This is a genomic window from Psychromarinibacter halotolerans, from assembly GCF_029168315.1.
Lineage (GTDB): Bacteria > Pseudomonadota > Alphaproteobacteria > Rhodobacterales > Rhodobacteraceae > Psychromarinibacter > Psychromarinibacter halotolerans.
In genome coordinates this window covers 397,899-619,946 of the sequence record NZ_JARGYD010000001.1, presented here as the reverse complement: position 1 = coordinate 619,946, position 222,048 = coordinate 397,899, and the positions used below count along the sequence as shown (strand labels likewise).

The 222,048-nt window shown below is 65.7% G+C and carries 225 protein-coding genes and 3 tRNA genes (1 of these 228 cut by a window edge); 108 read left to right on the top strand and 120 right to left on the bottom strand.

Annotated features, from left to right (window positions below; all coding sequences use genetic code 11):
- Positions 1-163: 163 nt before the first annotated feature.
- Positions 164-601, top strand: coding sequence for an NUDIX hydrolase (locus P1K30_RS02955; RefSeq protein WP_275631176.1), 438 nt, complete (start codon positions 164-166; stop codon positions 599-601).
- Positions 602-922: 321 nt separating this feature from the next.
- Here P1K30_RS02955 and speD read toward each other — a convergent pair whose 3' ends face one another.
- Together speD and P1K30_RS02945 are read right to left on the bottom strand one after the other, a co-directional pair.
- The gene (gene speD, locus P1K30_RS02950) at positions 923-1,435 is read right to left on the bottom strand and encodes an adenosylmethionine decarboxylase (protein ID WP_275631175.1); all 513 of its coding nucleotides are present in this window, start codon (positions 1,433-1,435) and stop codon (positions 923-925) included.
- 360 nt (positions 1,436-1,795) lie between these two features.
- Entirely contained in the window at positions 1,796-2,020 is a 225-nt protein-coding gene (locus P1K30_RS02945) for a DUF1127 domain-containing protein (protein WP_275631174.1), read from the bottom strand.
- Positions 2,021-2,116: 96 nt separating this feature from the next.
- Here P1K30_RS02945 and P1K30_RS02940 point away from each other — a divergent pair, with 96 nt between their 5' ends.
- The 3 genes from P1K30_RS02940 (at position 2,117) to rpsI (ending at position 4,603) form a co-directional block, all read left to right on the top strand.
- Positions 2,117-3,487: an aminotransferase-like domain-containing protein gene (locus P1K30_RS02940; RefSeq protein WP_275631173.1), complete on the top strand. Its 1,371-nt coding sequence runs from the start codon at positions 2,117-2,119 to the stop codon at positions 3,485-3,487.
- A gap of 157 nt (positions 3,488-3,644) precedes the next feature.
- Positions 3,645-4,109 carry a 50S ribosomal protein L13 gene (rplM, locus tag P1K30_RS02935; RefSeq protein ID WP_275631172.1) on the top strand — a complete coding sequence of 155 codons (465 nt, stop codon included), beginning with the start codon at positions 3,645-3,647 and terminating at the stop codon, positions 4,107-4,109.
- Positions 4,109-4,603, top strand: coding sequence for a 30S ribosomal protein S9 (gene rpsI, locus P1K30_RS02930; RefSeq protein WP_275631171.1), 495 nt, complete (start codon positions 4,109-4,111; stop codon positions 4,601-4,603). The genes rplM and rpsI overlap by 1 nt, the downstream gene beginning before the upstream one ends.
- A 156-nt stretch (positions 4,604-4,759) precedes the next feature.
- Here rpsI and P1K30_RS02925 read toward each other — a convergent pair whose 3' ends face one another.
- The 6 genes from P1K30_RS02925 to P1K30_RS02900 form a co-directional block, all read right to left on the bottom strand.
- On the bottom strand, positions 4,760-5,221 hold the full coding sequence (locus P1K30_RS02925; RefSeq protein WP_275631170.1) for a DUF3237 domain-containing protein: 462 nt from the start codon (positions 5,219-5,221) through the stop codon (positions 4,760-4,762).
- A gap of 149 nt (positions 5,222-5,370) precedes the next feature.
- Positions 5,371-5,988: a TetR/AcrR family transcriptional regulator gene (locus tag P1K30_RS02920; protein WP_275631169.1), complete on the bottom strand. Its 618-nt coding sequence runs from the start codon at positions 5,986-5,988 to the stop codon at positions 5,371-5,373.
- Positions 5,981-6,850: a polyphosphate kinase 2 gene (ppk2, locus tag P1K30_RS02915; RefSeq protein ID WP_275631168.1), complete on the bottom strand. Its 870-nt coding sequence runs from the start codon at positions 6,848-6,850 to the stop codon at positions 5,981-5,983. The genes P1K30_RS02920 and ppk2 overlap by 8 nt, the downstream gene beginning before the upstream one ends.
- Before the next feature lie 46 nt (positions 6,851-6,896).
- Positions 6,897-7,886 carry an alpha/beta fold hydrolase gene (locus tag P1K30_RS02910; RefSeq protein WP_379561038.1) on the bottom strand — a complete coding sequence of 330 codons (990 nt, stop codon included), beginning with the start codon at positions 7,884-7,886 and terminating at the stop codon, positions 6,897-6,899.
- Positions 7,873-8,793, bottom strand: a complete 921-nt coding sequence (gene metA, locus P1K30_RS02905) for a homoserine O-acetyltransferase MetA (protein WP_275631166.1) — start codon at positions 8,791-8,793, stop codon at positions 7,873-7,875. Before metA ends, P1K30_RS02910 begins: the two co-directional genes overlap by 14 nt.
- 64 nt (positions 8,794-8,857) lie before the next feature.
- A complete protein-coding gene (locus P1K30_RS02900; protein ID WP_275631165.1) occupies positions 8,858-9,718 on the bottom strand; it encodes an ATPase in 861 nt (286 codons plus the stop codon).
- 134 nt (positions 9,719-9,852) lie between these two features.
- On the opposite strand from P1K30_RS02900, the gene purM reads away from it, so the two are divergent.
- The 3 genes from purM to rnd all read left to right on the top strand — a co-directional run bounded on the left by purM (position 9,853) and on the right by rnd (position 12,805).
- Positions 9,853-10,893, top strand: a complete 1,041-nt coding sequence (gene purM, locus P1K30_RS02895; protein WP_275631164.1) for a phosphoribosylformylglycinamidine cyclo-ligase — start codon at positions 9,853-9,855, stop codon at positions 10,891-10,893.
- A complete protein-coding gene (purN, locus tag P1K30_RS02890) occupies positions 10,890-11,477 on the top strand; it encodes a phosphoribosylglycinamide formyltransferase (protein WP_275631163.1) in 588 nt (195 codons plus the stop codon). The genes purM and purN overlap by 4 nt, the downstream gene beginning before the upstream one ends.
- 170 nt (positions 11,478-11,647) lie before the next feature.
- Entirely contained in the window at positions 11,648-12,805 is a 1,158-nt protein-coding gene (gene rnd / locus P1K30_RS02885; protein ID WP_275631162.1) for a ribonuclease D, read from the top strand.
- Between the two features lie 50 nt (positions 12,806-12,855).
- Here rnd and P1K30_RS02880 read toward each other — a convergent pair whose 3' ends face one another.
- Positions 12,856-13,314, bottom strand: coding sequence for a hypothetical protein (locus P1K30_RS02880; protein WP_275631161.1), 459 nt, complete (start codon positions 13,312-13,314; stop codon positions 12,856-12,858).
- A gap of 126 nt (positions 13,315-13,440) precedes the next feature.
- On the opposite strand from P1K30_RS02880, the gene P1K30_RS02875 reads away from it, so the two are divergent.
- Positions 13,441-13,866 (top strand): SufE family protein, encoded by a 426-nt coding sequence (locus tag P1K30_RS02875; protein ID WP_275631160.1) that lies wholly within the window; start codon positions 13,441-13,443, stop codon positions 13,864-13,866.
- Positions 13,867-13,888: 22 nt separating this feature from the next.
- Here P1K30_RS02875 and mnmA read toward each other — a convergent pair whose 3' ends face one another.
- A complete protein-coding gene (gene mnmA / locus P1K30_RS02870; RefSeq protein ID WP_275631159.1) occupies positions 13,889-15,031 on the bottom strand; it encodes a tRNA 2-thiouridine(34) synthase MnmA in 1,143 nt (380 codons plus the stop codon).
- Between the two features lie 120 nt (positions 15,032-15,151).
- On the opposite strand from mnmA, the gene sciP reads away from it, so the two are divergent.
- The 4 genes from sciP (at position 15,152) to recG (ending at position 21,005) form a co-directional block, all read left to right on the top strand.
- The gene (gene sciP / locus P1K30_RS02865; protein ID WP_275631158.1) at positions 15,152-15,424 is read left to right on the top strand and encodes a CtrA inhibitor SciP; all 273 of its coding nucleotides are present in this window, start codon (positions 15,152-15,154) and stop codon (positions 15,422-15,424) included.
- A 251-nt stretch (positions 15,425-15,675) separates the two neighbouring features.
- Positions 15,676-16,389 (top strand): response regulator transcription factor CtrA, encoded by a 714-nt coding sequence (gene ctrA / locus P1K30_RS02860; protein ID WP_275631157.1) that lies wholly within the window; start codon positions 15,676-15,678, stop codon positions 16,387-16,389.
- A 156-nt stretch (positions 16,390-16,545) separates the two neighbouring features.
- On the top strand, positions 16,546-18,918 hold the full coding sequence (ligA, locus tag P1K30_RS02855; RefSeq protein ID WP_379562027.1) for an NAD-dependent DNA ligase LigA: 2,373 nt from the start codon (positions 16,546-16,548) through the stop codon (positions 18,916-18,918).
- Positions 18,915-21,005, top strand: a complete 2,091-nt coding sequence (gene recG / locus P1K30_RS02850; RefSeq protein WP_275631155.1) for an ATP-dependent DNA helicase RecG — start codon at positions 18,915-18,917, stop codon at positions 21,003-21,005. Before ligA ends, recG begins: the two co-directional genes overlap by 4 nt.
- Positions 21,006-21,592: 587 nt before the next feature.
- Here recG and P1K30_RS02845 read toward each other — a convergent pair.
- Positions 21,593-22,294, bottom strand: coding sequence for a PAS domain-containing protein (locus P1K30_RS02845; protein ID WP_275631154.1), 702 nt, complete (start codon positions 22,292-22,294; stop codon positions 21,593-21,595).
- A 153-nt stretch (positions 22,295-22,447) separates the two neighbouring features.
- On the opposite strand from P1K30_RS02845, the gene P1K30_RS02840 reads away from it, so the two are divergent.
- The 12 genes from P1K30_RS02840 to P1K30_RS02785 all read left to right on the top strand — a co-directional run bounded on the left by P1K30_RS02840 (position 22,448) and on the right by P1K30_RS02785 (position 34,349).
- Complete coding sequence (locus P1K30_RS02840) at positions 22,448-23,326, top strand: YicC/YloC family endoribonuclease (protein WP_275631153.1); 879 nt, start codon at positions 22,448-22,450, stop codon at positions 23,324-23,326.
- 3 nt (positions 23,327-23,329) lie between these two features.
- Positions 23,330-23,974, top strand: a complete 645-nt coding sequence (gene gmk, locus P1K30_RS02835; protein WP_275631152.1) for a guanylate kinase — start codon at positions 23,330-23,332, stop codon at positions 23,972-23,974.
- Positions 23,971-24,498 carry a gamma carbonic anhydrase family protein gene (locus P1K30_RS02830; protein ID WP_275631151.1) on the top strand — a complete coding sequence of 176 codons (528 nt, stop codon included), beginning with the start codon at positions 23,971-23,973 and terminating at the stop codon, positions 24,496-24,498. Before gmk ends, P1K30_RS02830 begins: the two co-directional genes overlap by 4 nt.
- 35 nt (positions 24,499-24,533) lie before the next feature.
- Positions 24,534-25,727, top strand: a complete 1,194-nt coding sequence (locus P1K30_RS02825) for a trans-sulfuration enzyme family protein (RefSeq protein ID WP_275631150.1) — start codon at positions 24,534-24,536, stop codon at positions 25,725-25,727.
- Complete coding sequence (locus P1K30_RS02820; RefSeq protein WP_275631149.1) at positions 25,724-26,743, top strand: sensor histidine kinase; 1,020 nt, start codon at positions 25,724-25,726, stop codon at positions 26,741-26,743. The genes P1K30_RS02825 and P1K30_RS02820 overlap by 4 nt, the downstream gene beginning before the upstream one ends.
- 325 nt (positions 26,744-27,068) lie before the next feature.
- On the top strand, positions 27,069-28,109 hold the full coding sequence (locus P1K30_RS02815; protein ID WP_275631148.1) for a substrate-binding domain-containing protein: 1,041 nt from the start codon (positions 27,069-27,071) through the stop codon (positions 28,107-28,109).
- Positions 28,110-28,200: 91 nt separating this feature from the next.
- Entirely contained in the window at positions 28,201-29,664 is a 1,464-nt protein-coding gene (gene pstC, locus P1K30_RS02810) for a phosphate ABC transporter permease subunit PstC (protein ID WP_275631147.1), read from the top strand.
- Positions 29,661-31,013 (top strand): phosphate ABC transporter permease PstA, encoded by a 1,353-nt coding sequence (gene pstA, locus P1K30_RS02805; protein WP_275631146.1) that lies wholly within the window; start codon positions 29,661-29,663, stop codon positions 31,011-31,013. Before pstC ends, pstA begins: the two co-directional genes overlap by 4 nt.
- Positions 31,014-31,039: 26 nt before the next feature.
- Positions 31,040-31,834 carry a phosphate ABC transporter ATP-binding protein PstB gene (gene pstB, locus P1K30_RS02800; RefSeq protein WP_275631558.1) on the top strand — a complete coding sequence of 265 codons (795 nt, stop codon included), beginning with the start codon at positions 31,040-31,042 and terminating at the stop codon, positions 31,832-31,834.
- 4 nt (positions 31,835-31,838) lie between these two features.
- The gene (gene phoU, locus P1K30_RS02795; RefSeq protein WP_275631145.1) at positions 31,839-32,555 is read left to right on the top strand and encodes a phosphate signaling complex protein PhoU; all 717 of its coding nucleotides are present in this window, start codon (positions 31,839-31,841) and stop codon (positions 32,553-32,555) included.
- Positions 32,555-33,244: a phosphate regulon transcriptional regulator PhoB gene (gene phoB, locus P1K30_RS02790; RefSeq protein WP_275631144.1), complete on the top strand. Its 690-nt coding sequence runs from the start codon at positions 32,555-32,557 to the stop codon at positions 33,242-33,244. Before phoU ends, phoB begins: the two co-directional genes overlap by 1 nt.
- 331 nt (positions 33,245-33,575) lie before the next feature.
- Positions 33,576-34,349: a LuxR family transcriptional regulator gene (locus P1K30_RS02785; RefSeq protein ID WP_275631143.1), complete on the top strand. Its 774-nt coding sequence runs from the start codon at positions 33,576-33,578 to the stop codon at positions 34,347-34,349.
- An 876-nt stretch (positions 34,350-35,225) separates the two neighbouring features.
- Here the strand turns inward: P1K30_RS02785 and tsf are convergent.
- Both tsf and rpsB read right to left on the bottom strand, forming a co-directional pair.
- Positions 35,226-36,101 (bottom strand): translation elongation factor Ts, encoded by an 876-nt coding sequence (gene tsf / locus P1K30_RS02780; protein ID WP_275631142.1) that lies wholly within the window; start codon positions 36,099-36,101, stop codon positions 35,226-35,228.
- Between the two features lie 91 nt (positions 36,102-36,192).
- On the bottom strand, positions 36,193-36,993 hold the full coding sequence (gene rpsB / locus P1K30_RS02775; protein ID WP_275631141.1) for a 30S ribosomal protein S2: 801 nt from the start codon (positions 36,991-36,993) through the stop codon (positions 36,193-36,195).
- 223 nt (positions 36,994-37,216) lie between these two features.
- Between rpsB and P1K30_RS02770 the strand changes: the two genes are divergently transcribed.
- From P1K30_RS02770 to P1K30_RS02760, 3 genes are all read left to right on the top strand, one after another.
- Entirely contained in the window at positions 37,217-38,104 is an 888-nt protein-coding gene (locus P1K30_RS02770) for a PfkB family carbohydrate kinase (protein WP_275631140.1), read from the top strand.
- Positions 38,101-39,009, top strand: a complete 909-nt coding sequence (locus P1K30_RS02765; protein WP_275631139.1) for a pseudouridine-5'-phosphate glycosidase — start codon at positions 38,101-38,103, stop codon at positions 39,007-39,009. The genes P1K30_RS02770 and P1K30_RS02765 overlap by 4 nt, the downstream gene beginning before the upstream one ends.
- A 102-nt stretch (positions 39,010-39,111) precedes the next feature.
- Entirely contained in the window at positions 39,112-39,867 is a 756-nt protein-coding gene (locus tag P1K30_RS02760; protein ID WP_379561024.1) for a DUF502 domain-containing protein, read from the top strand.
- On the opposite strand, the gene P1K30_RS02755 is transcribed toward P1K30_RS02760, so the two are convergent.
- Both P1K30_RS02755 and P1K30_RS02750 read right to left on the bottom strand, forming a co-directional pair.
- The gene (locus P1K30_RS02755; RefSeq protein ID WP_275631138.1) at positions 39,864-40,898 is read right to left on the bottom strand and encodes a patatin-like phospholipase family protein; all 1,035 of its coding nucleotides are present in this window, start codon (positions 40,896-40,898) and stop codon (positions 39,864-39,866) included. The genes P1K30_RS02760 and P1K30_RS02755 overlap by 4 nt on opposite strands.
- A gap of 57 nt (positions 40,899-40,955) precedes the next feature.
- The gene (locus tag P1K30_RS02750; protein ID WP_275631137.1) at positions 40,956-41,729 is read right to left on the bottom strand and encodes a 3-hydroxybutyrate dehydrogenase; all 774 of its coding nucleotides are present in this window, start codon (positions 41,727-41,729) and stop codon (positions 40,956-40,958) included.
- Between the two features lie 475 nt (positions 41,730-42,204).
- On the opposite strand from P1K30_RS02750, the gene P1K30_RS02745 reads away from it, so the two are divergent.
- The 6 genes from P1K30_RS02745 to P1K30_RS02720 all read left to right on the top strand — a co-directional run bounded on the left by P1K30_RS02745 (position 42,205) and on the right by P1K30_RS02720 (position 47,353).
- Complete coding sequence (locus P1K30_RS02745; protein WP_275631136.1) at positions 42,205-44,022, top strand: extracellular solute-binding protein; 1,818 nt, start codon at positions 42,205-42,207, stop codon at positions 44,020-44,022.
- A gap of 188 nt (positions 44,023-44,210) precedes the next feature.
- Positions 44,211-44,855: a DsbA family oxidoreductase gene (locus P1K30_RS02740; RefSeq protein ID WP_275631135.1), complete on the top strand. Its 645-nt coding sequence runs from the start codon at positions 44,211-44,213 to the stop codon at positions 44,853-44,855.
- A gap of 104 nt (positions 44,856-44,959) precedes the next feature.
- On the top strand, positions 44,960-46,249 hold the full coding sequence (locus tag P1K30_RS02735) for a multidrug effflux MFS transporter (RefSeq protein ID WP_275631134.1): 1,290 nt from the start codon (positions 44,960-44,962) through the stop codon (positions 46,247-46,249).
- Positions 46,250-46,386: 137 nt separating this feature from the next.
- The gene (locus tag P1K30_RS02730) at positions 46,387-46,719 is read left to right on the top strand and encodes a DUF4180 domain-containing protein (protein ID WP_275631133.1); all 333 of its coding nucleotides are present in this window, start codon (positions 46,387-46,389) and stop codon (positions 46,717-46,719) included.
- A 92-nt stretch (positions 46,720-46,811) separates the two neighbouring features.
- A complete protein-coding gene (locus P1K30_RS02725; protein WP_275631132.1) occupies positions 46,812-47,057 on the top strand; it encodes a type II toxin-antitoxin system CcdA family antitoxin in 246 nt (81 codons plus the stop codon).
- The gene (locus P1K30_RS02720) at positions 47,057-47,353 is read left to right on the top strand and encodes a CcdB family protein (protein ID WP_275631131.1); all 297 of its coding nucleotides are present in this window, start codon (positions 47,057-47,059) and stop codon (positions 47,351-47,353) included. Before P1K30_RS02725 ends, P1K30_RS02720 begins: the two co-directional genes overlap by 1 nt.
- Before the next feature lie 7 nt (positions 47,354-47,360).
- On the opposite strand, the gene mfd is transcribed toward P1K30_RS02720, so the two are convergent.
- Together mfd and P1K30_RS02710 are read right to left on the bottom strand one after the other, a co-directional pair.
- Positions 47,361-50,816, bottom strand: a complete 3,456-nt coding sequence (gene mfd, locus P1K30_RS02715; protein WP_275631130.1) for a transcription-repair coupling factor — start codon at positions 50,814-50,816, stop codon at positions 47,361-47,363.
- Between the two features lie 80 nt (positions 50,817-50,896).
- Entirely contained in the window at positions 50,897-51,424 is a 528-nt protein-coding gene (locus P1K30_RS02710; RefSeq protein ID WP_275631129.1) for a component of SufBCD complex, read from the bottom strand.
- Between the two features lie 122 nt (positions 51,425-51,546).
- Between P1K30_RS02710 and hemB the strand changes: the two genes are divergently transcribed.
- Together hemB and P1K30_RS02700 are read left to right on the top strand one after the other, a co-directional pair.
- On the top strand, positions 51,547-52,551 hold the full coding sequence (hemB, locus tag P1K30_RS02705) for a porphobilinogen synthase (RefSeq protein ID WP_275631128.1): 1,005 nt from the start codon (positions 51,547-51,549) through the stop codon (positions 52,549-52,551).
- A gap of 127 nt (positions 52,552-52,678) precedes the next feature.
- On the top strand, positions 52,679-53,236 hold the full coding sequence (locus tag P1K30_RS02700) for a lipid-binding SYLF domain-containing protein (RefSeq protein ID WP_275631127.1): 558 nt from the start codon (positions 52,679-52,681) through the stop codon (positions 53,234-53,236).
- A 41-nt stretch (positions 53,237-53,277) separates the two neighbouring features.
- Here the strand turns inward: P1K30_RS02700 and P1K30_RS02695 are convergent, their stop codons facing one another.
- The 3 genes from P1K30_RS02695 to P1K30_RS02685 all read right to left on the bottom strand — a co-directional run bounded on the left by P1K30_RS02695 (position 53,278) and on the right by P1K30_RS02685 (position 54,302).
- Positions 53,278-53,667, bottom strand: coding sequence for a hypothetical protein (locus tag P1K30_RS02695; RefSeq protein WP_275631126.1), 390 nt, complete (start codon positions 53,665-53,667; stop codon positions 53,278-53,280).
- The gene (locus P1K30_RS02690) at positions 53,667-53,933 is read right to left on the bottom strand and encodes a hypothetical protein (protein ID WP_275631125.1); all 267 of its coding nucleotides are present in this window, start codon (positions 53,931-53,933) and stop codon (positions 53,667-53,669) included. Before P1K30_RS02690 ends, P1K30_RS02695 begins: the two co-directional genes overlap by 1 nt.
- Positions 53,934-54,038: 105 nt before the next feature.
- Positions 54,039-54,302, bottom strand: coding sequence for an usg protein (locus P1K30_RS02685; RefSeq protein WP_379562025.1), 264 nt, complete (start codon positions 54,300-54,302; stop codon positions 54,039-54,041).
- Positions 54,303-54,498: 196 nt separating this feature from the next.
- Between P1K30_RS02685 and gyrA the strand changes: the two genes are divergently transcribed.
- The 5 genes from gyrA (at position 54,499) to gluQRS (ending at position 60,944) form a co-directional block, all read left to right on the top strand.
- Positions 54,499-57,252, top strand: a complete 2,754-nt coding sequence (gyrA, locus tag P1K30_RS02680; protein WP_275631123.1) for a DNA gyrase subunit A — start codon at positions 54,499-54,501, stop codon at positions 57,250-57,252.
- 204 nt (positions 57,253-57,456) lie between these two features.
- Complete coding sequence (locus P1K30_RS02675; protein ID WP_275631122.1) at positions 57,457-57,969, top strand: hypothetical protein; 513 nt, start codon at positions 57,457-57,459, stop codon at positions 57,967-57,969.
- A 69-nt stretch (positions 57,970-58,038) separates the two neighbouring features.
- Positions 58,039-59,388: a methylenetetrahydrofolate--tRNA-(uracil(54)-C(5))-methyltransferase (FADH(2)-oxidizing) TrmFO gene (trmFO, locus tag P1K30_RS02670; RefSeq protein ID WP_275631121.1), complete on the top strand. Its 1,350-nt coding sequence runs from the start codon at positions 58,039-58,041 to the stop codon at positions 59,386-59,388.
- A gap of 75 nt (positions 59,389-59,463) precedes the next feature.
- A complete protein-coding gene (locus tag P1K30_RS02665) occupies positions 59,464-60,078 on the top strand; it encodes a class I SAM-dependent DNA methyltransferase (protein WP_275631120.1) in 615 nt (204 codons plus the stop codon).
- Positions 60,075-60,944, top strand: a complete 870-nt coding sequence (gene gluQRS / locus P1K30_RS02660; RefSeq protein ID WP_275631119.1) for a tRNA glutamyl-Q(34) synthetase GluQRS — start codon at positions 60,075-60,077, stop codon at positions 60,942-60,944. Before P1K30_RS02665 ends, gluQRS begins: the two co-directional genes overlap by 4 nt.
- Here the strand turns inward: gluQRS and hisI are convergent.
- Positions 60,925-61,284, bottom strand: a complete 360-nt coding sequence (gene hisI / locus P1K30_RS02655) for a phosphoribosyl-AMP cyclohydrolase (protein ID WP_275631118.1) — start codon at positions 61,282-61,284, stop codon at positions 60,925-60,927. The two genes, gluQRS and hisI, sit on opposite strands and share 20 nt — an antisense overlap.
- Positions 61,285-61,350: 66 nt before the next feature.
- On the opposite strand from hisI, the gene P1K30_RS02650 reads away from it, so the two are divergent.
- Positions 61,351-61,800 carry an iron-sulfur cluster assembly scaffold protein gene (locus P1K30_RS02650; RefSeq protein ID WP_275631117.1) on the top strand — a complete coding sequence of 150 codons (450 nt, stop codon included), beginning with the start codon at positions 61,351-61,353 and terminating at the stop codon, positions 61,798-61,800.
- An 80-nt stretch (positions 61,801-61,880) separates the two neighbouring features.
- Here the strand turns inward: P1K30_RS02650 and P1K30_RS02645 are convergent, their stop codons facing one another.
- Positions 61,881-63,248, bottom strand: coding sequence for a class II 3-deoxy-7-phosphoheptulonate synthase (locus P1K30_RS02645; protein ID WP_275631116.1), 1,368 nt, complete (start codon positions 63,246-63,248; stop codon positions 61,881-61,883).
- A gap of 178 nt (positions 63,249-63,426) precedes the next feature.
- On the opposite strand from P1K30_RS02645, the gene P1K30_RS02640 reads away from it, so the two are divergent.
- The 11 genes from P1K30_RS02640 (at position 63,427) to P1K30_RS02590 (ending at position 72,488) form a co-directional block, all read left to right on the top strand.
- Positions 63,427-64,431 (top strand): GlxA family transcriptional regulator, encoded by a 1,005-nt coding sequence (locus P1K30_RS02640; RefSeq protein ID WP_275631115.1) that lies wholly within the window; start codon positions 63,427-63,429, stop codon positions 64,429-64,431.
- A gap of 162 nt (positions 64,432-64,593) precedes the next feature.
- Positions 64,594-65,787, top strand: coding sequence for an ABC transporter substrate-binding protein (locus P1K30_RS02635; protein WP_275631114.1), 1,194 nt, complete (start codon positions 64,594-64,596; stop codon positions 65,785-65,787).
- Positions 65,788-65,841: 54 nt separating this feature from the next.
- The gene (locus P1K30_RS02630) at positions 65,842-66,630 is read left to right on the top strand and encodes an ABC transporter ATP-binding protein (RefSeq protein WP_275631113.1); all 789 of its coding nucleotides are present in this window, start codon (positions 65,842-65,844) and stop codon (positions 66,628-66,630) included.
- A gap of 22 nt (positions 66,631-66,652) precedes the next feature.
- Positions 66,653-67,192, top strand: coding sequence for a hypothetical protein (locus P1K30_RS02625; RefSeq protein ID WP_275631112.1), 540 nt, complete (start codon positions 66,653-66,655; stop codon positions 67,190-67,192).
- 40 nt (positions 67,193-67,232) lie between these two features.
- Positions 67,233-67,685, top strand: coding sequence for a hypothetical protein (locus P1K30_RS02620; RefSeq protein WP_275631111.1), 453 nt, complete (start codon positions 67,233-67,235; stop codon positions 67,683-67,685).
- Entirely contained in the window at positions 67,682-68,512 is an 831-nt protein-coding gene (locus P1K30_RS02615) for an ABC transporter ATP-binding protein (protein WP_275631110.1), read from the top strand. The genes P1K30_RS02620 and P1K30_RS02615 overlap by 4 nt, the downstream gene beginning before the upstream one ends.
- Positions 68,513-68,533: 21 nt before the next feature.
- Positions 68,534-68,914 carry a hypothetical protein gene (locus P1K30_RS02610; RefSeq protein WP_275631109.1) on the top strand — a complete coding sequence of 127 codons (381 nt, stop codon included), beginning with the start codon at positions 68,534-68,536 and terminating at the stop codon, positions 68,912-68,914.
- Positions 68,911-69,360 carry a hypothetical protein gene (locus P1K30_RS02605; RefSeq protein WP_275631108.1) on the top strand — a complete coding sequence of 150 codons (450 nt, stop codon included), beginning with the start codon at positions 68,911-68,913 and terminating at the stop codon, positions 69,358-69,360. The genes P1K30_RS02610 and P1K30_RS02605 overlap by 4 nt, the downstream gene beginning before the upstream one ends.
- Before the next feature lie 226 nt (positions 69,361-69,586).
- Entirely contained in the window at positions 69,587-70,597 is a 1,011-nt protein-coding gene (locus tag P1K30_RS02600; protein WP_275631107.1) for a branched-chain amino acid ABC transporter permease, read from the top strand.
- Positions 70,594-71,898 (top strand): branched-chain amino acid ABC transporter permease, encoded by a 1,305-nt coding sequence (locus P1K30_RS02595; protein ID WP_275631106.1) that lies wholly within the window; start codon positions 70,594-70,596, stop codon positions 71,896-71,898. The genes P1K30_RS02600 and P1K30_RS02595 overlap by 4 nt, the downstream gene beginning before the upstream one ends.
- On the top strand, positions 71,895-72,488 hold the full coding sequence (locus tag P1K30_RS02590) for a nucleotidyltransferase family protein (protein WP_275631105.1): 594 nt from the start codon (positions 71,895-71,897) through the stop codon (positions 72,486-72,488). Before P1K30_RS02595 ends, P1K30_RS02590 begins: the two co-directional genes overlap by 4 nt.
- Before the next feature lie 16 nt (positions 72,489-72,504).
- On the opposite strand, the gene P1K30_RS02585 is transcribed toward P1K30_RS02590, so the two are convergent.
- The 4 genes from P1K30_RS02585 to P1K30_RS02570 form a co-directional block, all read right to left on the bottom strand.
- The gene (locus P1K30_RS02585; RefSeq protein WP_275631104.1) at positions 72,505-72,927 is read right to left on the bottom strand and encodes a hypothetical protein; all 423 of its coding nucleotides are present in this window, start codon (positions 72,925-72,927) and stop codon (positions 72,505-72,507) included.
- Positions 72,928-73,042: 115 nt separating this feature from the next.
- Positions 73,043-73,747 (bottom strand): Hint domain-containing protein, encoded by a 705-nt coding sequence (locus P1K30_RS02580; RefSeq protein WP_338052342.1) that lies wholly within the window; start codon positions 73,745-73,747, stop codon positions 73,043-73,045.
- Positions 73,748-74,245: 498 nt separating this feature from the next.
- Positions 74,246-75,517 carry a glycerate kinase type-2 family protein gene (locus P1K30_RS02575; RefSeq protein ID WP_275631103.1) on the bottom strand — a complete coding sequence of 424 codons (1,272 nt, stop codon included), beginning with the start codon at positions 75,515-75,517 and terminating at the stop codon, positions 74,246-74,248.
- 132 nt (positions 75,518-75,649) lie between these two features.
- Positions 75,650-75,726 (bottom strand) — tRNA-Arg (locus tag P1K30_RS02570).
- Positions 75,727-75,842: 116 nt separating this feature from the next.
- Between P1K30_RS02570 and P1K30_RS02565 the strand changes: the two genes are divergently transcribed.
- On the top strand, positions 75,843-76,856 hold the full coding sequence (locus tag P1K30_RS02565; RefSeq protein WP_275631102.1) for a methyltransferase: 1,014 nt from the start codon (positions 75,843-75,845) through the stop codon (positions 76,854-76,856).
- Between the two features lie 104 nt (positions 76,857-76,960).
- Here the strand turns inward: P1K30_RS02565 and P1K30_RS02560 are convergent, their stop codons facing one another.
- The 9 genes from P1K30_RS02560 to iscR all read right to left on the bottom strand — a co-directional run bounded on the left by P1K30_RS02560 (position 76,961) and on the right by iscR (position 85,124).
- Entirely contained in the window at positions 76,961-78,187 is a 1,227-nt protein-coding gene (locus tag P1K30_RS02560; RefSeq protein ID WP_275631101.1) for a cysteine desulfurase, read from the bottom strand.
- Positions 78,180-78,779 carry a YIP1 family protein gene (locus P1K30_RS02555; protein ID WP_275631100.1) on the bottom strand — a complete coding sequence of 200 codons (600 nt, stop codon included), beginning with the start codon at positions 78,777-78,779 and terminating at the stop codon, positions 78,180-78,182. The genes P1K30_RS02560 and P1K30_RS02555 overlap by 8 nt, the downstream gene beginning before the upstream one ends.
- A complete protein-coding gene (locus P1K30_RS02550; protein ID WP_275631099.1) occupies positions 78,779-79,273 on the bottom strand; it encodes a YIP1 family protein in 495 nt (164 codons plus the stop codon). The genes P1K30_RS02555 and P1K30_RS02550 overlap by 1 nt, the downstream gene beginning before the upstream one ends.
- Positions 79,273-80,562: a Fe-S cluster assembly protein SufD gene (sufD, locus tag P1K30_RS02545; RefSeq protein ID WP_275631098.1), complete on the bottom strand. Its 1,290-nt coding sequence runs from the start codon at positions 80,560-80,562 to the stop codon at positions 79,273-79,275. Before sufD ends, P1K30_RS02550 begins: the two co-directional genes overlap by 1 nt.
- The gene (gene sufC / locus P1K30_RS02540; RefSeq protein ID WP_275631097.1) at positions 80,562-81,317 is read right to left on the bottom strand and encodes a Fe-S cluster assembly ATPase SufC; all 756 of its coding nucleotides are present in this window, start codon (positions 81,315-81,317) and stop codon (positions 80,562-80,564) included. The genes sufD and sufC overlap by 1 nt, the downstream gene beginning before the upstream one ends.
- A 69-nt stretch (positions 81,318-81,386) precedes the next feature.
- Positions 81,387-81,983 (bottom strand): hypothetical protein, encoded by a 597-nt coding sequence (locus tag P1K30_RS02535; protein WP_275631096.1) that lies wholly within the window; start codon positions 81,981-81,983, stop codon positions 81,387-81,389.
- Between the two features lie 40 nt (positions 81,984-82,023).
- The gene (sufB, locus tag P1K30_RS02530) at positions 82,024-83,556 is read right to left on the bottom strand and encodes a Fe-S cluster assembly protein SufB (protein ID WP_275631095.1); all 1,533 of its coding nucleotides are present in this window, start codon (positions 83,554-83,556) and stop codon (positions 82,024-82,026) included.
- A 19-nt stretch (positions 83,557-83,575) separates the two neighbouring features.
- Positions 83,576-84,622 carry a cysteine desulfurase family protein gene (locus P1K30_RS02525; protein WP_275631094.1) on the bottom strand — a complete coding sequence of 349 codons (1,047 nt, stop codon included), beginning with the start codon at positions 84,620-84,622 and terminating at the stop codon, positions 83,576-83,578.
- A gap of 40 nt (positions 84,623-84,662) precedes the next feature.
- On the bottom strand, positions 84,663-85,124 hold the full coding sequence (gene iscR, locus P1K30_RS02520) for a Fe-S cluster assembly transcriptional regulator IscR (protein ID WP_275631093.1): 462 nt from the start codon (positions 85,122-85,124) through the stop codon (positions 84,663-84,665).
- 166 nt (positions 85,125-85,290) lie between these two features.
- On the opposite strand from iscR, the gene P1K30_RS02515 reads away from it, so the two are divergent.
- The 4 genes from P1K30_RS02515 to phnX all read left to right on the top strand — a co-directional run bounded on the left by P1K30_RS02515 (position 85,291) and on the right by phnX (position 88,691).
- Complete coding sequence (locus P1K30_RS02515; protein ID WP_275631092.1) at positions 85,291-85,944, top strand: alpha/beta hydrolase; 654 nt, start codon at positions 85,291-85,293, stop codon at positions 85,942-85,944.
- Between the two features lie 84 nt (positions 85,945-86,028).
- Entirely contained in the window at positions 86,029-86,625 is a 597-nt protein-coding gene (locus P1K30_RS02510; protein ID WP_275631091.1) for an HD domain-containing protein, read from the top strand.
- A gap of 99 nt (positions 86,626-86,724) precedes the next feature.
- Positions 86,725-87,912 carry a 2-aminoethylphosphonate--pyruvate transaminase gene (locus P1K30_RS02505; RefSeq protein WP_275631090.1) on the top strand — a complete coding sequence of 396 codons (1,188 nt, stop codon included), beginning with the start codon at positions 86,725-86,727 and terminating at the stop codon, positions 87,910-87,912.
- The gene (gene phnX, locus P1K30_RS02500; protein ID WP_275631089.1) at positions 87,909-88,691 is read left to right on the top strand and encodes a phosphonoacetaldehyde hydrolase; all 783 of its coding nucleotides are present in this window, start codon (positions 87,909-87,911) and stop codon (positions 88,689-88,691) included. Before P1K30_RS02505 ends, phnX begins: the two co-directional genes overlap by 4 nt.
- Before the next feature lie 79 nt (positions 88,692-88,770).
- On the opposite strand, the gene P1K30_RS02495 is transcribed toward phnX, so the two are convergent.
- The 15 genes from P1K30_RS02495 to pyrH form a co-directional block, all read right to left on the bottom strand.
- A complete protein-coding gene (locus tag P1K30_RS02495; RefSeq protein ID WP_275631088.1) occupies positions 88,771-89,493 on the bottom strand; it encodes a gamma-glutamyl-gamma-aminobutyrate hydrolase family protein in 723 nt (240 codons plus the stop codon).
- Entirely contained in the window at positions 89,490-90,491 is a 1,002-nt protein-coding gene (locus tag P1K30_RS02490) for an amidoligase family protein (RefSeq protein ID WP_275631087.1), read from the bottom strand. Before P1K30_RS02490 ends, P1K30_RS02495 begins: the two co-directional genes overlap by 4 nt.
- A gap of 99 nt (positions 90,492-90,590) precedes the next feature.
- A complete protein-coding gene (gene lpxB, locus P1K30_RS02485) occupies positions 90,591-91,754 on the bottom strand; it encodes a lipid-A-disaccharide synthase (protein WP_275631086.1) in 1,164 nt (387 codons plus the stop codon).
- Positions 91,754-92,560 carry an LpxI family protein gene (locus P1K30_RS02480; RefSeq protein ID WP_275631085.1) on the bottom strand — a complete coding sequence of 269 codons (807 nt, stop codon included), beginning with the start codon at positions 92,558-92,560 and terminating at the stop codon, positions 91,754-91,756. The genes lpxB and P1K30_RS02480 overlap by 1 nt, the downstream gene beginning before the upstream one ends.
- Positions 92,557-93,357, bottom strand: coding sequence for an acyl-ACP--UDP-N-acetylglucosamine O-acyltransferase (gene lpxA, locus P1K30_RS02475; protein ID WP_275631084.1), 801 nt, complete (start codon positions 93,355-93,357; stop codon positions 92,557-92,559). Before lpxA ends, P1K30_RS02480 begins: the two co-directional genes overlap by 4 nt.
- A gap of 3 nt (positions 93,358-93,360) precedes the next feature.
- A complete protein-coding gene (fabZ, locus tag P1K30_RS02470) occupies positions 93,361-93,822 on the bottom strand; it encodes a 3-hydroxyacyl-ACP dehydratase FabZ (RefSeq protein ID WP_275631083.1) in 462 nt (153 codons plus the stop codon).
- A gap of 80 nt (positions 93,823-93,902) precedes the next feature.
- On the bottom strand, positions 93,903-94,604 hold the full coding sequence (locus tag P1K30_RS02465; protein WP_275631082.1) for an OmpH/Skp family outer membrane protein: 702 nt from the start codon (positions 94,602-94,604) through the stop codon (positions 93,903-93,905).
- 4 nt (positions 94,605-94,608) lie between these two features.
- Positions 94,609-96,957, bottom strand: a complete 2,349-nt coding sequence (gene bamA, locus P1K30_RS02460) for an outer membrane protein assembly factor BamA (RefSeq protein WP_275631081.1) — start codon at positions 96,955-96,957, stop codon at positions 94,609-94,611.
- 168 nt (positions 96,958-97,125) lie between these two features.
- Positions 97,126-97,251: a hypothetical protein gene (locus P1K30_RS02455; protein WP_275631080.1), complete on the bottom strand. Its 126-nt coding sequence runs from the start codon at positions 97,249-97,251 to the stop codon at positions 97,126-97,128.
- Positions 97,252-97,391: 140 nt separating this feature from the next.
- On the bottom strand, positions 97,392-98,729 hold the full coding sequence (gene rseP, locus P1K30_RS02450; RefSeq protein WP_275631079.1) for an RIP metalloprotease RseP: 1,338 nt from the start codon (positions 98,727-98,729) through the stop codon (positions 97,392-97,394).
- 11 nt (positions 98,730-98,740) lie between these two features.
- On the bottom strand, positions 98,741-99,913 hold the full coding sequence (gene dxr / locus P1K30_RS02445) for a 1-deoxy-D-xylulose-5-phosphate reductoisomerase (protein ID WP_275631078.1): 1,173 nt from the start codon (positions 99,911-99,913) through the stop codon (positions 98,741-98,743).
- 1 nt (position 99,914) lies between these two features.
- Complete coding sequence (locus P1K30_RS02440) at positions 99,915-100,709, bottom strand: phosphatidate cytidylyltransferase (RefSeq protein WP_275631077.1); 795 nt, start codon at positions 100,707-100,709, stop codon at positions 99,915-99,917.
- The gene (gene uppS / locus P1K30_RS02435) at positions 100,706-101,425 is read right to left on the bottom strand and encodes a polyprenyl diphosphate synthase (protein WP_275631076.1); all 720 of its coding nucleotides are present in this window, start codon (positions 101,423-101,425) and stop codon (positions 100,706-100,708) included. The genes P1K30_RS02440 and uppS overlap by 4 nt, the downstream gene beginning before the upstream one ends.
- Positions 101,426-101,551: 126 nt before the next feature.
- On the bottom strand, positions 101,552-102,115 hold the full coding sequence (gene frr / locus P1K30_RS02430) for a ribosome recycling factor (protein WP_275631075.1): 564 nt from the start codon (positions 102,113-102,115) through the stop codon (positions 101,552-101,554).
- Positions 102,116-102,281: 166 nt separating this feature from the next.
- Positions 102,282-103,019: a UMP kinase gene (gene pyrH / locus P1K30_RS02425; RefSeq protein WP_275631074.1), complete on the bottom strand. Its 738-nt coding sequence runs from the start codon at positions 103,017-103,019 to the stop codon at positions 102,282-102,284.
- 79 nt (positions 103,020-103,098) lie between these two features.
- On the opposite strand from pyrH, the gene miaA reads away from it, so the two are divergent.
- From miaA to P1K30_RS02405, 4 genes are all read left to right on the top strand, one after another.
- Positions 103,099-103,983 carry a tRNA (adenosine(37)-N6)-dimethylallyltransferase MiaA gene (gene miaA / locus P1K30_RS02420; RefSeq protein WP_275631073.1) on the top strand — a complete coding sequence of 295 codons (885 nt, stop codon included), beginning with the start codon at positions 103,099-103,101 and terminating at the stop codon, positions 103,981-103,983.
- A gap of 94 nt (positions 103,984-104,077) precedes the next feature.
- A complete protein-coding gene (locus P1K30_RS02415; protein ID WP_275631072.1) occupies positions 104,078-104,905 on the top strand; it encodes a helix-turn-helix domain-containing protein in 828 nt (275 codons plus the stop codon).
- Between the two features lie 299 nt (positions 104,906-105,204).
- Positions 105,205-106,869, top strand: coding sequence for an ABC transporter substrate-binding protein (locus P1K30_RS02410; protein WP_275631071.1), 1,665 nt, complete (start codon positions 105,205-105,207; stop codon positions 106,867-106,869).
- Positions 106,870-106,906: 37 nt separating this feature from the next.
- The gene (locus P1K30_RS02405) at positions 106,907-107,692 is read left to right on the top strand and encodes a hypothetical protein (RefSeq protein ID WP_275631070.1); all 786 of its coding nucleotides are present in this window, start codon (positions 106,907-106,909) and stop codon (positions 107,690-107,692) included.
- Positions 107,693-107,783: 91 nt separating this feature from the next.
- On the opposite strand, the gene P1K30_RS02400 is transcribed toward P1K30_RS02405, so the two are convergent.
- Complete coding sequence (locus P1K30_RS02400) at positions 107,784-108,647, bottom strand: DUF1206 domain-containing protein (protein WP_275631069.1); 864 nt, start codon at positions 108,645-108,647, stop codon at positions 107,784-107,786.
- A 115-nt stretch (positions 108,648-108,762) separates the two neighbouring features.
- Positions 108,763-109,347 carry a lytic transglycosylase domain-containing protein gene (locus P1K30_RS02395; protein ID WP_379560993.1) on the bottom strand — a complete coding sequence of 195 codons (585 nt, stop codon included), beginning with the start codon at positions 109,345-109,347 and terminating at the stop codon, positions 108,763-108,765.
- 201 nt (positions 109,348-109,548) lie between these two features.
- On the opposite strand from P1K30_RS02395, the gene ssb reads away from it, so the two are divergent.
- The 3 genes from ssb to P1K30_RS02380 all read left to right on the top strand — a co-directional run bounded on the left by ssb (position 109,549) and on the right by P1K30_RS02380 (position 111,443).
- On the top strand, positions 109,549-110,052 hold the full coding sequence (ssb, locus tag P1K30_RS02390) for a single-stranded DNA-binding protein (RefSeq protein WP_275631068.1): 504 nt from the start codon (positions 109,549-109,551) through the stop codon (positions 110,050-110,052).
- Between the two features lie 225 nt (positions 110,053-110,277).
- Positions 110,278-110,895: a hypothetical protein gene (locus tag P1K30_RS02385; protein WP_275631067.1), complete on the top strand. Its 618-nt coding sequence runs from the start codon at positions 110,278-110,280 to the stop codon at positions 110,893-110,895.
- A gap of 143 nt (positions 110,896-111,038) precedes the next feature.
- Positions 111,039-111,443 carry a DoxX family protein gene (locus tag P1K30_RS02380; RefSeq protein ID WP_275631066.1) on the top strand — a complete coding sequence of 135 codons (405 nt, stop codon included), beginning with the start codon at positions 111,039-111,041 and terminating at the stop codon, positions 111,441-111,443.
- Between the two features lie 19 nt (positions 111,444-111,462).
- Here the strand turns inward: P1K30_RS02380 and aroB are convergent, their stop codons facing one another.
- Together aroB and P1K30_RS02370 are read right to left on the bottom strand one after the other, a co-directional pair.
- The gene (gene aroB, locus P1K30_RS02375) at positions 111,463-112,575 is read right to left on the bottom strand and encodes a 3-dehydroquinate synthase (protein WP_275631065.1); all 1,113 of its coding nucleotides are present in this window, start codon (positions 112,573-112,575) and stop codon (positions 111,463-111,465) included.
- The gene (locus P1K30_RS02370; protein WP_275631064.1) at positions 112,572-113,120 is read right to left on the bottom strand and encodes a shikimate kinase; all 549 of its coding nucleotides are present in this window, start codon (positions 113,118-113,120) and stop codon (positions 112,572-112,574) included. Before P1K30_RS02370 ends, aroB begins: the two co-directional genes overlap by 4 nt.
- A 120-nt stretch (positions 113,121-113,240) precedes the next feature.
- Between P1K30_RS02370 and P1K30_RS02365 the strand changes: the two genes are divergently transcribed.
- Genes P1K30_RS02365 through P1K30_RS02355 form a run of 3 tightly spaced genes read left to right on the top strand, consistent with a single transcriptional unit; the run spans position 113,241 to position 115,862 of the window.
- On the top strand, positions 113,241-113,375 hold the full coding sequence (locus P1K30_RS02365; RefSeq protein WP_275631063.1) for a hypothetical protein: 135 nt from the start codon (positions 113,241-113,243) through the stop codon (positions 113,373-113,375).
- Positions 113,365-114,939: a hypothetical protein gene (locus P1K30_RS02360; RefSeq protein ID WP_275631062.1), complete on the top strand. Its 1,575-nt coding sequence runs from the start codon at positions 113,365-113,367 to the stop codon at positions 114,937-114,939. The genes P1K30_RS02365 and P1K30_RS02360 overlap by 11 nt, the downstream gene beginning before the upstream one ends.
- Positions 114,936-115,862, top strand: coding sequence for a tyrosine recombinase (locus tag P1K30_RS02355; protein WP_275631061.1), 927 nt, complete (start codon positions 114,936-114,938; stop codon positions 115,860-115,862). The genes P1K30_RS02360 and P1K30_RS02355 overlap by 4 nt, the downstream gene beginning before the upstream one ends.
- A gap of 7 nt (positions 115,863-115,869) precedes the next feature.
- Here the strand turns inward: P1K30_RS02355 and P1K30_RS02350 are convergent, their stop codons facing one another.
- Positions 115,870-116,766 (bottom strand): hypothetical protein, encoded by an 897-nt coding sequence (locus P1K30_RS02350; RefSeq protein ID WP_275631060.1) that lies wholly within the window; start codon positions 116,764-116,766, stop codon positions 115,870-115,872.
- 351 nt (positions 116,767-117,117) lie between these two features.
- Here P1K30_RS02350 and P1K30_RS02345 point away from each other — a divergent pair, with 351 nt between their 5' ends.
- On the top strand, positions 117,118-117,933 hold the full coding sequence (locus tag P1K30_RS02345; RefSeq protein ID WP_275631059.1) for a hypothetical protein: 816 nt from the start codon (positions 117,118-117,120) through the stop codon (positions 117,931-117,933).
- Here the strand turns inward: P1K30_RS02345 and P1K30_RS02340 are convergent.
- Entirely contained in the window at positions 117,930-118,739 is an 810-nt protein-coding gene (locus P1K30_RS02340; protein ID WP_275631058.1) for a heme-dependent oxidative N-demethylase family protein, read from the bottom strand. The two genes, P1K30_RS02345 and P1K30_RS02340, sit on opposite strands and share 4 nt — an antisense overlap.
- Positions 118,736-119,956 carry a class I SAM-dependent methyltransferase gene (locus P1K30_RS02335; RefSeq protein WP_275631057.1) on the bottom strand — a complete coding sequence of 407 codons (1,221 nt, stop codon included), beginning with the start codon at positions 119,954-119,956 and terminating at the stop codon, positions 118,736-118,738. The genes P1K30_RS02340 and P1K30_RS02335 overlap by 4 nt, the downstream gene beginning before the upstream one ends.
- A gap of 265 nt (positions 119,957-120,221) precedes the next feature.
- Here P1K30_RS02335 and P1K30_RS02330 point away from each other — a divergent pair, with 265 nt between their 5' ends.
- The gene (locus tag P1K30_RS02330) at positions 120,222-121,022 is read left to right on the top strand and encodes a lytic murein transglycosylase (RefSeq protein WP_275631056.1); all 801 of its coding nucleotides are present in this window, start codon (positions 120,222-120,224) and stop codon (positions 121,020-121,022) included.
- A gap of 3 nt (positions 121,023-121,025) precedes the next feature.
- On the opposite strand, the gene P1K30_RS02325 is transcribed toward P1K30_RS02330, so the two are convergent.
- The gene (locus P1K30_RS02325; RefSeq protein WP_275631055.1) at positions 121,026-121,919 is read right to left on the bottom strand and encodes an endonuclease/exonuclease/phosphatase family protein; all 894 of its coding nucleotides are present in this window, start codon (positions 121,917-121,919) and stop codon (positions 121,026-121,028) included.
- Positions 121,920-122,008: 89 nt separating this feature from the next.
- Positions 122,009-122,428 carry a PaaI family thioesterase gene (locus P1K30_RS02320; RefSeq protein WP_275631054.1) on the bottom strand — a complete coding sequence of 140 codons (420 nt, stop codon included), beginning with the start codon at positions 122,426-122,428 and terminating at the stop codon, positions 122,009-122,011.
- 56 nt (positions 122,429-122,484) lie between these two features.
- On the opposite strand from P1K30_RS02320, the gene P1K30_RS02315 reads away from it, so the two are divergent.
- Positions 122,485-123,270, top strand: coding sequence for an enoyl-CoA hydratase (locus tag P1K30_RS02315; RefSeq protein ID WP_275631053.1), 786 nt, complete (start codon positions 122,485-122,487; stop codon positions 123,268-123,270).
- 84 nt (positions 123,271-123,354) lie between these two features.
- Here the strand turns inward: P1K30_RS02315 and P1K30_RS02310 are convergent, their stop codons facing one another.
- From P1K30_RS02310 to P1K30_RS02300, 3 genes are read right to left on the bottom strand one after another with little or no spacing between them, the layout of a single operon-like run.
- Positions 123,355-124,833 carry a carboxypeptidase M32 gene (locus P1K30_RS02310; RefSeq protein WP_275631052.1) on the bottom strand — a complete coding sequence of 493 codons (1,479 nt, stop codon included), beginning with the start codon at positions 124,831-124,833 and terminating at the stop codon, positions 123,355-123,357.
- Between the two features lie 28 nt (positions 124,834-124,861).
- The gene (ctaA, locus tag P1K30_RS02305) at positions 124,862-126,004 is read right to left on the bottom strand and encodes a heme A synthase (protein ID WP_275631051.1); all 1,143 of its coding nucleotides are present in this window, start codon (positions 126,002-126,004) and stop codon (positions 124,862-124,864) included.
- Positions 126,005-126,053: 49 nt separating this feature from the next.
- Positions 126,054-126,809, bottom strand: coding sequence for an RNA methyltransferase (locus P1K30_RS02300; protein ID WP_275631050.1), 756 nt, complete (start codon positions 126,807-126,809; stop codon positions 126,054-126,056).
- A gap of 165 nt (positions 126,810-126,974) precedes the next feature.
- Between P1K30_RS02300 and P1K30_RS02295 the strand changes: the two genes are divergently transcribed.
- Entirely contained in the window at positions 126,975-127,595 is a 621-nt protein-coding gene (locus P1K30_RS02295) for a thiamine phosphate synthase (protein WP_275631049.1), read from the top strand.
- Between the two features lie 4 nt (positions 127,596-127,599).
- Here the strand turns inward: P1K30_RS02295 and olsA are convergent, their stop codons facing one another.
- From olsA to P1K30_RS02280, 3 genes are all read right to left on the bottom strand, one after another.
- Positions 127,600-128,442, bottom strand: a complete 843-nt coding sequence (gene olsA, locus P1K30_RS02290; RefSeq protein ID WP_275631048.1) for a lyso-ornithine lipid O-acyltransferase — start codon at positions 128,440-128,442, stop codon at positions 127,600-127,602.
- The gene (gene olsB / locus P1K30_RS02285; RefSeq protein WP_275631047.1) at positions 128,439-129,242 is read right to left on the bottom strand and encodes an L-ornithine N(alpha)-acyltransferase; all 804 of its coding nucleotides are present in this window, start codon (positions 129,240-129,242) and stop codon (positions 128,439-128,441) included. The genes olsA and olsB overlap by 4 nt, the downstream gene beginning before the upstream one ends.
- 105 nt (positions 129,243-129,347) lie before the next feature.
- Positions 129,348-129,530, bottom strand: coding sequence for a DUF3553 domain-containing protein (locus tag P1K30_RS02280; protein WP_275631046.1), 183 nt, complete (start codon positions 129,528-129,530; stop codon positions 129,348-129,350).
- A 30-nt stretch (positions 129,531-129,560) separates the two neighbouring features.
- Between P1K30_RS02280 and P1K30_RS02275 the strand changes: the two genes are divergently transcribed.
- Positions 129,561-130,160, top strand: coding sequence for a histidine phosphotransferase family protein (locus tag P1K30_RS02275; RefSeq protein ID WP_275631045.1), 600 nt, complete (start codon positions 129,561-129,563; stop codon positions 130,158-130,160).
- Positions 130,161-130,201: 41 nt separating this feature from the next.
- Here the strand turns inward: P1K30_RS02275 and P1K30_RS02270 are convergent, their stop codons facing one another.
- The 8 genes from P1K30_RS02270 to P1K30_RS02235 all read right to left on the bottom strand — a co-directional run bounded on the left by P1K30_RS02270 (position 130,202) and on the right by P1K30_RS02235 (position 136,876).
- Positions 130,202-131,464, bottom strand: coding sequence for a glutamate-5-semialdehyde dehydrogenase (locus P1K30_RS02270; protein ID WP_275631044.1), 1,263 nt, complete (start codon positions 131,462-131,464; stop codon positions 130,202-130,204).
- A 48-nt stretch (positions 131,465-131,512) separates the two neighbouring features.
- On the bottom strand, positions 131,513-132,616 hold the full coding sequence (gene proB, locus P1K30_RS02265; RefSeq protein WP_275631043.1) for a glutamate 5-kinase: 1,104 nt from the start codon (positions 132,614-132,616) through the stop codon (positions 131,513-131,515).
- Positions 132,604-133,656, bottom strand: coding sequence for a GTPase ObgE (obgE, locus tag P1K30_RS02260; RefSeq protein WP_275631042.1), 1,053 nt, complete (start codon positions 133,654-133,656; stop codon positions 132,604-132,606). Before obgE ends, proB begins: the two co-directional genes overlap by 13 nt.
- 48 nt (positions 133,657-133,704) lie before the next feature.
- On the bottom strand, positions 133,705-134,217 hold the full coding sequence (locus P1K30_RS02255; RefSeq protein ID WP_275631041.1) for a GNAT family N-acetyltransferase: 513 nt from the start codon (positions 134,215-134,217) through the stop codon (positions 133,705-133,707).
- On the bottom strand, positions 134,214-134,756 hold the full coding sequence (locus P1K30_RS02250) for a GNAT family N-acetyltransferase (RefSeq protein WP_275631040.1): 543 nt from the start codon (positions 134,754-134,756) through the stop codon (positions 134,214-134,216). Before P1K30_RS02250 ends, P1K30_RS02255 begins: the two co-directional genes overlap by 4 nt.
- A gap of 129 nt (positions 134,757-134,885) precedes the next feature.
- Positions 134,886-135,155 (bottom strand): 50S ribosomal protein L27, encoded by a 270-nt coding sequence (gene rpmA / locus P1K30_RS02245; protein WP_275631039.1) that lies wholly within the window; start codon positions 135,153-135,155, stop codon positions 134,886-134,888.
- Between the two features lie 13 nt (positions 135,156-135,168).
- The gene (locus tag P1K30_RS02240) at positions 135,169-135,819 is read right to left on the bottom strand and encodes a 50S ribosomal protein L21 (RefSeq protein WP_275631038.1); all 651 of its coding nucleotides are present in this window, start codon (positions 135,817-135,819) and stop codon (positions 135,169-135,171) included.
- A 214-nt stretch (positions 135,820-136,033) separates the two neighbouring features.
- Positions 136,034-136,876, bottom strand: a complete 843-nt coding sequence (locus P1K30_RS02235) for a DUF2059 domain-containing protein (protein WP_275631037.1) — start codon at positions 136,874-136,876, stop codon at positions 136,034-136,036.
- A 161-nt stretch (positions 136,877-137,037) separates the two neighbouring features.
- Between P1K30_RS02235 and P1K30_RS02230 the strand changes: the two genes are divergently transcribed.
- The 4 genes from P1K30_RS02230 (at position 137,038) to P1K30_RS02215 (ending at position 138,417) form a co-directional block, all read left to right on the top strand.
- Positions 137,038-137,127: transfer RNA gene (locus P1K30_RS02230), tRNA-Ser, on the top strand.
- Between the two features lie 115 nt (positions 137,128-137,242).
- Positions 137,243-137,485 carry a hypothetical protein gene (locus P1K30_RS02225; protein WP_275631036.1) on the top strand — a complete coding sequence of 81 codons (243 nt, stop codon included), beginning with the start codon at positions 137,243-137,245 and terminating at the stop codon, positions 137,483-137,485.
- The gene (locus P1K30_RS02220; RefSeq protein WP_275631035.1) at positions 137,473-137,796 is read left to right on the top strand and encodes a hypothetical protein; all 324 of its coding nucleotides are present in this window, start codon (positions 137,473-137,475) and stop codon (positions 137,794-137,796) included. Before P1K30_RS02225 ends, P1K30_RS02220 begins: the two co-directional genes overlap by 13 nt.
- Before the next feature lie 60 nt (positions 137,797-137,856).
- Positions 137,857-138,417 (top strand): hypothetical protein, encoded by a 561-nt coding sequence (locus P1K30_RS02215; protein WP_275631034.1) that lies wholly within the window; start codon positions 137,857-137,859, stop codon positions 138,415-138,417.
- Between the two features lie 49 nt (positions 138,418-138,466).
- On the opposite strand, the gene P1K30_RS02210 is transcribed toward P1K30_RS02215, so the two are convergent.
- The 5 genes from P1K30_RS02210 to P1K30_RS02190 form a co-directional block, all read right to left on the bottom strand.
- Positions 138,467-139,747 (bottom strand): TRAP transporter large permease, encoded by a 1,281-nt coding sequence (locus P1K30_RS02210; RefSeq protein ID WP_275631033.1) that lies wholly within the window; start codon positions 139,745-139,747, stop codon positions 138,467-138,469.
- An 11-nt stretch (positions 139,748-139,758) separates the two neighbouring features.
- Positions 139,759-140,334, bottom strand: a complete 576-nt coding sequence (locus tag P1K30_RS02205) for a TRAP transporter small permease (RefSeq protein ID WP_275631032.1) — start codon at positions 140,332-140,334, stop codon at positions 139,759-139,761.
- Positions 140,335-140,406: 72 nt separating this feature from the next.
- The gene (locus P1K30_RS02200; protein ID WP_275631031.1) at positions 140,407-141,402 is read right to left on the bottom strand and encodes a sialic acid TRAP transporter substrate-binding protein SiaP; all 996 of its coding nucleotides are present in this window, start codon (positions 141,400-141,402) and stop codon (positions 140,407-140,409) included.
- 30 nt (positions 141,403-141,432) lie between these two features.
- Positions 141,433-143,196, bottom strand: a complete 1,764-nt coding sequence (locus P1K30_RS02195; protein WP_275631030.1) for an Ldh family oxidoreductase — start codon at positions 143,194-143,196, stop codon at positions 141,433-141,435.
- 238 nt (positions 143,197-143,434) lie between these two features.
- The gene (locus tag P1K30_RS02190; RefSeq protein ID WP_275631029.1) at positions 143,435-144,439 is read right to left on the bottom strand and encodes a Fe(3+) ABC transporter substrate-binding protein; all 1,005 of its coding nucleotides are present in this window, start codon (positions 144,437-144,439) and stop codon (positions 143,435-143,437) included.
- A gap of 229 nt (positions 144,440-144,668) precedes the next feature.
- Between P1K30_RS02190 and P1K30_RS02185 the strand changes: the two genes are divergently transcribed.
- Together P1K30_RS02185 and P1K30_RS02180 are read left to right on the top strand one after the other, a co-directional pair.
- Positions 144,669-145,964, top strand: a complete 1,296-nt coding sequence (locus P1K30_RS02185) for an HlyC/CorC family transporter (RefSeq protein WP_275631028.1) — start codon at positions 144,669-144,671, stop codon at positions 145,962-145,964.
- A gap of 75 nt (positions 145,965-146,039) precedes the next feature.
- Complete coding sequence (locus tag P1K30_RS02180; RefSeq protein ID WP_275631027.1) at positions 146,040-146,471, top strand: hypothetical protein; 432 nt, start codon at positions 146,040-146,042, stop codon at positions 146,469-146,471.
- On the opposite strand, the gene P1K30_RS02175 is transcribed toward P1K30_RS02180, so the two are convergent.
- Positions 146,468-148,021 carry a helicase HerA-like domain-containing protein gene (locus P1K30_RS02175; RefSeq protein ID WP_275631026.1) on the bottom strand — a complete coding sequence of 518 codons (1,554 nt, stop codon included), beginning with the start codon at positions 148,019-148,021 and terminating at the stop codon, positions 146,468-146,470. The two genes, P1K30_RS02180 and P1K30_RS02175, sit on opposite strands and share 4 nt — an antisense overlap.
- Positions 148,022-148,464: 443 nt before the next feature.
- Between P1K30_RS02175 and P1K30_RS02170 the strand changes: the two genes are divergently transcribed.
- Positions 148,465-149,082: an invasion associated locus B family protein gene (locus tag P1K30_RS02170; RefSeq protein ID WP_275631025.1), complete on the top strand. Its 618-nt coding sequence runs from the start codon at positions 148,465-148,467 to the stop codon at positions 149,080-149,082.
- Between the two features lie 96 nt (positions 149,083-149,178).
- Here P1K30_RS02170 and P1K30_RS02165 read toward each other — a convergent pair whose 3' ends face one another.
- The 4 genes from P1K30_RS02165 to P1K30_RS02150 form a co-directional block, all read right to left on the bottom strand.
- Complete coding sequence (locus P1K30_RS02165; protein ID WP_275631024.1) at positions 149,179-150,387, bottom strand: beta-ketoacyl-[acyl-carrier-protein] synthase family protein; 1,209 nt, start codon at positions 150,385-150,387, stop codon at positions 149,179-149,181.
- Positions 150,384-150,650, bottom strand: a complete 267-nt coding sequence (locus P1K30_RS02160; protein ID WP_275631023.1) for an acyl carrier protein — start codon at positions 150,648-150,650, stop codon at positions 150,384-150,386. The genes P1K30_RS02165 and P1K30_RS02160 overlap by 4 nt, the downstream gene beginning before the upstream one ends.
- A 30-nt stretch (positions 150,651-150,680) precedes the next feature.
- Positions 150,681-151,775, bottom strand: coding sequence for a UDP-3-O-(3-hydroxymyristoyl)glucosamine N-acyltransferase (locus tag P1K30_RS02155; protein WP_275631022.1), 1,095 nt, complete (start codon positions 151,773-151,775; stop codon positions 150,681-150,683).
- A 66-nt stretch (positions 151,776-151,841) separates the two neighbouring features.
- The gene (locus tag P1K30_RS02150; RefSeq protein ID WP_275631021.1) at positions 151,842-153,461 is read right to left on the bottom strand and encodes a L,D-transpeptidase family protein; all 1,620 of its coding nucleotides are present in this window, start codon (positions 153,459-153,461) and stop codon (positions 151,842-151,844) included.
- Positions 153,462-153,800: 339 nt separating this feature from the next.
- On the opposite strand from P1K30_RS02150, the gene mepK reads away from it, so the two are divergent.
- Positions 153,801-154,367, top strand: coding sequence for a peptidoglycan L,D-endopeptidase MepK (mepK, locus tag P1K30_RS02145; RefSeq protein WP_275631020.1), 567 nt, complete (start codon positions 153,801-153,803; stop codon positions 154,365-154,367).
- Between the two features lie 109 nt (positions 154,368-154,476).
- Here mepK and P1K30_RS02140 read toward each other — a convergent pair whose 3' ends face one another.
- From P1K30_RS02140 to fdhD, 4 genes are read right to left on the bottom strand one after another with little or no spacing between them, the layout of a single operon-like run.
- Entirely contained in the window at positions 154,477-155,730 is a 1,254-nt protein-coding gene (locus tag P1K30_RS02140; RefSeq protein WP_275631019.1) for a molybdopterin-binding protein, read from the bottom strand.
- Entirely contained in the window at positions 155,727-156,257 is a 531-nt protein-coding gene (gene mobB / locus P1K30_RS02135; protein ID WP_275631018.1) for a molybdopterin-guanine dinucleotide biosynthesis protein B, read from the bottom strand. The genes P1K30_RS02140 and mobB overlap by 4 nt, the downstream gene beginning before the upstream one ends.
- Positions 156,254-156,874, bottom strand: coding sequence for a molybdenum cofactor guanylyltransferase MobA (gene mobA / locus P1K30_RS02130; protein WP_275631017.1), 621 nt, complete (start codon positions 156,872-156,874; stop codon positions 156,254-156,256). The genes mobB and mobA overlap by 4 nt, the downstream gene beginning before the upstream one ends.
- Positions 156,867-157,736, bottom strand: coding sequence for a formate dehydrogenase accessory sulfurtransferase FdhD (fdhD, locus tag P1K30_RS02125; protein WP_275631016.1), 870 nt, complete (start codon positions 157,734-157,736; stop codon positions 156,867-156,869). The genes mobA and fdhD overlap by 8 nt, the downstream gene beginning before the upstream one ends.
- Before the next feature lie 144 nt (positions 157,737-157,880).
- Between fdhD and P1K30_RS02120 the strand changes: the two genes are divergently transcribed.
- A complete protein-coding gene (locus P1K30_RS02120; RefSeq protein ID WP_275631015.1) occupies positions 157,881-158,855 on the top strand; it encodes a quinone oxidoreductase family protein in 975 nt (324 codons plus the stop codon).
- 67 nt (positions 158,856-158,922) lie between these two features.
- Here the strand turns inward: P1K30_RS02120 and P1K30_RS02115 are convergent, their stop codons facing one another.
- The 4 genes from P1K30_RS02115 to P1K30_RS02100 form a co-directional block, all read right to left on the bottom strand.
- Positions 158,923-159,993, bottom strand: a complete 1,071-nt coding sequence (locus P1K30_RS02115) for an ABC transporter ATP-binding protein (RefSeq protein ID WP_275631014.1) — start codon at positions 159,991-159,993, stop codon at positions 158,923-158,925.
- Between the two features lie 67 nt (positions 159,994-160,060).
- Entirely contained in the window at positions 160,061-161,425 is a 1,365-nt protein-coding gene (locus P1K30_RS02110) for a M24 family metallopeptidase (RefSeq protein ID WP_275631013.1), read from the bottom strand.
- Between the two features lie 28 nt (positions 161,426-161,453).
- Positions 161,454-162,950: a M81 family metallopeptidase gene (locus P1K30_RS02105; protein ID WP_275631012.1), complete on the bottom strand. Its 1,497-nt coding sequence runs from the start codon at positions 162,948-162,950 to the stop codon at positions 161,454-161,456.
- Between the two features lie 23 nt (positions 162,951-162,973).
- The gene (locus P1K30_RS02100; RefSeq protein ID WP_275631011.1) at positions 162,974-164,167 is read right to left on the bottom strand and encodes an ROK family transcriptional regulator; all 1,194 of its coding nucleotides are present in this window, start codon (positions 164,165-164,167) and stop codon (positions 162,974-162,976) included.
- Positions 164,168-164,420: 253 nt separating this feature from the next.
- On the opposite strand from P1K30_RS02100, the gene P1K30_RS02095 reads away from it, so the two are divergent.
- The 4 genes from P1K30_RS02095 (at position 164,421) to P1K30_RS02080 (ending at position 168,546) form a co-directional block, all read left to right on the top strand.
- Positions 164,421-165,692 carry an ABC transporter substrate-binding protein gene (locus tag P1K30_RS02095; RefSeq protein ID WP_275631010.1) on the top strand — a complete coding sequence of 424 codons (1,272 nt, stop codon included), beginning with the start codon at positions 164,421-164,423 and terminating at the stop codon, positions 165,690-165,692.
- 67 nt (positions 165,693-165,759) lie between these two features.
- Positions 165,760-166,674, top strand: coding sequence for a carbohydrate ABC transporter permease (locus tag P1K30_RS02090; protein ID WP_275631009.1), 915 nt, complete (start codon positions 165,760-165,762; stop codon positions 166,672-166,674).
- Entirely contained in the window at positions 166,664-167,506 is an 843-nt protein-coding gene (locus P1K30_RS02085) for a carbohydrate ABC transporter permease (protein ID WP_275631008.1), read from the top strand. The genes P1K30_RS02090 and P1K30_RS02085 overlap by 11 nt, the downstream gene beginning before the upstream one ends.
- 317 nt (positions 167,507-167,823) lie before the next feature.
- On the top strand, positions 167,824-168,546 hold the full coding sequence (locus tag P1K30_RS02080) for a hypothetical protein (protein WP_275631007.1): 723 nt from the start codon (positions 167,824-167,826) through the stop codon (positions 168,544-168,546).
- 17 nt (positions 168,547-168,563) lie between these two features.
- On the opposite strand, the gene P1K30_RS02075 is transcribed toward P1K30_RS02080, so the two are convergent.
- Together P1K30_RS02075 and ypfJ are read right to left on the bottom strand one after the other, a co-directional pair.
- A tRNA-Leu gene (locus tag P1K30_RS02075) sits at positions 168,564-168,649 on the bottom strand.
- A 77-nt stretch (positions 168,650-168,726) separates the two neighbouring features.
- Positions 168,727-169,581 carry a KPN_02809 family neutral zinc metallopeptidase gene (gene ypfJ, locus P1K30_RS02070; RefSeq protein ID WP_275631006.1) on the bottom strand — a complete coding sequence of 285 codons (855 nt, stop codon included), beginning with the start codon at positions 169,579-169,581 and terminating at the stop codon, positions 168,727-168,729.
- A gap of 125 nt (positions 169,582-169,706) precedes the next feature.
- Here ypfJ and P1K30_RS02065 point away from each other — a divergent pair, with 125 nt between their 5' ends.
- Positions 169,707-170,285: a YqaA family protein gene (locus tag P1K30_RS02065; protein WP_275631005.1), complete on the top strand. Its 579-nt coding sequence runs from the start codon at positions 169,707-169,709 to the stop codon at positions 170,283-170,285.
- Positions 170,282-170,755: a disulfide bond formation protein B gene (locus P1K30_RS02060; RefSeq protein WP_275631004.1), complete on the top strand. Its 474-nt coding sequence runs from the start codon at positions 170,282-170,284 to the stop codon at positions 170,753-170,755. The genes P1K30_RS02065 and P1K30_RS02060 overlap by 4 nt, the downstream gene beginning before the upstream one ends.
- Positions 170,756-170,889: 134 nt before the next feature.
- Here the strand turns inward: P1K30_RS02060 and P1K30_RS02055 are convergent, their stop codons facing one another.
- The gene (locus P1K30_RS02055; RefSeq protein WP_275631003.1) at positions 170,890-171,765 is read right to left on the bottom strand and encodes an NAD(P)-dependent oxidoreductase; all 876 of its coding nucleotides are present in this window, start codon (positions 171,763-171,765) and stop codon (positions 170,890-170,892) included.
- Between the two features lie 84 nt (positions 171,766-171,849).
- Here P1K30_RS02055 and P1K30_RS02050 point away from each other — a divergent pair, with 84 nt between their 5' ends.
- On the top strand, positions 171,850-174,309 hold the full coding sequence (locus tag P1K30_RS02050; RefSeq protein WP_275631002.1) for a penicillin acylase family protein: 2,460 nt from the start codon (positions 171,850-171,852) through the stop codon (positions 174,307-174,309).
- 36 nt (positions 174,310-174,345) lie between these two features.
- On the opposite strand, the gene P1K30_RS02045 is transcribed toward P1K30_RS02050, so the two are convergent.
- The 13 genes from P1K30_RS02045 to dusB form a co-directional block, all read right to left on the bottom strand.
- Positions 174,346-174,741, bottom strand: a complete 396-nt coding sequence (locus P1K30_RS02045) for a DUF2177 family protein (RefSeq protein WP_275631001.1) — start codon at positions 174,739-174,741, stop codon at positions 174,346-174,348.
- 65 nt (positions 174,742-174,806) lie between these two features.
- On the bottom strand, positions 174,807-175,736 hold the full coding sequence (locus tag P1K30_RS02040; RefSeq protein WP_275631000.1) for a magnesium transporter: 930 nt from the start codon (positions 175,734-175,736) through the stop codon (positions 174,807-174,809).
- 135 nt (positions 175,737-175,871) lie between these two features.
- Positions 175,872-177,140, bottom strand: a complete 1,269-nt coding sequence (gene hflX / locus P1K30_RS02035; protein WP_275630999.1) for a GTPase HflX — start codon at positions 177,138-177,140, stop codon at positions 175,872-175,874.
- A gap of 3 nt (positions 177,141-177,143) precedes the next feature.
- The gene (hfq, locus tag P1K30_RS02030; protein ID WP_275568185.1) at positions 177,144-177,377 is read right to left on the bottom strand and encodes an RNA chaperone Hfq; all 234 of its coding nucleotides are present in this window, start codon (positions 177,375-177,377) and stop codon (positions 177,144-177,146) included.
- 153 nt (positions 177,378-177,530) lie between these two features.
- Positions 177,531-179,060, bottom strand: a complete 1,530-nt coding sequence (locus P1K30_RS02025) for a TrkH family potassium uptake protein (protein ID WP_275630998.1) — start codon at positions 179,058-179,060, stop codon at positions 177,531-177,533.
- A 10-nt stretch (positions 179,061-179,070) separates the two neighbouring features.
- Positions 179,071-180,447 carry a Trk system potassium transporter TrkA gene (gene trkA, locus P1K30_RS02020; protein ID WP_275630997.1) on the bottom strand — a complete coding sequence of 459 codons (1,377 nt, stop codon included), beginning with the start codon at positions 180,445-180,447 and terminating at the stop codon, positions 179,071-179,073.
- 157 nt (positions 180,448-180,604) lie between these two features.
- Complete coding sequence (locus P1K30_RS02015; RefSeq protein ID WP_275630996.1) at positions 180,605-181,213, bottom strand: hypothetical protein; 609 nt, start codon at positions 181,211-181,213, stop codon at positions 180,605-180,607.
- A gap of 120 nt (positions 181,214-181,333) precedes the next feature.
- On the bottom strand, positions 181,334-182,485 hold the full coding sequence (locus P1K30_RS02010) for a Hint domain-containing protein (protein ID WP_275630995.1): 1,152 nt from the start codon (positions 182,483-182,485) through the stop codon (positions 181,334-181,336).
- A gap of 207 nt (positions 182,486-182,692) precedes the next feature.
- On the bottom strand, positions 182,693-184,105 hold the full coding sequence (gene ntrX, locus P1K30_RS02005) for a nitrogen assimilation response regulator NtrX (RefSeq protein ID WP_275630994.1): 1,413 nt from the start codon (positions 184,103-184,105) through the stop codon (positions 182,693-182,695).
- Positions 184,106-184,115: 10 nt separating this feature from the next.
- Positions 184,116-186,371: a sensor histidine kinase NtrY-like gene (locus P1K30_RS02000; protein WP_275630993.1), complete on the bottom strand. Its 2,256-nt coding sequence runs from the start codon at positions 186,369-186,371 to the stop codon at positions 184,116-184,118.
- Positions 186,372-186,473: 102 nt separating this feature from the next.
- Positions 186,474-187,838, bottom strand: a complete 1,365-nt coding sequence (locus P1K30_RS01995; RefSeq protein ID WP_275630992.1) for a response regulator — start codon at positions 187,836-187,838, stop codon at positions 186,474-186,476.
- A 25-nt stretch (positions 187,839-187,863) separates the two neighbouring features.
- Positions 187,864-188,946 (bottom strand): two-component system sensor histidine kinase NtrB, encoded by a 1,083-nt coding sequence (locus P1K30_RS01990; RefSeq protein ID WP_275630991.1) that lies wholly within the window; start codon positions 188,944-188,946, stop codon positions 187,864-187,866.
- Positions 188,943-189,884 (bottom strand): tRNA dihydrouridine synthase DusB, encoded by a 942-nt coding sequence (gene dusB / locus P1K30_RS01985; RefSeq protein ID WP_420852129.1) that lies wholly within the window; start codon positions 189,882-189,884, stop codon positions 188,943-188,945. Before dusB ends, P1K30_RS01990 begins: the two co-directional genes overlap by 4 nt.
- Before the next feature lie 241 nt (positions 189,885-190,125).
- On the opposite strand from dusB, the gene P1K30_RS01980 reads away from it, so the two are divergent.
- Genes P1K30_RS01980 through P1K30_RS01970 form a run of 3 tightly spaced genes read left to right on the top strand, consistent with a single transcriptional unit; the run spans position 190,126 to position 192,243 of the window.
- Entirely contained in the window at positions 190,126-191,265 is a 1,140-nt protein-coding gene (locus P1K30_RS01980; protein WP_275630990.1) for a bifunctional 2-C-methyl-D-erythritol 4-phosphate cytidylyltransferase/2-C-methyl-D-erythritol 2,4-cyclodiphosphate synthase, read from the top strand.
- Complete coding sequence (locus tag P1K30_RS01975) at positions 191,262-191,756, top strand: phosphatidylglycerophosphatase A family protein (RefSeq protein WP_275630989.1); 495 nt, start codon at positions 191,262-191,264, stop codon at positions 191,754-191,756. The genes P1K30_RS01980 and P1K30_RS01975 overlap by 4 nt, the downstream gene beginning before the upstream one ends.
- Before the next feature lies 1 nt (position 191,757).
- Positions 191,758-192,243: a CinA family protein gene (locus tag P1K30_RS01970; RefSeq protein WP_275630988.1), complete on the top strand. Its 486-nt coding sequence runs from the start codon at positions 191,758-191,760 to the stop codon at positions 192,241-192,243.
- An 87-nt stretch (positions 192,244-192,330) separates the two neighbouring features.
- Here P1K30_RS01970 and P1K30_RS01965 read toward each other — a convergent pair whose 3' ends face one another.
- Both P1K30_RS01965 and P1K30_RS01960 read right to left on the bottom strand, forming a co-directional pair.
- Positions 192,331-193,659: an MmgE/PrpD family protein gene (locus P1K30_RS01965; RefSeq protein ID WP_275630987.1), complete on the bottom strand. Its 1,329-nt coding sequence runs from the start codon at positions 193,657-193,659 to the stop codon at positions 192,331-192,333.
- A gap of 87 nt (positions 193,660-193,746) precedes the next feature.
- Positions 193,747-194,193, bottom strand: coding sequence for a type II toxin-antitoxin system RatA family toxin (locus P1K30_RS01960; RefSeq protein ID WP_275630986.1), 447 nt, complete (start codon positions 194,191-194,193; stop codon positions 193,747-193,749).
- Positions 194,194-194,265: 72 nt separating this feature from the next.
- Here P1K30_RS01960 and hpt point away from each other — a divergent pair, with 72 nt between their 5' ends.
- Positions 194,266-194,817, top strand: a complete 552-nt coding sequence (gene hpt, locus P1K30_RS01955) for a hypoxanthine phosphoribosyltransferase (protein WP_275630985.1) — start codon at positions 194,266-194,268, stop codon at positions 194,815-194,817.
- Here the strand turns inward: hpt and P1K30_RS01950 are convergent.
- Positions 194,795-195,712, bottom strand: coding sequence for a tetratricopeptide repeat protein (locus P1K30_RS01950; RefSeq protein WP_275630984.1), 918 nt, complete (start codon positions 195,710-195,712; stop codon positions 194,795-194,797). The genes hpt and P1K30_RS01950 overlap by 23 nt on opposite strands.
- A 108-nt stretch (positions 195,713-195,820) precedes the next feature.
- Between P1K30_RS01950 and P1K30_RS01945 the strand changes: the two genes are divergently transcribed.
- The 5 genes from P1K30_RS01945 to P1K30_RS01925 all read left to right on the top strand — a co-directional run bounded on the left by P1K30_RS01945 (position 195,821) and on the right by P1K30_RS01925 (position 200,480).
- Positions 195,821-196,000, top strand: coding sequence for a hypothetical protein (locus P1K30_RS01945; protein WP_275630983.1), 180 nt, complete (start codon positions 195,821-195,823; stop codon positions 195,998-196,000).
- 257 nt (positions 196,001-196,257) lie between these two features.
- On the top strand, positions 196,258-197,148 hold the full coding sequence (locus tag P1K30_RS01940; RefSeq protein ID WP_275630982.1) for a c-type cytochrome: 891 nt from the start codon (positions 196,258-196,260) through the stop codon (positions 197,146-197,148).
- A gap of 164 nt (positions 197,149-197,312) precedes the next feature.
- Positions 197,313-198,323, top strand: a complete 1,011-nt coding sequence (locus tag P1K30_RS01935) for a C4-dicarboxylate TRAP transporter substrate-binding protein (protein WP_275630981.1) — start codon at positions 197,313-197,315, stop codon at positions 198,321-198,323.
- A gap of 56 nt (positions 198,324-198,379) precedes the next feature.
- Positions 198,380-198,997 carry a TRAP transporter small permease subunit gene (locus tag P1K30_RS01930; RefSeq protein ID WP_275630980.1) on the top strand — a complete coding sequence of 206 codons (618 nt, stop codon included), beginning with the start codon at positions 198,380-198,382 and terminating at the stop codon, positions 198,995-198,997.
- Positions 198,998-199,103: 106 nt separating this feature from the next.
- On the top strand, positions 199,104-200,480 hold the full coding sequence (locus P1K30_RS01925; protein WP_275631554.1) for a TRAP transporter large permease: 1,377 nt from the start codon (positions 199,104-199,106) through the stop codon (positions 200,478-200,480).
- 21 nt (positions 200,481-200,501) lie between these two features.
- Here the strand turns inward: P1K30_RS01925 and P1K30_RS01920 are convergent, their stop codons facing one another.
- Both P1K30_RS01920 and P1K30_RS01915 read right to left on the bottom strand, forming a co-directional pair.
- The gene (locus P1K30_RS01920) at positions 200,502-200,996 is read right to left on the bottom strand and encodes a hypothetical protein (protein ID WP_275630979.1); all 495 of its coding nucleotides are present in this window, start codon (positions 200,994-200,996) and stop codon (positions 200,502-200,504) included.
- Positions 200,996-201,925, bottom strand: a complete 930-nt coding sequence (locus tag P1K30_RS01915) for a GNAT family N-acetyltransferase (protein WP_275630978.1) — start codon at positions 201,923-201,925, stop codon at positions 200,996-200,998. Before P1K30_RS01915 ends, P1K30_RS01920 begins: the two co-directional genes overlap by 1 nt.
- Before the next feature lie 129 nt (positions 201,926-202,054).
- Between P1K30_RS01915 and P1K30_RS01910 the strand changes: the two genes are divergently transcribed.
- A complete protein-coding gene (locus P1K30_RS01910; protein ID WP_275630977.1) occupies positions 202,055-202,195 on the top strand; it encodes a hypothetical protein in 141 nt (46 codons plus the stop codon).
- 3 nt (positions 202,196-202,198) lie between these two features.
- On the opposite strand, the gene P1K30_RS01905 is transcribed toward P1K30_RS01910, so the two are convergent.
- The 7 genes from P1K30_RS01905 to P1K30_RS01875 form a co-directional block, all read right to left on the bottom strand.
- Positions 202,199-202,969 (bottom strand): glutaredoxin, encoded by a 771-nt coding sequence (locus tag P1K30_RS01905; protein WP_275630976.1) that lies wholly within the window; start codon positions 202,967-202,969, stop codon positions 202,199-202,201.
- A 10-nt stretch (positions 202,970-202,979) separates the two neighbouring features.
- Positions 202,980-203,456, bottom strand: coding sequence for a DUF305 domain-containing protein (locus P1K30_RS01900; protein WP_275630975.1), 477 nt, complete (start codon positions 203,454-203,456; stop codon positions 202,980-202,982).
- A gap of 113 nt (positions 203,457-203,569) precedes the next feature.
- A complete protein-coding gene (locus P1K30_RS01895) occupies positions 203,570-204,661 on the bottom strand; it encodes an ABC transporter ATP-binding protein (protein ID WP_275630974.1) in 1,092 nt (363 codons plus the stop codon).
- Positions 204,662-204,675: 14 nt separating this feature from the next.
- Positions 204,676-206,334 (bottom strand): alpha-amylase family glycosyl hydrolase, encoded by a 1,659-nt coding sequence (locus P1K30_RS01890; RefSeq protein ID WP_275630973.1) that lies wholly within the window; start codon positions 206,332-206,334, stop codon positions 204,676-204,678.
- An 11-nt stretch (positions 206,335-206,345) separates the two neighbouring features.
- On the bottom strand, positions 206,346-207,677 hold the full coding sequence (locus P1K30_RS01885) for a carbohydrate ABC transporter permease (RefSeq protein WP_275630972.1): 1,332 nt from the start codon (positions 207,675-207,677) through the stop codon (positions 206,346-206,348).
- 21 nt (positions 207,678-207,698) lie between these two features.
- Positions 207,699-208,700, bottom strand: a complete 1,002-nt coding sequence (locus P1K30_RS01880) for a carbohydrate ABC transporter permease (protein WP_275630971.1) — start codon at positions 208,698-208,700, stop codon at positions 207,699-207,701.
- A gap of 80 nt (positions 208,701-208,780) precedes the next feature.
- Entirely contained in the window at positions 208,781-210,046 is a 1,266-nt protein-coding gene (locus P1K30_RS01875) for an ABC transporter substrate-binding protein (protein WP_275630970.1), read from the bottom strand.
- Positions 210,047-210,328: 282 nt separating this feature from the next.
- Here P1K30_RS01875 and P1K30_RS01870 point away from each other — a divergent pair, with 282 nt between their 5' ends.
- The 3 genes from P1K30_RS01870 to P1K30_RS01860 are packed head-to-tail and all read left to right on the top strand — an operon-like array spanning position 210,329 to position 213,718.
- On the top strand, positions 210,329-211,372 hold the full coding sequence (locus P1K30_RS01870) for a LacI family DNA-binding transcriptional regulator (protein WP_275630969.1): 1,044 nt from the start codon (positions 210,329-210,331) through the stop codon (positions 211,370-211,372).
- A 35-nt stretch (positions 211,373-211,407) separates the two neighbouring features.
- Positions 211,408-212,733, top strand: a complete 1,326-nt coding sequence (locus P1K30_RS01865) for a GH1 family beta-glucosidase (protein ID WP_275630968.1) — start codon at positions 211,408-211,410, stop codon at positions 212,731-212,733.
- A gap of 4 nt (positions 212,734-212,737) precedes the next feature.
- Positions 212,738-213,718, top strand: coding sequence for a glucokinase (locus tag P1K30_RS01860; RefSeq protein ID WP_275630967.1), 981 nt, complete (start codon positions 212,738-212,740; stop codon positions 213,716-213,718).
- 32 nt (positions 213,719-213,750) lie between these two features.
- Here the strand turns inward: P1K30_RS01860 and P1K30_RS01855 are convergent, their stop codons facing one another.
- Complete coding sequence (locus P1K30_RS01855) at positions 213,751-214,500, bottom strand: sulfite exporter TauE/SafE family protein (protein ID WP_275630966.1); 750 nt, start codon at positions 214,498-214,500, stop codon at positions 213,751-213,753.
- A gap of 108 nt (positions 214,501-214,608) precedes the next feature.
- Here P1K30_RS01855 and aepX point away from each other — a divergent pair, with 108 nt between their 5' ends.
- The 7 genes from aepX to P1K30_RS01820 form a co-directional block, all read left to right on the top strand.
- Positions 214,609-216,219: a phosphoenolpyruvate mutase gene (gene aepX / locus P1K30_RS01850; RefSeq protein ID WP_275630965.1), complete on the top strand. Its 1,611-nt coding sequence runs from the start codon at positions 214,609-214,611 to the stop codon at positions 216,217-216,219.
- A gap of 49 nt (positions 216,220-216,268) precedes the next feature.
- The gene (gene aepY / locus P1K30_RS01845) at positions 216,269-217,402 is read left to right on the top strand and encodes a phosphonopyruvate decarboxylase (RefSeq protein WP_275630964.1); all 1,134 of its coding nucleotides are present in this window, start codon (positions 216,269-216,271) and stop codon (positions 217,400-217,402) included.
- Entirely contained in the window at positions 217,399-218,499 is a 1,101-nt protein-coding gene (locus P1K30_RS01840) for a 2-aminoethylphosphonate--pyruvate transaminase (RefSeq protein ID WP_275630963.1), read from the top strand. Before aepY ends, P1K30_RS01840 begins: the two co-directional genes overlap by 4 nt.
- Before the next feature lie 151 nt (positions 218,500-218,650).
- On the top strand, positions 218,651-219,883 hold the full coding sequence (locus P1K30_RS01835) for an aminotransferase class I/II-fold pyridoxal phosphate-dependent enzyme (protein ID WP_275630962.1): 1,233 nt from the start codon (positions 218,651-218,653) through the stop codon (positions 219,881-219,883).
- Positions 219,884-220,005: 122 nt separating this feature from the next.
- On the top strand, positions 220,006-220,626 hold the full coding sequence (locus P1K30_RS01830) for a DUF4833 domain-containing protein (protein ID WP_275630961.1): 621 nt from the start codon (positions 220,006-220,008) through the stop codon (positions 220,624-220,626).
- Positions 220,627-220,696: 70 nt separating this feature from the next.
- Complete coding sequence (locus P1K30_RS01825; protein WP_275630960.1) at positions 220,697-221,809, top strand: inositol-3-phosphate synthase; 1,113 nt, start codon at positions 220,697-220,699, stop codon at positions 221,807-221,809.
- Positions 221,806-222,048, top strand: the 5' end (the start) of a protein-coding gene (locus P1K30_RS01820) for an SDR family oxidoreductase (protein ID WP_275630959.1). The gene runs 534 nt beyond the window's last position; only the first 243 of its 777 coding nucleotides appear in the window; its start codon is at positions 221,806-221,808; the stop codon falls past the right edge of the window. The genes P1K30_RS01825 and P1K30_RS01820 overlap by 4 nt, the downstream gene beginning before the upstream one ends.

Here is a 222,048-nt window from a genome sequence, read left to right as displayed (position 1 = left end):
TCACCAGGCCGGCGATGATGTAGCCTGTCCGTTGGCAAAGCATAAGGTCGCCTTCCGCAAAAGTGGAACAAGCGTAGGGTGTGCCCCGCAACGGGGCGCACCGAGGGGCGATCCGGGGCGCTTTCGCGTTTCGGGCCCTGCGCGGACCGGCTATGCCGTTGGGATGGAGAACCGACCGAAACTCGCCGCGCTGGCGGTCGTGGTGCGCGATGCGCATGTGCTGCTGGTGCGGCGGCGCAATCCGCCCGATGTTGGGCTTTGGGGCTATCCCGGCGGCCATGTCGAATGGGGCGAGACCGTCGCCGAGGCGGCAATGCGTGAGTTGCACGAGGAAACCGGCGTGGTGGCCGAGGCCGTCGGCTGGCTGGACAACCTCGACACGATCGTGCGCGACGGGGACGGTGTGGTGCGGCACCACTATCTGCTGGTCGCCATCCTCTGCCGCTGGCGCGACGGCCAGCCCGAGCCACGGGACGACGTAAGCGAGGCCGCGTGGCTGCCGGTGGCGGACGTTCTGGCGGGGCGATACGAGGCGTCCGCGCAGGTCGACGAGGTGCTGTCGCGGGCCTTGACGACGGCGGACAACACGGGGCCCCGATAAAGGTAAGGGCCGCCCGACCGACCGGACAAAACCGGTGGCCAGGCGACCCTGTGCCTGTCCCTTGCGCGGGTTATCCCGTCTTTCAAGGTTGCTGCGGGCGCGTCATCCCACGCGCCCTGTTCGTCGCCTTTGCTGGCGCTCTGGTCATTGCGGCGCGATGGCAAGCAGCGCTCATCCCGCCCTTCACGGCCCTCGGGCCGTGGCGGCCACGCGCCTGATCAAGACGCGTGGCCTAATCGGGGTAACCCCTGATACCCCTTGCTCCGTCCCGTGAGTGCGACAGGAGCGTCTCTGGATCGTATTGCGTCGAACCCTTGCGGCTTAGGCGGCGTCTTCGACCAGCCCGTCGCCGCGCAGCAGTTCCTTCACCCGCACGTCGGGTGTGTTGAACGCCTTGCTCAGCACGTCGACCGCCAGCCAGGGCTGCGCATCGCCGCACATGAAGACATCGAACGCGCCATAGCCGATTTCCGGCCACGTATGGACCGAGATGTGGCTTTCGGCCAGCACGGCCACGCCGCTCACGCCCTGCGGCGAGAACTTGTGCGTGTGGATGTGCAGCAGCGTCGCGCCGCATTCGTCCACGCAGTCGCGGAAGGCCTGCTGGATCCGGGCCTCGTCGTCCAAGCCCGTGCCGTCGACAACCTCGATGATGAGGTGCGTCCCGGCGAACACCCGGCCGTCACGGCGGATGAAGTGATCTTCGCGGTCTTCGTCGAACACGTCGCGTTCAATGGTCGTTTCGGTGGTGGCCGCAATGCGGACACACGAATCTTCCTCATGGGCGCCTGTCTCCAGACCGATCCCCAGTTGGAAGAGGTTGGTGCCGTCCATGACACGTCCCCTTCTAGCCAGTAGATTGAATCCAGAGGTTCCTTAGCGCCCCCCCGTGGCAGCCTTGGCTGCCCGTAAGTTGGGATCGGTCCCTCGCTCGTGGCGGCGATCTAAGGGCAGGAACCGAGTCGTTCAAGCGTTTTTTTCGGGCTTTTCGAAGCTGTGGTAAATGACGCTGCGTCATCGATGTTGGCGCTAACGAAGACGGCCCTTCCACACCACGGCACCCGGGGCATTGGGGCGGGGATCTGGCCAAGCAAAAAAGGGGCGGGACGGGACCCGCCCCCAGGATGGGGCCACCAGACAGGGGAGTAGAAAGCCGGCGGCCGCCGTAACTTTGGCGCCATCGCGCCAGCCGCGTCAGTCTTTCCAGAAGGGGCGCTCGGCCTCGAGCCGCGCCTCGCCCTTGGTCAGGCCAATGTCCTGCAGCAGGTGCGGGTCCAATGTGCCAAGCGAGCGTCGGGTGCGGCGACGCTCATCCCATTTGGTCAGCACCACCACGAAGCGCAGCGCAACCGCGGAAATCGGCGGCAGGGGACGGCGGGAGAGATAGCCGAGGGCGTCGTTCGGGTGTGCTTGTGTCACGGGATGTCCTTTCAAATTGTATTGACACAATGAGGCGATGTTGCCACGTATGTAGCAGTACAATCGCGCATGTACCAAGTCGAGGGAAAGATTGTAATGGATACAATTTGGCAGCCGAGCCTGGATGGGCGGTCCGGCCCGAAATACGCCGCCGTCGCCGAGGCGATCCGGGACGGGGTGCGCAGCGGTGCCTTGACCACGGGGGAAAAGCTGCCTCCGGTGCGCGAGCTGGCGTGGACGCTGGGGATAACCCCCGGCACCGTGGCCCGCGCCTATACCGAACTGACGGACGAGGGGCTGCTGCTAGCTGCCGTGGGGCGCGGCACCTTCGTGGCCGAACAGCGCGCGCAGGCGGCCGAGACGATACCGGACGGGCCGATGCGCCTGTACGGCCCCAGCCTTCCCGACGTGGGGCAGGTGGCGCTGATCCGGGAACTGATGGTCAAGGTCGGCCAGCAGGGCGGCGTGTCGGACATGCTGGACTATCCCAGCCGTGTCGCCACGCCGCTGCGCGATGCGGCGATCCGGTGGCTGGCCTCGGCCCATCTTGGACCGCTGGACGCGGCGGACGTGGTTCCGGCGCATGGCGGGCAGCACGCGATCCTGCTGACCATGCAGGCGATCCTGCGCGGGTCCGATCCCGTGATCCTTGTGGAAGAGATGCTGTATCCGGGGTTCCGCCGGGCCGCCGACCTGCTGCGCGCGCGCCCCGTGGCGGTGCCGATGGACGAACATGGCCTTATCCCCGGCGCGCTGGAAGAGGCGGTGCGCCGGCATGGGGCGCAATTGCTGTGCACCTCGCCCGAAGTGCACAACCCCACGACCCTGTGCACGCCGGAATGGCGCCGGATGGAGATCGTCGACGTGGCGCGCCGCACCGGGCTGCAACTGGTCGAGGACGATTGCTATCGTCTGGGCACACCGGTCGGGCGGCCCTATCGCGCGCTGCTGCCCGAACAGGGCTGGTATGTCAGTTCCCTGTCCAAACACCTGACCCCGGCGCTCCGCATCGGCTTTGCCGTGGCCCCGGCGGGGCGGGGTGCCGGTCTGCGGCGCGCGGCAGAGCATGGGTTCTTCGGCATCTCCGCGCCGCTGGCCGATCTGACGGTGGAACTGCTGCGCGCGCCGAAGCTGGCCCGGCTGATGGACGACGCCCGGCGCACGATGAACGACTATGTCCGCGCCGCCGTGAACGTGCTGGGCGGCCACGACCTGACATGGCGCGAGGACGTGCCGTTCCTGTACCTTGGCCTGCCGTCCGGCTGGCGCGCCGGCGCTTTCTGCCAGCGGGCCGAAGCCGCGGGCGTTCAGGTCCGCGCGGCGGACGAGTTCGTCCTGCGCGACGGGCGGGCGCCCCATGCAGTGCGGATCTCGATCAACGCGCGCCATGGGCTGGCCCGGTTCGAGGCGGCGATGCAGAAACTGCGCGAGCTTCTGGACAATCCGCCCGAGCAGATCAGCGTCTAATGTGGGGTATAATAATACCGTAATTGCAAGCTATTGTTTTTACGTGTTTTTATCGAACGAACTGCCGTTGACTGGGATTTCGGGGCGTGTATAACCGCGCAATCCGAATTCCGGGGCGGGTCCAGACCCGTTCCACATCCGAAACCGAGGTTCCGATATGAAGACCTATACCGCGACGCCTGCGGATATCGACAAGAAATGGATCCTGATCGACGCCGAAGGCATCGTTCTGGGCCGTCTTGCGTCGATCGTGGCGATGCGCCTGCGTGGCAAGCACAAGGCGACTTTCACCCCGTCCATGGACATGGGCGACAACGTGATCATCATCAACGCCGACAAGGTGCAGATGACCGGGAAGAAGCGCGCCGAGAAGACGTACTACCGTCACACCGGCCACCCGGGCGGCATCAAGTCCCGCACCGCCGAGGAAATCCTTGAAGGTGCGCACCCCGAGCGTGTCGTGACCGCAGCGGTCAAGCGCATGCTGCCGGGCAACCGCCTGTCGCGCCAGCAGATGACCAACCTGCGTGTCTACGCCGGTGCCGAGCATCCGCACGAGGCACAGAACCCCGAGGTTCTGGACGTCAAGTCGATGAACAAGAAGAACACGAGGACCGCGTAATGGCCGAGCAAGTCAACTCGCTGGAAGAGCTGGGCCAGGTTGCCGAAGGCACCGCGCCCGCCGTCGAGACCGAAGAGCTGATCAACCGCGACCCCGTCCGTGACGAACTGGGCCGCTCCTATGCCACCGGCAAGCGGAAGGACGCGGTTGCCCGTGTCTGGATCAAGCCGGGCTCCGGCAAGGTCACCGTCAACGGCAAAGAGATCAACGTCTACTTCGCGCGTCCGGTGCTTCAGATGATCCTGAAGCAGCCGTTCACCGTTGCGGGCGTCGAAGGCCAGTTCGACGTGCAGGCGACCGTCAAGGGCGGTGGTCTTTCGGGTCAGGCCGGTGCGGTCAAGCACGGCATCTCGAAGGCGCTGCAGCTGTACGATCCCACCCTGCGCCCGGCGCTGAAAGCCGCGGGCTTCCTGACCCGCGACAGCCGCGTCGTGGAACGGAAGAAATACGGCCGCGCGAAAGCCCGCCGCAGCTTCCAGTTCTCGAAGCGTTAATCGTTTCGCCAGACTTTCGCGAAGGGCCGTCCTGTTGGGCGGCCCTTTTGCTTTGAGCGGCGCCCGAAGGCGCGGCGAAACGGGGGCTTTGCCCCCCGCGCCTGCGGCGCTCCCCCCAGGATATTTTCAGACAGAAGAAGGGCAGGGCGCCGTGCATCAGGCGACGGCGAACAGGTCCACGCGCACCGCGTCGGGCAGGCGTCTGCCGGTGCCCACGAACAGCGTGTTGTTGACCCAGGCATAGCGCGGGTCGCCGGTTTCCAACCGGGCGACCGTGCGCATGTAGTAACGGGCGGGATCGACCTCTTCGCCGCGACCGAGTTTCGCGATCACGTCGGGGGGCCCGTGGCGGGTGCCGGTGTTGATGATCTCGATCAGCGCGCCGTCGTCGGTTTCGAACGCGTAGCGGGTATCGAGATGGGCGGCGCCGTCGGCCTGAATGGTCTGCCAATCGGCGCCAAGGTTGAGGATGGTGCCGTTCAAGCGCGGTCCGGTCACGGTGCCGCCGATGATCGGAATGATGCGGCGCTGCCCGAAGCGCCCCGACCCCATTTCGCGGATCGGTGCGAGTTCGACCTGCAAGGTGCAGGCGAACTCAAGCACAGGCGCCTCGGGCATTGCCTCCGTCCTCCTCCAACGGATCACAAGAGGGTGACGTGCGCGTCAGGGAAGGTCAATGGCCGAAATGCACACAAGTTCAATACATCGCTCAAGACCTAACACACCCACGCCGCGGACCCCGGATTCGGGTGGTCTGGGGGCGACCTTCAGCCGTCTGGCGGGACCAGTCCGAGGCCGCGCAGATAGATGCCGATTCCGGCCTCCAGCAGTTCCTCGGGCGGGAAGGGGGACCGGCGCCCGGCGGCGCCACGGGCGTAAAGTTCCACCACGCCGTGGCTCATCGCCCAGATGTGGGCCGAGAACATCGCCGCCGGAGGCCGACGGTCCGGGGGGATGTGTTCGGACAGCACCGCCGCCGCCCGTTCCAGCACCGTGTTCGCGCGGCTGGCGGCGTGGGCCAGTTCCGGGCTGCGGTTGATCGAGATGCCGCTTTCGAACATCGCGATGTAGTGGCCCGGGTATTTCTTTGCAAAGGCGAGATAGGCGCGGCCCGTCGCCTCGAACGAGGCCAGCGCCGAGGGCTGACCGGATTCGAACGCATAGTCCATCAGGTCCGAGAAGATCTCGAACCCCTGCAGCGCGGCCTCGGCGATCAGGTCCTCGCGCCCCTCGAAATGGCGGTAAACAGCAGCCGGGGTCACACCGGCCTGCTTCGCGGCCTCGGACAGGGTGAACCCGCTGGGACCCTTTTCCTCGATCAGCTTCAGCGCCGCGTCCAGCAAGGCGCGCCGCAGATCGCCGTGGTGATAGCCGCGCTTAGCCATTCCAGAGTTCGGGACCCCCGCAGATCTTCGGGTCGGGGTCGCAGGCGACCTTGTCGGTCTTGCCCTCGTACATCATCTGCGACAGCACGGCGCGGATCGCGGCGATGCGGGCGCGGCGCTTGTCGTCGGCGCGGATCACGGTCCACGGGCCCTGAATGGTGTGGCTGCGTTTCAGCGTCTCGCCGATGGCGGCGGTGTAGTCGTCCCACAGCGCCAGACCCTCGACGTCGATGGTCGACAGCTTCCACTGTTTCAGCGGGTCTTTTTCCCGGTCGAGGAAGCGGCGCAGTTGTTCCGCGCGGCCGACGTTCAGCCACAGCTTGACGAGGTGGATGCCTTCCTGCTGCAGCATCGCCTCGAAGGCGGGCAGTTGCTGGAAGAAGCGTTCGCGCTCGGGGTCGGTGCAGAAGCCGAAGACCTTCTCGACGACACCCCGGTTGTACCACGACCGGTCGAACAGAACGATCTCGCCATCGGTGGGAAGCTGTTCGACATAACGCTGGAAATACCATTGGCCGCGCTCGCGGTCTGTGGGCTTCGGCAAGGCCACCACCCGCGCCACGCGGGGGTTGAGGTTTTCCCGGAACCGCTTGATCGCACCGCCCTTGCCGGCGGCGTCGCGGCCTTCGAACACCACGACGACGCGCTTGCCGGTCGCTTTCACGTCCGCCTGAAACCGGGCGAGTTCCAGTTGCAGGGCGTCCAGCGTGTCCTCGTAGTCCTTCTTGTCCATCCGGTCAGCGTAGGGATAGTCGTCGTCCAGCACGATCTTCCCCTCGTGCGACAGGATCGCGTCGCGGACGGGCTTGGGTGCCTCTTTCTCGAAGTAGCGGCTGATCGCGCCATCGTAGGGAAGGGACATGTTGACCTCTTTCACATCTGCGACCGCAGTATCGCGATTAGTGGCGTCAACGCAATCCGGCGCGCCGTGTCAGACGGTCGAGCACCGCGATCACCGCGTCCTGCGCGACGTGGTGCGGCATGTGGCCGATGCCGGGCAGGCGGGTCAGGCGTGCGTCGGCCAGCTGGTCGACCAGCACGTCAGAGTGGACGTCGATCGGTACGATGCTGTCGGCGGTGCCGTGGATGATCTCGACCGGAAGCTCGATGCTGTCGTAGCGTTCAGACATCGCATCAAGATGCGGCTTCAAGCTGTTGATCTGGCGGACATTCGCGCGCAGCGTCTCGCGTCGCAGGGCAAGTCCGATGCCGATGTGGTCGGAATAGCCGTCCGGCGGCGACTGCGGCGCGAAGATCGCGCCAAGGGTCAGGCTTGCGCGGTCGCCGGGCAGGAAGGCGGCCAGCAGCGGCGGGATCGAGGTGCCGCCGACCGACGAGGCGACGATCGGATACTGCGGCGCCAACTGGCCGGGCCACGGTTGCGAGGCACCCGAAACGATCACCAGACCGGCGACGTTGTCGGGCCGTTCCAACGCCCACGCCAGCGCGACCGCGCCACCGTAGGACTGGCCCAGCACGATCGGCCGCTCGGCCCCCAGTTGCTGTGCCGCCGCCTGTAGAAGGCGCGCCTGTTCCGCCGGACTTTCCGAGCGGGTGTTGGCCGGACCGCCATAGCGGTCGGACACGCGGTCGGTATAGCCCAGTCCGGGGCGGTCGAAGACCAGCACGCGGTAGCGGTCCTTGACGGCGTCCACGAAGCGGAAGGTGAAATCGCGCGTGTTGCCGCTGGCGCCGTGGATCAGCACCAGATCCGGTCCGGCGCCCTTGGGTAGACCGTCGACCACGACATGCACGCGGCGGCCCGCGACCTCGACGAACTGGCCTTCCGGCGGATAGGTGCGTTCGGCCTGCGCCTCGTTCCGGGCCGCACGCCGGTCGATCCCGGCGCAGGCGGCCAGACCCAGCGCCGCGATCAGCGCAAGACTAGCGGCTGCCAATCTGCGCACTGTCGAACGGCGTGGTCTGGTAGATTTCGTTGATCCAGTTGCCGTACAGAAGGTGGGCGTGGCTGCGCCAGCGGTTCGTCGGCTTCTGGCTGGGATCGTTGTCCGGGAAGTAGTTCTCGGGCATCAGGATCTCGCCGCCCGAGGCGACGTCGCGGTCGTATTCTTCCTTCAGGGTGCCACTGTCGTATTCGAGGTGGTTGAAGATATAGAGCCCGCGATGCTTCTGGTCCTGGATCAGGCAGGGGCCGGTCTGGTCCGAACCCAGCAGGGTCACAAGGTCGGGATGCGCGTCGATCTCGTCCTGACGGATCTCGGTCCAGCGGCTGACCGGCACAAGGAACGCGTCGGAGAAACCGCGCAGATAGGGCGAGGCGGGCGTGATGTTGCGGTGCAGGAAGCAGCCGAACGCCTTCTGGTCCAGCATGTACTTGCGGACCTGCCAGAAGTGCCACAGCAGCGCCATGCCGCCCCAGCAGACGCCGAAGGTGGAATGCACGTTGGTCTGGGTCCAGTCCATCACCTCGGTCAGTTCGTCCCAATAGGTGACGTCCTCGAACGGCAGGTGCTCGATCGGGGCGCCGGTGATGATCAGGCCGTCGAACTTTTCCTCCTTCACCTCTTGGAAGGGGCGATAGAAGGTCTCCATGTGCTCGGCGGCGGTGGTGCGCGTCTGGTGCTCGGTCATGCGGATCAGTTGCAGGTCGATCTGCAACGGGGTCGATCCGATCAGGCGCGAGAACTGGATCTCGGTCTGGATTTTCTTGGGCATCAGGTTCAGCAGACCGATGCGCAGCGGGCGGATGTCCTGCTTGGCGGCCGCGATGTCCGACATGACCATGACGCCCTCGCGGTTCAGAACCTCGTAGGCGGGCAGGTCTGACGGCAGGGTGATGGGCATTTAGGCTACCTGGTTTTGCTTGTGAAAGAAGCGTGTGCGAAAGACCGCACAGATATATGCATCGTCATCGGGTCTCAAGGGCACGGCCGATAAGTGCGACAAACCCGTCCGCATCGCGCACATTGGCCACGTCCTCGGCGGTGACGGTCACGCCCCAGTTCTGGGCCATCGCCTCGTAGCGGGGCTGGCGGTGCGCCAGCGCGCGGGCATAGGTCCAGCGCACGAAGGCGTCGGGGTCGACCGCGTCTTCGGGCAGGCCGGTTTCGCGGCCGTATTCTTCCCACGCGTCGTGCAGGAATTCGGCCTGATAATACATCGGCTTGGGCGCGCGGTCGAAGCGGCGCACCAGTTCGGCGGTGTGCGCCTCGGTGCCCTTGATCCAGACCATCAGCGTTTCCGACGCCAGCGTGTTCATGATCTCGTCGTCCGGATCCCACGGGTCGACCACCTCGCAGATCGAGCCGCCGCTGTCGCAGACGAAATGCGGATACCCGTAGATGTCGATCGAACGGTCGATGAACCGCGGGGTGTCCAGCAGGGCGCCGATCTCGGCCACGCGGTGCTGTTCCTGCCGGATCATGTACTCGTCGAAGGGCAGGCCGCCCTTGGCGGGGTCGCCGGGCTTGCCAAGATAGGCGGACAGGGGCGCGAGGTTGTTGAAGGTGATGTTGGACCCGATGTAGATCGAGTCGGTCATCAGCAGGTCGCGCAGGAACGGAACCTGCATCGCGTGCCGCTTGGCGTTGTCCGCGATGTGTTCGCCCATGTAGCGGGTGCCGATGCGGTAATCGATCGAATAGTGGAACCACCCGCCGGCATCCCGAAGGAAGTTCGAGACATGGGTCTTGCCAAGGCCCGACATCCCGAACAGCAACACCCGCCGGTGGTCGGCTGTCTGCCACTGCTGCGCGTTCTCGTAGATCATCGTCGCCCTTTCCGGTCCCTGCAGCCCCTCGAATGCCGTGCGGGGGCGGGGAACGCAAGCGCCGGGATGGACTTGCCCCTGCGGCTGGTCTATCGCGTGCGCCAACCAAGGACGGGCGCAAACGGGGCCGAGACATGACGAAGAACGGGATCACCTATAGCCAAGCCGGCGTGGACATCGACGCGGGCAATGCGCTGGTCGACCGCATCAAGCCGGCCGCCAAGTCCACCGACCGTCCCGGCGTGATGGCCGGACTGGGCGGGTTCGGCGGGCTGTTCGACCTGAAGGGCGCGGGCTTTACCGATCCGGTGCTGGTGGCGGCGACCGACGGCGTCGGCACCAAGCTGCGGATCGCCATCGACACCGGCAACGTCGACACCATCGGCGTCGACCTTGTCGCCATGTGCGTGAACGACCTTGTCTGCCAAGGCGCGGAACCCCTGTTCTTTCTTGACTACTTCGCCACCGGCAAGCTGGACGTCGACAGCGCCGCGCGCATCGTCGAGGGCATTGCCGCAGGCTGCCGTGCCTCGGGCTGCGCGCTGATCGGCGGCGAGACCGCCGAGATGCCGGGCATGTACGCCAAGGACGATTTCGACCTTGCAGGGTTCTCGGTGGGCGCGATGGAGCGTGGCACCGAACTGCCCGCCGGTGTGGGCGAGGGCGACGTGCTGCTGGGCCTTGGCTCGGACGGGGTGCATTCCAACGGCTATTCGCTGGTGCGCAAGATCGTCGAACTGACCGGCCTTGGCTGGGACGACGACTGCCCCTTCGCCGAGGGCACGCTGGGCGCGGCGCTGCTGGCGCCGACGCGGCTGTACGTGAAGTCCGCGCTGGCCGCGATCCGCGCGGGCGGCGTACACGGCCTTGCCCACATCACCGGCGGCGGCCTGACCGAGAACCTGCCGCGCGTCCTGCCCGAGGGCATGGGCGCCACCATCGACCTGTCGTCGTGGCAGCTTCCGCCGGTGTTCCGCTGGCTGGCCGAGAAGGGCGGGCTGGAGCAGGCCGAACTGCTGAAGACCTTCAACGCCGGGATCGGCATGGTCGTTGTCGTCGCCGCCGACCGCGTCGAGCCGCTGACCGCGCTGCTGGCCGAAGCGGGCGAGACCGTCAGCGTGCTGGGCTCGGTCGAGCCGGGCGAGGGGGTTCGCTACTCTGGCGCGCTTCTGTGAAACGTGTTGCCATCCTAGTGTCGGGCGGCGGGTCCAATATGGTCCGCCTTGTCGAAAGCATGACCGGCGACCACCCGGCGCGCGCCGTGATGGTTGGGTCGAACGATCCGCAGGCGGGCGGGCTGGCCAAAGCCGCCGACATGGGGATCGAGACCTTCGCCGTCGATCACCGTCCCTTCAGGGGCGACCGCCCCGCGTTCGAGGCGGCGCTGCGCGAGCGCATTGATGCGGCCCGGCCCGACATCCTGTGCCTTGCCGGCTTCATGCGCATCCTGACGGCCGGGTTCATTCAGGCCTACGAGGGCCGGATGCTGAACATCCACCCGTCGCTGCTGCCGAAGTACAAGGGCCTGCACACCCACGAACGCGCGCTTGAGGCGGGCGACGCGTGGCACGGCTGCACCGTGCACGAGGTGACGGCGGAACTGGACGATGGCCCGATCCTTGGGCAGGCGCGGGTTCCCGTCGAACCCGGCGACACGCCGGACACGCTGGCCGCGCGGGTGCTGACGATGGAACACCGGCTGTACCCGGCGGTGCTGCGCCGCTTTGCGGACGGCGACCGCAGCCGTCTGGATCTTTAAATCGTTTCCTTTTCCCGCCGTGGACGGGCGTGCTGCCCTTTGTTGTCGCGTCTCTTTGCGCGAAACGGTCCAAGTTTTCGCTAAGGCTTTTCATTGCCGCGCGACCGGCGTATCAGGCGAGGGGTTGGGCGGAACAAACGGCAAGACAACAGGGAAATCAGCCTCCGAGCATGAAAACACTCACCACGACCGAGGCGCTTCAGGAATTCTGCGACCGCGCGGCGAAAGCGCCCTATGTGACCGTAGACACCGAGTTCCTGCGCGAGCGCACCTATTATTCGAAACTCTGCCTTGTCCAGCTGGCCATTCCCGGCGACACCGAGGACGACGCCGTCCTTGTCGATCCGCTGGTCGAGGGCCTTTCGTTGGCGCCGCTTTACGAGCTGATGAAGGACGCGGGCGTGGTCAAGGTGTTCCACGCCGCCCGGCAGGATCTTGAGATCTTCTACATCGACGGCGGGGTGATCCCCGAGCCTCTGTTCGACACGCAGGTCGCCGCGATGGTCTGTGGATTCGGCGAACAGGTCGGCTATGAGACGCTGGTGCGCAAGATCGCCAAGCAATCGCTGGACAAGACCTCGCGCTTTACCGACTGGTCGCGCCGACCGCTGACCGACGCCCAGATGAAATACGCTCTGGCCGACGTGACGCATCTTCGGGTGATCTATGAATACCTGAACGCCCAGCTTCAGAAGTCCGGCCGCAAGGAATGGGTCGAGGAAGAGCTTCAGGTGCTGACCGATCCCGCGACCTACGTGGTCCACCCCGAGGACGCGTGGAAGCGGATCAAGACCCGCACCCAATCCGGCAAGTTTCTGGCCGTCGTGCGCGAACTGGCCCGGTTCCGCGAGGAATTCGCCCAGTCGCGCAACGTGCCGCGCAACCGCGTCTACAAGGACGATGCGCTGCTGGAACTCGCCTCGACCAAGCCGCAGTCGGCGCAGGACCTCAGCCGGTCGCGTCTGCTGCTGCGCGAGGCCCGCAAGGGCGACATCGCGGACGGTATCATCGCGGCCGTGAAGGCTGGCATCGAAGCGCCCCGCGACGACCACCCCGAACCGGACACCCGCCGCGACTCGTTGCAGGTGAATCCGGCGCTGGCGGACATGCTGCGCGTGCTGCTGAAGGCCAAGGCCGATGATGCGGGCGTGGCGCAAAAGCTGATCGCTACCGCATCGGATCTCGACGCACTGGCCGCCGGTCAGCGCGACGGGCTGTGCCTGAAGGGCTGGCGCCGCAAGGTGTTCGGGGAAGACGCGCTGCGCCTGTGCGACGGCAAGATCGGTCTTGCGGTCAAAGGCGAAAAAGTCGGCGTCATCGAGCTTTAGGAAAACGACAGTGCGCGCCGCCGGGACGGGCGGCGCGTGGCTTTATCGGATCAACGGCGGACGACCAACGCGTTGTTGGCGCCGTTGACCTGGATCGCGCGGACCTGCGCCAGCGTCTGGTCGGACAGGAACTGCCCCACGATGATCTCGCGCGACCGGACGGTGGACACCCGTGTCGCCGTCAGCGGCGGGCTGACGCGGAAGTGGAAGGCCAGAACGCCGTCGACCACCATGCCGTTGTTCGCCGGCACCAGCTCGCCATCGTAGTAACCCTGCCGCGTCGCGACGCCCGTGGCGCGCACGATGGCGCCGCCGGGGATCTTTTCAAGCCGCAGTTCGGTCACGTCGCCGATCAGGGCGCGCGGGTCCTGGTAGGGGTTGCTGGTGTCGCTGACCGTCGTTTCCGAACGGCCGAACCAGTTCGCGGGGTTCAGCCGCGATTCCGACATCGCGCCGCACCCGGCGACCGAAAGTCCGAGGATCATGAGAATGACCAGTCTCACCGGCATGTGTACCCCTGCTGTCTGCCCCAATTCCCGGTTATCCCAATCAGGGCGCGTTGAAAAGCCTGCAGAACCTTTACCTTTAGACGTCGTGCCCTTACCTCGACGCTGACGCTGCAAAGGACGACATCAATGGCCACGCCGGAATTCGAGGACATCGCCGACACCTTCGACTTTCTCGACGACTGGGAGGATCGCTATCGCCATGTCATCGACATGGGCAAGGCGATGGACCCGCTGGAAGACGCCTTCCGGGTGCCTGCCACCAAGGTCGAGGGCTGCGCCAGCCAGGTCTGGATCGTCCCCGAGGTCGAGGGCGAAGGGCCGGACGCGGTGTTCCGGTTCCGGGGCGACAGCGACGCGATGATCGTGCGCGGGCTGATCGCGATCCTGAAGGCGATGTATGGCGGGCTGACCCTGCGCGAGGTGATGCAGGTCGACGCGCCCGCCGAGCTGGGTCGTCTGGGGCTGAACGATCACCTGTCGGCACAGCGGTCGAACGGGCTGCGCGCGATGGTGGAACGCATCCGGCTGATCGCGGCGCAGCAGGGCGCGTAGCCGGAAGGCGTCAGGACGGGGCCTAGTAGCCCCGCCAGATCCAGCCGCCGCCGAACACCCGGCTGCCTTCGTTGGCGTAGAACACGCAGGCCTGTCCGGGCGACACGCCTTCTTCCGGCGCAACGAGTTCCACCTCGGCGGTGGTGTCCGACAGCGGACGGATCACCGCTTCGCGCGGGGGGCGGGTGGACCGCAGTTTCACGGACAACCGCCATTCCGGGCGGCTGGTGAAGGGCTCGTCGCCCAGCCAGTTGATCTCGCGCACCGGCACGGTGCGGGTGGCCAGCATCTCTTTCGGGCCGACCACGACCTTGTGCGCGTCGACGTCCAGCTTCACCACGTACAGCGGTTCGTCCTGCCCGCCGATGCCAAGGCCCCGGCGCTGGCCGATGGTGTAGTGGATCACGCCGCGATGCTCGCCCAGCACGCGGCCGTCGGCATGGACGATCTGCCCCGGCTCGGCGGCGCCCGGGCGCAGCTTCTCGATCACCGAGGCATAGTTGCCGTCCGGCACAAAGCAGATGTCCTGGCTGTCGGGCTTGTCCGCCACCGCCAGCCCGTGCTTGTTCGCCAGCGCCCGGGTTTCCGCCTTGGACACAAGGTGCCCCAGTGGGAAGCGCAGGAACGATAGCTGTTCCGGTGTGGTCGAGAACAGGAAATAGCTTTGGTCGCGGTTCGGATCGGCCGCCATGTGCAGTTCCGGCGCGCCGGTATCGCCCAGCTTGCGCTGGATGTAGTGGCCGGTCGCCATGCAGTCGGCGTCAAGATCCTTCGCGGTCTGCAGCAGATCTTTGAACTTCACCCGCTCGTTGCAGCGGATGCAGGGCACCGGGGTGGCGCCCGCAAGATAGCTGTCCGCAAATTCGTCGATCACCGCATCCTTGAAGATGTTCTCGTAGTCTAGAACGTAATGCGGAAAGCCCATTTCCTCGGCCACGCGGCGCGCGTCGTGGATGTCGATCCCCGCACAGCAGGCGCCCTTCTTGGCCAGCGCCGCGCCGTGGTCGTAAAGCTGCAGCGTCACGCCGACGACGTCATAGCCCTCGCGTGCGAGTTCGGCGGCGACGACGGACGAATCCACGCCGCCCGACATCGCCACGACGACGCGGGTGTCTTCCGGTGCCTTTGCAAGGCCCAGCGAGTTCAGGTTGCCATCCAGTGCCATAGGGAAGTCCTTTCGGTCCGCCGGAATATAGGAAAATGCGAGCAACTAACAAGACCCCGCTTCATCGGGCATTAAGCGGGGTGGTCCAACGTCGGTTCGTCAAATCTGAGGGGAACTGACATGTATCTGCGCAAAGTCGACGGGCCTCGAACCGTCACCTTGCCCGACGGCACCCGAATGAGCCGCGCGGACCTGCCCGACGCGGACACACGGCGGTGGGTCGCCAGCCGAAAGGCGGCGGTCGTGCGTGGGGTTTCGTCTGGCCTGATCTCACGCGAGGAGGCGCTTAAGACCTATGGGCTTAGCGATGACGAGTTCGAATCCTGGGTCGCGATGGTGGATAAGCACGGCGAGGCCGCGTTGAAAGCCACCGCGCTGCAACGATATCGTTAGGCCGGAAGAGTTCGCGCGAAATACTGAAGCGTGCGCACGCTCGCGTTGAAAGCGCTTTAGAAGTCTGAATATATAAGATTAATAGCTTAAGCAAATGACGTTCAATTGCACCGGAGTTAACCTTCAAGTCTAATAAAATTTGCGAAAACAACCCGCGCGGTGGCACTATTAACTACCTGAGGTAACCTGTGGTTAACCTTTCTCGACCTAAGACTTAGTCAATGCAACTGGCTGAGAGTGGAGTGCCGAACATGCGTGTCCTTCTTGTCGAAGACGACCCCGCCACCTCGCGTAGCATCGAACTGATGTTGTCCCACGCCAACCTGAACGTCTATGCGACGGACCTTGGCGAGGAAGGGATCGATCTTGCGAAGCTTTACGATTACGACCTGATCCTGCTTGATCTGAACCTGCCCGACATGAACGGGCACGACGTTCTGCGGCAGTTGCGGATCGCACGGGTCGATACGCCGATCCTGATCCTGACCGGCGCGGACGATACGGAAAACAAGCTTAAAGGCTTCGGCTTCGGCGCCGATGACTATCTGACCAAACCGTTTCACCGCGAAGAACTCGTGGCCCGCATTCACGCGATCATCCGCCGCTCGAAAGGGCATTCGCAGTCGGTGATCCGCACCGGGTCGATCGAGGTGAACCTTGACGCCAAGACGGTAGAGGTGGGCGGCAAGCCGGTTCACCTGACAGGCAAGGAATATCAGATGCTTGAACTGCTGTCGTTGCGGAAGGGCACGACGCTGACCAAGGAAATGTTCCTGAACCACCTGTACGGCGGCATGGATGAACCGGAACTTAAGATTATCGACGTGTTCATCTGCAAGCTGCGCAAGAAGCTGTCGCAAGCCACCGGCGGCGACAACTTCATCGAAACGGTCTGGGGCCGGGGCTATGTGCTGCGCGACCCGGAACCGGGGGAAATGAACGACCAGATCGCCATCGGCGCATGACGCCGGGCCCGAACAGGCAGACGACCCCACTCACGGACTAGACCTCTCCCGGGTGCGCTCCTATCAAGTCGGAAAGCACTCGGGAGGGCCCAATCGGTGGCGACTGAAAAAGCGGTAGCAGAGCTAAGCGAAACGGAAGCCGCGCAAGAGCTTGCGATGCTGGCCGACAAGCTGGCCCGGGCGAACGCGGCCTACCACACCGAAGACGCGCCCGAGATATCGGACGCGGAGTACGATTCGCTCAAACGCCGCAATGCCGAGATCGAAGACCGGTTTCCCGACCTGAAGCGCGAGGACAGCCCGTCCGAACAGGTCGGCGCACCGGTCAGCGAAAGCTTCGCCAAGGTCGAACACTCGGTGCGGATGATGTCGCTGGCCAACGCCTTCGCCGACGAGGACGTGCGCGACTTCAACGACACCGTCCGCCGCTATCTTGGCCTGCGCGACAGCGATGGCGGGCTGGCCTATACCGCCGAGCCGAAGATCGACGGGCTTTCCTTAAGCATCCGCTACGAGAACGGCAAAATGGTCAGCGCCGCGACCCGTGGCGACGGCGCGGTGGGCGAGAACGTCACCGCGAACGCCCGCACCATCGACGACATTCCCGAAACGATCGAGGGCGCGCCAGAGGTGCTGGAGGTGCGCGGCGAGGTCTACATGAGCCACGCCGATTTCGAGGCGCTGAACGCACGCCACGCGGAAACCGGCGGCAAGACCTTCGCCAACCCGCGCAACGCCGCCGCTGGCAGCCTGCGCCAGATCGACCCGAAGATCACCGCCGCACGCCCGCTGAAGTTCTTCGCCTACGCCTGGGGCGAGTTGAGCGAACCGCTGGCGGACACCCAGATGGGCGCAATCGAACGGTTCGCGAAGCTTGGCTTCCAGACCAACCCGCTGACCCGCGTCTGCGACGGCATCGACGAAATGCTGGCCCATTACCGCGATATCGAGGAACAGCGCGCGACGCTGGGCTATGACATCGACGGCGTGGTCTACAAGGTCGACGACCTCGACCTGCAGCGGCGGCTTGGCTTCCGCTCGACCACGCCCCGCTGGGCCATCGCGCATAAATTCCCCGCCGAACTCGCGTGGACCCGGCTGGAAAAGATCGAAATTCAGGTCGGCCGCACCGGCGCTTTGTCGCCCGTCGCGCGCCTGACCCCGGTCACCGTCGGCGGCGTGGTGGTGTCGAACGCGACACTGCACAACGAGGATTACATCGCTGGCCGCGACGCCAAGGGCGAGCCGATCCGCGACGGCAAGGACATCCGCGAAGGCGACTGGGTGCAGGTCTATCGCGCAGGCGACGTGATCCCCAAGGTGGCGGACGTCGACCTGTCGAAGCGACCCGACGATGCGACGCCCTACGCGTTTCCGCACGTCTGCCCCGAGTGCGGATCGGAAGCGGTGCGCGAAGAGGGCGACGCGGTGCGCCGCTGCACCGGCGGCCTGATCTGCCCGGCGCAGGCGGTCGAGAAGCTGAAGCATTTCGTCAGCCGCGCCGCCTTCGACATCGACGGTCTGGGCGCGAAACAGATCGAGATGTTCTACAATATTTGTTGGATATCCGAGCCGGCGCACATCTTTAAACTAGGCAAAACCGATGGGCCGAAGCGCGTATTAGCTAAAGATCCTGAGCAATGGTTAGCTCGCCTTGAAAAGACGAGCCATAACGATACGGATAGATGGCAAGATACGCTGAGCAGCTTGGCGGAAACGATACGCAGTGCAGGATTGCCTGCATCCGAGAATGACCCGAAGCAATTGGTCCAAGCGGTTCGTCTGCTGGCGACAAAACCTCTTTCCAAGATAAAAGGATTTGGCGAGAAAAGCGCGATCAAGCTGTTCAACGCGATTGACGAAAAACGGAAAACACCGCTGAACCGGGTGATCTTCGCGCTTGGCATCCGCCACGTCGGCGAGGTCGCCGCCGCCGATCTGGCCCGGCATTTCAACAGCTGGGACGCCTTTACCAAGGCCGTCGACACCGCCGGTCCGGCCGCGCAGCGTCACCTGAAGGCCGAGGACGCGGTGACGCGCGAACGTCAGCAGGCCGCCGACGCGGGCCGCCGCGCCCAGATCACCGCCACCCGCGACATGGTCTGGGCCGAATATCCCTCCGTGGCGCCAGAGGCCAAAGCCGCGTGGGACGACATCGTCGGCATCGACGGGATCGGCGCGACGGTCGCCGTGTCGTTGGTGACGACGTTCCAGCAAGAGGCCGAGCGCGCCTCGATCGACCGGTTGGCGGCGGAACTGGACGTGCAGGACGTGGCGGCGCCCGCGACGTCGGACAGTCCGGTGGCGGGAAAGACGGTGGTGTTCACCGGCACGTTGGAAAAGATGACCCGGGCCGAAGCCAAGGCGCGGGCCGAGGCGCTTGGCGCGAAGGTGTCGGGAAGCGTCTCGGCCAAGACCGACCTGCTGGTGGCGGGGCCGGGCGCCGGGTCGAAGGCAACGAAGGCCGCGGACCTTGGCGTTGAGACGATCGACGAGGACGGCTGGCTGGCCCTGATCGGCGACGCATGAGCACCCGTCCCGAACGCCTGTTCCCGCTGTTCGCGGAGATCGAGACGCTGGAAGGCGTCGGGCCGAAGATCGCCAAGGCGTTGGAAAAGATCGGCATCACCCGGCCGCGCGATGTGGTGTTCACGCTGCCGTATTCCGGCATCGACCGACAGCGCCGCGCGACGGTGCAGGGGCTGGACCTGCCTGCCACCGTGACCGTCGAGGTCGAGGTCGGGCGCCACATGCCTGGCCGCAGCCGGTCGGCACCGACGCGGATCGAGGTGACCGACGCCCAGACGACCTTTCAACTGGTGTTCTTCCACGCGCGCGGCGATTGGCTGATGAAACAGCTGCCGCCCGGCGAACGGCGGCTGGTGTCGGGCAAGGTCGAGATGTTCGATGGCATGGCCCAGATGGTTCACCCCGACCACGTTCTGCCGCCGGACGAGGCCGACGAGATCCCGCCGTTCGAGCCGGTGTACCCGCTGACCTCGGGCGTCACCCAGCGGACCATGATGAAGGCCGCCCAAAGCGCGCTGACCCGGGTGCCGGAGCTGGACGAGTGGATCGACCCCGGCCTGCGCGCGCAGGAAGGCTGGCCGGCGTGGCATACGGCCGTCGACACAGCGCACAACCCGCTGGGGCTGGCCGAGATCGCCGCGACATCCCCCGCGCGGCAGCGGCTGGCCTATGACGAGTTGCTGGCGCACCAGCTGACACTGGCGCTGGCACGTTCGGCGCTGAAAAAGGGCAAGGGCATTCCAACAGTCGGCGACGGGCGGTTGCGGCGCAAGGTGCTGGAGTCATTGCCTTATACGCCCACCGGCGCCCAGACCCGCGCGGTGGCCGAGATCGCCGAAGACATGGGGCGTCCGCTGCGGATGAACCGGCTTCTGCAGGGCGACGTCGGCGCGGGCAAGACGCTGGTCGCGCTGCAGGCGCTGCTGGTCGCGGTCGAGGCGGGCGGGCAGGGCGTCATGATGGCCCCGACCGAGATCCTTGCGCGGCAGCACCTAGAGGGGCTGAAGCCGCTGGCAGAGGCGGCGGGCGTCGTGCTGGAGATCCTGACCGGCCGCGACAAGGGATCCGAGCGGAAGGCGAAGCTGGCGGCGCTGGAACGCGGCGACATCCAGATCCTTGTCGGCACCCACGCCGTGTTCCAGCGCGACGTGGTGTTTCAGGATCTGCGGCTGGCCGTGGTCGACGAACAGCACCGGTTCGGCGTTGCCCAGCGGATGGAACTGGGCGCCAAAGGCCGCGCGGTGGACGTGCTGGTGATGACCGCCACGCCGATCCCGCGCTCGCTCAGCCTTGCGCAATACGGCGACATGGACGTGTCGGTGCTGGACGAAAAGCCGCCGGGGCGAAAGCCGATCGCGACGGTTCTGGTCTCGACCGGGCGGATGGACGAGGTCGTCGGCCGCCTGCGCCACGCGATGGACGAGGGGCGGCAGGCCTATTGGGTCTGCCCGCTGGTCGAGGAAAGCGAAAGCGTCGACATGACCGCCGCCGAAGAGCGGTTCAAGCACCTGCGTGCCGCGCTGGGAGAGGGCAACGTCGGGCTGGTCCACGGCCAGATGCCGCCCCGCGACAAGGACGCCGCGATGGCGCGCTTTGTGTCCGGCGAGACCAAGGTGCTGGTGTCCACCACGGTGATCGAGGTGGGCGTGAACGTGCCCAACGCGTCGATCATGGTGATCGAGCGGGCCGAAAGTTTCGGGCTGGCTCAGTTGCACCAGCTGCGGGGCCGGGTCGGGCGGGGCGAGGCGGCCTCGACCTGTTTGCTGATGTACCAGTCGCCCCTGACCGAAACCGGTCGGCGGCGCTTGGAAACGCTGCGCGAGACAGAGGACGGCTTTCGCATCGCCGAGGAGGATCTGGCGATGCGCGGCGCGGGCGATCTGATCGGCACCGCACAGTCCGGCCTGCCAAGGTTCCGCATAGCCGATCTGGAACGTCAGTCGGCGCTGATGGCGCTGGCCCAGTCGGACGCGCGCAAGCTGCTGCATGATGACCCAACGCTGGAAACCCCACGCGGGCAGGCGGCGCGTGTTCTGCTGTGGCTTATGGAACAGGAAAAAGCGATCCGTTTGATTTCAGTCGGTTAGCCGCCCGCTGCCCGTTTGTTCGCGAATGTTCTCATAAAGTTCTTTACAAATGGAACACTGCATGAGAACAAAGGAGAAACAACAGGGAACATCGACATGCTGACTGAAATGAAAAACGTAGTGACCCGTTCTTCCTCGACGCTGCTTCAGGACGCCGCCGGCGCCGCCGCATTGGTCCTGATGCTGGTGATCGGCCTTAACCTTCCCGGTCTTCTCTAGTCTTGTTTTCCAAGTTCTTTCGTTAGTTTCTTTTCACGAGTTCTGCCTGCGTTCTGTCATCCCGCCGGTCATCGCGCACTGTCCCAATCCCACGCGCGCTGGCCAGTTCGCCTGATCCTGGCCTTTCCCGGGGCAAGCCTCGCGCCCCGCGACCGGCGCCCGATCGAACAGACGCTTTTTTGCCGCCGCACTCCTCGTCCCGGAGTGCGGCGGTTTTTTTATGTTCCGCGCAGGGGGATCGTGCCGGGCGTCTATGCGTGGGCACCTGTGCAGCGTGACCGTCGCACCGAAAAAGGCGCTGTGCCCTGACCGGCGCCGCGCCTTTTGGTGGGTCGCTGCCGTGCCTCGGGTCAAATGCAGCGCCCGCGTCAGTCCCTGTCGGTGTCCGGTTGCACCAGCCGCAAGCTGGGCCGCTGGGCGCGGCTGCGGAACTGCATCGCCGGTTCGGCGAAACCGGTCGGCGCGGGGGCCTGCGTCAGGGTCGGAGCGTCGTCCGGTTCCGGCGCGGACGGTTCGGCGGTGGCCACGATGCGGCGCATCTGGACCTGATCGACGGTGAACCGGCGCGGCGCGCGGCCGATTTCGCCGTGGCTTTCCAGACAGGCCAGAATGCGCGGGTTGCCCCGGCCTTCGGTGTTGGTCAGCGGCGCGAGGAACAGGCGCGCGGGCAGGGCAGGGCGACCGATGCCGCGCTGACCCGACAGCGAGATATCCGCGACCTGCGGCGTCGTGACGACCGCTTCCACTGCCTTCTGGATGCGCTCGCGCGCTTCGGGCAGGAAGAACGCGGTCAGCGGCATGCCCCGCACCTCCATCCCCAGCAGGTCGCGCAGATGCATCCCCGAGATCCGGACGCGGGCGATGCCCGGCGCGACGTGTTCCATCAGGAACGCGTATTCCAAAGCGGTGTCCATCCCGCGCGGGTCGACCTCGGCCCGGTCGGGCATCAGCCGTCCCTGCCGCAGCCCTTCCCAATAGGCGTCGACCTGTGCGATGGCCGGATACTTCAACGGTACAGCCTTTCCGAACAGCGATACGACATTATCGAACCCACGGTGCCGAAGCTCCATGACATTACCCCCACAGGGCACGCGTGCATTGTGGCGCGCGGACCCTTTTGTTAACTGCTATTTCAGATTCCTTACTCTTTCCTTAATCTCTCACAGATTGAGGCGAAATGGAGGCAAATACTTCCCAAATGGTTAACGTCCATGACTAAATCGATGACCGGTTTCGCCGCCGCCAAGGGCGCGGGCGAGGGCTATACCTGGGCCTGGGATATCCGTTCGGTGAACGCCCGCGGGCTGGACGTACGGATGCGCCTTCCCGACTGGATCGAGGGGCTTGAGACGCCGGTGAAGACCGCCGTGGCCGGGGTTGCCGCGCGCGGCAACGTGACGGTCAATCTCAAGCTGTCGCGGGAAGAGGGCGCCTCTGACGAACGTATCGACCGCGCCACGCTGGACCGGGTACTGGCCCAGTTGGCCGAGGTCGGCGCCACCGCCGCCGTGGCCGGGGTGCACCTTGGCAAACCCACCACGGCAGAGGTGCTGGCGATGCGCGGCGTGCTGGTCAGCGGCGGGTCGGACACCGAGATCGGCGCGCTGTCGAAAGCCATCGCCGCCGACCTTCCGGCGCTGGTGCAGGCCTTCGACGACATGCGGCAGGCCGAGGGCAGCGCGCTGAGCCGGGTGATCGAGGGGCAACTGGACCTGATCGAAAAGCTGACGGCAGAAGCGGCCGCGCTGGCCGAGGCGCGCAAGGACCAGATGGCCGACAAGCTGCGCGAGAACCTTGCGCGGGTGATGGACAACGTCGATGGCGCCGACCCGGCGCGGGTGGCGCAGGAACTGGCCGTGATCGCGGTGAAAACCGATGTCACCGAAGAGATCGACCGCCTGACCGCCCATGTCGCGGCGGCCCGCGATCTTCTGGCCACCGACGGCCCGGTAGGGCGCAAGCTTGACTTCCTCAGCCAAGAGTTCAACCGCGAGGCCAACACCCTGTGTTCCAAGTCGCAGTCGACCGAGCTGACCCGCGTCGGCCTTGACCTCAAGGCCACCATAGATCAGATGCGCGAGCAGGTTCAGAACGTGGAGTAGGCCATGACCGCGCGGCGCGGGCTTCTCATCATCCTGTCCTCGCCCTCGGGCGCGGGCAAATCGACCTTGGCCGCACGGCTGCGGGACTGGGATCCGACGATCCGCTTCTCGGTGTCCGCCACCACGCGCGCGCCGCGACCCGGCGAGATGGACGGGCGCGAATACCATTTCATCGACGAGCCGCGCTTCAAGCGCATGGTGTCGGACGGCGACATGCTGGAACACGCCCATGTCTTCGGCAACTTCTACGGCTCTCCGAAGGGTCCGGTGGAACAGGCGATCACCGAAGGTTGCGACGTGCTGTTCGACATCGACTGGCAGGGCGCGCAGCAGATCCGAAATTCGTCGTTGCAGGACAGCGTGCTGTCGATCTTCCTGCTGCCGCCGTCGATTGGCGAGTTGCACCGCCGCTTGATCAGCCGCGCGCAAGACGACATGGCGACGGTTGAGCGCCGGATGAAGCGCAGCTGGGACGAGATCAGCCACTGGGACAGCTACGACTACGTGCTGGTCAACGACGACCTCGACGCGACCGAACGCCAGTTGCAGACCATCATCGACGCGGAACGGATGCGGCGGCCACGCCAGCCCGGCCTGACCGACGTCGTGCGCCGTCTGCAGATGGAGTTCGAGGATACCGCGCTATGACGCTGTACGCGCTGGGAGATTTCCTGCCCGAACTGCCCGAGGACGGCGATTGCTGGGTCGCGCCAGATGCGAACGTGATCGGGCAGGTCGTGCTGCACACCGGCGCATCGGTCTGGTTCGGCGCGACGCTGCGCGGCGACAACGAACCGATCGTGATCGGCGCGGGGTCGAACGTGCAGGAAAACACCGTGATGCACACCGACCCCGGCTGTCCGCTGACCGTCGGCGCGAACTGCACCATCGGCCACAAGGCGATGCTGCACGGCTGCACCATCGGGGACGGCACGCTGATCGGCATGGGCGCCACGGTCCTGAACCGCGCGGTGATCGGCGAAGGCTGCCTGATCGGGGCCGGCGCCCTGATCACTGAAGGCAAAGAGATCCCGCCGGGCTCGCTGGTGATGGGCGCGCCGGGCAAGGTCGTGCGCACGCTGGACGATGCCGCGCGGCAGGATCTGCTGGCGTCCGCCGAACGCTATCGCGCGAACATGCGCAGGTTCCGCAGCGACCTTCGCGCGCTGTAACATAAGTTTCGCACACCCCTGTCAGAAGGACGCCGATGACCGACTCTCCCAAATCCATCGTGCGCCGCACGCCCTGGCCCGAAAGCTCCAGCCGCGCGGTCGTGACGCCGCTGCAACCCTCTGTCGTCTATGCCTCGCCCAGCCCTTCGGCGCTGGATGACCAGTACGAGGGCCGCGCGAAGGGCTTCACCTATGCCCGCGAAGGCCACCCCAACGCCGAGGTTCTGGCCACCAAGATCGACGCGCTGGAAGGCGCCGAGGGCGGGCTGATCCTTGGGTCGGGCATGGCGGCGGTGACCGCGATGTTCTTCGGTCTGCTGAAACAGGGGGATCACGTCGTCGGAGGCAACCAGCTGTATGGCCGGTCGATGCGGATGATGCGCGAGGAACTGCCGCGCATGGGCATCACCACCACGCTGGCCGATCCGACCGACGCGGCGGCGATCGAAGCCGCGCTGACGCCGGACACCAAGCTGATCCTGCTAGAGGTCGTGTCGAACCCGACGCTGCGGGTCTCGGACGTGGACGGCATCGCGAAGCTGGCCAAGGAACGCGGTATCCTTCTGGCCATCGACAACACCTTCACCACGCCGCGCGGGCTGGTGGCCTATGACCACGGCGCCGACATCGTGCTGCACTCGGTGACCAAGCTTCTGGCCGGTCATTCCGACGCCACGCTGGGCTATATCGCCCTGCATGATCCGGTGCTGCGCAAGCGGGTCTACGACACCGCCGTCACGCTTGGCCTGACGCCAAGCCCGTTCGATTGCTGGCTGGCCGAACGCGGGCTGTACAGCTTCGAGCTGCGCTATGACCGCGCCGAGGAAAACGCCCGCAAGCTGGCCGACGCGCTGGCCGAAACGCCGGGGGTCCGGCGCGTGCTGTACCCGACGCGGCCCGATCACCCCGACCACAACCGGACCGTCGCGCTGTTGGGCGACCGGGGCGGCAACATGGTCAGCTTCGAGATCGAGGGCGGTCGCGACGCCACCGACGCGATGGTGCAGGCGGCACCGAACATCGCCTTCGCCCCGACGCTGGGCGACATCGGCACGACGCTGAGCCATCCGGCCAGTTCGTCCCACCGCGCGCTCAGCGCCGAGGAACGGGCGTCGCTGGGGATGTCCGAAGGGTTCTTCCGGGTGTCTGTCGGCGTAGAGGATGTCGACATGCTCATCGCCGAGTTTCGCACCGCCATCGCCGCCGCGATGGACGCCGCCGGAACATGACCGAGCTGCCGGTCGCCCCAATCCTCGCCGCCGTTCCGATGCCGCTTGTGCTGATCGGGCGGGACGAGCGGGTGATCGCGGCGAACCCGGCCGCGGCGCAGTTGTTCGGCACCGCGGCCGAGGGGTGGCACTATATCACCATCCTGCGCCAGCCGGTGCTGCTGGACTGCGTCGAAGCGGCGCTGAAGACCGGCGAGCGGCGCGAGGCGCGCTATTTGACCCGCGACGGCGAACGCGACGTGACCTTCAACGTGATCGCCGCACCGGCGGGCGAGGGGGTGATGCTGTCGCTGGAAGACATCAGCCATGTTCAGGCGGCGGGAGAGATGCGGCGCGATTTCGTTGCCAACGTCAGTCACGAGCTCCGCACGCCGCTGACCGCGCTGATCGGCTTCATCGAGACGCTGCAGGGTCCGGCCCGCAAGGATCTTGAGGCGCAGGCCCGGTTCCTTGGCATCATGGAACGCGAGGCAGGCCGGATGAGCCGCCTGATCGAGGACCTGCTGTCGCTGTCGCGCGTCGAAAGTCAGGAACGCGTGCGCCCGACCCAGAAGGTCGACATCGCCGGACTGGTGACGTCGGCGTCGATGACGCTTGGCCCGCAGGCCGGAGATGCCGATGTGACGCTGAAGGTGATCGGCGCCGAAGAGCCGGTCGAGGTGCTGGGCGACGGCGACCAGCTTCTACAGGTGTTCACCAACCTGATGGAGAACGGCATCAAATACGGTGGCGGCCTTGTCACCGTCGAGATCGCGCAGCAGGACCGCGACCCGATGCTGCGCGGCCCCGCCGTCCGGATCGAGGTCAGCGACAACGGCGAGGGGATCGACCCTTTGCACATCCCCCGGCTGACGGAACGTTTCTACCGGATCGACAGCCACCGCTCGCGCGAGATGGGCGGGACGGGTCTGGGCCTCGCCATCGTCAAACACATCGTGAATCGCCACCGTGGCCGGTTCCGAATCGACAGCCAGAAGGGGCAGGGCAGCCGCTTTACCGTGGTGCTGCCGGTCTGAACCGGCAAAACGCTCGCCCATGACACGACTCGTTCGGACGAGTCGGCCCGCCAAATGCGAACCGGACCCAACGCCCGCCGGCATTCCGTTACGGAATGGCGGATCTGCGCCGGTTTTCTGGATCCGCCCGAATTCCCAATGAAACAAGGGGTTGGAGCGGTATAAAAGGATGCGACGTGGCGTCTTTTCCGATGAACTTCCGGACTGTCATAAAACCGTTACGCAGGTGTCACAAAAGCTTCGGGCCACGGTTGGTAGGGACCGCCGCACGAAGGGGAAACAGTCACCGGAAGGGACCCCCGAGAAACCCAATCAGGAGCTTTACATGTCCTTTGCGAAACTGACCGCCTCCACCCTGGCGATCGCTGCCGTTTCCGCGACCGCTGCTGCCGCGCGCGACAACGTCCAGGTTGCCGGTTCGTCGACCGTTCTGCCCTACGCCTCGATCGTTGCCGAAGCGTTTGGCGAGAACTTCGACTTCCCGACGCCGGTCGTGGAATCGGGCGGCTCGTCGGCCGGCCTGAAGCGGTTCTGTGAAGGCGTTGGCGAAAACACCATCGACATCGCGAACGCTTCGCGCGCCATCCGCGACAGCGAAATCGAAGCCTGTGCCGCTAACGGCGTGACCGACATCATCGAAGTCCGCATCGGCTATGACGGCATCGTCTTCGCCAGCCAGATCGACGGCCCCGAGTTCACCGCCTTCGAACCGTCCGACTGGTTCAACGCGCTGGCCGCCGAACTGCCGGTCGACGGCGAGATCGTCGCCAACCCGAACATGACCTGGGCCGATGCAAACGCCGATCTGCCGGCCGTTGAAATCGCCGCCTTCATCCCGGGCACCAAGCACGGCACCCGTGAAGTCTTCGAAGAGAAGGTCCTGCTTCAGGGCTGCGAAGACACCGGCGCCATGGAAGCCTTCATCGCGTCCGGCATGTCCGAAGACGACGCCGAAGGCGCCTGCATGGCGGTCCGCACCGACGGCAAGTCGGTCGACATCGACGGTGACTACACCGAGACGCTGGCGCGTATCGACACCAACCCGAACGGCCTTGGCGTGTTCGGTCTGGCGTTCTACGAGAACAACACCGACAAGCTGAAGGTCGCCACGATGGGCGGCGTCGAGCCGACCACCGAGACCATCGCCTCGGGTGACTACCCGGTGTCGCGTCCGCTGTTCTTCTACATCAAGAAGGCCCACATCGGCGTGATCCCCGGCCTGAAAGAGTTCGCCGAGTTCTTCGTGGCGAACGAAATCGCCGGCCCGTCGGGCCCGCTGGCCAACTACGGCCTGGTGTCCGACCCCGAGTTGGCCGACACCCAAGCGAAAATCGCGAACGAAGAGACCATGTCCGGCGCGATGTAATCCGGCCTTGGCCTGATCAGGAGGCGGCCCTCGTGGCCGCCTCCGCCTTGTCTTCTGAATTCCTCGACGGAAAGCCTTGGGGGTTGCGTTAATGCCCGTCCTTTGGATCATCCTGATCATCCTGGCCCTTGCTGCGGTCGGTTACGTCATGGGCCGACAGCGCGCGCTGGCCAGCGCGGGCGGCGACAGCCGCATACTTCACTCGCTTCCTAGCTATTACGGGTCCAGCGTCGCGATCTTCACGCTGGTGTTTTCGCTTCTGGTGCTGGTGGGCTGGCTGACCATCCAGCCGATCATCGTCGACAACTCGGTCGCCGCGATGATCCCCGACACCGCCATCCCCGAAGCCAGTTCCCGCAGCCTTGTGATGTCCGACGTCCGCCGCGTGGCGAACGGGCTTGATCTTGCCGTTACCGGTGGCGCCATCAGCGCCGACGAGGCCCGCGCGATCACCACGGACAACACCGACATTCGCGCGCTTCTGGCGCAGGTGGGCGTCGCGCTTGGGTCCGAGGTCAGCGCCCCGGTGCTGGAGGCGGCGCAAAGCTATCGCCAGACCAGCGCCACGGGGCAGACGATGATGACCATCGCCGTGCTGGCCGTCGCCATCGCTGGCTTCGCCTTCGCCTTCCTGCGGACCCACAAGGATTTCCGCGCCCGCAACGTGGTCGAAACCGCCGTCCGCTATCTGCTGATCGTGGCAGCGTCGATCGCGATTCTGACCACGATCGGTATCGTCCTTTCGCTGATCTTCAACACCATCGAGTTCTTCCAGCGGTATCCGGCAGACGACTTCTTCTTCGGCCTGATCTGGTCGCCCAGCTTCGGCGGCGGGTCGCAGCTTGGGATCATCCCGCTGCTGTGGGGCACGCTGTACATCTCGTTCATCGCGCTGGTCGTGGCGGTGCCGATCGGCATCTTCGCGGCGGTCTACCTGTCGGAATACGCCTCTTCGCGGGTCCGGTCCTTCGCCAAGCCGTTGATCGAGGTGCTGGCCGGCATCCCGACCATCGTCTACGGCCTGTTCGCCCTGCTGACCGTCGGTCCGCTGCTGCTGTCGGTCTTTGGGCCGGACGGCACCGGCTGGATGGGCGCCGCGTCGTCGGTGATGACCGCGGGACTGGTGATGGGCATCATGCTGATCCCCTTCGTGTCCTCGCTGTCGGACGACATCATCAACGCGGTGCCGCAATCGCTGCGCGACGGGGCTCTTGGCCTTGGCGCGACCAAATCCGAAACCGTCAAGCAGGTGGTGCTGCCCGCCGCGCTGCCCGGCATCGTCGGCGCCATCCTGTTGGCGGCGTCGCGTGCCATCGGTGAAACCATGATCGTCGTGCTTGGGGCAGGGGCCGCGGCCCGCCTGTCGCTGAACCCGTTCGAGGCGATGACCACCGTCACCGCCAAGATCGTATCGCAGCTGACCGGCGACGCCGATTTCTCTTCTCCCGAGGCGCTTGTCGCCTTCTCGCTGGGGATGACGCTGTTCGTCATCACCCTCGCTCTGAACGTCCTCGCCCTCTACATCGTGCGCAAATACCGGGAGCAGTACGAATGACCGACGCGACCACGCAGACCGCCGAAAGCGGGCGCCGCACCAGTTCCCTGTACACGCTGGACGCCCGCACCCGCCGCCGCAACGCCGCCGAGACCCGGTTCAAGTTCTATGGCATGGCTGCCGTCGGCGTCGGGCTGGTGTTCCTTGTGATCCTGCTGGCGACCATCATCCGCAGCGGCATCCCGGCCTTCACGCAAACTTCGTTCGACCTACCGGTCGTGCTGGAAGCCGAGGCGCTGGACCCGAACGGCAACCGCGATCCGGCAGACGTCTCGAAGGTCTCGACCTTCGGGTACAACCCGCTGATCGATCAGGCGCTGGAACGTCTGGTCGCCGAGCACGGGATCGAGACCGAGATGTCGGGCGCCGACCTGCGCAAGATGGTGTCCTCGGGCGCCGCCGCCCAGATCCGCGACACGGTCATCGCCGACCCCGACTTGATCGGCGAAACGGTGACCTTCCGGGTTCTCGCCTCTAGCCGCGTCGATGGCTACATGAAGGGCCGTGTCACCCGCGAGGATCTGGCCCGCGACAAGAACCTTGATGCCGCGCACCTTGATATCGTCGATGTGCTGTCGGAAGAGGGCGGCCTTGCCCGCGCGTTCAACTGGGCGTTCATCACCGGCTCTGACGCATCGGAAAGCCGCCCGGAACAGGCCGGTATCGGTGTGTCGATGCTGGGCTCGCTTTTCATGATGCTGGTGGTCCTGCTGCTGGCGCTGCCGATCGGCGTTGCGGCCTCGATCTACCTTGAGGAATTCGCGCCCAAGAACCGCTGGACCGACCTGATCGAGGTGAACATCTCGAACCTAGCCGCCGTGCCGTCCATCGTGTTCGGTATCCTTGGCCTTGCGGTGTTCATCCAGCTTGTCGGCCTGCCGCAATCGGCGCCGCTGGTGGGTGGCCTTGTGCTGACGCTGATGACGCTGCCGACCATCATCATCTCGACCCGCGCGTCGCTGAAGGCGGTGCCGCCGTCGATCCGTGACGCCGCGCTGGGGGTAGGGGCCTCGAAAACGCAGGCCGTCTTCCACCACGTCCTGCCGCTGGCGATGCCCGGCATCCTGACCGGCACCATCATCGGACTGGCGCAGGCGCTTGGCGAAACCGCGCCGCTGCTGTTGATCGGCATGGTGGGCTTCGTCGCCTCGAACTACCCCGAGGGGATCGCCGAAGGCTTCCTGTCACCGAACTCGGCAATGCCGGCCCAGATCTACGAATGGGCCAAGCGCGCCGACCCGGCCTATTACGAACGCGCCTGGGGTGGCATCATTGTGCTGCTGCTCTTTCTCATGACGATGAACATCATCGCCATCATTCTGCGCCGCCGCTTCGAACGCCGGTGGTAAGGAGTAGTGAAATGAACATGACCGAAATGCCAATGACGGCCCAGAACGTGAAAAACATGCCCCAGAATTCTAAAATCTCCGCCCGCGACGTTCAGGTCTATTACGGCGAGAACCACGCCATCAAGGACGTGAACGTCGAGATCGAGGACCGCACCGTGACCGCCTTCATCGGTCCGTCGGGCTGCGGCAAGTCGACATTCCTGCGCTGTCTGAACCGGATGAACGACACCATCGACGTGTGCCGCGTCGAAGGCGCGATCGAACTGGACGGCGAGGACATCTACAACAAGAAGGTCGATCCGGTGCAACTGCGCGCCAAGGTCGGCATGGTGTTTCAGAAGCCGAACCCGTTCCCCAAGTCGATCTACGACAACGTGGCCTACGGCCCCAAGATCCACGGGCTGGCCAAGAACAAGGCCGACCTTGACGAAATCGTCGAAAAGGCCCTGCGCCGCGGCGCCATCTGGGACGAGGTGAAGGACCGCCTGCAGGCACCGGGCACCGGCCTTTCCGGCGGTCAGCAACAGCGTCTGTGCATTGCCCGCGCCGTTGCGACCGAACCGGAAGTCCTGCTGATGGACGAACCTTGCTCGGCGCTGGACCCCATCGCGACCGATCAGGTCGAGGACCTGATCGACGAACTCCGCAGCCAGTACTCGGTGGTGATCGTGACCCACTCGATGCAACAGGCCGCGCGCGTCAGCCAGAAGACGGCGTTCTTCCACCTCGGCAACCTTGTCGAGTACGGCGAGACCAACCAGATCTTCACCAACCCCAAAGACCCGCGGACCGAAAGCTATATCTCGGGACGGATTGGATAAGAGAATGCAGGACAAACACATCTCCACCGCCTTCGACCGCGACCTTGAAGGCCTTCAGGCGCTGATCATGAAAATGGGCGGGCTGGTCGAAGCCTCGATCCTTGAGGGCGTGCGCGCCTTTCTTGACCGCGACCAGGATCTTGCCGGCCAAGTCCTTAAGAACGATAAGAAAATCGACGCGATCGAAGAGGAAGTGAACGAGGAATCCGCTCGCATCATCGCAATCCGGAACCCGATGGCGACCGACCTTCGCACCATCCTGTCCGTGATGAAGATCAGCGGCAACCTTGAACGGGTAGGGGACTATACCAAGAACCTTGCCAAGCGGACCACCGTGCTGGCCACGCTTGCCCCGGTCGACGAAGCCGTGCCCGCGATCCGTCGGATGGCCCGCGACGTGCAGGCGATGCTGAAGGACTCGCTGGATGCCTTCGCACAGCGCGACGCCGAACTGGCGCAGCAGGTCATCGAGCGCGACGAGGAAGTCGACCAACTGTACAACGCCGTGTTCCGCGAGTTGCTGACGCACATGATGGAAGACCCGCGCAACATCACCGCCTGTATGCACCTGCATTTCATCGCCAAGAACATGGAGCGCATGGGCGACCACGTCACCTCGGTGTCCGAACAGGTCGTGTACCTTGTCACCGGCGAGATGCCCGAAGAACGGCGCACCAAAAGCGATGACACGCCGTTCATGTCCACGGACGGGGTCGTTTGATGGCTGCGGCGCAACCTAAGGTTCTGGTTGTCGAGGACGAACCCTCGCAACGCGAAGTACTTGCCTACAATCTTGAGGCCGAAGGCTTCTCGGTCGCGCGCGCCGGAACCGGCGACGACGCTTTGATGCTGGTCGAAGAAGAAGTGCCGGATCTCATCCTGCTGGACTGGATGCTGCCCGGCGTGTCGGGCATTGAGATCTGCCGTCGCCTGAAGACCCGACCGCAGACGCGGACCGTTCCGGTGATCATGCTGTCGGCGCGCTCGGAAGAAGTCGACCGCGTGCGCGGGCTAGAGACCGGCGCGGACGATTACGTGGTGAAACCGTTCTCTGTCGTCGAGCTGATGGCGCGCGTGCGGGCACAGCTGCGGCGAACGCGGCCTGCGGCCGTAGGGCAGCAGCTTGAGTTCTCTGACATCCTGCTGGACGCAGAGACGCACAAGGTGTCCCGCGACGGCAAAGAGCTGAAGCTTGGGCCGACGGAATTCCGTCTGCTGACGACCTTCATGGAAAAGCCGGGCCGCGTCTGGAGCCGCGAGCAGCTTCTGGACCGGGTGTGGGGCCGCGACATCTACGTCGATACCCGCACGGTCGACGTGCATATCGGACGGCTGCGCAAGGCGCTTGCCATTCACGGGGGGGACGATCTGATCCGGACCGTGCGTGGCGCCGGATACGCCCTAGGCTAAGTCCGATAATCGGTATTATGTAAATATTGGATGTACCGGGCCAACAGCGGCCCGGTGCCTTTTTCCACATGATTTGACGTGGAAAACCTGCGCTTTCCGGTGCCCGCGCGGCTTTGCGCGCCTCTTTGCCGAGACCGCAGATTTGCCGCACCCAATCCGCTTGAACACCTGATTTCCTAAACGTAATGGAACGTGTGAATTAAATTCCGCCCCGCGCTCGACACTCCGGCGTGGCGGCAAGTACGAGGCGACCGGCGGACTGTTGCGGTTCACCGGAGCGTGCAGGAAAGCGGTTGACCGGATGGCGAAAGTCATAATGATACAGAGCCGGATGAGGACCCCGCTGAAAGTCGGGATGACGATGCTGGATTATGTTGAACGAGTGATCTCGTCCACGACGATGGACGAGCTTTGGCAGATGCATTGCGACGCGATGGCATCCTACGGTTTCACGCGCCTGATCTATGGCATGGCGTCTTCGCGCGTGCGCAGTTCCTTGGGCGCCCGCGACGATTTCCTGATCCTCACGAACATCGGCGCCGGCTATATGGACACCTTCATCAATGAAGGCCTTTACCAGCACGCGCCGATGGTCCGCTGGGCCACCGAGAACAGCGGCGCCTGTTCTTGGGGCTGGATCGCGGAACACGCCGAGGCGCTGACGTCCAAGGAGCAGGAAGTTGTCGCGTTCAACGTAAAGCACGGCCTAACTGCCGGATATTCCATCAGTTTCGCCGAAGTTGGCGCGCGGAACATCGCGGCTGTCGGCCTGATCCCGGCGCCCGGCGTCGGTCAGGATGAGACCGATGCGATCTGGGAAAAGCATGGCCGCGAGTTGATCGCGATGAACAAGGTGCTGCATCTGAAGATCCTCAACCTGCCCTTCCCGCTTAGCCGCAAGGCGCTGACCAAGCGCCAGCGCGAGGCGCTGGAATGGGTCGGCGAAGGCAAGACGACGCAGGACATCGGCGTGATCATGGGGCTGACCGCAGCGACTGTCGAGAAGCACCTGCGCCTTGCGCGCGAGGCGCTGGACGTCGAAACCACCGCGCAGGCCGTCGTGAAGGCCAGCATGCAGAACCAGATCTTCCGCATCGAAGCCTGACTCGCCGCGCACGACGCTGCGCGCGTTTCACCCGAATCCCGGCTCCTGAGATTTCACACTTCGTGACGCAACGTTACGAAGTGATGAATGATTATCCCGAACCGCGGACGGACTAAACCTTGGGCTGTTTTCCCACAGATCACGCTCATCCGAAGCGTGCCAAAAACCGTTGGAATCACTCGCAAAACAAGGGTCGGACAGGATCATACCGAAAAGGTAGGGAATCCCTTACTTTCGTTAAGTCTCGCGAAAGGACAAAACAATATCAGTTCCGTGAGTGGTGGCATTAGCCAGGGAACAGCTGGTGGGGAAAGCCTTGTTATTCCAAGGACTACCGATCGGCACCGGGAGACCGGAACGCCAACCTGGACGCGTATAGTCAGCGGTCAGGTTGGCACACTGATAAAGGCGTCTTGTCCTCATCCCCAATTGTCGGGACGCCTTAAGAAAAAGACGATGCAGTCCGCGCCCGGATTGCATCGTTTTTTTTACGTTCGTTCTCGTTAGCTGAGGCGCCAGCAAACTGCGGCTAAGATCGCGAAGCCAACCACAATGCGTACCACGGTAAGGACAGAGATCCGGCCTTGCTGAGGCCCACCAGAGGTATCCCGCGATGCTCGCCTTTCAGCCCTATTGACCGCGCGACGAGAAAATTCACGCTCCGCGGCGCGATCCCCGCGAAGCATATGACCCTGCAAGCTCCGCTTACTCATTTGGAAATACTTCATTTCACAATCCCTGATAACTCAGTTGTCGATACTCGAAATTATTCTAACGCAACCCCAAACAACGCTACTGAAAAATAACGAAGGCCCCCCAAAAAAAACGCCCCCCGGATTTCTCCGAGGGGCGCTTTGAATGGTGTGCGTCCGGGGCTTAGCCCTGAGCGGCCTTGGCGACTTCGGCGGCGAAGTCTTCTTCGACCTTCTCGATGCCTTCGCCGACTTCAAGGCGAATGAAGCCCGTGATTTCGACGCCGGCTTCTTCGGCGGCCTTGGCCACGGTCAGGTCCGGGTTCACCACGAACTGCTGGCCCAGCAGCGTGACCTCGGCCATGAATTTCTTCATGCGGCCTTCGATCATCTTCTCGATCACGGCTTCGGGCTTGCCCGATTCACGCGCGATGTCGATCTGAACCTGCTTTTCCTTCTCGACCACGGCCGGGTCGAGATCGGCTTCGGACAGCGAGGCCGGGTTCGCGGCGGCGATGTGCATCGCAACCTGCTTGCCGAACGCCTCGTCGGTGCCTTTCAGCGCAACAACGACACCGATCTTGCCCATGTCGGTGCCGGCAGCGTTGTGGATGTAAGTCGCGATGGTGTCGCCCTGAACCTTCGCCATGCGGCGCAGGGTCATGTTCTCGCCGATGGTGGCGATCTTGTCGGTCAGCGTGTCGGCAACCGATTTGCCGCCAAGGTCGGCTGCGGCCAGCGCGTCGACGTCGTCGACCTTCAGCGCGGCTTCGGCGATGCCCTTGACCATCGTCTGGAATTCGCCGTTCTTCGCAACGAAGTCGGTTTCCGAGTTCACTTCCACGGCGACGCCGGTGCCACCGTCAACGGCGACGGCCACAAGGCCCTCGGCGGCGGTGCGGCCGGATTTCTTGGCGGCTTTCGCCAGACCTTTGGTCCGCAGCCAGTCGATGGCGGCTTCCATGTCGCCGTCATTCTCGACCAGTGCCTTCTTGGCGTCCATCATGCCTGCGCCGGACAGTTCGCGCAGTTCTTTCACCTGTGCAGCGGTGATAGCCATATCGGCTCTCCTCAAATCGAACGGATCAAGTCCCGAGGGCGGCCATAGCCGCCCGCGGTGACGTTTGGGTGACGGTCCGAAGACCGGAAGATCAGGCTTCGGCCTGCTCTTCCGTAGCGGCCGGTGCTTCGGCGGCGGTCTCTTCGTCCAGCATCTCGTCCGGCGTCTCTTCCAGAGCGCCGACGTCGACACCGGCGGCGTCGAGCTGGGCGGACATGCCGTCCAGAGCCGCGCGCGAGGCCAGGTCGCAGTACAGGGCGATGGCGCGGGCCGCGTCGTCGTTACCGGGGATGATGTAATCCACACCCTCGGGCGAGCAGTTGGTGTCGACGACCGCGACGACCGGGATGCCAAGCTTCTTGGCTTCGGCGATGGCCAGGTCTTCTTTGTTGACGTCGATCACGAACAGCAGGTCCGGAACGCCGCCCATTTCGCGGATACCGCCCAGCGAGGCTTCCAGCTTTTCGCGGTCACGCTCGATCGACAGACGCTCGCGCTTGGTCAGGCCTTCGGCGCCCTGCGCCATGCGCTCGTCGATGTCTTTCAGGCGAGCGATCGACTGCGACACGGTTTTCCAGTTGGTGAGCGTGCCGCCCAGCCAACGGTGGTTCATGTAGTACTGCGCGCAACGCTCGGCGGCGTCGGCGATCGGCTTCGCAGCCTGACGCTTGGTGCCCACGAACAGGATGCGGCCGTTCTTCGCCACGGTTTCGCGGATGACGTTCAGGGCCGCGTCCAGCATCGGAACGGTCTGCGTCAGGTCCATGATGTGGATACCGTTGCGTTCGCCGTAGATGAACTCGCCCATACGGGGGTTCCAGCGTTGGGTCTGGTGACCAAAGTGAACGCCAGCTTCCAGAAGCTGACGCATAGAAAATTCAGGCAGCGCCATGTCCATTTTCCTTTCCGGTTTACGCCTCGGCGGGACTGTTTGAAGCAAATGCTCAACCGGCGGACCATGCGGGATTTCTCCCCGCAGGGCCCAAGCCCCGCCTGTGAAGTGCGCGTCCCTTAAGCGATAGCCGGACAATGCGCAACCCCCGACACGCCGATCCGGGCCGGATGGCGATGGAAACGGGCTTGCCCCCTGCCCCGCAGGTTGCCACAAGCCGCATATGAACGACACCATCCTTTGCATCGGCGCCGTCCTGTGGGACGTGATCGGCCGCAGCCCGCGCCACATGCGGCTGGGCAACGACGTGCCCGGGCGCATCACCCGGATTCCCGGCGGCGTCGCCATGAACATCGCGATGACCCTGCGCCGGTTCGGGCTTCAGGCAGAGCTTCTGACCGCCATCGGCCGCGATGCCGAGGGCGACGAGCTGGTCGCCGCCTGCACCCGGATGGGCATGGGCACCGGCCACGTCTACCGGTCAGAGGATCTTCCAACCGACGTCTATATGGCGGTCGAGGGCGCGAACGGCCTGATCGCCGCCATTGCCGACGCGCATTCGCTGGAAGAGGCGGGCGACAAGATCCTGCGCCCGCTGACCGACGGATCGCTGGGCAGCGCCGATGCCCCCTACCCCGGCCTGATCGCGCTGGATGGCAACCTGACCGAAGAACTGCTGGGCCAGATCGCGCAAAGCCCCGCCTTCGCGGCTGCCGACCTGCGCATCGCGCCCGCCAGCCCCGGCAAGGCGGAACGCCTGTTGCCGCTGCTGCGCGCGCCGCGTGCCACGCTTTACGTGAACCTCGAAGAAGCCGGCCTGATATGCGCCGAGACGTTCGAGGACAGCGCCGCTGCCGCCCGGGCCATGCAGAAACGCGGCGCCGCCCGCGTGCTGGTCACCGACGGCAGCCGCCCCGCCACCGCCGCCGGACCTGACGGTCTGGTGACAGCCACCCCGCCCGAGGTTCTGGTGACCCGTGTCACCGGCGCGGGCGATACCTTCATGGCGGCCCACATCGCGGCCGAACTGGGCGGGGCCACCGGCGCCGCCGCGCTTGACCGCGCCCTGCAAGCCGCCGCCGCTCATATCTCAGGAGGCGCCGCCGGATGACCGAGCTGCACTTTTCCCCCGAAGTCGCCCAGGCCAAGGCCGAAGGCAAACCGCTGGTCGCGCTGGAAAGCACGATCATCACCCACGGGATGCCCTACCCCCAAAATGTCGAGACCGCCCGGCAGGTCGAGGATGACATCCGCGCCGCCGGCGCCGTGCCCGCGACCATCGCGGTGATCGAGGGACGCCTGCACATCGGCCTGACCGGCGACGAGCTGGACGCGCTGGCGCAGGCCAAGGACGTGCTGAAGCTGTCGCGCGCCGATTTCGCCGTGGCGCTGGCCACAGGCCGGACCGGCGCCACCACGGTGGCCGCGACGATGATCGCGGCGCACGCGGCGGGCATCCATGTCTTCGCGACGGGCGGCATCGGTGGGGTTCACAAGGGGGCCGAGCTGTCCTTCGATATCTCCGCCGACCTGCAGGAACTGGCGCTGACCCCCGTGACCGTCGTCGCGGCCGGTCCGAAGGCGATCCTCGACATTCCGAAGACGCTGGAAGTTCTTGAAACCAATGGCGTACCCGTGATCGCCTATGGTCAGGACGAGATCCCGGCCTTCTGGTCGCGCAGCTCGGGCCTGACCGCTCCGCTGCGGCTGGACAGCGCCGCCGCGATTGCCGCCGCGCAACTGGCGCGCACCGACCTGGGGCTGACCGGTGGCCAGCTGATCGCGAACCCGATCCCCGTGGCCGACGAGATCCCTGCCGCCGAAATGGCGAAGGCCATCACGCAGGCCACCGCCGAGGCCGATGCACAGGGCGTGTCCGGCAAAGCCGTCACGCCGTTCCTGCTGGACCGGATTTTCCACATCACCGAGGGCCGCTCGCTGGTCGCGAACATCGCCCTGGTGCGCAACAATGCGCGACTGGCCGCAGAAATTGCCAAAGAAATCACCGCGTCGTAACGGTCGCCCGTATATATTCGCACGCGACGTCGGGGCTGCCGTTGTGCGGCACCCTCGGCGACCCTACATTCGCAGTGTAACTTGGGGCTTGGCTACCACATCATGACGAAACCGCCCATCGCCCCTCAGGGGGAAACGCCGGTCCAGCGGCAGAGAAGCACGATGTTCGGGCGGCTCAGAACGTCTTTCCTGACGGGACTGGTCGTCATCGCGCCCATCGGCCTGACGCTTTGGCTGCTTTGGTCGGTGATCGGCTGGATCGACGGGTTCGTTCTGCCCTTCGTCCCGAACGCGTACCAGCCTGAAAACATTATCGAAACCTTCTTCGGAGTCGAGGCGCCGGTAAACGTGCGCGGCCTTGGCGTCGTGCTGTTCCTGATCTTCACCATCCTCGTCGGCTGGTTGGCCAAGGGCATCATCGGGCGGTCGATGATCAACTATGCCGAAAGCCTCGTGGACCGGATGCCGGTGGTCAGGTCGATCTATAACGGCCTGAAACAGATCGCCGAAACCGTGTTCAGCCAGGCCGAGTCGTCGTTCGACACCGCCTGCCTTGTCGAATACCCGCGCCGGGGCATCTGGGCGATTGCGTTCATCTCCACCAGCGCCAAGGGCGAGGTGAAGGCCCGCATCCCGTCCGACGACGACCTGATGTCGGTCTTCCTGCCGACAACGCCGAACCCGACCTCGGGCTTTCTGCTGTTCGTCCCCCGGAGCGAGGTGATCGAACTGGACATGACCGTCGAAGATGCGGCCAAGCTGGTGATCTCGGCGGGGCTTGTCTATCCGAACGGCAAGGTGCCCGAGATCGAGCCAGCCGAAGTCAAGCCGCGCGACCCCGAGAAGCTGTCGGCCTAACCGAACATTTCTTCAAGGTTCACGCTGGCTTCGACGCCGATCTTGTCCTTGTGGTCCTCTAGGAAGGCCCCCGCCCGTCGGCGCCCCGAGTCCCGCAGATCCGACAGGACGCTGGGCGTCGGCACGATCTTCGTCGCCTCGGACAGCATGTTCATCAGCTCGTCGTCGGCGATCATGTGGACCAGCACGCGCTTCATCGTGCCTTCGGGCACCCGGCCCGCCGCGATGAGATCGCGCACGAAACTGATCGCGCGCAGTTCGCGCAGCAGCGAAGAGTTGAAGCTTATCTCGTTGATCCGGTTCTGAATTTCCTGCGCGGTGCGCGGGACTTCCTCGCGGTACAGCGGGTTGATGTTCACGATGACGATGTCATCCGGCAGGTCCGGTTCATACATCGGGAACAGCGCCGGATTGCCGGTATAGCCACCGTCCCAATATGCCTCGACCGTGCCAGTGACCGGGTCCTCGATCTCTACCGCCTGAAAGATGTTCGGCAGACAGGCCGAGGCAAGGATGACATCGGCGTGGATCGTGTCGCCAGAAAACACGCGGATCTTGCCGTTGCGCACGTTGGTGGCGCTGACGAACAGGCGGGGGCCGGCGTCGGAACAGACATCCTCGAACCGGAAATACTCGACCACACGCTTCAGCGGGTTCTCGTACAGCGGCCCCAGCGCATAGGGGCTCAGGACGCGGCTGGCCATGTCCGTCCATAGATAGGCGGGGCTCAGCGCCACCAAGCGCGACATGGTCGCCGGAGCCGGCCAGAAGGCGCGCGCCCAGTCCGGGAACAGCGTCGTGTCCAGCGCGCCCATCTGTTCCCACAGCCACGCAAGGTTGTCGCGCGCGGCCTGCGCCCCGCCGCGGGCCATCCCGGCCTTCAGCGCCGCCGCGTTCAACGCCCCGGCAGAGGTGCCCGAGACCGCGGCGATCTCGATATCGGGCTCTTCCAGAAGCCGGTCCAGCACGCCCCACGTGAAGGCGCCGTGGGCGCCGCCACCTTGCAGGGCAAGATTGATCTGTTTCTTCAATGCCTTGCCTCCGTCAGCGGATGTTCCGCCTGAACCCGGGCGCGTTCGGACGATCCCTTATTGCGCGGTCCAGCCGCCGTCCGCCGACAGGGTCGTCGCGGTGATCTGGTCGGCGGCGTCCGAGCACAGGAACGTGGCCAGCCCGCCCAACTGTTCGACCGTCACGAAATCCTTCGACGGCTGCTTGGCTAGGATGACCTTCTCGATCGCCTCGTCTTCCGAGATGTTATATTCCTTCGCGGTGTCGGGGATCTGGGATTCCACAAGCGGGGTCAGGACGTATCCGGGACAGATCGCGTTGACTGTGATCGGGTCCTTCGCCGTCTCCAGCCCGGCCACCTTGGTCATGCCCACAACGCCGTGCTTCGCCGCGACATAGGCCACCTTGTAGGGGCTGGCGCGTAGACCGTGGGCCGAAGCGATGTTGATCACCCTGCCCCAGCCCGCCTTGCGCATCATCGGGATCGCGGCGGCGGTGGTATGAAACACAGAGCTGAGGTTGATCGCGATGATGGCGTCCCACTTCTCGGGCGGGAAGTCCTCGATGTTGGCGACGTGCTGGATACCCGCATTGTTCACAAGGATATCGCAGGCGCCCGCCTGTTCGATCAGCGCGCGGCACTCGTCGCCCTTCGACATGTCGGCCTTGATATAGCGGGCGGTGACACCGAATTCGCGGCCCACGTCGGCGGCCAACTGGTGATCCTCGTCACGGTTGGTGAAAGAGTTCAGAACGACGTCCGCGCCCGCCTTCGCCAGCGCCTTCGCGACGCCAAGGCCGATGCCCGAATTCGAGCCGGTGACGACCGCCGTTTTCCCCTTGAGTGACATGTTCATTCCTCCTGTGCAGATCCTTGCCCGGACCCTGCCATGCTGCATCTGCGAAGATAAGAGCCAATCGCCGCGCCGTGTTCCTGGAAATCCTATCACGAAGCCCGGCGGTGACGCTGGGGCACATATCGACCGTGCGATCCTTCCTGATAGCAGGAGCCGTCAAGCGCGCCGTCCCAAAGGGAAAATCCCGAATCGAACCGACGGGAGATTCGCGCCGACAGCCGATTTTCGGCGGCGCTGGCACGGGGCCTTTCTAACAAGGGCAAAAGCTGCGCGAGGGCGAAAAAAAACGCCCGCACAAGGCGGGCGTTAAGTTATTGAGGCAGGTTTCATACAGGCAAGAAACCTATCGAGCAGTGCCCCCTTTATAGCCGCTTAATGTGCGTGGTCAAAGGTAAAAGTTTGAAATGACCCGGTTACGTCGATAGATTTGCTCAAAAATCCCCGAGCGAGCAGAAGGAACCCCGAGCACATGATCCGCATCCGCCCCCTCAGCCGCGCTGCAGCATTCGCGACCGCGGTCTTCTGCCTTTCCGCCGGACTTGCGGCGGCCGAGCCGAAGCATGGCATAGCTATGTACGGCGAGCCCGCCCTGCCACCGGATTTTGTGGCCTTCCCCTATGCCAATCCCGACGCCCCCACCGGCGGCCGGATCGTCACCGGAGAGGTCGGCAGCTTCGACAGCCTGAACCCGTACATCCGGAAAGGCTCGGTCCCGTGGCAGCTGCGCTTTCTGACCTCGGAAAGCCTGATGGCGCGAAACTGGGACGAACCCTTCACGCTGTACGGCCTTCTGGCCGAATCGGTCGAGACGGATCCCGACCGCACATGGGTCGAATTCACCCTGCGCCCCGAAGCCGCCTTCTCGGACGGCAGCCCCGTCACCGTCGAGGACGTGATCTGGTCCTACGAGACCTTGGGCACCGAGGGGCACCCCCGGTATCTGGGCGCGTGGGAGAAGGTCGAAAGCATCGAGGCCGTGGGCGAACGCACGGTACGGATCACCTTCAACACCGCCGACCGCGAACTGGCGCTGATCATGGGCCTGCGCCCGATCCTGAAGAAAACGCAGTGGGAAGACACGGACTTCACCGACTCGGGGCTGGATGAGCTTCCGATCCTGACCGGCCCCTACGTGATCGACCGGTTCGAGGCTGGCCGCTATGTCTCGCTCAAGCGGAACCCGGATTACTGGGGCAAGGATCTGCCCGTGACCGCCGGTCATGCCAACCTCGACGAGATCCGCATGGAGTTCTACGCCGACGGCACCGCGCAGTTCGAGGCGTTCAAGGCCGGAGAGCTGAATTCCAACCGAGAATTCAACGCTTCGAAATGGGACGAACAGTACGACTTCCCCGCCGTTCAGGCTGGCGACGTGATCAAGTCACTTGTGCCGCACGGGCGTCCCTCTGGCATCACCGGCTTCGTGATGAACACCCGCAACCCGGAATTTCAGGATTGGCGCGTGCGCGACGCGCTGATCCACGCGTTCAACTTCGAGTTCATAAACCAGACACAGACCGGCGGGCAAAACCCCAGAATCACGTCATATTTCTCGAACTCGCTTCTGGGGATGGACCACGGCCCCGCCGAGGGGCTGGTGCGTGAGATGCTGGAGCCTTTCGCCGATCAACTGCTGCCCGGCACGCTGGAAGGCTACTCCCTGCCCGTCTCGGACGGCTCGGTTCGCAACCGCGCCAACATCTCGCGGGCGCTGGACCTGTTCCGCGAGGCGGGCTGGACCGTGAAGGACGGTGTCCTGTCCGACGAAGCGGGCAATGCTTTCGAGTTCGAGATCCTGCTGGAAAGCGGCGCCGCCGAGGCGCAGACCTTCATCGACATCTACGTCGAGTCCCTGAAGCGGATCGGAATCTTTCCGACGGTTAATGCGGTCGACACCGCGCAGTACAACGAACGGACGCAGATCTACGACTTCGACATGACCCTGTACCGTGTCGCGCTGTCGCTGAGCCCCGGGAACGAACAGTACTACTATTGGGGCCCCGAAGGCCTGACCGAACCGGGCACCAAGAACTGGATGGGCATGGACAGCCCGGCCGCCGTCGCGATGATCGACCGGATCCTGAACGCGCGCTCGAACGATGAATTCGTCGCCGCGACCAAGGCGCTGGACCGCATCCTGACCGCAGGGCGCTATGTGATCCCGACGTATCAGTACAACACCAGCCGGATCGCCCATGTGAAGGAACTGCGCTTCCCCGAGCATATCCCGATCTACGGCGACTGGCTGGACTGGCAGCCGCTTGTCTGGTGGTGGGAAGAGGAATGACCATGCGTATCGCCCTTTGCCTTCTTTCGCTTCTGGCTCTGGCCGCCTGCGGGGTTCCGCTGGTGCCCTTGATCTGACCTGACCCATCCCTGCCCTTCGACCCGCCCGGCAGCGCCCCTGCCGGGCGGTTTGCGTCGGGCGGCATGCTCCGCTACAAGCGCAGTCCACCCCGCGACCGGAGACCCATCATGGTCAAGCTCGACATCATCTCGGACCCGATCTGCCCTTGGTGCTATATCGGCAAGACGAACCTTGACCGTGCGCTGGAAAAAATCGGCGATCATCCGTTCGAGATTGAATGGCATCCGTTCCAGCTGAACCCCGAGATGCCGGCGGGCGGCATGGACCGGACCGAATACCTTGAGCACAAGTTCGGCGGACGCGACGGCGCGCTGAAGGCCTATGCCCCCGTGGTCGAAGCCGCCGAGGCCGCCGGGCTGAACATCGACTTCGCCGCGATCCAACGCACGCCAAGCACGCTGGACGCGCACCGGCTGATCCATTGGGCCGGGCTGGAACAGCGCCAGACGCCGGTGGTGTCCGCCCTGTTCCGGGCCTATTTCCAGGAAGGCCGCGACATCGGCGACGTGGACGTTCTGGCCGACATCGCCGACAGCGCGGGCATGGATGCGGCGGTGGTGCGCCAGCTTCTGCAAGGCGACGCAGACCGCGACGATATCCGCGGCCGCGATGCGTGGGCGCGCGAACACGGCGTGACCGGCGTTCCGACCTTCGTGGTCGGCCAGCGCCATGCCGTTCCGGGCGCGCAACCGCCCGAACTTTGGGTGCAGGTGATCACCGAGTTGATGGAACAGGACGCCGCAAGCTCTTGATACCACGCCGCAATCGGCGATGCGGCAAAATATGCACACAGCATTCATCTGCCCTGCACATGTTTCAGGCTTCCAATTTCTGGAAAAAATGATACTTGGGCAGCATGCAGAAAAAAGCTTTGTCTCAGCCCGAATTTGTCGCCCTGATGGCGATGATGATTGCCTCGGTCGCCTTCGCGGTCGACTCGATGCTGCCCGCGCTGACAGAGATTTCGAACACCCTGACGCCCGATGACCCGAACCGGGCTCAGCTGATCATTACCAGCTTCGTTCTGGGCATGGGACTGGCCACGATGGTCACCGGCCCGCTCAGCGACCGGTTCGGACGCAAGCCGATCATCATCGGCGGGTTCACCCTGTACATCGTCGGGGCGCTGCTGTGCTACGTCGCGCCCACGCTGGAACTGCTGCTGGCCGCGCGGCTGGTCCAGGGGCTGGGCGCCGCCGGTCCGCGCGTTGCCGCGCTGGCGCTGGTGCGCGATGTGTACGAAGGCCGCCGCATGGCGCAGATCATGTCGTTCACGATGATGGTCTTCACGCTGGTGCCCGCCGTTGCCCCGCTGACCGGCCAGTTCTTCATCGCCATTGCCGACTGGCGCGCGATCTTCCTGGGCTATGTCGGTTTTGCCACCATCGTCGGCCTGTGGCTGTTGCTGCGCCAGCCCGAGACGCTGGCCGCCGAGAACCGCCGCCCCTTCAAACCGTCAAGCCTTGCGTCCGGCGCGAAAGAGATCCTGTCGAACAAGACCGTCTCGCTGACCATCGCGTCGCAGGCCTTCGTCTTCGCCGCAATGTTCACCACGCTGTCCACCGCCGAGCCGGTGTTCAACCAGGTCTTCGACCGCGCCGAGACCTTCCCCTATTGGTTCGGCGCCATTGCGCTGTTCTCGGCGCTGGGCAGCTTCCTGAACTCGCGGCTGGTGGTGCGCTATGGGATGCGCCGGATCGCGCAGGTGGCCATGACGGTGCAGATCGTGCTGTCCACGACAATGACGATCCTTGTCCTGACCGGCGCGCTGGATGGAAACCTGTACTTCGCCGCGTTCCTGATCTGGCTGCAGTCGATCTTCTTGATGGCCGGCCTGTGCATCGGCAACCTGAACGCCATCGCGATGGAACCGCTGGGCAAGATGGCCGGGCTGGGCGCGTCGGTGATCGGCGCCATCGCCACTGTGGGCGCGGTGATCATCGCGGTTCCGATCGGCCTGAGTTTCGATGGCACGCCCCTTGCACTGACGCTGGGCGCCGCTATCTGTTACGTGTTCGCGCTAACGTTCCTTCTGATCCAGATGAAGCTGGAAGGCCGCAGCGTGATCGCTTCCCCCGGCGCGGCCGCGCATCCCACGGCCCCTGCCCATCCCGGCACACGGCCGGCGGTGTCGCAGCACAGCTGACCCCGATTTGAATTGACGGAACATCCCGCATCGCGGGGCGTTTCACCGACCGATTTTAGACAGATCCCTTTTCCCCAAACCGACATCGTCCCGGTGCCGCAAGCCGTGCACCGGGCAATCACTACAGGAGTAGCAACATGGCAGACGTACTGAAAAACATCGGCGGCGTTCCGGTTCTGGCTTGTGGCGAGACCGGCGTTCCCCTCGGCGGCGGCTCGGGCCTGCAGGTCGTGCTGGGCGAGGCCTCGACCCAAGGCGCCCGCGCCATCGTGGTTCCGGTCGCCCGGCTCAGCGCGGATTTCTTCGATCCCGCCACCGGCATCGCCGACACGGTGCAGCGCACCCTTGCCGCCCGCAAGCTGCCGCTCGCCTTCCTTGGCGACCGGCCTGCCGGCGTCGGCGAGAGCCACATGTTCTTCAAGGACATCGACGCGCTGACCGCCCATGTCGAGGCCGACAAGGCCGCGTGAACACGAAGGGGCCGGCCACACGGGCCGGCCCTTTTCATTGATCTACACACGCATCGTGTGTAGCGTGATGGGCATCCTCAGGGGATCGCATCATGGCCCGCCAACCTTCGGAAAAACAGCGCACGAATATCTCTGTCGACGCGGCGACCCTTGATGCGGCGCGCGCGCTTGGCCTGAATGTATCGGCCATCAGCGAGGCTGCGCTGGCGCAGGCCGTCCGCGAGGCAAATGCCAAGGATTGGGCCGCCGAGAATGCAGAGGCGTTGGCGCAGCGGCGGGACTGGCTTAAGGCCAATGGTCTGCCGCTTGCACGGCATCAGACCCTCAAGACCGAGTGATGGCGCAGTTCTGCGTCTACCGGCTGCCAGCGGGTCCCTTGGTTGTCGACCTTCAATCCGACCTGATCGAAACGGGCACCCGCGTGGTCGCGCCGTTGATCCCGCTTTCCGACGGTCCGCGTCCCTTCACCCGGCTGGAGCCCGTTTTCGACCTTCTCGGTCAACCGCATGTGCTGCACACCGCAGAGCTCGCCGCCGTCCCGCAGCACTTGATCCAAGATCCGCCCGTCGCGGACATGTCTGAACGCGATTACGAGATCCGTGGCGCGCTCGACATGGTGTTTTCGGGGTTCTGATACCCCGTCAGGCCTTCGTCTTCTCGACCTTGGCGTGCTTGGCCAGATCCTGTGCGATGCTGAAGGCGCCCTGAATGCGGTCCTTCGTCTTCGACCAGTCGCGGCGGATGACGATCTTGTTGTCCTTGACCTTCGCCTGCTCGCCCTGCGCCTTGATGAAGTCGACCAGCCCCGCGGGGTTCGCGAAGCGGTCGTTGTGGAACTGGATCGTCCCGCCCTTCGGCCCGCCATCCAGCTTGGCGATGCCCGCGCGCTTGCACATGTCCTTGATGCGCACGATCAGCATCAGCATGTTGACCTCTTTCGGCAACTTGCCGAACCGGTCGATCAACTCGGCCGCGAAGCCTTCCAGTTCGACCTTGGACTTCAGTTCGGACAGGCGGCGGTACAGGCCCAGCCGGACGTCAAGGTCGGGCACATAGTCGTCGGGGATCAGCACCGGAACGCCAAGGTTGATCTGCGGCGCCCACTGTTCGTTGCCGGTGTCGGTCAGGCCCTCCATCTCGCCCGAGCGGATCTTGGAAATCGCGTCTTCCAGCATCGACTGGTACAGCTCGTAGCCGACCTCGTTAATGTTGCCCGACTGCTCTTCGCCCAGCAGGTTGCCCGCGCCGCGAATGTCGAGATCCTGCGAGGCCAGCGTGAAACCGGCGCCCAGCGAGTCGAGCGAGCCCAGCACTCGCAGCCGCTTTTCGGCGGTCGGCGTCAGCGGGGTGCGCGGCTTGGTGGTCAGGTAAGCATAGGCGCGGGTCTTCGACCGGCCCACCCTGCCCCGGATCTGGTACAGCTGCGCCAGTCCGAACATGTCGGCCCGGTGCACCACCATCGTGTTGGCGGTCGGGATATCGAGGCCGGATTCCACGATCGTGGTGGCCAGCAGCACGTCGTACTTGCCGTCGTAGAACGCGTTCATCCGGTCATCCAACTCGCCCGCCGCCATCTGGCCGTGGGCGGTGACAAAGCTTACCTCGGGCACCTGATCGCGCAGGAACGCCTCGACCTCGGCCAGATCGCTGATGCGCGGAACCACATAGAACGATTGGCCGCCGCGATAGTGTTCGCGCAGCAGCGCCTCTCGGATGGTGACGGCGTCGAACTCGGACACGTAGGTGCGGATCGCCAGCCGGTCGACCGGCGGGGTGCCGATGATCGACAGGTCCCGCACGCCGGTCAGCGACAATTGCAGGGTGCGCGGGATCGGCGTCGCGGTCAGGGTCAGGACGTGGACGTCGGACCGCAGTTCCTTGAGGCGTTCCTTGTGGGTGACGCCAAAGTGCTGTTCCTCGTCGATCACCAGCAGGCCAAGATCCTTGAAGCGGATGCCCTTGGCCAGCAACGCATGGGTGCCAATGACGATGTCGCAAGTGCCACGGCTGATTGCATCGCGCGTGTCGGACGCTTCTTTCGCGGTGACGAAACGCGACAGCTGCCGCACCTCGACCGGGAAGCCCCGGAACCGTTCCGCGAAGCTTTTGTAGTGCTGCCGCGCCAGCAGCGTCGTGGGCGCGATCACCGCCACCTGCCGCCCGCTCATGGCGGCGACGAAGGCCGCGCGCATCGCGACCTCGGTCTTGCCGAACCCCACGTCGCCGCAGACCAGCCGGTCCATCGGCGTGCCGGACGCAAGATCGCCCAGCACATCCGCGATGGCCGACAGCTGATCGTCGGTCTCTTGGTACGGGAACCGCGCGCTGAAGGAATCCCACATGCCCGCCGGGGGCTCCATGATGGCGCCCTTGCGCAGATAGCGTTCGGCGGCCACCCGGATCAGCCGGTCGGCGATCTCGCGGATGCGTTCTTTCAGTCGGGCCTTCTTGGCCTGCCACGCACCGCCGCCCAGCTTGTCCAGCAGCCCTTCCTCGTGGCCGTAGCGGGACAGCAATTCGATGTTCTCGACCGGCAGGAACAGCCGGTCGCCGCCCGCGTATTCCAGCCAGATACACTCGTGCGGCGCGCCAAGGGCCGACACGACCTCTAGGCCTTTGTAGCGACCGATGCCGTGATCGACATGGACGACAAGGTCGCCGGGCGACAGCGACTGCGTCTCGGTCAGGAAGTTCTCGGCCCGGCGTTTCTTTTTCGGTTGCCGGATCAGGCGGTCGCCAAGGATGTCCTGTTCCGCGATGACCGTCAGCGTGTCGGTCGAGAAGCCGGATTCCAGCGGCCAGACCGCAAGCGCCGGGCCCTGCAGGTCCACCAGTTCCCCGGCGCGGCTGACGCGGTCGACGCCGGTGATCTCGTGATCTTCCAACAGGTGACCCAGCCGTTCGGCGGCGCCTTCGGAATAGGCGGCCAGCACCACCGGCCCCGCTTTCATCCGCGCGCGGACATGATCGGCGACCGCGCCGAAGAGGCTGACGGATTCCTGCTGCCGCTCGGGCGAGAAGTTGCGCCCGATCCGCCCGCCCGCGTCGATCACGCCCGGTCCGGTGGCCTGCGGCAACGGGCTGAACTGCAGCACCCGCCGCGCGCCAAGCGCCGCAGTCCACGCGTCGTCGTCAAGGTACAGCAGTCCCGGCGGGCACGGCTTGTAGACGGTGTCGATCCGGTTCTTCTGCGTCATCGCGTGCTGACGCGTTTCGTACTGGTCGACGATGGACTCCCACCGGGCGATCCGCTGCGGGCCGACCTGATCGTCAAGGCAGACCGACGCGCCGGGCATGTAGTCGAACAGCGTCTCCAGCCTGTCGTGGAAGAACGGCAGCCAGTGTTCGATGCCCTGATGTTTGCGGCCCGCGCTGACCGCCTCGTACAGCGGGTCATCGGTACCCGCCGCGCCGAATTCGATGCGGTAGTTCTGGCGGAACCGGGTGATCGCCGCGTCGTCGAGGATCACCTCGGACACCGGGGCGAGCTCGATCACGTCCAGCTTTTCGGTGGTGCGCTGGCTGACCGGATCGAACCGGCGCGCGCCGTCCAGCACGTCGCCGAACAGGTCCAGCCGCACCGGCCCCGCGTCGCCCGGCGGGTAGATGTCGATGATCCCGCCCCGGATCGCGTAGTCGCCCGGCTCCATCACCGTGGGCGCCTGCGTAAAGCCCATGCGGACAAGGAAGTTGCGCAGCGCAGCCTCGTCGATGCGGTCGTCGACCCGCGCGGTGAACGAGGCCTCGCGCAGGATCTCGCGCGCGGGCACCCGCTGGCTTACCGCGTTCAACGTGGTCAGCAGCACGAACTTCGCGGGCATCCCGCCCACAAGCCCGGCCAGCGCGGCCATCCGGGCCGCCGCGATGTCGGCGTGCGGCGACACCCGGTCATAGGGCAAACAGTCCCAGCCCGGAAAACTGAGAACCGGCATCTGCGGGTCGAAGAATTCCAGCGCGGCGCGCATCGCGGCCAGCCGCTTGTCGTCGCGCGCGACGTGGATCACGGGGCCGCCGGAACGGTCAAGCTCGCGAAGGACGAGATCGGCGTCATACCCTTCGGGGGCGCCGCCAACGGTGATGAATTCGGTCGGGGACATGGCTTAGGTCAGGTAACGAGCGGACGGTCGGTGTCAACCGGCAAACGGGCGGCTTTTTGGCTGCGACGGCGCGGGGCGGTTCAGCCCCCCAGAACGCCGACCGACATGTTCTGCCACATCCCCCACATGGCGGTGACGAAGATCGACACCAGCCCGATCACCTGCGTGAACAGGCGCTGCAGACGAAGCCGGTTGCGCAGCGCCTCTCCGGTCAGGTTGCGCTCGGTGATGCTGCGCGCCGCGTGCATCGATAGCACGCCGACGATGGCCAGCGGGAACAGGATCAGGAACACGGCCTGCGCGAACTCGATCCAGTAAAAGAAGCCGGTGACCGCAAGTCCGGACAGCAGGGCGCAGGTCATACCGATCAGCCAAAGGCCCGACACGTCGCTGATATGCTGGATGCGATTGCAGTTGATGCGGACCAGATCCTCGAGATCCTGCTGCCGCTGGCCCCCGCGCCGCCCGGCGCCATGCACCAGATCGTAGGGCACGCCAAGAACCCAGTGGCTGGCCGACGACCAGACCACGGCGAGCGCGATCCAATACCAGAGGTTGGAAAACGACCGCATGTCTATCAGCTCGAAAACGGTGCTGTACCAGTCCACGTCGGGTCTTCCATTCTTGCCTTGCCCGGACCCTAATCCCGTCCTGCGGCAATTCCTAGACTTGAGGTGGCGCTAATTCCCTGCGATGCCTCGATTTGTACCCCAAGACGACAGGCTTCCTTATGGTCACCGCATCCGCCCCCTTCCCCGCCGCCCGTTTCCGCCGCATGCGGGCCCACGACTCGCGCCGCCGCCTGATGCGCGAGAACACCCTGACCGTGGACGATTTCATCTGGCCGGTCTTCATCCGCGACGGCGAGAACGACGAAACGCCGATCGCGTCGATGCCGGGCGTGTCGCGGCTGACCGTGGACCGCGTGGTGCGCGCCGCCGAAGAGGCCGCATCGCTGGGCATCCCGGCGATCTGCCTGTTTCCCTACACCGCCGCCGAAGACCGGACCGAGGACTGCGCGATGGCGTGGAGCCCCGACAACCTGACCAACCGCGCGATCCGCGCGATCAAGGCCGAGGTGCCAGAGATCGCGATCATGACGGATGTGGCGCTGGACCCGTACAACGCCAACGGCCACGACGGCTTTGTCGTGGATGGCGAGATCGTCAACGACGCCACCGTCGAGGCGCTGGTCAAGATGACGCTGGCGCAGGCCGAGGCTGGGGCCGACATCATCGGCCCGTCCGACATGATGGACGGCCGCATCGGCGCGATGCGGATGGCGCTGGAACAGGCGGGCCACCAGAACGTGACGATCCTGTCCTACTCGGCCAAATACGCGTCGGGGTTCTACGGGCCGTTCCGCGATGCCGTCGGCGCCTCGGCGGCGCTGAAGGGCGACAAGAAGACCTACCAGATGGACCCCGGCAACTCGGACGAGGCGCTGCGGCTCGTCGCCCGCGACCTTGCCGAAGGGGCCGACATGGTGATGGTGAAACCGGGGATGCCGTATCTCGACATCTGCCGCCGCGTGAAGGACGAGTTGCAGGTGCCGACCTATGCCTATCAGGTGTCGGGAGAGTACGCGATGCTGCAGGGCGCGGCGCAGAACGGATGGCTGGACGGGCCGAAGGTGATGCTGGAAAGCCTTTTGTGTTTCAAGCGCGCCGGTTGCGACGGCATCCTGACCTATTTCGCCCCCGAGGCCGCCCGGGCGCTGAAAGCGGGCGCTTAACCCGTCGTTTTGCCGCCCATGATGGCATCTCGCGGGTGACAGGACGGAATCGTTGCGCTATTCTCACGGTCAAGCGCCGCTTAACAACGGGCGCATCAGGCAGACCGGCAGTACAAGGGCATATATCATGACCATTCCATCCCGCCGCGGTTTCATCGCGGGTCTCGGCAGTGCAGGCTTTCTGGCCGCCTGCGGCAACGGCGTCGGCTCTAACGGAGCCCAGATGATCGACGCGCGCGTCGACCAGACACTGAATTTCCTGTATTCCAAGTATCCCCAGACCACCGACCTGCGCGACAAGTCGGTCGGCATGCTGGTGATGCCGCTGGTCACCAAGGCCGGGTTCGGGCTTGGCGGGTCCTACGGGCGCGGCGCGCTGCGGGTGAACAACGCCACGGTCGACTACTACTCGGCCGCTGCGGGCACCATCGGCCTGCAGATCGGCGCACAGCAGTATTCCCACGTGCTGTTCTTCATGACCACCGAGGCGCTGGAGAACTTCCGCCGCTCGCCGGGCTGGTCCGCTGGCGCAGACGTCGAATACACGCTGAACCAGAACGGCGAGAACCTGTCCGCCGACACCACGACGGCCATGCTGCCGATCATCGCGGTGATCTTCGGTCAGGCCGGCCTGATCGCCGGTGCCACGCTGAAAGGCACCAAGTACACGCGGATCATCCCCTGATCCCGACGTGACATTACAGGCTGCCGGTTCTGCCGGCGGCCTTAGCTTTCCCGTTTTTCCGGCTCTGGCGTCCCGACCTCGTCGTCTGGGGCGTCTTGCGATTTGGGCGCGGGCGCTCGCGATGCCTGCATTCCTTGCATGAACGCGGCAATCAGGTCCGCCACAGGGAACACGGGTGCCGCAGGCGGCAGCGGGCGCGGCCGCAGCAGCAGACCGATCGCCAGAACGACCAGCCCAAGCCCCAACAGTGCCCCGCCAGTGACCAGCGCCGCGAAGACGGTGCCGTGCGCCTCGGCCAACGAAACCCAAAGCGCGACCAGCAGGCACAGCAGCCCCGCGACGATGAAGAAGATGGCGACCAGCGCGCTGATCAGCTGCGTCAGCCCCGAGCGGACCGCCATGCGGATCCGGTATTCAAGCCCCGCCAGCATCAGCGTCGCCGCGCAAGGCCAAGGATAAGGCCCATCCCGGTCGCCGCCGCCAGCGCGAGCAGCGGATTCTTCTGAACGGCCCTGCCCGCCATGTCCGAGCCCTCGTCGAAGGCGTCGCGTGCGGCCCCCGCGAATTCGCGGCCCCGCGCCTGTCCGAACCGGCTGGCCTGTTGCGCAAAGCGCGATGCCGCCTCGGCCAGTCGGCGCGCCTCGGCGCCGAGATCCTCGAAGGACGGATCGCTGCCGCCCTGCCTGTCATCCGACATGTGAAACCGTTCCCTGACCGTGCAAGTTACGGCCAGCCTACTGGCAAATCGGGGAAATTCAATGACCGGGCGACCAGAGGCCACGCGCCGCCCGGGCCTGCCGGATCAGTGATAGGTGAACTCGCCCACCACGTTGCGCCATTCACCGGGCCGGATCATCTTGCGATGGGTGAACCGCACCGAATGCAACGGACCCTCGATGCTGTCCTGCCAGAACTCGATGAATTCGAACAGCTTGGGATGGTCCGGGGCAAGGTCGTACTCTTGCCAGACGAACGTGTTCAGCACGTTCTTGTAATCGGGCATACGATAGAAAATCTCTGCCGTGGTCAGCCCGTATCCCTTCAGCAAAAGTTCGGTTTCCGACATGCTCACTTGCACCTCCATGTGACACCTGTATGAAAACCATGCCGGAGATTCTTTTATAATCAACAAAAACAGTGTGTTAGCACTCTAATCCGGTGGCTGCTTGCTTAAATGAAAGTCACTGTTGAACCCCATATCCTCGGCAGGGTATAGTGGAAGACAACAATATATAGCGCAAAGCCAAGAAGCGGGACGTCACGTGAGCGACACGCCGGAAACCCCTGAAAACGAAGACGGAATGCCCCCCGAGCGGCCAGAGCCCACGGGCCCTTCGGTGACCATCGAAGCCGAGATGCGCACTGCGTACCTCGACTATGCGATGTCGGTTATTGTCAGTCGCGCGATCCCCGATCTGCGCGATGGCCTGAAACCTGTGCACCGTCGGATCCTGTTCGCGATGAACGAGGTCGGGAACACCTTCGACAAGCCCTACCGAAAGTCGTCGCGCCCGGTGGCCGACACGATGGGCCAGTATCACCCGCATGGCGACGCGGCGATCTACGACGCGCTGGTGCGGATGACGCAGGACTTCTCGATGTCCCTGCCCCTGCTCGACGGTCAGGGCAACTTCGGCTCGATGGACGGCGACCCGCCCGCGGCTTTCCGTTACACCGAAGTCCGGATGGCGAAGGCGGCGAACTATCTGCTGGCCGACATCGACAAGGACACGGTCGACTTTCAGGACAACTACGACGGCAAGCAGACCGAACCGATGGTCCTGCCGGCGCGGTTCCCGAACATGCTGGTCAACGGCGCGGGCGGCATCGCCGTCGGCATGGCCACCAACATCCCGCCCCATAACCTGGGCGAGGTGATCGACGCGACGCAGGCGCTGATCGAGAACCCGGATCTCGATTCCATCCAGCTGATGGAATACGTGCCCGGCCCCGACTTCCCCACCGGCGGCGTGATGCTGGGCCGGGGCGGCGCGCGCAAGGCCTATACCGAAAGCCGCGGCTCGGTCGTGCTGCGCGCCAAGACCAAGGTCGAAGAGATCCGCAAGGACCGGTTCGCGATCATCGTCGAAGAGGTCCCGTATCAGGTCAACAAGATGAAGATGGTCGAGCAGATCGCTGATCTTGCTCGGGACAAGAAGATCGAAGGCATCGCCAACGTGCAGGACGAATCCGACCGGGTCGGCGTCCGCGTGGTGATCGAACTGAAGCGCGACGCGACGCCCGAGGTGGTGCTGAACCAGCTGTTCCGCTTCACGTCGATGCAGACCTCGTTCGGCTGCAACATGCTGGCGCTGAACGGCGGCAAGCCCGAACAACTGACGCTGCGCGACTTCCTGACCTACTTCATCTCGTTCCGCGAAGAGGTCGTCGCCCGCCGCACCGCGTACCTGCTGCGCAAGGCGCGCGAACGCTCGCACATCTTGTGCGGCCTAGCCGTCGCCGTGTCGAACGTGGACGAGGTCGTCGCGACGATCCGCGCCTCGGCGGATGCGGCGGAAGCCCGCGAGAAGCTGATGACGCGCCGCTGGCCTGCTGGCGACATCGCCGAGTACATCCAGCTGATCGACGACCCCAGCCACAAGATGAACGAGGACGGCACCTACAACCTGTCGGAAACGCAGGCCCGCGCCATCCTTGATCTGCGGCTGCAGCGCCTGACCCAGATGGGCGTCAAGGAAATCACGGACGAGCTGCAGGAACTGGCCGGAAAGATCCGCGACTATCTCGACATCCTGCGGTCGCGCGACCGCATCATGCAGATCATCTCGGACGAACTGGCCGAAGTGCGCGACCTGTTCGCGGTGCCGCGCCGGACCGAGATCGCCGACTGGTCCGGCGACATGATGGACGAGGACCTGATCGAGCGTGAGGACATGGTCGTGACCGTGACCCAGGGCGGCTATATCAAGCGCACCCCGCTGGTCGAGTTCCGCGAGCAGAAGCGCGGCGGCAAGGGCTTGTCGGGTGGCGGGCTGAAGGAAGAGGACGTCGTCACGACCCTCTTCGTGGCCAACACCCACACGCAGCTGCTGTTCTTCACCACCGACGGCATGGCCTACAAGTTGAAGACGTGGCGCCTTCCCTCGGGTGGACGGACCGCGCGCGGCAAGGCCATCGTGAACATCCTGCCGATCCCGACCGGCGTCTCGATCGCCGCGATCATGCCGGTGGACCGGGACGAGGCCGAGTGGAACGATCTTCAGATCGTTTTCGCCACAAGCAAGGGCTCTGTCCGGCGCAACCGGCTGTCCGATTTCACCAACGTGAAGTCGAACGGCAAGATCGCGATGAAGTTCGAAGGCGAGGAAGAAGGCGTTCGCCTGATCAACGCCCGGATCTGTTCCGAAGATGACGACGTGATGCTTGTCACCAACTCGGGCCGCGCGATCCGCTTCCCGGTGCCCGACGTGCGCGTGTTCAACTCGCGCGCCTCGACCGGTGTGCGTGGCGTGAAGCTGAACAACGGCGACGAGGTCGTGTCGATGTCGATCATCCGCCACTTCGAGGCGGAATCGGACGAGCGGGCCTCGTACCTGAAGATGCGCCGCGCAATGGCCGGTCTGGCGGACGACGCCGAAGTGTCCGAGGACGAGGAAGGAAACGCCAACAGCCCGCTTTCGCCCGAACGCTATGCCGAGATGTCGGCGGCCGAGAACCTGATCCTGACGATCACCGCAGGCGGGTTGGGCAAGCTGACGTCCAGTCACGACTATCCGGTGCGCGGACGCGGCGGCCTTGGCGTCACGGCGTGGGAAAAGCAGATGCGCGGCGGCGAGATCGTCGCCAGCTTCCCGGTCGAGATGGACGACCAGATCATGCTGGTCACCTCGAACGGCCAGTCGATCCGCTGCCCCGTCGACGGCATCAGCTTCCGCTCGCGCGGGGCCGGTGGCGTGAAGGTGTTCAACACCGCGGCGGGCGAAGTGGTCGTGTCCGTCGCGTGGATCGCCGAACAGTCGGAAGACGAGGCCGAACTGCCGGACGCCTCCGAGTAACGGTTCCGAACACAACACTCGCCACGGCCGCGCTGTCCCTGTGACGCGCGGCCGTTTGCGTTTTGCCCAGATCGCGCCTGCCGCACGCAAAATTCCACGACTCGCCCCGCCCTTGCCGCAATCGCGCCGCTGCGCCGCCAAACCGCTGGTTAACCGTGCGGGGAACGGCGGATTGAACCGCCATCGGCGAACGGGAAAACGGTCATGCGAAACACTTTACCCCCTCTGCTTGGCGCAGTGCTGTCTGGCGGGGCCACGCTTGTCCGCATCCTTATCGGCGCGTTCTTCCTTGCCACCGCCGCGGCGCTTCACATCACCGAATCCGGCGCCGCCCTGCTAAGCGGCGTCATCGCCGCGCCGCTGGCGATTACCGTGACGACCGTCTACCTTGCCGTCGGCGCCTTCGCGCTGTTGTTCCGCACCGCGGTCCGGCCCGCCTGCATCCTGCTGGCGCTGTACGTCTTCGCGACCGGTGTGATCCGGCTGGCGCATTCGGGCGGCGACGTGATCCCCGTGCTGGCGCTGGACCTGACCCTTCTGGCGGCCCTGCTGATCACCACGCTGGCCGAACCCCGGCTTGTCGATGTGGTCGTCGCGCCGCGCCGCGTTGCCCCGCGCAAGGACGCGACTGCGGAACGCCCCGACCCGAACCGCACCGCCGAGAACCCGCGCAGCATCTTCCACGGCGTCTGGGACGGCAAAAAGAACGCCGCCTGACCCGGCGACGGCCCCCGATTGCGCGAATCCCGGTTTTCAAAGCCGGGATTGCGCCATATCTGGGGGCACATGAGCGAGACACTCCACATCATCGGCGGCGGCATGGCGGGCTCGGAAGCCGCTTGGCAGGCCGCGAACGCCGGCGTCGACGTCGTCATCCACGAGATGCGGCCCAAGGTCGGCACCTTCGCGCACCATACCGGCAATCTGGCCGAGATGGTCTGTTCCAACTCGTTCCGGTCGGATGACGACGAGCAGAACGCCGTGGGCCTATTGCATTGGGAAATGCGCGCCGCGAACGGGCTGATCATGGCCACCGCAGACCGCCACGCCCTGCCCGCCGGTGGCGCGCTGGCCGTTGACCGCGAGCCGTTCGCCCAAACCGTCACGGACACCCTGCGCGCGCATCCCCGCGTCACCGTCGAGGAAGGCGAGATCACCGAGCTTCCGACCGAGGGCAAGTGGATCATCGCCACCGGCCCGCTGACCTCGGGCAATCTGGCGGAATCGATCCGTGCCGAAACCGGCGCCGACGCGCTGGCCTTCTTCGACGCCATCGCCCCCATCGTCTATGCCGAAAGCATCGACATGGAAAAAGCGTGGTTCCAATCGCGCTATGACAAGGGCGAGACCGAGGAAGAGCAAAAGGCCTATCTCAACTGCCCGATGGACAAGCCCACCTACGAGGCGTTCATCGACGCGCTGATCGACTCCGACAAGACCCAGTTCCACGACGGCGAGACCGCGAAGTATTTCGACGGCTGTCTGCCGATCGAGGTGATGGCCGAGCGTGGCCGCGAAACCCTGCGCCACGGACCGATGAAGCCCGTGGGCCTGACCAACCCGCACCAGCCGGACGTGAAGCCTTGGGCCGTGGTGCAGCTGCGCCGCGACAACGCGCTGGGCACGCTGTTCAACATCGTCGGTTTCCAGACCAAGATGAAATACGGCGCGCAAGCCGATGTGTTCCGGATGATCCCCGGGCTGGAGGACGCGAAGTTCGCGCGGCTTGGCGGCATCCACCGCAACACCTTCATCAACTCGCCCACGCTGCTGGACGACCAGATGCGCCTGCGCTCGCGCCCCAACATCCGCTTCGCCGGGCAGATCACCGGTGTCGAAGGCTATGTCGAATCCTCTGCGATGGGGCTTCTGGCCGGTCGCATGGCCGCCGCCGAGATCCTTGGCCGCCCGATCACTGCCCCGCCGCACGAGACCGCGATGGGCGCCCTGATCCACCACATCACCGGCGGCGCCGAGGCGAAGACGTTCCAGCCGATGAACGTCAATTTCGGGCTGTTCCCGCCGGTCGACCTGAAAGGCGGCCGCCGCAACCGGCCGGCCCGCTACAAGGGGTACACCGACCGGGCCAAGGCCGCGTGGACCGACTGGCTGGCAGCCGCGACGGAACCCGCCTAAGGACACGGGGGCCTGGCCCGGGATTTCCCGGCAGGCCCCTGTACCATTCGCCATAAATCGCGCTATCTCAGGGGTATGAGCAAAACATACCTGGAAAAGGTCTATTCGGTGAAAAACACCGAGGAGGCGCGACAAATCTACGACGAATGGGCTGGCAGCTATGACGACGAGCTGCTGGAACAAGGCTATGCGACCCCGATGCGCGTGGCGCGCGCTCTTGCGGCGCAAATTCAGAACATGGACAAGCCCGTGTTGGACTTCGGCTGCGGCACGGGACTTTCCGGCGCGGCGCTGATCCAGAACGGGTTCACCGTCATCGACGGCACCGACCTGTCGGCCGAGATGCTGGCGCAGGCCGCCGACAAGGGCGTGTACCGCGATCTGTGGCAAACGCATCCCGGCGCAGAGCTTCCGTTCGACAGCGGCAAGTACACGGCGATCACCGCCAGCGGCGTGATCGGGTCCGGCGCCGGTCCGTCCGAGTTGCTGGAGATCCTAATGGAGGGTCTGGCCCCGCGCGGGTTGCTGGCCTTCAGCTTCAACGATCACACGCTGACCGATCCGAACTATATGGCGCCGCTGCGCGACTGGACGACCGACGGCATCGCAAGCCTTCTGTTCGAGGAACACGGCCCCCACATCCCCGGCATCGACCTTGGGTCGACGGTCTACGTGTTCGAAAAGGCGTGACCTACGTCACCCGCTTCGCCCCGTCCCCGACGGGCCCGCTGCACATCGGCCACGCCTATTCCGCGCTGACCGCCTTTCGGCGCGCGCGGGCCGAGGGCGGCAGCTTTCTGCTGCGGATCGAGGACATCGACCGCGCCCGGTCGCGGGACGAATACGAACAGCAGATCTTCGAGGACCTGCACTGGCTTGGCCTTGACTGGCCGCAGCCGGTGATGCGCCAATCCGACCGTATGCCCGCCTATCGCGCGGCGCTGGACCGGCTGATCGACATGGGCCTTTGCTATCCCTGCAACTGCACCCGGGGCGACATCCGCGCCGCGCTGTCCGCGCCGCAGGAAGGCACGCCGATCGAGGGGCCCGACGGCATCATCTATCCGGGCACCTGCCGGGGCCGATCCATGGCCGACGCCGGGCCGACCGACGCGATCCGGCTGGACATGACGCGGGCGACCGCGCATCTCGACGCCCTGCCCGCCTTCCGCGAAACCGGCCCGTTGTTCGGCGGCGTTCACCCGTTGGTGGCCAACGACCTGATCGTGCAGATCGGCGACGTGATCCTTGCGCGCAAGGACATGGGCACCTCGTATCACCTGTCGGTGGTAGTCGATGACGCGGAACAGGGCATCACAGAGGTCGTGCGCGGCGCCGACCTGTTTTCGGCGACGTGGATTCACGTTCTTCTGCAGGCGCTGCTGGGGCTGCCGATCCTGCAGTATTACCATCACGGGCTGGTGCGCGACGACACCGGCAAGCGGCTGGCAAAGCGGGACGACGCCCGGTCCATCCGCGCCTATCGCGACGACGGCCTGTCGCCCGATCAGGTGATCGAGATGGCGGGCCTGCCGGTCACACCATCGGCGACATGATCTCGGTCTCTTCGCCGTCGCGGATCGCGGTGTAGAAACAGCTGCGCCGGTTCGTGTGGCACGCCGGACCCTCCTGTTCCACCAGCGCCAGCAGGCAGTCGCGGTCGCAATCGACCCGCAGCTCCACCAGCGTCTGAACGTGGCCCGAGGTTTCTCCCTTGATCCAGAAACTCTGGCGAGAGCGGCTCCAGTAGGTCACGCGGCCGGTCTCCAAGGTCTTCGCCACGGCCTCGGCGTTCATCCACGCGACCATCAGAACCTCGCCCGTGGCGTGGTCCTGCGCCACGACGGGGATCAGCCCCTTGTCATCGAATTTAAGCGTGCTCGGATCGAACGCCATGACCGAACCCCTTTCCTCATGGATTGCGCCGCCCTATGTAGGGGGTTCAAGCCAGCAGGAAAAGCCATGAGCGACTCTGATCTTATCAAGCTGTATTCGGGCCAGATCCTTGAACTTGCAGCCGATATACCGCACCTCGGGCGCCTTGACGCGCCGCAGGCGTCGGTCAAGAAACGCTCTCCGCTGTGCGGATCGACCGTGACGGTCGATCTTGTGACCGAGGATGGTCGCATCACCGACTATGCCCAGGACGTGAAAGCCTGCGCGCTGGGACAGGCCGCGGCGTCTGTCGTCGGGCGCCAGATCATCGGCCGCACCCGCGCCGAGGTCGAGACGGCCCGCGACCAGTTGAAAGCGATGCTGAAGTCCGAAGGCCCCGTGCCCGACGCCCCGTTCGACGGGCTGGAGGTTCTGCTGCCCGCCCGCGATTTCAAGAACCGGCATGCGTCGATCATGCTGACGCTGGAAGCCGCCGCAGAGGCATTCGCCGAGGCCGACAAGGCCGCCTGCGCCTGACACCCGACTGATACCGACAAAGAAAAAGGCGCGGCCCCTGTCCGGGAACCGCGCCTTTCGATCTTTCAAAGGCCGCGAGATTACTCGGCGGCGACGCGCTGCGGTTCGCGGCGCTGGATGATTTCCTCGGCGACGAGGAAGGCCAGTTCCAGCGCCTGCGTCGCGTTCAGACGCGGGTCGCACGCGGTGTGGTAACGGTCGGACAGGTTCTCGTCCGTCACCGCCTGCACGCCGCCGGTGCACTCGGTCACGTCTTTGCCGGTCATCTCGAAATGCACGCCGCCGGGGATCGTGCCCTCGGCGTTGTGGATGTCGAAGAACTCCTGCACCTCGCGCAGCACGCTGTCGAACGGCCGGGTCTTGTAGCCGGTCGAGGACTTGATCGTGTTGCCGTGCATCGGGTCACAGGACCAGACGACATTCGCGCCTTCTTCCTGAACCGCTTTGACCAGACGCGGCAGGTGATCGCCCACCGACCCGGCGCCGAAGCGCGCGATCAGGGTCAGGCGGCCCGCCTCGTTGTTCGGGTTCAGCTTTTCCATCAGGACCTTCAGGTCGTCCACGGTGGTGGACGGGCCGCATTTCAGGCCGATGGGGTTCTGAACGCCGCGGCAGAACTCGACATGCGCGCCGTCGGGCTGACGGGTGCGGTCGCCGATCCAGATCATGTGACCCGACCCCGCGATCTGCGCGCCCGAGGTCGAATCCGTCCGGCACAGCGCCTCTTCGTATTCCAGAAGCAGCGCCTCGTGGCTGGTGTAGAAGTCGACGGTCGACATGTCCTTGTTGGTCGTGTCGGTGACACCGGCGGCCTTCATAAAGTCCAGCGTGTCCTGCAGGCGGTTGGCCAGATCGCGGTAACGCTCGGCCTCGTCGCTTTCGGTAAAGCCCAGCGTCCACGCGTGCACGCGGTGCACGTCGGCGAAACCACCGGTCGAGAACGCCCGCAGCAGGTTCAGCGAGGCCGCAGCCTGCGTGTAGGCCTGCAGCATCCGGTTCGGATCGGGGATCCGCGCGTCCGGAGTGAAGTCGAACCCGTTGATGATGTCGCCGCGATAGCTGGGCAGCTCGACACCGCCGACCGTCTCGGTCGGGGCCGAACGGGGCTTGGCGAACTGGCCGGCCATGCGGCCGACTTTGACCACGGGCACCTTGGCGCCGAAGGTCAGAACCATCGCCATTTGCAGCAGCACCTTGAAGGTGTCGCGAATGTTGTCTGCCGAGAACTCGTTAAAGCTTTCCGCGCAGTCCCCGCCCTGCAGAAGAAACGCCTCGCCGCGCGAGACCGCGGCAAGCTTCTCGCGCATACGACGGCATTCCCCGGCAAAGACGAGCGGCGGATACTTGGCCAGCTGCGCCTCGACGGCCTTCAGCGCGGCTTGATCCGTATACTCGGGCATCTGGACCCGAGGCTTCGCGCGCCATCCAGACTTGTCCCAATTGCTCATGTCTTCCTCCGACGTGTGCCTTTAAAGGTGCCCCCGTATAAAGGCAGACGCCTTACGTTGGAACCGGGAATGTGCGCCCATTTCCGACGCATCATGACGTTTTTTGTGCAGGGGCTATCTTGCGCGCCCCCGGCAAAGCTGGTTCCGTTGCGCGACGAACGAGCCAGGATCAGCGGACATGGAGCCGAGTCGCCAGATTGTCGAAGTCGAGGATACCGGGCAGAAGCCCCGGCGGTTCGTCTTCGTTCTTCTCGATAACTTCACGATGCTTTGCTTTTCCTGCGCGGTGGAATCCTTGCGCATCGCGAACCTCATGGCGGGCCGGACCCTGTACGAGTGGAAGATCATCGGCGAAGGCGGTGATTTCGCGACAAGCTCTTCCGGTGCGCAGTTCAAGCTGGACTCTGACCTAGACGAGCTGTTGCGCGACGACACGATCCTTGTGTGCGGTGGCATCGCGGTGCAGGCCGCCTCGACCCGGAAGATGCTGAACTGGCTGCGGCGCGAGGCCCGGCGCGGGGCGACGGTGGGCGGGCTGTGCACCGCCGGGTACACCCTTGCCAAGGCCGGTCTGCTGGACGGCAAACGCGCGACGATCCACTGGGAAAACCAAGACAGCTTCGCCGAAGAGTTCGACGAGGTCGAACTGACCAAGTCGGTCTTCGTGATGGACGGCAACCGCCTGACCACGGCGGGCGGCACATCGTCGATCGACCTGATGCTGAAGATCATCGCCCGCGACCACGGCGAGGAACTCGCGAACGCGGTGGCGGACCAGCTGATCTACACCACGATCCGGACCGATCAGGACACTCAGCGGCTTTCGGTGCCGACCCGCATCGGCGTGCGGCACCCCAAGCTGAGCCAAGTGATCCACATGATGGAAAAGAACATCGAAGAGCCGATCAGCCCGGCGACGCTGGCCCGCGATGTCGGCATGTCGACGCGCCAGCTTGAACGGCTGTTCCGCCGCTATCTGAACCGCTCGCCCAAGCGGTACTATATGGAGCTGCGGTTGCAGAAGGCGCGGAACCTGCTGATGCAGACCGACATGAGCGTGATCAACGTGGCGCTGGCCTGCGGCTTCGCCAGCCCGTCGCATTTCTCGAAATGCTACCGCGCCCATTACAGCACCACCCCCTACCGCGAGCGGGGAAGCCAGTCGTCTCAGGCCCCGGCCTAAGCCCGCTCCAGCACCTGCTGAACGGCCATAAACCCGCGTTATTCCAATTCATTGCGCGATGTTCCGCAGGTGCGGGCATGGGGCCGCGCGGGTCCCCTTTTCTTTTGCGCGGCGCCGTCCTACGCTGCCCGCCACAAGACGTATGCTCACAGGGAGAGTTACATGAAAAAGCTGCTTATGGCCTCGGCCGCGATCGCGGCGATGTCGGCGGGAGGAGCGCAGGCGCAGGACGGGCCGGTCAAGATCGGCATCATCCTGGGCTTCACGGGTCCGATTGAATCGCTGACCCCGCAAATGGCCGACAGCGCCGAGCTTGCGCTGACCGAAATCAACGATGCGGGCGGCATCCTCGATGGCGTGATGCTTGAGCCGGTGCGCGCCGACTCGACCTGCATCGACAGCGCCGCCGCGACCGCCGCCGCCGAGCGTCTGGTGACCTCGGAAGGCGTCGTCGGCATCATGGGCGCCGACTGTTCCGGCGTGACCGGCGCGGTGCTGGCCAACGTGGCGGTGCCGAACGGCATCCCGATGGTGTCGCCATCGGCAACCTCGCCCGCCCTGTCGACTGCCGAAGACAACGACCTGTTCTTCCGCACCGCCCCGTCCGACGCACGTCAGGGAGAGGTTCTGGCCGACATTCTGGCGTCCAAGGGCATCACTTCGGTCGCCGTGACCTATACCAACAACGACTACGGCAAGGGCCTGTCGGACAGCTTCATCGCGGCCTTCGAGGCTGGCGGCGGCAGCGTCACCGCCAACGTCCCGCACGAAGACGGCAAGGCCGACTACTCGGCTGAAGTCGGCACGCTGGCCTCTGCCGGCGGTGACCTGCTGGTGGTGCTGGGCTATGCCGATCAGGGCGGCAAAGGCATCATCCAGTCCGCCGTCGACACCGGCGCCTTCGATACCTTCATGATGGGCGACGGCATGTATGCCGATGCGCTTCTCGCCGACTTGGGCGACATGATGGAAGGCTCGTTCGGCGCCGTGCCGTGGTCCGAGGGCGAAGGCACCGAGGCCTTCGTGTCGATCACCGAGGCCGCCGGCATCAACGGCGAAAGCTCGTTCACCCGCGAAAGCTATGACGCCGCCGCCCTTCTGGCGCTGGCGATGGCTGCCGGGGGCGAGGCCACCAGCGCCGCCGCCGCCGCCAACATTCTCGACGTGGCGAACGCACCGGGCGAGCCGATCCTGCCAGGCGAGCTGGGCAAGGCGCTGGAGATCCTCGCCGAGGGTGGCGACATCGACTATGTCGGCGCGACCAACGTCGAGCTGATCGGACCGGGCGAAGCCGCCGGCACGTACCGCGAGTACGTGATCGAAGGCAGCGCCTATTCCACCGTCGAATTCCGCTGATTTGACTGGCGCGGTCCGGACCTGTCCGGGCCGCGCATCCACGGGACAGACCGCATGATCGTCGTCGAAGACCTGCACAAGCATTTCGGGGGCTTCCATGCCGTCGACGGAGCCTCACTTGAGATTCGCGAGGGCTCCATCACCGGACTCGTTGGACCCAACGGCGCCGGAAAGACCACCCTTTTCAACGTGATCGCGGGCGTCCTTGAACCGACGTCAGGCCGCGTCCTGATGGGCGGCGAGGACATCACCGGCCTTCCGCCGCACGACCTGTTCGCCAAGGGCCTGCTGCGCACATTCCAGATCGCGCACGAGTTTTCGTCCATGACGGTGCGCGAAAATCTTATGATGGTGCCCGGAAATCAAGCAGGCGAGACGCTTTGGAACGCATGGTTCAACCGCGGCGCGGTGGCGCAGGAAGAGCGTGAGCTTGCCAAGAAAGCCGACGAAGTCCTTGAATTTCTTACCATAGACCACCTTGCGGACGAGAAGGCAGGCAACCTGTCCGGCGGACAGAAAAAGTTGCTAGAGCTGGGCAGAACCATGATGGTGGACGCACGGATCGTGTTTCTCGACGAAGTCGGCGCCGGCGTGAACCGGACCCTTCTGAACACAATCGGTGACGCGATCCTGCGGCTCAACAAAGAGCGTGGCTACACGTTCTGCATGATCGAGCACGACATGGACTTCATCGGGCGGCTTTGCGACCCGGTGATCGTGATGGCCGAGGGCCGGGTACTGGCCGAAGGCAAGATCGAAGAGATCAAAGCAAACGAGCAGGTGATCGAGGCGTACCTTGGCACCGGGCTTAAGAACAAGACGGCGGCCCCCGCGTCGCCGTGACAGGCAAGGAAAAGGGGCACGCATGACTTTCACGACGATCCGCGCCGCGGCGCTATGTCTTTTTGCACTCACCGGTCCGGCGCTGGCGGGCGATGACGACTGCGCGCAGGTGCATTCGAAACTGACCTTCTGCGGCGGCGAACAGGTCTGGTCGCCGATGGAGGCCGGAAAGGCCGAGGGCGTGGCGATGTTCCGCAACTCGGGTGAAAGCTTCGGCAAGGTCATCGTCGAGAAGGTCACGCCCGGCCAAGTCTCGCGCGAGCAGATCGAGAACGCGATCCTGACCGACCTTGTGATCAAGCAGGGCGACGAGGACGGGCGGTTCACCGTCGACAGCCTTGACGGCGGCAAGGTCGATGGCGAGATCGCCGGGAACCTGTCCTATTCCATTCCCGGGCGGACGAAACCGCTCAACCTGCTGCATTCCTATCTCGTTCGCGGCGATTTGCTGATACAGTTCATCACGATCACTGCAAACGGCATCGGGGATGGCAATGCGCGCAACCTGCACAAGGACTTCCTCGGCAGCTTCCGCATCACGGCGGACGCACCGCTTCTTTAACCTTTTCGGAACCGCTTTTCTGGCGCTTGCGGCCGCACCCGTGGCCGCCGCCGAATGCACGGACATCGTCGGCGGGGTCGCGTTCTGCCCCGACGGGACCGTTTGGGCCGACCTGACCCCGATGCACCCCGAAGGACCACGCAAGCTGATCTGGGAAACCGCCGATCTTGATCTGGTCGTCGCCAAAGTCCCCGACACGCCCGAAAATACCGCCACGCTTGGCCCGGCGGATCTTGCCGGCCTGATCGACGACATGGCCCCGCCCGCCGACGGGTCCGAGGAACTGGGGCGCTTCGCCCTTGTCGACGGGTTCCCCGCATTTTCCCGCGCAACACGACAGCCGGACAACGGCCTGGTCGAGATGGTGTCGCTTCATGCGCTGGGCGGCACGATCGTGTCGGTCCGCACCGTCGCGCAGGCAGAGCGATTGACACAGGACCACGCCTTGCGGCACGAACAGGCGCTGAAGTCGATCGTGGAGACCGGATTGTGAACCAGAATACGTGGCAGGATGACCGCGGCAACCGGGACAGGTCCATCACCAACCCGGCTCCGCAAGGCGACATGAAGCCGGGTGAATACTCGGGCCACGCCAAACCCGGCGCCGCCGGAGAACCGTTCCTGATCGGCGATGCCATGACCGGCGGGTACGGCGGCGGGGCGGACATTCTGCACGATTGCACCATCGCCGTGGACAAGGGCGAGATCGCGGTGATCGTCGGTCCCAACGGCGCGGGCAAGTCCACCGCCATGAAGGCCGTGTTCGGGATGCTGGACCTGCGCGGCGGCGATGTGCGGCTGGACGGCGAAAGCATCGCCACCCTGACGCCGCAGGCCCGGGTCGCCAAGGGCATGGGCTTCGTGCCGCAGACCAACAATGTTTTCACCTCGCTGTCGGTCGAGGAAAACCTCGAGATGGGTGCGTTCCTGCGCCGCGACGATATCCGCGAGACGATGGATCAGGTCTATGACCTGTTCCCGATCCTGAAGGACAAACGCCGCCAGAACGCGGGCGAACTGTCCGGTGGCCAGCGCCAGCAGGTCGCCGTGGGCCGTGCGCTGATGACCCGGCCCAAGGTGCTGATGCTGGACGAACCGACGGCTGGCGTCTCTCCCATCGTGATGGACGAACTGTTCGACCGCATCATCGAGGTGGCGCGCACCGGCATTTCCATCCTGATGGTGGAACAGAACGCCCGACAGGCGCTGGAGATCGCCGACAAGGGCTATGTGCTGGTGCAGGGCGCCAACCGCTTTACCGACACCGGCGAGGCGCTGCTGAACGACCCAGAGGTCCGGCGCAGCTTCCTTGGCGGCTAGGCCATAATCCGGGAGTATTCCATGTCACGTCCAACCCGCACCCGTTCGGGCGCCGTCCTGTCGATGCTGTGTGCTGCGGCCCTGCCCGCCGCGGCCCAGGCCGAGGGGTCCGTCTTCGAGGTTTCCTGCACCGCCGCCACCCTGTGCGACGCCGCGGGCGCCTGCGCGGCCGACGCCACCGCGCTGGAGTTTACCGTCGCGCCCGTGTCGCAGGACGGCAGCCTGCGCACGTTCGAGGTGGTGATGGACGGCGAAACCTTCGAGGCCCGGCAGGACGGCGTACAGGGCCCGTTCGTTTGGGACGACAAGGTGCTGGTGCCGATGGGCGGCCAAAGCGCCCTGCTGGTGCGGCAGTCGGACACGCCCGACGCGCTGTTTCTAACCTGCGACGGGCTTGGATGAAGCTGGCGGGGATTGCCCTTGTCGGCGCGATCGTGCTGGTGTTCGCCGCCGTGCTGTTGCGAAGCCCGCCCGATGGGCCCGATGCGCCCCGCGTGGCCTTGGTGGCGCGGTGCGACTGGACCGCGTATTGCCGCGCCGGAGATTGCGACACGACGCCCCTGCCCGCCTTCCGCATCCTGCGCAACGGCGACTACGGGCGCACCTATCTTGGGTTCGACGGCGACGAAGGAATGCCGCAGGTCAGCGTCGCGCTATCCGATGACGGCACACGGCAGATGTCGCTGTCTGCGGGCACCGATGCCGACGGGGTCGAGACCTTCCACGTCTGGACCCTGCACCCCGACGGCAGCTTCGACTATCGCCTCAGCGCGCGGCTGATCTCCAACCCTGCCATCGACACCGGCGCCGGGCAATGCGGCCCGTTCGAAGAAAGCGAGGCCGCGTGAGCGTCCGGGACGCCATTTCGCTGGACGTGGCGCCGCTGGCGGCTGACACTGGCTGGAACGGCGCGCGGAGGCCCGTTGCGGGGCGCCCGGTGCAGGACGCCAGTAGGACGCCAGTGCGGCGCGGTCGCAACGCGGGGCGCATTTTGGGGCTTGGGGGGTGGCGAAGCCGCCGCGTTTCGGGCTTGCAGGGAGACTGACATGAGACTGGTGCAAAGAGCCCGCTGACATGGATCTGCTGAACGCGCTTGTCGCGCTGACCAACTTCGTGATCATCCCGGCGACCGCCTACGGGGCGCAGTTGGCGCTGGGCGCCTTGGGCGTGACCCTGATCTACGGCATCCTGCGGTTCTCGAACTTCGCCCACGGCGACACGATGGCCTTCGGGGCGATGGTGACGATCCTGCTGACGTGGGTGTTGCAGGGGCTGGGCGTCTCGCTGGGGCCTATTCCGACCGCGCTTCTGGCGCTGCCGTTCGGGATCGCGGTGACCGCGCTGTTGCTGCTGGGAACCGACCGTATCGTCTATGCCTTCTACCGCGAACAACGCGCCAAGCCGGTGGTGCTGGTGATCGTGTCGATGGGCGTCATGTTCATGATGAACGGGCTGGTCCGCTTCATCATTGGCCCCGACGATCAGCGGTTCGACGACGGCGCACGGTTCATCATCAGCGCCCGGACCTTCCGCGAGATGACCGGGCTGGACGAGGGGCTGGTGTTTCGCACAAGTCAGGGCCTGACGATCGTCACGGCGGTGATCGTCTGTGCGCTGCTGTTCTGGTTCCTGAACCACACCCGCACCGGCAAATCGATGCGCGCCTATTCCGACAACGAGGATCTGGCCCTGCTGTCCGGCATCAACCCCGAGCGCGTGGTCGCGATCACGTGGATCATCGTGGCGGCGCTGGCGACGGTGGCGGGCGTGCTGTACGGGCTGGACAAGACCTTCAAGCCGTTCACCTACTTCCAGCTTCTGCTGCCGATCTTCGCCTCGGCCATCGTCGGCGGGCTCGGCTCGCCCTTGGGGGCCATCGTCGGCGGGTTCGTCATCGCGTTCTCCGAGGTGATGATCACCTACGCATGGAAGAAGGTGATCACCTATGCCTGGCCCGGTGACTGGTCGCCCGACGGGCTGGTTCAGTTGCTGTCGACCGACTACAAGTTCGCGGTCAGCTTCGTGATCCTCGTTATCGTGCTGCTGTTCCGTCCCACCGGCATCTTCAAGGGGAAATCGGTATGACCCCGAACACGCGCGCCGTGCTTCTGTTCGCCCTTGTCTTCGGGCTGATCCTTCTGTCCGGCTTCGAGCGCAGCTGGAACGTTGCGCTTGGCATCGTGAACATGGGGCTGATCAGCGCCATCATGGCGCTGGGCGTGAACATGCAGTGGGGCTATGCCGGACTGTTCAACATCGGCGTCATGGGCTTCGTCGCGCTGGGAGGGCTGGCCGCCGTGCTGGTCGGAATGCCCCCGGTGGCCGAGGCATGGTCGGCCGGTGGCCTGCGCCTGCTGGCCGGGCTGGCGCTGGGTGCGGCCACCGTCGCGGCGGCCATCCTGTCGTGGAAGCGCATGGCCAAGGGCCGCGCCCGCGCGCTGGCCGTGGCGGCGATCCTTGTGGTCGGGTTCTTCGTTTTCCGCGCCGTGTTCGATCCCGCCGTTTCGGCAGTCGAGGCGATCAATCCCGCCGCCACAGGCTATCTGGGCGGGCTGGGCCTGCCGGTGCTGGTGGCGTGGCCCGTGGGTGGCCTGCTGGCCGCCGGTGCCGCTTGGGCGATCGGCAAGACGGCCCTTGGCCTGCGGTCGGATTATCTTGCCATCGCGACGCTGGGCATCGCCGAGATCATCATCGCGGTCCTGAAGAACGAGGACTGGCTGGGCCGGGGCGTGAAGAACGTCATCGGCCTGCCGCGCCCGGTCCCCTACGAGGTCGACCTGCAGAACTCGGAAGGCTTCGTCGCACGGATGACCGCGTGGGGCTTCGACCCGGTGGCGGCGTCGTCGATCACCGTGAAGCTGGCCTATGCCGGGCTGTTCGTGGTGGTGCTGGCGATCCTGCTGTGGCTGTCGCAGAAGGCGCTGAATTCGCCGTGGGGCCGGATGATGCGGGCGATCCGAGACAACGAGACCGCCGCCGAGGCGATGGGGAAAGACGTCACCAAGCGGCACCTGCAGATCTTCATCCTCGGGTCCGCCGTCTGCGGCATCGCGGGCGCGATGATGACCACGCTGGACGGACAGCTGACCCCCGGCACCTACCAGCCGCTGCGGTTCACCTTCCTTGTCTGGGTGATGGTGATCGTCGGCGGGTCCGGCAACAACTTTGGCTCGGTGCTGGGCGGCTTCCTTGTCTGGTACCTGTGGGTCGAGGTCGAACCCCGTGGCCGCGAGCTGATGGAATTCGTTACCGCCGGGATGGCCGACGGCAGCTGGCTGAAATCGCACCTGCTGGATTCGGCGGCCCACATGCGGCTGTTCATCATGGGGCTGATCCTTGTGCTGGTCCTGCGGTTCAGCCCGCGCGGATTGATCCCGGAGCGATGATCCCGCTGACCATCCTGCTGTTTGCGGCTGGGTCGTCCTCTCGGATGAAGGGGCGCGACAAGCTGCTGGAGCGGATCGGCGACGAAACCCTTCTGAAACGCAGCGCGCGGCGTGCGGTGGCCACCGGCCTGCCGGTGATCGCCTTGCTGCCGCCGCCGCCCACGCCACGCGCGGCCGAACTTGACGGGCTGGTCGGAACGCGGGTGACGGTGCCTGACGCATCGGACGGGATGTCACGATCCATCGCCGCCGGGCTGGGCGCCCTGCCGGACAGCGCGCTGGGTGCGATGATGGTCATGGCGGACATGCCCGATCTTGAAACAGGCGACCTGCTGACGCTGGCCAGCCGCTTCGACGCGCTGGGCGGCGATACGGTGGTGCGCGCCGCCGGGGCCGACGGCACGCCGGGCTCGCCCGCGCTGGTGCCACGCAGGCTGTTCGCCGCTTTGCGGTCGCTGGATGGCGACACCGGCGGGCGCGACGTGCTGAAACGCGAGGCGCAGGACATCCTGCCCCTGCCCGGCCGCCACGCCCTGACAGACCTCGACACGCCCGAGGACTGGGCCGCGTGGCGCGCGCGGAACCGTTAGCGGGTCAGGATCAGGCTTAGGGTCGACGCAGGCGCGCGTGCATCGCGCGGGCATACAGGAAGAACAGGAAGGCCAGCACGATGGCCGCGCCAAGCAGCCACAGGCTGCGGTCTCCCATGACCGTGGACACCGACGGATCGCGCAGGACTTCCATCGCCACCGCCACAACGACCCACGCCAGGAAGGACAGCGCAAAGAATGCGCCGGTCGCCATGCGCGACACCAGCAGGATCGACGCAAGGACCCCGGTGCCGACCGCGATGGCCCAGACAATCAGAACCCAATACGGGGTCGCCGCGTACCAAGCCGCCTGTTCCGGCGTCATCCAAGACATGTAGATCGGGGCCTTCAGCAGCAGCCCTAGGAAATCGCCCAACAGAAGCAGGTTCCACAGAACCGCGATTGCCGAAACCGGAAGATGGTGCCACGCCCGTGCCATAGGTGCCCCTTGCCTTGATGCTCTGCCGGTGAATGTGGCGCGGTGACCGGGGGCTGTCCAGTGCAGGGGCGAAAGAAGCCTGCTGGCCTAGGTCCTAGGGCCCGGCGAAGCGCGGTCAGGAATGCAGGCGGCGCGCCTCTGTCGGGGTCAGGACACGGCGCGCGGCCAGATACCCCGCCTGCCCGCTCGATCCGCGAAGCTCCGGGAAAAGCTGGAAGATTTCCTGCCGCTGCGCGGTGCCGATCCCCCGAAGCGAGGTGTCCGCCGGCTGGAAGCTTTCCGACCACGCACCGTCGGACAGCACGACCTCGTGCCGTTCGAACATGAAATGGATGTAGGTCACCTGATCCTGCTGCGCCTGATGGACGCCACGGTTGTTGATCAGGTGCTTGGCGGCGCACAGCACCTCGCGTTCCTCGAAATACAGCGCCGTGACCTCGGACGCGACCAGCAGACGGTGGTTCGGGCTGAGATGCATGTCTCGCGCCGGCAGGTCGTTGCCAAGCGCGCCCTTGCGGACCAGCACCGGCTGCAGGTGCGGCTTCGCCGCCATGTCGTCTGCGTCCAGAGTGCGCGAACCAAGCCAGCGGATCTCTTGAAAGCCATTGTCGCGGGTCATCACGCGGTCGCCGACCTTCAGATCCTCGACCGGGACCGGGCCGGCGATGGTCGCGATCAGGGTGCCCGGCGTGAAGCACGGTGTTTCCGACATGCTGTCCATTCCCGCCCGGCGCGCGGGATCCGACGGCGCACGCGGGGCGCGGTCGGTGTCACGGTCCTCGCGGGCCGCGCGCGGCAAATTCACGTCGTCGAACGTCATGTACGGATCCCTCTGCGCCGTTGCCCGGCAATGCGGACGGCGCCCCTTCGTCGAAGCTTCTGACACCAAGCTAGCGGGCGAAACCGGCCCAGCGGAAGATGAATGTGTCGGGATTGGGGCAGATTGCGGCCATTCCGGGGCCGGATTCTCGTTCGTTTTCAAAACCCTTCACACGCATGAGTTGTGCACGTGGGCTTCTAACGCAGCACGCCGTGCCACGTCGGCACCCCGTCCCGCGACAATTCACGGTCTCTAGGGGCCTGCAAATTCTGGAAAATCCAAACTGCGTTAAGCAGTTTTCGGCGGGCGGGACGCACAGGCGACGACTGATTTGGTTAAACGCCCCGCCGCCAGCGTCGAGCCTGCCACACCTTTGCCGCATTCGATGTCAGGCGCGCGGGTATTGTTCTTGAAAACGACGCTATCCGGGTTCCGCTTCGCGCACTGTCTCTGAAACGGCGCGCAACGAATTGATATGGCGTCCGAATCAGATCCGCATCAGCGGATCAGGATGGCCCGGAAATCGTTCACGTTGGTGCCGGTCGGACCCGGAACGAACAGCTCTCCCACCGCATCGAACGCGCCCCATGCGTCATGCGCCGCCAATGCCTCGTCCGGGGCAAAGCCCACCGCCCGCATCCGCGCGGCGGTGTTGCCGGTGGCGAAGGCACCCGCGTTGTCTTCGGACCCGTCGATGCCGTCGGTGTCGGCGGCCAGCGCCGCCAAACCGTCAATCCCGTCGACCTCTAGCAGCCACGACAGCAGGAACTCGGTGTTGCGTCCGCCGCGCCCGCCCTTCGCGCCGCCCAGCGTCACCGTCGTCTCGCCGCCCGACAACAGCACTACGGGCCGTTTGAAAGGCCGGTCGCGCAGCCGCACCTCGCGCGACAGCGCGGCGATCAGCTTGCCGACCTCGCGGGATTCGCCCTCGATTGCATCCGACAGGATCGCGGCGGTCACGCCTTCGGCATCGGCCACCGCGCCGGCAGCCTCCAGCGAGCGCGCGGCAGAGGCGATGACGTGCACCTCGTTGCGGGCAAAGATCGGGTCGTCGAGCTTCGGCGCGTCCTCGTCCGCCGCGTCCAGAAAGGCCGCAACGCGCGGCGGCAGCGTAATCCCGTGCGATTTCACCAGCCGCATGGCCGAGGCGCGGTCTTGGGCGCAGGGCACGGTCGGCCCCGACGCGACCTGCGCCGGGTCGTCGCCGGGCACGTCCGACACGATCAGGCTGACCACCTTGGCGGGATAGGCCGCTGCGGCCAGCCGCCCGCCCTTGATGCCGCTGACCTGCTTGCGGATCGCGTTCATCGCCGAGATCGGCGCGCCCGAGGCCAGCAGAACCTCGTTCAGGGCCGCCTCGTCCTCTAGCGTCAAGTCGCCCGGAGGCGCCGGAAGCAGGGCCGAGCCGCCGCCGCACACCAGCGCGACGACAAGGTCGTCCTCGGTCAGACCATCGACGGCCGCCAGCAGCGCCTGCGCCGCCTGCAACCCGGCATCATCCGGCACAGGGTGCGCGGCTTCCATGACTTTCAAGGACTTGCATGGCGCGGCATAGCCGTAACGGGTGACGATCACGCCATCGACGGGGCCGTCCCAAAGCTCTTCGAAGGCCGCCGCCATCTGCGCCGCACCCTTGCCCGCCCCGATCACCACCGTTCGGCCACGGGGCTTGTCGGGCAGGAAATCGGCCATGGCCTGTTTCGGATCGGCCGCCGCAACGGCGGCGTCGAACATGCGGGTCAGAAGATCGCGGTCTGCATCGGAAATCATGCCCCGAAATGAGCATGGTTCCGGCGCGACGTCACGCCGAAACTGCCCCCCGCAGCCGCGAAACACCGCGACGCGCAGGAACGCCCCGCGTTTGCGCAGGATCGCAGGCGGTTCGGACGAATGGAAAGAAAATGGCGCACCCGATAGGATTCGAACCTATGGCCTCTGCCTTCGGAGGGCAGCGCTCTATCCAGCTGAGCTACGGGTGCCTTGGATGCCCCTATATCGGGCAGTTGTGACCTGCGCAATGGGTATTGGGCCCCGAAACCTGTCATCCCGTGCCACGGGTTGTTAACGTCGTGGCGTCATAACACAGGAGACAGGCATGACCTTGGCCACCGAAGCCCATGAAATCTCTGATATTGCTTTCGGATTCATGGGATCGAAGGCGCTCTTCGCGGCCATCGAGTTCGGTTTTTTCGACACGCTCGCGGCAGGTCCGATGACCGCCGAAGAGCTGGGCGACAAGACCGGCATCCACCCCGAACGCACCCGCACCCTGCTGACGTCGCTTGCAGGGCTGGGGCTGGTCGGAGTGACCGATGGAAAATATGAAAACTCCCCCGCCGCCGCCGCCTTTCTGGTGAAAGGCCAGAAATACGACTTCAGCGACTATCTGGAGCTTCAGGTCGGCAAGCAAATGTACGCGCTGATGGACCAGCTTGTTCCGGCGCTGAAGGACGAGCTTCCCGAAGGGTCGACCGGATCCTACGCCGAATGGTTCTCTGACCCGGAAGAGGCGCGGGTGTATTCCGACAGCCAGCACGCGGGGTCGCTTGGCCCGGCGCGGGCGCTGACCAAGCGGCTGGACCTGTCGGGGGCCAAACGTATGCTGGACGTGGGCGGCGGCACCGGTGCCTTCTCGATCACCTTCTGCAAGGCGTTCCCCGAGCTGACCTCGACCATCGTCGATTTCCCGAACGTCGTCGCCGTGGGGCGCGAGAAGCTGGCCGAAGCCGGGATGACCGACCGGATCGACTATGTCGAAGCGGATGCGACCGGGTTCGACTGGCCGGGCGATCAGGACGTGGTGCTGATGTCCTACCTGCTGTCCGGCGTCCCGGCGGAAATGCACGCGCCGATGTTCGAGGCGGCGATGAAGGTGATGAAGCCCGGCGCGACGCTGCTGGTGCATGATTTCATCGTCGAGGCCGACCGCAGCGGACCGGCGCTGACCGCGCTGTGGCAACTGCAGCATACGGCGTTCACGCCCCACGCGGCCTCGCTGGACGCGGGAAGTCTTGCCGCGGCGCTGGAAAAGGCCGGGTTCGCCGATGTCTCGGTCGGGACGATGATCCCCGAGATGACCATGCTCGCAACGGCGAAGAAGCCCGCGTAAGCGGGACTGGAGTGGCAGAACTTTCTAGAAAGTTCTGCCTGCTCAATTTCTTCTAGAAGAAATTGCCGAACACGATCTTCCAGAAGGTCGTGTTCCGCTACGCCCTAGGCGAACAGGTCGTGGCACAGTTCCAGCGCATCGACCAGCACGTCGATCTCTTCGGTGGTGTTGTACACCCCCATCGACGCACGGCAGGTCGCCGTCACCCCAAGATGATCCATCAGCGGTCCGGCACAGTGGTGCCCGGCGCGCACCGCGACGCCCTTCTTGTCCAGCACGGTCGAGATGTCATGCGCATGCGCCGCCCCGTCCAGCGTGAACGAAAAGATCGCCGCCTTGTCAGCGGTCGTGCCCTGCAGGTTCAGCCAGTTCAGGCCGCCCAGCTTCTGCGCCGCATAGTCGCGCAGGTGCGCTTCGTGGGCGGCGATGTTCTGCATCCCCAGCCCCATCATGTAGTCCAGCGCAACGCCCAACCCGATCATCTGCACGATGCCCGGCGTTCCCGCCTCGAACTTCATCGGCGGGTCGGCATAGGTGACGACGTCCTTCGACACCTCGCGGATCATGTCGCCGCCGCCAAGGAAGGGGCGCATCTCGGCCAGCCGTTCCTTACGGACATAGATCGCGCCAGAGCCCGAAGGGCCGTACAGCTTGTGGCCGGTGATGGCGTAGAAATCGCAGCCGATGTCCTGCACGTCGACCGGCATGTGGACCGCCGCCTGAGACCCGTCGACCAGCACCGGAACGCCCTTGGCGTGCGCCGCCTCGACGATGGCCTTCACGTCGACCACGGTGCCCAGCACGTTCGACACATGGGTGATCGCGACCAGCTTGGTGTCGGGTCCGATCGCGTCGATCACCTTTTGCGTATCCAGCGCGCCGGTGGCGTCGGTGTCGACCCATTTCAGCGTGGCGCCATGACGTTCGCGCAGGAAATGCCACGGCACGATGTTCGCGTGATGCTCCATCACGGACAGCACGATCTCGCCGCCGCCCTCTTCCTTGATCTTCGGACCCAGCCACGAATAGGCGATCATGTTGATCCCCTCGGTGGTGCCCGAGTTCATCACGATCTCGTCTTCCGAGGCCGCGTTCAGGAATTTCGCGATGGTGCCGCGCACCGCCTCGTACTTCTCGGTCGCAAGGTTCGACAGGTAATGCAGGCCGCGATGGACGTTGGCGTATTCCTGCGAATAGGCCTGCGTGATCGCGTCGATCACCACCTGCGGCTTCTGAGCTGAGGCGCCGTTGTCGAGGTAAACCAGCGGCTTGCCGTTCACCTCGCGCGACAGGATCGGAAAGTCGGCGCGGACGGTCTGGACATCAAACATCGAAAGAAGCTCCGGGCACGGCAAAGCCGAGCAGCGTCAGGATCAGGGACAGGGCGAAGATGATCGACAGCAGCGACACGATGATCATCGCGAACACAAGGCCAAGCGACCGGAACCCGTGCATCTCGGCCACGAAATTCGACAGCAGCCAGAAGAACAGCACGAAGCCGGCGATGCCGATCAGGCCCGCGATGGGCGGCATGACCATCAGGAACAGCGTTTGAACAACCTGAAGGCACAACAGGCAGAACTGAAGCCATGCCACCAGCAGGATCGCATCCTGCAAGCGGCCCTGCCCGCCCATCGCGCGGCCGATCACCTGAACAGCGAACACCGCCGCCACCAGAACGGTCAGTTGCAACAGCCCGGTGGTCCACGGGTTCAGCACCAGCTCGCCCATCACGAAGGCCTGCGCCCGCGCGATGTAGACGATACTGACATGCGCCGCGATCACGCTGAGCACGACGACCAGCAGCAGGACCTCCCACCGGTGGCGCAGCGGCATGTCGAAGGACATCACCCAGCGCGCAACGTCGCGCGGCCTGGCGATGCTGGACCACACCTGGCCCAGCAGGGTTTTCAAGTCAGGCATCATGCGGTCTCGGCTGTCCGTTCCGTTTCCCAAAGGCTCACCCCCCAGAACAGCAGAAACACCGCAAGCGCAAGCCCGCCGGTCAGGCTAAGGGCGGGTCCCGGCCCAATGAAGCCCGCGACCAGCCCGGTCAGCAGCCACAGCGGCACCGCCGCAAGCAGCGACCAGAACAGCGCAAGCCGGGCGCTGTACCACGTGCCCTGCCCGCCCACGATCTTCGCGACCAGGTGCGTCAGCGCGGCCAGCGCGTACAGTCCCAGCGGTGCAAGGAACATCCACGCCATCAGCGCACCGCCCAGCAGCGCCTGCAACGGCACTTCTGGGTCAAGGTACGCCTCGCGCGACAGGCGCGGCCATTGCGACACGAAGATCAGCGCGCAGGCCAGCATGAGGTAGAACAGCGCGCGGTCTTCGCGCTGCCCCGCCGCCATGTGCCGACGCACCACCGTCCGGGGACGGCGGTACATCGCGACGATGTCCGTCGTCAGAGCCATCAGCCCTTGCGCCGCCGCTCCAGCCAAGCCGACAGGCGGACAAGCACGTCCTCGGCGATGGCCTTGTTGTCGATCTCTTCGATCGCCTCGGCGAGGAACGCCAGCACCATGAGGTCCTGCGCCTGCGGTTCCGGGATCCCGCGCGAGCGCAGGTAGAACAGCGCCGTCTCGTCGATCGCGCCCGAGGTCGACCCGTGCGAACACTGGACGTCGTCGGCGTAGATCTCAAGTTCCGGCTTGGCGAGGAAGTTGCTGTCGTCGTCCAGCAGCAGCGACTGGCTGATCTGATAGCCGTCGGTCTTCTGGGCGTCGGGCTGGACCAGGATCTTGCCCTGGAACACGCCGGTCGCGCCGTTGCGCAGCACCTTCTTGAACACCTGCCGCGACTCGCAGTTCTGCGCGTCGTGGGTGATGAACACGGTGTCGTCGTGGTGGAAGTCACCATCGCCAAGGCAGGCACCCGCGACATGCGCGATCGCATCGTCGCCGGTCAGCTCGATCACGCACTCGTTGCGGGTCATGATCCCGTTCGAGGTCATGGTGAACGACTTGAACGTGCTTTCCACACCCAGCCGGGCAAAGATATGCGTGACAGCCTGACGCTCGTGGTCGCGGCCCTGCGCGCGGACGTGGTGGAACGCGGCGCCGTCGGCGACCTCGACTTCCATCACCTTGTTGAACCGCGCGGCGGCGGGACCGTTTTCCAGCACGGTAAGTTCCGCGCCGGGCTCGACCTTGATGCAGTGGTGCAGCATCGCGTCCGAGGTCTCGTTCTGGTGCAGGTACACCAGCGACACCGGCAGCTTCGCCTTGCCCGTCACGCGGATCAGCACGCCATCGGTCGCGAAGGCGGTGTTCAGCGCGGCAAGCGGGCGTTCGACCGGCGACTGGCCACGGGTTTCCAGCACGCCATAGACGTCCTTGGCCCAGTGGATGTCGGTCTGGCCCGCATCCGCGAGACGGTCGATCTCGACCCCGGCCAGCGACGGATCGTCGGATTGTGCGGCATCGAACACACCGTCGACGAACACCAACCGCACGCGGTCGATTTCGCTGAAGATCGGCGTCTCGTCATTCGCGAAGATCGCCGCCGGCTTCGGCTCGGCTGCGGTCAGCAGATCGGGGCGGGTGTATTTCCAATACTCGTCGCGGCGGGTCGGCAGGCCCATCGCCTGCACCCGCGACAGCGCATCCTCGCGCGCGGCGGTGACCCAGCCAGCGCCTTCGGGCAGGCTCAGCGCGGACAGCCGCGCGTCGGTCGCGTCCTGTTTGACTTGCGGCAGCGCCATTACGCCACCTCGTTCAGGATGTCGGCATAGCCATTCTTCTCGACCTCAAGCGCAAGGTCCTTGTCGCCGGTCTTGATGATGCGACCGTCGGCCATGATGTGCACGACGTCGGGCACGATGTGGTCCAGCAGACGCTGGTAGTGGGTGATCACCAGGAACGAGCGCCCGGCGTCGCGCAGCGCGTTCACGCCGTCCGCCACCAGCTTCATGGCGTCGACGTCCAGCCCCGAGTCCGTTTCGTCCAGCACGCACATCTTCGGTTCCAGAACCGCCATCTGCAGGATCTCGTTGCGCTTTTTCTCGCCGCCCGAGAAGCCCATGTTCACGGGGCGCTTCAGCATGTCGCCGTCGATCTTCAGCGTCTTCGCCTTCTCGCGGATCATCTTCAGGAAGTCTGCGGCGCTCATTTCCTCTTCGCCACGCGCCTTGCGCTGGGCGTTCAGGGCGGTGCGCAGGAAGGTCATGTTACCGACGCCGGGGATCTCGACCGGGTACTGGAACGCAAGGAACAGGCCCGCGGCGGCGCGCTCTTCGGGCTCCATGTCCAGCAGTTCCTCGTCCAGAAGCGTGGCGCTGCCTTCGGTCACTTCATAGCCGTCACGGCCCGACAGGACATAGGACAGGGTCGACTTGCCGGATCCGTTCGGGCCCATGATCGCGTGGACCTCGCCCGCGCCGACTTTCAGGTCGACGCCTTTCAGGATCTGCTTGTCCTCTTCCTCAAGTTTGACGTGCAGGTTTTTGATTTCCAGCATTTTTCTTCCTCGTATCGTTCGTGTGCGACGCGGCAGCGCTCTGCCCGTCGCCGGTTTCCGTCCAGCCGCCTAAAGCGGCCTGTTGAATATCTTCAGCACCGCCGCAAGGTCGCGCGGCGGCAGGGTCCAGGGCGCCGCTTCGAACACGGCCATCCGGCCATGCATCGCGACCGGCCTGATCCAGCGTTCCACCGCATGATAGCGGGTGCGCTCGGCATAGTCGTCGAACAGCACCGTCACCGCTTTCAGCGTGCGCATCATCACCGTCAACAAGCAGGCCGCGCGAAAGCGTCCGTCGATCAGCACCAGATCCGGCTGCCTGAAATCGTCGCGATCCCAGACGCTTACCGGGTACTGGTTATAACTGCGCCACCCCGCGTCGCCCGAAGGCATGCCCCATTTCTCGGTCTTGCCGATGTCCACCCGGTGCAGGGTCACCTGACCCTTGGGCGGGTTCTGGGCGAACCACGCGTCCATCGCGTCGGCCCAGTCAAGATCGTTCTCGACCGACAGCACCGTCTTTCCCAGTTCTCCCGCAAGCACTGTCGAGCCACCGCTGCCGTATTCGAGGATGACGCCCGCCGCGCTGTAATGCGCGCGCAGGCAGTCGGCCTCGGCCTCGGGCAGCGTCAGCACGGGACGCGCGCCTGCGGCTGGGGCGCTCATGTGCGCGCCCCGAACCGAAAGTGCCGACGGCACAGCGGCATCAGCCGACAGAGCCTTCCAGCGAGATCGCCACCAGCTGCTGTGCTTCCATCGCGAATTCCATCGGAAGCGCCTGAAGCACGTCCTTGCAGAACCCGTTGACGACAAGCGCGACGGCCTCTTCCTCGTCCATGCCGCGCTGACGGCAGTAGAACAGCTGATCGTCGTCCACCTTGGACGTCGTCGCCTCGTGTTCCACACGGGACGAGTTGTTGCGGACCTCGATATACGGAACCGTGTGGGCGCCGCATTCGCTGCCGATCAGAAGGCTGTCGCACTGCGTGTAGTTCCGCGCGTTCTTCGCCTTCGGGTGCACCGAGACCTGGCCACGATAGGTGTTCTGCGCCTTGCCGGCGCTGATGCCCTTCGACACGATCCGGCTGCGGGTGTCTTTCCCGAGATGGATCATCTTGGTGCCGGTGTCGGCCTGCTGGTAGTTGTTGGTGATCGCGATCGAGTAGAACTCGCCCTGCGATTCATCGCCCCGCAGGATGCACGACGGGTATTTCCACGTCACCGCAGAGCCGGTTTCGACCTGCGTCCACATCACCTTGGACCGGTCGCCGCGACAATCCGCGCGCTTGGTCACGAAGTTGTAGATGCCGCCCTTGCCTTCCTCGTCGCCGGGGAACCAGTTCTGCACCGTCGAATACTTGATCTCGGCGTCTTCCAGCGCGACCAGTTCCACCACGGCGGCGTGCAGCTGCGTGGTGTCGCGCTGCGGCGCGGTACAGCCTTCAAGGTAGGACACGTAGCTGCCCTTGTCCGCGATGATCAGCGTCCGCTCGAACTGGCCGGTGTTCTCGGCGTTGATGCGGAAGTAGGTCGACAGTTCCATCGGGCAGCGGACGCCCGGCGGCACGTAGACGAACGACCCGTCCGAGAAGACGGCGCTGTTGAGCGTGGCGAAGTAGTTGTCCGAAATCGGCACGACCGATCCAAGGTACTTGCGCACCAGTTCCGGGTGTTCGCGGATCGCTTCCGAGATCGAGCAGAAGATGACGCCGGCCTTCTTCAGCTCTGCCTGGAAGGTGGTGCCGACGGACACGCTGTCGAACACGGCATCGACTGCGACCTTGCGGTCGGACCGACCCTCGGCCGGCGCGTTCTCGGCGCCTTCGACTCCGGCAAGGATCATCTGCTCTTTCAGCGGGATGCCCAGTTTCTCGTAGGTTTCCAGAAGCTTGGGGTCCACCTCGTCCAGCGACTTCGGCTTTTCCTGCATGCTCTTGGGTTTGGCGTAGTAATACTGGTTCTGATAGTCGATCCGGGGATACTCGATCATCGCCCAGTCGGGCTCTTCCTTCTCGAGCCACCGCTGGTAGGCCTGCAGCCGCCAGTCGGTCATCCACTCCGGTTCGCCGTTCTTCTCCGAGATCAAGCGCACGATGCTTTCGTCGATGCCCTTGGGGGCATAGTCCATCTCGATCTCGGTTTCCCAGCCGTACTTGTACTTGCCGGCCATCGACTGAACGGCATCCACCGTTTCCTGGTCGACGCCTTCCTTGACCTGTGCGTCCAAGCTCTCTGCCATGTCCTGGCCTTTCCTTCTATCAGGCCGCGCGCTGCCGGAACTTCCGGTACTGCGCGGTCCAGGCGTCGATGAAACGCCCGATTTCCTCTTCGGTGGTGTCCGGCCCGAGTGATACCCGGATCGCCGAGGACGCCACCGCGTCGTCGTATCCCATCGCGGTCAGCACCCGGCTGGCGCGGACCTTGCCGCTGGAACAGGCCGAGCCCGCCGAGATGGCGAAGCCGGCAAGGTCCATCTGCATGACCTGCGTTTCGCCCTTCCAGCCGGGAACCGCGAAGCACGCGGTATTCGGCAGCCGGGATGAATCTTTTCCGGGTAAGATAACCTCTGGTGCGGCGGCCACAATGCCACTTTCTAGAATATTTCTAAATTTCTCGACCCGGTCCCATGTCCCAGCGTCAAGATCGCGCATCGCGGCCTCTGCGGCGGCGGCGAACCCGGCGATTCCGATCACGTTTTCGGTCCCCGACCGGCGGCCCATCTCTTGTCCGCCGCCCCGGATCCGCGCCGCAAGGTCGGTGCCACGCTTGAGGATCAGCGCGCCGATCCCCTTGGGCCCGCCCAGCTTGTGCGCCGAGGCCAGCGCCATCGTGCAGCCCATCCAGTTGAAAGCCAGCGGCACCTTGCCCCACGATTGCGTCGCGTCGCAGACGGCCAATCCCTCGGGCAGGGTCTGGATCACGCCGGTTTCGGAATTGGCGTTCTGCAACGTGGAGTGTTCGGGGTCCGGTACGGTCACGGTTCCATCCGGCGCGACCGCCAGATCGGTTTCGACCCACGCCGCGACCGCGTCATGCTCGATCTCGGCGCCGTGCAGGCCCCTGCCCTCCAGCGCAAGCGCCGCGCCTTCGGTCGAGCCCGAAGTAAACACGATGTCCGCGCCGTCCGCCCCGAAGGCCGTGGCGATGGTCCCGCGCGCTTTCTCGATCAGCGCCTTGGCCCGACGCCCCTCGGCATGGACAGAGGACGGGTTGCCGGACACGTCCATCGCGTCGATCATCGCCTGCCGCGCTTCGGGGCGCAGCGGGGCGGTGGCGTTCCAGTCAAGATAGACGCGTGGGGGCACAGGCGGGTCCGTTTCCAGTTCGTAAGGTCGGGGTCGGGCGTCAGTCCTCGTCCACCACGGCGAACAGCGTGGGGACTGCGGGACAGGGGGCCAGCTCGTTCTCGATCACGTCCGACAGGCGGGTCTGGTGCAGGAACACGTAGACATGGGCCGACAGCCCTTCCCACAGGCGGTTCGTCAAAGATTGCGCGCGGCTGCCGGACGATCCGCCCGACGCGCCCGCGCCGGTGTGCATGGCGCTGACGGTCTCGTCCACGGCGCCCAGAACTTCGGACACCCGGATCTCGGCCGGGGGCCGCGCCAGCCGATAGCCGCCGCCAGGCCCGCGCACGGATTCCACCAGACCGGCGCGCCGCAACTTGACGAAGAGTTGTTCGAGGTACGGAAGCGAAATGTTCTGCCGCTTCGACAGTTCGCCCAGCGACGACAGCGATTCGGCGGGTTGCAGGGCAAGGTCCGCCAGCGCGACCATTGCGTAACGCCCCTTCGTGGACAGTTTCATGGCCCGTACAGCCCCCTTATTCCATTGACCTCTAGCGACACGATCATTAACTGCATTCTGACCCGAAGCGGCGCCGTGCCGCAACAAGTTTTAGAAGTGTTCTAAGTTGCCTGACTAAATTCGTCAAGAATTAGCGCGGCATGATACGAGGAGCAGAAGGAGGCAAATGCCCGAGGTAATCTTTCCCGGCCCGGAGGGGCGTCTTGAGGGGCGGTATCATCCCCAGAAGACCAAGGACTCTCCGATTGCCATCATCCTCCACCCGCACCCGCAGTTCGGCGGGACGATGAACAACCGCGTCGTCTACAACCTGCATTATGCGTTCCACAACATGGGCTTCACGGTTCTGCGGTTCAATTTCCGCGGCGTGGGACGCAGCCAGGGCGAATACGATCAGGGCATGGGCGAGTTGTCCGATGCCGCGTCGGCGCTCGACTACCTTCAGTCGATGAACCAGAACGCCAAGCATTGCTGGGTGGCAGGGTTCTCGTTCGGTGCGTGGATCGGGATGCAGCTGCTGATGCGGCGCCCCGAGATCACCGGCTTCGTGTCGGTCTCGCCGCCCGCGAACATGTACGATTTCTCGTTCCTCGCCCCCTGCCCGTCCTCGGGCCTGATCATCAACGGCACCGCCGACCGCGTGGCGCCGCCGCGTGACACGCACACGCTGGTGGACAAGCTGCACGAGCAGAAGGGCATCACGATCACCCACACCGAGGTCGAGGGCGCAGGCCACTTCTTCGAAGATCCTCACATGGAACAGATGATCGGCGAGGTCGACGGCTATGTCCGCCGCCGCCTGACCGAAAGCACGCGCTAACGCATCAGCCGCGCGTCGTATCCGGACAGACCCGCCCAAGTGGCGGGTCTTTTCTTTTCCGGCGCCGACCGCCTAGATGCGGCCATGACCGCATCTGAATTCACATCCCGCCTCGACGCACAGGTCGCTTTCCTGAAGGAAGCCGACCGGCTGAAATCCATCCTTCGTGCCACACCGTTGATCGATGGCTCGCGCAAAGAAAACTCGGCCGAACATTCCTGGCACGTGATGTTGTACGCGCTCGTGCTGGCCGATCAGGCCGGGCCCGAGGTGCGGATCGACCGCGTGATCCGGATGCTGCTGCTGCATGACATCGTCGAGATCGACGCAGGCGATCACCCGATCCACGGCAATGTCGATCATGCCGCACAAGAAGCGGCAGAAGCCGCCGCCGCCGACCGTTTGTTCGGCCTGCTGCCCGACGACCAGCGCGACGGCTTCCGCGCCCTGTGGGACGAGTTCGAGGCCGCCGAGACGCCGGACGCCGTTTTCGCCAAGGCCATCGACCGGTTCCAAAGCCCGGTGACCAACCTTGCGGGCAACGGCCTTGGCTGGCGCGGCTACGACGTGACACTGGAAAAGCTCGACGCCCGCGTCGGTCGCCCGATCTCGCGCGGTGCGCCCGGCCTGTGGGCGTGGCTGCGGCCGAAACTGGCGGCCTTCCTCGGCCAGCCCGGCTGACCGCCGCCCCCAACCGCCGTCGCTCTGCATCCCGGTTTCCGCCTCGACAGACCATCTTGTCTAGTTGTATAGGTCAGGCAACAGCCGGAACGATCGAGGATGCAGATGCCGACATTCGAGCCCCCCCGCCTTGGAGAGCCCTATCTTCTGACGCCCGGCCCGCTGACCACGTCCTACGAGGTCAAGGAAGCGATGCTGCGCGACTGGGGCAGCTGGGATGGCGATTTCCGCGCCATGACGGCAGAGCTGCGGGCGCGGCTGGTGGCGATGCTGGGCGAAGGGTCTGACGCCTTCACCTGCGTCCCGATGCAGGGCTCGGGGTCGTTCTCGGTCGAGGCGATGCTGGGCACGCTGGTTCCGAAACACGGCAAGGCGCTGGTGCTGGCGAACGGCGCCTATGGCCAGCGTGCGGCGGACAGCCTGCGCTATGCGGTGCGCGCGGTCGAGGTGTTGGACAAGGGTGATTACCTGCCCCCGCGCGGCCCCGAGATCGCGGCGATCCTTGCCGCCGACCCCGCCATCACCCATGTCGTCGCGATCCACTGCGAAACATCGTCCGGCATCCTGAACCCGATCCCCGAAATCGCGCAGGCGGTCGAGGCGGCGGGGCGCGCGTTGCTGATCGACTCGATGTCGGCCTTCGGCGCCATTCCGCTGCCCCCGACACAGATCCGCTATCAGGCGATCGTGTCCTCGGCCAACAAGTGCATCGAGGGCGTGCCCGGCTTCGGCTTCGTGCTGGTCCGCACCGATGCCCTGGAGGCCGCGAAGGGCAACGCCCACTCGCTGGCGCTGGATCTTTATGCGCAATGGGCGACGATGGAGAAGACCGGCCAGTGGCGCTATACGCCGCCGACCCACGCGGTCGCGGCCTTCCTGACCGCGCTGCATGCGCACGAGGCCGAGGGCGGCGTGCCGGCGCGCGGCGCCCGCTATGCCGCGAACCGCGACACGCTGGTGGCGGGGATGCGCGGGCTGGGGTTCGAGACGCTGCTGGAAGACCGCTGGCTGTCGCCCATCATCACGACCTTCTTCTGCCCCGCCGACCCGGCCTTTGCCTTCCAACCGTTCTACGACGGCATGAAGGCGCGCGGCTTCATCATCTATCCCGGCAAGCTGACGGAGGTGGACAGCTTCCGGCTAGGCCACATCGGGCGGATGGACTCCGCCGTGATGGCCCGCGTGGTGCAGGCCGTGGCCGAGACGCTGGCCGACATGGGCGTCACCGACGCGACGCCGCCGGCGGCGGCACTGGAAGAACGCAACAAGCAGGCAGAGGCGGCATGAGCATGTTCAAGGCAGTGGTATTCGACTGGGCGGGCACGATGGTCGATTTCGGATCCTTCGCGCCGATGGGCGTGTTCGTGAAGGCCTTCGAACAGTTCGGCATTCCGGTCACAATCGATCAGGCGCGCGGGCCGATGGGCTCGGCCAAGTGGGACCACATCCGCGCGATGATGGACCTGCCCGAGATCGCCGCCGCATGGGAAGCGAAACACGGCGCGGCCCCGACCGATGCCGACGTCGACCGCGTCTACGAGGTGTTCGTGCCGATGAACGAAGAGGTCGCCGCCGACTACGCCGACCTTGTCCCCGGTGCACTGGACACGGTCGCGTTCCTGCGCGGGCGCGGCATGAAGATCGGCTCGACCACCGGCTACACCCGCTCGATCATGGAACGCGTCCTGCCGGTCGCGGCGGCGCAGGGCTACAGCCCCGACAACCTTGTGTGTTCCGACGACCTGTCCGAAGGCCGCCCCGGTCCGCTGGGCATGTACAAATGCTTCGTCGATCTCGGCGTCTACCCGCCCGAAGCGGTGATCAAGGTCGACGATACCGCCCCCGGCATCGCCGAGGGCCGCGCGGCGGGCTGCGTGACCGTGGGGCTTGCGCTGTCGGGCAACTTCGTGGGCAAGACCCCGGACGAACTGGCGCACTGCACCGAGGCCGAGCTGGACGCCTACCGCGCGGGCGCGTCCGAGGTCCTGCGCGCCGCTGGCGCCGACCACATGATCGACACGGTCGCCGACCTCCCCGCCCTGATCGAGCGGCTGGAGCGCGGCTGACCGCCTCTTTGGTCCACAAATATCCCCGCCGGAGGCATCAGCCCGAAGGGCTGATTTCCTTGTCGGCCCACAGGGCCGTTCACCCGCTGACAGGCATACCCCGGTCCACCGCCTCTACCTGCCCGCGCGTTTCGCGATAGGCGCCAGCGGCGTGGACCAGCGCCCGGAAAATCGCGCGCTGGCGTTTGCGGTAGAACAGGTGCTCGGGGTGCCACTGCACCCCCACCGCGAAGGGGTCGCGCACCCGCTCGATCGCCTGAACCATGCCGCCCTCGTCGCGCGCCGCGATCTCCAGCCCGTGGCCAAGCCGCGCCACCGATTGCGAATGCAGCGCGTTGACGTGCATCGTGGCCTTTCCCGCGATCCCCGCCAGCCGCGTGCCCGGCACCACCGTCACGCGGCGGCGCGGCAGGATGGTCTTGTAGCGGCGCGAAGTCTCGTAGACGGAAAACGCGTCCTGATGCAGATCGCCCCCCAGCGCGACGTTCAGCATCTGGCTGCCCCGGCAGATCCCCAGCACGGGGATGTTCCGCTCGAACGCTGCACAGCACAGATCGTGTTCCAGCGTGTCCCGTGCCGGATCGAGACGGGCGGCAGCCTGCAAGCGGCCGCCGTAGAAATCAGGCGAGATATCGTCGCCGCCGCCGATGACGATACCGTGGACCTTCTCCAGGTCCGGTTCCTGCCGCACGCCCCAGCGCACCGCCCGCCCGCCCGCAAGAAACACGTTCAGCGCCACCAGCGGAAAGATCCGCCAGCCCGACCGCTGCGACGTCGTCACGCCGATGACCGGGCGGCTCATGCGTCGCCCCCGATCAGCCCCGCGTCGCGCAGGTGGCCGTCCACCGTGTCGGCCCATCCGCCACGCACCCGGTTGCGCAGCCAGCCCCGCCCGCGCCAGTCCGCGCGCAACGCATCCAGAAGATCGGGCATCCGCGCCACCCGCTCGACCAGCGCCCAGCGGTTCCATTCATAGGCCACGGTCCAGTCGGGGTCACCCAGCCGGCAGTCCGGCAGGCGATAGTGATAGGTGGGCCGCGCCGAGACGCTGGAATCCGACCCATGCCGCGCTACGAAGCGCGGCTCGTCCAGAAAGCGGATCGCCGGGTACAGGTCCAGCCCGTGGTTCCGGCTGTGAACGTGGTCAAGGTAGATCTCCATGAACCCGGACAGGCCCGGCAGCGGCCCGTCCTCGGCCAGCGCGTCCAGCAGCGCGGGCCGATAGCGGTCGGTGAACGGCAGCACGCGGCGGCTCATGTCCAGCGGGTCGGTCTGGCGGAACCATTCCTCAAGGAAGGCATAGGCGGTGCCGGTGGCGGGCAGGTCCGCGCCGCCCTCGTCGGCCAGTTCCGGGTTCAGGTGCAGGCCGAAGCCCAGCAGCATCCCGCCGCGCGTGCCGATCGCGCCCGCCTGATGCAGCGCCTGCATCAGCGTTTCAAGACGCGGCAGCTGGTCCTGCGTCAGGGGCGCGGTGACCAGTTCCACCGGCACCACGGCGCGGCTGGCGTCCAGCCCGGCCCGCGCCCACTGTCCGGACACCTTCTTGCGCAACGCGGTATCAAGGTAGATTTCCAGATCGCCCAGCTCCGAGCCCTTCACCACGAAGGACTGCGGCGCGGGTTCTTCCAGTGTGCCGCCAAGTTCTTGCTGTGCCAGTTCCGCCGCCGCGCGTTCGGTCAGTCCGCCGAATTCGATCTCGACGCCGGTCTTGCGGTCGGTTCCGCCACGCCCGTCCCATCCGGGCAACGGGTCGAAACGATCACGGGCGAAGCGGGGTCTGTCGAGAGCGGCGGTGTTCATGCGCCATCAGATATGCCGCGCCGCGCGTCGGGCAAGCACGTCGGTCAAGCTCGGGGGGGGCAAGCACGGCGGTCAAGCAGGGCGGGCAAGCGCGGGGGTTCAGCCCAGCCCGTCCAGAACGGAGCGTGCGGCCCGCAGGCCCGGAGGTTCCGCCCCGCGCCCCAGCGCCTGCATCGACGCCGCCATCGCCGCATGCTGCTCGGCCAGCGCGTCCGGGGACGACAGCAGATGATGCAGCGCATCGGCAATCGGCGCCGGGCGGCAGTCGGGGCCGAGGAACTCGGGCACCGTGCGGGTCCCCGCGACGAGGTTCACCAAGGTCACCGTGTCCAGCTTCACCATGCGGCTGGCGATCTGCCATGTGAGCCAGTTCATGTCATAGGCCACGACCATCGGCGTATCCGCGGCGGCCAGTTCCAGCGACACCGTGCCCGAGGCGGCCAGCGCAAGGTCGGCGGCACGGAAGGCGGCGCGCTTGCGGGCGGTGGCAAGGTCGCCGCGCAACCCGCGCGGGTCCAGAACCACCGGATCGCCCGGCCAGCTTTTTACCAGCTCCAGCACGTCGCCCGCGACATGATCGGCGGCGGGCACCACGATCCGCAGGCCGGGGTGACGCTTCACCAAAGGGCGCATCGCCTCGCCAAACACCGGCGCAAGGCGTCCGACCTCGCCCCGGCGGGAGCCGGGAAGAACCAGCAGCGTGCGCGCGTCGCCCAGCCCGGCCTCGGCCCGGAACGCCGCGACTTCGGCGTCGGTCGCCACGGGTTCGGCGGCCACCGGATGCCCGACGAAATCGCAGCGCAGGCCGACGTCCTCGAAGTACGGCGGCTCGAACGGCAGCAGCGCCAGCAGTTGGTCGAGATAGCGCGCCATCTTCGCCGCCCGCCCCGCGCGCCACGCCCAGACCGTGGGTGCGACATAGTGGACGCAGCGGATGTCGCTGCGCTCTTTCACCTGCGATGCCACGCGCAACGAGAAATCGGGCGCGTCGATGGTCAGCAGCACGTCGGGCTTGGTGTCCAGCACCCAGTCGACCGTCTGGGTCAGACGGCGCTTCAGGTGGCGGTACTTCGGCAGCACCTCGGCGATGCCCATGACCGACAGTTCGTCCATCGGAAAGCGCGACGTCAGCCCCTCGGCGATCATGTTCGGTCCGCCGATGCCATCGAAGGTCACGTCGGGCGACAGCTGTTTCAGGCCCTGCATCACCGCGCCGCCAAGACGGTCGCCCGAGGGCTCTCCGGCAAGGACGAACACGCGCATCAGAACTCCTTCGCCAGCAGGAACAACCCGCGCGAGGCGCAGGCTTCGGTCACGACAGCACGATCCAGAAGCAGCACGCGGCCCGCCGCGATCACGATGCCCGACAGGCCCGCAGCGGCGGCGGCCTCGACCGTGGCGGGACCGACGGCGGGCATGTCGACGCGCAGGTCCTGCCCCGGCTTCGGCGCCTTCACCAGCACGCCGCCGCCCCGCCGCAGCTTGGGCGGTGTGCGGGCGACGAAATCCAGCATCGCGTCGGTGCCCTGCACCGTCTCGATCCCAAGGCACAGGCCGCCGTCCACCACCGCGCCCTGCCCGACATCCTCGGGCCCCAGCGCGGTCAGGATGCCCACGGCGCGGTCGATGTCGGCAAGATCCTTGGCCGACGGCTTCTTCCCGGCAAGCCGTCCGGCAGGCGTCGTCAACTCGGGCAGAAGCTCATAGGCGCCGCGCACGGCAAAGCCAGCCTCTTCGAACACCGCCACCACGGTGCGCAGGATCTGGTCGTCGCCGCCCTGCATCGCCTTCAGGAAGCGCGGCGCCAGCATCATCGTCTTGGTGTCGAAGCGCGCCGGGTTCAGCACCGGCCGCGCCACGCCGCCCGCCATCACCACATCGGTGACACCGGCGGCGCGCAGTTTGCGGAACAGGTCGCCGAATTTCTCATAGGTCGCGTCCGCCGTCTCGACGCCGTCGGGCGGTGTCACCCCGGCGCCGTTGATCGCGACGAACAGAGCCTCGGGATGGGCCGCCGCGATCTTCAGCGGCAGCGACCCGCCGCCCGCGATGATCGCGAGACGGCTCATTTCTTCGGGGTCAGGAAGTGCCGGTCGCTGTCGGTAAGGATGAATTCCGCGACCTCGCGCACATAGGCGCTTTCGGTCTCTTCCATCAGCTTGGCGGCGCGCTCTTGGAAGCTGCCCTCGCCCTCGCCCAGATCCTTGTAGGCGGCCCGCAGCGCACCGATCTCGGCCCGGTCCACGCCCTTGCGGCGCAGGCCGACAAGGTTCAGGCCGCGCAGTTCCCCGGCTTCGGCATCGACCATGCCGTAGGGGATCACGTCCTTGGCGACCTTGGTCACCCCGCCGATGATCGCCCCCTTGCCGATGCGGACCCACTGGTGCACGCCCGAGATGCCGCCGATGATCACGTCGTCGCCGATGGTGGCGTGGCCTGCGATGCCCGACTGGTTGACCACGATCACCCGGCTGCCGATGCGCACGTCGTGCGCGACGTGGACGCCCGCCATGAACAGGCAGTCATCGCCGACGCTGGTCAGCCCGCCGCCGTGCGCGGTGCCGGGGTTCATCGTCACGTGCTCGCGGATCGTGTTGCGCGCGCCGATCACAAGGCGCGTGTCCTCGCCGGCGAACTTCAGATCCTGCGGGATGTCCCCGATGGAACAGAACGGAAAGACCTCGGTCTTCTCGCCGATCTCGGTGTCGCCGGTGATGACGTTGTGGCTTTTGACCCGGACGCCAGCGTGAAGCTTTACCTTCGGCCCGATGACCGAAAAGGCGCCGATCTCGACCTCCGGCCCGATCACGGCGCCGTCTTCGATGATGGCGCTGGGATGGATGCGCGCGGTGGCGTCGATGCTCATGGCTCAGGCTCCGGGCGTCAGGTCGACCATCGCGGCGAATTCGGCCTCGGCCGCTTTCTGCCCGTCCACCTCGGCGACGCCATGGAACTTCAGGACCTTGCCGCCGGTGCGCAGGCCGGTGATGTGCAGCTTCAGCTGATCACCCGGCACCACCTTGCGGCGGAACTTCGCCTTGTCGACGCTCATCAGGTAGATCAGCAGGTTCGTATCGGTGATGTCGTTCGCCACGCCGATCATGATGCCGGCAGTCTGAGCCATTGCTTCGATGATGGTCACGCCCGGCATGATCGGGGTTCCGGGGAAATGGCCCTGAAAATGCGGCTCGTTGAAGGTGACGTTCTTGATGCCCGTCGCCGAGTTGGTGCCGTCAATGTCGACCACCCGGTCCACCAGAAGGAACGGGTAACGGTGCGGCAGGATCCGCTGGATCATATCCGTGTCGGCAGTCTTAAGGGCATCGGTCATGGACGCCGTCCTTCTTCAGTTCCCAAGGCCCGCGTGCTCTATCAAGCAACCCGGGGTTAAACAAGATTGCGCGCGCGGGATCAGTCCGCGTCCGCCGGACCGGCGTCGCCGGGCGTTTCCACCGCGTCCGGGGCCGTTGGCGCGGGATCGGGCGGGCTAAGCAGGTCGGCCGGGCGTTCCACCGGCGGGGCGGGCAGCGGTTCGGTCAGGTTGCCGTCCGCGTCCAGCAGCACGTCGTCGATGCGGGTGATGGCGTCCTCGGTGATGTCGACCGTTTCTGCCGACAACAGCACCGTGCGGCGGTCGAGGATCATCAACGCGCCGCGTTCGCGGGCCAGTTCGGCAAGGATCGGGGTGATCCGGCGCAGGAACAGCTGCCGTTCCTCATCGCGCATCGTCTGAAGATCGCGTTCCTTGCCATCCTGTTCGGCCCGGATCCGCTGAACCTTTTCGTCGAACGCATCCGCAAGCGGGCGGAACTCGTCGGGCGGCATCGTCTCGCGCCGTTCCGTCAGCTCCAGCTCCTCGGCGGACAGTTCCGCCTCGATCTGCCGGTTCTCGGCCGCCAGTTCGGACGCCCGCGTCTCGATCTCGTCGATGATGCGCGCGGCGGCGCGCGACTCGCCGTACAGGCGTTCCTGATCGAGGGTGAGGATGGGAAAGCCGACCAGTGGCGGCTGGTTGTCCTGCGCCGCCGCCGGAGCACCGGCGGCGACAAGGACTGTCATCAGAAGACCCGCAACAAGCCGGTACAGACGCCCGGCGCGATGGAACCGCGCCATGACGTCAGAACCGAGTCGAGATCGTCAGTTCGAACTCGCGCTCGAGGTCGTAGTCTTCCTTTTTGATCGCTTTCGAGTAGTTGAACCGCAGCGGCCCAAGCGGCGTGTCCCAGAACAGCGACACACCGGCCACCGAACGCAGGCTGAAGGCGTCGTCGACAAGCCCGGTGCCGTTCACGTCGTCAAGGCCCCAGACAGACCCGACGTCGACGAACACGCCGCCGTGGATGCCGTACTCTTCCGGCAGACCCAGCGGGAACTCGGCCTCGAACTTCGCGACGGCAAAGTAGTTGCCGCCAAGCGCGTCCTCGTTGCCCGCCGCGTTGTCACGCGGGCCAAGGCCGTAGTACTCGAAGCCGCGCATCTTGCCGTTCAGGCTGAAGCGGTCGACGATCCGGCTGTCGGACGACCCGTCAAGCGAGTTCAGGGCACCGCCCTCGACGATCGCCCGCAGGGTCACTTCGCCGTTCAGCACCTTGGTCTCGGCCACGGCCAGCAGTTCCGACTTCACGTAGGACACGTCCCCCGCGATCCCGGCGAAGTCCTGGCTCCAGCGCAGCAGAACGCCCGAGTCGGGATCAAGCCCGGTCCGCAGCGTGCGGTACGTCAGGTCATAGCCAAGGCCCATCGTCCACTCGGCCCCGCGCGTGGCTTCACGCTGCAGGATGTCGGACGAGTCCGCCGGCACACTGTACAGGTCGGTGTAGCGGCCGAAGGTGTTGACGCCCATCCGCGCGAACTCGTTCAGCGGGAATTCGAACCCGGTGGTGATGTTGCCAACCGTGGTCGAATAGCTGGTGTCGTTCGCCGAGTCCGTCGTCGAATAGCTGATGTTGAAGAAATACGCGACATTGCGGCCCAAGAACGCGGGTTCGCGGAAGCTGAAGCCATAGGTCCCCGTCCCGGCGCCCGCCGCCACGTCGAAGCCAAGTGTCTGGCCACGTCCGAGGAAGTTGCGTTCCGAGAAGTTGAACGTCAGGCCAAAGCCGCTGGACGTCGAATAGGTGGCACCGAAGCCAAGCGAGCCGGTCGGCTGTTCCTCGACGTCCACGTCGACGATCACCTGATCCGGGCTGGACCCGGCGCGCGGCGTCACGTTGGCGGACGAGAAGTAGCCAAGCGCCTCGATCCGCGACGCAGCCTCGCGGATTTCACGCGGGTTGAACGGATCGCCTTCGACGGCGGTGAACTGGCGCCGGATCACGCGGTCAAGCGTGGTCGCGTTGCCTTCGATGTCGATCCGCTCGACGAAGATGCGCGGACCGCGCACCAGCGCGAAGTCGATGTTCAGCAGCAGGTTGCGGTCGTCCCGCGTCACGCGGGGATCGACGCGGATGAAATCAAGGTCCTGCTGGACAGCCAGCCGTTCCAGACGCGCGATGGTGTTGTCGATGTCCACCGGGCTGTAAGTCTGGCCGGGCCGCAGACGGATCGCCGACTGATAGGCCGCCACGTCGATCTCGGGCAGGTCGGACGAGGCCGAGATGTTCCCGTACGAGAATTTCTGCCCTTCTTGCACCGTGAAGGTCACGAAGAACGCATTCCGCTCGCGCGAGAATTCCGACGCCACGGACATGATCTGGAAATCGACGTAACCGCGCGACCGGTAGAAATCGGTCAGCACCTGACGGTCGAACTGAATGCGGTCGCCGATGAAGGTGTCACGCTGGACCAGCGTGCGGAACAGGCCCGCCTGCTTGGAATCGAGCACGCGACGCAGACGACGGTCCGAGAAGTCGCGGTTGCCGACGAAGCTGATGCGCTCCACCTCGATCACGCGGCCTTCGTTGACCTCGAACACAAGGTCGACGCGGTTGTTGGACCGCTTGATGATCACCGGGTTCACGGTTGCGGCAAGGCGCCCCGCTTCCTGATACGCATCGACGATGACCTGCGCGTCAGCAGCGGCCACGTTGGGCGAATACACCCGGCGCGGCTGCGACTGGATCAGCGGCACAAGGATCTCGTCCTTCAGGCGCTGGTTGCCCTCGATGCTGATGCGGTTGATCGTCGGGTATTCTTGCACCGAGATCACGAGGGTTCCGCCGCGTGGCTCGACCGCCACGGATTCAAAAAGCCCCGAGCCCAGAATGTTCTGGTACGCCGTATTCAACTGCCCCGCGCTGACAGAGTCGCCGGGGTTGATTCCCGCGTAGGACAGGATCGTTCCAGTCTCGATACGCGTGTTGCCTTCCACGTCGATCCGGCCAAAGCGATAGGACTGGGCCGAAGCCTCGTCCACCGAAACGGCAAAAATCACAGTAAAAGCGAGAAGAATGGCAGCGAAAGCTCGGAGGATACCGCCGTTGGCGATCTGGCCGTTGCGCCGCGTGGCGAGGTGTGCCCGCTTCATCAGTACCTATCCCACCGAATTAGTTGTTTTCAGTGTGCTATCGCGAAAGAGGGGCCGAGTCAAAAACGTAAAAGCACCCACCGATGCTTATCGATGGGTGCGCAAACTACCAGATATTGTGGATAAAATAGCGCCCGGGTCCGACCCTTGTGCGCTATCTGCCGGTTATCAAAGCGAGATGATGAAGGCCGCCGCGTACAAAGCGCCGGCGGCACCGCCCGCGAATAGGATCCGGTCCCAGTTCAGGTTGGCCAGCAGCGAAAGGCCGCGGTAGCCGGACTGAAGGGTATGCATGTCTGCCTCCGAGATAGCGTTTTGCTTTCAGGGACAAAACTAGGCAGCGTTTAGGGCGGAAATGCGGCGCCGAGACGCCGCTTTCACGACTCTGCGATCGAATTGGAAGGGCCGCGAATCGGCCCCTCCCCGCCCCGGCTTTACGGGCAGAACAGATCGTTAGACAACGCGAAGACCATCAGGGTCAGCAGCAATCCTAGGCCCACGGTCATCAAGATCCGCAGCGCGGTGTCGCTGGGCGGCTTGCCGGTGATCGCCTCGTAGGCGTGGAACACCAGATGTCCGCCGTCGAGCACCGGGATCGGGAACAGGTTCAGTAGGCCGACCGCCGTCGACAGGACCGCGATGAACCAGATGAAGCTTTCAAGGCCCTGACTGGCCGCCGCGCCGCTGGTCTGGGCGATGCCGATCGGGCCGCGCAGGTTGCACGACGAGATCGCGCCTTTGGCCATGTGCCACAGGCCCGACAGCGACGAGCGCACGATAAAGATCGTCTGGCTTACCCCGTATTCCGCCGCATCCAGCAGGCCCGGCGTTTCGGTCATCGGTTCGAACACCATGCCGCCGGTGATGCCGATCAGCCAGCGGGTCTCGAACCCGCCGTCTTCCAGCGGAAGATCCATCCGGCGCGGTGTCAGGCCGACATCGAAGGTCTCTCCGTCGCGCCAGATCGAGAAGGTCAATTCCGAGCCGTCGGATTCACCGACGGCAACGCGCAATTCCTCGAAGCTGACGATGGGCGTGCCGTTGATCGCGGTGATCACGTCGCCGCTTTCCAGCCCTGCCTCCATCGCAGCCGATCCGGCGGTCAGGCCAGAGACCAGCGCCGGGTACGGATAGGGGCCGGTCGTCTGCACCTCTTCCCCGTCGCGGCGCAGGGTGTAATCCAGCGTCTCGGCCACGGGCAGGCCTTCGATATAGTCGCGGAAATCGGCGACGTCGGGGGTTTCCTGCCCCTCAATCGCAAGGATCTCGTCGCCCGGGCGCAGGTGGTCCTGAAGCGCGGGCACGTCGCGGATCTGACCGACGGTCAGCGGGTCGCTGGCGACGCCGGTGGACAGGATCACGCCTGCAAACACCAATATCGACAGGATAAAGTTGAACACCGGGCCGGCGGCGACGGTCAGCATCCGCGCCCACAGCGGCGCGCCGTGCATCGTGTGCCGCCGCTCTGCGTCGTCCAGCGTGTCCATCACGTCGCTGGCCTTGTCGCTGGCCGCATTCGCGTCGCCAAGGAACTTCACATAGCCCCCGAACGGAAGCGCCGCGATCTGCCATTGCGTGCCGCGCCGGTCCGTCCGCTTGAACAGCACGGGCCCAAAGCCCAGCGAGAAAACCTCTGCCTTGATGCCGCACCAGCGTCCGACGATGTAATGACCGTATTCGTGGACGGCGACGATCACGGACAGCGCGATGACGAAGGCGCCGACCGTGTAAAGCGTGTTACCGAAGGTCGGGATGAGATCCGTCAATTCCAAACTGCTGCCTCTTATGTGTTTTCGCGGATCGCCTCTGCGGCCCGAACCCGGGCCAGTTGATCCATTTGCCGGACGTTATCAAGATCGATTTGGGCCGAACTAAGGCCCGGATCGGATGACAATCGTGTCAAAACCGTATCGACTATCTCTGCCATTGCAGTAAATCGAATCCGTTTTTCGATAAAGGCATCGAGGGCTTTTTCTTTCGCCGCGTTGAACGCCGCGCCCGCCAAGCCGCCGGTTTCCATCACCTCGCGCGCAAGCCGCAACGCGGGCCAGCGCGCCTCGGACGGCGGGCGGAAGGTCAGCTGCGCGATGCGGGCAAGGTCCAGCCGTTCGACGGGAACGTCGCCCCGCGCGGGCCAGTGCAGCGCATAACCGATGGCGTGACGCATATCGGGCGGGCCAAGATGCGCCATCAGCGCGCCGTCGCGAAAGCCCACCAGCGCGTGGATCAGGCTTTCGGGATGCACCAGCACCTCGATCTGCGACGGCAGGACGTCGAAGAATTCCTTGGTCTCGATCAGTTCCAGCGCCTTGTTGAACATCGTCGCGCTGTCGATGGTGATCCGCTGGCCCATGACCCAGTTGGGATGCGTCGCCGCCTGTTCCGGCGTCGCGTCGGCCAGCTTGTCCAGCGGCCAGTCGCGGAACGCGCCGCCCGAGGCTGTGATCAAGATGCGCTCGACGTCTGCGATGTTTTCGCCCACCAGCGCCTGAAACACGCCCGAATGCTCGCTGTCGACCGGCAGGATGGTCGCGCCATGCTTGGCCGCGGTGCGCATCAAGAGCGGCCCGGCGGTGACAAGGCTTTCCTTGTTCGCCAGCGCCAGCGTCGTGCCGTGCTTCAACGCGGCCAGCCCCGGCGGCAGCCCGGCGGCCCCCACGATGGCGGACATGATCCAGTCGGCCGGACGTTCGGCGGCTTCGATCAGCGCCCCCTCGCCCGCCGCCGCCTCGACGCCGGAGCCCGCGAGCGCGTCGCGCAGTTCGGGCAGCCGGTCCTCGTGCGCGGTCACGGCGACTTGGGCGTTAAGGCGCCGCGCGTCGGCTGCCAGCTGGGCAATATTGCCGCCGCCGGTCAGCGCCACGACCTCGAACCCGTCCGGGTCGCGGTCGATCAGGTCTATGGTGTTTTGTCCGATGGACCCAGTGGCCCCGAAGATCGATACGCGGCGGGTCATGTCACAGGATAAGGTCAGGTACGTCCACGATTTGCGCCACCAGCAGCATGAACAGCGCGCCGCCCATTAGCCCGTCGAACCGGTCCAGCAGGCCACCGTGGCCGGGCAGCAGGTTCGAGCTGTCCTTCACGTTCATCTTCCGCTTCACCGCGCTTTCCGCGATGTCGCCAAGCTGCGACGCGAAGCTCAGCAGGACCGAGATCCAGATCAGGTCGCGGCCCGCGTCGGTGATGCGCAGGAAGATCAGCGACACCAGCGCCGCCGCGATCCAGCCGCACACCACGCCGGACCATGTTTTCTTGGGGCTGACGGCAGGCCAGAACTTCGGCCCACCCAACGAGCGGCCACCGAAGTAGCCCGCCACGTCGGTCGCGACGATGGTGAAGATCAGCCACAACAGCCAAACCAGCCCGTGCACCTCACGCGCCCAGACCATGCCGTGTCCGAACACCAGCGTGGCGAAGCCGAATCCCAGAAAGATCGCGATGTGCTTTTTCAGCAGGCTTGCCCCGACGATGGCGGGCGCGGCCAGCAGCGGCAGGGTGAAGATCGGCGGCAAGAACCGCGCCAGAAGCAGCGCGGCGGCGCCCAGCAGCGCGATTTGCAACGCTTCGGACCCTTTCGACGGTGCCAGCATCGTCGACAGTTCCCACAGCATCACCGCCACGGCGACCGCAGCGGCAAGCGCGAACAGCGTTCCGCCGGCGTAAACGACGACCACCCCCACCGTAGTCAGAACCGCACTGGTAATGACCCTGGGGCGCAGGTCTTCCCAGCTGCGCCCACGCCACTTCATGTCAGGACGGCACCGTACCGGCGTTCGCGGCCCGCGAAGTTCTTGACGATGCCACCGAAGATCTCGGGGCTGAAGTCGGGCCACAGGGTGTCGATGAATTCATATTCGGCATAGGCCGACTGCCACAGCAGAAAGTTCGAGATCCGCGCCTCGCCGCTGGTGCGGATCACCAGGTCCGGGTCCGGAAGAACGCATGTATCCAGATACTTAGGCAGGGTTTCTTCATCCACCTTCGCAGGATCGAGACGGCCATCGGCCACGTCTTGCGCAAGGCGCTTGGTGGCGCGGGCAACCTCGTCCCGGCCGCCGTAGTTCAGCGCGATGGTCAGGTGCACCTTGTCGTTTCTCGAGGTCAGAAGCTCCAGCTCGTCCATCAGCTTTTGCAGCTTGCGGTCCAGACGCAGGCGGTCGCCGATGAAACGGACCCGCACGCCCTCGGCCAGCAGATCGCGGGCCTCGCGCTGGATATAGCGGCGGAACAGGCTCATCAGGCCGGCCACCTCGGACTGGGTGCGTTTCCAGTTCTCGGTCGAGAAGGCGAAGATTGTCAGATACTTGACGCCGATGTCGGGACAGGCGCGGACGATTTCCTTCACCCGCTTGGCACCGGCGTGGTGGCCGTACAGCCGGGGCTTGCCGCGCGCCTGCGCCCAGCGTCCGTTGCCATCCATGATAAGCGCGACATGCTCGGCGCCTGTCTTTCGCACTTCCGCCATAACTTTCGCTCCTAGCCTCGCCACTTCAAGTCGGTGGGGTCAAATTTATTGTACCTCACGACCCTAAACGGCCGCGTCCGGAGCAGGCCACCCAAAAGGCGCCCGACCGGGTGCAGGGTGACGGTGTCACACCTGCATGATCTCTTCCTGCTTGGTCTCAAGCGCGGTGTCGACGGCCTTGATGTGGCGGTCGGTCAATTCCTGGATCTCGTCATGCCAGAGCTTCTGCTCGTCCTCGGACATGCCTTCGTTCTTGCCCTTCTTGAGCTGCTCCATGCCGTCGCGGCGCACGTTGCGGATCGCGACGCGGGCGTTCTCGGCGTACTGGCCAGCGACCTTGGTCAGCTCGCGGCGGCGTTCCTCGTTCAGCTCGGGGATCGGCAGCATGATGATCGTGCCGTTCATCTGCGGGTTGATGCCCAGCCCGCTTTCGCGGATCGCCTTCTCCACCTTGTTTACAAGGCCCTTGTCCCAGACGTTGATGGTGACCATCCGCGGTTCGGGCACGTTGACCGTCCCCACCTGGTTGATCGGGGTCTGGGCGCCGTAGGCGTCGACCGTGATCGGCTCGACCATCGAGGCCGAGGCGCGCCCGGTCCGAAGCGAGGCGAATTCCTGCCGCAGCGAGGTCATCGCGCCGTCCATGCGGCGGTTCAGGTCGTCGATGTCGATCGTGGTTTCTTCGGACATGCTGCGGGTTCCGTTAACTCTGTCTTCGTGTTGCCGGGTTCTAGGCCATCGACGGCCGGATGTATAGCTTTCATCCCAGTCATTTGCGCCACTCCGCCGACCGGGCGGCACGACAAGGGCGTTTGCCGCGCGGCGCCGGATGCGGGCCGCGCGGACGCGACGTGAACTAGCCGTGCACCGTCGTGTAGGTTCCCTGCCCCGCAAGGATGCCGCGGAACCCGCCGGGTTCGTCCAGCGAGAACACGATGATCGGAAGCGAGTTGTCGCGCGCCAAAGCGATGGCCGAGGCGTCCATCACGCCAAGGTGCTTTTGCAGCACCTCGTCGTAGGTCACCTTCTCGTACCGCTTCGCGTCCGGGTTCTTCTTGGGGTCGCTGTCATAGACGCCGTCGACCTTGGTGCCCTTGAAGATCGCCTCGCACGCCATCTCGTTGGCGCGCAGCGTGGCGGCGGTGTCGGTGGTGAAATACGGGTTGCCAGTACCGGCAGCGAAGATGCAGACACGTTTCTTTTCAAGGTGACGCACCGCGCGGCGGCGGATGTAGGGTTCGGCGACCTCGTCCATGCGGATCGCGCTGATCACCCGGGTGAAGACGCCGTGGCCTTCCAGCGCGGACTGCATCGCCAGCGCGTTCATCACGGTGGCCAGCATGCCCATATAGTCGGCGGTGGTCCGTTCCATCCCCTGCGCCGAGCCCGCAAGCCCGCGGAAAATGTTGCCGCCGCCGATCACCATGCAGATCTCGACGCCAAGGTCGTGGACCGATTTCACTTCTTTCGCGATCCGCTCGACGGTCGGCGGGTGCAGGCCGTAGCCTTGGTCGCCCATCAGCGCCTCGCCGGAAATCTTCAACAAAACACGGTTATACTTGGTGCCCGGCGTCATCGCTGCGGCTTCGGTCATGGCATCGCCCCTGGTCGCCCCTTAACTCCGCCGGCAAAATGTCGGAAAAGGCCTCCATGTTCAATCCGGAACCGACCCTATGCGCGACGGCTGGCTAAGCTCGCTCGACGCCGAGCGCCCCGTTCTCATCGCGGGCCCGACCGCCAGCGGCAAGTCCGCACTGGCGCTAGAGGTGGTCAGCCGCCACGGCGGCGTGATCGTCAATGCCGATGCGCTTCAGGTCTTTGCGAACTGGCGGGTCCTGACGGCGCGGCCCGGCCCGGACGAGGAATCGGTGGCCCCGCATCTGCTGTACGGCCATGTCGCGGGCGATGCCGAATACTCGGTCGGCCACTGGCTGCGCGACCTGCAACCGATCCTGAACGGCGACGCGCGTCCGGTGATCGTGGGCGGCACGGGGTTATACTTCACCGCGCTGACCTCGGGGCTGGCGTCCATCCCCCCGACCCCGCCAGAGGTCCGCGACCGCGCGACGTCGATCCTGCGCGACGAAGGCTTGCCGGCACTGCTGGCGGATCTGGATGAAGCCTCGGCCGCGCGGATCGACACCCGCAACCCGATGCGCGTGCAGCGCGCGTGGGAGGTGCTGACGACCACCGGACGGGGCATCGCCGCGTGGCAGGACGACACGCCGCCGCCGCTGCTGCCGCTGGCGAATGCGCAGCCCGTCTTGCTGGATGCCGACCGGGATTGGCTGGGCGAACGCATCGACCGCCGCTTTGATGCCATGATTGCCGACGGCGCGCTGGACGAGGCCCGCGCCAACCTCGATGCGGGGTTTCGCCTAACGTGGCCGTCCGCAAAGGCCATCGGCGCACCCGAATTAATCGGTTATCTGAAAGGCGACCGGTGCTTGAAAGCCGCAGTTGCCGACGGAAAAATCGCAACAAGACAATTCGCCAAGAGACAACGGACGTGGTTTCGGTCCAAGATGAGTCAATGGACGACAGTCGTGCTGCCCTGACTGCCATTTCATCGGACTGATTCTGCCGTCGGTCCGGGCATTCTCGTGGGACAGTGCACTGTGACACCTGGGACAGTGACGATTATCGAATTCCATGAGGATTTTCAGCGAAACCCGCCCCGACATCAACATGGCGCACAAGACGCGCCGGTTCCGTATCGAAAACCTGCCGCGTGTCACGCCCGAGACGCGCTGGCGAACCGAAGCGATGCGATCCTACGCGCAGCCTTTGCTGCTGTGGTTCACCCGTGGTCAGGGACGCATCACCGTCGCTGGCGTGACGCACGGCTTCGGTCCGCACCACGCGGTGTTCCTGCCGGCCAACACGATGCACGGCTACGAGATGACCGGACAGGTCTTCGGCACCGCCGTTTACCTGCCGCCTGACCGGTCGCTGAACCTGCCCGAAGAGCCGCTGCACCTGCGATTCCGCGACGTGCAGCAGCAGGCCGAACTCTCGAACATGATCGAGAACATCCAGAACGAGCTGAAGTCGGACCGCCCCGGCAAAGACCGTGCGATGCTGGCCCATGCGGGTCTGCTGTCGGTCTGGCTGGACCGCGAAGTCGATGGCGGCGACCGTCAGGACCTGCATCCCGACGCCGCCCGCAGGCTGGCCGCCGCCTATTCGGCGATGGTGGAGCGTGACTTCAAGCACGGCCAGACGATCAACTATTTCGCCGCGCAGCTGGGCGTGACGCCGACGCACCTGACGCGGTGCTGCAAGATCGCAAGCGGCCGGTCGGCCTCGGCGCTGCTGGCAGACCGCATCCACTTCGAGGCGCGTCGCCTGCTGACCGAAACGCGCCGCCCGGTGAAAGAGATCGCGGACGAGCTGGGTTTCAACTCGGCCGCCTATTTCACCCGCGCGTTTCAAAAACAGACCGGCGTGACGCCGACCACCTTCCGCAAGCTGAGCTAAAGGCTGGCCGCGCGGATCGGCGCGCAGGAAAGACACAAGGGACCGCCCGCGCACCTGCCGGGCGGTCCCTTCGCGTTTGGGCCCCCGTCCTGTCAACGAGCAAGTCACTGTAATTTGGCTTGCATCGCGGCAAAGCCTCGCCTTTCCTTTGGGTGAAACCCGTTTCGGCCCGGTCGAAACCGCAATCATCCAAGCACGGAGGCATCCGCCCCACGGCCCGCGCATCCCGCGCCTGCGACAGGTGCTGCAGCGGCTCGGCGGTGCGTTCGGCAAGAAGACGTGTCTGCAGGGAGAAAACGATGACGCTGCGCAGCGACAGGGGTCCGATCCACCCCGCGGCCCGAATGTACGCGACGGAACACCGTGCCGGCCTGATGGACCGGCGCGAGTTCCTGACCCGCGCCACGTCGCTGGGCGTCGGGGCCGCTGCGGCCTATGGGCTGATCGGCTCCGCGCAGCCCGCCCTTGCGCAGCAGGACATGCCGGAAGGCGGCACGCTGCGGGTGCAGATGTCGGTGCGCGCCCTGAAGGACACCCGCGTCTGGGACTGGCCCGAGATCGCCAACCTGTGTCGCGGCACGCTGGAATACCTGGTCGAGTATAACAACGACGGCTCGATCCGGGGGATGCTGCTGGACAGCTGGGACTCCAACGACGACGCGACCGAGTACACGCTGAAGATCCGTCCCGGCGTGACATGGACCAATGGCGACCCGTTCACCGCCGAGGACGTGGCCCGCAACATCCGCCGCTGGTGCGAGCGCGACGTTGCGGACAATTCGATGGCCGGGCGCATGGCGGCGCTGATCGACGACGACACGGGCATGGCGATCGACGGCGCAATCGAGGTGGTCGACGACACGACGCTGGCGCTGCACCTGACCGCTTCCGACATCTCGCTGATTGCGAACTTCGCCGACTATCCCGCTGCAATGGTTCACGAAACCTTCGATCCAGAGGACGTGATCAACGCCGTTGGCACCGGCCCCTACATGATCACCGAGCACGAGCCGGGCGCGCGATGCGTCCTAAGCCGAGCGCCGGATCATACGTGGTGGGGAACCGAGGTCTACGGTGGCCCGTACCTTGACGGGATCGAATACCTCGACTTCGGCACCGACCCCGCCGCGTGGCTGGCGGCGCTTGCCGGCGAAGAGGTCGACATGCTGCACGAATCCGTGGGCGAGTTCATCGACGTGATGGACGGCATGGGCTTCGTGAAGTCCGAGGTGCTGACGATGGCGACCACGGTGATCCGCCCCAACCAGCAGGCGGAAGTGGGGGACCGGAAGCCCTATGCCGACCCCCGCGTGCGGCGTGCGCTTGCGATGGCGGTCGACAACGGCATCCTGCTGGAGCTTGGCTATGGCAACCGTGGCGTCGTCGCGCAAAACCACCACGCCGGGCCGATCCACCCCGAGTATGCCGACATCGGCGATCCCGTGTTCGACCCCACCGCCGCCGTCGCTCTGTTGGAAGAGGCCGAGATGGCCGATTTCGAGTTCGAGCTGATCTCGCTGGACGACGACTGGCTGCGCAACACCTCGGACGCGGTCGCCGCACAGATGCGCGACGCCGGGCTGACGGTGCGGCGCACGATCCTGCCCGGGTCGACCTATTGGGACGAGTGGAGCACCTTCCCGTTCTCGTCGACCAGTTGGAACCACCGCCCGCTTGCGGTTCAGATCTGGGCGCTGGCCTATCGCTCGGGCGAGGCTTGGAACGAATTCGGGTGGTCGAACCCCGAGTTCGACAGCCTGCTGGCGCAGGCGCTGTCGCTGGCGGACGCCGAAACGCGGGCCGAGGTCGCAGCGAAATGCGAAGAGCTGATCCAGTCCGAAGGCGTGACGATCCAACCCTACTGGCGCTCGCTGTATCGCCACGCGGTCGAGGGCGTCATGGGCGCCGACCAGCACATCACGTTCGAACATCATCATTACAAGTGGGCCAAGACGCCGGCCTGACCCGGCCACGCGCCGCCACCAGCCGGGGGACCGTTGGATGAAGACCTTTCGCCGCTTTGTTCCGGGTGCAATCGCCCTGCCCCTGCTTGCCGCCGACCCCGCCGCCGCGCAGGACAGGTTCGACATGGCCGGAACATGGGAGATCGTCGCGCTGTCCGAGGGCGATGCCTTCGACCACTGCGAGGCCCGACGCGAGGTTGATGGCACCGAAGTGCGGATGATCCTGCAAGACGAGTCGTGGACGGTCTGGGCCTCTGTGTCAGGCGCTGCGACGGACGCGGTGTCGCTGGACATCGACGACACCGTCTACGCGGTCGAGGCGCAGGTCACGTCCGACGGCACCCGGCTTGGGCTGACCCGCGACGGGATGGAAGCGGTGCGCAACGGCACGCTCGCGACGCTGGGCGTGGGGGACACCGTGGCTGAGATCGCGCTGAACGGCACCGCCGCCGCCGCGCTGCGGGTCGAGGATTGCACCTTCAACGAGGGGCAGCCGCCAGAGCCCGTGGACTTGCACACCCCTGCCCCGGTGGCCGAGCCCGCCCCCGGTCCCGGCTGCCCTGCGGGCAGTAGCGTCGCCTCGGCCGACGATGGGGGCGAGACCGAGCTTTCGCTGACCTACGACGGGCCCGAGACTCCGTTGCAGCTGTACTGGGTCGACCCGTACGGACGCCTGCTGCCGATGCCCGCACTGCTGAACCCCAAGGCGCAGGTCGTGGTGCCGGCCTATAAAGGTCAGAGTTTTCTTGTGAAGGCGCTGGACGGCAGCTGTCTGGGGGATGCGCTTCTGGCCGGGGACCAGACCGTCCACGTCATTCGCTGACCATGATCGCGGGGCAGACGAAAAACGCCCCGGCGCATAGCCAGGGCGTCTTGCTGTCGTTTACAGAACGGGCGCGTGTTCCGTTGTCGCGTCAGGCGGTCACGCTGCGCTCGCCTTTGTTCTTCAATTGTTTCAGCTGCGCGCCCAGCGTCTCGATATCGTCATCGGCGACGCGCGGGATGATGCGGTAGCCCGCGTTCACGAAGCAGAACAGGGCAAAGCCCAGCAGCCCGACGCAAACCACTCCGACGATCACTTGTCCGAAAGCCTGCGCGCTGAGGAATTCGAAGACCTGCTTCAGGCCACCGGCCTGCTCGGGGTCACCGAACAGCGCCGCGCGGCAGAACAGCAGGCCGACAACGCCCACGATCACGCCCTGTGCCACAAGCCCGGCCTTCAGCGCCCAGTTCATGTGAAGCGTCACGCTGTTACCGCGCAGGTGCTCGCGGTACTTCTCGGCGAACCCCTTGTAGGCGTAGAAGATACCGGCGCCGAGCGTGATCAGCCCGATCGCGCCAACGAGATACCGGCCATAGGGCATCGCCAGCGCCTCGCCGGTGTAATGGGCGATCTTCGATTCACCATCGCTGCCGCCTTGCCCGAAGATCAGCGACAGGGCCGCCACGCCAAGAGCGCCGTGAATGACGCCGGTGACGACCATGCCGGTGCGGGCGATAAAGCCTTTGCCGCCGCTGCCGTAGGCTTCAAGGTCCCACCACGCGTCCACCAGCCGCCAGATCAGATAGGCGAACAGCCCCAGCGCGATCAGCACCAGCACCGCCGTGCCCCAGCCGCTGTTGTCCAGTCGGGCCATCGACTCGCCCGTGCCTTGCGCTTGGCCGCCTCGGTAAATCGTCCAGAGCGAGACCCCAGCTATCACAAGATAGGTAAGCCCCCGCCCGATGTACCCGGCGCGCATGACCGGTACGGACCACGAAAGATCGGAATTTGCCACGGAACGTCTCCCTTCCTTCAGGGAACACGTTGGACGCGGGATTGTTCCGTAGCTTGCGACAATGGGGGCAAAGCGGCGCGGAGTCCGGCGCCGCCTGTGGGCCGCAGAGGCGGGATCAGTGACCCCAGATGACCTTCACGTAATTGGTCGTCTCGGCATAGGGCGGCACGCCGTCGTATTTCTCGACCGCCTCCGGGCCCGCGTTGTAGGCCGCAAGCGCAAGGCGCCACGATCCGAAACGGTCGTACTGCATCTTCAGGTACCGGGCACCGCCGTCGAGGTTCTGCACCGGATCGGTGTGATCGACGCCAAGCGTGCGCGCCGTGGCGGGCATCAGCTGGGCAAGACCATAGGCGCCCTTGTGCGACTCGATCGACGGGTTCCAGCCCGATTCCTGCTGCACCAGCCGCAGGAACAGGTCCTCGGGGATGCCATGCCTGCGCGCCGCGGCGCGCGCCATATCAAGGTACGGACCCTTGTACTTGCCGGTGAAGGCCGGTGCGGGCGTCGTGTCCTCATAGGTCTTCGGCTGAAACCGGACCGAGCTTTTGTACTGCGTCGCCGCACGGTTATCGAGAACGCTGGTCTGCGACGAGAAAAGCCCCAGCCGGTTCTTGGACGAGAAATTCAGGCCTTCGGCCGATGCAGCTCCTGCGCCGAACATGGCAGCGGCGCAGATGCCCCCCCAGAAAATACGCATCTGACTGTTCCTTCGAAATCTGCTGCGCAGTTTATCGAATTCCTGCCGAACCGCCACCCCTGCGGGCGCTCTGCGTCTTAAGCCAAGCAAAGCGCCGCCGAGTGCTTGCGTGCGCGCAGCCGGATTAACAATTTGTTCACACTGGGCGGGTGGTCTAACAAGGCTTCCGACGACATCGGATTCGACGAAAGGACGCTGTGCATGGCCGGTTCCGTGAACAAGGTAATCCTGATTGGCAACCTGGGGCGCGATCCCGAGGTCCGGAATTTCCAGAACGGCGGCAAGGTCTGCAACCTGCGCATCGCCACTTCTGAAACCTGGAAAGACCGCAACACCGGCGAACGCCGCGAGCGGACCGAGTGGCACTCGGTCGCGATCTTCCAGGAAGGGCTGGTGCGCATCGCCGAGCAGTACCTGCGCAAGGGCTCGAAGGTGTATATCGAGGGCAAGCTGCAAACCCGCAAATGGCAGGACCAGTCCGGCCAGGACCGCTATTCGACCGAGGTCGTGCTGCAAGGCTACGACGGCGTGCTGACCATGCTGGACGGCCGCGGTGAAGGCGGCGGCGGTGGTGGCGGCGGCTACGACGACCGCGGCGGTTACGGCGGCGGGTCGTCGGGCGGCGGCTATGGCGGCGGCAGTGGTGGCGGCGGCTACGGCGGCCCGGCCCCGGCTGGCGACATCGACGACGAGATCCCGTTCTAAGGCAGAGACGCACTGCCTGACGCAAACTGACGGCCGGAGCGTGCAGATCGCTCCGGCCGTTCTCGTTCAGCGGTGGGCCACATCGCGCGCATGGCGCAAATGCCTGATTTCGTCATGTAATTTCAGAACCTTAAGCTAGAAAATTTATCTGGATTAAGGTCCATTTATAACTTTAATTGCCGTATGGTGATGTTAAGGTTCAGGACTATTGCGGAGTCCTCCCGAATGAGAATCAACGACCCGATCGACGTCATCGATCAGCGTGCCGGGCGTATTGCTCGGATGTCTCCCATCGTGGCAGGCGCTATGGTTGTGTCAGCGGCGGTGATCCTTGCGTTCGGTTGGCTTGGCGACCACTGGCAGTTGGTGCGCCCGGCACAGGATGCGGCCGCGATGGTGCCGTTGACGGCGTTCTGTTTCGTGCTGATCGGCCTTGCCCTAATCGTGTTTCAGGCTGGTGGGCGGTCGGACAAAGTCATAGCGCAAGTGCTGGTGCTTGCGGCCATTGCCTTGGCCGCGGCCAATTATCTGGCGATCCTGACCGGGCTTCACGACGGTCTGGCCTTCTTCCTGCCCGGCGATCGGCCCTATACGGATCGCATGTCCCCGGTGACGTCGTTCGGAATGATCCTTGGCGGGCTTGCCGTCTTGGCGACCGTTCAAGGACGCAGCATCCTTCCGCTGGCGATCAGCGTCTTCGGCATCTCTGCGTCGATCTGCCTTGTGGTTCTGACCACCCCGGATCCGACCGGCGATCCGCTGGTGTCTGCGCTGTCCGGACTGTCGCTGTACACCGAACTCGGCTTCCTGATGCTTTTCACCGCGGTCGCGCTGGACGCCTGACGCCGTTCATCGGCACCGGCATCGGTTCTGCTCACCTGCGCACGTTGACTGCGCGGTAATGTGCGTTTTTCCACGGCTAACGTCGCAGTAGGTGTGAAGGCAGGCCGCGCGCCGCGGTCCCGAGCAAACTGAGAGACCATCCAATGAACACCCTGAACGCACAGGCGCCCCGCGTCCTTGCCATTCTCCGCATCGTTACCGGCCTGCTGTTCCTTCAGCACGGCACCCAGAAAATCCTTGGCTTCCCCGCCAGCGAATACGGCCAGCCGCCGATTGCCAGCCTGATGGGCATTGGCGGCATCCTTGAACTGGTCGGCGGTATCCTGATCATCCTCGGCCTGTTCACCCGGCCGGTCGCCTTCATCCTGTCCGGCATGATGGCCTATGCCTACTGGTTCATGCACGCCCCGTCGAACTTCCTGCCGATCCTGAACGGCGGCGAGCTGGCGATCATGTACTGCTTCGCGTTCCTGTACTTCGTCTTCGCAGGCCCCGGCGCATGGAGCCTGGACAGCAAAATGAAGTCGGGCAGCGCGGTTACCGCCTGATCCCCGCGGCTGGTCGCCCCTAGCGGGCGGCCAGCGCCTCTGCCAGAACGCCCCGGACAAGGTCACGATCCACGTCCGAGGTTACGAAGGCCTCGCCGATGCCCCGCGCAAGAATAAAGCGCAAACGGCCGTCGATCACCTTCTTGTCCTGCCCCATCAGGTCCAGCAGACCGTCCGCGTCGGGCAGATCGCCCGGAATGTCGGACAGGTCCACCTTCGTCCCCATGTCGCGCAGGTGCGCCCGCACCCGGCTGGGGGTTTCCTGCGAACACAGCCCCATCCGCGCCGAGGTTTCGAACGCCAGCGCGCAGCCGATGGCGACGCCTTCGCCGTGCAGCAGCCGGTCGGAATAGCCGGTCGCCGCCTCTAGCGCGTGGCAGAAGGTGTGGCCAAGGTTCAGCAGCGCGCGGTCGCCCTGCTCTGTCTCGTCCCGCGCCACGATCTCTGCCTTCATCTGTACCGACCGGTGCACCGCCTTGGTGCGCAGCGCCACATCGCCCGCGGCCAGCGCCGGGCCATTCGCCTCGAGCCAGTCGAAGAACGCCGCGTCGCCGAGCATCCCGTATTTCACCACCTCGCCGTACCCGGCAAGGAAATCGCGCGGGGTCAGCGTACCCAGCACGCCGATGTCGGCCAGCACCAGCGCGGGCTGGTGGAACGCGCCGATCAGGTTCTTGCCCTGCGGCGCGTTGATCCCGGTCTTGCCGCCGACGGAACTGTCGACCTGCGCCAGAAGCGAGGTGGGGATCTGCACGAACCGCACGCCCCGCCGCAGCACCGCCGCTGCGAACCCGGCGAGATCGCCGATCACGCCGCCGCCAAGCGCCACCACGATGTCGCGCCGCTCGATCTTCTGGTCCAGCAGCCATTCGACGGTGCGGGTGAACTGCGGCCAGCCCTTCGTCGCCTCGCCCGCCGGAAGCTTCAGCGCCACGCTGTCGATGCCCCCCGCCGTCAGCGCCGTCTGCAACGGGCCAAGATGGACGGCGGCCACGGTCTCGTCGGTGACGATTGCGACGCGCGGCCGCGCCAGCAGCGGCGCGATCTCGGCCGCCGCGTCCGCGATCAGACCCTCGCCGATGCGCACGTCGTAGGCGCGCGCGCCCAGCTCGACCCGAACCGTTTCCGTCATTCCGTCATCTCCAGCACGTCGTCGCGCGAAGCCAGCACATCGGCCACCTTCTGCGCCATTTCCTCGATCGCGTAGTCCGCGCGGGCGTCGGCCACGAGGTCGGCCTTCGCGTAATAGGGCTGGCGCCGTTCGCACAGGTCGGCCAGCGTCTTGTAAGGATCGGCGGTACGCAGCAGAGGCCGCGTGTTCTTGTGGCGCACCCTGCTCCACAAAAGGTCCAAATCCGCCCGCAACCACACCGCCACGCCACGGGCCGAGATCATCTCGCGGTTATCGCCCGACAGGTAGGCGCCGCCGCCTGTCGACAGGATCGCCGGCCCGCCTTCCAGCAGGCGCGCGATGACCTGACTTTCCTTCTCGCGGAAGAACGGTTCGCCATAGCGTTCGAAGATCTCGGGAATCGTCAGGTTCGCCGCGACGGTGATCTCGTTATCGGAATCAAGAAACGGCACGCCCAACAGGCGCCCAAGCGCCTGTCCCACGGCGGTCTTCCCCGATCCCATCATGCCCACCAGCACGACGGTTTTCTTCAGCCGGTACTTCAAAACGGCACACACCTGCCCAAATCACGTTTCGCAGGACTGAATGGCGTGTCATGCCGGGAAATGCCATATATAAATCCGGCGCAGCCGCGAACGAGAACGGCGAAACAAGGCAGAGACCCCATGAAGATACTGTTCAAACTCATCCTGATCCTCGTGGTGCTGGGTGCGATCGGACTGGCGGGGTATGCCTATCTCGGGGACATGAGCCCGACGCAGGAGGACATAAGTCAGCCGGTGATTCTGGATGGTGCATAGCGTTCCGACCGCCTTGACGCTGGGTCTTGTGCTGGCGCTGGGCGCCGGTACGGCGGCCACGGCACAGACGACGCCCGAAACGGGCACGACGTCCGGCAATGGGCCGATGTCTGCGATCGACTGGCTGTCCGACAGCCTCGACGAATCCTCGAAGCTGGATCTGCCGTCCGAACCCTCGACCACCGACAGTGCCGGGGTCGAGTCGATTTCCGTCACCCCGCTTGGCGTGGTGAAGACCGACGCGGTCGGGCTGCTTCCGGTGTCCGTCACCGGCCTGCCCCGCGATCTGTGGGGCAACAGCGCCTCTGCCGACCTTGCCGCCGGGTTCAAGGCGCTGCAGGGCGGTCAGCTTCCGGCGCTGCAGGACCTTCTGCTGCGACTGCTGCTGGCCGAACTGGACCCGCCAGCGGACAGCGACCCGTCCGACGCCCTGTTCCTTGCCCGCGTGGACACGCTGATCTCCGTCGGCGCGGTGGAACAGGCGGTGGCCTTGCTTGAACGCGCGGGCCCGACGTCCGCGGCCACGTTCTCGCGGTACTTCGACGCCAGCCTGCTGATCGGCACCGAGGACATCGCCTGCAAGATGCTGGACGACGCGCCCGACCTGTCGCCCTCGCTGGCGGCGTCGGTGTTCTGCCTTGCCCGCAACGGCGACTGGCAGGCCGCCGCCGTCACCCTGTCGACCGGCCGCGCGCTGGGGGAACTGACCGGCGCCGAGGACGCGATCCTTGGCCGTTACCTTGACCCCGAAACCTTCGATGACGCGCCAGAGCTTGCGCCGCCCTCGCGGCCGTCCCCGCTGGTGTTCCGCCTGTACGAGGCGGTCGGCGAACCGATCCCGACGAACATCCTGCCCCTGCCCTTCGCCCGTGCCGACCTGCAACTGGCCAGCGGCTGGAAATCACAACTGGAGGCCGCCGAGCGGCTGGCCCGGTCGGGCGCCATCGACGTGAACCACCTGCTCGGGCTTTACACCGAACGCAAACCGGCGGCGTCGGGCGGCGTCTGGGACCGCGTGGCCGCCGTGCAGAAGCTGGACGCCGCGCTGGACAGCGACACCGGCGCGGGGCTGTCCGATGCGCTGATCGACATGTGGACCACGCTGGAGGACGCGGCGCTGCGGCCGGTCTTCGCCCGCATCTACGCCGACAAGCTGGCCGAGCACACGCTAGAGGGCGAGGCCGGTCACATCGCCTTCGAGATGGGCCTGTTGTCCGACGGCTACGAAGCCGTGGCGCAGACGCACGAGACGCAGGACCCGCGCGAACAGTTCCTGAAAGCCATCGCGCGCGGCAACTTGTCGGTGGTCTCGCCGCCGGACGCCACCGCCGCCGCCATCGCCGACGGCTTCCGCGCCACGCAGCCGCCCGAACGGCTGGTGCCGCTGGTGCAGCGCGGCAATCTGGGCGAGGCGATCCTGCGCGCAATCGGCATGGCGGCCGACGGCGCGGCGGGCGACCTTGAAAAGCTGTCCGAGGCGATCGCACTGTTCCGGGCCGTCGGGCTGGAAGACACCGCCCGCCGGTTCGCGCTTCAGACGATGATCCTTGTCGAGGAAGCATGACACGGTACTGGGTCCAGACCTTCCTTGAGGCGCAGGCCGCGGAACTGGATGCCGCGACCAACACCCAGCTTGCCTATGCCCGCGACCTGAAAGACTTCGGCGGCTGGCTGGACACCCGAAACCTGGACTTTTCCACTGCGGCGCGGTCGGACATCGAGGATTACCTCGTGTTCTGCGACGCGCAGGGGCTGGCCCGTTCGACCCGCGCCCGGCGCCTGTCGGCGATCCGCCAGCTGTACCGCTTCGCCTTCGAGGAAGGCTGGCGTACCGACAACCCGGCGATCCAGATCAAGGGCCCGGGCCGCGACGCGAAGCTGCCCAAGACGCTGTCGGTGCCGGAAATCGACGCGCTTCTGGGTGCGGCGCAAGAACACGGGCGGTCCAAGTCGGACCGGCTGCGCAACACCTGCCTGCTGGAACTGCTGTACGCGACCGGAATGCGCGTGTCGGAACTGGTCACCCTGCCCGTGTCGGCGGCGCGGGGCGATCCGCGCATGTTGCTGGTGAAGGGCAAGGGCGGCAAGGAACGCATGGTGCCCCTGTCACCGCCAGCGCGCGACGCGCTGCGGGCATGGCTGGCGCTGCGCGACACGCAAGAGGACGAGGCCCGCGCGCGGGGGGCGTCGGCCTCGGCCTTCCTGTTCCCGTCGCGCGGCAAGTCGGGCCACCTGACGCGGCACAGGTTCTACATGCTGATCAAGGAACTGGCGGTCGCGGGCGGCGTGTCGCCCGACAAGGTCACGCCGCACACCCTGCGCCATGCCTTCGCGACGCACCTGCTGGCGAATGGCGCCGACCTTGTGTCGATCCAGACGCTGCTGGGGCACGCGGACGTGTCCACGACCGAGATCTACACCCACGTTCTGGACGAACGGCTGAAGGAACTGGTGCTGGATCACCACCCGCTGGCGCAGGACGGCTGAACCGGGTTCAGAAGAACCCGGTGAAGGTCGCCACCGTCTGCGATAGCTGCGCCGTCTCCAGCGCCGATCCAAGGCCCGTCGCGGCCATCGCATAGGCCGTCATCCGCACGCTGCCGCCCGACAGGGCGTTGTAGGACAGCGCAGCGGCGCCCAGCGGCAAGGCGAACAGGCCGATCGTCAGGCTCATGACATACAGCGCCGACCGTCCGGCGGGCGTGTCGCACAGGTGCTGACGGCCCGGCGCCGGGTCGTCGTCGAGGAACGAGCGCAGCGCGGCGCCGATGATCTCTTCTTCTTCCTCGGGCTCTTCGTCCTCGTGCCGCAGCCAGGCGGACGCCTGCGCCGACAATTCGGGGTCGTGCAGGAAGATCTCTTTGCGGGACTGCCGCTCGCTTTCGCCGCCAAGGTCGAACTGCGGCACCCGCGTTCCGATCCCGTTCAGCCACTCCACCGCCTCTTCGCCGGTCATCAAACGGTCCAGTCCCGGGCACAGGACCAGTTCCGCCGGTGCCAGCGACAGGACGTAGTCGACGATCTCCCACGTCAGGCGCATCTTCAGCCCGGCCGGCGCCGGGGCACGGCCCTTGCGGTCGACGATCATGACGCTCAGAAGGCTTTGATGCGATGCCAGCCGTTGCAGCACCTTGCGGCGCTGCTCTTCGTTCTCAAGCGGACGGGTCACACCACGGAACCGGCTGATCGCGAAGGGGCGCGGCGAGAACGTGATATAGGCCCGCAGGTCCGGAGAGGTCAGCACAAGCTGCTCGTCCTCGGTCTCGGCCATATCCTCGACAGTGATCCCAAGCCGACGCTCAAGCGCGGCAATCGCCACACGATCGACACGGGCAAGGATATTGTCCTGACCCTTGTACATAATGCGGGCTTCAGTCTGTATCTTTCTCATACCGCTCTCAGTCCCCTACTTTCGGGATCGTTGTTCACTGATATTCAACAAGTATGGAATTAATGCGGCGGAGAACGCGGTTTTGTTCTGCGCTGAAAGCTTAACATCGTGAAGGAAGCGGCGTTACGGCCTATAAACATTGGCCTTAACGACCAGACACCGCCCCGGACACCCACGATTCGGCGCGTTCCGGTCGGCAGGTATCCGCCGACAGTCCTGCAATTTCAGTAGCATGGCCGGTTTCCGCAACCCAAAGTAGTTCCAGATTCCACGCTGCAACCTAGGTGCTGCCGCAATCTCGGCACATTTCCCAACCTATACTTTAGGACAGGACGTCAAAGGAAACTCACGATGGACGCGAAACCTCTCTCATTCGAATCCAGCTTGCTGTTCGGGGCACCCGTGTCCGCTGACGCGACGCGCCTCGTCGAAGACCTGACCACGATATTCGAGGCGCACGACCTGCCCTCGAAACGGATCGACACGCGCGACCCCTCATATCTTCTGTTCGACTGCGGCGAGATCCAGGTGCTTCTGGCCGCCTGCGACCGCCCGCTGGAAGTTTCGCACTTCCTTGACGCGGCGCGGCCTCCGGCGGCGATGCTGCCCGAAACGCAGATCCTCGCCCGCCTGACCTCGCACACCCACTCGATCACCGTGCTGGTGGCAGAGCGTCCGGGTCTCGACCTGCCGCAATGCGACATGCGCGACGAGACCAAGGAAGCCCTGTGCTGGCAGGTCACCGAGTACCTGAACGAGGCCGAGGACGCCGCGCTGGTGTTCTGGTGCGAGAACGATACTCTTTACGCAGGCGAGGAATTCAAGCGGGCCGGCCTGTTCGGCATCGCCCAGCTTCCGACCCTGGATACCGGCATCGACGCGATCCGCGCCGCCGAGCAGCGGGTGGACGAAAAGCACGGCATCGAAGCCCGCGCGATGACCTACATCCAGACCCAGATCGTGCAGGGCGCCCATCGCCCGACCGAAAACGTGTCGATGCTGGACCGCGTCAGCGCGGAACTGGAACGCGTCGCCCCCCCGGCCCTTGCCGCGATGGAAATGGCGAAGCGCAACGGTCAGGCCATGATGCGCGGTGCGACGATGGCGTGTTCGACCGCCGCCGCAGGCATCTGCACGATGCCTTTGATCCTTCAGGCGATCTCTTAAGACGCTTGCCGGGCCGCCAGATGGCGGTCCATGTCGGCCCTTTCGTCGGGGTCGAGCTCATCCGGGCGCACCATGGTGGTGTGGATGGCGAAAACGACGGCGCCCGAAACGGGGATGCGGCGAAGCGTCTGACGCTCCAGCCGCACAAAACGGGCGCCGTCGCCCTTTCGTTGGAAACCAGACGGCTTCCGGCCCGACTGAAACAACTCGAAATTCGTATCCGGCAGGCAGTTCGACCGCACCAGCGGCGCCTCGGCGCGCATCCCGTCGAACAGCCGCTGCACCCGGCGCGCGACCGTCTCGTCATAGGGCTCGATCCGCTGGTGGATCAGCCCCAGCGGCTGACCCAGCTTCTCGTGCAGGCTCCAATGCGCCGGAAAGCACAGCGCGGCGGCGGTCAGGACATGCTCGTCGCCCTGTTTTTGCAGGATGCACAGGTCGGACTGCACAAGCCGCGCGACACAGTGCATCGGACGGTCGTGATCAAGCTCGACCAGCACACCATCGGGCCGCGTGACGGCAGAGGTGCCCACGACATAGCCGGGCCGGTCGCGCAGCCAGGTCACCACCTCGGACAGCAACTCGGTCGCCGCCTCGGCCGCTTCGGGCCGCATCGCGACAACATCGTCCGGGCATTCGCGCAGCAGCCGGTCGCGCAGCGCCATCTGCGGCGCCAGCGCCTCGTCCGCCCACAGCCACAACTCGGGCGGGCAGCGGTCGGTGCCGGGCAGCCGGTGGCCCTGCGGGCTAAGCCACGGGGCATAGGACAGACGGGACTGAAGGATCGGCTCGGGCTGGTAGGTCATGCACGGTTTCCGGAGAGTAGCGTGGAATAATGAAGCTGTCCGAAGCCGCCCAGCCCCGTCTCGACCGGGCCCCATAGTCCGGCAAAGCGGATCGGGTCCAGACGGCAGGCCTGCGCGATGGCGGACAGGGGGCGCCGCCCGTCGACGGCGGCGATCAGGGGCGCGGCCTTGCGGTCGATGCGCAGCGTGTGTTTCTCGCCGCCTGCGGTGATCCGCAGCGCCCCGTCGCGCGCTACCGCGCGGGCGATCTGCCGCGGGTCGGCTCCCCGGATATACGGGATCGCAGAGGGTTTGCCGCGCGGCGGAGCCATCCGCCCCCCCTGCTTCACGGCATAGACAACATGGGTCTTGAAGGTGCCGCGCAGATCCTCGGCCAGCTGCATCCGCTGAACGTCGGACAACTGGTCCGGCACCGACTGGCCCTGCGGCAAAAGACGCGCCGGATCATACAGCGCCGGTTCCGGCACCCCGGCCAGTTCCAGCCCCGCGCGGGTCAGCGCGTCGGTCAGTTCGGTGATGGTGTATGGCCGGTCGGTGCTGTGCAGCAGCAGGTCGTAGAACCCCGCATCGCCCTGTTCGTGGTCGACCAGATGCGGGTTGCGGCGGAACGGATGCCCGTCCGGCAGCCGGGTGAAAAGCTCTTTCGCCAGCGCCAGTTTTTCCTTTGGTGGCATATCCTTGTAAAGCGTCGTGAATGCGGATTGCAGCGGGTAGACCCCGGACCGCCCCAGCGGCGCATAGACCATCAGCCCCAGCCCGCCGCCCTCGGCCAGCGCCCCGGACAGGGCGGCGAACCCCGCGTCGGGTTCCGGCAAATGGTGCAGCACGCCGCAGCAGTCGATGTAGTCGAACTGCCCAAGCTGCGGCGCCTCCAGCAGCGACCCGGTGACGAAGCGGATGCCGGTCAGCCCCCGCGCCTTTGCTCGCGCCTCGGCGATCTTGCGGGCCGCATCGCTCAGGTCGACATAGGTGATCTCGTAGGACCGCCCCGCCGATGTCAGAAGCTGCGCCAGCTGGATCAGACCGTCGCCGCTACCGCCCCCCGCGACCAGCGCCTTCAGCGGTTTGGACCAATCCCGCACGCCGCCCCACAGCCAGTGATCTATTTCCTGCGGCCACGAGGGCGAGCCCGTGATCAGCCGCGACGTCTCGTCCGCGGGGTTGCGTTCGGGATAGGGATAGACCTCGTACTGGGCTTTCACGTCGTCGCTGGGCACGCGGATCTCCGGCTTGGGCTTCCCAAGCGGGTTAGCATTCCTGCCACGGGGCTGGAAGGCGGCAGAGCGATGTTGTGCGCACGCAGCGCCCGAACCGGGCACGCGCTGAACCCGGCCCGACCTTAAGCAGACGGCTGGCAAACTGCGGGCCGATCACGAACTTGCGAGAACCCGCCTGAACCCGCCCGAACCCGTTGACAGGACTACCGAAACGCCACCACCGCAGGTAGTGTCGCCGCAACGTCATTTCCAACCGGAGTCCCCCATGCGCCGTCTTGCCACCCTTGTGCTGTCCACCCTGTCCCTCGCCGCGCCCGCAGCCGCTCAGTCCGTCGGCTGCGGCAACACCGCCGCCGGATTCGACCAGTGGAAGGGCCAGTTCGCCTCGGTCGCCCAACAGAACGGCGTCGGGCAGGCCGGGATCAACGCGCTGATGAGCGCCCGCTACAACACCGGCACCATCGCCGCCGACCGCAATCAGAAAAGCTTCACCTACACGCTCGAGAAATTCATGGAGATCCGCGGCGCCAGCGTGATCGTCCAGCGCGGCCGCGCGCTCAAGGCGCAGAACGCGCAGTTCTACGCCAGCCTCGAACGGATCTACGGCGTGCCCGCCGGTGTTCTGCTGGCGATCCACGGCATGGAAACCGCCTTCGGCAGTTTCATGGGCGACACCAACCTTGTGTCGGCCACCGCGACGCTGGCCTACGACTGCCGCCGCCCCGCCTTCTTCACCCCGCACCTGATCGCGGCGCTGAAACTGATCGACAGCGGGTCGATCACCACGTCGACCGTGGGCGCCAAGCACGGCGAACTCGGCCATACCCAGTTCCTGCCCGGCAACGCGCTGAACTACGGGCGCGACGGCAACGGCGACGGGCGGGTCGATCTGTACAACCTGTCCGACGCGATGGCCTCGACCGCGTGGTACCTGCGCCAGAAAGGCTGGCAGCCGGGCGCCGGATATCAGGAGGGGCAGACGAACTTCCCCGTCCTCAACGAATGGAACGCGGCCACCGTCTACCAGCGCGCCATCGCGATCATGGCGGCGCAGATCGACGGCTGACGGTTACAGCGCGATCCGCGCCACAAGGCCAAGGTGGTCCGACCCCAGACGCGGCCGCGTCTCGGTCGTGCCGCTGCGGCCTTCGGGCGCAAGCACATGGTCGATCGGCAGCGGCACCAGCGGCTCGAACTCGCGGTAGGTGGACCGCGCCGGTCCGACCCGCGCGGTGCCGGTCGCTTCGGCGATCCGCGCGACAGAAGTGCTCCACGGGACGCTGTTGAAATCGCCGCCGATCACCACCGGCCCGTCCAGCCCCGCAAGGATCGGCAGCAGCCCCTCCATCTGCTCGGCCTGCGCATAGGGGTATGGCCAGTGCAGGTGCAGCGACACGACCCACAACGGCCCCTGCGGCGCCTCGACCTGCATGCCCGTGACGCCCAGCGTTTCGTCGCAAAAGCCGCTGCCGGGGATCTTCGCCCAGGCCGAGGCAACGGCCACACCGCCGATCCGCTCGAAGCGGCAGACCTCGCGCGCGGGCAGCACGTCGTTCAGCGCGCTCAGCACCGCGACATTGCCCTCGGTCAGTTCCTGCACCGTCAGGACATCGGGCGCGATACGGCGGATGTCTTGGGCCAGCTCGGTCATGTCACGCTCTACCCACAGCAGGTTCTTCTGGTAATGCACCAGCGTCGCGGCGGGCACCGCCTCTGCCGGGCGGACCCACATCCACGCGGTCGGCCCCACCGCGCAGGCCCCCACCAGCGCCAGCGCCAGCGCGGCCCGGCGACCGGCCAGCGCCCAGCCCAGGGCCAGCAGCACCAGCACGGCGGCGAAATGCAGGCGGAACACCGCAAGCGAGTCGCCAACCGGATGCAGCGCGCCCGCAAAACTGCCCGCCAGAAGCAGGGCGAACAGCACGGCAGACCCGCCAAGGATATATCGGATGGTGGTGTTCAACACAGCCTCCGGACCAGACAAGCCGCAGCCATACGCGATGCCGCAGCGCCGCGAAAGCCACCGGCAGGGCAAAGCTGCGTGATCGCCCCCTATCGCCGCGGCGGGATCGAATAGGTCAGGCTGGCCCGTGCCACCGGCGCCGGATCGCCCGCAGACCGGATCAGCACGTCGCCGACCGCCAGCACCCGCCCCAGCTTCAGGATCCGCGCCTCGGCCACAAGATCGGTGGCGGCGGCGGGCTTGCGCATGAAGTCGATGGAACAGTTCGTCGTCACCGCCAGCGCCTCGGGCCCGATCTCGGCCAGCAGGCCCAGATAGATCGCAACGTCCGCCAACGCAAAGATCGACGGGCCGGACACCGTGCCGCCGGGCCGCAAATGGCGGTCCGCGATCAGCATGCGCACCCGGATCTGCAGGTCGCCCACCTCTTCCACGGCGAAATCCGCCGCCACCTGCGGGAACGCCTCGTGCAGGAACGCGTGCAACTCATCGATCGTCATCTTCGTCATGCTTCCCCCTCCGCAACTTCCGTCCTAGGGTCGGGGGAAAGCGGGCGGAGGACAAGATGGCATTGCTGGAACGCGAGGATCATGGCGCGGTGGCGCGGCTGGTGCTGAACTCACCGAACAACCTGAACGCTCTCAGCGACGCGATGCTGGCCGACTTGACGGCGGCCTTGGCGGCGCTGGAACAGGACCGGACGATCCGCGTCGTCATCCTTTCCGGCACGGGCCGCGCCTTTTGCGCCGGTCACGACCTGAAGGAAATGACCGCCGCCCGCGCCGCCCCCGACGGGGGCGCCGCCGCCTTCGCCGACCTGTTCGACCGCTGCGCCCGCGTCATGCAAGCGATCCCCGCTCTGCCCCAGCCGGTCATCGCCGAGGTCCACGGCCTTGCCACCGCCGCCGGCTGCCAGCTTGTCGCGTCCTGCGACATGGCCGTCGCCGCCGACGACGCCCGCTTCGGCGTCAACGGCGTCAACATCGGCCTGTTCTGTTCGACCCCGATGGTCGCGCTCAGCCGCAACATCCCGCGCAAGCAGGCGTTCGAGATGCTGGTGACCGGCGATTTCCTGACCGCAGACCGCGCCCGCGACCTTGGCCTCGTGAACCGCGTGGTCGCCCCCGACCAACTGGGGGCCGAAACGCTGGCGCTGGCCGAACAGGTGGCCGCCAAGCTCGGCAGCGCCGTCCGCATCGGCAAGCGCGCCTTCTACGACCAGATCGAGATGCCCCTCGCCGCCGCCTACGCCCATACCGGCGCGGTGATGGTCGAGAACATGCTGAACCGCGACACCGAGGAAGGCATCAGCGCCTTCCTTGAAAAGCGCACCCCGGACTGGACGCAATAAGCAACGCGCCCTTCTTCTCTTTCAAAATACCTCGGGGGAGTCGCGCACAGCGCGACGGGGGCAGAGCCCCCCGTCCTTAACGCTTCAAATCCCGTAGATCCCGCGGAACTTCGCCTCGAGATACTCCAGCAGCGGCTCTTCCGACGGTTCGAAGCCGCAGGCGTGGGCGATGGTATCGCGCGGTTCGCGCAGACCGCCGAACCGTTGCAGGTTCTCCCGCAGCCAGCCCGTCGCCGCCGTGGTGTCGCCGACCGCCAGCTGCGCATCCAGATCCGGCACCGCCGTCTGCATCGCCTTCAGCAGGCAGCCGGCATAGACGTTGCCCAGCGTGTAGGTCGGGAAATACCCGAACAGCCCCACCGACCAGTGCACGTCCTGCAGGCAGCCGTTGCTGGGCTTGTCGACGACGACGCCGAAGTCCTTCTGGAACCGCGCGTTCCATGCGTCCGGCAGGTCGGCGACCTCCAGCCCGCCCGAGATCAGCGCGCGTTCAAGATCGAACCGCATCAGGATGTGCAGGTTGTAATGCACCTCGTCCGCCTCGGTCCGGATATACCCCGGCGCGACCCGGTTCACGGTGCCATAGAACGCGTCCGCGTCCGCGATCCCCAGATCGCCGTACAGCGCAGTCATCCGGTCGAACAGGTGGCCGGTGAAGGCGCGCGAGCGGCCAAGCTGGTTCTCGAAGATCCGGCTTTGGCTTTCGTGAACGCCCAGCGACACGCCCTGCCCCAGCGGCGTCAGCGCGAAATCGGGGTCGATCCCCTGCTCGTAACAGGCGTGGCCGGTTTCGTGGATTGTCGAGTAGACACAGCTGAACGGATCGGTCAGCGCGGTGCGGGTGGTGATCCGCACGTCGGCGCCGCTGCCGGAACAGAACGGGTGCACCGCCTTGTCGATCCGGCCCCGGTTGAAATCGTACCCGAAGGCCTGCGCCATCTCGCGCGCCAGCTGAAGCTGGGCGGCCTCCTCGAAACTGCCCTCGATCTGTGCGGGCTGGTGATCCGCGCCCAGCACCGCCTCGCGCAGCGCGACAAGGCGCGGGCGCAGCGCGGAAAACAGCGTCTCCAGCCCCGCGCCGGTGGCGCCGGGCTCGTAATCGTCCAGCATCGCGTCGTAGAGGTCGCCGTTCCCGGCCAGCGCCGAGGCTTCCTCGCGCTTCAGGCCCACGACGCGCTCCAGCACCGGGGCGAAGGCGGCGAAATCCTCGGCGGCGCGGGCCTCGGCCCATTTGCCCTGCGAGACCGAGGTCACGCGGGCCAGTTCGGCCGCCAGTTTCGCCGGAACCTTGCTGTTGCGCTCGAAATCGCGGCGGATGTGGCGCAGCTTGGCCTTCGCGACCGCGTCCAGCCCGGACGGGTCGATGGCGTCCAGCCAGTCGCCGACACGCGGATCGGTGCGGCGGGCGTGCAGCACGCCCTCGATCGCGGCCATTTCCTCGCCACGCTGCTCGGCGGCGCCGCGCGGCATCATCGTTTCCTGATCCCAGCCCAGCCGGCCGGAAATGCCCGCCAGCGCCTCGGTGTCGCGCTGGTGGGCCATGAGATCGTCGAATGCGGTCATGCTTGGGGGCGTCCTTGGTCTGAAAGGGTCAGCCGCGCACGGATTGCGCAGAGGGATACAGGGTCTGGAACCGGGCGCGCAGGATCAGCACCCAGACGATCACCGCGCCCAGCTGGTGCACCAGCGCGATATGCAGCGGCGACGAATGCATCACCGTCACGATCCCGATCACAGCCTGCCCGAACACGCCGACGGCGACCCAGTCGAACGACCGCCGCGTCGCGGCCAGCGCCGACCGACGCGAAAGGAACCACGTCACCAGCGCCAGCACGAACAGCCCGTAGGCCACCAGCCGGTGGAAGAACTGCACCGTGCCGTCGTTTTCGAACAGGTTGCGCCACGCGGGCGTGATGTCCCACATGCCCGGCGGCGTGAAGGCGCCCGCCATCAGCGGCCAGTCGGTATAGTTGCGCCCCGCGTCGATGCCCGCGACCAGCGCGCCCAGCAGAATTTGCAGGAAGGCCACCCCGATCAGCGCCACGGCCCAGCCCTGCATCAGCTGCTCGCGGCCCCGGCGGGCCTGCATCAGCTCGCGTTCGGGGCGTTTCAGGCGCATCCGGTACCACGCAATCAGGCCTAGGATCAGGAACGCCAGCCCAAGGTGGATGGCCAGCCGATAGCTGGCCACCGCCAGCATCGTGCCTTCCAGCCCCGAGGACACCATCCACCAGCCGATCGCGCCCTGTAGCCCGCCCAGCACGCCAAGGCCCAGCAGGCGCGGCGTCCAGCCCGCCGGGATACGGCGGGTCAGCAGAAAGCCGAAGAACCCCAACGCCCAGACAAGACCGACGAAGCGCCCAAGCTGCCGGTGCCCCCATTCCCACCAGTAGATCGCCTTGAACTCGGACAGAGACATGCCCTTGTTCAGCAGTTCGTACTGCGGGATCTGGCGGTATTTCTCGAATTCCGTTTCCCAGTCGGCGGCATTCATCGGCGGCAGCGCGCCCGAGACCGGGTTCCATTCCGTGATCGACAGGCCGCTGTCGGTCAGCCGGGTCAGTCCGCCCACCGCGATCATCGCGAAGACAAGGACGAACAGGATCGCCAGCCAAACGCGGATCGCGCCGCGCGCGTCGCGGCGGCCTGCGTCGATCACGCCGGTGGCGCGGGTGGCGGGCGCTTCGGATTTCTCGGCGCCGATGTCTTCGAAGATTGACCGTTTCTGGCTCATGACACCTCTGTCGTGCTGGATGGCGGCCCGTGCCGTGGGCGCAAGAAGATTATGGCTGGCCGTCGTCGCGTTCAACCGCGTCCCGGCGCCGCAGGATCTGCCGCAGCATCCCGTGCAAAAGCTGCACGTCAGCGCGGGTCAGGTCCAGCCTGCTCCACATGTTGCGCAGCGTCCGCTTCATTCCGGCCGCCTTGGTCTCGGGGAAGAAGAATCCGACCTCGTCCAGCCGTTCTTCGTAGTGATCGCCCAGTTTCTGCACCTCGACCGCCGACGCAGGTTCGGTGCCGGCGAATTCCATGCGCGCGGGCTCTGCCTCGACCGTGTGGCGGCGCCATTCGTAAGCGGTCAGCAGCACGCACTGGCCAAGGTTCAACGAGGCGAACTCGGGGTTTACCGGGACCGACACTATGGTGTTCGCCAGCGCGATGTCGTCGTTTTCCAGCCCCGCGCGTTCCGGCCCGAACAGCACGGCGACCTTCTCGCCCTTCGCGATACGGTCCGCCGCCTCGGCCATCGCGGCCTCGGGGGTCAGGACCCGCTTGGTCAGATCGCGCGACCGTGCGGTGGTGGCATAGACGTGGGTGCAGTCGGCCACAGCCTCGGCCGTGGTCGGATGCACGACGGCATTGTCCAGCACCCGGCCCGCCGCGCCGCTGGCCATCGCGACGGCGCGCTGGTTCGGCCAGCCGTCGCGCGGGTCGACCAGCCGCATCGACGCAAGGCCGAAGTTCAGCATCGCCCGCGCGGCGGCACCGATGTTTTCGCCCATTTGCGGGCGGACGAGGACGAAGAACGGTTCTTTCACGGGACCTTCAAGCGTTAGGGCGGGCGTTGGGGCGGAAGTTGCGGCGGTGATAGGCCCTGCGGACCGCAAGGGCAAGGCGCGCACCGCCCGCGATCCATCATGCCCCCTTGGCCAATCCCCACGGGACGCGCTATAGCGGCGCGAACGATGACGGGAGCCTTCGACATGGCCGAGACCGAGCAGCCGCAGATCTATCTCATCACGCCGGGCGACGTGGAATTATCCACCTTTCCCGGGGTTCTGGCCAGCGTCCTTGACGCGGTCCCGGTGGCCTGCCTGCGGCTGGCGCTGACCTCGAACGACCAGGACCGGCTGCTGCGCGCGGGCGACGCCCTGCGCGAAGTGGCCCACGCCCGCGATGTTCCCATCGTGATCGACCGCCACTGGCAGCTGGCCGAGCGGCTGGGCCTTGACGGGGTGCACCTGCTGGACGGCGCCCGCCAGATCCGCGCCGCGCGCAAGGTGCTGGGCGAGGACGCCATCGTCGGCAGCTATTGCGGCACCTCGCGCCATGACGGCATGTCGGCGGGCGAGGCCGGGGCCGACTATGTCGGGTTCGGCCCCTGCGCCCCCACCGCGCTGGGCGACGGCAGCTTTGCCGAGCCCGAGCTGTTCGGCTGGTGGTCCGAGATGATCGAGGTTCCGGTCGTCGCCGAAGGCGCCCTGACGCCCGAGCTTGTCACCGCGCTGGCGCCGCTTACGGATTTCTTCGGCATGGGCCCCGAAATCTGGGAAAGCGACGATCCCATCGCCGCCCTGAAGACGCTGGCCGCCGCGATCCTGTAGCGCGCTACTTCGGCGGCAGCAGCGCCATGCCGCTGCGCACGCGGCGCTCGCATTCGCGGGCCATCTGCTTGCGGTCGGGATAGTCGGCCAGCCGCAGCGGGTCGTGATACACCACCGTCACGCCACCGCCGCGCCGGGCTGCCAGCAGCTTCAGCATGTGCGGCCCGAAGTCCATATCGCCCCACCAGCCATAGTATCGCGGGTCCTCGCCACGCGGTGCGGCATAGACGACCGTGACCGGCTGCACCGCCGCGTGCGACGGCAGACCCGACGTGAAGAACGCCGCGAACAGCGTTGACTTGAAAGGAAGAACGCGCCTTCCGTCGGTCGAGGTGCCTTCCGGGAAGAACACCAGTTGCCCGCCGCGCAGCAAATGCCGTTCAAGGATGTCGCGCTGACGTCCGGCGTCGCGTGCGTTGCGGTCGATGAAGATCGTGCCCGTCGCCCGCGCCAGAAAGCCGATACCCGGCCAGTTGGCGACTTCGGATTTCGACACGAAGGTCACTTGCGCCGGTGCGTTCAGAACGAAGATGTCCAGCCACGACGCATGGTTCGCCACCATGCCGCCCCGCCCGGTCATCGGCCGGCCCTGTACCCGCAACCGCATGCCCAGCACGGCCAGCGCAAGCCGCGAGAAGACCTGCACCGGGACCGGCGACCAGACCCGCGCACCGCCGCGCAGAACGATCTCGGCCAGCCGCAGCGCGCCAAGGATCACCAGCCCGACGCCGATCATACCCGTCAGCACAAGGCCCCGGCCAGTGACCCGCAGCCACCCCGCGCCCGAGATCGGCCCCGGCGCCGGCTCGTCCTCGGACCGCCATGTTACGGTGACCGGGGGTCTCACCGTGCCCGCCCGCCGGTGTAGATCGCGCGGCGCGTCTCGTTTAGCCGCGCGGTGTCCATGATCAGAAGAACGTCGGTGGTGTTGAAAGCGTGGTCGATCCACGCGCCCTCGCCCACTGTGCCGCCAAGCCGCAGGTAGGCCTTGATCAGCGCCGGGACCGATTTCATCGCCGCAAGCCGGTCGATGTCGTCCTCGGCCATCAGGTTCATCGACTGGAAATGGTCGGGCCGCGCCCGCGCCCGAAGCTCGGGCGGTGCAAGGTGGCGATGGTGCAGCAGCGACAACGCAGGCGCCAGACGGCCCGCGTCGGTGCCGTGGAAGGATGCGGTGCCGAACAGCAGGTCGACCCGGTGCGCCTGCACGTAGTCGGCCAGCCCGTTCCACAGCTCGTACATCGCGGACCCGCCGCGATAGTCGGCGTGCAGGCAGGACCGGCCAAGTTCCAGCAACCGGCGCCCCGAGCGCCGAAGTACCGACAGGTCGTATTCGGTTTCGGAATAGAACCGCCCGAACCGGTCCGCCTGATCGTCCCGGATCAGGCGATAGACGCCCACCACCGGCGCCCCCTTGCGGGCGTGATCGAACAGCAGAAGGTGATCGGCATGGGCGTCGAACTCGTCACGTTCAAGGCGGGCGTCGTGGTCGACCATCGCACCGCTGCCGCCGAGTTCCTCGACGAAGACGTCATAGCGCAGCGACTGGGCCGCGCGCAGGTCGTCGGCGTCGCGCGCCAGCCGGACCTCGAAGGTTGGCGCGGTCGTCGGCCCTTGCCCGGCGCGGAAGGTCGTGTTCGCAGTCATCGGCGGGCTTGTACAGCCGCGCACCCGCAAAGCGCAAGAAATTGCCGCGCCGCCGCCGATCTTAGGGATCTATTAACCTTTTTCGGCGATAGCCTCGGCAGCGGATCATTCATCGAAGACAGGCATCAGGTCCACCTGGCGTCCGTCTATCACGACCTTGCCTTGGTGCTCGAAATTGACAGTGATGCGGCCCCCGATATTGGACTGGACCTGCCCAAGTCCCCAATCCGGCTGCCCGGGATTGCGAACCAGCATTCCGGGTTCCAGCAGGCTGTTGATGTCGCTCATCCGGTCCTTTCCGCCCCGTGGGGGCCTGACATGAGCCGCGCGGTCGCCGATGTGACCGCACTGCTTGGGTCGCGGATCTGCCACGACCTGATCTCGCCGCTTGGCGCGATCTCTAACGGGGTCGAGCTTCTGGCGATGTCGGGGGCCGGGTCAATGCCCGAAATCGACCTGATCGCGCAAAGCATCGAAAACGCCAACGCCCGGATCGGTTTCTTCCGCGTCGCCTTTGGCGCCGCCACCCCCGACCAGACGCTTGGCGCGTCGGAGGTGCAGCATATCCTGCGCGAACTGACGCGCGGCGGCCGGATGGAGGTTGAATGGATCCCCGCAGACGATGCCCCCCGCGCCGAGGTGAAGCTTGTCTTCCTTGCGCTGAACTGCCTTGAAAGCGCGATGCCGCGCGGCGGCTTTGTCAGCGTCACCCGCGACGACGCACGCTGGCGGCTGACCGCCACCGCCGACCGGATGCGGATCGAACCCAACCTGTGGGAAGCCCTGTCGCGTCCCGCTGCGGGATCGGCCGCGACGGCGGCAGAGGTGCAGTTCCTGCTCGCCCCGCTGGTCGCCGCAGAGCTTGGCCGGACCCTGACCGCCGAGCTTAGCGAAACGGGCGCGACGGTGCGGTTCTAGGACGGGCCGCCCGGCCCGCCCCGTTCGTGCCGGGACCGCGCCTAGGCGCGGGTCGTTCCGTCGCCGCTCACAAGGTACTTGAACGAGGTCAGCTGCGCCGCGCCCACCGGGCCGCGCGCGTGCATCTTGCCGGTGGCGATGCCGATCTCTGCCCCCATCCCGAACTCGCCACCGTCCGCGAACTGGGTCGAGGCGTTGCGCATCAGGATCGCGGAATCGAGCCGCTGGAAGAACCGCGCCGCCGCTTCGTCGTCCTCGGTCAGGATGGCGTCGGTGTGGTTCGACCCGTACTGCCGGATGTGGTCCATCGCGACGTCGATGTCGTCCACCACCTTCGCGGCGATGTCCATGTCGAGGTACTCGCGCCCCCAATCCTCGTCGGTGGCGGGCACGGTGCCCTCGACCGCCAGTTCGGGCGCGGCGTGGACGCGCACCCCGGCCTCGACCAGCATCCGCACCAGATCCGCGCCCAGCGTGTCGGCCAGATCGCGATGGATCAGCAGGCATTCCGCCGCGCCGCAGATCCCGGTGCGCCGGGTCTTGGCGTTCAGCACCACGTCCATCGCCTTGGCCGGGTCGGCGGCCTTGTCGACGTAGATGTGCACGATCCCCTCAAGGTGGGCAAAGACCGGCACGCGCGCCTCGCGCTGCACCAGCCCGACCAGCCCCTTGCCGCCCCGCGGGACGATGACGTCGATGTAATCGGTCATCGTCAGCATCTCGGACACGGCGGCGCGGTCGCGCGTCGGCACCCGCAGGATCGCATCCTCGGGCAGACCGGCGGCCTTCAGCCCTTCGACAAGGCAGGCATGGATCGCGCCGGACGAGTGAAAACTTTCCGACCCGCCGCGCAGGATCACCGCGTTGCCCGCCTTCAGGCACAGCGCGCCCGCGTCGGCGGTCACGTTCGGACGGCTTTCATAGATCACGCCGATCACACCCAGCGGCGTGCGCACGCGCTGGATGTGCAGGCCCGTGGGGCGATCCCACTCGGCCAGCACCTCGCCCACCGGGTCGTCCTGCCCCGCCACGGCGCGCAGCCCCTCGACGATGCCAGCGATCCGCGCCTCGTCCAGCATCAGCCGGTCGAGCATCGCCTTGGTCAGGCCCTTCTCGGTGCCGAAGTCCATGTCCTTGGCGTTCGCCTCGATGATCTCGGCACGCCGTGCCCAGACGGCATCGGCAGCAGCGTTCAGCGCGGCGGTCTTGGCCTTGGCTGGGGCGAAGGCAAGCTCGGCAGCAGCGGCCCGGGCGCGGCGGCCCAGGTCGGTCATCACCTGATGGATATCGTCGAGATCCTTCATCTTCGCCTCCGTCTTGTCCTTGAGAATTTCCCAGTAAATTCAGCCACCTCAAGTGGCCATGTCGTCCCGGTGCACCAGCGCCGCGCGGCCCGGATAGCCCAGCACCGCCTCGATGTCACCCGATTGCCGCCCCGCGATCAACGCCGCCTCTTCCGAGGTATAGCGCGTCAGCCCGCGCGCCAGCGCGCCTTCGGGGCCGGAAATCTCGACCGCTTCGCCGCGACCGAAGACGCCCTCGACCTGTACGACGCCCGCCGGCAGCAGCGACTTGCCGCGCGCCAGCGCCCCCGCCGCGCCGGCGTCGACCACGATGCGCCCGCGCGGCTTCATCGCCGCGATCCAGCGTTTGCGAGCCGCTTGCGGGTCGCCTTCGGCCAGGAACCACGTCGCGGGCGCGCCGTTTTCCAACGCCTGCAACGGCCGCACGGCCGATCCTTCGGTGATCGCCATCGCACAGCCCGCGTGGGTCGCGGTGCGCGCGGCCATCACCTTGGTTTTCATGCCGCCTTTCGAAAGGCCCGACCCGGCATCGCCCGCCATCGCTTCGATCTCGGGGGTGATGTGGTCGATCACGTCGAACCGCTTGGCGGTCGGATCGACGCGAGGGTTGCCGGAATAGAAGCCATCGACATCGGACAGCAGAACCAGCACGTCAGCGCCCACCGTCACCGCGATCTGCGCGGCCAGACGGTCATTGTCGCCATAGCGGATCTCGTCCGTGGCGACGGTGTCGTTCTCGTTCACGATCGGCACCACGCCCAGCTTCACAAGCTGCGACAGCGTCGCGCGCGAGTTCAGATAGCGGCGGCGGTCGGTGGTGTCCTCCAGCGTCAGCAGCACCTGCGCGGTGGTCAGCCCGTGCGGCTGCAACACCTCTTCATAGGCCCGTGCCAGCCGGATCTGCCCGACGGCGGCGGCGGCCTGCGACTGTTCCAGCGCCAGCGTGCCGTTGCCCAGCGACAGGACCGACCGGCCAAGCGCAATCGAGCCCGACGATACAAGGATCACGTCCGTGCCGCGCGCCTTCAGCATCGCGACGTCGGCGGCAAGCCCTTCCAGCCAGTCGTGTTTCAAGGCGCCGGTCGTAGTGTCGACCAGCAGCGCCGATCCGATCTTGACGACGACGCAGTCCGCGCCGGTCACGGATGCCACGACCCGTCCTCCTCGTCGTCTTCGGCTTCCTCCGCCTTCTTGTAACGCAGACGGTTGTCGTCGATCTCTGCCTTCAGCGCACGCAACACGTCGGTCAGCCCCTCGCCGCTGACGCCGGACATCATCATGACCGGACCGCCGACCGCCTCTTCCAGCGCCTCGCGCTGCATCTCGCGCAGTTCGTCGTCCAGCGAGTCGATCTTGTTCAGCGCCGTGATGCGCGGCTTGTCGGCCAGCCCTTCGCCGTAGGCTTCCAGCTCGGTGATGATGGTCTGGTAATCCTCGGCCACCTCGTCGGCGGTGCCGTCGACCAGATGCAGCAGGACCGCACAGCGTTCGATGTGGCCAAGGAACAGGTCGCCGATGCCCCGCCCCTCGTGCGCGCCTTCGATCAGGCCGGGGATGTCGGCAACCACGAATTCCGCGTTGTCGACGCCCACAACGCCAAGGTTCGGGTGCAGCGTGGTGAAGGGATAGTCGGCGATCTTCGGGCGCGCGTTCGAGGTTGCGGCAAGGAAGGTCGACTTGCCCGCGTTGGGCAGGCCCAACAGCCCCACATCCGCGATCAGCTTCAGCCGCAGCCACAGCGTCCGCTCGATCGCGGGCTGGCCGGGGTTGGCGTGGCGCGGCGCACGGTTGGTCGAACTGGAAAAATGCAGGTTGCCGAAGCCGCCGTTGCCGCCTTTTGCCAGCAGCACGCGATCACCCACCTCGGTCAGGTCGGCCAGCACGGTTTCCTCGTCCTCGTCGAGGATTTCGGTGCCGACCGGCACGCGCAGGATGATGTCGTCGCCGTCCTTGCCGGTGCGCTGACGGCCCATGCCGCCCTGCCCGTTTTTGGCGAAGAAGTGCTGCTGATAGCGGAAGTCGATCAGCGTGTTCAGACCGTCCACCGCCTCGGCGATGACGTCGCCGCCGCGACCGCCGTCGCCGCCGTCGGGTCCGCCGTATTCGACGAACTTCTCGCGCCGGAACGACACGGCCCCGTTGCCGCCCGCGCCGGAGCGAATGTAGACCTTGGCCAGATCGAGAAATTTCATCGTATCAAGCACCTTTCCCGCGCTGTGCGTCAGAGCCCTGCGGATACGTCAATCCGCGGCGCGCCTCAAGCGTTGCCAGTGGTCGGCCGTCAGCGCCATGCGTTGAATCGTGACGGGGCCAAGCGACTGGGAGTGTTTTGTTTCGGTGTGCGTGTCGGTGAAGCCGAGTTTCAGAAGGATCCGGCGCGACCGCGTGTTGTCGGGATGATGCCCGGACACAAGCCGGTCCGCCCCGGACGCGAAATGCGCATCGGTCGCGGCGGCGGCGGCCTCGGACATGATCCCGCGCCCCTGCGCGTCGGACCGCAGCCAATAGCCCAGTTCATCCTGCGTGGACACGATGCCCAGCACGCGGTCATCTTCGGTCACGGCGTAATGCGCGCCGTTTTCCGCAATGACCATGTCGACGAAGTCTTCCGCATCCTTCAGCGTATAGGGCCACGGCACGCGAGTCAGCCATTTGACGATGGCATACTCCGCGATGCCCTCGGCCAAGGCCGGGGCATCCGCCGGACGAAGCCGGCGCAAAAGCAGCCGGTCCGTCCGTATCTCGGGGATCATCGGTCCAGCTTCCGCAGGTATGTCCAGGTTGGGACGGTCGCGTTGCGCGCGACAGAGAACGCCTCGGCGTCGCCGATGTACTCGAAACCGGCGTGGGTCAGAACCTTGGCCGAGGCCGGGTTGTCCTGAAACATCGCGGCGAACATCGTGCGGTTGGCTTGTGGGTTCGCGGCCACCAGCGCATCGACCGCTTCGGTCGCGACGCCGGTGTTCCAGAACGCGGGGGCCACCCAGTACCCGATCTCGGACTGTTCGCGGTCCATCCGCTTCAGGCTGATCACGCCCAACAGTTCCGACAGGCCGGACGCGGTGCCGTCCATCGCCCACACGTCTTCGGTCCTGTCGTCGGCAAGATTGCGCGCGACGAAGTTTTCCGACGTGCCGGGCGGCAGCGGGTGCGGGATGGACGTGGTGTTGCGGGCAACGCGTTCGTCGCCGGCGTAAAGGTTCAGCAGGCCCACGTCGGACCGCCGCAGCGGCCGCAGAAGGAACCGTTCCGCCGGAATGACGGGCTGTTCAATAACTTTCTCGAACTTCATCTGCTCCTCCCCGGGATGCAGTGATGAAAACCGGCTTCTCTTGGCCCCTCCCCCTTGGGTCCTTGAAACGCCGCGGGGGACCGGCTTGTCGCCGATCCCCCTTAAGATTTCTTTAACCTGGGTGTCGGCTTATTCAGCAGCCTCGGCCGCCGGGAGCACCGAAATAAAGGTGCGACCCTTAAGGCCCTTGTGGAAGGTCACTTTGCCTTCGGCGGTCGCAAAGATGGTGTGGTCGCGGCCGATGCCGACGCCCTCACCCGGCCACCACTTGGTGCCGCGCTGACGCACGATGATGTTGCCCGGGATGGCCGCTTGGCCACCGAACAGTTTCACGCCAAGACGACGGCCCGCAGAGTCGCGGCCGTTACGAGAGCTACCGCCTGCTTTTTTGTGTGCCATTGGTCAGTTCTCCTTACTTAGCGGCCAGTTCTTTGGCCTGTTCGACCCAGCCTTCACGCTCGATACGACCCTTGAACGACAGTTTCTCGTCGAACTCGGCCACATCGGCTTCGGTCCAGGCGGCGATCTGCGCGAACGAGGTGACACCCGCGTCCAGCAGCTTCTTCTCAAGCGCCGGGCCCACGCCCGACAGCTTTTTCAGGTCGTCGGCGCCCTCGGCTTTCGGAGCGGCTTCGGCCTTCTTGGCGGGCTTCGCAGCCTTCGCCGGCTTCTCGGCCTTGGCCGGAGCGGCGGCGGCAACGGCGGCACCCGACACGGAACCGGCGCCGATGGCAGCCTTGATGCCCGACTTGTCGGCGCCCGAATCGAGGATCTCGGTCACGCGCAGCAGGGTAAGCTGCTGGCGGTGGCCCTTGGTCCGCTTCGAGCTGTGCTTCCGGCGACGGCGCACATAGTGGATGACTTTCTCACCCTTGATCTGTTCGATCACCTCGGCCTGGACACCGGCGCCTTCCACGAAGGGAACGCCGACCTTGTCGCCGACCATGAGGATCTCGTTGAATTGAACGGTTTCACCCGCAGTGGCAGCCAGTTTCTCGACCCGCAGGACATCGCCCGAGGTCACTTTGTACTGCTTGCCACCGGTCTTAAGGACCGCAAACATCGTCGTCTTCCTTTTTTGACCGCGTCCTGAGGCCCCCCTTTCGGGGCGTTCCGGGTCCCTGATGGACCGCCATCGAACTGCGCGCCTTACTGGCGTAATTGCATATTCGCTCGCGAAGCAGGCTCCGCAAGAGCCGCGCTTATGCGCAACATTACCCTTCGCGTCAAGTGATATCCGGGGCCGCCGCGCCGCAGCGGCGCGGCCCCGCGCGGCGTTACAGGTCCTCGCCCGCCATGTAGCCCGCGGCGGCATGGCCAAGCGCCATGCTGACAGTTGCGAACATGTCGTCGAACGCGGTGAACAGCGCCTGGTTCAGGACCGCGCCCGGCTGGGTTTCGGAAAAGTCGATATAGGCCTGCATGTCGGCGTCGCTAAGGGGCCGGTACGCAAGCGCGAGATACGCGAAGACCCAATCGACCGTATCGTCGCGGATCGCGGCTTCTTGGCTCCAGACGTCCGACAACATCTGGTCTTCGGTAAAGCCGTCCTCGAAGGCGCCGCCATTCGCGAGGCCGGTGTAGAACGCGAAGTTCGCATTCAACGCGCCGACGACGTTGTTCTCGATCAGGTCGTTCACCTCGGTGAAGGACTCCAGCAGCGCAAGGCGCGGGTCCTCTGTCTCGATCATCTCAAGCACAAGGTCGCGGCTGTCGTCCTCGACGCCCTCGTCCATCATCGCGCGGCGCGCGCTGACTTCCAGCCCGATGATGCGCTGGCCAAGATCGGATTCGAAGAACGCCAGCATCGCGCCGGTGTCGTGGCCTTCAAGGTCGTCGGCCAGCGAGGCGCGCACCGTCTCTTCCAGTCGCGGGATGCTGTAGATCTCGTCCACCGTGGCGGACCAGCTGCGCGGCACCGACCCAGGGCCTGTGCCTCCGAACAGGTCGGCGGCCAGTTCTTCACCGTAAGAAAGTCCTTCCGCGCGCATGATTTCCAGCACCTCGGGCAGGCCCATCGCGTCCATCAGCGGACCAAGGTCGTCGGCCACGGTGTCCTGCGCGACGGCAGACAGCGGCGTCAGGGCGACGGTGGCGGAAACGAGGGCGGCGCGCAGCATGGGAGCGGTCCTTTCAGGGCTGACTTGATGCGGACCCTACTCTTGCCTCGGGGACGATCCAAGGACCTTACCAAGCGGCAATCGCGCAGATGTCATCTTTCGGCGAAAATCGGGTTGCGCGCCCTTCGGCCTTGTCCTATGTGCACCGCCAGACCCTTCGCGGAGAGGTGCCGGAGTGGTCGAACGGGGCGGTCTCGAAAACCGTTGACCCTTCACGGGGTCCCAGGGTTCGAATCCCTGTCTCTCCGCCACTTTCCTTCAGTTGGCAGCCGTCGTCGAAAATCGGATTACCCCGCTACGGGGCCCGGTTGCGATGGCATTGGTGGTTTAACCGAAATCGGAATTCCTGCGCTCGGATTGCACGAAATGCTGGACGGACGGATGCAGAATTTGCTATGTTTCAACGAAATGGACCCCGGCAGACAGAGCCGCCGAGGTCAAACTGCTGAAATGAAAGTTGGCTCACCACTCACGGAATGTTGCCTGAGAAAATATTACTACGGCTGGGCATTGATTCCAAGAGTTTATCACTATGATAAATTGTTTTCCGGAACGATTTTTGCGGCGCGCCAGCGTCGCCCGAAGCGGGGCCTGACATGGACAAGCTGAATTCGATCTTCGAACTGCGCGATATGCTGCGGCAGCTTGAGACCGACATGGGGCTTGGCGGACTCAGCCGCACGGAACGGGACGTTCTGTTGGCGGCGCACAGCCTCAGCGCCGGCCCCGACCACATCGTCACCTCGAACGACCTGCGCGATCATCGCCTTGTGCGGCTGGTCCCGCAGGCGACCTTCTATCGCGCCGTGCGTACGCTGCTGGGGCGCGGGTTCCTCGAACGGGCTGGCGATACGCGGGCCCGCGCTTACGTGGTCCGCAGCGACCTTGTCGGGCCCGCCCTTCCCGAGGCGCCAGCCTGACCATCCCTTCATGACCCATCCCTCGACTGATCGCCTGAACGCGCAACGGGTCCCCCTGCCATGACGGTACGGGCTTTCGTCGTCGTGGTCCTGACCTACCTGCTGGCGCACGGGCTGACCGCGTGGCTGATCGCGCCGGTTCAGGCGCTGTATATGCCCGAGATCACCGTCTACGCGAGCCTTGTGTACCTGCCGCACGGCGTCCGGGTGTTGGCTGCGTGGCTGCTGGGATGGACCGCCGTGTTCCCGCTGGCCATCGGCGCGCTTCTGTCCGAGTTTCTGTTCACGTCGCACGACTTTGCCCATGTCGCGGACCCGGTCCTGCTGAAATCGGTCGCCGTCGGCGCGGCGTCGGCGCCGCTGGCCTTCGGGCTGCTGCGCATGCTGCGGCCCGCCCACGTAACGGACCGGCGGCCCACCCTTCACTGGTCCTGGCTGCTTCTGACGGGCGCGGTCGCGTCCGGCCTGAATTCGGTCGGCCAATCGCTGGTCTTCTCGGGACGACTGCTGCCCGGTCAGCCGCTGTCGGTCAGCGTGGTCTATCTCGTCGGGGATATCATCGGGCTGGTGGTCACCGCGCTTGCCCTTATGCTGGTGTTCCGCGCGATGCGATCGCGCTAGCGGCGCGACCCGGCGCGGGCGCCCTGCCCGACCGGATCGCGCGGTTTCGTCAGCGGTAGATCAACGTCGGCAGCCACAGCGTGATGGCCGGGACGTAGGTGATCAGCAGCAGCACCAGAACCAGCGGCACGAGGAACGGCGCGGTGCCGACCACGGCGCGTTCGAACGGGATCTTGGCGATCCGCGACAGCACGTACAGCACCATGCCCACCGGCGGGGTCAGCAGGCCCAGCATCAGGTTCAGCACCATGATGACGCCGAAGTGCACCGGATCGACCCCGATCGCCACCGCCACCGGCAGAAGCACCGGCACCATGATGGTGATCGCCGCGACGGTTTCCATGAAACAGCCGACCACGATCAGGATCAGGTTGATCAGCAGCAGGATCATCCACGGCCTGTCAGACGCGGCAAGCAACAGCGCCGCGACATGCTCGGGCACCCGGTTCGAGGTCAGGATCCACGCGAAGATCGCCGCCGCGCCTACCACCAAGAGCACGACCGCCGTCGTCTCGATGGTGTCGAAGCTGACCCGCAGAAAGCGTTTCCAGTTCAAGGTGCGGTACACGATCAGGCCAAGGAACATCGCCCACGCACAGGCGGCCACCGCGGCCTCTGTCGGGGTGAAGGCGCCGGTCAGGATACCGCCCACGATGATGACCGGGGTCAGCAGCGACAGGAACGCGCGGCGGAAGCTCGACAGCAGAACCGAGACCACGAAGGCCTGATCCCGGGGATAGCCCCGGCGGCGCGCCATGATCGCGACCATCACCATCAGCGACAGCGCCATCACCAGCCCCGGCACGAAGCCCGCCGCGAACAGTTGTCCGATCGAGGCCGAGGCGACAACGCCGTAGATCACCATCGGCAGCGACGGCGGGATGATCGGCCCGATGGTCGACGACGCGGCGGTGATGCCGACCGCGAACTCGGGGTCGTACTTGGCGTCGCGCATCGCCTTGATCTCGATGGCGCCAAGCCCGCCCGCGTCCGCCACGGCGGCGCCGGACATGCCCGCGAAGATCACGCTGGCGCCGACGTTGACGTGACCCAGACCGCCGCGCATCCAGCCGACCATCGACAGGGCAAAGTTAAAGATCCGCTCGGTGATGCCGGCGGTGTTCATCAGGTTGCCGGCAAGGATGAAGAACGGCACCGCCAGCAGCGGAAAGCTGTCGACCCCGTTGATCATGCGGTGCGCCACCACCATCGGCGGCACCGAGCCGCTGACAAGGATGTACAACGCGGACGATCCCGCCAGCGCGATGGCCACCGGCACACCGAAAATGAGAAGCCCGAACAGGGCCACGAAAAGAAGGGCGATTTCCAACTTGGGAACTCCTAGTCCATCCGGGGCACGCCCTCGGCGTGAAGGTGGGGATCAATAAGTTTGGACGAGCCGGTGCGCAGGTGGCGCACCGTGTTGATCAGCGCGTACAGCGTCATCACCGCGAAACAGGCGGCGACGAACCAGTAGACGTAGGACTTGGGCACGTCGATCGAGACCATCATCTGACGGGTCCGTCCCGCCAGCTGAACGGTCAGCCCGGTCAGAAGCCCGAAGAAGCCAACGGTTATGACGTCGATCACCAGCTGGGCGACCTTGCGCCCGAAGCGGGGAATCCAGCGGTACAGGAATTCGACCGCGATATGCGACTGCTTGCGCACCGCCATCACCGCGCCGGTGAAGGTGACGCCGATCAGCAGAAAGCGCGCAATCTCTTCCGTCCAGCCCAACGAGTCGTTCAGGACGTAGCGGGTGAAGAACTGCAGGAACACGACGAAGGCCAGCACCCAGAAGATGATGAACACAAGGCTGTCGTCCCAGCTTAGGTCGGACAGGTCGATGTCCTGTTCCTCGAAGTGGATCTCGGGCGGCTCGGCGGGATCGGCCGGATCGGTGTTTGGGTCGGTCATGGGGGGTCCCGGTCTGAAGGGCGCACGCAGAAACCGGCGGACGCATCTGCGCCCGCCGGCCCGGTCAATGGCTTACTGGCCGATGGCCTGCAGCTTGTCGTAGGTGTCCTGATCCCAGGTCGCCATGTCGCCGTTGTGCATGGCCTTCACCGCCTCGATGAACGGACCACGGTCGATCTCGTTCACGGTGACACCCTGATCGCGGAACCACTGGGCCAGTTCGGCCTCGGAGGTGCGGATCGCATCGGTGGCGCAGGCCGCAGTGTCCTCAAGCACGCCAACCAGCGCCTCTTGGTCGGCGGCATCCATGCTGTCCCAGGTCGGGCCGCCGACGATGGTCAGCAGCGCGTCCGTGATGTGGCCGGTCAGGTTGATGTTCGACTGCACTTCGTAGAATTTCTTGGCCTGAATGGTCGGCAGCGGGTTCTCCTGCGCGTCCACGGTGCCCTGCTGCAGCGCAAGGTAGACCTCGGCGAAGGCGATCGGCGTCGGGTTGCCGCCCGTTGCCTCGGGGAACATCATGTACAGCGGCGCGTTCGGCACGCGGATCTTCAGGCCCTCCATATCGGCGGGCGAGGTGATCGGCTTGTTCGAGGTCACATGACGGTTGCCGTAATAGGTCATCGCCACGATGTGGTTGCCGGTCGCGTCGGTGTAACCCTGCGACAGTTCACCGAACAGGTCGGACTGGGTGAACGCTTCCCAGTGATCATAGTCGCGGAACATGTAGGGCGCGCCGCCGATGGCGATCGGACCGTACGCGCGGCCCGCGAACAGCTGGCCGGTGTAGATGATGTCGACGGTGCCAAGGCCGAGGCCCTCGTTGATGTCGACTTCCTTGCCCAGCGACGAGGCCGGGAAGACCTCGATGCCGTAGCGGTTCTCGGTCGCCTCCATCAGCGCCGCGCTCGCGTCGACGGCGCAGGTGTGATAGGGCTCGCTGGTTTCGTAGACGTGGGCGAACTTCAGGACGCGGTCCGCCTCTTGCGCGGTGGCCGGGGCCACCGACATCACGGCAACCGCACCTGCGGCCGCCAGAAAAGTCGTCTGTTTCAATTTGTTGGTCATCGGATTTTCCTCCCTTTCCGAATCTTCGCTTTATGCCCCCGCCGAAAGTCTCCCCGGGGGCGTCACACCGTTGGCCCGGGCGAATGCCCCAAGGCTGTCCAGTGTCGTCTCGTCGATCTTCAGTCCGATCTTGCGGCGCTCCTCCGCCTCGCGCCATTCCCGGTCGCCCGGCGCCATCACCTCGGCATCGGCGGCAGCGGCCGAGCGGCGGATCGTCCCGAGATAGCGGGTGATCGTCGCGCGGAACGCGTCCGCGCCGCCGAAGGCTTCGGGGTCCAGCGCCAGCACGAAGGCGCCCAGACGGCGCGGCGTCGCCATGTCGTCCGAGATCATCGGCGGCAGCTCGACGCTTAGCGGCGCATCCGCGAAAGCAGTCGACAGCACCTCGGCCAGCCCGGCCAGCGCCGCGCCCTTGTAGCCGAACAGCAGCCCGCCCAGCGGCGCCAGCATCTCGACCAGACCGGGGTCGGTCACGTCGCCGCCCTCGGCGTCGGATGCCACGCTGGACGGCAGCGGCACGCCAAGGCTGCGGCTGAGCATCACGCGGTTGAACGGGATCGAACTGGTCGCCATGTCCAGCAGCCACGGCGGACCGTCCTGCGCGGGCGCGGCGGCCGCGATCGGGTTGGTCCCGTGGAACCGCGCAGCGCCGCCATGCAGCCGGACGAACGCGTCCGAGTTGCACACAGCAAGACCCATCATGCCCCGCTGGGCGATGTCCAAAGCATAGGCCCCGGCGGCCCCGAAATGCGAAGAGTTACGAATCGCCACCGCGCCCAGCCCGTACTGCCGTGCGCGGTCCACCGCGATCTTCGCGGCCTCGAAAGTGGCCAGCGCCCCGTGCGCGTCGTCTGCGTCCAGCACGCAGGCCGCGCCGGTTCCGCCAACGATCTTCGGCGCGGGCGTCCCGTTGATCCGACCGCCCTGCAATCCCTGAAGGTAGTGCGGCAGCAGGCGGAAGCCGTGCGTGTCCACGCCCAGTTCCGACGCGTGCAGCAGCGCCCGCGTCACCGCCTCGGCAGTGGCCGCGTCGGCCCCGGCGGCGGCCAGAGCCTGCCGCGCGAACCGCGCCATCTCGTCGCCCGCGACGCGCGCGGTGCGCTCGGTGGCGGCGCTGGCTGTCTCGGCCTCTTCGACGCGGGACAGATAATTCGTGGTGGTGTCGCCGATGTGCTGCCGCAAGATCTGAAGCGCCACGTCGCACTGGCCTTCGATCACCGCGTCGCGCATCTGGCGATGTTCCTGCAAAGAGCGCGCGTTCAACTGCGGATCAAGCGACAGCCGGTTGCGCAGCGCCTGAACGCGGAACGACAGCATCCGGAAATTCGCCTCGATATAGCTGTTGCCGCAATGCTCGAAGATCGCCCGGTGAAAATCGTAATCCAGCAGCTTGTAGGCATCGGTGTCGCCCGACCCCAGCGCCTTTTCCATCCCGGCGACGATGACGCTAAAGCGGTCGGCAAGCCCGACGGCGTCCCTGTCGCAGGCCAGTCGCATCGCCTCGGTTTCCAGGATCAGGCGCAATTCGCCCAGTTCCGCGATCTCTGACGCGCCCATCGAGAACACACGCGTGGTGCGGTTCGGGGACAGGTCGATCAGGCCTTCGCGCTCCAGCTGGATCAGCGCCTCGCGGATCGGGCTTTTGCTGACACCAAGCAGCCGCACAAGCTCGGCTTCGGGCAGCTTGCCGCCCATCGGGAACTGCCCAGAGATGATCCGTTCCCGGATCGCCTCGCGGGCGCGTTCCGACAAGCTTTGCCGTTCGATCGGCTTATGGCTGACCGTCGAGTCCACGCTGAAAATCTCCTCCCGCAGCGGATAGTATATGATATGCCAAACGGTGCAAGGGGCGCTTTGAAGACCGCGCAGATACGGTGCCGCCGTACCTTATGCCATTGCTTTCAAACGCACTTTACGGCCCCGCAACGGAAAAGGGCGCCCGCTTTCACGGACGCCCCTGCTTGGAACTGTACGGGCGGAACCGAACGCGATTCCGCAGGGTCCGGCCCGGTCACGGGACCGGCCGAACGCCTTAGCCGTCGAAGTTCACTTCTTCCATGATCCGCAGCGCGGCGGGCCGGTGATCGGCGATCTCGGGCAGGTCCATTTCGTCGGGCGTGAACGTGCCCCAGCTTGCCACGACATCCGAAAGCGCCGCGCCATCCAGCACCGGGTATTCGTAGTTGTCCTTGGCATAGATCGCCTGCGCGTGGTCGGACACGAGATATTCCATCAACTGGATCGCCTCGTCCTTGTTCGGCGCCGCTTTGGTCAGCGCGATGCCCGACACGTTCAGGTGCGTGCCGCCGTCCTCGAACTCGGGGAAGACGATGCGGACCGAATTGGCCCATTCCGTCTGTTCGGCGTCTTCCAGCATCTTGCCCATGTAATAGGTGTTGCCAAGGCTGATGTCGCACTCGCCCGCCCAGATGGCCCGGACCTGCGCGCGGTCGTTGCCCTGCGGCTTGCGGGCAAGGTTGTCACGCACGCCAGCGGCCCATTCCTTGGCGGCCTCTTCGCCGTGGTGCGCGATGACGGCGGACAGCAGCGCGAGGTTGTAGTTGTGGGTGCCCGACCGGGTGCAGATCCGGCCTTCCCACTTGTCCGACGCAAGATCCTCGTAGGTCGTGATCTCGCCATCGGCCACACGGTCCTTCGAGGCATAGACGATCCGGGCCCGCGCGGTCAGGGCGAACCAGCGGTCTTCGCTGTCGCGCAGGGTCGCGGGGACGTTGGATTTCAGCACGTCGCTGTCGACCGGCTGGATCACGTCGGCGTCGACGATCTGCTTCAGGTTGGCGATGTCCACGGTCATCACCAGATCGGCGGGCGAGCGGTCGCCCTCGGCGCGCAGGCGCTCGACGATGCCCTCGTCGATGAAAGCAAGGTTCACGGCAATGCCGGTTTCCTCGGTGAAGGCCTCCATCACGGGCTCGATCAACTCCGGCTGGCGGGTCGTGTAGATGTTCACATCCGCAACGGCGGGCGCGGCAACGGCGATGGCCGAAGCGGCCAGTAGATGGGTGCGAAGCGTCATAGGTGTCCTCCTGTGTTCCGCCGGGATCTAAATCCGACAAAATTACTCAGGTCAAGACGTCGCGCGCATTCTCACCAGAGATCACGAAAACGTCAGATCGCCAGTCCACGGCAAAACGGCCCAGACCCAGCGGCCCCGCCACGGTTTGCAACAGACGCGCGGCTCTGCCCTTGCCACGCCCCCTGCCCGCACCCATAACAAGCGCACGCATCAACAAACGAACGGGACCATGACCCTCGACGCCGCCTTCTGGGGCACCTCAGCCGCCATCATCGCCCTTCTTGTCCTTTCGGCTTTCTTCTCGGGCAGTGAGACCGCGCTGACAGCCGCGTCCCGCGGCAAGCTGAATTCGCAGGCCGACAAAGGGTCCAAGGCCGCTCGCACCGCGCTCAACATCACCGAGGACAGCGAACGGCTGATCGGGTCGGTTCTGCTGGGCAACAACCTCGTCAACATTCTCGCGACCTCGCTGGCGACGGCGTTGTTCACGCGCCTGCTGGGCGAAGGCGGCGTTGCCCTTGCGACGCTGGTGATGACGCTGCTGGTGCTGATCTTCGCCGAAGTGCTGCCCAAGACCTACGCCATCACCAACGCCGAGCGCGCCGCGTCCTTCGTGGCGCCCGCGATCCGGGTGGTGATCCTTGTGCTGAACCCGATCGTCAGCACCGTGCGCGTGCTGGTCCGGCTGATCCTGCGCGTTTTCGGCGTCCGCACCGACCCCGAAAGCCAGATCCTTGCCGTGCGCGAAGAGATCGTCGGCGCCATCACCCTTGGCCACACCGAGGGCGCAGTGGAAAAGGAAGACCGCGACCGCCTGCTGGGCGCGCTGGACCTAGCGGACCGCACCGTCGAAGAGATCATGCTGCACCGGTCGGGCATCGAGATGCTGAACGCCGATGCTCCGCCGCAGGAAGTGGTCGAGCAGTGCCTGAACTCGGCCCACACCCGCCTGCCCGTCTACCGCGACGAGCCCGAGAACATCGTCGGCGTGGTTCACGCGAAGGACCTTCTGCGCGCGATCTACGCCCGCGCCACCCAGCCAGAGGCCAGCAATAGCCCGCTGGAGAATTTTAACGTCATGGACGTGGCGATGAAGCCCTACTTCGTGCCCGAAACCACGACGCTGGATGACCAGATGCGCCAGTTCCTTGCCCAGCACACCCACTTTGCGCTGGTGGTGGACGAATACGGCTCGCTCGAGGGGCTGATCACGCTTGAGGACATCCTTGAAGAAATCGTGGGCGAGATCACCGACGAGTTCGACATGGACGAGGATTCCCCGCTGCGGCCGACCGACGAGGGCGACTATCTCATCGACGGCTCGATGACGATCCGCGACCTGAACCGCGCCGCCGACTGGTCGCTGCCCGACGAAGAGGCGAACACCATAGCGGGCCTTGTGATCCACGAGGCGCAGATGATCCCGAACCAGGGCCAGGTGTTCAACTTCCACGGCTTCCGGTTCGAGGTGCAGGAACGCAAGGACAACCGCATCACGCGGCTGAAGATCCGCCCCCTGCTTTAGCGCCCGGTCGCGCGGACCATTGACGCGACGCGCCGGGGGGCCAGTTTGATCGGCAGGCCACCCGGACATTGCCCCATGCGCACCGCCCTTCTTCTTGCACTGCTGGCTGCCGCCCCCGCGGGGGCCAATCCGCTGAGCGACCTGATCGTCGGGTCCGAACCCTGTAGCGGCCTGTCGCCCATCGACCGGACCGAGACGGCGCGCCTGTCGCAGGCGACCATCGAACTGGATGGCGACACCGTGCGGCTGGCTGCGACCGGGCACCTGCGCTGCAAGACCTCGCCCGGAACGTGGATCGGCATGGACGCGGCGGCGCGGATCAACCTGTCGGCCGAGATCGACCTGACGACCTGCGACATCCCCGTGCTGTCACTGGACCTCGATGACTTCGGCGGTTCGGCCGAGCAGGTGCTGCGGCTAGCCGACGGGCTGCTGGAGGACGCGCTGCGCGCCGACGCGCGGCGCGAACTGGTGGACCTGTGCGAGGGTCTGAAGGACCCCGGCTAGCGCGCCTTGAACAGCCCGCCGAGAATGCCGCGCACGATGCGGCGGCCAGTGGTGCCGCGCAGTTCCTTCTTCAGCGCCTCGGTCAGCGCTCCGCCAAAGCTGTCGTCCTTCTCGACCCGGCGCCCGCGCCCGCTGCCAGACGGCTCGTACCGGCGCGAGGACGCGCCGCCGCCATAGCGCCGCGCGTTCTCGAACTCGCGGTCGTCCTGCGGCTCTGGTTCTGCGGCGGCCTCGGCCTCTTTCGCGGCGTCTTCGGCGCGCTTGGTCAGCGTCTCGTAGGCGCTTTCGCGGTCGACAAGCGTGTCGTACTTGCCGGCCACGGGCGACGCTGCGATGACCGCCGCGCGCTGCGTATCGGTGATCGCGCCCAGCTGCGACGACGGCGGGCGGATCAGCGTGCGCTCGACGATGCCCGGCGCGCCCTTGTCTTCCAGCATCGAGGTCACGGCCTCGCCGGTGCCGACATCGCGGATCGCCTCGGCCGTGTCGAACCGGGGGTTGGCGCGATAGGTCTCGGACGCGCGGCGCAACGCCTTCTGGTCGCGGGCGGTGAAGGCGCGCAGCGCGTGCTGGATGCGGTTGCCCAACTGGCCCAGCACGTCCTCGGGCACGTCGTCCGGGTTCTGGGTGCAGAAGTACACGCCGACGCCCTTGGACCGGATCAGCCGCGCCACGGTTTCCACTTTGTCGATCAGCGCCTTGGGCGCGTCGTCGAACAGCAGGTGCGCCTCGTCGAAGAAGAACACCAGCTTCGGTTTGTCGGGATCGCCGACCTCGGGCAGTTCCTCGAACAGTTCCGACAGCAGCCACAGCAGGAACGTGGCGTAGAGCTTGGGCGAGGACATCAGCTGATCCGCCGCCAGCACCGAGATCCGCCCGCGCCCGTCCGCATCGACCTGCATCAGGTCCGACAGGTCCAGCGCCGGTTCGCCAAAGATGCCCGCGCCGCCCTGATTTTCCAGCACCAGAAGCTGGCGCTGGATCGCCCCGATCGACGCCGCCGAGATATGGCCATAGCGCAGCGACAGGTCGGGCGCGTTCTCTCCGACCCAGACCAGCAGCGCGCGCAGGTCCTTGAGGTCCAACAGTGGCAGGCCCTCTTCGTCGGACAGGCGGAACGCGATGTTCAGCACGCCTTCCTGCGCCTCGGACAGGTCCAGCATCCGCGCCAGCAGCAGCGGCCCCATCTCGGCCACGGTGGTGCGTACCGGGTGGCCCTTGCGGCCGAACAGGTCCCAGAAGGTGACCGGGAACGCCTCGTAGGTGAAATCGTCAAAGCCGATGGTACCGGCCCGCTTCATGAACGGCTCGTGCAGCTTGCCCTCGGCGGTTCCGGCCACGGCCAGACCGGCTAGGTCGCTTTTCACGTCCGACACGAAGACCGGAACGCCCGCTTTCGAGAACCCCTCGGCCAGGATCTGCACGGTGACGGTCTTGCCGGTGCCCGTCGCCCCGGCGATCAGCCCGTGCCGGTTCGCGTAGTCCAGTCGCAGCCCCTGCTTGACGCCGTAGTCGACGCCGCCGCCGCCCAGAAATACCTTGCCGTCCATGATCCGCTCTCCAAGCCCGACTGCGTGCGGGTCGAAAATACAATGTTAAGGAATGAGTGCCACAGTTAAGGTGTCCGGTTCCCAGTGGAACGGACAAACTTCCTCCCTGTCAGACTGGTCGCGCCCTCGGGCGCGGCCTTTTTTGTATGCCGCAACTGCGGGGCCGCGCGTGCGGCCGCAGCATCGGCGAATTGTGAAGTTTTTGCCATTGACCACCTCGGGTAAACCGCTTAGCGTCCCAATCACAATACATGTCGGCCAGTCCGGCAGGGAGAGAAAAGTCGTGGGAAAAGGGCCGGTTACGGCCCTTTTTTCATGTAACAGACCGCCGCGCCGGTGGGATTTCGCGCGCTGGCAGGCGGCCCGGATTTCGGGGACTGACACTTATTTCGCCCCGTGCTACACCCGCGCCGATAAATTCACACGAGAGCGATGGACACTCCATGAAGCAGACGATTCGAACCCTTCCGCTCGCCCTGATCGTGGCCGCCGGTCCGGTCTTCGCCCAGGACGCGACCACCGAAACGCCGGTTCCCGATCCGATGGAACTGAACATGGGCGTCGACCCGACCGCCGAGGATGGTCCCGGCTCGGTCTACACCCACTCGGAACACGGCGACTGGGAAGTCCGCTGCATCCGCACCGACGCGGGCAACGATCCCTGCCAGCTTTACCAGCTTCTTGAAGACCCGAACGGCAACCCGGTGTCCGAGATCAACGTGTTCCCAATCAATGACGACGCCGTCGAAGCCGCCGCTGGCGCGACGGTCGTGACGCCGCTGGAAACGCTGCTGACCGCACAGCTGGCGTTCCAGATCGACAGCGCGCAGCCCCGGCAGTACCCGTTCGCGTGGTGCTCGCAGATCGGCTGCTTCGCGCGGCTAGGCTTCGCCGACGCCGACGTCGATGCAATGAAGGCCGGGTCTGAGGCACGGATCATGATCCGCCCCGTCGCGGCGCCCGACCAGATGGTCACGCTGCCGGTGTCGCTGAGCGGCTTCACCGCCGCGTTCGACGAAGCGTCCGAACTGAACGTGAACGCCGAGATGGACATCCAGTAACGTCCACCGGTCGGAAACGACAAAGGCGCCACGGAGAAATCCGCGGCGCCTTTTTTCATGCCGGTCGCTGCCCCATGTGCGGAAACGCGGCGGCGTCTAGATCTTGCGGATCGCCAGCACCGCGTTCAGCCCGCCGAAGGCAAAGGCGTTGGACAGGACCGCGTCGACCTTCGCTTCGCGTGCCTCGTTCGGCACCACGTCCAGCGCGCATTCCTGATCCGGTTCCTCGTACCCGATGGTCGGCGCGATGATCCCGTCGCGCACGGCCATGATACACGCCAGCAGTTCCACCGCGCCGGTGCCGCCGATCAGGTGGCCGTGCATCGACTTGGTGGACGAGATCATGACGCTGTCCGCCTTGGGCCCCAAGGCATCCGCCACCGCCGCGCATTCCGTCTTGTCGTTCGCCGCCGTGCCGGTGCCATGCGCGTTGATATAACCGACATCGTCGCGGTTCATCTTGGCGTCGGACATCGCGCCGGTGATCGCCCGCGCCGCGCCCTGCTTGGACGGCATCACGATGTCGCTGGCGTCCGAGGTCATGGCAAAGCCCGACACCTCGGCAAGGATCTCGGCGCCGCGCTTCTTGGCGTGCTCGTATTCCTCGAACACGAAGATCCCCGCGCCCTCGCCCTGCACCATGCCCGACCGGTTGGCCGAGAACGGGCGGCAGGCGTCTTTCGACATCACGCGCAGCCCTTCCCACGCTTTCACACCGCCGAAACACAGCATCGCCTCGGCGCCGCCGGTGACCATCGCGTCCGCCATGCCGGACCGGATCATGTTAAACGCTTGCCCCATCGCGTGGTTCGACGACGCACAGGCCGTGGCCACGGTGAACGAGGGCCCCTTCAGGTTGTATTCCATCGAGACGTGGCTGGTCGCGGCGTTGTTCATCAGCTTCGGCACGATGAAGGGGTGAACCCGGTTCTTCCCCTCTTCGTAGACCGCGCGATAGTTGTCGTCCTGCGTCTGCAAGCCGCCGCCCGAGGTGCCCAGCACCACGCCCGACCGCGCCGCGAGATCGCCGATGAACTCCAGCCCCGCCTGCCCGATCGCCTGTCGCGCCGCCAACAGCGCGAACTGCGTGAAACGGTCGTACAGGGCAATTTGCTGGCGGTTGAAATGGGCGTGCTCGTCATAGCCCTTGATCTGGCCGCCGATGCGGACCGACAGGCGTTCGACGTCGCGGATGTCCAGCTCGGAGATGCCGCAGCGCCCTTCGCGCATGGCCTCCAGCGTCTCGTCCACGGTCTGCCCCAGCGCGTTGATGGTTCCCGCGCCGGTGATGACAACGCGTCTCATCCGTGCTGGTCTTTCACCAAGCCTTCCACCGCGCCGATGATCGCGTTGACGGACGAGATGTCGAACTCGCTTTTCTCGGGTTCGTTGGCGTTGAAGGGCACCTGAATGTCGAACTCTTCCTCGATCGTGAAGATGGATTCCACAAGGCCGAGGCTGTCGATACCGAGATCCTCGAGCGTCTGCTCACCCTTCACGTCTTCCACGTCCAGAACCGCCTGCTCGGCGATGATCTTTCTGACACGATCCCTGATTGTATCGGCCATGCGCGTCCTCTCACCCGGTTGGGCGCTGATCTAATCGGTCACGTCCGGTTTTGAAACCGAATTTTTCAACGCGGCGACCTCTGTTGCCAGCCGCGGAAGCCGCCGCAGCGCCTTATACATTTCAACGTGCGTGTCCATCTTCACGGCCGGATAGCCCATCACCACGCGCCCTTCGGGTACGTTCGACAGGATGTTGGTGCCACCGCCCGCGACGACCCCATTGCCGACGAAGATGTTGTCCACCACGCCAACCTTGCCGCCGAAGATCACGTTGTCGCCTATGGTCACCGATCCGGCGATGCCCACCTGCGCCGCGAACAGACAGTCGCGCCCCACGGTGCAATTGTGGGCGACGTGGACCTGATTGTCGATCTTGGTGCCGCTGCCGATGGTCGTGGGCCGGATCGTGCCCGCGTCGATACAGGCGTTGGCGCCGATCTCGATGTCGTCGCCCAGCACCACCGCGCCCAGACTGTGGATGCGAACCCAGGCCTGTGCCTCGGCGTCGTTCTCTCCGGCCATCGTCTCGCGCGCGGCCTCGGCGCGGGATTTCTCGGGCGTGACATAGCTGAAGCCGTCCGCGCCGACCACGGCGCCCGGCTGCGCGATGAAGCGGTCCCCGATGCGCACCTGCGCGCCGATACGCACCCCAGCGTGCAGCAGGGCATCGTCGCCGATCACGGTGCCTGCGCCGACCGAGGCGTGGCTGTCGATCCGCGCCCGTGCGCCGATCCGCGCGTCGCGGCCGATGACCACGAACGGCCCGATCGCCGCACCATCGCCGATCTTTGCCCCCTCGCCCACGATCGCCGTCGGATGCACACCGTCGGCCAGGTCGGGCCCGGCGTCCAGCATCCGCGTCAGCCCCGACAGCGCCATGCGGGCGCGCCCCACGGTGATCGCCGCCTTCAGCCCCAGCGCCTGCCAGTCCGCACCCGGCCACAGCAGCGCCGCGCGCGCCTGCCCGGCGGCCAGCCCGTCGGCGTATTTGGGATCCATCGCCAGCGCCAGATCATCCGGCCCGGCCGACTGCGGCTCGGCCGCGCCGGTGACGGAAAGGTCGGTGTCGCCGTGGGCCTCGGCCCCAAGGGCGGCTGCGATCTGGGCGATGGTATGGGCGGGCATGAAACCTCCGGCGCGCATGAAAACGGCGCGGGCCAGCGACCCGCGCCGTCCGTGATCGCTGCCGGTTTAGCTGCGCACGTCGTTCAGCGCCACCCCGGCCTGCATCAGGGCGTCGAAGATCTTGCCGTCACGGCCGTACACGTCGTGGCGGAAGTTCAGGCGACCCTTGGGCGAGGTGAAGGCCGTGCGGTACACAAGGTGCACCGGGATCGGCTGTTCCAGATCGACACGGGTGTTCTGGCCGCTGTTCAGGATCCGCTGGAAGAAGTTCACCGGATCGTCGTGCTGCCGTTCCAGCAGGTGGTAGGCAAAGTCGAACGGGTCGGCCAGACGGATGCAGCCGTGGCTAAAGTCGCGGCGGTCGCGACCGAACAGCGACTTGGACGGCGTATCGTGCAGGTAAATGTTGTACCGGTTCGGGAACATGAACTTCACCAGACCCAGCGCGTTGCCGCGGCCCGGTGCCTGACGCAGGCTGAACGGGAAGCTGCCGGGGCTGTAGGACGCCCAGTCGATCGCGCCGCGCGACACGACCTGCCCGCCGCCCGCGACGACCTGAAGGTGACCGTTCGCGGCACCGCCCGACGCAATCATCGCGGGCAGGTATTCGCCCGTCGCGATCGAGCGCGGCACGTTCCAGTACGGGTTGATCTCCATGTATTCCATCACGTCCGAGAACTCGGGGCTGCGACGGCTGGGATCGTTGGCGCCGATCACCGAGCGGGTGTTGAACGTCACCTCGCCGTGGTCGACCACCGACGCGGTGAAATCGACAAGGTTCACCCAGACGTGCCGTTCGCCGCGCGGGATGTTCATCCAACGCTCGCGTTCCAGCGCCACAAGGATCGACGGCAGCCGGTCCTCGATCTGGACGTTGATCTCGGCCATCGTGGTGTTGCCGGCAACACCGTCCTGGTTCAGGCCCATGTCGTGCTGGAACAGCTGCACCGCTTCCTGCAGCGCCGCGTCATAGACCATCGAAGCCGAGCGTTCCATGTAGCCCATCGCGATCAGGCGGTTGCGCAGCTGCACCACCGCGTCGCCCCGGTCGCCCGGTTCCAGCGAATAGGCGCTGACCTGCGGGCCCCAGCCGCCCTTGACCAGCTGTTCCTGCATTTTCAGCCGCGCCTTCATCAGGCGGGTGTATTCCGGGAACTGCGGCGGCAGCGAGCGCAGGAAGGTCACCGGGTTGCCGTCGACCATGCCCTTCAAGAGCTCGGCGCCGTCGCGGCGCGGAAGTTCGCGGACGATGGTTTCGTCGATGGTTTTCGGCTCGAGAATGCCGGACGACACGTCGTGCGCGTATTTCAGGAAGGTGCGGCTTAGCAGAACCTCGACCCGGCCGAGGTCGCGCTGGGTGTCGATGTTGCGCATCGCGGCTTCCAGCGCCGGGATGTTATAGCTGTCGACCGGCAGCGCGTGGTCGCCCGCTTTCTGAAGCGCCATCAGCAGCGCGGTGCGGCGCGCCTCGCTTTCGGCGTCCTGACCGACCCAGACGGGTTCATAGCCGTTTTCGCGGTAGAAGGCCGCCAGTTCCGAGTCGAGCGCCGCGCTTTCGGCAACCGCCGACATAAACGGCGTGATCCGTCCCTGAGCGTCGGCCGGAACCGTTGTCAGGGTGGCAGCGGTAGCGAGCAGCACGGCCATTGCCGTGCGGCCCAGGGTCTTGCGGAACTGGAGCAGCATTCGTCGTCCTTTCGCCAATACGCGAGTCGCAGCGGTCTCTATTGCATGAGGGTAACGCGGCAAAGGGATAAGGAAACGATCACGTTTAGGTCAGCGCCCGTTAGTGGTGCAAACGCGCAACGTTCCTTTGCTATTTCGCCAACTGTCTGCGTTAACGGCATTTTAACCCCGTTTGCGCAGAATTCCGCCGATTCCGGGCGTGTGATGGAACCACGCACCAGCAGGATGTTGGAAAAGGTTCAGACCTGTGCCAAAACTGCAATGCGCCTGGGGATGAGGCAGCACACACAGCCGCGAATACAGCGGCGACAACGGCAAGCGACGGGACGCTTTATAACCATGACGACAAGCTCGAAGGGCCTTTCTAGGCGCGCCTTGCTTGGTGCATTCGCGGCCACCACGGTCGCCGCAGCGCCGACCTTTTCGAATGCAGCGGGTTTCCTTCGCGGGGCGGGCGATATTCGCCGCATCCGCATGTACTCTGGCCGCACCGGTGAGATGATTGACAGCATCTACTGGATCGAAGGCGAATACATCGCCGACGTGATGAAAGAGATCACGTATTTCATGCGCGACTGGCGCAGCGACGAACAGCACATGATCGACATGCGCACGATCGACATCATGTCGGCCTCGCACAAGCTTATGGACGCGTCGGAACCCTACACCCTGTTCTCGGGCTACCGCTCGCCGTCGACCAACGCGATGCTTCGCGCGCGGTCCTCGGGCGTCGCCAAGAACTCGCTGCACATGCAGGGTCAGGCCGCCGACCTTCACCTCGACAGCCGCAGCGTCGACCAGATGGCCCGCGCAGCCGAAGCCTGCCGCGCCGGTGGTGTCGGTCGCTATTCGGGGTCGAAGTTCGTGCACATGGATTGCGGCGTCGTTCGCAGCTGGGGCCGCTGAGCCCCGCCTTTCGCACGGCACAGACGGAACGGATGACGGGTCGCCCAAGGGCGGCCTTTTTTATTCGTGGATGGGGCAAGATCGCGGGGCCAGTCCGCCCCGCACCGTTCTAACCAAACGCGGCGAACGGCAGGTACCGCACGGGATCGCCGGGCGCGACATCCACCGCGCCATCAGGAAGTTCGACCAGCCCCTCGGCCCACGACAGCCCCGAGATGCGGCCGGACCCTTCCGAGCGGAACACCTCTGCCGCGCCGGTGTCATCCAGCCGCGCCCTAAGGTATTCCCGGCGGCCCGGTTTCTTAGACTTCGAAAACGCCGCCGGCACGGTCAGCGCGACGGGCAGCCGCCAATTACCCCCGCCCAACAGCCGCAGCGCCGGTGCGCCGAAGACCAGCGTGCAGACGAAGGCCGCCACCGGGTTGCCCGGCAGGCCGAAGACCGGCACGCCCTGCCACAGCCCCAGCGCCAGCGGGCGGCCCGGCTTGATCGCGATGCGCCACAGATCCATCGTTCCCGTCTCGGACAACAGCGCCGAAACGTGGTCCTCGTCCCCCGCCGACGCGCCGCCCGAGGTCAGGATCACGTCCACCGTGTCCGCCCCGCGATCCAACAGCGCCGCCAAGGCAGCCCGGTCGTCGGGCGCATGGCCAAGGTCCACCGCGGTCAGGCCCCAGCCCTGCAGCAGCGACAGCAGCATCGGCCGGTTGGCGTCCCAGATCTGGTGCGGCAGCGCGTCCTCGCCCACCGCCCGGATCTCGTCGCCGGTCGACAGGACGCCAACGCGCAACGGCGCGCGAACCGGAACCGTGTGCACCCCGGTGGCCGCAAGGATGGCGATCTCGGCAGGCCGCAGGCGCGTGCCTTGCGCCAGCAATAGATCCCCGGCAGCCACGTCCTCGCCCGCCTTGCGGGTGTTGGCGCGGGGCTTGACCGGACCCCGAAACGCGATCTTGCCGTCCTCGGCGGTCACGTCCTCTTGCAGGATCACCGTATCGACGCCCTCGGGCAGAACGGCACCGGTCAGGATGCGCACCGCGTGGCCCGCAGGCACCGCGCCGGGCAGCGGCTCTCCGGCGGCGGAGCGACCGGGGACCAGCGGCATGATCTGCACCCCCTCGCCCACCGACGCCGCCGCGAAGCCATAGCCGTCGACCGCCGAGTTGGGCATCGGCGGGTTCGACCGGGCTGCCAGCACGTCTTCGGCCAGAAACCGGCCCGCCGCCTGTGCCAGCGGCACCGTTTCCGCCGCCGTCACCGCCTGTAGCCGGTCCCGCAGCCGCGCCAGCGCGTCGTCCACCGGGGTCCATGCCACACCGGGCGGCAAGGCGAAACAGTCGTCCTTCAGCGGCGGCGGCTTCACGAACCGGCCTCGCGCAGTCCCGCCTGCCCGGTCAGCCCGGTGCGGTCCAGAACGAAGTCGGCGATGGCACGGGTATCGTTCAGGTCGAACACCGGGCGGTCCATGCCGGGATGCGCCACGTTGCTGGCAATCGCCTGCACGGTCGGATCGTCGGTCGCGATCAGCGGCTGGCCCGTCTCGACCCGGTGCGCTTCGATCTTCGGATGACTGTCGCGCTTGTAGCCCTCGATCAGCACAAGATCGACCGGCGCAAGAGTGCGCAGCATCTCTTCCAGCGGCGGTTCCGGTTCGGCCCGCAGTTCGTGCATCAAGGCCCACCGGCGTCCCGACACCAGCAGCACCTCCTGCGCACCGGCCTGCCGGTGGCGATGGCTGTCCTTGCCGGGCTGGTCCACGTCGAAGGTGTGATGCGCGTGCTTGACGGTCGACACGGTCAGGCCACGCCCGGTGATTTCCGTCACCAGCCGCTCCATCAGCCCGGTCTTGCCCGAGTTCTTCCAGCCGACCACACCGAAGATCGCGTTCATGCCTCCTCCCGCAGGATGGTTTCCGCCTGCTCCATGTCCTCGGCCGTGTTTATGTTGAAGAACGGGTCGATCCGGCCGGGCTGGAACAGCGCCGAGGCCGCGCCGTGCCGGTCGGTCCACGCGACGATCTTGCGGACGCCGTCCTGCAACGCGGCACGCAATTCGCCCCGCAACGACACCGGCCACAGCCCGAACGTGGGGTGCCGCCACAGCTTGCCCCGGTCGCCCATCGTCGCCGCCAGCGCGATGGGCGTGCCCTCGCGCTCGGCCGCGTCCGACAGCTTGCGAACAAGATCGGCGGGGAAGAACGGCGTGTCCGCCGCCACGGTCACGATCTGCGACGCGCCCTGGGCCTGCGCCCAGTCCAGCCCCGCCAGCACCCCGGCCAGCGGCCCCGGATGGTCCGGCAGCGTATCGGGCAGCACCGGCAGGCCGAACGCCTCGAACCGCTCTGGATCGCCATTCGCGTTCAGCAGCATCGACCCGACCTGCGGCCGCAGACGGTCGACGACATGCGACAGGACCGACCGCCCGTTCAGCGGCAGCAGCGTCTTGTCGCCGCCGCCCATCCGGCGCGACAACCCGCCCGCCAGGATCACTCCGGGTATTTCAGCCATGCGCGCTTTTCCTGCGATGTTTCGTGTCTTCCTCGGCAACCGAAGCCAGATCCGCATCCCACTCCAGCCGCTCGGCCCCGGACAGGCAGACGAACCGCTTGCCCCGCATCCGTCCGATCAGCGTCAGTCCGACCTGCCGCGCGATCTCGACGCCCCAAGCGGTGAAACCCGACCGCGAGGCCAGCACCGGAATGCCCATCTGCGCCGTCTTGATCACCATCTCAGAGGTCAGCCGCCCGGTGGTGTACAGGATCTTGTCCTCGGCCCCGGCGCCTTCGCGGAACATCCAGCCCGCGACCTTGTCGACCGCGTTGTGACGGCCGACGTCCTCCATATAGACCAGCGGCCGGTCCTGCTGGCACAGCACGGTGCCGTGGATCGCCCCCGCTTCAAGGTACAGGCTGGGGGCGGTGTTGATCTCGTGCGCCAGCGCATACAGCCAAGAGGTGCGCACCGGCGTCGCGGGCAGCCGCACGTCTGCTAGACCTTCCATCATGTCACCGAACACGGTGCCCACCGCGCAGCCCGAGGTGCGGGTCTTTTTCTTCAGCTTGTCCTCGTAATCCGTCTCGCGCGCGGTGCGGACGACGACGACGTCCAGTTCCTCGTCGAAATCGACGGCGGTCACATCGTCATCGTGCCGCAACATCCCCTGATTCAACAGAAAACCCAGTGCTAGGTACTCCGGGTAATCGCCGATGGTCATGGCGGTGACGATCTCTTGCCGGTTCAGATAGATCGTCAGCGGCCGCTCCATCACCACGTTCAGCGTGGTCGGGTTGCCCTCGTGATCGACGCCCTCGACGGCGCGGGTCAGGCGCGGGTCTGCGGGGTTCGGGGCGATACTGAAACGCGCGGTCATGCGGTGTCGTCCTTTGCGGGCCCGTCGATTCCCGGGCCGGTTCACGCAAACCTAGAGCAGTTGCCGGGGCAAGACCACGGGGGCGCCACTTGCCGCGCCGTCGCGCGCCGCCTAGTTTGCGCGCACCAGCGAAGGAGGATCACGATGGTACGCGCGATGGCGATCGAGGAAACCGGCGGGCCGGAGAACATCAAGCTGATCGACGTCCCGGTCGGAGACCCCGGCCGCGGCGAAATCCGCATCCGCCACGAGGCCATCGGCCTGAACTACATCGACACCTACTTTCGCACCGGCCTGTACAAATCAAAGATGCCGCTCGTTCTGGGTATGGAAGCCGCCGGCGTGGTCGAGGCCGTGGGCGACGGTGTCACCCACCTGAAGCCCGGCGACCGCGCCGCCTATGCCGCCCAGCCGCCCGGCGCCTATGCCGAGGCCCGCGTGATGCCTGCCGCACAGGTGTGCCCGATGCCCGATGGCGTGTCCTTCGAACAGGCCGCAGCACTTATGCTGCAGGGCATGACGGTGGAATACCTGTTCCACCGCGTCGTCCCCATTGCCAAGGGCGACCGCGTGCTGTTTCACGCTGCGGCGGGCGGCGTCGGCCAGATCGCCTGCGCATGGGCCAAGTCGGAAGGGATCGAGCTGATCGGCACCGCCAGCACCGACGACAAATGCGCCATCGCCGCGAAGGCGGGCGCGGCGCACACGATCAACTATTCCACCGAGGATTTCGTCGCCCGCGTGAAAGAGATCACCGGCGGTGAAGGCGTCGGGGTGGTGATGGACGGTGTCGGCAAGGACACGTTCGACCGCTCGCTCGATTGCCTGCGGCCCGTGGGCATGATGATCTCGTTCGGCAACGCGTCCGGCCCGGTGCCGCCGGTGAACCTGCTCGACCTTGCGTCGCGCGGCTCGCTTCAGCTGACCCGGACCACGCTGTTCACCTTCCTTGCCGACCACGACCGCTGTCAGGCGATGGCGAAGCACCTGTTCGACAAGCTGCTGGCGGGCGACATCGAGGCGACCATCGGCCAACGCTATCCGCTGGAAGACGCAGCCGAGGCGCACCGCGCCCTGGAAGCGCGCGAAACGGTGGGATCGACGGTGTTCACGCTCTGACAACCCCGTGGCCCATCGGGCCCCGTAGGGTGCGCTCCGCCCTCGGAGTGCACCGCAACAGGGCGGCTCAGGTCAGCGCGGCGCCCGTGTCGGCATCGAAGAACACCGGCGCTTGCGCCTCGGGCGCGATCTTTAGCGTGTCGCCGGCGCGGATCGTGCGGCGGTCACGCAGCAGGACCTGCACCTTGGTGCCGCCGTGGTCGCACAGCACAAGCGTTTCCGAACCCATAGGCTCGACCAGCGTCACCTTTGCGTCCAGCCCGGTCTCGCCGATTTGCATGGTTTCGGGACGCGCGCCCAGCAGTACCGGTGCGCCCGTTGCTGCCGCCGCCGGGACGCTGTCCAGCGTGATCTCGCCCCCGCCATCGGCGCGGAACACGTAACCGGCGCCTTCGGCCGACACCTTGCCGGGGACAAGGTTCATCGGCGGCGAACCAATGAAGCTGGCGACGAAGGTGTTGGCGGGGCTGTCGTACAGCTCCATCGGCGTGCCCAGTTGCTCGACCACGCCGCCACGCATCACGGCGATCCGGTCGGCCATCGTCATCGCCTCGACCTGATCGTGGGTGACATAGACGATGGTCGCGCCAAGGCGTTGGTGCAGCGACTTGATCTCGGCCCGCATTTCGACGCGCAACTGGGCGTCGAGGTTCGACAATGGTTCATCGAACAGGAACACGGCCGGGTCCCGCACGATGGCGCGGCCCATCGCAACGCGCTGGCGCTGGCCGCCCGACAGCTGGCGCGGGTAGCGATCCAGCAGCTTGCCCAAGCCCAGAATCTCGGCCGCGTCCGCGACCTTCTTCTCGCGCACGGCCTTGTCGACCTTGGAGATTTCCAGCGGGAACCCCATGTTCCGCCCCACCTTCATGTGCGGGTAAAGCGCGTAGTTCTGGAACACCATCGCGATGTCGCGCTTCTTGGGCGCTTCGTCGGTGACATCGCGGTCCCCGATATGCAGCGTCCCGCCCGAGAAGCCCTCGAGCCCGGCGATCATCCGCAAAAGCGTCGACTTCCCGCAGCCCGACGGACCGACCAGAACGAGGAACTCGCCATCCTTGACGTCGATCGAGACATCCTTGAGCGCGTGAAAATTGTCGTAGTACTTCTCGGCGCCCGTGATCTTCAGGTTTGCCATCGTGGTTGGTTCCTTTAGCGGGATGCGGCCCCGCGCATGGGGGACCGCATCGGCGTTTCGGTTGGGATCAGGCCTTGCGGACCAGAATTTCCGAGCTTTTCAGCCAGAACGGCGCAAGACACAGCGGGGTCGAGGACAGCGGCAGGATCGACGGGCTAAGCTCGATCCCGATCACGTCCGCGATGAAGGCGCGGCGCGCCATCATGCGGGCGTAGACCTCGGGGTGACGTTTCTCGATCTCGGCCCGCAGGTCCGCGTCGGCGAACACGATCGCGTCTTCGCAGTTCAGGGTCTGACCATCCAGCATCGGCACCGGGATGATGTCGACCTGAAACGGCATGCCCGACGCGATCTTGCCGCTGTTCTTGCGGCGCACCGGCGTGTTCATCCACTCGTCGTGGCTTAGCAGGTGGCCGGGGTTCAGCGCCGGTTCAAGATCGGCCTCGGCCAGCTTCTTTTCCACCGCGTCGTAGATCACCGCTCCGTCGACACCGATCTCGGCGGTCTCGTACCACGTCAGCAGCGCCTCGAAGTAGCCTTTGCACTTGGCCAGGAAGGTATCGTCGCCGTCGGCCATCAGGCCGCCGCGCGCCGAAATACCGCCCCACAGGCCGACGCAGGTGGTGATGCCGTCGCCCTTTTCGATGACCTTGCCCGAGGGCGAGGACAGGCCGATGATCGGGCCGCTGCCGCCGTTGGTCGACAGCATGAAGTGGCATGCCATCTGTTCACCGGCATAGCCCATGTTGCTGGCTGCCTCGTGCTCGGTGTCGCCGGGCTTGGCGTTGGTCACGACGCGCCAGACGGCGGCAGACGCGCGGGCAGAGCCGAATTCCAGCCATGCAATCTCGTCCGCGTCGACCACGGCGCGTAGGCCCTTGGTCTCGTGCATCAGCACCGGGGTCACATCCGACAGAAGCCCCGCGTCACCCGCCACCTTAGTCAGCGTCGCGACCAGATGATGCGGCACGAAGAAGCTGGGGGCGTCGTCGTACTCGACCTCTTCAAGGTACTTCCAGCCGGCGATGCCGATGGTCTGACCCGAAGCCATGCCAAGCCCGGACAGGACCTCGGTCAGCTTCGGCGCCTCGGTGCGGTCCTGCCCCATCAGGCTAAGCGACTGCGCCAGTTCCACCTCGACCCCCGGAAGGCCCGAGATCGCGGCGTAGGGCACGCATTCGTTGCCGGTTACGATGATCCGGCGGCCATCGCGGTTCAGAAGCAGCAGCGCCTCTTCGAAACGCGGCTCGAAGCCGGTCAGGAAGGCGATGTTCGCCTGATGCTCACGGTCGGAATAAACCACGACCCAGTCGCAGTCGGCGCCGGCCACCAGCGCGTCGCACCGGGCGGCGTAGGTTTCGCCGGGGATCACGGGACGCGACTCGGGCAGGCCGAAGTCGGGAATCGTCACGTTCGAAAGTTCGGTCGTCATCTTGGGTGTCCTCGTTCCTCGATGGTCGTCAGTTGGAATAGGCTTGGCCCTTGGCGGACCATTCGGGGTTCTCGTCGGCCGGGAAGGCCGGGCGGACGACCTGCGTCCAGTTGCGTGCGCCAAGGTCCAGCGACACGGTGCCCGGCGTCAGCAGCAGGATGTGGCGTTTGGCGATGTCGATGATTTGCGGGTGCAAATAGCCCAGCTTGACCACGTAATAGGCGTGCTTGACCGGATCGATGCCCATCGCCTCGAAGTGGCGCGGCGTGGTGATGCCGATGGGCAGATCGTGGAACGTCGCGAACACGTCGCCGAAGCGGATAACGCACCAAGCGCCCTCGGCGCTGCGATAGGGCTGGAACCCGCCCAGCACCAGTTCCGGACCGCAGGCGACGATCTCGCCCTCGACGGCCATCGTCTCGACCGGCTCGGAAATGTGCTCTGCCCCAAGGTCGAAGGCGATGCTGGCGCCGACGCCCATCTCGTTGGCCTTGGCCACCAGCTTGGGCGCGTAGATCCCGGCCACGACGGAGTCGCCCAAGCGGTCGTCGCGCAGGATCTCTTGCAGGACGTGGGTCAGGTCGCCCGGCGCACCGGCGGTGGTGTTGTCACCAGAGTCGCTGACGTAGACGGGGCGCTGTTCGCTTTGCGCCGCCTTCAGAAGGCCCGGCGCCACGGCGTCGGTTTCCATCCGCAGGATCATCTGGTCGCGTGCGTCCCAGATCTGCTGGGCAAGGTCTTCGGCCACGCGCTGCGCCACGGCGGCGTCGCCATCGCTGGTCACCACGGCGCTCATGCCGGTCCAAGGGCGGTCGTTGAAAGCGAAGCCGACGAAGATGTTGGCCTCCATCACGCCATCGACGGAATCGAACCCGGGCAGCGTGGCATATAGGGTCGAGCCGGGCACCTGCGTGGTGATCGCCTGTTCGCCCGACACCAGAATCGGGATGTGCACGGCGGCGGTTTTGGGGGTGAGACCCTGTTTGATCGTGCGCACCAGCATATGCGCGGCGCGGTAGCCGGTTTGCTTGTCGTCGCGGTGCGGCGCGGTGCGCAGAACCGAGAACACCGTCGCCGCATCCAGCAGTTGCTGGGACAGGTGGCCGTGCAGGTCCAGCGCCACGCCGATCGGCATGTCGGGGCCGACCGCTTCGCGCACATGGGCCACGAAATCCGCATCGGCCTGAACATCCAGCCCGTCGACTTCCAGCGCGCCGTGGTTGCAGACGACGACGCCATCGAACGGGCCATTCTCGGTCAGCAGCTTCACTGTCTCATCGCGGATCGCGACATAGTTCGAATGGGTCAGCGCGCCCCCCGGCAAGGCGGTCGCCCACATCAGCGGCACCGCTTCGAATTCGGGTTCCTCGGCCAGGCGGGCCAGAACGCCGCGCACCAGCCACAGGTTGTTGGCCGGAAGCTCGTCGCCCCGATAGATCTGCATTGCGTCCTCGTCCGTCTTCAGCGGCGAGCCCACGAGGGCCTCGACCGACAGACCCACGATCGCAATTCTGCGCGTAGCCATATTCTGTCTTTCCTTTTGTGTATTTACCAGGGGAACGGGCTGTCGCCCGACGGCTCTGTCAGCGCATTCAGCGCCAACGCAAGCCCCCCTCGCGGGGTGTCCATCTGCGCGATGTCCGAACTTACGATCCGGCACAGCGCGCGCGGCGATTGCAGCGCGTTCCGTGCCAGCATCCGCTCGGCGGCAGGCAGCAGGTAATCCGCCAACAGTCCCAGGCCCGAGCCCAGCACGACCACCGGCGGGTTGAACAGGTTGACGAGGTCTGACAGCGCACGCCCCAGCATCTCGCCCGCCTCGTCCAGCAGCGTCAGCGCCCGCTCGGACCCCGAACCGGCCAGCGCGCGGATCTCTCCGAAGGTCTCGGCCTTCAGACCAACCCGTTGGAACCGGCGCACCAGCGCGGGTTCCGACAGGTAGGCCGAGGCACAGCCCGACGCGCCGCAGGTACACAGCCGACCGTTCGGCACCACCTTCATGTGGCCGATCTCGCCCGCGAAGCCGCCGGCGCCGACATAGGGGCTGCCGTTCATGTACAGCAGGCCGCCAAGGCCCGACGCGCTGTCGACATAGATATAGTCATCGACATCGACGCATTGGCCGAACAGCTTTTCGGCGATGCCCGCGGCGCGGCTATCGTTGTCGATGTGGAATTTCGACGGGATCTTTCCGCCCAGAATTTCGGGCAGGTTCAGGTCCTGCCAGCTCATGTTCGACGATTCCGCCAGACGGCCGCCGGTGGCCACCAGCCCCGGCACACACAGACCGAATGCCGAAACATCTTCCGGCTTTGCTCCGATCCGGTACAGGAATGTATCCAGACCCTTACCGATCGCGGCCTCGACATCGGCCGCATCCGTCAGCGGCGGCAGGGCCATCGTCTCGGCCGGGGTGCCGTCAAGCCCCGAGGATACGAACAGCAACTGCTCGGGCATGATGTGCGCCCCGATCAGCAGTCCGGCATCGGTCTTGATCGCCAGCGTTTCCGACTTGCGGCCACGCCGCCCCTCGGACGAGGCGGTGCCCCGCTCCAACAAACCAAGGGCATCGAACTGTGCCACGATGGTGGAAACGGTGGACCGGTCGATCCCCGTCTCGGCCACGATATCCTTCTGCGACAGACCGGGTTTGGTGCGCACGGCGTTGAACACCTCGATCGCGTTGATCCGGCGCAGCGCGGTGGGGTGAACGCCCCTGGGAATGGCTGTGGTACGTGGCATGTCTATTTATTCCGAGTTCCTGAACATTACCTATGCAGCAGCGGCGGAAAGGGTCAAGAACGGACAGCGGCCGAAAGCCGAAAAAAGCTGACTTTCTTTTCTGCTCGTTTCTTAATCGCATAAAACAAGTTATTTTACTGATTTTGGTCAGTCTGAACACAAATCTCGCGTTGACACCCCACCCGCCCCTCATGAGATATTGGTCCAGGGTTCGGATTAATAAATTCCAGCCTGAGAACCAACAGGAGCTACCATGCGAATCCACGCTGCCCTTGCCGCCACCACAGCAATCGCCATCGCCCAGTCCGCCGCCGCGCAGGACGCCAGCCCGGTCTGGACCTACTGGGGTGCCGGCGCCGAGCTCGACGCGATTTCCAGCCTGATCGAGCTGAACAACGAAGCCTATCCCGACACGCCCGTCACCCACGAAGTGATCCCGGGCAACACCGTCGAGCTGCGTCGCCAGCTGCAGACCTCGCTGCTGGGTGGCAACCCGCCGGCCGCGTACCAAAGCGCGATGGGCTATGAAATCAAGACCTTCGTCGACGCCGGCCAGCTGGCCGACCTGTCCGACATCTGGGCCGACATCAACGCCGAGGAAATCTTCCCCGAAGGCCTGAAGCGCGTGATGAAGATCGACGGCACCCCCTACGCCGTGCCGCTGAACATGGCGCTGATCTCGAACATCTTCTACAACAAGGAGCTGTTCGACGAGAACGGCTGGGAAGCTCCGACCACCTTCGACGAGATGGCTGCCCTGTGCGGCGAGATCGAAGCCACCGGCACCGCCTGCCTTGCCAACGGCGCTGGCCCGTTCTGGAGCCTGTACAACTTCTACGCGCCGCTGCTGTCCGTCGTGGGCGTCGAGGGCTACTTTGCTCTGGCCTCCGGCGAAATGGCGTTCGACAGCGACGAATTCCGCGAGGCGCTGCGCCTGTACGGCGACGTCTACGCGTCGAACTATATCGAAAGCTGGGGCGGCAAGACCTGGGCCCAGGGCGGCGACGACGTGGTCGCGGGCCGCGTGGCGATGTACCAGATGGGCGACTGGATCTCGGGCTATTTCAAAGAGCTGGAGTGGGTGCCGGGCGAAGACTATGACTTCTTCCCTGCCCCGGGTGTCGGCGATGCGGTCGTGATCCAGGTGGACGCGCTGGCCGCTCCGGCCGGGAACGAGGCGTCGCTGGAAGCAGCCGCCAACTTCATGCGCACCTCGGCCGGCATCGAAGGCCAGTCGGCGTTCAACACCTACAAGGGTTCGGTTGCCGCCAACCTGGAAACGCCGTCGGACATCTACGACTACATCGGCGCCAAAACCAGCGAGCAACTGAACGCGGCCAACGGCTCTGACGCCGTCGTGCCGAACCTGTTCTTCCTGCTGCCCACCGAACTGGGCACCGAACTGGGCGTGCAGATTGAGCGTTTCGCCGCCGATCCGACCGATGAAACCATCGACTCGGTGGTCGAGACCCTCGAGCGCCTGCGCCAAAGCGCCCTTGACCAAGGCACCTTCGTGACCTGGTAAGACGCGGCGAATATCAAAACACCTGTGTCGCGCGGCATCCGTCGCGCGGCACAAGGCGGAGACCCAAATGCCAAGATCCAAAGCAGCCCCCTGGCAGAGAAGCGCGCGCGTCTGGTTCGCGCTGTTCCTTCTTCTGCCTGTTGCCCTGTTCGCAGTGTTCTACATCTACCCCGTGATCGACACGATCCGGCTGTCGTTCCAAAGCTGGAACGGCCTGTCGCCGACACGCACCGACGTGGGGCTCAGCAACTATCAATGGCTGCTGGGCGAAAACCGCTTCTACAACTCGCTGATGAACAACATCCGCTGGCTTGTGTTCTACGTGATCGGCCCGACCGGGCTGGGCCTGCTGCTGGCGCTGCTGGTGAACCGCATGAACCGCGGCCAAGGCTTCATGAAGCTGGTGTATTTCCTGCCCTATACCCTGCCCCCGGTCGCCGTCGCCGCGATCTGGCGCTGGATGTACGAACCCAGCGCGGGCTTCGTGAACCGCACGCTGGAAGCCGTGGGTCTGGGCGTGCTTGCACAGAACTGGATCGGCGACGCCGATACCGTGACCTACTCGCTGATGGCGGCGGGTCTGTGGTGGTCGGTGGGCTTCTCGTTCATCGTGTTCTTCGCCGGCCTGCAAAACCTGCCCCGCGAATGCCTGGAGGCCGCGACGATCGACGGCGCCAGCCCGTGGCAGCGGTTCTGGAAGGTGACTTTCCCGTTGCTTTGGCCCTCGACGACAATCGCCTTGGGCATGTCCGCCGTGGACGCGATGCGCCTGTTCGACCTTGTCTGGGCCATGACCGCTGGCGGCCCTGCCTATTCCTCCGACGTGCTGGCGACCCAGATGTACGACACCGCCTTCGGCCGTCTGCAGATGGGACAGGCAAGCGCCATCTCGGTGGCCATGCTTGTCGTGTCCGCCGCCGTCATCCTGCCCTTCGTCATCTACATGGCCCGACAGGTGGAGCGCGCTGAAAATGACCACTGACACCCTGACCGCGAACAAGAGCTTCCGGGCGAAATACCGCCCCGGCGCCCTGCTGCCGGCGCTGGCCGTCGCCATCGTGTTCCTTGCGCCGCTGCTGGTGGCCTTCAACACGTCGCTCAAAACGCCGGCAGAGGTGCTGGACGTGTTCTCGCTGCCCGCCGCGCCGAACTGGCAGAACTATGCCACCGCGTGGGACCAGATCGGCCGCACCTTCTGGAACAGCATCATGATCACGGTGCCGGGGGTGATCTTCTCGGTGCTGCTCGGCGCGATCGCGGGCTTTCCGCTGTCGCAGATCAAGGGCCGCATCGGGTTCATCATCTACCTGTTCCTGCTGACCGGCATGCTGGTGCCCTATCAGATCGTGCAGATCCCGCTTTTCTCGATGATGCGGGGGCTGGGCCTGCACAACACGATCCCCGGCATGTGGCTGGTTCACGCGGCCTATGGCGTGCCGATCTGCACCTTCTTCATGCGCAACTTCTTCGCCTCAGTCCCGCGCTCGATGTTCGAGGCGTCGCTGATCGACGGCTGCAGTATCCCGCAGTACTTCTTCAAGGTGCTGCTGCCAGCCTCGACCTCGGGTCTTGCCGCGCTGGCGATCATCCAGTCGCGGTCGGTCTGGAACGACCTGCTGTTCGCGATGACGCTGACCAGCAACGACCAGGCCCGCCCCGTGACCGTGTCGATCAGTGCCCTGACCAGCGGGTTGCAGGTGCAATACGGGGTCCTGATGGCTGCCACGCTGGTGTCGGTGGTGCCGGTGGTGATTTCCTACCTGCTGTTCCAGAAAGCCTTCGTGGCCGGTGTGCTGGGCGGCAGCTCCAAATAGCGCCCCTGCCCGGCCCCGATACCCAAAGCAAAGCCCGGCGACGCATGTCCGCCGGGCTTTTTTGTTGACGTCGATGCAGTCCAAACCGTCGAAAAGCGAGGCTCCGGTCTGGAGCGTGCACGCGTCAGCTACATTATTTTTGCCGGTCGCTGGCGCCGCAAATCAATAGAAGCGTTTGGTCTCGCTTAGCGCGCAAAAAACATCAACTCGAAGATGAAATTGAGGCTTCAAATACTCGCACACATAAATATCCGTTGCGTGCAACAATTTTCGAAAATTCCTCTACCACTCAGATAATGAAATGATAACATCAGCATATGCAATATTTGGTGGATAAAATTATGCCAGGGTTTCCAAAATTTCTGAAGTTCATCGTTCTCGCGTCGACGGTCGCAGCAGCACCTCATGCAGCATCCGCCGCCACAATGACCTTTGACGAATTGAACAGCTGCTCCGAGCCTATGCAGGCGCCATGTAACAACCTGTACGAGGAGGACGGCATCACGGCGTCGATGACTGGAATCGTGTGGGGTCCGGGCGCTTTGCCTCTGAACGACTACGGAGATCGCGAGTCTAAGTACGTCGATTTCACAATGGAGCGACCCTTTCGAGCTGTCGAATTCAAGGTCACGCGTTCGCCGAACGGATGGGTCGAAGAAAGCCCTTCCTACACCGAAACTATAGCCAATCCGCCTTTGATTTTCCCCGAGTTGAGGATCACCGGGTTCACCGGATCAAGCATCAAGTTCGAACACCTCATCGATTCCTCCCGAACGAGTTCTTCGCTGAGTTTTCTCTTCCCTGACCTACCCAATGTCATAACTCGTTTGAGGATTGAGCACCTGCGCCCGGACGAATCTGGGTTCCAGGCCTTCTGCCCGCTGATGGGAACCGTCCCATGCAACTCAGTCAGGATTGACGAGGTCACGCTTGCACCCGTGCCCGTCCCGGCATCTGGCGTTCTCTTGCTAAGCGCCCTAGTGCTAGGCCTCGGTCGCGCAGGACACCGCCGAGCAGTTGCCCATAAACGCAGACAATAAAGCTCGTTAGCTAATTCTGGTGCCCGAGGGGGGACTCGAACCCCCACGGTATTGCTACCGGCGGATTTTGAATCCGCTGCGTCTACCATTCCGCCACTCGGGCCACCGGTGTTCCGATTACAGCCCGACGTGCGGGCCGTAAACAGGATTCTGGGCCTGAGCGCCTCTCTCGTGGCGGCTTTACAGCGTATCCGCTGCGAAGGTGTCGCAGGTGTCGATGCGGCCGCTGTCGAAACCGGTCTGGAACCAGCGGCGGCGCTGTTCCGAGGTGCCGTGGGTGAAGGTGTGCGGCTGCGGCACCCGGCCCGCGTTGCGTTGCAGCGTGTCGTCGCCGATCTGGCGCGCGGCGTTCAGCGCTTCGTCCAGGTCGCCGCCCTGAAGCACGTCGAACCGTTCGTCCGCCCGCACGGCCCAAACCCCGGCCAGACAATCCGCCATCAGCTCGATCCGGACCGAGATCGCGTTGGACTCGGCCTCGCTCACCTGCTGCCGGATCTCGTTGGCCTGCGACAGGATGCCAAGCTCGTCCTGCACGTGGTGCGCGATCTCGTGCGCCACGACGTATGCGGCGGCAAAGTCCCCGCCGGCGCCCAGCCGCTGTTCCATCGTCGCGAAGAACGCGGTGTCCAGATACGCCTTCTCGTCCGCCGGACAGTAGAACGGCCCCGTCGCGCCCGAGGCGCCGCCGCAGGGTGACTGTGTCACGCCGCTGAACAACACCAAGGTCGCCGGGTCGTATTCCGCGCCCAATTGCTCGCGGAACACCTCGGTCCAGACCTCTTCGGTGTCGGCCAGCACCACCGACACGAACTGGCCCGCCTCCTGCTCGGCGGCGCTGAGCTCGCGCGTCTGGCTTGGCGGAGACGACAGGCCCGTGTCGTCCAGAAGCGGCGTCAGGTCGACGCCCAGAAAATAGCCGATGGCCACGATGGCAAGCACGCCCAGCCCGCCTGCCCCGCCGACGCGAAGGCCCCCGCCACCCCGGCGACGACGATCCTCGATATTGGCGCTGCCGCGCCGGCCTTTCCATCTCATTGCCGTCTCCCTGACGATACGCAAGGTAAGGATATGTCGCCGCGCCGCCCCGGCAAGCTTGACCTGCTGCTTTCAGCGTGGATTAACGACGCCGAACCTGAAGAACGCGCGGATTCGGATCGGACATGCTCAGACGGCTCTACGATTGGACGGTCTCTTTGGCCGCTTCGAAATACGCGCTTTGGGCGCTGGCCTTCGTGGCCTTCATCGAAAGCTCGGTCTTCCCGATCCCGCCCGACCTGCTGATGATCCCGATGATCATCGCCGCCCCCCGCCGCGCCTTCGTGATCGCCGGGGTGTGCACCGTGTCGTCGGTGCTGGGCGGGATGTTCGGCTATTACATCGGCTACGGCCTGTTCGAGACGGTGGGCCGCCCGGTGCTCGAGTTCTACGGCAAGGACGCCTATTTCGACGAGTTCCGCGCGCGCTACAACGAATGGGGCGCATGGGCGGTGCTGATCGCGGGCGTCACGCCCTTCCCCTACAAGGTCATCACCATCCTGTCGGGCACCACCGGCCTGAACCTTGCGGTGTTCACGGTGGCGTCGATCATCGCACGCGGCCTGCGGTTCTTCGTCGTGGCCGCGCTGCTGTGGAAACTCGGCGCACCCATTCGTGACTTCATCGAACGTCGTCTGGGCTTGATGTTCACGCTGTTCGTCGTGATTTTGCTGGGCGGCTTCCTGGCGGTGAAATACCTATGACACAAAGCAAAACACTCATCCTGCTGGCCTCTGCTGGCTCGGTCGCGCTGCTGGGCGGCGCGTTGATTTCACAGTACTTCTTCGGCCTCGCGCCCTGCGAGATGTGCATCTGGCAACGTTGGCCCCACGCCATCGCGATCGCCATCGGCGCACTGGCGCTGGCCGTGAAAGCGCGCGTGCTGGCGCTGCTTGGCGCACTGGCCGCCTTCGTTACCGGCGCCATCGGTGTGTTCCACACTGGGGTCGAACGCGACTGGTGGGAGGGGATCACCGAATGCTCGGGCACCAGCGGCATCTCGAACACCTCGATCAACGACCTGCTGAACCCGGCTATCGACGCCGGCCCGCCGCTGGTCCGCTGCGACCAAGTGGCGTTCGAGTTCCTGTCGCTGTCGATGGCCAGCTGGAACGCGGTGTTCAGCTTTGCGCTGGTGCTGGTCTGGCTTGCGGCGTGGCGCGCGGCGAAGTGATCCGGTCCCCGTAAGAACGGGGATCACGGACCGACATTCTTGCAGACCGAAAAAGGCGACGCCCGGTCCCGGACGTCGCCTTTCGATTCTGCGCGAAACAATGCGGGGCGAGCCCCTGTCACTGTTTCTCTACCTCACCCGTCCAACTTGCGCAGGCGCGAGATCAGCGACGAGGTGTCGTGCCGTCCGCCGCCCATGTTCTGAACGTCCTTGTAGAACTGGTCGACCAGCGCCGTGACCGGCAGCGAGGCGCCGGTTTCCTCGGCGGTGGCAAGGCAGATCGCAAGGTCCTTGCGCATCCAGTCCACCGCGAAGCCAAAGTCGAACTTGTCGTCCAGCATCGTCTCGTAGCGGTTCACCATCTGCCACGACCCGGCTGCGCCGCCGCCGATCACCTCGACCACGTCGCGCCCGTCCAGACCGGCCTTCTGGGCAAAGTGCAGGCCCTCGGCCAGACCCTGCACCAGACCCGCGATGCAGATCTGGTTGACGGACTTGCACAGCTGGCCCGCGCCGCTTTCGCCCAGCCGCTTGCACAGCTTGGCATAGCTTTCCATCACGGGTTCGGCCCGGCCATAGGCCGCTTCGGTGCCGCCGCACATGATCACAAGCTGGCCGTTCTCGGCCCCCGCCTGCCCGCCGGACACCGGCGCGTCGACGAAAGCGATGCCAGAGTCCTGCGCCACTTCGGCCAGTTCACGGGTCACCGCCGCCGATACCGTGGTGTGGTCAACGAAGACCGTCCCGTCGGCCATCCCGGCGAAAGCACCGTCGTCGCCGGTGCAGACGGCCCGCAGGTCGTCGTCGTTGCCGACGCAGGCCATCACGAACTCGGCGCCCTCGGCGGCCTCTTTCGGCGTCTTCGCGGCGGTTCCGCCATGCTCCTTCACCCACGCTTCCGCTTTCGCGAAGGTGCGGTTGTACACGGTCACCTCGTGGCCCTTCGCGGCGAGGTGCCCGGCCATCGGGTAGCCCATGACGCCCAGTCCCAGAAATGTCACCTTGGCCATGTCGCGCTTCTCCCCATTGTCATGTTATCCGGGTCCGACTAACTAACGGCCCCACCCCCGTGGTCAACCAAGGATTACCGACACATGGCGACAGCCTTCCGATGGCTCCTGAGGCTTTTCACCGTGATCGCGGGCCTCGCCATCGCCGCCATGCTGCTGGCCTACTACATGGCGTCGCGGTCATTGCCGGATTACGACGCGACCGTGCAGGTCGACGGTCTGACCGCACCGCTGGAAATCGTCCGCGACCATGCGGACGTGCCGCATATCTTCGGCGCAAGTGATGCCGACGTGTACTTCGGCCTTGGGTATGCTCACGCGCAGGACCGCCTGTGGCAGATGATGATGCTGCGCCGCACCGCGCAGGGCCGCCTGTCCGAGATCTTCGGTCGCCGCACCTTCCGCTTCGACGACCTGATGCGCCGGCTGGACATCTACAACCTTGCCGTCCGGTCGGTGCAGGTGCAGGACGCCGCGACGATGGAGGCGCTGAACGCTTACTCCGCCGGGGTCAACGCACGGCTGGCCGAGGTGAACGACAGCGCCCTTGGCCGCGGCGCGCCCGAGTTCTTCCTGTTCTCGCCCGAGATCGCGCCGTGGGCCCCGGCCGACAGCCTCGCGCTGATCAAGCTGATGGCGCTTCGGCTGTCGTCGCACCTGTCGGAAGAGGTGCTGCGCGCGCGCACATCGCTTCTGTTGCCCGAGGACCGGCTGCGCGACATCCTGCCCGACAGCCCCGGTGCGGGCATCGCCGCGCTGCCGGAATACGCCAGCCTGTTCCCCGGCGTCGAACGCTTTGCCGAGGTCGTGCCGGAAACCGACCCGCTGGCGCCCTACGCGCCGCGTGAACTGGCGGGCGCCTCGAACGCCTGGGCCACCGCGCCCAGCCGCGCGGCCTCGGGCGGGACGCTTCTAGCGAACGACCCGCACCTTGGGTTCTCGGCCCCGTCGACGTGGTACCTTGCCCGTCTGGAACTGGCGGCGGGCGGCGTGATCGGCGGCACGATCCCGGGCATCCCGGCGCTGATGGTGGGCCGGTCGCAGCATTTCGGCTGGGGCATCACGTCGTCCTACCTCGACGATCAGGATTTGTATGTCGAGGAACTGAACCCCGACAATCCCGACGAGGTCCGCACGCCGGACGGGTTTGCGCCGATGGAGACCCGCAGCTCGATCATCCGCGTCAAGGACGAGGCACCCGTCACCATCCAGCTTCAATGGACCGAGAACGGCCCGGTGATCCCCGGTCAGCACTTCGGTCTGGCCTCGATCACGCCGCCCGGCCACGTGATGTCACTGGCATGGACCGCGCTGTCGGCAGAAGACACGTCGATGACCGCAGCGATCCGGCTGATGCAGGCGCGGACCGTGGAAGACGGGCTTGAGGCGGGCGCGCTGTTCATCGCCCCCAGCCAGAACCTGACGCTGGCGGATGCCGATAGCGTCGCGATGAAGACCGTGGGCGCGATGCCGCGCCGGACCGCCAACCACCAGACCACCGGCCGCATCCCCGCGCCGGGCTGGCTGGCCGAGAACCGCTGGCAGGGCTGGATGAACTATGCCGCCAACCCCGAGTTCATCGACCCGGCGGGCGGCATCCTTGGCAACACCAACAACAAGACCGTCAACCGCCCGTTCCCGAACCACGTCTCGTACCATTGGGGCGACACGCAGCGCATTCAGCGCTGGCGTCGCCTGATGCAGGCGCGCGAGGTGCACACCCGCGAAAGCTTCATCGAGGCGCAACTGGACACCGTGTCCTATTCAGCCCGGTCGCTGCTGCCGCTGGTGGCCGCCGACCTGTGGTACGCGGACGAGGCCGCCCCGGCCCGTACGCCCGAGCGGCGGCGGCAAGAGGCGTTAGAGCTTCTGGCCAACTGGAACGGCGAGATGAACGAGCACATGCCCGAGCCGTTGCTGTATGCGGCGTGGATGCGGGCGCTGCAGGACCGGCTGATCCGGGACGAGATCGGGACGCTGGCGCGAGAATATACCCACGTCGACCCGGTGTTCATCGAACGCGTGTTCCGCAACATCAACGGCGCCGGGGTCTGGTGCAACGTGATCCAGTCCAGCGCCACCGAAAGCTGCACAGAGATCGCGCGCCGGTCGCTGGACGATGCGCTGGTCTGGATCGACGAGACCTATGGCGGATCGCTCGAATCGCTGCGGTGGGGCGATGCCCACGAGGCCGCCCATGACCATGCCGTGCTGGGCGACGTGCCGCTGCTGTCGTGGATCGTGAACATCCGGCAGTCGACCTCCGGCGGGGACAACACGCTGATGCGCGGGCTGACGTCGGGGACCGGCACCAACCCCTTTCAGAACGTGCACGGCGCCGGCTATCGCGGGGTCTATGACTTCGCCGACCCGGACAGTTCGGTGTTCATCATCACGACCGGCCAGTCCGGCCACCCGCTCAGCCGCCACTACGACGACCTTGGAGAGCTGTGGCGGCGGGGCGAGTACATCCCGATGTCGCTGGACCCCGAGCTTGCGCGGGCGGCGGCGGTGGGTGTCACGACGCTGATGCCCCGCGACTGACCGCCCCCAGTCCCCAGTTTCCGGTTCCCAGTCTCGCTAGGTGAACGCCCGTGTGATGGTCACGCCGCCCACGGCGGCGACCGTGGTCAGGAGCGTGCCCCACGTCAGGTCCAGCGCCACCATCGACCAATGCCACGGCTTCAGCGTGGCAAGGTTGGTGAACTCGTAGGTGCCGTAGGCCACGGCCCCGAACAGCGCCGCGTTCAACACCAGCCGGGACAACGGGACATCGCCCGTCATGGCGGGCCATGTCACCAGCCAGCACAGCACGGCCACGTAAAACAGATAGAACACCGCCGCCGGTGCAAGGCGGAAGGCCAGCAGGTCGCCGATGTGGCGTTCGAACGCGGGGCGGATCATCAGCGTCAGCCCGACTGCGTCCAGCGCAAGGAAGATGGCGCAGGTGGTCGCGTAAAGGATAAGGAATGTCATGGCGGTTCTATTGTTGTTCCGTGTTATAAGACGATACGCCCCCTGCCGGGGATCGGATCAGTCTTTCACAACACGAACAGCGACACCGACACGAAGTAGATAGCCAGGCTCGCCGCGTCCTGGATGACGGTGCAGACCGGCCCCGACCCAAGCGCCGGGTCCGCGCCCAGTCGGTCGAAGGCCCACGGCAGCGCAAATCCCACCACCGCCGACACCGCGCCGCCGCACAGGATCGCCAGCCCGACGGCCAGCGACAGCAAGGCGTCCCCGAACACCAGCTGCACCCCTGCCGCTGCCAGCCCGCCAAGCGACAGGCCGATGCCGATCCCGATGATCATCTCGTCGCGCAGAAGGCGCCCGATTTCGATCTTCTCTTCCGCCAGCGCCCGGACCGACACCGACACCGCCTGCGACCCGATGGCCCCCGCGATGTAGACCAGCGCGGGCACGAAGAAGGCCACGGCGACATTCGCCTCCAGCGCCTCTTCGAAACCAACCATCACAAGCGTCACCAAAGACGACGCCAAAAGGCCGAAGACCAGCCACGGCAGCCGCCGCCGAAGCCGGTCGGACAGCGGCGCGTTCAGCGACGCGCCCGGCCCTTCCGCGTGCGGGCTGATCCCGGCGCTATGCTGAAGGTCCTCGAAATGCTCTTCGCGCAGGATCCGGAACAGCTCGGACGGTGGCACCGCGCCCAGAAACCGGCCCTCGGCGTCCAGCACCGGCACCGCGATCATCCCGCATCGCATCGCCAGCGCCGCAAGCTCGTCCTGATCGGTGTCGGGCGTCACCGTCCCGACGACCGGCGACATGACCTCGGCCAGCGTCTGCCCCTGTCCCGCGATAAGTTCGGGCAGGCCGACAGTGCCCAACAGCCGCCCCTCGGCGTCGGTCACGAACACCGTGTCGGCCGCGTCGAACCTTTGGCCCCGAAGGCGCTGTGACAGGTCGGCAACCGGGGTATCCGGTGCCGCCGTCGGCACCCGCGCTGACATGTGCGCGCGGGCCTCGTCATGGACAGGAGGAGTCTGGGGGTCAGGCAGGTCTCGCATCGGGTGTGCCTTCAGGGTCGGAACGGGTCGTGGCAAAGACTAGACCAGCCACGACCGACTGTCCCGCGGCAACACCGCCTATAGATCGCGGAAGCGTTTTTCCTGACGTGCGGTCCAACGAACCTTCAGATCGAACCCGTCTTCGGACTGAGTCTCGGCCTCGATCACGCCTTCCTCGTGCAGCCACGCACGGCGGCGCCCGTCGGCGAAATCAAGATGCAGCTCGCGCTCGGTCTTTTCCTCTTCCAGCGCGACCGAAACAGAGTCGAACAGCCGGTGCAGCCCCGACCCGGTCCAAGCCGAAACGGGGAAAACCGCGTCGTTGCGCTCGGCCAGCGCCATCAGCGTCTCGCGCCGGTCGCCGGTCACAAGGTCCATCTTGTTCCAGACCTCGATCATCGGCGTGTCCTCGGCCACGCCCAGCTCCTGCAGGATCGCCTCGACGTCCTCGGCCTGTTCCTCGCTTTGCGGGTGGCTGATGTCGCGGACGTGCAGGACCAGATCGGCTTCCAGCACTTCTTCCAGCGTGGCGCGGAAGGCGGCGACCAGCTGCGTCGGCAGGTCGCTGATGAAGCCCACCGTGTCCGACAGGATCACCTCGCGCCCCGAGGGCAGCGTCACGCCGCGCATGGTCGGGTCCAGCGTGGCGAACAGCATGTCCTTCGCCATCACGTCGGCGCCGGTCAGACGGTTGAACAGGGTCGATTTGCCAGCGTTGGTGTACCCCACCAGCGCCACCACCGGAAACGGCACCTTGCGCCGCGCGGCGCGGTGCAGTTCGCGGGTCTTCACGACCTTTTCCAGCTGCCGCCGCAGGCGCACAAGCTGTTCGTCGATCGCACGGCGGTCAGCCTCGATCTGCGTTTCGCCGGGACCGCCGACGAAGCCAAGCCCGCCGCGCTGCCGTTCAAGGTGGGTCCATGCGCGCACCAGCCGGGTCCGCTGGTACGACAGCGCCGCCATCTCGACCTGAAGCACACCCTCGCGGGTGCGTGCGCGGTCGCTGAAGATCTCAAGGATCAGGCCCGTCCGGTCAAGGATCTTGACCTTCCATTCCTTCTCGAGATTGCGCTGCTGCACCGGGCTGACGGGCCCGTCGATCAGAACAAGATCGATCTCGGCCTCTTCCAGCCGCTTGCCCAGCTCTTCGACCTTGCCGGATCCGAACAGCATCCCGGGATGCGCCTTCGGCAACCGCACGACTTCAGAGCCGATCACCTTGAGATCGGGCAACGCCGCGGCAAGCGCCACGGCCTCTTTCAGCGCGGGCTGAGCCTCGCGCGCGTCTCTGTCGGAAGTGATGTCCGGGTGCAGGACCCAGGCATACGTAAGGTGTGGATCGCCCAAGCTTCAGTCGTCACCGTCATACAGGTTGATCGGCTGGCTCGGCATGATCGTCGAGATCGCGTGCTTATATACCAGCTGCGACTGGCCGTCGCGGCGGAGGAGCACGCAGAAATTGTCGAACCAGGTGATCACACCTTGAAGTTTCACGCCATTGATAAGGAAAATCGTCACCGAGACTTTCGTCTTCCGGACATGATTCAGAAATGCGTCCTGCAAATTCTGCTTGTCGGCAGCCATTGGTTTTTTACCCTTTTTCGTTCTGCCGCGGACTGTCCCGCTTATTGTCAGTGAATTCGAGTATGTACGGGAACATATCGGGATTCCAGCCCCAAAAAAGCCGCTACCGATTGAAAAGGGAGCATTTTGCGCCCCCGCCGTGCGAGCGTCGCGTCAATTCCGCCAGAACTCGGGGTTGAGCAACGCGATGATCACAAGCGTCTCCAGCCGCCCCAGCACCATCGACGCGGTCAGGATCCATTTCGCCGCATCGCTCAGCGTGGCGTAGCTGATCGGCACGGATTCGGCGATGCCGGCCAAGGGGCCGGTGTTCGACAGCGCGGCGATGGTCAGCACGGTGGTCTGGTCGAAATTCAGCCCAGTCAGCGACAGCGCCAACATCACCACCGCAATCGACATGGCGAACAGCATGAAGAAGATCCACGCCACATAGGCGCCCCGCGTCCGCAGGTGGCGGGCGAAGACACCCGACCCGCCGACGGAACTGGGATGCACCAGCCGTTCCAGTTCGCGGATGCCGTGCTTGTACAGGGCATAGACCCGCAACAGCTTTACGCCGCCCGCCGTGGTCGCCACACCGCCGCCGATCAGGGCCAGCCCCATCAGCACCAGCCCCGGCGTCTCTAGCCCGGACCACGCCTGCGCGGTGTCCCAGTGGGTGCTTTCGAAGCCGGTGGTCGTCAGGAAGGACAGCACGGTGAACACCCCGCCCCACAGCGCGGCGAAGCCCTGCGCGGCAAGCACGCCGAAGTTGCCGACGTTCTCGATCTCGATGGCACCCCACCAATGGCGCAGGAACAGGAACAGCGGCACCAGCACGACCAGCCCCGCCGCCATCCGAAGCTCGGGGTCGCGGCGGATGCGCTTGCGGCGCCGGACGTTGCCGTCGCGCTCGAACGTGCGACGCGACAGGGCGAAGCCAAGAAACAGCAGAATAACCATCTCGCCGCCGATGCCGGACTGCGCGCCGGTGGTGCCGCCGACCGGAGAGATCCCGCTGGTCGCCAGCGTCGACATCGCGTGGCTGACCGCCACCAAAGGCGTGTCGCCCGCCACAAGCAGCAGCACGAAGGCGACAAGCGTCAGGATGAAGTAGATCGGGAACAGCATGTAGGCATAGCGCCGCAGCCGCATCTGCGGGTCGGCCACCTGCTGGATCTGGGTCAGGCCCGAATCCGCCGTATCGCCCCGGTCGCCCAGAACTTCGAACCCGCCAAGGCTTAGCGGCGCCATGATCGCGATCGCGGTCACCCAGACAAGGAAACCGCCCATCCAGCCGACCAGCGCGCGCCACAGGTGGACCGCGCCCGTCAGCCGCCCGGGATCGGGATAGACCGACGCGCCGGTGGTGGTCAGCGACGACACCATCTCGAAATAGGCGTTGAAATAGCGGGTGTCGCCGACGGCTTCGTACAGCGGGACCGCCAGCATCGCGGGCAGCACGGCATAGGCCGCCAGCAAGGCCAGCAAGTGGCTGCGTGCCTGCCGTCTCACCCCATAATTCGACACGGCGACACCGATCATCGCCGACAGGGTCATGAAGATGATGCCAGAGAACAGGAAGGCCCGCGCGCTGTCCCAGTCTCGCACCGCGCCCGCATAGATCGCGGGCAGGAACATCGACGCCGCGCCGATCATCATCAGCAGGACGATCAGCGGAAGACCTAGGATACGGCTTGGCATCGGGCCCGCCTCAGAAGAAGTCGATCGAGACCTGCAGCAGCCGCTCGACCTCCGGAACGTCCGCCGACAACGAGAAGATGGCGATCACGTCGCCCTCGTCGATCCGCATGTTGCCCGCCGGACGGCGCATCTCGCCGTTCTTCATCACGCCGCCGACCAGCACGCCTTCGGGAAAGTCGATGTCGCGCAGCAGCTGGCCCGCGATGGGCGAGGTCGACAGCACCTGTGCCTCGATCACCTCGGCCTCGGCATCGCCGATGGAATAGACCTCGCGGACGCGGCCATGCCGGATGTGGCGCAGGATCGAACTGACCGTGGTGGTCCGCGGGTTGATGATGGCGTCGATGTCCAGCGGGATCATCAGCGACGCCAGCGACTGGTCGTTGATCAGGCAGATCGACAGCTTGGCCCCGGCGGCCTTGGCGCGCACGCAGGCAAGGATGTTGGTCTTGTCGTCGTCGGTGACCGCAAGGATGGCGTCGGCCTTGGCGACGTTCGCCTCTTCCAGCAGTTCCATGTTCAGGCCGTCGCCATGCAGCACGATGGTCCGTTCCAGCGCGTCGGCGGCGCGTTCGGCCACGGGGCGGCTTTTCTCGATCACCTTCATCCGCACCCGGTCGGCCTGACCTTCCAGCGCCTTGGCCACCGCAAGCCCGACGTTGCCGCCGCCCACGATGACCGCGCGCCGGGTCTTCACGACCTCTTTGCCGAAGATCTCCAGCGCCCGGTCGGCATCGTCGACATGGGCGAAGACGTAGATCTCGTCGTCCACGAACAGCTGATCGCCCGGTTCCGGCGCGAACAGCCGCCCCGACCGGCGCACGCCGACCACGATGGCGCGCAGGGTCGAGAACAGGTCCGACAGCTGGTTCAGCGGCGTGTTCACCACCGGGCAGTCCTCGTCCAGCACGATGCCCATGAGCTGGGCCTTGCCGCCAAGGAAGCTTTCGGTGTCGAACGCCGCGGGGTGCCTCAGGCGGCGCAGGGCGGCGTCGGCCACCTCGCGCTCGGGGCTGATCACCACGTCGATCGGCATGTGCTCGCGCCGGTACAGGTCGCTGTAGATCGCGTTCAGGTAGGACTGACTGCGCAGGCGCGCGATTTTCTTCGGCACGCTGAACACGGAATGCGCCACCTGGCAGGTGACCATGTTCACCTCGTCCGAGTGGGTCGCGGCGATGACCATGTCCGCGTCGCGCGCACCGGCGGCGTCCAGAACGTCCGGGTACGAGGCAAAGCCCGAGATCCCCTGCACGTCCAGCGTATCGGTCGCGCGGCGCACGAGGTCGGGGTTGTTGTCCACGACGGTGACGTCGTTGCGTTCGCCCGACAGGTGGCGGGCGATCTGCCAGCCGACCTGACCCGCGCCGCAGATGATGACTTTCATGCGCCTGTCGCCCTGCTTGCCGTCAAACTCATCCCAGTCGCCAACCGATGGCACGGGGCGCGTGCGGGGTCAATGCACCTGCAGAATCCGGGGGTTGCCCCGAAACGGGTCCCGACACCGCCCTGATCCCGAACCGACCGCGCAGGCGGACAGGGCCTCAGCGCGCCTTGGCGGCGGCCCATTCCCGTTTCATCCGGAATACCTCGGACCGTTCGATCCAGGTGTAGTGGTCGTCCTCCAGCACCGGAGCCCAGTACAGGACGCCCCGCCCCTCGCGCCACGGATCAAGAACGATGCCCTGGTTCCAGGCCGCGCCCTTGGCGCTGACGATGACGGTCGAATGCTCGATCCGGATGTTGTCGGCGTTGGCAATGGCGCGGTGGAAGTCGACGGTCTGGAACCCTTCTTGCCGCAGGCGGGCCTCCAGATCGTCGGCCCAGTCCTTGCACAGGCCACGGGGCTTGATCCCCATGTTGACCTTCACGTTGTGGACCAGCGGCGGATCGACCGCGCGGTAGCGCGGCGCCAGCGTGTACAGCGGGTATTCGACCGCGATCTCGGCGATGCGCGCGGCCTCTGCCGGATCGATCGCTGGCGACAGCGCAAGGATGCCCTGTGTCAGCGCCGCGATCTTGGTCTGCTCGGGCACGCCACTGGTGCCGACGGTTTCGCGCTGCCCGGCCGAGGTGACCTCGGCCACCGGCGGCGTCGAACCGCAGCCTGCGGCGGCAAGAAGCGAAAGCAGAAGTGCTGCCTTGCGGATCATGTTCACGTCCCTCGACCTCAACCCGATGCCCCGGGGTGCTACCCCGTTCGCCGGTCCCTGTCGAGAGCCGCCCATGCTTCGGGCCGCTGAACGCCCCTATGGCGTTGCAGGTGCGCCGCGTCAGCCGCTGGCCTTCCACGCCCCCGCGCGCCCCTCGTCCAGCCGCTCTTTCAGCGCCTCTGGCAACAGGCGCACCGAGGCGACGCGCGGCAGGTCCATCTCGGGGATCAGCCGGTCGGCACCGTACAGCGCAAGATAGTCGGAATGGTTGTCGTACAGGCCCCTGCCCGCCACATCGGCGAAGCTTTCGACGGGGACGCCTTCGGCCAGCAGAACCTCGTGCGCGTCGGTCTCGATATGCCAGTACGTGATCCGCGCGGGCAGCGTCGCATGCGGCACGAAGGCGATCTCGTCCCCGTTCACCAGCGCGCCCGCGTTCACCAGCAGGCCGTCAAGCACGATGCCGTGATCGGCGGTGACGACAAGGTCGCGCGACGGCAAACCGATCCCCAAAGACCCGGCGCGCAGCCGCACAGGTTCCAGCCGGGCGGCCATCGTGCCGCGCAGCCGCACCTCTTGCCGGAACACAAACCGGACCGGAACCGATCGCCCGTCCGAGGTCAGGACGGCATCGCCCGGGGCAAGGTCTTCGATGGCACGGGGCCCCTTGGGCGTCTCGATCCGGGTCCCGGTCAGGAAGCAGTTCGCCGCCCCCGGCGTAATCCCCTGATCGGCCCAGACGTCGTCGCCGTCCTCGACCCGGCTGGTCGAATTGCCGATAGTATCATCCACGCCCTGTTCGGTGGGGCCGACCTGAGACGCGCTCGGATGCGACACAAGCAGCGCGTTGACCGCCGCCGTGACATCGGCGCCGTCCGCGTTCGCGCCCTGAAACACCACGTATTCATCATCCGTCGCGTTATACAGGATCACGACATCGCCGTCCGACAGCGTCAGTTCGCCGTCCGTGTACTGGGACGCGGCGCCGTTGACGTTCTGGATCGCGTTCGCGTTGTCCACGCCGTCGACCAGCACAAGATAGTCGCCCGGTGCGATGATCGTGCCGGGGTCCAGCGTGGCCTTCAGGACGTTGTCCTCCCACAGCTGCCAGCCCGAGACGTCCACGGATGCGCCGCTGGTGTTGTAAAGCTCGATGAACTCGTCCTGCGCGTCGACGCTGCCGTCGCCGTTCAGGTCGTGTCCCGCCCCGAAGGGAATTCCGCCGATTTCGTTGATCACCACGCCGGCCAGCGTTGCGGTCGTCTGTACCATGATCCGGGCCTCCGTCGCTCGTCCCCGACCGCCCCGGTTCTCTGGCGCGGTCCCCTTATGCCCCCGCGCGCCGCCAGCGAATTCTTCGCAGCCGTCGCGGACCGGCGCCGCATCCCGGCGCACGCACGACGCTAAAACAGCGAAAGCGGCGCTTTGATGGCGCCGCTTTCCCGTATTTCATAGCATTTTAAGGGTCTTGCCGGAAGATCAGCCGGTGCGCAGCGCCTCTTCCTCGACCGTGGCGATCCGGCTGCCTGCCTTGTTGGTCGTGACCACGCCCAGCGACTTCAGCTTGCGGTGCAACGCCGAGCGTTCCATGCCGACGAAGCTGGCGGTGCGGCTGATGTTGCCGCCGAACCGGTTGATCTGGGTCAGCAGGTATTCCCGCTCGAACAGTTCACGCGCCTCGCGCAGCGGCAGCGTCGCAAGCGAGCCCGACAGCACCACCTTGCCGTCGTCCTGCCCCTGCGGCTCGGACTGGGGCAGTTCGGCGGCCGAGATCTGGCCCGTGCCGTCGCCAAGGATCAGCACCCGCTCGATCACGTTCTTCAGCTGGCGGACGTTGCCCGGCCAGACCATCGTCTGCAAAAGCGCGACGGCCTCTTCGGACAGGTCGCGCTGCGGCAGGCCCTGCGTCTTGTTGAAGCCCTCGATGAAGTATTCCGCCAGCGTCGGGATGTCCTCGCGGCGGTCTTCCAGCGAGGGCACGATGATCGGCACCACGTTCAGGCGATGATACAGTTCCTGCCGGAAGCGGCCCGCGTCGATCTCGGTCTGCAGATCGCGGTTCGTGGACGAGATCACCCGCAGGTCCACGCGCACCTTGTCGGTGCCGCCGACGCGCTGGAAGGACTGTTCCACCAGCACCCGCAGGATCTTCGACTGGGTGCCCGAGGGCATATCGGCCACTTCGTCGAAATACAGCACGCCGCCGTGCGCCTGTTCCAGCAGGCCCGGCTCGACGCCCCGGTCGGCGCCTTCGCGGCCGAACAGGACTTCTTCCATCCGCTCGGGTTCGATCGACGCACAATTGACGGTGATGAAGGGCGCCTGTGCCCGGTTCGAATTGGCATGGATGTAGCGCGCCGCCACTTCCTTGCCCGACCCCGCCGGGCCGGTCAGCATGACGCGGCCGTTCGACTTGGTCACCTTGTCGAGGTTGTTCTTCAGCGTCTTGAACGCCGAGCTGTTGCCGATCATCTCGGTCGGCCCCTCGTCGCGGCGCTTGAGCTCCGAGTTCTCGCGGCGCAGACGCGAAGTTTCCATCGCGCGGCCGATCACGACCATCAATTGGTCGATGTTGAACGGCTTTTCGATGAAGTCGTAGGCGCCCTGCTTGATCGCCGCCACGGCGATCTCGATGTTGCCGTGGCCGGAAATGATCACGATCGGGATGCCGGGGTTGTCGCGCTTGACGGTCTTCAGGATGTCGATCCCGTCCATGCGGCTGTCCTTCAGCCAGATGTCCAGGATCATCAGGGCTGGCGGTTCGGTGTTGATTGCGGCCATGCAATCGTCCGAGTTCGCGGCCAGCCGCGTGGCATAGCCTTCATCCTCCAAAATATCGGAGATCAGCTCGCGAATATCGCGCTCGTCATCGACTATAAGAATATCGCTCATGACTGCTTCCTCATACGGCAAGTTCGGTTTTTTGTTGGGCCACGTCCTGCGGCACAAGCGGCAGGCGTATTTCGGCCCGGGCGCCGTGGCGGGCGCCCGGGGTAAACGGATCTGCATCGACCAGCGCCAGCGTACCGCCGTGCTCTTCGATGATCTTCTTCACGATGGACAGGCCAAGGCCGGTCCCTTTCTCGCGTGTGGTCACGTATGGCTCGAACAAACGCGACCGGTCGGGCGGCAGGCCGATGCCGTTGTCGTCTATGGTGATCGTCGCACCATTGCGGCCAAGCCTCATCGCGACGTGCACCTGACCGGGATAGTCTGCCTCACCTGAACTTTCCCGATAGGATTCAATCGCTTCTCCGGCATTCTTGATCAAGTTCGTCAACGCCTGACTGATCATCGTGGCGTCGATGTCGCCCAGCACCGCGTCCGACGGGATGTCCGCCGTGACGGTAACGCCCTCTTGCTGCGCGTCTTCCTGCAAAAGCACCGCGTCGCGCACCAGCCGGGCAAGATCCTGCACCCGGCGTTCGGGTTCCGGCATCCGGGCGAATTTCGAGAACTCGTCCACGATGCGGCGCAGGTCGTTGGTCTGGCGGATGATGACCTCGGTCATCTGCTCCAGCCGGTCGGGGTCGCCGACCTCGCGCCCGAACTTGCGCTGAATGCGTTCGGCGGACAGCTGGATCGGGGTCAGCGGGTTCTTGATCTCGTGCGCGATACGGCGCGCGACGTCACCCCATGCGGCCATCCGCTGCGCGCTGACCAGGTCTGTCACGTCGTCGAACGCAATCACGTAGCCTTCCAACGACCCGTCGTCGTAGGTCCGCACCGCCATCCGGACAAGCAGGTTCTCCAGCTTGCCCTTGCGCATCATCTTGATCTCTTCCTGCACCGTCTCGCCCACGGCGGCCCGCAGACGGCCGAACAGCGGCGCGAACTCGGGCACAAGGTCGTGCAGGCTTCCGGAATGCAGGTCGGGGTCCAGCCCCAGCAGGCGCGCGGCAGAGCGGTTGATGAACGTCACCTCGCCCTGCTCGTCCAGCCCCATGACCCCCGCCGTGACCGAGCTGAGCACCGAGTCGAACAGGCGCCGCCGCCGTTCGATCTGGGCGTTGTTTTCCAGCATGGTGTCGCGCTGCGCTTTCAACTGACGGGTCATCTGGTTGAAGATCCGGCCCAGCATGGCGATCTCGTCGTCGCCCTTCTCTTCGCGGATCTGCACGTCCATGTCGCCCGCGCCCACGCGCTGTGCCGCGCCGGTCAGGCGGCCCACCGGGCGAGACAGGCGTTCGGCGAACCACAGGCCCAGCCAGATCGCCGCCAGCACAAGGATCACCGCGAAGCCAAGGTAAACCAGCCCGAACTCGAACACGATCTTGCCCCGGTCGCTTTCCAGCTGGTTGTACAGGTTCACCGTCTCGCGCGTGTCGTCCAGCAGGCGCAGGATTTCGCCGTCGACGCTGCGCGAGACGTACAGCAACCGGTCGACGTATTCGTCCAGCGCCACGATGGCGCGGAACTCGTTCACGTCCCAGTCTTCGATGATCACCGTCTCGCCGTTGCGGGCGCGTTCCAGCAGCTCGGCGTCGGGCTCTTCGAAATCGAACAGATAGCTGCGTTCGCCCCGGGCGCGGATCTCGCCGGCGCCGTTGATGATGAAAGCCTCGCGCAGGCCGCGCTGGATCTGCGCCTGTCCCTGCGTCAGGATTTGCCGAAGCTGCCCGTCGGACACGGAAAAGACGCTGCGGCGGGCGGCGTTCAGGTACTCGGCCAGCGCCTCGGCGTCCTGCGTCAGGTCCTGCCGGTGCTCTTCCTCATAGGCTTGCGCCGCGCTCAGGGACGAGCCCAGCACCGTGCGCACCCGGTCCGAAAACCAGCCTTCAAGCCCGAAGTTCACCGTGATCACCGCGAAGACGGCCACCAGCACCGCCGGGGCCAGCGCCACGATCGCGAACACGCCGGTCAGACGCAGGTGCAACCGCGACCCCGCCGACCGGGCCCGCCGCGCGGCGATCATTGCCGCGACGCGCTGCAACACCAGTGCGGCGATAACCATCGCATAGACGATGTCCGCCAGCAGGACGATGCGCAGCCCACGAGAGCCGTTTCCCTGCCCCAGCGGGCCGAGAACGAGGAAGGTGGCCGCCGCCAGCAACGGTCCAAGGATCACCAGCCCAATCGTGGCGGCGTTCTGAACCCTGCGCTGTCGACGGAGCCTGCTCAGACGCTCCCAATTGAGACGTCGTACGGCTGTGCGCACGAGACTCACCTCACTATCCAGCCGCCCGAGGGCGGCGCTACCGCAACACTGAGTGGTCTTTGATACCGCCTGCGGCGGCAATGCCACTCTTATGTTGCGGTTTTACATCAACTTGCGCCGCCTTGTCACCTGAATATCGAGATCGGTGATCTTTTTACGAAGCGTGTTCCGGTTGATGCCCAGCAGATCGGCACATTTGGCCTGATTGCCGCCGGTGGCGTCGAGAGCGATTTCTATAAGCGGGAGTTCGACTTCGCGGAGGATCCTCGCGTAAAGTCCCGGCGGCGGAAGCACACCGCCGTGCAGGTCGAAATAGCGCCGAAGATGCTTGGCGACGCTCGACGAAAGCTTGTCGCCGTCGCTTCCGCCCTGCAACGGCTCCATCGCGGGCTGGTTGCCAAGGACCTGCTCAGTCTCTGCGCGGGTGATTTCCTCTTCGGCCGAGGTGACCAGTAGACGGCGGATCGTGTTTTCAAGCTGGCGCACGTTGCCGGGCCACGAATAGGCGCGGATCAGGTCCAGCGCCTGCTCGGTGAACCGGCGGGCCGGCAGGCCGTCGCGTTCGGACCGGGCAAGGAAATGCTCGGCCAGCAGCGGGATGTCGTCCACTCGTTCCCGCAGCGACGGCACGTTCAGCGTGACGCCGGACAGGCGATAGAACAGATCCTGCCGGAACGCGCCCGCTTCCATCTTGTTGCCAAGATCGGCCTGACTGGTGGCCATGACCCGCGGCGCGTTGTCGGTGAAGCTGTCCAGCATCCGCACGATCCGCGCCTGCGCGTCGTCATCCAGATCGCCGACCTCGTCGAACAGGATCGACCCGTTCTTGGCGCGGCTGATCAGCGTGGCGGGACCGTCCATCGTTGCAAGGTCGGACGCGCTGGCCACCACGAAAGGCAGCGTGCGGCGGTCCGAGAAGTCGTGAATCGCCCGCGCGATCAAGGACTTGCCGGTGCCACTTTCACCCGTGATCAGAACCGCCAGTTCCGTGTTCATCACCCGAGCGACAAGCCGGTACAACGCCTGCATCGCGGGGGTGCGGCCCACCAGCGGCAGGTCGTCCTTGGTCTGCTCTTCGTTCGCGCGTTTCGGCGTGGCGCGGCGCTTGACCTCCAGCGCGCGGGCGGCGCGCTTCATCAGGTCGGGCAGGTCGAAGGGCTTCGGCAGATAATCGTAGGCGTCCTTCTCGGCCGCCTGAATCGCCGTCATGATCGTGTTCTGCGCCGAGATCACGATGACCGGCAGGCCGGGCCGTTCCTCGGCGATTTTCGGCAGCGCCTCTAGCCCGTTGCCGTCGGGCATGACGACATCCGAGATCACGAGGTCGCCTTTCCCTTCCTCGACCCAACGCATCAGGGTCACCATCGAGGACGTCGCGTGCACCTTGCAGCCGGCTCGGGTCAGGGCCTGCGTCAGCACCGTGCGGATCGTGCGGTCGTCGTCCGCGACCAGAACTGTACCGTCCATTAGTTGGGCTCCTTGCCAGAGATGTTCATTCGTCCCGCGCCTCTTTCGGCGCGATAGGAAGAGAGATGCGGAACACGGTGCGTCCGGGCACCGAATCCACCGAGATCCAGCCGTCGTGGTCGGATATGATCTTGCTCACCAACGCGAGGCCTAGCCCGGTGCCGTTCTCGCGGCCCGACACGAAGGGTTCGAAGATGTCGCCCTGCATGTCCTCGGGGATCCCGGGGCCGTCGTCGATGATCTCGATCTGAAGCGGCAGCGCGCCGCCTGCCCCGTCGCGCCGGCGCAGCCGCAGCGACAGGTCGTAGAATGTGTGCAACCGGATCGTCCCGGCCCGCTTTGCCGACGCTTCGCTGGCGTTCTTCAGCAGGTTCAGGAACACCTGCAGCATCTGGTCGGCGTCGACATAGGTCGGCGGCAGCGAAGGGTCGAAGTCCTCGACGATCTTCATGTGTGCGCCATAACCCACCATCGCCGACTTGCGCGCCCGGTCCAGCAGGTCGTGGATGTTCACCACGCGCCGTTCCGGGGGCCGCAGGTTGCCGAACTGCTCGACCTGATCCAACAGCGCCACGATCCGGCGGCTTTCGGCAACGATCAGATCCGTCAGCTCCAGATCGCCGTTCGACAGGTTCATCGACAGAAGCTGCGCGGCGCCGGTGATCCCCGCCAGCGGGTTCTTGATCTCGTGCGCCAGCATCTCGGCCATGCCGATCGCCGATTTCGCCGCCGAGGTCACCGAATACGCCCGGCCCAGCCGATCCGCGATCTGGCGCGGCTCCATCACCACAAGAACGTGGCCCGGCATCCCGATCAACGGCGCGATCTGGATGTTGCACTGCACCGGCGCGGCATTGCCGCCCGACACGTCCACCTTGTTGATGAACAGCGGCGACAGGTCTGTGCGGACCCGGCCAAAGGATTGTTCCAGCGGCGCGTCGATCGCCAGCTTGTCGAAGACCGGCGCCCCCAGCAGGCTCCGCTGCGACGTGTTCAGGAACTGCTCGGCAGGCCCGTTGACCTCCGAGATGCAGTCATCCGGGTCGACCACGAAGGCCGGCACGGGCAAAGATGCCCAGATCGTATCACCAAGCGTGCGGACAGTCATGCTGCGGCGGCCTCCTCGCAGGCATCGAAAGCGATGGGCAGCAGGCGGCGCACCTGCGCGGCATCGCCGGTCAGGATCTCGCGCCGCAGGGCCGCCGGAGTCCGGGCGGTGTCCATGTACCAGCCCAGATGCTTGCGCACGACCTTCTGCCCCAGCGTCGCGCCGTAGAACGACAGCGACGCCTCGAAATGCTCGGCCACGAGGTCGGCCAGCGCCGCGCCCTCGGGCACCTGGGGACGCGGCGCGCCGAACAGGGCGGCGGCCACCTCGGCCAGCACCCACGGACGGCCCTGCGCCCCGCGCCCGATCATCACGCCCGCAGCGCCCGACTGCGACAGCGCGCGGCGCGCGTCGTCGGCACCAAGGATGTCGCCGTTCGCGATCACGGGCACAGACACGGCATCCACCACGCCCCGGATCGCAGCCCAGTCGGCCGCGCCCTTGTAGAACTGGCAGCGGGTGCGGCCGTGGATCGTGATCATCTGCACGCCTGCGCCCTCGGCCCGGCGGGCCAGCTCGGCGGCGTTCAGCATGTCGTCGTCCCAGCCCAGCCGCGTCTTCAGCGTCACCGGCACGTCGACGGCGGTCACCACCGCCTCGATCAGCGTCAGCGCGTGGTCGAGATCCTTCATCAGGGCCGAGCCCGAAGCCCCTGCCCCCGACGCGCTGGTGACCTTCTTCGCGGGGCACCCCATGTTGATGTCGATGATGCGCGCGCCGTTCGCCTCTACCACGCGCGCGGCCTCGGCCATCCAATGCGCCTCGCGCCCGGCCAGTTGCACGGCGGTGGCCTGTTCGCCAAAGCCAAGCTCGGCCCGCTCGCGCACGCCGGGCTTCGCCTGCACCATTTCCTGGCTTGCGACCATCTCGGACACGACAAGGCCCGCGCCGAAGCCGGACACGATCCGCCGGAACGGCAGATCGGTGATGCCAGCCATCGGAGCCAGCAGGACCGGAGGGTCTATAGGTACGGTCGCCAATCGAATGGTCAATTGCCTATTCCTTGTGCGGTTGTGTTGGTAGCTATTCCGCAAGCGATTGGAATACAATTCCTTCACGCGTATTGTGCCCCACATTTCACGATATGACTTATTTTTAATCACATTGGCCTGCAAAATGTCCTCCATTGTCACCCCGGCAGACTGGCAATAGACAGTCCGGGGCCGCACCGAGGAGCGCATGACCGACACAGCCGCCATCATCGTTGCCGCCGGACGGGGCACCCGTGCCGGGGGGGACATTGCGAAGCAATGGCAGACACTTGCCGGGCGTCGCGTCATTGACTGGACGTTAGACGCATACCGCGCTGCGGCCGGTGTGGACTGCATCGTCATGGTGCTTCACCCGCAGGAAATGCACCGCGCGGCAGAGTTTCCCGACGTCACCTCTGTGGCGGGCGGCGAGGCTCGCAGCGACTCGGTCCGCGCCGGGCTTGAGGCGCTGGCGGGCTCGAATTGTACGCATGTTCTGATTCACGACGCCGCGCGGCCGCTGGTCAGCCAGCGCATCATCTCGGACGTGCTGACCGCGTTGAAAGACGCCGACGGCGCCGCTCCGGCGCTGGAAGTCAGCGACGCGTTGTGGCGCGGGGCCGAGGGCGTGGTCACCGGACTGCAGGATCGGTCCGGCCTGTACCGCGCCCAGACGCCGCAGGGTTTTGCCTTCGACGCGATCCTTGCCGCGCATTCCGCCTTTGCCGGCACCGCCGCTGACGATGTCGAAGTGGCCCGCGCCGCCGGGATCGAGGTCGTCATGGTCCCCGGCGAGGAACGCAATCTGAAACTGACCCGCGCCTCGGACTTCCGGCGCGCGGAAGCCTTTCTTGGAGCAAGCATGGATATCAGGGTCGGCAACGGGTTCGACGTGCACCGGTTCGGCAACGGCGACCGCGTGATCCTGTGCGGGATCGAGGTTCCGCACACCCACGAACTGAAGGGCCATTCCGACGCCGACGTTGGGATGCACGCGATCACCGACGCGATCTATGGCGCGCTGGCGATGGGCGACATCGGCCAGCACTTTCCGCCCAGCGACAACCAGTGGAAGGGCGCGGACAGCGCGCTGTTCCTGCGCCACGCGGGAGAACTGGCGACGGCGCAGGGCTATGCCATCTCGAACATCGACCTGACGCTGATCTGCGAACGGCCCAAGATCGGGCCCCATGCCGCTGCGATGGCGCAGAAGATCGCCCAGATCCTTGGCATCGCGCCGGGGCGCGTGTCGATCAAGGCGACGACCAGCGAACGGCTTGGCTTTACCGGCCGCGAGGAAGGCATCGCCGCGATGGCGACCACCCTGCTGACGGGGGGCGCATCATGAGCCGGGCAATCGCGACATTCTTCGGCGTCGGGCTGCTGCCTTGGGCGCCGGGGACGTGGGGCTCTGCCGTGGCGATCCCGGTGGCGTGGGTGCTGCATGGGCTTGGCGGCTTCCCGCTGTTCGCCGCCGCGACGGTGCTGGTCTTCGTCGTCGGCTGGTGGGCCACGGCCGAGGCGACGCGCGGCAGCGACGACCACGACCCGTCCGAAATCGTGATCGACGAGGTCGCGGGGATCTGGCTGGCGCTGTGGCCGCTGTCGGCGGGCCTGTGGCATGCGGACGTGGGCGCGTGGGTGTTCCCGTGGCCGGGCTGGGTCGGCGCCTTCGTCATGTTCCGCCTGTTCGACATCTGGAAACCCGGCCCGGTGGGCTGGGCGGACCGGCGCGGCGATGCGTTGGGCGTGATGCTGGACGACGTGATCGCCGGTGTCTTCGCCGCGCTGTGCGTGGCGGTGGCGGCGGGGATCTCTCATGGGTTGCTGGGGATGTGACATGGGCAGCCGGGCCGAAACCCTTCTGACACTGGCGCGCGAGGCGGGGGCGATCATCGCCACCGCCGAAAGCTGCACCGGCGGGCTGATCGCCGGGGCGATCACCGACGTGTCGGGATCGTCCGACGTGTTCGACCGGGGCTATGTCACCTATTCCAACGCCGCCAAGCGCGGAATGCTTGGCGTGCAGGAAGAGACGCTGGTGGCGCACGGCGCCGTCAGCGAAGAGGTCGCGCGCGAGATGGCGCATGGCGCGCTGTGGCGGTCCGAGGCGACGCTGGCGGTCTCGGTCACCGGCATCGCCGGGCCGGGCGGGTCCGAGCACAAGCCGGAAGGACGGGTCTGTTTCGGTTTGGCGCAGACCGGGCTGGCGGTTCAGACGCAGACCATCGAGTTCGGCGCGCTGGGCCGCACGGCGGTGCGCGCCGCCAGCGTGGACTTTGCGCTGGACCTGCTGATCGCCGCGCTCAGGGCGCCGTCGCGTTAGGCCGTTTGAGCCCGACGCCGGTCCGGTCTGGGCCGCAAGACACGTCGTCAAAATGGGCGGCGACCGCAAGTCGTCAGCCCGACCGCGTCAGCCAGCGGTCGCGGCGGGGGTTGGGAACCGGCCGACCATGCAGCGGCAGAAGGCGCGCATTTCCGGCGCCTGACTGGTGGTGATGGCGGTCCAGAACGGCTGAAGGATTGCATCCCCCAGCAACGCCCGCGCCTTGCCGCGCAGCTTTGTCGCGCGGTCCTGCATCGGGATCGCCTGATCCAGATCGCTGACCGCCTGAATGGTGCGCCCGCCCGCAAGGCCGACGCTGACCTGCGCCGAAGGCAGCGCGATGCTGTCGTCGGGGCGGATCGTCACAAGCTTGCGCAGCTCTGCCACCGTGGCCGATGCGCAGGCCGCGTCCGAGAAGCTGTCCAACTCTCGTGTATCGACACCATCCAGCACCATCGCCGCGATATGCGGCAGGCTGTACTTGGCCTGAAGCCCGTCCTGCGGTGCCGAAACAGCGTCGCGCAACACCCAGCGCGGGTTCAGCGCGACCTCTACCGTTTCGACGGTTTCCCCGGCAAGTCGCGGGCCAAGGGTTTCCAGCGCCTCGATCATCGCCTGTGCGCCGTGGGCGCAGGCGTGGAAACGGTGCGAGACGCCGTCGAAGAACCATTCCGTACCGAAACCGACCCACGCGCCCTGATCGTTGTCGCCGCCCAGCGTGGTGCAGAAATCGCCCTCGCCCACCAGCGCGCTGGGGGCCGCGCTCATCCCAAGGCTGGCCAGCGTGGCGCATTCGACGCCTGCCGCCGCAGCCGCGCCGACCTGCATCGCCTTGGCCATCGTGCCGCTTTGGCAGCCAAGCCCGGCGGCGCGGCTGGCGGCAAGGTTCAGCGCCTGCCGGTAGCGTTCGTCGTCAAGGTTCATGATCCGCGCCGCCGCCGCCGCACCGCCGATCCCGCCGGTGATCGCGGTCAGGTCGAATCCGGCCTCTGTCGGGCCTCGGCCCAGCCAGACCCCAAGCCGAACCGCAAGTTCGGTGCCCAACAGGCAGGCGTTCAGAAAGGTCGAACCGTCCGCCCCGCTGCGTTCTGATACCGCCAGCGCCGCGGGGATCACCGCCGCCGAGGGGTGCCCCTGATAAGCGTAATGCGCGTCGTCCAGTTCCAGCGCATGCGCCGCCGTGCCGTTGTAGAAGGCCGCCGACCGGGCGGGCAACTGGCGGGAACTGCCGAACAGGCTGGCCTGCGCCGCGCCGCCATCGGCCGCGACCATGTTACCAACCAGCTGTGCCACGGTCGCCTCGCGGCCTGCGAAACCGCAGATCGCCCAGTCGAACAGCGACAGCCGCATCATCGCGCGGTCCCCTTCCAGCGGTTGCGCGTTTCTGACGAACTCAACCAGGTCGTCGGTATGCATCGGCAGTCTCCTCGGCGCGCGTCGGTCGCAGAAGCTATTGCCGCAATTCGTAAAGATAGCGTTCCCGTCGCCGGGATTTCCGCCGCCTCAGCCGTACAGCGTGCGCGCGCGGTTTTCGAAGGCGGCCACGATACGGGCCATCGCCTCGTTGAAGACCAGACCGATCGCCTTTTGCAGGACGAAGTTCTTGAACTCGAAATCCACGAAGAACGACACCTCGCACCCGCCCTCTGGCAGGTCGCGGAAGTTCCACGTCGATTTCAGATATTTGAAAGGCCCGTCAATGTATTCCGTGACGATCTTCAAGTCTTTCTCGTGCAGTTCCACCCGGCTTCCGAACCGCTCGCGGAACACTTTGAAGGACACGACAAGGTCGGCCTCCATCAGTTCGCCATAGTCGGTCGGCACCACCTTGCGCACCCGCGCGGCGGCGCACCACGGCAGGAACTCTGGGTATTTCTCGACATCCGCCACAAGATCGTACATCTGGCGGGCGTCATAAGGCAGCGTGCGGGTATCGGAATGCGTGGTCATGTGGCCGTGTGTCTTCTTTTCGGTGTCAGTGTCCTGTCGTATGGTCCCGACCGGGGAATTCAAGGGGGTTACATGTCTCAGCCCGACTATGTCGTCGATACGATGATCTCGGCCAAGGCCATCGCCGCGCGCATCGAAACGCTTGCGCGCGAGATTCAGGACCGGTTCCGGGACACCGATAAGCTGGTCGTCGTGGGCCTGCTGCGCGGGTCCTTCGTGTTCATCGCCGACCTCGTCCGAGAGCTCGATCTGCCGGTCGAGGTCGATTTCCTCGAGGCGTCCTCCTACGGCGATTCGATGGAATCCAGCCGCGAGGTCCGCATCCTGAAGGACCTGCGCGGAGAGATCGCGGGGCGCGACGTGCTGGTGGTCGAGGACATCGTCGACACCGGGTTCACCCTGTCGCACGTCTTGAAGCTTCTGCAAAGCCGCGAGCCGAAACGGCTTGAAACCATTGCACTTCTCGACAAACCGTCGCGGCGCGAGGTGGACATCAAGGCAAGCTGGACCGGGTTCGAGATCCCGGACGAGTTCGTTGTTGGATATGGCATCGACTATGGCCAGCGAAACCGGAACCTGCCGTTCATCGGCAATGTCCGCTTTACCGAAGAAGGCCCGGCTTGATCTCTGCCGCCGCCGCCATCGCCGCGTCGTCCACGAATTCTGACAGATAGTCGCAGTCGGCCTCGAAGCCCGCCAGGTCGGCGGGTTCGGCCTGTTCGATCGCGACCTGGCACCACGCCCAGCCCTCAGCCGGATTGGTCCAGCCGAAATCCCATTCGATCAACCAATAGGCAAGGTTGGCCGCCGCCTGTGCATGACCCTGCTCGGCCGCCATGCGGTACAGCGCGATGGCGGCCATCGGGTCGTACGTCACGCCGTACCCGTTTGCGTACATCGCGCCAAGGTTCGACACGCCCCGCACGCTGCCCGCCTCGGCGGCGTCGTAGAACAGGCCAAGCGCATAGGGATAGTCCGGCCCCAGCCCGTCCTCGATCACGTATAACCGCCCAAGGTTGTTCATCGCCAGCGCGTTGCCCAGATCAGACGCCTGTTCGTACAGCTCTGCCGCGCGCTCCAGATCCGGCTCGTCGCCCAGCAGGCCCTTTTCGTACAGCCGCCCGAGGTTCACCATCGAATGGTGATAGCCAAGCGCGGCGGCCCGTTCGTAGTAGCCCGCCGATGTCGCCGGGTCCGACGCGGCATAATGGTGCCCAAGGTTGTGCAACGCGCGGTCGAAGTCCTGCGCTGCCGATTTCTCCCACCATTCCAGCGCCTTGGCTGTGTCCTGTTCCACTCCGTTGCCCTTGTCGTAGGCATCGGCCACAATGTTCTGGGCGTTGGCGTCGCCCGCCTCGGCGGCGGGCATCAGCACCTCAAGCGCGGCGGCATAGTCGCCGTCGATATATTCCAGCCGCGCGGCGGCGATCTCGTCCTCGGTGGGCTGGGCCTGCGGCGCGGTCGCGGCAAGGCAAAGGACAGCCGACAGGGCGCCGGACAGGAAAACGGTACGAAGCATGGCAAATGTCTCTGGCAATGAATCCGATGAACTGGGCCGCAGCTTAATGACCCCGCCGGACGGGTCAATCCGCCGTGCCGCCGAGTTTGCCACCAAGGAGCACCGCGCATGATGTGGCTTCTGCGGGCGAAACGCTGGGCGCAGAACCCGCCGTCTTGGGACCGCGTCAAGCTGGTGGCGGCCATCGTCGTGATCTGTCTGCTTCTGTTCGGCTACGAGCGGCTGTTCGGCTGGCCCGACTGGCTGACGTTGGACAGGGTTCGCGCACCGGGCCGGGTGGTGCGATAGCCGCGCGACCGAGCCGCACTCTGCATTTCCGCACACCGACGCCGCGAAATCAGCGGCTGGCCTTCTGCCGTTTCGCAGGTACCATCGCCCGCAGCAAAACCGTTTCACGGGAAAGCCAGTTATGATGGTCCTGCGCCAGCTCCCAAAGCCTGTCCGGCCCCGCCTTCGGCGCGGTTCCAGTGCGGTCGGGGCGGCTTGCGGAACCGGTCACAGGTCCTACCGTCAAACCCATTGAGACACGCATACGGGGGCACCGCATGGGCCGTATTCTTTCAATCCTCGCCGTCCTGATCGTCATCGGCGCCGCCGTCTTCTGGTACGTCACCCGGCCGGTCATGGCCGACGCAGAGGTGCTTGCGGGGCTGGAACCCGATCTGGAACGGGGCGAATGGGTCTTTTACGCAGGCGGCTGCGCCTCGTGCCACGCCCCCGAAGGCGCGTCGGGCGAGGAAAAGCTGGTCCTGTCCGGCGGGCGTCCGCTGGAAAGCGACTTCGGCACCTTCTATGCGCCCAACATCTCGTCCGACCCGGCAGAGGGCATCGGCGACTGGTCGGCGCTGGACCTGTACAACGCGATGCACCACGGCGTTTCGCCCGAGGGCAGCCACTACTATCCGGCCTTCCCCTACACCGCCTATGTCCATGCCACGCCGCAGGATATCGTGTCGCTGCATGGCTTCCTGCAAACCCTTCCGGCCAGCGACACGCCCAGCCAGCCGCACGACGTGGGCTTCCCGTTCAACATCCGGCGGTCGCTAGGCGGCTGGAAGTTCCTGTTCCTGAACGACGATTTCGTCGTGACCGCCGGGCTGGACGACACCACGACCCAAGGCCGCTATATCGCCGAGGCGCTGGGCCACTGCGCCGAATGCCATACCGAGCGCAACATTCTGGGCGGGCTGAACAAGTCGCGCTGGCTGGGCGGGGCGCCGAACCCCAGCGGCGAGGGCCGCGTGCCGAACATCACGCCCGCGGCGCTGGACTGGGCCGAGGCGGATCTGGTCGAGTATTTCACTTCGGGGTTCACCCCGATGTTCGACAGCGTCGGGGGCCACATGGCCGACGTCGTCACCAACCTTGCCGAACTGCCCGAGGCGGACCGCGCTGCGCTGGCCGCCTACCTGAAGGCCGTCCCGCCCATCGAATAGGCATCCCGCCCCTGCCCCGGATCACGCGCGTTTCAAACCCGCGTGATCCCGAAGGGTGCCGAACGCGGCTGCCGCAGGGGCAATTTTGGCTTGGTGAACGCCGCCCTCCCGGACTAGGCTGCCCGCCATGACGGGCGAATGCCCGCGACAACAGGGAGGAAACCATGACCCATTTGATGGGCAAGGCCGCGCTTGCGGCCCTTGCAACTGCGTTCGCCGGTGAAGCCATTGCCGTGGAATGGAACGTATCGGTCTGGGGCCAGCGGCGCGCGTTCACTGAACATATCGAGAAGATCGCCGAACTGGTGGAGGAGAAGTCCGGCGGCGATTTCACGATGAACGTGTCCTACGGCGGCCTGTCGAAGAACACCGAGAACCTCGACGGCATCTCAATCGGCGCGTTCGAGATGGCGCAGTTCTGCGCCGGATATCACCGCGACAAGAACCGCGCGATCACCGTGCTGGAGCTGCCCTTCATGGGCGTGTCCAGCCTAAAGGAAGAGGTCGCCGTGTCGAAGGCGGTCTACGACCACCCGGCGGTGCAGGAAGAGATGGAGCAGTGGAACGCCAAGCTGCTGATGACCTCGCCCATGCCGCAGTACAACATCGTCGGCACCGGCGACCCGCGCACCACGCTGGACGATTTCGACGGGATGCGGGTCCGGGCGACGGGCGGCATTGGCAACGCCTTCGAAAGCGTCGGCGCCGTGCCCACCTCGATGACCGCGTCGGAAACCTACAACGCGATGGAAAGCGGCGTGGTCGACACCGTCGCCTTCGCGCAGCACGCGCACCTGTCGTTCCGCACCATCGACATCGCCGACTGGTGGACCGAGAACCTGAACCCCGGCACCGTGAACTGCCCGGTGGTCGTGAACATCGACGCCTATAACGACCTGTCCGACGAGAACCGCGCGATCCTCGACGAGTCGGTCGACGAAGCCATCGCCTATTACCTTGAAAACTACGGCGAGCTTCTGAACCGCTGGGAAGAGGTGCTGGCCGAGAAGGGCGTCGAGAAGGTGCAGATCTCGGACGAGGTGCTGGCCGAGTTCCGCGAGACGGCGGGCAAGCCGATCCACGACGCCTGGATCGAGGAGATGAGCGCGCAGGGGCTTCCGGCGCAGGAACTCTACGACCTCGTTCTGGAAACGCTCGAGAAAGAGCGGATGTAACCCGACCCCGCGTCCCGGATCTGTCCCGGGGCGCGGGGCTGGCAGGCTGAATACGCATGACGACATCTTCGGTTCTTGCAGACAAAAGCGCCGTGTCGCGCGCCGATCGCGCGTGGCTGCGGCTGGAGACCACGATGAACCTGATCGGGGGCATCGTGATCTTCATGCTGGTGCTGCTGGCGGTGTGGAACGTGCTGGGGCGTAAATTCCTTGGGATGCCGGTGCCGGGATACGTGGACTGGACGCAGCAGTTCATGGCCTGCTTCGCCTTTCTCGGTCTCGCCTACTGCCAGCGCGAGGGCGGGCACATCCGCATGGACATCGTGGTCAGCCGCTTGCGCGGGCGGGGCCTGTGGTTCGCCGAGCTTCTGTCGGTGATCTTCATGCTGCTTCTGACGACCGCGCTGATCTACGGCACATGGTTCCACTTCCAGCGGTCGTTCGACTGGTCGGCGCCCTTGTGGTCGCGCGACAGTTCCATCGACATCTCGCTGCCGCTGTGGCCCGCGAAGCTTCTGGTGCCGGTGGCGCTGGCGGTGCTGTGGGTCCGGTTGGCGCTTCAGGTCTGGGGCTATGGCCGCGCCTTGCTGCGCGGCGATCCCGCGCCGGTCGCGGTGCCGCTGATCGAAGATCCGGCGACACAGGCCGCGCACGAGGCGGAGACGGTGGAATGACCCCTGCCCCCGAACTGCCCCCCGAACCGACTCGCGAACTGACCCCACAACAGGCGACGAGGCCCGCATGGACGCGCTGATCGACATGAAGGCGCTGCTGGCGGACATGGATGTGTTCCGCATGTCGCTTTGGCTGTCCGCCGCGCTGGTGGTGCTGGTTATGATCGGCGTGCGGGTGGCTTTCGCCACGGCCTTCATCGGCTTCCTTGGGCTGTGCCTGTTCTTCATGTCGAAACAGGGGTTCGACAAGGGGCTGATCACCGCGATGAAACTCGCGGGCCAGATCCCGCATTCCAAGTCGACGACCTATTCGCTGTCGCTGATCCCGACGTTCATCCTGATCGGCTATCTCGCCTATTACGCCGGTCTGACCCGGTACCTGTTCGAAGCGGCACGGCGCTGGGTCGGCTGGCTGCCCGGCGGGCTGGGCGTGGCCACGGTCTTTGCCACGGCGGGCTTCGCGGCGGTCAGCGGCGCGTCGGTCGCGACCTCGGCGGTGTTCGCGCGCATCGCGATCCCCGAGATGCTGAAATATGGCTATGACAAACGGTTCGCCGCCGGTGTCGTGGCGGCGGGGGGCACGCTGGCCTCGCTGATACCGCCCTCGGCGATCCTTGTGATCTACGCCATCATCGTCGAACAGTCGGTGGGCAAGCTGCTGCTGGCCGGGTTCCTGCCCGGCGCGGTGTCGGCGCTGATCTATGCCGCGCTGATCGTGGGTCAGGCGCGGGTCTGGCCCTCGCTGGGCCCGCCCGTCCGCGGGTTCACTTGGCGCGAACGGTTCGCGTCCCTGCCCGGCACCACGCCGATCCTGCTGGTGATCGCGATCATCGTCTATTCGATCTATTTCGGCTGGGCGACCCCGACCGAAGCCGGGGCCTTGGGCGCCTTCGTGGTGCTGGTGATGGCGCTGTGGAAGGGCATGCGCTGGGGCCAGCTGCGCGGCGCGCTGATGGAAGCGGCCAAGCTGACGGTGATGATCTTCACGATGATCTGGGGCGTGCTGATCTACGTCCGCTTCCTTGGCTTCGCCAAGCTGCCCGAGTCCTTCGCGGACTGGATCGGCGGGTTGGACCAGCCTGCCTATCTGACGCTGTTGCTGATCCTGCTGGCCTATGTCGTGCTGGGCATGTTCATGGACGCCATCGGGATGCTGATCCTGACGCTGCCCGTGACCTTCCCTGCCGTGCTGGCCCTGAACGGCGCGGTCGGCGATGCGCCCGGCGCGCTGGGCATGACGTCCGAGGAATGCGGCATCTGGTTCGGCATCATCGTGGTGAAGATGGCCGAGTTATGCCTGATCACGCCGCCCATCGGCTTGAACTGCTTCGTGGTCGCGGGCGTGGCGCAGGACAACAAGCTGCCGATCTCGGTGCAGGACGTGTTTCGCGGCGCCTCGCCGTTCTTTATCGCGGACGTGGTGACGGTGGCAGTGCTGATCGCCTTCCCCGGCATCGTGTTGTGGCTGCCGAACCTGCTGTAACGCCGGTTCGGCGCCCGTTGCCTAGCCGCCCGTGCAGGGGGACAGTTCCAGCCGGATCACGGCCTTCTGCTGCCAGTCGGTGACCAGCCCCGACACGTTGACCCGCAGCACGCCGTCCTCGACCGTCAGGCGCTTGCCGCCGATGGGCAGCGTCGTCGCGTCGTGGTCCAGACGCGCGCCAGTCAGCATCGGGCAGCCCTTGCCGAAGTCGATGACATAGCCGTTGAACCGCGACGTGTAGAAGTCCTGCGGCCCCGTTTCCGAGAAATCGAGCGTCAGCCGGTCGCCGTCCACGTCCACCATCAGGGGGATCAGGTCGAACCCGGCCTTGCGGCCCAGCGTGCCGACATCCAGTTCCACGCCAGGCCCCACGGGGGCAGTCAGAACGCCAGTTTCGAACAGCGGCTCTGCGGGGTCGTCCCAGGTTTCGATATGAAAGTTCAGCGTGCGGCCATCCAGACCTTCGGCGAATAGCGGTGCCGGCAGAAACGCCAGCAGAAACAGAAACATGCGCATCAATGATCGTCCGTTACGGAAAAGGGTGCGGCCAGCATTGCGGCGGTTTCGTTCACCGCGCAAGGTCTTTCGCGCCGCCACGGCGGAACCAAAGCGGTCGGCCCCAGCCACCGCGCCTGCGCGCCCGTGCCCAGCTTGAACCGCGCCAGCCCCGGCGCGGTCACGGTGTCCAGCGCCCCCAGATCCAAGCGCCGTCGCGTGTTGCGCGCAAAGTACCGCATCGCCCGCCACAGCAGCAGGTGATGCGCCGACAGCGCCCTGCCCTGCGGCCCATTCCAGCCAAGGTGATAGGTGGCCCCCGGCGCATGGTCCAGAAACAGCATCGCCGCCACCGGGTCGCCCTTCAGGCGCGCGGTGAACAGGTACGGCGGCGGCCCCTTGCAGGCGGTCCATGCGGCAAGAAAGGCGGGCGGCAGGCGGCGATACCCGCGCGCCCGCGCCTGTGCGCCGTCCAACGCCAGAAGCCAGTCCATGTCCGCGCCAGACGCCGCCGTCACGGTCACTTTCAGGCCGCTCGCCTCGGCCCGGACAAGACGGTTGCGCCATTTCTGGTGCAGGCGCGCGCGCATCGTCGCGGGTTCCGGCGCAAGCGCGACTTCGGCCATGCAGACCGGCGTGACCAGCGGCAGAACGCCGGGCACCCGATCCTCTGACATGCTCAGCAGCAGACGCGGCCCCGGTTGGGGCAGCGCCCGCCGCAGGGCGTGAAGCGCGGCGCGGGCGTCGCCCGGACGATCATGCCAGACCGGCCCCCGCGACAGCCAGCCCAGCCGCAGCGGACCGGCCCGCCGCACAAGGACCTGCGCCAGCCCCAGAAACCGGCCGCCGTCCCAAATCTCGGCCCGGTGGACGGCACCGCCCATCGCCTGCACCGCCGCGCCATAGCGCCACGCCTGCTGCATCGCGCAGGCGGTGTCCGGCAGGGCCATACCCCACGCGCGTTCTGTCAGGCTGTCCCAGCGAATATGCACGCCGGCGATCTTGGGCCGGGATCGGCTAACAGCGCGTTAAGGCCAACCGTTAACCCCGTGGCAAGACCTTTGCGGCAAGCTGAGCGCATGAAACGCCAATCGCGATCCGTGATGGGACATCACATTCCCCCGCCCCGCCCGACCGTCTGGTCCGCGCTTCTGGTCGCGACGGCCTGCTCTGCCGTGTTTCTGCTGGGGCTGTCGCTGTACAACCTGCTGGGCGCCTGACGGCTACCAGCCCATCCACAGGCGCAGCGGCATCCAGATGCCCATCGCGATCATCATCAGGTTCTCGGTCAACGACACGAAGCCAAGCGGCACGTTGGAATTGCCGCCGACGCAGGCGCACTTCAGCTCTCGCTTGTCGATGTAGACCGCCTTGAACACCGACACCGCGCCCACCGTCCCGATGAACAGCGCAACCGGAGCAGACAGCCACGTCAGCAGACCGCCGACCATCAAAATGCCCGCCAGCGCCTCGCCATAGGGGTAGACATAGCCGTAAGGCACCCAGCGCCGCGCCAGCAGGTCATAGTTCAGGAACATGGTCGAAAACTGTTCGACGTCCTGAAGCTTCTGCACGGCAAGGAAACACATCGAGATGGCGACGAACCATTCGATCGTGCGCGGGGTCAGCGGCGTGCCGAACGTGGCCACCGCCAGCGCCACCGCCATCAGGAAAGCGACCGAAAAGATCGCGATCACCGGGCGATAGCTGGTCTCCTGCGCGGGATCTTCCTTGCCGAACGCCACGCGCAAGTCGTCATAGCCGCCGATCCGCTCGTCGCCGATCCATGTCTGCGGCGTTGTCTTGACGCCGTGCCGCTCCATGAAGGCGTCGGTCTCTTCGCGGGTGGTCAGGTGGTGGTCTTCGACCTCGTACCCCTCGCGCTCAAGCAGATCCTTCGACTTCAGGCCGAAGGGGCACAGGTGATCGGGCATGACCATGCGGTACAGGACCGCCTTTCCGCCCGTCTCTTCCGGTTTCGTTACATCAAGCATCACGCTCTCCTTACTGCACTGCGGCCGTCTGGGACGACGCGCCGGTCAGGTCGGCGATAAGGGCTTTCATCTCGTCGATCTCGCGCACCTGCGCGTCGATGATCTCTTGCGCCAAGTCCTGCACGCGCGGGTCGGACAACTCGGCGTTCCCGCTGGTGAGAATGGCGATCGAGTGGTGCGGGATCATGGCGCGCATCCACGCGACATCGCCCACCGTGTCCTGACTGCGCATCAGGTACAGCAGCCCGCCGAAGGCGACGGCGCAGCCGAGGATGATGGCGATGTTGGCGCTGCGGTTGCTGTACATGCCCGGCATCCACAGCAGCATGACGACAGTCATGACCGCGCCCATCATCAGCGACACGAAGGCCCGCGACTCGCTTAGATAGGCATGATCGACGATCTCGGCGCTTTGCAGGTAGGTGATGCCGTACATCAGCACGACAGAGGTGGCTACCATGAGCGCCAGGCGAAGGTAATTCGACATCCGGCTTCTCCGTTTCTGGCCGCCGGTGCGGCGGCGTTCACGGAAAAGCTATTGCGGAACGCGGGCGGATCAACATTCCACCCGCAGGAACCCCGGCGCTTATATGGGCCTATCTACCTGTAAAGAAGCGACTTTCCGTCCATGAAAACGTGAACCTTCGAAGGGTCCGCCGTCAGGCGCAGGTTGCGGCCGCGCTGGTCCGCGTGGATGCCGGGCAGCTTCGCCACCAACGGATCCTGCTCGCGTTCGGCCACGAAGTACAAAAGCGTCACCTCGCCAAGCGCCTCGACGATGTCGACATTTCCGTCGACCGCGTACTGGTCGCCCTCGGCGATCGTCAGGTCCTCGGGCCGGATGCCGACGTTGACGGTCTTGCCCATGTCGGCGTCGGTGGTCGGGATGTTCGACACCGCGGTGCCCTCGCCGTCCAGCTTGATCGTGGTCTGCGCCCCGGTCCCGGTGATCGTGCCCGGAAGCAGGTTCATCGAGGGCGACCCGATGAACTGCGCCACGAACTCGTTCTCGGGCTTCTCGTACAGCTCAAGCGGCGTGCCCACCTGACTGATGCCCTTGTTCGCCAGCACCACGATGCGGGTCGCAAGGGTCATCGCCTCGACCTGATCGTGGGTCACGTAGATCATGGTCGAGTCCGGCATCGACTCTTTCAGCTGCGCGATCTCGATCCGGGTCGCCACGCGCAGCGCGGCGTCGAGGTTCGACAGCGGTTCGTCGAACAGATAGACCTTCGGGTCGCGTACGATGGCACGGCCGATGGCGACACGCTGGCGCTGGCCGCCGGACAGCGCCTTTGGCAGGCGGTCAAGGTAGGGCTCAAGCTGTAGGATCTTCGCGGCGCGGGCCACCGCCGCCTCGATCTCTTCCTTCGACTTCTTCGCGATCTTCAAAGAGAAGGACATGTTGTCCCGCACCGTCATGTGCGGGTACAGCGCGTAGGACTGGAACACCATCGCGATGCCGCGCTGGGCCGGGGGCACGTCGTTGACCATCAGGCCGTCGATTTCCAGCGTGCCCGCGCTGATCTTTTCCAGCCCCGCGATCATCCGCAGCAGCGTGGACTTGCCGCAGCCCGAAGGCCCGACGAACACGATAAGTTCGCCGGTCTCGATCTCGAGGTTGATGTCCTTCAGAACCTCGACGGAGCCGCCGTAGGTCTTGCCGACATCTTTCAGCTTGAGGTCCGCCATAGTCCTGTTTCCTCCTAGCCGTTCAAGACGCCGAAATACGCCCCGTGGGGGGCAAGCGTCACGGTCTGTCCTTGTTCTGTCGTATCGAATGGCGCGTCCGCCGCGCGGGTCCAGTCGCCGTCCGGCAGCTCGACCGAGGTCTCTTCGCCGCCGAAGTTGAACGCGCAGACCAGCGTCTCGCCGTCATGCGCGCGGGTGATCACCAGCGTCTCGGGCGTGGCCGAATGCACGGTCAGCGTGCCCTTGGCAAAGGCCGGGTGCTTTGCGCGGAACGCGATCATCGCGCGGTAGAACCCAAGCGTCGAGTCCGCGTCGTCGTCCTGCACCGAAACGGCGCGGTTGACGTGTTCCATCGCGACGGGAAGCCACGGCTTGCCCTCGGTGAAGCCGCCGTTGTGGTTGTCGCGGTTCCACACCATCGGTGTGCGGCAGCCGTCGCGTCCCTTGAACTTGGGCCAAAACCGGATGCCGTAGGGGTCCTGAAGGTCTTCGAAGGCGACGTAAGCCTCGGGCAGGCCCAGTTCCTCGCCCTGATACAGGCAGACCGAGCCGCGCAGGCTGAGCAGCAGCGCCGCGGCCAGCCGCAGCCCCGCCTCGTCCATGTGCCAGCGCGACGGGTGGCGCACCACGTCGTGGTTCGAGAAGGCCCAGCAGGCCCAGCCGTCGCCGATGCCGTCCTCGTAGTCGTTCAGCACCTGCGCGACATGGGTGCCCGACAGCGGCTGGTTGGCGAGGAAGTCGAAGCCATAGGTCATGTGGACCTTGTCGCCATCCGACGTATAGGCGGCCTGAATTTCCATGCCGCGCTGGGCCTCGCCCACCTCGCCCACGGCGGTCGAGCCGGGGAATTCGTCCAGCACCGCCCGGAAGCGTTTCAGGAACTCGAGGTTCTCGGGCTGGTTCTTCGAATACAGGTGGTTCTGCCAGTTATAGGGGTTCACCGCCGGCGCGGTCTTGTCGTTGCGCTCCTCGGGCAAAAGCGCCGGGTTGTCGCGCAGCTGCTTGTCGTGGAAGTAGAAGTTGATCGTGTCCAGCCGGAAGCCGTCGACCCCGCGTTCCAGCCAGAACCGGGTGATGTCCAGCAGTTCGTCCTGCACGTCCATGTTGTGCAGGTTCAGGTCGGGCTGCGAGGTCAGGAAGTTGTGCAGATAGTACTGCATCCGCTCGCCGTCCCATTCCCACGCCGAGCCGCCGAAGATCGACAGCCAGTTGTTGGGCGGCGACCCGTCCGGCTTTGCGTCGGCCCAAACGTACCAGTCGGATTTGGCGTTGTCGGCCGAGGCGCGGCTTTCCTTGAACCACGGGTGATCTTCCGACGAGTGCGAGATCACGAGGTCGATCAGCACCTTCAGCCCCAGTTCGTGGGCACGTTCGATCAGCGCGTCGAAATCGCCCAGCGTGCCGAACATCGGATCGACGTCGCGGTAGTCGGACACGTCATAGCCGAAGTCCAGCATCGGCGATTTCATGAACGGCGAGATCCAGACCGCGTCCACGCCCAACGAGGCGATGTGCGGCAGGCGGTGGATGATGCCGGCAAGGTCGCCGACGCCGTCACCGTTCGAGTCCTGATAGCTGCGCGGATAGATCTGATAGATCACCGCACCGCGCCACCAGTCGGGATCGGTGGCCGAGTTGTCGGGTTCCGGGATTTGGGGGTCGAGAAGATTCACGGTCTTTAGCCTTACTTGACGGACCCGGCCAGAAGGCCGCGGACCAGGTATTTCTGCATCATGAAGAAGACGACAAGCGGCACCGCGATGGACACGAAGGCCGCCGTTGCAAGGATTTCCCAGTTGCCGCCGCGGGTGCCCAGAAGCTCGACGATCTGGTTGGTCATCACGCTGGTCGAGCCGGTGGCGTCGATCAGGAAGACCTTGGCGACCAGCAGGTCGTTCCACGTCCACAGGAACTGGAAGATCGCGAAGCTGGCCAGCGCCGGGAAGGACAGCGGCAGGATGATACGGGTGAAGATCTGAAAGTCGGTGGCGCCGTCGACCTTGGCGTTCTCAATGATGTCGCGCGGCAGGCCGACCATGTAGTTGCGCAGCAGATACGTCGCCAATGGCAAGCCGAAGGCCGTGTGCGCCAGCCAGACGCCCAGATAGCCCTTGCCGATGCCGATTTGCAGGTGAAGCTTCAGAAGCGGGATCAGCGCCAGTTGCAGCGGCACGACCAGCAGGCCCACCACGATCGCGATCAGCAGCGCGCGGCCGGGGAAATCCATCCACGCCAGCGCATAGGCCGCGAAAGCGGCGATGCAGATCGGGATAATCGTCGCCGGGATCGTCACCGTCAGCGTGCTGAAAAACGCGCGGCCCATGTTGTCGGTGGTCTGGGCACCGGCGGCGCGGCCCTCGGACAGGCCGAAGGTCATCGCCAGCGCGATGAACAACGCGAACCCGCCCAGCATCGGCAGATAAGTGACGAACCCGCGCTCGTGGCTGCGGAAGATGAACTTCAGCGCCAGCCCGAACAGCAGTGCGGCGATGCCGTAGATCACGATGTTCTTGGCGACGTCCTTGCCCAGCACCGTGTCATAGTTGTTCAGCGTGAACTCGGGCGGCACCATCGCGGTGACGAACACCCGCTGGCCGCGCCCCGAGGGTTCCTCGGCGCTGACAAGGCGATAATCGCCGTTCTCGGCCACCATCAGCGTACCGCCGCGGCGAAGCTCTCCGGTATCGCCGGGGCCGTAGGCGTTGACGTCACGGGCCGAGGTGCCCCACGCGCCGATGGTCAGGGGATCGCTGCCGTCGACCTCGAACAGGTTGCCTTCCAGCACGTAGTTATCGCCGTCGCGGGTCGCGTCGTCGGCGCCGCCGGTGCGCAGGACGACGCTTTGCTCGGCGGGGAACATCGCCTTCCACCAGCCGCTGGTTGCGATCTGGTCGGTGGTGCGGAAGGACGACACGAACAGCCCCACGGTCGGGAACAGCCAGATCGCGACCATCAGGGCGACCGAGATATGGACGGCCCATGTCAGGCCGCTTTTCTTGCCCGCGATGTTATCCATGATGTGCCTCCCCGACGCTCATCAGCGCATTTCCTTGCGCGCGTTGCGCACGTTCCAGACAAGGATGGGCAGCACCAGCACCATGATGACGATGGCACTGGCCGACCCGACGCCCCAGTCGTTGGCGCGGAACAGCTTGTCATACATGTAGTTGGCCAGAACCTGCGTTTCCCACTGGCCGTTGGTCATCGCGAAGACGATGTCGAAGATCTTCAGCACGACCAGCGTGATCGTGGTCCAGACCACCACGATGGTGCCCATGATCTGCGGCACCTTGATGCGGAAGAAGATCTGGAACGGGTTGGCCCCGTCGATGATCGCCGCCTCGATGGTTTCCTCGGGGATGCCGCGGATCGCGGCCGACAGGATCACCATTGCGAACCCGGTCTGAATCCACACAAGGACGATCATCAGGAAGAAGTTGTTCCAGAACGGGATCGTCAGCCACTGCTGTGGGGCATCGCCGCCAAGCGCAAGGTAGACCGCGTTCAGAACGCCGATCTGTTCCTGATCGATGGGGCGCGCGTCATAAACCAGCCGCCAGATCACTGCCGCCCCGACAAAGCTGATCGCCATCGGCATGAACACCAGCGACTTCGCAAGGCTGCCCCACGCGATGCGGTCGGTCAGCTGCGCGGCCAGCAGGCCGAAGGCCGTCGACAGCGCAGGCACCACCAGAAGCCAAAGGAAGTTGTTGCGCACCGCCTCCCAGAACTTGGATTCGCGGAACATCTGTTCGTAATTCGCCAGCCCCACGAAAGCGCCGCCCATGTCTCGGTCGGTGACCGACAGGCGCAGCGTCTCGAACACCGGGTACACAAGGTACAGGCCAAGCGCGAAGATGGCGGGGAACAGGAACAGCCAAGGACGGACCATGTTGGCGCGGTTGATGTTACGGCCGATGTTCGGCCCCCGCGCCGGGAAGATCACTTTGTCGAGGATCAGGTTCGAGAAGTAGAAATACCCGACGCACCCGCCGACGCCGATGATGATGGTCAGAAGACCCTGCAACGCTGGATGCATCGCATCCCCTCCCGGTGGTCCGTTCTGGCTGGCAAGCCCGGGCCGGCATGGCCCGGGCAAGTTCGTGTGTTGTCAGGCGCTTACTTCAGCGCGTCCCAGCTTTCCTGGATCTCGGCTGCGACTTCCGCGGCATCCGCGCCACCGGCAAAGTCGACCATGCCGGTCCAGAAGCTGCCCGCGCCCACGCCGCCGGGCATCAAGTCCGATGCGTCGAAGCGGAAGGTGGTGGCGTCCAGCAGGATTTCGTTCATCCGGCGCTGGTTGTCGTTGGCGAACGCTTCGGGGTCGACACCGGTGTGCGGCGTCAGGAAGCCCGACAGGCCCATCCAGATCTCATGCGCTTCCGGCGTCTGCAGGAAGGCGATCAGGTCATGCGCGGCCTGGTTCTCGTTGGTGATCGTCCACATGGTGCCGGCGCCCAGCACCGGGGTGCCAAGGTCCTTTTCCTCGTAGGCGGGGAAGTAGAAGAAATCGACGTCGGTGCCGACCTCGGTGCCTTCGGGGAAGAACGCCGGGATGAACGACGCCTGACGGTGCATCATGCACTGCGCCGGGATGTCGAACAGGCCCTTGGGCGAGTCGCGGAAGTCCGACGAGGCAACGGCGTTCATGCCGCCAGCGACCATGTCGTCCTGAATGAAGGCGCCGAATTCCTCGATCGCGGCGACGACTTCGGGCGCGTCGAACGGGATCTCGTTGGCGACCCACTGGTCATAGACTTCGGGCGCCTGGGTGCGCAGCATCAGGTCCTCGACCCAGTCGGTCGCGGGCCAGCCGGTCGCACCGCCGGACCCAAGCCCGATGCACCACGGGGTTTCGCCGTCTTCGATCATCGTTTCGGACAGCGCCTTGAGCTCTTCCATCGTCTCCGGCACGTCATAGCCGAAGTCTTCGAAGTTCTCGGGGATGTACCAGACCAGCGATTTCACATCGACTTTGTAGAAGAAGCCGTAAAGGTTCTCGTCCCCCTCGGGGCCTTCGAACGTGGCAAGGTCGACCCACGATTGGCCAGCGGCGTAGTTCTCCTGCAGCCAGCCCTCGACGCCCTCGTCCAGCGGCGTCAGGAAGCCACGGCCCGCCATGTCGGCGGCAAGGCCCGGCTGCGGGAAGATCGCGATGTTCGGGGCAGAGCCGGCTTCGGCATCCACGACGATCTGTTGTTCGAAGCTGTCCGAGCCGACGTAGCTGACGTCGTGGCCCGACTGCTCTGCAAAGGCGCCAAGCACCTGTTCGACCATTTCCTGGTCCGGGCCAAGCCACGGGCCAAACACGGTCAACTGCTCGGCATGCGCCATGCCAGCCGACAGTGCGACCGCAGCGGCGCCGGAATAAAGTACATGTTTCATATTGGGTATCCCTCCCGGTTCGACGCGCAAGGCGCCTGTCCAATGAACGAAGCGCCGGCTTTCACCAAAGCGCTTTGGGCGACAAAAGGCTCTTTGATTGGGAAATAAGTGTCAACCGCGATTCGTCAAACAGGTAAAATGTATCATCTTTTTCTGCACCTGCATTGACGCAGCGCAGAATGGTTAGCCTTTGACGTCCAAGGAATCCGGGACTACCTTCCAAATCGAACTCAAAGCGCTTTGGCGCCGTCCGAGACAGTTTGCGCGAACGATCCGAAGGCCATGAACCTCAAGCAACTCTCTGAAACCCTTGGACTTTCGCAGACGACCGTCAGCCGTGCGCTGAACGGGTATCCGGAAGTTGCAGAGGCCACGAGACGCAAGGTACTGGAAGCAGCCCAAGCCCACAACTACCGCCCCAACGCCCGCGCCAAAAGTCTTGCGACGGGCCGGTCGATGGCGATCGGGCACGTTATCCCGGTGTCGGCGCGGCACGAGATGGTGAACCCGATCTTCGCGGATTTCGTCGCCGGCGCCGGCGAGGCGTACTTGCAGCACGGCTTCGACATGGTGCTGTCGCTGGTGCCCGACGATGGCGAGGAAGCCGCCTATCGCGAGCTTGCGGCGAAACGGTCGGTGGACGGCATCATCGTGCACGGCCCCCGCATCGACGACGAACGCATCGCGATGCTGCGCAACATCGGCCTGCCCTTCGTGGTCCACGGGCGCATGTCGCGCCACGCGGACGATTACGACTGGGTCGACGTGAACAACCTGCGCGCCTTCTACCGCGCGACCGAATTTCTGCTGGACCTTGGCCACCGCCGCATCGCGCTGATCAACGGGCTGGTGTCGATGGACTTCGCCTCGCGCCGGCTGGACGGCTACACGCAGGCGCTGGCCACGCGCGGCATCGCCGCCGACCCCGCTTTGGTTCGGTCGGACGAGATGACGGAATCCTACGGGTTCCGCTCTGCGAACGAGATGCTGGACCTGCCGGACCCGCCCACCGCCTATCTGTGTTCGTCGATCATCGCCGCTCTTGGCGTGCGCCGCGCGGTCGAGGCGCGCGGCCTGACGATGGCCCGCGACGTGTCGATCATCACCCACGACGACGACCTTAGCTATCTGTCGAACCGCGGCGAGGTGCCGATCTTTACCGCCACCCGGTCTTCGGTGCGCGACGCGGGGCGGCTTTGTGCCGAGCGCGTCATTTCCTTGGTGCAGAACCCTGTTCAGCCTGCCCGGCAGGTCCTACTTGAAGCCGACCTGACCGTGGGCCAGTCCACCGGACCGGCCCCGGCCAGCCCCGCCCGAGACACCTGACCGACTGCGGTCCGGACACGAACCACGAGGACTTTATGAGACATACCCGCGCCGACTTCCCCAAGGATTTCATCTTCGGGGCCGCCACCTCTTCCTACCAGATCGAGGGTCACGGACAGGGCGGCGCAGGCCGCACCCAGTGGGACGACTTCGCCGCGACGCCCGGCAACGTGGTGCGCGCCGAGAACGGCGCCCGCGCCTGCGACCACTATAACCGTTTCGAAGAAGACCTTGATCTTGCGGCAGGAATGGGTCTGGACGCCTACCGCTTTTCGACGTCTTGGGCGCGGGTCCTGCCCGAAGGCACCGGCACGCCGAACCCCGAGGGTCTGGATTTCTACGACCGTCTCGTCGATGCGATGCTGGCCCGCGGGCTGAAGCCATTCCCGACGCTATACCACTGGGAACTGCCGTCGCCGCTGCTGGACAAGGGCGGCTGGCGCAACCGCGACATCGCCGAATGGTTCGGCGAGTTCACCGAGGTGATCATGGGCCGCATCGGCGACCGGGTGCACGCCGCCGCGCCGATCAACGAACCGTGGTGCGTGGCGTGGCTAAGCCACTTCATGGGCGCGCACGCCCCCGGCGCCCGGGACATCCGCGCCGCGACCCGTGCGATGCACCACGTCCTGCTGGGACACGGCCGTGCGATCGAGGTGATGCGCGGGCTGGGCATGAAGAACCTTGGCGCCATCACGAACCACGAGTACGTGCTGCCCGCCGACGAAAGCGACGAATCCGCCGCCGCGGCGCGGATGTACGACGGCATCTACAATCGCTGGTTCCTGAGCGGAATCTATTCGGGCACCTACCCGCCGGATGTGCTGGACATGCTGGAAGCGCACATGCCGAGCGGCTGGGAAGAAGACATGAAGTCCATCTCGCAACCCGTTGATTGGGCTGGTATCAACTACTACACGCGCAAACTGGTCTCGGCCGGTTCAACCGGTCTGCCAGGCGATCTGCACGAAGGCGTCGGCGACCTGCCGCAGACCACCATGGGATGGGAAATCTACCCCGAGGGCCTTCACGGGATGCTGACCCGCGTCGGTCAGGCCTACGCCCGCAACATCCCGATCTACGTGACCGAGAACGGCATGTCGGCGTCCGACACGATTTCCGGCGGCGAGGTGAACGACCAGCACCGGATCGACTATCTCAACGTCCATATGGACGCCGTGAAACAGGCGATTGCCGACGGCATTGACGTGCGCGGCTATTTCATCTGGTCGCTGCTGGACAACTACGAATGGGCGCTTGGCTATGAAAAGCGGTTCGGGCTGGTGCATGTCGATTTCGACACTCTGGAACGCACGCCGAAACAGTCCTATCACGCGCTGAAGACCGCGCTGAAGAGGTAGCCCGATGGCCCGCACCCCCGACCGTTACTCGCTTGTCGCCGACATCGGCGGCACCAACACCCGGGTGGCGCTTGCCGAGCGCCGCCGGGTCGTGCCCGAGACCGTGCGCCGCTATCGCAACGCGGATCACCCCGGGCTGGATTCGGTCCTGCGAGAGTTTCTCGACGCCGAGGGCGGCGTCGATTGCACCGGCGCCTGCGTCGCGGTCGCCGGTCCGGTGCGGGACGGTGTGGGCGAGCTGACGAACCTGGACTGGCGGATCGACGCGGCCAGCGTGGCGAAGGCTGCCAAGGCCGAAACCGTGTCGATCCTGAACGACCTTCAGGCGCAGGGCTTCGCGTTGGAACACCTGTCCGACGACAGCCTGCGCCCGATCATCCCGATGCCCGACGCGGCACCGGACGCGACCCGGCTGGTGGTCGGCGCGGGGACCGGGTTCAACTCGGCCACCGCGTATCACACGCGGCGGGGCCGCATCGTACCCCCGGCCGAATCCGGCCACGCCAACATGCCGATCCGCAACGAGGCCGACCTGCGGCTGGCCAAGTTCGTCGAGACCGCGCACGGATTCCCGGGGATCGAGGACGTGCTGGCGGGGCGCGGGCTGGAACGCATTTACGCGTGGGTCGGGCACGAGGCGGGCGAGATCGTCGAAAAGCGCGCGGCCGACATCATGGCGGGGCTTGCCGACGGCAGCGATCCCCGCGCCGAAGACACCGCGCGGGTCTATGTGCGCCTGTTCGGATCGGTGGTGGGCAACCTTGCGCTGAACCAGCTTCCGTTCGGCGGCATCTACCTGATCGGCGGCGTCGCCACCGCCTTCGCCCCCTATTTCGAGCGGTTCGGCTTTACCGAGGCCTTCCGCGACAAGGGTCGCTTCGCGGGCTTCATGGGCAACTTCGGGGTGTCGGTGGTCGAGGATGACTATGCCGCGCTCACCGGCTGCGCCAGCCATCTGGAAGAGGTGATGTCGCACGGCGCCTGAGCCGTGCGATAACACCGGCTTGGACCGGCGCCTTAGGCCAGCGCCTTCCAGATCATGCGCAGCGCGACCAGCGTCAGCAGCACCATGATGATCCGGTCGAACAGCTTCGGCGGCAGGAAGCGTGCGATGTAATTCCCGACCGGCATGAACGCCAGCAGCGGCACGATGGCGGCGATGCCGTACGCTGTCCGCTGCCAGTCCATAAGCCCGTAAGCCCACAGGACCGGGATCTGCACTACGGACATCAGCGCGAAGAACACCGAGATCGTGGCAAGGAAAGCCAACCGGTCCAGCCGCATCGCGCTTAGAAAGCTGATCGACACCGGCGCCGACACCCCGGTCGCGCCCTGCAGGTTGCCCGCAAGGAACCCCGCCGGCCACACAAGCTTCAGCGCCGCCGGATAGGACAGGCCCCAGTCGGGCCGCGCCAGCCGGAACAGGATGAAGAACAGCACCATCACGGCCACCACCAGCAGCAGCACGTCCGACGGCACCACCGCAAGGATCACGCTGCCGGTGCCCGCGCCGATCGCACCGGACAGGGCCAGCCCCAGCGTGAAGCGTCGCGGCAGCATCTGCGCGCGGTGCTGCCAGCCCTGCCACAGGTTGCTGACGAGATTGGGAATCACCATCACCACAACCGCAAGCTGTACATCGAAGAACAGCGCCATGACCGGCACGGCCACCACCGGAGCCCCTGCCCCGATCGCGCCCTTCAGCAGCCCGCCAAGCGCCAGAGCCACGAAAATAAGCGCGAATTCGCCCAGCAGCTCGGCGCTCATGCGCTGGGCCTGTTAGCGTCGGACATGTAGGGGAGCCTCCCATTTACTTCGCGGTCCCGATGGGTCAGACCAATGGGAGTTGTCCGCCTCCGTAAAGGTCTCTGCATCGTGCTGCAACGCAATGATCGTTCCAAATTCACCCAGCTTCGCGACCTTCTTCAGTCGAAGGATCTGTCCTTCCTGATGGAGGCCCATTCCGGCCTTTCGGCCAAGATCGTGGAAGAGGCCGGGTTCGGCGGCGTCTGGGCCTCGGGCCTGTCGATCTCGGCCACGCTGGGGGTGCGCGACAACAACGAACTGTCGTGGACGCAGGTCCTGGACGTGCTGGAATACATGTCCGACGCGACCACCGTGCCGATCCTCGTGGACGGCGACACCGGCTATGGCAACTTCAACAACTTCCGGCGGTTGGTCAGCAAGCTGTGCCAGCGCGGCATCGCGGGGGTCTGCATCGAGGACAAGGTCTTCCCGAAGACCAACAGCTTCCTGTCCGAGGGCGACGACCTTGCCGACATCGAAGAATTCTGCGGCAAGATCAAGGCTGGCAAGGACACGCAAGAGCATCCCGATTTCTCGGTCGTGGCGCGGATCGAGGCGCTGATCGCCGGTCAGGGCATGGACGAGGCGCTGAAGCGGGCCGATGCCTATGCCGACGCGGGCGCCGACGCGCTGGTGATCCACTCGCGCAAGCGCGACGCCGACGAGATCCTTGAATTCAACCGGCTGTGGGACCATTCGCGCTGCCCGGTGATCGTGATCCCGACCAAGTACTACCGCACCCCCACCGACCAGTTCCGCGATGCGGGCGTGTCGACGGTGATCTGGGCCAACCACAACCTGCGGGCGGCGATCAGTTCCATGCGCCAGGTCAGCCGGAAGATCTTTGAACAGCAGACCCTGCTAGAGATCGAATCCGAAGTCGCGCCGTTGGAGGACGTCTTCGCGCTGGCCAACGCCAGCGAACTGGAAGAGGCCGAGAAGGTTTATCTTGCCGCCCAGCCCGAGCGGTCCGCCGTCATCCTTGCCGCCACGCGCGGCAGCGATCTTGGCGACCTGACTAAGGACCGGCCCAAGTGCATGGTCAACGTGCGCGGCCAGTCGATCCTTGCGCGCCAGCTGGATGCCTTCCGCCGCGAGCGGGTGAAGAACGTGACCGTCGTGGCGGGGTACTGCCACGAGGCGGTCGAGGGCGAGGACATTTCCAAGGCGCTGAACCCCGACTACGCCACCACCGGCGAAGCCGCATCGCTGGCCTGTGCCCGCGACGCGCTGACCGGCGCCGCCATCGTTGGCTACGGCGATATCGTGTTCCAGCCGTTCTTCGTCAGCCTGCTGGGCGACCGCACCGAAGATTTCGTGATCCTCGTCGACCCGACGCTGTCCGGCACCGACAAGGACCGCGACCTTGTGGCCTGCTCTGCCCCTTACGAGGGCGGCTTCGCCACCGGCGCCGACCCGAAGGTCAAGGCGATCGGCGAGGTGGACACACCGGACGGCCAATGGGTCGGCCTGCTTGGTCTGTCGGCAGACGGCACCGCCAAGCTGCGCGCCGAACTCGACCGGATGGACGCCGAAGGCGTGCTGCCGCAGGCCGACATGGCCGCCGTTCTGACCCGCCTGATGGCGCGGGGCGAGACGGTGCGCGCCATTTACGTGTCCGGCAACTGGGCCAACGTGAACGACCTTGCCGACCTGTCCGAAGCCCGGAACACCATGTGATGACCGCCCCGCAGACCCCTGATCTTTCGACGAAAACGCGCCGCCCCCGATGATCGACGCGCAGGACTTCATCGCCGCCGCGTCCGAGCGCGGCATTTCCTTCTGGACGGGCGTGCCCTGTTCCTTCCTGACCCCGTTGATGAACGCGGTGATTTCCAGCCCGGACACCGCATATGTCGGCGCCGCCAGCGAAGGCGAAGCGGTGGCCATCGCGGCGGGCGCATGGCTTGCCGGACGCGAGACGGCGGTGATGTGCCAGAACTCGGGCCTTGGGAACACGGTCAACCCGCTGACCTCGCTGAATTTCCCGTTCCGCATCCCGACGCTGGTGCTGACGACGTGGCGCGGGCAGCCGGGCATCGGGGACGAGCCGCAGCACGAGCTTATGGGGCAGATCACGCAAGGTCTTCTGGACCTGATGCAGGTCCCGAACGCGCCGTTCCCCGAAACCGGCCCCGCCATCGGTCCGGCGCTGGACACCGCGATGGCGCGGATGGGCGAGACGTCTTTGCCCTACGGCTTCGTGCTGCCCAAGGGGATCGTCGCAAAGTCGCCGCTGGATCAGGCTCCGGTCCCGGCCCGGCCCGCCTGTGTGCCGCAGGGTGACTTCACCGGCACCGAGCCCCCGCGCCGGGTCGAGGTGCTGGACATGATCCGCACCGCCGTGCCGTCGGGCGCCGGGCTGATCGCGACCACCGGATTTTGTGGCCGCGAGCTTTACGCGCTCGAAGACGCGCCCGCGCATCTGTACACCGTCGGGTCGATGGGCGGCGCAAGCGCCATCGGTCTAGGCACGGCGCTGAACTCGGACCGCGAGATCGTGGTGCTGGACGGCGACGGCGCGGCGCTGATGAAGCTGGGCAACCTTGCCACCATCGGCGCCGAGCAGCCCGCGAACCTGACCCATGTGATCCTCGACAACGGGCTTCACGAAAGCACGGGCGGCCAGCGGACCGTGTCGCCCGGCGTCGACTTCGCGACCGTGGCCAGCGCCTGCGGCTATGCCTTCGCGGGCCGTGCCGACACGACGGACTCCACCGATGCGTTGCTGAAAGCCGCGCTTGCCGTGCCGGGCCCGCGCCTGTTGCACCTGAAGGTCGCGCCCAGCCGGATCGAAAACCTCCCCCGTCCCAAGGTGACGCCCGAAGCCGTCGCCCGCCGCTTCCGCGAGTACCTTGCATGACCGACGCCCCCCTGCTGCTGACCCCCGGACCACTGACCACCACCGACAGCGTCAAGCGCGCCATGCTGCGCGACTGGGGCTCGCGCGATCCCGAGTTCGAGGCGTTGACGGCACAGGTCCGCGCCGAGTTGCTGGCGATCGCCAACGCGGGTGACGCCTATACCGCCGTCCCGCTGCAGGGCTCGGGCACCTTCGCGGTCGAAGCGATGATCGCGACCCTCGTCGCGCCCGACGACGGCCTGCTGGTGGTCGCGAACGGCGCCTATGGCCGTCGGATCGCCGAGATCTGCGCCCGCATGGGGCTGAAACACGACGTGCTCGACCTGCCCGACCGCGCCCCGGTCCCGCCCGCGCGGGTGGCCGAGGCGCTGGCCGAAGGGCGCCACCGTTTCGTCGCGGTGATCCACTGCGAAACCACGTCGGGCGTCCTGAACCCGCTGGCCGAGATCGCCGAGGTCTGCCGCGCCGCGGGGGCAAAGATGCTGGTCGACGCGATGTCCTCGTTCGGCGCGCTGCCCTGCGACGCCGCAGAAACGGGATTCGCCGCGCTGGCCGCTTCGTCGAACAAGTGCCTGCAGGGCGTCCCCGGCGCCGCTTTCGTGATCTGCGACAAGTCGTTGTTGTTGCGCGACGATCACAGATCGCCGTCGCTGGTGCTGGATTTGGCGGCACAGGATCGGCAGTTTTCCGCTGACGGCCAGTGGCGGTTCACACCGCCGACACATGTCATCGCGGCGCTGGCGCAGGCGTTGGACGAACTTCGGGCCGAGGGCGGCACATCCGCGCGGCTGGCGCGATATACCGAGAATTGTACGCAGTTAATCAAGGGGATGACCGCACTGGGCTTCCAGTCGGTGCTGGACCCTGCGACACAGGCACCGATCATCGTCTCGTTCTCGGAACCCGCTGAGGACTGGTTCGATTTCCAACAGTTCTATGACAGGCTGAAGGCCGAAGGCTTCGCGATTTACGCGGGAAAGATGCGTGATCGTGCGACATTTCGCGTCGGGGTTATCGGTGACGTGACCCCCTCGGACATCGCCGCGTTCCTCGACGCCGCAGGGCGCGTCACCCGGGCCATGACGGAACGTCACTAAGTGTTTCAGGGCGTTACAACGCGTGCGCCCGTGGGGATTTTTGCCGGTCGGTCCCGGTAGGGCTATTGTTCGCGCGGTCAAATCCGGTAGGTTGTCGCAAACAGGCGGACGTACGGACAGACCAGGCAGGGCGCTGTCCAAGGAGGTTTTGATGGTTTCAGAGGGCAAGCCGGAGCGCCCGAGCTTTTCTGCAGTGGCAGAGCGACGGTTTCGGCTCGCCGGGAAGTCCATCATCGAAAAGGGTCACCCCTATTTCGTGCCCGTGGACCGTCTTGAGCAGATGTATTCCTCGAAACCCGAGGGCTATGTCAGCCTGGCCCACTACGACTATCTCGGCCTCGCACGTCATCCCGAAGTCATCGCCGCCTCGACGCAGGCGATGCAGGACTATGGCGCGGGCGCAGGGGCGTCGCGGCTGGTCGGCGGAGAGCGGACCGCGCACCGTGCGCTGGAACGCAACCTTGCCGAGTTCCTTGGCGTCGGCGACGTCCTGACCCTGATCTCGGGCTATCTGACCAACCTGTCGCTGATCAATCACCTGCTGGGTCCGCGCGATCTGGTGCTGATCGACAGCCTTGCGCACAACTCGATCGTGGTGGGCGCTAAGTCCGGCCGGTTCGAATGCCGCACGTTCGAACACAACGATTTCGACGACCTCGAAGAACAGCTGAAAGCCGCACGCGGCGAATTCCGGCATGTTCTGGTGGTCGTCGAGGGCCTGTACTCGATGGATGGCGACATTCCCGACCTGCCCCGGCTGATCGAGATGAAGAAACGCCACGATGCTTGGCTGCTGGTGGACGAGGCGCATTCCTACGGCGTGCTTGGCCCCAACGGTAAAGGCATCTGCGAACACTTCGGCATCGACCCGTCCGAGGTCGAACTGTCCGTGGGCACCCTGTCGAAAAGCTTCGTGTCCTCCGGCGGCTTCATCTGCGCCAATGCCGAGGTGATCGCGTGGCTGCGGTTCACCCTGCCCGGCTTTGTCTATTCGGTCGGGCTGTCGCCCGCGACCACCGCGTCGGCGGATGCCGCCGTGAACATCCTGCGCCGCGAGCCTGAACGGGTCGAACGGCTGAAGCAGAAATCGCGCCTGTTCCGCGACAGCGCCCGCGCCGCCGGGCTGGAACCCGGCAACGCCATCGGCGAAGCCGTCGTGCCGCTGCATTTCGAAAGCCCCGAACAAACCATGATGGTCAGTCAGGTGCTGATCGAGCATGGCATCTACGCGCCGCCCATCGTTCAGGTGGGCGTGCCGAAAGATCAGCCGCGCATCCGGTTCTTCTTTTCCGCCGCGCACCGGGACGAAGACATCCTGCGTGCCGTCGACGTCACCGCCGCTGCGGTGCACGGCGAACTGCCGGTTCAGATCGCCAGCTCCTGATCCGGCACGGCGCTGCGGGCCACGGGCCGCGCAGCACCGCCACAGGCAGAAGCTTGCCGATGGTCACGGCGCCTTGTTCTTGAGTGTCTCGAAGATGTCGCGACCCGCGCTATAGTTGCATCATGGACAGACGTCATTTCATCGGCACCGCAGGTGCGACCCTTGGCACCGCGCTTGTTTCCGGGCTTATCCCCGGGGCGGCCTCTGCCGCGCGTCTTCAGACGGTTCGGGTCGACCGGCAGCCCGCCGTGCCGCTGGTCCAGCCAGAGTGGCCGGTGCCGGAAGACCCCAACCAGATGTTCTTTCTGCAACGGTCCACGAACGAGAACACCATCGTCTTCGCCGCGCGCTACGATGCCGCCGGCACCCTGACCTATCCCGACGCCGTCGACATCTACTGGCGCCGCTATGCCAGCGGCGGCGAACGCAAACCGCTGAAACCCATCGAACGGCTGCTGGCCTTCGGCGTGAACATCAGCCGTCGCGAGGTGGCCGGACAGTACAACGTGGCGCTTAAGCCGCTGCCGCAACTGCCGCTGGTCCTGCTGCAAACCGCCCCGTTCCGGGCGCAGGTGCTGGGCCGCATCGGCGACCAGACGGCCCGGATCGTCTATGCCTATGCGCATGTCGACGAAAGCGGCCTGCTGCCACGGGTCACGCAACTGTCGATCCACGGCGTGCTGCCGGACGGAGCAGGCGCGATTTCCGAATATTACGCGGTTTCGGGCGGCGAGTTTCAGTAATAATCCACTGGCGCCCGCCCCGTCACCGTGCCAAAACCCCGCCTAGAATAACGAGAATTTCGAGGGATACATGAGCACCTCCCAGCGCGGCAGTATCCGCACGGCGATTGCCGGCGTCGGCAATTGCGCCTCTTCGCTCGTCCAGGCTGTTTCCTATTGCCGCGTGAAAGGTGCGGATGCCGTTGGCGTCTCGTTCCCGGAACTTGGCGGCTACCGCCCCGAGGACATCGAGATCGTCGCAGGCTTCGACGTCGACCGGCGCAAGGTGAACCGCCCCATCGGCGAGGCGGTTCTGGCCGATCCCAACTGCACCGAGATCTTCTGGGACAAGCTCGACGATCAACCGGCCCGCGTGCACCGCGGCCCCGACCTTGACGGCGTGTCCGCCTTCATGCGCAACCAGCCGCCCGAACTAAGCTTCGTGCCGTCGGACGAGCCGCCGTTGTCGAAGGACCAGATCGTCGCCGCGCTGAAGGACGCGCAGGCCGAGGTGCTGGTGATCTTCCTGCCCGTCGGCAGCACGCAGGCGGTGGAATTCTACGCCCAATGCGCGCTGGAAGCGGGCTGCGCCGTGGTGAACGGCATTCCGGTGTTCTTGGCGTCCAACCCTGCATGGGCCAAGAAGTTCGAAGACGCCGGCCTGCCGATCCTTGGCGACGACTTCAAGGCGCAGTTCGGCGCGACCGTGGTGCACCGCACGCTGGCGCATCTGGCCGACATGCGCGGCGTGAAGATCGACCGCACCTATCAGTTGAACGTCGGCGGCAACACCGACTTCATGAACATGATGGACATGGACCGGCTGGCGCTGAAGCGCGAGTCGAAGACCGAAGCGGTGCAGGCTGCGATGGATTCGCGCCTTGCCGACGGCAACATCCGCATCGGCCCGTCGGACTATGTCCCGTGGCTGCACGACCGCAAGGTCGCCTACGTGCGGATCGAGGGCCAGCTGCTGGGCGGCGCCCGCACCTCGATGGAGGTCCGGCTAGAAGTCGAAGACAGCCCGAACGCCGCCGCGATGGCGATCACCGCCGTGCGCTGCGCCCGCATCTCGCTGGAACGCGGCCTGAAAGGCGCGGTGCCCGAGGCAAGCGCGTTCCTGTTCAAGCACCCGCCCGAGCAGGTCGACGACCCCGAGGCCCACGACATGCTGCTGGCCTTCGCGGAAGACGCCCGCCCGTGACCGACGCGGCCCGCCGGCCGGCCTTCATCACCGGGGGCAGCAGCGGGATCGGCCTTGCGCTTGCCCGCCAGCTGGCCGCACGCGGACACCCCGTGGCGCTGTTCGCCCGCAATGCCGACCGGCTGGCCGAGGCGGCGTTGTCGGTTCCCGGCGCCCGCGCCTACCCGTGCGACGTCTCTGACCGTAGCGCCGTCGAGGCCGCCGTGGCGCAGGCCGAGTCGGATCTTGGCGCGCCGGAA

Excerpts from the sequence above, each read along its gene's own strand:
- P1K30_RS02110 (WP_275631013.1), bottom strand. The coding sequence starts at position 161,425 with ATGACGACCGAACTTTCGAACGTGACGATTCCCGACTTCGGCCTGCCC.
- P1K30_RS02595 (WP_275631106.1), top strand. The coding sequence starts at position 70,594 with ATGACCCCGAACACGCGCGCCGTGCTTCTGTTCGCCCTTGTCTTCGGG.
- mfd (WP_275631130.1), bottom strand. The coding sequence starts at position 50,816 with ATGTCCCCGACCGAATTCATCACCGTTGGCGGCGCCCCCGAAGGGTAT.
- P1K30_RS02760 (WP_379561024.1), top strand. The coding sequence starts at position 39,112 with ATGACGAAACCGCCCATCGCCCCTCAGGGGGAAACGCCGGTCCAGCGG.
- lpxB (WP_275631086.1), bottom strand. The coding sequence starts at position 91,754 with ATGCGCGTGTTCGTCCTTGCCGGAGAGCCCTCGGGCGACCGTCTTGGC.
- P1K30_RS02065 (WP_275631005.1), top strand. The coding sequence starts at position 169,707 with ATGCTCAGACGGCTCTACGATTGGACGGTCTCTTTGGCCGCTTCGAAA.
- P1K30_RS02010 (WP_275630995.1), bottom strand. The coding sequence starts at position 182,485 with ATGGTACAGACGACCGCAACGCTGGCCGGCGTGGTGATCAACGAAATC.
- P1K30_RS02825 (WP_275631150.1), top strand. The coding sequence starts at position 24,534 with ATGACCGACTCTCCCAAATCCATCGTGCGCCGCACGCCCTGGCCCGAA.
- ligA (WP_379562027.1), top strand. The coding sequence starts at position 16,546 with ATGCTGGCCGACAAGCTGGCCCGGGCGAACGCGGCCTACCACACCGAA.
- P1K30_RS02190 (WP_275631029.1), bottom strand. The coding sequence starts at position 144,439 with ATGACGCTTCGCACCCATCTACTGGCCGCTTCGGCCATCGCCGTTGCC.
- P1K30_RS02320 (WP_275631054.1), bottom strand. The coding sequence starts at position 122,428 with ATGACGAAGATGACGATCGATGAGTTGCACGCGTTCCTGCACGAGGCG.
- P1K30_RS02350 (WP_275631060.1), bottom strand. The coding sequence starts at position 116,766 with ATGAGAAAGATACAGACTGAAGCCCGCATTATGTACAAGGGTCAGGAC.
- ctrA (WP_275631157.1), top strand. The coding sequence starts at position 15,676 with ATGCGTGTCCTTCTTGTCGAAGACGACCCCGCCACCTCGCGTAGCATC.
- hpt (WP_275630985.1), top strand. The coding sequence starts at position 194,266 with ATGTCTCAGCCCGACTATGTCGTCGATACGATGATCTCGGCCAAGGCC.
- P1K30_RS02225 (WP_275631036.1), top strand. The coding sequence starts at position 137,243 with ATGCTGGACGGACGGATGCAGAATTTGCTATGTTTCAACGAAATGGAC.
- P1K30_RS01865 (WP_275630968.1), top strand. The coding sequence starts at position 211,408 with ATGAGACATACCCGCGCCGACTTCCCCAAGGATTTCATCTTCGGGGCC.
- P1K30_RS02160 (WP_275631023.1), bottom strand. The coding sequence starts at position 150,650 with ATGGCCGATACAATCAGGGATCGTGTCAGAAAGATCATCGCCGAGCAG.
- sciP (WP_275631158.1), top strand. The coding sequence starts at position 15,152 with ATGTATCTGCGCAAAGTCGACGGGCCTCGAACCGTCACCTTGCCCGAC.
- P1K30_RS02635 (WP_275631114.1), top strand. The coding sequence starts at position 64,594 with ATGAAAAAGCTGCTTATGGCCTCGGCCGCGATCGCGGCGATGTCGGCG.
- P1K30_RS02340 (WP_275631058.1), bottom strand. The coding sequence starts at position 118,739 with ATGACCTACCAGCCCGAGCCGATCCTTCAGTCCCGTCTGTCCTATGCC.
- P1K30_RS02665 (WP_275631120.1), top strand. The coding sequence starts at position 59,464 with ATGAGCAAAACATACCTGGAAAAGGTCTATTCGGTGAAAAACACCGAG.
- P1K30_RS02280 (WP_275631046.1), bottom strand. The coding sequence starts at position 129,530 with ATGAGCGACATCAACAGCCTGCTGGAACCCGGAATGCTGGTTCGCAAT.
- P1K30_RS02355 (WP_275631061.1), top strand. The coding sequence starts at position 114,936 with ATGACACGGTACTGGGTCCAGACCTTCCTTGAGGCGCAGGCCGCGGAA.
- P1K30_RS02610 (WP_275631109.1), top strand. The coding sequence starts at position 68,534 with ATGTCACGTCCAACCCGCACCCGTTCGGGCGCCGTCCTGTCGATGCTG.
- P1K30_RS01885 (WP_275630972.1), bottom strand. The coding sequence starts at position 207,677 with ATGGATAACATCGCGGGCAAGAAAAGCGGCCTGACATGGGCCGTCCAT.
- ctaA (WP_275631051.1), bottom strand. The coding sequence starts at position 126,004 with ATGAGCCAGAAACGGTCAATCTTCGAAGACATCGGCGCCGAGAAATCC.
- P1K30_RS02315 (WP_275631053.1), top strand. The coding sequence starts at position 122,485 with ATGGCATTGCTGGAACGCGAGGATCATGGCGCGGTGGCGCGGCTGGTG.
- P1K30_RS01960 (WP_275630986.1), bottom strand. The coding sequence starts at position 194,193 with ATGACCACGCATTCCGATACCCGCACGCTGCCTTATGACGCCCGCCAG.
- P1K30_RS02050 (WP_275631002.1), top strand. The coding sequence starts at position 171,850 with ATGGCGACAGCCTTCCGATGGCTCCTGAGGCTTTTCACCGTGATCGCG.
- dusB (WP_420852129.1), bottom strand. The coding sequence starts at position 189,884 with ATGGCTGGCATCACCGATCTGCCGTTCCGGCGGATCGTGTCCGGCTTC.
- rpsI (WP_275631171.1), top strand. The coding sequence starts at position 4,109 with ATGGCCGAGCAAGTCAACTCGCTGGAAGAGCTGGGCCAGGTTGCCGAA.
- P1K30_RS01945 (WP_275630983.1), top strand. The coding sequence starts at position 195,821 with ATGATGTGGCTTCTGCGGGCGAAACGCTGGGCGCAGAACCCGCCGTCT.
- P1K30_RS02505 (WP_275631090.1), top strand. The coding sequence starts at position 86,725 with ATGCAGATGCCGACATTCGAGCCCCCCCGCCTTGGAGAGCCCTATCTT.
- recG (WP_275631155.1), top strand. The coding sequence starts at position 18,915 with ATGAGCACCCGTCCCGAACGCCTGTTCCCGCTGTTCGCGGAGATCGAG.
- hfq (WP_275568185.1), bottom strand. The coding sequence starts at position 177,377 with ATGGCTGCCGACAAGCAGAATTTGCAGGACGCATTTCTGAATCATGTC.
- P1K30_RS02900 (WP_275631165.1), bottom strand. The coding sequence starts at position 9,718 with ATGATCTACGAGAACGCGCAGCAGTGGCAGACAGCCGACCACCGGCGG.
- P1K30_RS02955 (WP_275631176.1), top strand. The coding sequence starts at position 164 with ATGGAGAACCGACCGAAACTCGCCGCGCTGGCGGTCGTGGTGCGCGAT.
- P1K30_RS01970 (WP_275630988.1), top strand. The coding sequence starts at position 191,758 with ATGGGCAGCCGGGCCGAAACCCTTCTGACACTGGCGCGCGAGGCGGGG.
- P1K30_RS01980 (WP_275630990.1), top strand. The coding sequence starts at position 190,126 with ATGACCGACACAGCCGCCATCATCGTTGCCGCCGGACGGGGCACCCGT.
- mepK (WP_275631020.1), top strand. The coding sequence starts at position 153,801 with ATGACGACAAGCTCGAAGGGCCTTTCTAGGCGCGCCTTGCTTGGTGCA.
- P1K30_RS02270 (WP_275631044.1), bottom strand. The coding sequence starts at position 131,464 with ATGAAGGATCTCGACGATATCCATCAGGTGATGACCGACCTGGGCCGC.
- uppS (WP_275631076.1), bottom strand. The coding sequence starts at position 101,425 with ATGGCGGAAGTGCGAAAGACAGGCGCCGAGCATGTCGCGCTTATCATG.
- P1K30_RS02025 (WP_275630998.1), bottom strand. The coding sequence starts at position 179,060 with ATGCCAAGCCGTATCCTAGGTCTTCCGCTGATCGTCCTGCTGATGATG.
- P1K30_RS02045 (WP_275631001.1), bottom strand. The coding sequence starts at position 174,741 with ATGACATTCCTTATCCTTTACGCGACCACCTGCGCCATCTTCCTTGCG.
- P1K30_RS01950 (WP_275630984.1), bottom strand. The coding sequence starts at position 195,712 with ATGCTTCGTACCGTTTTCCTGTCCGGCGCCCTGTCGGCTGTCCTTTGC.
- P1K30_RS02250 (WP_275631040.1), bottom strand. The coding sequence starts at position 134,756 with ATGAAGTTCGAGAAAGTTATTGAACAGCCCGTCATTCCGGCGGAACGG.
- P1K30_RS02940 (WP_275631173.1), top strand. The coding sequence starts at position 2,117 with ATGGATACAATTTGGCAGCCGAGCCTGGATGGGCGGTCCGGCCCGAAA.
- P1K30_RS02600 (WP_275631107.1), top strand. The coding sequence starts at position 69,587 with ATGGATCTGCTGAACGCGCTTGTCGCGCTGACCAACTTCGTGATCATC.
- aepY (WP_275630964.1), top strand. The coding sequence starts at position 216,269 with ATGATCGACGCGCAGGACTTCATCGCCGCCGCGTCCGAGCGCGGCATT.
- P1K30_RS02875 (WP_275631160.1), top strand. The coding sequence starts at position 13,441 with ATGGCCACGCCGGAATTCGAGGACATCGCCGACACCTTCGACTTTCTC.
- P1K30_RS02740 (WP_275631135.1), top strand. The coding sequence starts at position 44,211 with ATGGTCAAGCTCGACATCATCTCGGACCCGATCTGCCCTTGGTGCTAT.
- P1K30_RS01840 (WP_275630963.1), top strand. The coding sequence starts at position 217,399 with ATGACCGACGCCCCCCTGCTGCTGACCCCCGGACCACTGACCACCACC.
- P1K30_RS02040 (WP_275631000.1), bottom strand. The coding sequence starts at position 175,736 with ATGTCAGCGCGGGTGCCGACGGCGGCACCGGATACCCCGGTTGCCGAC.
- P1K30_RS02360 (WP_275631062.1), top strand. The coding sequence starts at position 113,365 with ATGGTGCATAGCGTTCCGACCGCCTTGACGCTGGGTCTTGTGCTGGCG.
- P1K30_RS01915 (WP_275630978.1), bottom strand. The coding sequence starts at position 201,925 with ATGGCCCTGCCGGACACCGCCTGCGCGATGCAGCAGGCGTGGCGCTAT.
- P1K30_RS02345 (WP_275631059.1), top strand. The coding sequence starts at position 117,118 with ATGGACGCGAAACCTCTCTCATTCGAATCCAGCTTGCTGTTCGGGGCA.
- P1K30_RS02380 (WP_275631066.1), top strand. The coding sequence starts at position 111,039 with ATGAACACCCTGAACGCACAGGCGCCCCGCGTCCTTGCCATTCTCCGC.
- P1K30_RS01880 (WP_275630971.1), bottom strand. The coding sequence starts at position 208,700 with ATGCATCCAGCGTTGCAGGGTCTTCTGACCATCATCATCGGCGTCGGC.
- P1K30_RS01870 (WP_275630969.1), top strand. The coding sequence starts at position 210,329 with ATGAACCTCAAGCAACTCTCTGAAACCCTTGGACTTTCGCAGACGACC.
- P1K30_RS02765 (WP_275631139.1), top strand. The coding sequence starts at position 38,101 with ATGACCGAGCTGCACTTTTCCCCCGAAGTCGCCCAGGCCAAGGCCGAA.
- P1K30_RS02440 (WP_275631077.1), bottom strand. The coding sequence starts at position 100,709 with ATGAAGTGGCGTGGGCGCAGCTGGGAAGACCTGCGCCCCAGGGTCATT.
- P1K30_RS02650 (WP_275631117.1), top strand. The coding sequence starts at position 61,351 with ATGAGCGACTCTGATCTTATCAAGCTGTATTCGGGCCAGATCCTTGAA.
- P1K30_RS01905 (WP_275630976.1), bottom strand. The coding sequence starts at position 202,969 with ATGCTTGATGTAACGAAACCGGAAGAGACGGGCGGAAAGGCGGTCCTG.
- P1K30_RS02295 (WP_275631049.1), top strand. The coding sequence starts at position 126,975 with ATGGCCGAGACCGAGCAGCCGCAGATCTATCTCATCACGCCGGGCGAC.
- pstA (WP_275631146.1), top strand. The coding sequence starts at position 29,661 with ATGACCGACGCGACCACGCAGACCGCCGAAAGCGGGCGCCGCACCAGT.
- P1K30_RS02495 (WP_275631088.1), bottom strand. The coding sequence starts at position 89,493 with ATGAGCCGCCCGGTCATCGGCGTGACGACGTCGCAGCGGTCGGGCTGG.
- phoB (WP_275631144.1), top strand. The coding sequence starts at position 32,555 with ATGGCTGCGGCGCAACCTAAGGTTCTGGTTGTCGAGGACGAACCCTCG.
- P1K30_RS02830 (WP_275631151.1), top strand. The coding sequence starts at position 23,971 with ATGACGCTGTACGCGCTGGGAGATTTCCTGCCCGAACTGCCCGAGGAC.
- P1K30_RS02100 (WP_275631011.1), bottom strand. The coding sequence starts at position 164,167 with ATGCCACGTACCACAGCCATTCCCAGGGGCGTTCACCCCACCGCGCTG.
- P1K30_RS02625 (WP_275631112.1), top strand. The coding sequence starts at position 66,653 with ATGACTTTCACGACGATCCGCGCCGCGGCGCTATGTCTTTTTGCACTC.
- P1K30_RS02690 (WP_275631125.1), bottom strand. The coding sequence starts at position 53,933 with ATGTCGGATGACAGGCAGGGCGGCAGCGATCCGTCCTTCGAGGATCTC.
- trkA (WP_275630997.1), bottom strand. The coding sequence starts at position 180,447 with ATGAAAGTCATCATCTGCGGCGCGGGTCAGGTCGGCTGGCAGATCGCC.
- P1K30_RS02165 (WP_275631024.1), bottom strand. The coding sequence starts at position 150,387 with ATGAGACGCGTTGTCATCACCGGCGCGGGAACCATCAACGCGCTGGGG.
- P1K30_RS02550 (WP_275631099.1), bottom strand. The coding sequence starts at position 79,273 with ATGGCTCTGACGACGGACATCGTCGCGATGTACCGCCGTCCCCGGACG.
- P1K30_RS02630 (WP_275631113.1), top strand. The coding sequence starts at position 65,842 with ATGATCGTCGTCGAAGACCTGCACAAGCATTTCGGGGGCTTCCATGCC.
- P1K30_RS02365 (WP_275631063.1), top strand. The coding sequence starts at position 113,241 with ATGAAGATACTGTTCAAACTCATCCTGATCCTCGTGGTGCTGGGTGCG.
- gmk (WP_275631152.1), top strand. The coding sequence starts at position 23,330 with ATGACCGCGCGGCGCGGGCTTCTCATCATCCTGTCCTCGCCCTCGGGC.
- lpxA (WP_275631084.1), bottom strand. The coding sequence starts at position 93,357 with ATGAGCATCGACGCCACCGCGCGCATCCATCCCAGCGCCATCATCGAA.
- P1K30_RS02175 (WP_275631026.1), bottom strand. The coding sequence starts at position 148,021 with ATGGACGGCAAGGTATTTCTGGGCGGCGGCGGCGTCGACTACGGCGTC.
- P1K30_RS02770 (WP_275631140.1), top strand. The coding sequence starts at position 37,217 with ATGAACGACACCATCCTTTGCATCGGCGCCGTCCTGTGGGACGTGATC.
- fabZ (WP_275631083.1), bottom strand. The coding sequence starts at position 93,822 with ATGACCGATGCCCTTAAGACTGCCGACACGGATATGATCCAGCGGATC.
- P1K30_RS01995 (WP_275630992.1), bottom strand. The coding sequence starts at position 187,838 with ATGGACGGTACAGTTCTGGTCGCGGACGACGACCGCACGATCCGCACG.
- P1K30_RS02015 (WP_275630996.1), bottom strand. The coding sequence starts at position 181,213 with ATGATCCGCAAGGCAGCACTTCTGCTTTCGCTTCTTGCCGCCGCAGGC.
- rplM (WP_275631172.1), top strand. The coding sequence starts at position 3,645 with ATGAAGACCTATACCGCGACGCCTGCGGATATCGACAAGAAATGGATC.
- P1K30_RS02815 (WP_275631148.1), top strand. The coding sequence starts at position 27,069 with ATGTCCTTTGCGAAACTGACCGCCTCCACCCTGGCGATCGCTGCCGTT.
- rpsB (WP_275631141.1), bottom strand. The coding sequence starts at position 36,993 with ATGGCGCTGCCTGAATTTTCTATGCGTCAGCTTCTGGAAGCTGGCGTT.
- P1K30_RS01895 (WP_275630974.1), bottom strand. The coding sequence starts at position 204,661 with ATGGCGGACCTCAAGCTGAAAGATGTCGGCAAGACCTACGGCGGCTCC.
- P1K30_RS02510 (WP_275631091.1), top strand. The coding sequence starts at position 86,029 with ATGACCGCATCTGAATTCACATCCCGCCTCGACGCACAGGTCGCTTTC.
- phoU (WP_275631145.1), top strand. The coding sequence starts at position 31,839 with ATGCAGGACAAACACATCTCCACCGCCTTCGACCGCGACCTTGAAGGC.
- P1K30_RS01900 (WP_275630975.1), bottom strand. The coding sequence starts at position 203,456 with ATGTCGAATTACCTTCGCCTGGCGCTCATGGTAGCCACCTCTGTCGTG.
- P1K30_RS01935 (WP_275630981.1), top strand. The coding sequence starts at position 197,313 with ATGACCCATTTGATGGGCAAGGCCGCGCTTGCGGCCCTTGCAACTGCG.
- hisI (WP_275631118.1), bottom strand. The coding sequence starts at position 61,284 with ATGGCGTTCGATCCGAGCACGCTTAAATTCGATGACAAGGGGCTGATC.
- hemB (WP_275631128.1), top strand. The coding sequence starts at position 51,547 with ATGGTCACCGCATCCGCCCCCTTCCCCGCCGCCCGTTTCCGCCGCATG.
- P1K30_RS02490 (WP_275631087.1), bottom strand. The coding sequence starts at position 90,491 with ATGAACACCGCCGCTCTCGACAGACCCCGCTTCGCCCGTGATCGTTTC.
- speD (WP_275631175.1), bottom strand. The coding sequence starts at position 1,435 with ATGGACGGCACCAACCTCTTCCAACTGGGGATCGGTCTGGAGACAGGC.
- trmFO (WP_275631121.1), top strand. The coding sequence starts at position 58,039 with ATGAGCGAGACACTCCACATCATCGGCGGCGGCATGGCGGGCTCGGAA.
- P1K30_RS02240 (WP_275631038.1), bottom strand. The coding sequence starts at position 135,819 with ATGTTTGCGGTCCTTAAGACCGGTGGCAAGCAGTACAAAGTGACCTCG.
- P1K30_RS01965 (WP_275630987.1), bottom strand. The coding sequence starts at position 193,659 with ATGCATACCGACGACCTGGTTGAGTTCGTCAGAAACGCGCAACCGCTG.
- P1K30_RS01855 (WP_275630966.1), bottom strand. The coding sequence starts at position 214,500 with ATGAGCGCCGAGCTGCTGGGCGAATTCGCGCTTATTTTCGTGGCTCTG.
- ypfJ (WP_275631006.1), bottom strand. The coding sequence starts at position 169,581 with ATGAGATGGAAAGGCCGGCGCGGCAGCGCCAATATCGAGGATCGTCGT.
- P1K30_RS01975 (WP_275630989.1), top strand. The coding sequence starts at position 191,262 with ATGAGCCGGGCAATCGCGACATTCTTCGGCGTCGGGCTGCTGCCTTGG.
- P1K30_RS02750 (WP_275631137.1), bottom strand. The coding sequence starts at position 41,729 with ATGTCACTCAAGGGGAAAACGGCGGTCGTCACCGGCTCGAATTCGGGC.
- P1K30_RS01910 (WP_275630977.1), top strand. The coding sequence starts at position 202,055 with ATGAAACGCCAATCGCGATCCGTGATGGGACATCACATTCCCCCGCCC.
- pstB (WP_275631558.1), top strand. The coding sequence starts at position 31,040 with ATGCCAATGACGGCCCAGAACGTGAAAAACATGCCCCAGAATTCTAAA.
- P1K30_RS02255 (WP_275631041.1), bottom strand. The coding sequence starts at position 134,217 with ATGATCCCCGAGATACGGACGGACCGGCTGCTTTTGCGCCGGCTTCGT.
- P1K30_RS02090 (WP_275631009.1), top strand. The coding sequence starts at position 165,760 with ATGCCAAGATCCAAAGCAGCCCCCTGGCAGAGAAGCGCGCGCGTCTGG.
- tsf (WP_275631142.1), bottom strand. The coding sequence starts at position 36,101 with ATGGCTATCACCGCTGCACAGGTGAAAGAACTGCGCGAACTGTCCGGC.
- P1K30_RS02150 (WP_275631021.1), bottom strand. The coding sequence starts at position 153,461 with ATGCTGCTCCAGTTCCGCAAGACCCTGGGCCGCACGGCAATGGCCGTG.
- P1K30_RS02310 (WP_275631052.1), bottom strand. The coding sequence starts at position 124,833 with ATGACCGCATTCGACGATCTCATGGCCCACCAGCGCGACACCGAGGCG.
- P1K30_RS02220 (WP_275631035.1), top strand. The coding sequence starts at position 137,473 with ATGGACAAGCTGAATTCGATCTTCGAACTGCGCGATATGCTGCGGCAG.
- P1K30_RS02275 (WP_275631045.1), top strand. The coding sequence starts at position 129,561 with ATGAGCCGCGCGGTCGCCGATGTGACCGCACTGCTTGGGTCGCGGATC.
- sufC (WP_275631097.1), bottom strand. The coding sequence starts at position 81,317 with ATGCTGGAAATCAAAAACCTGCACGTCAAACTTGAGGAAGAGGACAAG.
- pyrH (WP_275631074.1), bottom strand. The coding sequence starts at position 103,019 with ATGACCGAAGCCGCAGCGATGACGCCGGGCACCAAGTATAACCGTGTT.
- P1K30_RS02170 (WP_275631025.1), top strand. The coding sequence starts at position 148,465 with ATGAAGCAGACGATTCGAACCCTTCCGCTCGCCCTGATCGTGGCCGCC.
- P1K30_RS02060 (WP_275631004.1), top strand. The coding sequence starts at position 170,282 with ATGACACAAAGCAAAACACTCATCCTGCTGGCCTCTGCTGGCTCGGTC.
- frr (WP_275631075.1), bottom strand. The coding sequence starts at position 102,115 with ATGTCCGAAGAAACCACGATCGACATCGACGACCTGAACCGCCGCATG.
- P1K30_RS02820 (WP_275631149.1), top strand. The coding sequence starts at position 25,724 with ATGACCGAGCTGCCGGTCGCCCCAATCCTCGCCGCCGTTCCGATGCCG.
- P1K30_RS02055 (WP_275631003.1), bottom strand. The coding sequence starts at position 171,765 with ATGGCCAAGGTGACATTTCTGGGACTGGGCGTCATGGGCTACCCGATG.
- P1K30_RS02565 (WP_275631102.1), top strand. The coding sequence starts at position 75,843 with ATGACCTTGGCCACCGAAGCCCATGAAATCTCTGATATTGCTTTCGGA.
- P1K30_RS01940 (WP_275630982.1), top strand. The coding sequence starts at position 196,258 with ATGGGCCGTATTCTTTCAATCCTCGCCGTCCTGATCGTCATCGGCGCC.
- P1K30_RS02405 (WP_275631070.1), top strand. The coding sequence starts at position 106,907 with ATGAAGACCTTTCGCCGCTTTGTTCCGGGTGCAATCGCCCTGCCCCTG.
- P1K30_RS02205 (WP_275631032.1), bottom strand. The coding sequence starts at position 140,334 with ATGACCGACCCAAACACCGATCCGGCCGATCCCGCCGAGCCGCCCGAG.
- P1K30_RS01825 (WP_275630960.1), top strand. The coding sequence starts at position 220,697 with ATGAGCACCTCCCAGCGCGGCAGTATCCGCACGGCGATTGCCGGCGTC.
- P1K30_RS02085 (WP_275631008.1), top strand. The coding sequence starts at position 166,664 with ATGACCACTGACACCCTGACCGCGAACAAGAGCTTCCGGGCGAAATAC.
- P1K30_RS02845 (WP_275631154.1), bottom strand. The coding sequence starts at position 22,294 with ATGGAGCTTCGGCACCGTGGGTTCGATAATGTCGTATCGCTGTTCGGA.
- P1K30_RS01875 (WP_275630970.1), bottom strand. The coding sequence starts at position 210,046 with ATGAAACATGTACTTTATTCCGGCGCCGCTGCGGTCGCACTGTCGGCT.
- mnmA (WP_275631159.1), bottom strand. The coding sequence starts at position 15,031 with ATGGCACTGGATGGCAACCTGAACTCGCTGGGCCTTGCAAAGGCACCG.
- metA (WP_275631166.1), bottom strand. The coding sequence starts at position 8,793 with ATGCCCATCACCCTGCCGTCAGACCTGCCCGCCTACGAGGTTCTGAAC.
- P1K30_RS02880 (WP_275631161.1), bottom strand. The coding sequence starts at position 13,314 with ATGCCGGTGAGACTGGTCATTCTCATGATCCTCGGACTTTCGGTCGCC.
- P1K30_RS02535 (WP_275631096.1), bottom strand. The coding sequence starts at position 81,983 with ATGAGCGCCCCAGCCGCAGGCGCGCGTCCCGTGCTGACGCTGCCCGAG.
- P1K30_RS02685 (WP_379562025.1), bottom strand. The coding sequence starts at position 54,302 with ATGTCGGAAACCGAACTTTTGCTGAAGGGATACGGGCTGACCACGGCA.
- P1K30_RS02180 (WP_275631027.1), top strand. The coding sequence starts at position 146,040 with ATGCGCACCGCCCTTCTTCTTGCACTGCTGGCTGCCGCCCCCGCGGGG.
- rnd (WP_275631162.1), top strand. The coding sequence starts at position 11,648 with ATGAAAACACTCACCACGACCGAGGCGCTTCAGGAATTCTGCGACCGC.
- P1K30_RS02645 (WP_275631116.1), bottom strand. The coding sequence starts at position 63,248 with ATGAGCAATTGGGACAAGTCTGGATGGCGCGCGAAGCCTCGGGTCCAG.
- P1K30_RS02155 (WP_275631022.1), bottom strand. The coding sequence starts at position 151,775 with ATGCCCGCCCATACCATCGCCCAGATCGCAGCCGCCCTTGGGGCCGAG.
- P1K30_RS01830 (WP_275630961.1), top strand. The coding sequence starts at position 220,006 with ATGGACAGACGTCATTTCATCGGCACCGCAGGTGCGACCCTTGGCACC.
- P1K30_RS02200 (WP_275631031.1), bottom strand. The coding sequence starts at position 141,402 with ATGACCAACAAATTGAAACAGACGACTTTTCTGGCGGCCGCAGGTGCG.
- P1K30_RS01925 (WP_275631554.1), top strand. The coding sequence starts at position 199,104 with ATGGATGTGTTCCGCATGTCGCTTTGGCTGTCCGCCGCGCTGGTGGTG.
- P1K30_RS02725 (WP_275631132.1), top strand. The coding sequence starts at position 46,812 with ATGGCCCGCCAACCTTCGGAAAAACAGCGCACGAATATCTCTGTCGAC.
- P1K30_RS02575 (WP_275631103.1), bottom strand. The coding sequence starts at position 75,517 with ATGATTTCCGATGCAGACCGCGATCTTCTGACCCGCATGTTCGACGCC.
- phnX (WP_275631089.1), top strand. The coding sequence starts at position 87,909 with ATGAGCATGTTCAAGGCAGTGGTATTCGACTGGGCGGGCACGATGGTC.
- P1K30_RS02185 (WP_275631028.1), top strand. The coding sequence starts at position 144,669 with ATGACCCTCGACGCCGCCTTCTGGGGCACCTCAGCCGCCATCATCGCC.
- mobA (WP_275631017.1), bottom strand. The coding sequence starts at position 156,874 with ATGGCTGAAATACCCGGAGTGATCCTGGCGGGCGGGTTGTCGCGCCGG.
- P1K30_RS02465 (WP_275631082.1), bottom strand. The coding sequence starts at position 94,604 with ATGGCGCGGTTCCATCGCGCCGGGCGTCTGTACCGGCTTGTTGCGGGT.
- P1K30_RS02095 (WP_275631010.1), top strand. The coding sequence starts at position 164,421 with ATGCGAATCCACGCTGCCCTTGCCGCCACCACAGCAATCGCCATCGCC.
- P1K30_RS02640 (WP_275631115.1), top strand. The coding sequence starts at position 63,427 with ATGGAGCCGAGTCGCCAGATTGTCGAAGTCGAGGATACCGGGCAGAAG.
- P1K30_RS02585 (WP_275631104.1), bottom strand. The coding sequence starts at position 72,927 with ATGGCACGGGCGTGGCACCATCTTCCGGTTTCGGCAATCGCGGTTCTG.
- miaA (WP_275631073.1), top strand. The coding sequence starts at position 103,099 with ATGCGCGACGGCTGGCTAAGCTCGCTCGACGCCGAGCGCCCCGTTCTC.
- sufB (WP_275631095.1), bottom strand. The coding sequence starts at position 83,556 with ATGGCAGAGAGCTTGGACGCACAGGTCAAGGAAGGCGTCGACCAGGAA.
- P1K30_RS02745 (WP_275631136.1), top strand. The coding sequence starts at position 42,205 with ATGATCCGCATCCGCCCCCTCAGCCGCGCTGCAGCATTCGCGACCGCG.
- P1K30_RS02515 (WP_275631092.1), top strand. The coding sequence starts at position 85,291 with ATGCCCGAGGTAATCTTTCCCGGCCCGGAGGGGCGTCTTGAGGGGCGG.
- mobB (WP_275631018.1), bottom strand. The coding sequence starts at position 156,257 with ATGAACGCGATCTTCGGTGTGGTCGGCTGGAAGAACTCGGGCAAGACC.
- P1K30_RS02590 (WP_275631105.1), top strand. The coding sequence starts at position 71,895 with ATGATCCCGCTGACCATCCTGCTGTTTGCGGCTGGGTCGTCCTCTCGG.
- P1K30_RS02925 (WP_275631170.1), bottom strand. The coding sequence starts at position 5,221 with ATGCCCGAGGCGCCTGTGCTTGAGTTCGCCTGCACCTTGCAGGTCGAA.
- P1K30_RS02560 (WP_275631101.1), bottom strand. The coding sequence starts at position 78,187 with ATGTTTGATGTCCAGACCGTCCGCGCCGACTTTCCGATCCTGTCGCGC.
- dxr (WP_275631078.1), bottom strand. The coding sequence starts at position 99,913 with ATGACCCGCCGCGTATCGATCTTCGGGGCCACTGGGTCCATCGGACAA.
- P1K30_RS02455 (WP_275631080.1), bottom strand. The coding sequence starts at position 97,251 with ATGCATACCCTTCAGTCCGGCTACCGCGGCCTTTCGCTGCTGGCCAAC.
- P1K30_RS02410 (WP_275631071.1), top strand. The coding sequence starts at position 105,205 with ATGACGCTGCGCAGCGACAGGGGTCCGATCCACCCCGCGGCCCGAATG.
- P1K30_RS02115 (WP_275631014.1), bottom strand. The coding sequence starts at position 159,993 with ATGGCAAACCTGAAGATCACGGGCGCCGAGAAGTACTACGACAATTTT.
- rpmA (WP_275631039.1), bottom strand. The coding sequence starts at position 135,155 with ATGGCACACAAAAAAGCAGGCGGTAGCTCTCGTAACGGCCGCGACTCT.
- ssb (WP_275631068.1), top strand. The coding sequence starts at position 109,549 with ATGGCCGGTTCCGTGAACAAGGTAATCCTGATTGGCAACCTGGGGCGC.
- sufD (WP_275631098.1), bottom strand. The coding sequence starts at position 80,562 with ATGGCGCTGCCGCAAGTCAAACAGGACGCGACCGACGCGCGGCTGTCC.
- P1K30_RS02395 (WP_379560993.1), bottom strand. The coding sequence starts at position 109,347 with ATGCGTATTTTCTGGGGGGGCATCTGCGCCGCTGCCATGTTCGGCGCA.
- P1K30_RS02700 (WP_275631127.1), top strand. The coding sequence starts at position 52,679 with ATGACCATTCCATCCCGCCGCGGTTTCATCGCGGGTCTCGGCAGTGCA.
- P1K30_RS01930 (WP_275630980.1), top strand. The coding sequence starts at position 198,380 with ATGACGACATCTTCGGTTCTTGCAGACAAAAGCGCCGTGTCGCGCGCC.
- P1K30_RS01860 (WP_275630967.1), top strand. The coding sequence starts at position 212,738 with ATGGCCCGCACCCCCGACCGTTACTCGCTTGTCGCCGACATCGGCGGC.
- olsB (WP_275631047.1), bottom strand. The coding sequence starts at position 129,242 with ATGACTGCGAACACGACCTTCCGCGCCGGGCAAGGGCCGACGACCGCG.
- P1K30_RS01990 (WP_275630991.1), bottom strand. The coding sequence starts at position 188,946 with ATGACTGTCCGCACGCTTGGTGATACGATCTGGGCATCTTTGCCCGTG.
- P1K30_RS02785 (WP_275631143.1), top strand. The coding sequence starts at position 33,576 with ATGAGGACCCCGCTGAAAGTCGGGATGACGATGCTGGATTATGTTGAA.
- P1K30_RS02920 (WP_275631169.1), bottom strand. The coding sequence starts at position 5,988 with ATGGCTAAGCGCGGCTATCACCACGGCGATCTGCGGCGCGCCTTGCTG.
- bamA (WP_275631081.1), bottom strand. The coding sequence starts at position 96,957 with ATGAAGCGGGCACACCTCGCCACGCGGCGCAACGGCCAGATCGCCAAC.
- P1K30_RS01835 (WP_275630962.1), top strand. The coding sequence starts at position 218,651 with ATGGTTTCAGAGGGCAAGCCGGAGCGCCCGAGCTTTTCTGCAGTGGCA.
- P1K30_RS02840 (WP_275631153.1), top strand. The coding sequence starts at position 22,448 with ATGACCGGTTTCGCCGCCGCCAAGGGCGCGGGCGAGGGCTATACCTGG.
- P1K30_RS02105 (WP_275631012.1), bottom strand. The coding sequence starts at position 162,950 with ATGGCTACGCGCAGAATTGCGATCGTGGGTCTGTCGGTCGAGGCCCTC.
- P1K30_RS02605 (WP_275631108.1), top strand. The coding sequence starts at position 68,911 with ATGAAGCTGGCGGGGATTGCCCTTGTCGGCGCGATCGTGCTGGTGTTC.
- P1K30_RS02330 (WP_275631056.1), top strand. The coding sequence starts at position 120,222 with ATGCGCCGTCTTGCCACCCTTGTGCTGTCCACCCTGTCCCTCGCCGCG.
- pstC (WP_275631147.1), top strand. The coding sequence starts at position 28,201 with ATGCCCGTCCTTTGGATCATCCTGATCATCCTGGCCCTTGCTGCGGTC.
- P1K30_RS02730 (WP_275631133.1), top strand. The coding sequence starts at position 46,387 with ATGGCAGACGTACTGAAAAACATCGGCGGCGTTCCGGTTCTGGCTTGT.
- P1K30_RS02080 (WP_275631007.1), top strand. The coding sequence starts at position 167,824 with ATGCAATATTTGGTGGATAAAATTATGCCAGGGTTTCCAAAATTTCTG.
- P1K30_RS02235 (WP_275631037.1), bottom strand. The coding sequence starts at position 136,876 with ATGCTGCGCGCCGCCCTCGTTTCCGCCACCGTCGCCCTGACGCCGCTG.
- P1K30_RS02215 (WP_275631034.1), top strand. The coding sequence starts at position 137,857 with ATGACGGTACGGGCTTTCGTCGTCGTGGTCCTGACCTACCTGCTGGCG.
- P1K30_RS02695 (WP_275631126.1), bottom strand. The coding sequence starts at position 53,667 with ATGCTGGCGGGGCTTGAATACCGGATCCGCATGGCGGTCCGCTCGGGG.
- P1K30_RS02720 (WP_275631131.1), top strand. The coding sequence starts at position 47,057 with ATGGCGCAGTTCTGCGTCTACCGGCTGCCAGCGGGTCCCTTGGTTGTC.
- obgE (WP_275631042.1), bottom strand. The coding sequence starts at position 133,656 with ATGAAATTTCTCGATCTGGCCAAGGTCTACATTCGCTCCGGCGCGGGC.
- P1K30_RS02580 (WP_338052342.1), bottom strand. The coding sequence starts at position 73,747 with ATGACGTTCGACGACGTGAATTTGCCGCGCGCGGCCCGCGAGGACCGT.
- P1K30_RS02675 (WP_275631122.1), top strand. The coding sequence starts at position 57,457 with ATGCGAAACACTTTACCCCCTCTGCTTGGCGCAGTGCTGTCTGGCGGG.
- fdhD (WP_275631016.1), bottom strand. The coding sequence starts at position 157,736 with ATGACCGCGCGTTTCAGTATCGCCCCGAACCCCGCAGACCCGCGCCTG.
- P1K30_RS02735 (WP_275631134.1), top strand. The coding sequence starts at position 44,960 with ATGCAGAAAAAAGCTTTGTCTCAGCCCGAATTTGTCGCCCTGATGGCG.
- P1K30_RS01920 (WP_275630979.1), bottom strand. The coding sequence starts at position 200,996 with ATGCGCATGTTTCTGTTTCTGCTGGCGTTTCTGCCGGCACCGCTATTC.
- purM (WP_275631164.1), top strand. The coding sequence starts at position 9,853 with ATGACGAAGAACGGGATCACCTATAGCCAAGCCGGCGTGGACATCGAC.
- ntrX (WP_275630994.1), bottom strand. The coding sequence starts at position 184,105 with ATGAGCGATATTCTTATAGTCGATGACGAGCGCGATATTCGCGAGCTG.
- P1K30_RS02480 (WP_275631085.1), bottom strand. The coding sequence starts at position 92,560 with ATGAGCCGTCTCGCGATCATCGCGGGCGGCGGGTCGCTGCCGCTGAAG.
- aroB (WP_275631065.1), bottom strand. The coding sequence starts at position 112,575 with ATGACGGAAACGGTTCGGGTCGAGCTGGGCGCGCGCGCCTACGACGTG.
- P1K30_RS02120 (WP_275631015.1), top strand. The coding sequence starts at position 157,881 with ATGGTACGCGCGATGGCGATCGAGGAAACCGGCGGGCCGGAGAACATC.
- iscR (WP_275631093.1), bottom strand. The coding sequence starts at position 85,124 with ATGAAACTGTCCACGAAGGGGCGTTACGCAATGGTCGCGCTGGCGGAC.
- P1K30_RS02555 (WP_275631100.1), bottom strand. The coding sequence starts at position 78,779 with ATGCCTGACTTGAAAACCCTGCTGGGCCAGGTGTGGTCCAGCATCGCC.
- ppk2 (WP_275631168.1), bottom strand. The coding sequence starts at position 6,850 with ATGTCCCTTCCCTACGATGGCGCGATCAGCCGCTACTTCGAGAAAGAG.
- P1K30_RS02415 (WP_275631072.1), top strand. The coding sequence starts at position 104,078 with ATGAGGATTTTCAGCGAAACCCGCCCCGACATCAACATGGCGCACAAG.
- P1K30_RS02385 (WP_275631067.1), top strand. The coding sequence starts at position 110,278 with ATGAGAATCAACGACCCGATCGACGTCATCGATCAGCGTGCCGGGCGT.